The sequence below is a fragment of the Streptomyces sp. NPDC093260 genome, from assembly GCF_040683715.1.
Taxonomy (GTDB): domain Bacteria; phylum Actinomycetota; class Actinomycetes; order Streptomycetales; family Streptomycetaceae; genus Streptomyces; species Streptomyces sennicomposti.
Window position 1 is genome coordinate 1 of the sequence record NZ_JBFBEK010000006.1, and the last position, 230,686, is coordinate 230,686.

The following is a 230,686-nucleotide window of genomic DNA, read 5'->3' on the forward strand; positions in this document are numbered from 1 at the left end:
CGGCGAACCCGGGCGGGCGCCGGGGCGTCCCGGGGCCCGGGCCCCCCCCCCCCCCCCCCGCCGCACCTGAGGGCTCGGAGGGCGGGACAGACGCTGTCTGTCCCGCCCTCCGAGCCCTCAGGCCGTTCAGCCGTTGCCGGGGCCGCCGAGCTGGAGCCCGGCCATCCGGGACCACTCGTACGGACCGGTCTTCACCTTCGCCGCGAACTCGCCGTCGAAGGACTCGTGGACCGTGATCCCCGACTTCCGCACCGCCTGCTCGGCGACGGCGTAGGTGGGGGCCACGATGTCGCCCCAGGCGCCGTCCTCGCCGACCAGGACGATCCGCGCGCCGCGCTGTCCGATGTACGCGACCTGCCCCTCGGCGCCGCCATGGGCCTTGGAGAACGAGCCGATGCGCCGCGCCAGGCGGGCCGCCTCGCGCTCGGCCTTCGGGTCAGCCTTGGGGTCAACCTGCTGCGTGTCGTCTGCCATGGCTGGATGCTACCCAGCGGTAGATCCAACGGCGACGGGCGGGGTGCGTGGCCTTGGCCACGCACCCCGCCCGTCGGCAGGCGTGAAGGGGGCTAACGGAGGAAGGGATCCACCGCGACGGCCACGAAGAGGATCGACACATAGGTGATCGACCAGTGGAACAGCCGCATCTCCTTCAGCTTGGCGCCGGTCACCTCGGCCTTGGCCCGGTTCTGCAGCCCGTGCGCCTCCCACAGCCAGAAGCCGCCGGCCGCGAGCGCCACCACCGTGTAGAACCAGCCGGTGTAGCCGAGGGGGGTCAGCAGCAGCGAGACCACCACCATCACCCAGCTGTAGATCACGATCTGCCGGGCGACCACCTTGTTGGAGGCGATGACCGGCAGCATCGGCACGCCCACGCGCGCGTAGTCCTCCTTGACCTTCATGGACAGCGGCCAGTAGTGCGGCGGCGTCCAGAAGAACATGACGAGGAAGAGGATGACCGGCGCCCACGACATGGAGTTCGTGACGGCGGACCAGCCGATCAGCACGGGCAGACAGCCGGCGATACCGCCCCAGACGATGTTCTGCGACGTACGCCGTTTGAGGATCATCGTGTAGACGACGACGTAGAAGAGGAGCGCTCCGAGCGACAGCCAGGCGGACAGCCAGTTGACGGTGAACCCGAACAACAGCGTCGAGACGACCGCCAGCGTGATGCCGAAGGCGAGGCACTCGCGCGGGCTGACCATGCCGGTCACCAGCGGCCGCTGCGAGGTGCGGTCCATCAGCGCGTCGATGTCGCGGTCGATGTACATGTTCAGCGCGTTGGCGCCACCTGCGGAGAGGTAACCGCCGACGCAGGTCAGCAGCACCAGCTTCAGATCGGGCACGCCCTGCTGCGCCAGGAACATCACCGGAACGGTGGTGATCAGCAGCAGTTCGATGATCCGTGGCTTGGTCAGTGCCACGAACGCCTTGACACGGGCCCCGAACGGCCGGTGGCTCGGGTTCTGGCCTGCACCGAGTGCTCCCTCCCCCAGAACCTTGAGGGTCTGGGAGGGACCCCCAGGACGGGATTCGACGGCCGTCACGCACACCCCTGACAGAGACTCCCAGCGAGCCCCGCCGATGTGCACCGACGGTGAAGGCTCGCGCGTACCACGCCACTGTAGACGTTGCCCAGACCCGGACATTCGCGGGGGTCGGGTCGTGTTGACCGCACCGCCCGCACAGGGGCCGCCGGGCGGGTGCGCGAACCCGGTGGGACGGGTTCCCGAACAGCGTCGGAACAATGTTCCGACGGGCGCGGGACGGCTCGATTGAGCGATCGGATGAGCGGGTCCGTATTCAGTTGCCGAATAGCGCTTCAGGGCCGGTCGGCAGGCGGATTTCGACGAGTCCCGGCACTCTTGAATGACGCGAAAAAACGCACGTCTTTACGAGGGTAGGCTCAACAACGGCCGGCCGACGCCGAGAACGCCGGCAGCCGGTGCGCGGGCACGCGTACCGGCATCCGACAGTGGAGAGGAGCCCTGAGCCAGGGTGAGCACCAAGCCGACCACCACAGACCTCGAGTGGACCGAATTGGACCAGCGCGCGGTGGACACCGCGCGTGTCCTGGCCGCCGATGCCGTACAGAAGGTCGGAAACGGCCATCCGGGTACGGCCATGAGCCTCGCTCCCGCCGCCTACACCCTGTTCCAGAAGGTGATGCGGCACGACCCCGCGGACACGCAGTGGGTGGGGCGCGACCGTTTCGTACTGTCCGCGGGCCACTCCTCCCTGACCCTCTACACCCAGTTGTACCTGGGCGGCTTCGGCCTGGAGCTGGACGACCTGAAGGCGTTCCGCACCTGGGGCTCGAAGACCCCGGGCCACCCCGAGTACGGGCACACCAAGGGCGTGGAGACCACGACCGGTCCGCTCGGCCAGGGTGTCGCCAACGCGGTGGGCATGGCGATGGCCGCCCGCTACGAGCGCGGTCTGTTCGACCCGGAGGCCGCGCAGGGCGAGTCGCCCTTCGACCACTTCATCTACTGCATCGCCGGTGACGGCTGCCTCCAGGAGGGCATCTCGGCCGAGGCGTCGTCGATGGCCGGCCACCAGAAGCTGGGCAACCTGATCCTGCTGTGGGACGACAACCACATCTCGATCGAGGGCGACACCGAGACGGCCGTATCCGAGGACACCGCTCTGCGCTACGAGGCCTACGGCTGGCACGTGCAGCGCGTGGAGCCGAAGACGGACGGCGACCTGGACCCGGCGGCGATCTACGCGGCGATCCAGGAGGCCAAGGCCGTCACCGACCGGCCGTCCTTCATCGCGATGCGCTCGATCATCGCCTGGCCCGCCCCGAACGCGCAGAACACCGAGGCGGCGCACGGATCGGCCCTCGGCGACGAGGAGGTCGCGGCCACCAAGCGCGTCCTCGGCTTCGACCCGGAGAAGACCTTCGAGGTCGCCGACGAGGTCCTCACCCACACCCGCGGCGCCCTGGAGCGCGGCCGCGCGGCCCGCGACGAGTGGGAGAAGTCCTTCCAGGCCTGGCGCGAGGCCAACCCGGAGCGCGCCGCCGAGTACGACCGCATCGCCCGGGGCGAGCTGCCCGCCGGCTGGGACGAGAAGATCCCGGTGTTCGAGGCGGGCAAGTCGGTCGCCACGCGCGCCGCCTCCGGCAAGGTGCTCCAGGCGCTCGGCGAGGTCGTTCCCGAGCTGTGGGGCGGCTCCGCCGACCTGGCCGGATCGAACAACACGACGATCGACAAGACGTCGTCGTTCCTGCCCGCGGGCAACCCGCTGCCCGAGGCGAACCCGTACGGGCGCACCGTCCACTTCGGCATCCGCGAGCACTCGATGGGCGCCGAGCTGAACGGCATCACGCTGCACGGCAACACCCGCGCCTACGGCGGCACCTTCCTGGTCTTCTCCGACTACATGCGCAACGCCGTGCGCCTGTCCGCGCTGATGCACCTGCCGGTGACGTACGTGTGGACGCACGACTCCATCGGCCTCGGCGAGGACGGCCCGACCCACCAGCCGGTCGAGCACCTGGCCTCACTGCGCGCCATCCCCGGCCTGAACGTGGTCCGCCCGGCCGACGCCAACGAGACCGCCATCGCCTGGCGCGAGATCCACCGCCGCTGGACGAAGGAGTACGGCAAGGGCGCTCCGCACGCGCTGGCGCTGACCCGCCAGGGCGTGCCCACGTACGAGCCCGACGACGACGCGGCCCGGGGCGGCTACGTCCTGCTGGAGGCCGAGGGCGGCGAGCCGCAGGTCATCCTGATCGCCACCGGTTCCGAGGTGCACGTCGCCGTCGAGGCGCGCGAGCAGCTCCAGGCCGACGGCGTGCCGACCCGCGTGGTGTCGATGCCGTCCGTCGAGTGGTTCGAGGAGCAGGACCAGGGGTACCGGGACAGCGTGCTGCCGCCGGCCGTGCGGGCGCGTGTCGCGGTCGAGGCGGGCGTCGGGCTGACCTGGCACAAGTACGTCGGGGACGCCGGGCGCATTGTTTCGCTGGAGCACTTCGGCGCCTCCGCCGACGCCAAGGTGCTCTTCCGCGAATTCGGTTTCACCGCCGAGAACGTGGCCGCCAAGGCCCGGGAATCGCTCACCGCCGCCCAGCGCTGACGCTCATACACGACACGTAGGAGATGCAATTTCCATGACAGACGCACTGAAGCGCCTCTCCGATGAAGGCGTCGCGATCTGGCTGGACGACCTGTCGCGCAAGCGGATCACGTCCGGCAACCTCGCCGAGCTGATCGACCAGCAGCACGTCGTGGGCGTCACCACCAATCCGACGATCTTCCAGAAGGCGATCTCGCAGGGCGACGGCTACGACCAGCAGCTGTCGGACCTGGCCGCCCGGAAGGTCACCGTCGAGGAAGCCATCCGGATGATCACGACGGCGGACGTCCGCGACGCCGCCGACATCCTGCGCCCGGTCTTCGACGCCACCGACGGCCAGGACGGCCGGGTCTCCATCGAGGTGGACCCGCGCCTGGCCCACAACACCAAGGCGACCGTCGCCGAGGCCCGCCAGCTTGCCTGGCTGGTGGACCGCCCCAACACCCTGATCAAGATCCCGGCCACCGAGGCGGGTCTGCCGGCGATCGCCGAGACCATCGGCAACGGCATCAGCGTCAACGTCACGCTGATCTTCTCGCTGGAGCGCTACCGGAAGGTCATGGACGCCTTCCTGACCGGCCTGGAGAAGGCCAAGGAACGCGGCCTGGACCTCTCCAAGATCCACTCGGTGGCGTCGTTCTTCGTCTCCCGCGTGGACACCGAGATCGACCGGCGCATCGACGAGATGGGCACCGACGAGGCCAAGGCCCTGCGCGGCAAGGCGGGCGTGGCCAACGCGCGTCTGGCCTACCAGGCCTACGAGGAGGTCTTCTCCTCGGACCGCTGGGACGCTCTGGAGAACGCGGGAGCGAACGAGCAGCGTCCGCTGTGGGCCTCCACCGGTGTGAAGGACAAGGCGTACAAGGACACCATGTACGTCGAGGAGCTGGTCGCCCCGAACACGGTCAACACCATGCCCGAGGCCACGCTGGAGGCCACGGACGACCACGGCGAGATCCGCGGTGACACGATCAGGGGCACCTACGAGCAGGCCCGCGCCGACCTGGACGCCCTGGAGAAGATCGGCATCTCCTACGACGACGTCGTGCAGGTGCTGGAGGACGAGGGCGTCGACAAGTTCGAGGGCTCCTGGAACGACCTTCTGAAGTCGACCGAGGCGGAGCTCCAGCGCCTCGCCCCCGCGGAGGGCTGACGCCTTGTCACCCCTTTCCGGTACCGGGGCGAACCCGCTCCGTGACCCTGCGGACCGACGGCTCCCGCGTATCGCGGGGCCGTCGGGCCTGGTCATCTTCGGCGTCACGGGCGACCTGTCCCGCAAGAAGCTGATGCCGGCCGTCTACGACCTCGCGAACCGGGGTCTGCTGCCGCCGGGCTTCTCGCTGGTGGGCTTCGCCCGGCGCGACTGGGAGCACGAGGACTTCGCGCAGGTCGTGCACGACGCGGTCAAGGAGCACGCGCGCACGCCGTTCCGCGAGGAGGTCTGGCAGCAGCTCAGCCAGGGCATGCGCTTCGTGCAGGGCACCTTCGACGACGACGAGGCGTTCGAGCGGCTGCGCGGCACGATCGACGAGCTGGACAAGGCACAGGGCACGGGCGGCAACTTCGCCTTCTACCTGTCCGTGCCGCCGAAGTCGTTCCCGGTCGTCATCCAACAGCTGAAGAAGCACGGTCTGGCCGACCAGTCGGGTGGTTCCTGGCGGCGCGCGGTCATCGAGAAGCCGTTCGGCCACGACCTGAAGTCGGCCGAGGAGCTGAACGCGATCGTCCACGAGGTGTTCGCGCCGGACCAGGTGTTCCGGATCGACCACTACCTGGGCAAGGAGACCGTCCAGAACATCCTGGCGCTGCGCTTCGCCAACCAGATGTTCGAGCCCATATGGAACCGGTCCTTCGTGGACCACGTCCAGATCACGATGGCCGAGGACATCGGCATCGGCGGCCGGGCCGGCTACTACGACGGCATCGGCGCCGCCCGCGACGTGATCCAGAACCATCTGCTCCAGCTGATGGCGCTCACCGCGATGGAGGAGCCCTCCTCGTTCGACGCGGACGCGCTCGCGGCGGAGAAGGAGAAGGTGCTCGGCGCGGTCCGGCTGCCCGACGACCTGGGCGCCCACACGGTGCGCGGCCAGTACGCCGCCGGCTGGCAGGGCGGCGAGAAGGTCATCGGCTACCTCGAAGAGGACGGCATCGACAAGAAGTCGAAGACCGACACCTACGCGGCCGTGAAGCTGGGCATAGACAACCGCCGCTGGGCGGGCGTGCCCTTCTATCTGCGCACCGGCAAGCGGCTGGGCCGCCGGGTCACCGAGATCGCGGTGGTCTTCCAGCGCGCCCCGCACTCCCCCTTCGACACCACCGCCACCGAGGAACTCGGGCAGAACGCGGTCGTCATCCGCGTCCAGCCGGACGAGGGCGTGACCGTGCGCTTCGGCTCGAAGGTGCCCGGCACGTCGATGGAGATCCGGGACGTGTCGATGGACTTCGCCTACGGCGAGTCCTTCACCGAGTCCAGCCCCGAGGCCTACGAGCGCCTCATCCTCGATGTGCTGCTCGGCGACTCCAACCTCTTCCCGCGCACGGAGGAGGTCGAGCTGTCCTGGAAGATCCTCGACCCGATCGAGGAGTACTGGGACGCGCACGGCAGGCCCGCGCAGTACCAGTCGGGGACCTGGGGCCCGGCGGAGGCGGACGAGATGCTCGCACGAGACGGACGGAGCTGGCGCCGGCCATGAAGATCGATCTGACGGACACCACGGCCGGAAAGATCAACAAGGCGTTGGTCGAGGGGCGCCGGGCGATCGGCACCCCCGCCGTCGGCATGGTGCTCACCCTGGTCATCGTCACCGACGAGGAGAACGCCTACGACGCCCTGAAGGCGGCCGGCGACGCCTCGCGCGAGCACCCTTCGCGCACCCTGGTCGTCATCCGCCGTGTCTCGCGCACCCTGCGAGACCGCACCTCCTCACGACTGGACGCCGAGGTGCGGGTGGGCGCGGAGGCCGGCACCGGCGAGACGGTGGTGCTGCGGCTGTACGGCGAGGTCTCCGACCACGCCCAGTCGGTGGTGCTGCCGCTGCTGCTGCCGGACGCGCCGGTCGTGGTGTGGTGGCCGGTGGACGCCCCGCTCGACCCGGCCAGCGACCCGCTGGGGGCTCTGGCCCAGCGCCGGGTCACCGACACCTACGCCTGCGAGGACCCGGTACGGGCGCTGACGGCGCGGGCCACGGCGTACACCCCCGGCGACACCGATCTGTCGTGGACCCGGATCACGCCCTGGCGCTCCATGCTGGCCGCCGCTCTCGACCAGGTGCCCTGCGAGGTCGAGAGCGTCGAGGTGGAGGGCGAGGAGTCCAACCCGAGCTGTGAGCTGCTGGCGATGTGGCTCGCGGACCGGCTGGACGTGCCGGTGAAGCGGACGCTGTCCGCCGGGCCGGGTCTGACCGCGGTCCGCATGGACACGAGCTGCGGGTCGATCCGGCTCGACCGCGCCGACGGACGGCTGGCGACGCTGTCCATCGAGGGGCAGCCGGAGCGTGCGGTGGCGCTCAAGCGCCGTGACACGGCCGAGCTGATCGCCGAGGAGCTGCGACGGCTCGACCCGGACGACACGTACGCGTCGGCGCTGCGCTACGGCGTGGACCGGCTCGGCCAGGGCGACCGGGAAGCCGCCGGGCAGGGGCCGGTGGCGGTCGCCACGCCCGAGGAGGAGGCGGTGAAGGCGCCCGCGCGCCGGGCCGCCGCCAAGACGGCCCGAAAGGCCCCGACCCGGAAGGCGACGGCGAAGTGAGCACTCCGCAGCTGGTCGTCCACCGCGACAAGGACCTGATGGCGCAGGCCGCCGCGGCCCGGCTGATCACGAAGATCGTGGACGCCCAGGCGTCGACGGGTTCGGCGAACGTCGTCCTGACGGGGGGGCGCAACGGCAACGGCGTGCTGGCCGCGCTGGCCGCCGCGCCCGCCCGCGACGCGATCGACTGGGGCCGCCTGGACCTGTGGTGGGGCGACGAACGGTTCCTGCCCGAGGGCGACCCCGAACGCAACGTCACGCAGGCCCGCGAGGCGCTGCTGGACTCCGTGCCGCTGGACCCCAAGCGGGTGCACGTCATGCCCGCGTCGGACGGTCCGTACGGCGCGGACGTCGAGGCCGCGGCGGACGCCTACGCCGAAGAGCTGGCCCGTGCGGCCGGCCCCGAGAACCACGGCACGGTGCCCTCCTTCGACGTCCTGATGCTGGGGGTCGGGCCGGACGCCCACGTCGCCTCCCTGTTCCCGGAGCATCCCGGCGTACGGGAGACCGAGCGCACGGTGATCGGCGTCCACGGCTCCCCGAAGCCGCCGCCCACCCGGATCTCCCTCACCCTCCCCGCGATCCGCTCGGCCCGTGAGGTCTGGCTGCTCGCGGCGGGCGAGGACAAGGCGAACGCGGTCGCCATGGCCCTCTCGGGCGCGGGCGAGATCCAGGCCCCCGCGGCAGGCGCCCAGGGCCGCACCCGCACCCTCTGGCTCCTGGACACAGCAGCAGCCGCCCAACTCCCGAGAAGTCTGTACCCTCCGGCGTCGGCGTGACCTGACCGCTGCGCAGCCGGCACGGCCCCGAAGGAGCCGGGCCGGCTGCCCCAGCCCGCACGGCGTCCGAGGACGAGGCCGCCCAGGCCGACAGCGGGGGCGGGGCCGGCGATTTCCCGCCCCTCCATCCCGCCCCATCCAGTTCGTCCGGCGCTTGAGGACGAGGCCGCCCGGGCTGGTGCGGGGGGACTGGAGGCGGCCGCCCCAGGGATGAGGGGGGGTTGCCCTGTCCGAGCGACCGAGAGCCGGGGGTGGGCAGGGGCTGCGGGGTCGACGACCTCTCGCCGCCTCCCGGCTCACCGGCCCCGGCCGGACCTCAACGCCGCGACGGACAGCACAAAGAACCCGGCCGCGAGCAACGCGGGCGTGTTCAGCCCCCACGCCCCGGCGACGACACCCCCCAGCACCGCCCCCACCGGCGCCCCCGCCACAGCGAGCGTACGGAACGCCGCACTCACCCGCCCCAGCATCCCCTCAGGGCTCCGCTCCTGCATCAGCGTCGTGGTGTTCACGTTCCACACCATGCCCATCACCCCGAACAGCGCCATCGCTGTCACCAGCGCCCCCAGTTCCCGCACCGACCCCATCACCACCAGCGCCCCGACCTGCACCACCCCCGCCACCAGCACGGCCCGCACCCGCCCCAGTCGAGCCACCACCCACCCGTTGACCGCTCCCCCGGCCAGACTCCCCAGCGTGTACGCGGTCATCGCCGCCGCATACCCCCCGGGCCCGGCGCCCAGCCAGCCCGTCACGAGCACCACGAGAGCGGCGATGAGCGCGCCCATCCCGACGTTGCACAGAGCGGTCGCGGCGCACAGCGCCCGCAGCGCGCGGTCCCGCCCGAGCACCCGCAAACCCTCGGCCATCTCACCACGCAGCGTGCTCCCGGACGGCCGCGGCGCCCGCTCGGGCGCCGCCACCCGCAGCGAGGCCACCAGAGCCGCGGCCACCAGGAAGGTGACGGCGTCGGCGGCGAAGGGCGCGGCCACGCCGACGGCGAGCAGCAGGGGCACGGCCGGCCCGCCCAGCAGCCCGCCGGCGATGCGCTGACCGGTCATCAGCCGGGCGTTGGCGCTGCCGAGCGCGGCACGGTCCACCAGGGCGGGCAGCAGGGCCGTCGCCGCGTTGTCGAAGAGGGTCTGGAGCGTGGTGAGCGCCAAGGCCAGACAGATCAGCAGGACGATCGAGGCGTGGCCGAGGGCGACGGCGAGCGCGAAGCCGCCGACCAGCGCCGCCCGTAACGCGTCCACCGTCCACATGGCCCGCCGCTGGTCCACCCGGTCCGCGACGGCGCCGCCGAGCAGCCCGAACAGCAGCCAGGGCAGATAGCCGCACGCGGTGACCGAGGCGATGAGCAGCGGCTCGTCGGTCAGCGAGGTGGCGAGCAGCGGCAGCGCCGCCGTGCGCAGCGCGTCGCCGAAGCTGGACAGCACCGAGGCGCCCCACAGCCGTCCGAACGGCCCGCCCCACGCGGGCCGCGCCGCGCTCTCGGCTGCCTGAGCCGCATCGACCGTCACCACCGTCGCCCCCTCACGATTCACCGGCACGACTGACCGGATGCGAGAACCGTAGAGGGCACCACTGACAATCGGTCTGCGGCGAGTGGCCGCCGCGGGCGGCAAGGGGTCCGGCGGCCTGCCCGTGGGCGTCCGACCGGACGTCAACTCCCAGGGCCGGTCCGACCATTCGCGTCGTCGCCCGGAAGGCGGCCGCGCGGCGTCCGGTGCGTGCTCTGGGGTCCCCCCTGCTCGAAGAGCTTGGGGAAGTGCCGGCTCCTGACCCTCGTACGGGGCGTACCCGGGTCAGGGACCGGTGCGGTGAGTGGGGTCCCCCCGCTCGAAGAACTCGGGAGAGCGTGCATGGCGTCGCACGGCAGACGGGAACTGTCCGACAGGTCCTAGATCTCGCCGCGCAGTTTGGCGAGGGCCTCGGCGAGGATCGCCTCGCCGTCCGCGTCGCTGCGCCGCTCCCGTACGTACGCGAGGTGCGTCTTGTAGGGCTCGGTGCGCGGCGGGTCCGGCGGGTTGTCCTGGTCCTGACCGGCCGGGAATCCGCAGCGCGGGCAGTCCCAGGTGTCCGGGACCTGCGCGTCGCTGGCGAAGCTCGGCTGGGTCTCGTGCCCGTTGGAGCACCAGAAGGAGATGCGCAGGCGCGGCGCGGACTCGCCGCGCTCGGCCTCGCCCATCGGCCCCGCACCGACCCGGCTCCCCCGGATCGCGTTGCCACTTGCCACGGTGTAACTCCCTGCGTGATGGTGCCGCGAAGCGAGACGGCGTTTCTCTTCGCTGCGAGCGCCTCAGTCTACGTAAGGCCCAACGCGCGTCCAGTGATTGGAGTTACCGCCCCCCACGCACAGACGCAAGCCCCATGATAGGCCGCGCTTTCGAGCGCGTACCGACCATGGGGCCTTACGTACGGAATGAGCGGTGTCCGCCGCGCCGTGACGATCCGTTCGACGGCTGTTCGGCTGCGGCGGTCTGCGGTGCGTCAGCCGTTCGACTTCATGAGGATGCCGAGCACGATGATGCACGCGAGCCACAGCAGGCCGATCACCACGGTGATGCGGTCGAGGTTGCGCTCGGCGACCGAGGAGCCGCCGACGGAGGACTGCATACCGCCACCGAACATGTCGGAGAGGCCGCCGCCCTTCCCCTTGTGCATCAGCACCAGCAGCATCAGCAGCAGGCTGAAGACGATCAGGGCGATCGAGAACCCCAAAACCACGGCTGGACCAACTTCCTCGGATTCGGATGGACGACGGGGGCCCGGCAGGTGTCACGCGGACCAGCCGCATGCCGACACGCTTGCCGCGCCCCCGCAAGGGTACGACGGATCGCCGCTACCGCATACTCACAGCTCGGCCCGCCTTCCGGCGCACCGCCGCGCTCACTGGTCGCGGAACCGGACGATCTTGACGAACTCGTCGGCGTCCAGCGAGGCGCCGCCGACCAGGGCGCCGTCGATGTCGGCCTGCGCCATGATCTCGGCGACGTTGCCCGACTTCACAGAACCGCCGTACTGGATGCGGACCCGGTCGGCCACCTCCTGGGAGTACAGCTCGGCGATCTTGCCGCGGATGGCGGCGCAGACCTCCTGGGCGTCCTCGGCGCCGCAGACCTTGCCGGTGCCGATGGCCCACACGGGCTCGTAGGCGATGACGACGGTCTCGGCCTGCTCGGCCGGGACGTCCTTCAGACCGCCCTCGACCTGGGCGAGGGTGTGGGAGACGTGGTTGCCCGCCTCGCGGACGTCCAGCTCCTCGCCGACGCACAGGATCGGGGTCAGACCGTGCCTGAAGGCGGCCTTGGCCTTGGCGTTGACGATCTCGTCGGTCTCGGCGTGGTACTGGCGGCGCTCCGAGTGGCCGACGGCGACGTAGGCGCACTTGAGCTTGGCCAGCATCGAGCCGGAGATCTCACCGGTGTAGGCGCCGGAGTCGTGCTGCGAGACGTCCTGGGCGCCGTACTTGATCTTCAGCTTGTCGCCGTCGACCAGGGTCTGCACGGAGCGCAGGTCGGTGAAGGGCGGCAGGACGGCGACCTCGACGGCCTCGTAGTCCTTGTCGGCCAGGGCGAAGGCGAGCTTCTGGACGTGCGCGATGGCCTCGAGGTGGTTGAGGTTCATCTTCCAGTTGCCCGCCATCAGCGGCGTGCGGGTGGTCATTGAGGTTCAGTCCTCCAGTGCGGCGAGGCCGGGGAGCGTCTTGCCCTCGAGGTATTCGAGGGAGGCGCCGCCACCGGTCGAGATGTGGCCGAATGCGGTCTCGTCGAAGCCGAGGGTGCGCACGGCGGCGGCGGAGTCGCCGCCGCCGACGACCGAGAAGCCGTCCGCGTCGACGAGGGCCTGGGCGACCGCCTTGGTGCCCTCGGCGTAGTCGGGGTGCTCGAAGACGCCCATGGGACCGTTCCAGAACACGGTCGCGGCGTCGGCGAGCTTCGAGGCGTACAGCTCACGGGTCTTCGGGCCGATGTCCAGGCCCTCCTGGTCGGCGGGGATCTTGTCCGCGTCGACCACGGTGTGGTCGGTCGGCGCCTTGGCCTTCAGGTCCGGGAACTCACGGGAGACCACGACGTCGACGGGGAGCAGCAGCTCCACGCCCTGCTTCTCGGCGCGCTCCAGGTACTCCTTGACGGCCGGGACCTGGTCCTCCTGGAGGAGGGAGATGCCGACCTCGTAACCCTTGGCCTTGAGGAAGGTGTAGGCCATGCCGCCGCCGATGAGCAGCCGGTCGGCCTTGCCGAGCAGCTGGTCGATGACGGCGAGCTTGTCGGAGACCTTGGCGCCGCCGAGGGCGACGACGTAGGGGCGCTTGACGTCCTCGGTGAGCTTCTTCAGGACGCCGACCTCGGTGGCGATGAGGTAGCCGGCGTAGTGCGGCAGGCGGGCCGGCAGGTCGTAGACCGAGGCGTGCTTGCGGTGCACCGCGCCGAAGCCGTCGCCGACGTAGACGTCCGCGAGGGCGGCGAGGGCGTCGGCGAACTCGCCGCGCTCGGTGTCGTCCTTGGACGTCTCGCCGGGGTTGAAGCGCAGGTTCTCGATGACCGCGACCTGCCCGGGCTCCAGGCCGTCCACGGCGTCGTGGGCGGCGGGGCCGACGGTGTCCTGCGCGAACGCCACGGGAGCGCCGAGGAGTTCACCGAGGCGCTCGGCGGCGGGCAGCAGCGAGAAGGCGGGGTCCGGGGCGCCCTTGGGCCGGCCGAGGTGCGAGGCCACGACCACCTTGGCGCCCGCCTCGGCGAGGGCCTTGACGGTGGGCAGGACGGCGCGGATGCGGCCGTCGTCGGTGATGACACCGTCGGCCAGCGGGACGTTGAGGTCGGCGCGGACGAAGACCCGCTTGCCGTTCACGCCTTCGGAGAGAAGTTCGTCGATCGTCTTCATGGATGGGACTCCTGAGGAGGTGGCTCTTGATCGTACGAGGGCTGGTCGATCCGCACGCGCGCCGGGGTGGCGCACCGGGGGCTGCGAGGGCCTCCCGTCCGGTGGCGCATCGGCGTCGCGCGCCGGCGGCGGGCCGGGGTGTGGCCCGGCCCGCCGCACGCGCGTCAGGGCCCGGGCGGCGCTGGTGCGCGCGGCCCGAGCCCTGATCTCACATCGAGGTGCCTGCCCTGCCGGTCAGAGCTGGTTGCCGATGAAGACGGTGAGGTCGACGAGGCGGTTGGAGTAGCCCCACTCGTTGTCGTACCAGCCGATGACCTTCACGTTCTTGCCCTCCTGGACCATGGTCAGGGAGGAGTCGAAGGTGCAGGACGCCGGCGCGTTGACGATGTCGGAGGAGACGATCGGGTCCTCCGTGTACTCGAGGATGCCCTTGAGCTCGCCCTCGGCGGCCTTCTGGAAGGCGGCGTTGACCTCTTCCTTGGTGACCTCGCGGGACAGCTCGACGACCAGGTCGGTGACCGAGCCGGTGGGGACCGGGACGCGCATCGCGATGCCGTCCAGCTTGCCCTTGAGCTGCGGCAGCACCAGGGCGGTGGCCTTGGCGGCGCCGGTGGTGGTCGGGATGATGTTCTCGGCGGCGGCACGCGCGCGGCGCAGGTCCTTGTGCGGGAAGTCCAGGATGCGCTGGTCGTTCGTGTACGCGTGCACGGTGGTCATGAGACCCCGGACGATGCCGAAGTTCTCGTCGAGGACCTTCGCCATCGGCGCCACACAGTTGGTGGTGCAGGAGGCGTTGGAGATGACGTTGTCCTTGGCGGGGTCGTACTTGTCCTGGTTGACGCCCATCACGATGGTGACGTCCTCGCCCTTCGCCGGGGCGGAGATGATGACCTTCTTGGCGCCGCCGGCGATGTGCTTCTCGGCGTCTTCCTTCTTGGTGAAGATGCCGGTGGACTCGATGACGATGTCGACGCCCAGCTCGCCCCACGGGATGTCGGCGGGGTTGCGCTCGGAGAGGACCTTGATGGTCTTGCCGTCGACGGTGATGGTGTCCTCGGTGTGCGTGACCTCCTGCTTGAGGCGACCGAGGATGGTGTCGTACTTCAGCAGGTGAGCGGTTGTCGCGGTGTCACCCAGGTCGTTGACAGCCACGATCTCGATGTCTGCACCCTGCTCCAGCAGCGCGCGGAAGTAGTTACGACCGATGCGGCCAAAGCCGTTGATGCCTACGCGGATCGTCACGAACCGATCTCCTCGTTGGTACGCCGGCTGCGACACCGGCGAGCTGTATTGGGATGTCCCCGACCACCCCCGACCCTACCCCTCCGAGGCCCCCCGGGTGACATTCGGACGCCCCCGGAAAACCGGGGCGCTTCGTACCCGACAGTAGAGATGCGGGGCGCTCGCACGAGCATCCGATTCACTCCTTTTCGCTACGGATGTCGATGGCGGCTTGACCGCATTGGTCACTCTTTCGTGAGCGTGTCGGCTCACATGAGAAGCGGGGTCTCCGCGGCCGTCGTCGGGGCCGTCCGGCGGGCCGCCGACGGGGGTGCGCGGGCGGCCGGAACCGGGCGGTTCGGCGCGGTCCGTGACGGCCGTCCGGCCGCCTCCGACGGCGGCCCGCCGACCGTCCGGTCCGTGCCAGGGGGCGGGTGCCCCGAACAGCACCGACACACGCCTGACTGGTCGAGAAGGGCGGCCGAACGCCGGTGGACGGGGGCCGCACGAGCAGCGGGCGCAGGGCGTGTCGGCGGCGGGGTCGCGGCGTGGCGGATGGCGGGAAAGCGTCCGCGTCCGGCTGTGGGGGTGCCCCTGGCCGATTCCGGCCCGAAGCGGGCCGGGGGCCGTACCTCGGGGACGGGGAGGCACGGGGGGTCCGGGATCGCAGGACACCGGGGATCGACGGGCGCCCGCGGCGGCTGAGGGGCGGGTGGCTCCTGGGCGGGCCCCGTACACGCCGCACAGCGCGGCGAGGTCTCTCCGGCGGACCGGAGAGACCTCGTGGGGCGCCGTAGGACCGTGGGGCCACCCGCGTCGCCGTCGGCCGCGACCGGATCCGACGGGGCGGTGGGCGGCTGTGAGGGCGGGGCCGCCGCCGGTGCGCCGCCCCCGGCCGCAGCCCCACGCGTGGGCGCGGGCCCCGGTGATGCCCCCAGGGCCCGTCGGCCGCGCGGTCCAGGAGCGGACTCAGCCCGCCAGGTTGTCCGCCAGTTCCTCGGAGAGGTTCGCCTCGGTGCTCGGGATGCCGAGGTCGGCGGCGCGCTTGTCGGCCATGGCGAGGAGGCGGCGGATGCGGCCGGCGACGGCGTCCTTGGTCAGCGGCGGGTCGGCGAGCGCGCCCAGCTCCTCCAGGGAGGCCTGCTTGTGCTCCATGCGCAGCCGCCCGGCCGCCGCGAGGTGCTCGGGAACGTCGTCGCCGAGGATCTCCAGCGCCCGCTGGACCCGCGCACCGGCGGCGACCGCGGCGCGGGCCGAGCGGCGCAGGTTGGCGTCGTCGAAGTTGGCCAGCCGGTTCGCCGTGGCGCGCACCTCGCGGCGCATCCGCCGCTCCTCCCAGGCGAGCACCGACTCGTGCGCGCCCAGACGGGTCAACAGGGCGCCGATGGCGTCACCGTCACGGACGACGACCCGGTCCACGCCACGCACCTCGCGGGCCTTGGCCGCGATGGAGAGCCGACGGGCGGCGCCGACGAGGGCGAGCGCGGCCTCCGGGCCGGGGCAGGTCACCTCCAGCGACGACGAGCGGCCCGGCTCGGTGAGCGAACCGTGCGCCAGGAACGCGCCGCGCCACGCGGCCTCGGCATCGCAGGTGGCCCCCGAGACCACCTGCGGGGGCAGCCCCCGGATCGGGCGGCCGCGGCCGTCGACGAGCCCCGTCTGACGGGCCAGCTGGTCGCCGCCGGCGACGACGCGCACGACGTAGCGCGAGCCGCGGCGCAGTCCGCCCGGGGCCATCACGATCAGTTCCGAGCTGTGCCCGAAGATCTCCAGGATGTCCCGCTTGAGGCGTCGGGCCGCCATCGCGGTGTCCAGTTCCGCCTCGATCACGATGCGCCCGCTGACCAGGTGGAGGCCGCCGGCGAACCGCAGAACGGCGGAGACCTCCGCCTTCCTGCAGCAGGTCCGGGTGACGGGGAGCCGGGAGATCTCGTCCTTCACCGCTGCCGTCATCGCCATGGGCCGATCCTTCCATGCATCCGAAAAATACGGTCGTACGCGGCGGCCAGCAGCTCCGGGTCATGCCGCGGAGTTCCGTCCCTCCGGGCCACCGGCGCCAGCTCGACCGCGCCGCCGAACCGCTTGGCGGCCTCGGTGAGGACTTCGCGGTCGGGCACGGCGGCCTCGTCGGCCAGCACCACGTCCAGGGCGAGTTTAGGGGCGTGTCGTCCCAAAACCTCCAAATGACGCTGCGGGGAGAAGCCGTCGGTTTCTCCCGGCTGCGGCGCGAGGTTCAGCGAGAGTACCCGGCGCGCCTTGGTCTCGGTGAGCGCGTCCAGCAGCTCGGGGACCAGCAGGTGCGGGATGACGGAGGAGAACCAGGAGCCGGGGCCGAGCACCACCCAGTCCGCGTCGAGGACCGCCTCGACGGCCTCGGGCACGGCGGGCGGGTCGTTCGGCACGAGGTGCACGGACTGCACCTCCCCCGGGGTGAGCGCGACGGTCGCCTGGCCGCGGACGGTGTCGACGTCGTCGGGCCGCTCCGGGTCGTGGCCCTTGACCAGGGCCTGGAGTTCCAGCGGCACGGCGGACATGGGCAGCACCCGTCCGTGCGCGCCGAGCAGCTTGCCGACCAGGTCCAGCGCCTGGACGTGGTCGCCGAGCTGCTCCCACAGGGCGACGATCAGCAGGTTGCCGACGGCGTGGTCGTGGAGGTCGCCCTGGGAGGTGAAGCGGTGCTGGATGACCCGGGCCCAGGTCTGGCCCCAGTCGTCGTCGCCGCACAGCGCGGCCAGCGCCTTGCGCAGGTCGCCGGGTGGCAGCACACCCAGTTCGTCGCGCAGCCGCCCGCTGGAGCCGCCGTCGTCGGCCACCGTGACGACAGCGGTGAGGTCGCCGGTGATCCGGCGCAGTGCGGCCAGCGAGGCGGACAGGCCCATGCCGCCGCCGAGGGCGACCACCTTGGGCTGTGCGCCCCGGCGGCGCGGGCGGGCGCCCCGGGCCTCGGTGGGGCGGGCCGCGCGGGCCTCGGCCGACTGGCGGGCCGCGCGCGACTCGGGCACCACCCGGCGCAGCCGGCTCAGCCGCGGAGAACGTCCGGTCACTCGCGCCCCATGTCCCGGTGGACGACGACGGTCTCCACACCCTCGGCCGCGAGTCGTGCGGCGAGCTTCTCCGACATGGCGACCGAGCGGTGCTTGCCGCCCGTGCAGCCGATGGCGATGGTCACGTAGCGCTTGCCCTCACGGCGGTAACCGGCCGCGACGAGTCTCAGCAGTTCGGCGTAGCGGTCCAGGAACTCCTTGGCGCCGGGCTGGTTGAAGACGTAGGCGGCGACCTCCTCGTTGACGCCGGTGTAGGGGCGCAGCTCCGGGACCCAGTGCGGGTTGGGCAGGAACCGCATGTCCGCGACCAGGTCGGCGTCGACCGGGAGGCCGTACTTGAAGCCGAAGGACATCACCGTGGCCCGCAGTTCGGGCTCCTCCTCGCCGGCGAACTGGGCGTCCATCTTGGCGCGCAGCTCGTGGACGTTGAGGCTGGAGGTGTCGATCACGAGGTCGGCGTCGCCACGCAGTTCGCGCAGCAGTTCGCGTTCGGCGGCGATGCCGTCCACGATGCGGCCGTCGCCCTGGAGGGGGTGGGGCCGGCGCACCGACTCGAAGCGGCGCACGAGGGCGTCGTCGGAGGACTCCAGGAAGACGATCCGCCGGGTGACGTGCTTGGACTCCAGGTCCGCCAGGGACTCGCGCAGGTTGTCGAAGAAGCGCCGGCCGCGGACGTCGACCACGACCGCGATCCGCGCGACGTTGCCCTGCGAGCGGGCGCCGAGTTCCACCATGGTGGGGATCAGCGCGGGCGGCAGGTTGTCCACGACGAACCAGCCGAGGTCCTCCAGACACTTGGCCGCCGTGGACCGGCCGGCCCCCGACATGCCGGAGATGATCACCAGCTCGGGAATGGCCGTGTCGGGGAAGCCCGCCGTGTCGATGCCCTGACTCACCTGTGCTCCGTGTTCCTGGACCGCGGGCTGCCGCTGGTCCTCGCCTGTTCCGTCATGAGCCTGATCTCGCCCCGTCCCGGGCCGGCTCTCGTGCTCGGTCATGTCCTGCCCCCGTCATTCGTCCGGGGCGCCCGTGGCCACGGGCTCCCCCGCGGCGTCCGGGGTCTTCCCGTGCGCCGTGTCCTGCTCGTCTTCCATGATCTCTCCGGTCGCCGTGTTCACGGCGGGTGCGGCCGGGGCCGCCTGCGCGAGGGCGGCGGCGATCGTCTCGGCCGTCTTCAGGCCTATGCCAGGCACCTCACGGATCTGGTCGATGGTGGCGGACCGCAGTTTCTTCACCGAACCGAAGTGCTTGATCAGCGCGCGTTTGCGGGTCTCGCCCAGGCCGGGGACCTCGTCGAGGGGGCCGGCCCGGAACCGCTTGGCCCGCTTGGTGCGCTGGTAGGTGATGGCGAAGCGGTGGGCCTCGTCGCGGATGCGCTGGAGCAGGTACAGCCCCTCGCTGGTGCGGGGCAGGACCACCGGGTCGTCGTCGCCGGGCAGCCACACCTCCTCCAGGCGCTTGGCCAGGCCGCAGACGGCTATGTCGTCGATGCCGAGTTCGTCCAGCGCCCGCTGCGCGGCGGCGACCTGCGGCTGTCCGCCGTCGACCACGACGAGCTGGGGCGGGTAGGCGAACCGCTTGGGCCGTCCGTCGTCCTCGGTGAGGGCGCCGTCGCCGAGGCCCGGGCCGGCGGGCGGCGAGCCGTCCGGGGCCAGGATCTCGCCGCCGGCGTCCTGACCGTTCTCAACCCACTCGCCGGTCTCCTCCTTCTCGGCCAGGTAGCGCCGGAAGCGGCGGGTGATGACCTCGTGCATGGAGCGGACGTCGTCCTGGCCCTCGAAGCCCTTGATCTGGAAGCGGCGGTACTCGCTCTTGCGTTGCAGGCCGTCCTCGAAGACCACCATGGACGCCACCACGTCATCGCCCTGGAGGTGGGAGATGTCGTAGCACTCGATGCGCAGCGGGGCACTGTCGAGGTCGAGGGCCTCGGCGATCTCCTCCAGGGCGCGCGAGCGGGTGGTCAGGTCGGAGGCGCGCTTGGTCTTGTGCAGGGCGAGTGCCTGCTGCGCGTTGCGCTGCACCGTCTCCATCAGAGCTTTCTTGTCGCCGCGCTGCGGGATGCGCAGCGAGACGCCGGAGCCGCGGCGCTCGGTGAGCCACTGCTGGACGGGTTCGACCGGGTCGGGCAGGGCCGGGACCAGGACCTCCTTGGGGACGGCGTCCCCGCTCTCCTCGCCGTAGAGCTGCTGGAGGGCGTGTTCGACGAGGGCGCCGGTGGTGACCTCCTCGACCTTGTCGGTGACCCAACCGCGCTGGCCGCGCACGCGCCCGCCGCGCACGTGGAAGATCTGGACGGCGGCCTCCAGCTCGTCCTCGGCGACGGCCATGAGGTCGGCGTCGGTCGCGTCGGCGAGCACGACGGCGTTCTTCTCCATGGCCTTCTTCAGGGCGCCGATGTCGTCGCGCAGGCGGGCGGCCCGCTCGTACTCCATCTCCTCGGCCGCCTGCGTCATCCGCTGCTCCAGGCGGCGCAGGTAGGCGCCGGTGCGGCCGGCCATGAAGTCGCAGAACTCCTCGGCCAGATCCCGGTGGTCCTCGGCGGAGATCCGGCCCACGCAGGGGGCGGAGCACTTGCCGATGTAGCCGAGCAGGCAGGGGCGGCCGGTGCGGGCGGCGTTCTTGAAGACGCCGGCCGAGCAGGTGCGCACCGGGAAGACGCGCAGCAGCAGGTCGACGGTGTCACGGATGGCCCACGCGTGCCCGTACGGCCCGAAGTAGCGCACGCCCTTCTTCTTGTGGCCGCGCATGACCTGGACGCGGGGGAACTCCTCGTTCATCGTGACCGCGAGGTAGGGGTAGCTCTTGTCGTCGCGGTACTTGACGTTGAACCGGGGGTCGAACTCCTTGATCCAGGAGTACTCCAGCTGGAGAGCCTCGACCTCCGTGGACACCACGGTCCACTCCACCGACGCGGCGGTGGTGACCATGGTGCGGGTGCGCGGGTGCAGGCCGGCCAGGTCCTGGAAGTAGTTCGCCAGGCGCTGGCGCAGGCTCTTCGCCTTTCCGACGTAGATCACGCGGCGGTGTTCGTCACGGAACCTGTAGACCCCGGGCGAGTCCGGGATGTCTCCCGGCTTGGGGCGGTAGCTGGAGGGGTCGGCCATGTCTCACACCCTACTGGCGGGGACCGACAGCGCGGCGAGCCTGTGGACAACCCGGGTCACGGCGCCGCCGACGGCCGCACTGGCGTGCGACTACCTGCTGTGACCAGCCCTCCTCGCCGGGTGAACGAGCGCGACGGACGGCGGGCGGTGCGGTCGGCCACAGGGGTGCGGACTCGGCCAGGCGGGGGCCGTCGTCGGGTCGCAGGTGTTGTCGGGACTTGGTCAACACGCTTCAATGCGGGGGAAGTCGGGGCCGGGACGGCGCACGGACGTGACGAAGCCCTCCGCCCACGCCGCACGCCGGCCGGTGATCCCGGCGCCCCCGTGCGAACGGACCGGCCGCCCGCCCGCACCTTCACAGAGAGGCCCGTGCATGCCGTACGCCCCCCAGCAGGCGGACGTCGCCACCCCGGAACTGGACTCGGCCCTGCGCGGCGGTCCCTTCCATGTGGCGCTGCGTGCCGCGATCGCCGCCCGCGGGCTGCCGTTGCAGCGTGTGCAGCACCATCTGACGCGCTACGGGGTCAGGGTCGGGGTCACCAGCCTGAGCTACTGGCAGCAGGGCGCCCGCCGCCCGCAGCGCCCCGAGTCGCTGCGGGCCGTGCGCGCCCTGGAGGAGATCCTGCGGCTGCCGGACGAGTCACTGATCCGGCTGCTGGCCGAGACCGGGGAGCAGCCGGCCGGCCGGCGAGCCGCCGCCCGCTCCTACCGCTCCCTGGTCGAGGCGTCGGACGTGCTGCGGGAGCTGCTGGCCGGGCTGGACGCCTCGCCCGGCGACGAGCCGCAGACGCTCGGCCACTACGAGCGGGTGCGGGTGGGGGCGCGCCGAGAGCTGGCGGGGCGCGAGTCGGAGCACATCGTGCGCGCCCACCGGGACGGCGTGGACCGTTTCGTGGCGGTCCACCACGGCGATCCGGGGTGCGCGCCGGAGCGGATGGCCGTGCACGCGCTGGAGAACTGCCGTACCGGACGGGTGCGGTGGCATCACGAGACGGGCGTGCTCGTGGCCGAACTGCTCTTTGACACCCGGCTGCGGGCGGGGGACACCTTCCTGTTCCGCTACGCCGTCGAGGACGGCACCGCCGGGGTGGCACACGAGTACGTGCGGGGGTCCGGCTCGTCGGGCGGGCAGTACGCCCTCCAGGTGCGTTTCGCCGCCGACGCCCTGCCGGTGCGCTGCCACCGGTTCACACAGCAGTCGCCGGCGGCGCCGCGCGGTGGCCGCCAGGACCTGCCGGTGAGCGAGCGGCACCGCTCGGTGCATCTGGTCGAGCCGCGGGTGCGGCCGGGGATGGTGGGGATCGGCTGGGACTGGGAGTGAGCCGTCCGCAGCCGCGGCGAAGGCGGCGCGACGCCGCCCGGGGACGGGCGGTGGATCAGGCGTCCGGGCCCGCGACGACTCTGCCGCCCTCGGCGTGCACCGGCAGCTCCTCCAGCGGCTGGGTGGCCGGGGAGCGCACCACCTCGCCGGTGGTGGCGTCGAACTCACTGCCGTGACAGGGGCAGACCAGGGTGGTGTCCCGCAGCTTGTTGATGGCGCACCCCGCGTGCGTGCAGATCGAGCTGAACGCCTTCAGGGCGCCGTTCGCGTCCCTGCTGACGACCACGTTGCGGTCCCGGTACAGCTTGGCGCCGCCCTTGGGGATCTCACTCTCCGCGCCGAGGTCGACCGGGGCCGTCGGGGCCGAGGGGCCGGCACCGCCGCCCGGGCCGCAGGCGGCGAGTCCCAGCCCGGCGACGGGCGTCAGAGCCGCTCCTCGGATGATCGTACGGCGGCTCGCGGAGGGACGGCCGGTCATGTGGTGCTCCACTGGTCGGGCGGGGTTCGGGCACGCCGACGATACCCACCGCCCAGGGCGCGCACGGGGGCCGGGGGTCCGGGGAGCGCGGGGCCGAAGGTCCCTTCCGTTCTCCCCGGGGGCGACCCCCCTCGCCCCGCCGGGCCGGGCCGCCGTACGGTGCGAGTGCCCCCGCGCGGGCCCGCCGCTCAGTCCGGCGCGCGCCCCGCGGCACCCGCACAGCCCGAGGAAGGAAGTCCCACTCGTGATCGTCGTCGCCGGTGAGGCCCTGATCGACCTGGTTCCACAGGGCGCGGGCGCGCTCGCGGACCTCAAGCCGGCGCTCGGCGGCGGCCCCTACAACACGGCCGTCGCGCTCGGCCGGCTCGGCTCCCCCACGGCCTTCTGCTCCCGCGTCTCCGCGGACGCCTTCGGCGAGGCCCTGCTGGCCGGGCTGCGCCGCGCCGGAGTGGACGTGTCCGGGGTGCAGCGCGGCGCCGAGCCGACCACGCTGGCCGTCGCGACGGTCGGGACCGACGGCTCCGCCGCCTACTCGTTCTACGTCGAGGGCACCGCCGACCGGCTGTTCGAGGCGCCCGCCGGACTGCCTCCGGGCGCCCGCGCGGTGTCCTTCGGCACCTGTTCGCTGGTGCTGGAGCCGGGTGCGAGCGCGTACGAGGAGCTGCTGCGGACCGCCGCCGCCGAGGGCGTGTTCACCGCCCTGGACCCGAACATCCGGGCCGGACTGATCCCGGACGCGGACGCCTACCGCGCGCGCTTTCGCGGCTGGCTGCCCTCGGTGTCGCTGCTCAAGCTCTCCGCGGAGGACGCACGGTGGCTGGGCGGCACGCCACGCGAGTGGCTGGCGGCCGGGCCATCGGCCGTCGTGATCACGCACGGCGGTGACGGGCTGATCGCGTACACCGAGGACGGCGCGGAGTACTCCGTGCCGGGTGAGAAGACCGAGGTGGTGGACACGATCGGCGCTGGCGACACGGTGAACGCCGCGCTGCTGCACGGACTGGCCGCCCTCGGCGCGTTGGACGCGGCGGCCCTCGCGGGGCTGGGGACGGCGGGCTGGACCCGGCTGCTGCGGTTCGCGGCCCGCGCGGCGGCGGTCACCTGTGCGCGGGCGGGTGCGGAACCGCCGTACGCCTCGGAGGTGGGCGAGCTGTAGCCCGGCCCGGGGACGGGCGGGCCCGTGGCTTCAGCGGGCCCGGAGACGGGCCAGGCGTTGTCGCACGCGTCCCGTCGCGCGACGCGGCGCCCCGCGGGAGTCCCACGGGGCGCCGGTCACGCGTGGCGAGGTCGTACGCCTCGCGGGGGTCACGCCTTGCGTGCCCGCGTCGTCTTCTTCGCGGGCGCCTTCTTGGCCGCCGTGCCGTCGGCCGTGCGGGCCGTGGCGGTCCTGCGGGTGGTCGCTGCCGCCGCCACCGCCTTCTTCGCGGTGGCCTTGCGCGGGGCCTTCACCGTCCTCACCGGCTCGGCGTCGCTGATCCGGTCGCCGAGGATGTCCCGCAGGAACTTGCCGGTGTGGCTGGCCGGGACCGCGGCGACCTGCTCGGGCGTGCCCTCGGCGACGACCAGACCGCCGCCCGCGCCGCCCTCCGGGCCCATGTCGACGACCCAGTCAGCGGTCTTGATCACATCGAGGTTGTGCTCGATGACGATGACCGTGTTGCCCTTGTCGACCAGGCCGGACAGGACCTTCAGCAGCTTGCTGATGTCCTCGAAGTGCAGACCGGTGGTCGGCTCGTCCAGCACGTAGACCGTGCGCCCGGTGGAGCGGCGCTGCAGCTCGCTGGCGAGCTTCACGCGCTGCGCCTCACCGCCGGACAGGGTGGTCGCGGACTGGCCGAGGCGGACATAGCCCAGGCCGACGTCCTTGAGGGTCTTCAGGTGCCGGGCGATAGCCGGGACCGCCTCGAAGAAGTCGGTTGCCTCCTCGATGGGCATGTTCAGCACATCGGCGATGGACTTGCCCTTGTAGTGGACCTCCAGGGTCTCCCGGTTGTACCGGGCGCCGTGGCAGACCTCGCACGGGACGTAGACGTCCGGGAGGAAGTTCATCTCGATCTTGATGGTGCCGTCGCCCGCGCAGTTCTCGCAGCGGCCGCCCTTGACGTTGAAGGAGAAGCGGCCGGGCTGGTAGCCGCGGACCTTCGCCTCGGTGGTCTCGGCGAACAGCTTGCGGATGTGGTCGAAGACGCCGGTGTACGTCGCCGGGTTGGACCGCGGGGTGCGGCCGATGGGCGACTGGTCGACATGCACGACCTTGTCCACGAGGTCGTCGCCGTCCACGCGCGTGTGCCGCCCGGGCACGTTGCGCGCGCCGTTCAGCTCGCGGGCCAGGTGCGTGTACAGGATGTCGTTGACCAGGGTCGACTTCCCGGAGCCGGACACGCCGGTGACGGCCGTGAAGACGCCGAGCGGGAAGGAGACGTCGATGTCCTGGAGGTTGTTCTCCCGGGCGCCGCGCACCGTGAGCTGCCGGGACGGGTCGAGCGGGCGCCGCACGTCGGGCAGCGGGATCGACTTCTTGCCCGAGAGGTACTGCCCGGTCTGCGACTCGGCGTTGGCCAGCAGTTCCTTGAGGGAGCCGCTGTGCACGACCTTGCCGCCGTGCTCGCCGGCGCCGGGGCCGATGTCGACGACCCAGTCGGCGACCTTGATGGTGTCCTCGTCGTGCTCCACGACGATGAGCGTGTTGCCCATGTCGCGCAGCCGTACCAGGGTCTCGATCAGGCGGTGGTTGTCGCGCTGGTGCAGGCCGATGGACGGCTCGTCCAGCACGTACAGGACGCCGACCAGGCCGGAGCCGATCTGGGTGGCCAGGCGGATGCGCTGGGCCTCGCCGCCGGAGAGGGTGCCGGCCGCACGGTTCAGCGACAGGTAGTCGAGGCCGACGTCGACCAGGAAGCGCAGCCGCTCGTTGACCTCCTTGAGCACGCGCTCGGCGATCTTCTTGTCGCGGGCTGTCAGCTTCAGCTCGCCGAGGAAGTCGGCGCAGTCGCTGATCGACATGGCGGAGATCTCGGCGATGGACTTGCCCATCAGCGTGACCGCGAGGACCACGGGCTTGAGGCGGGTGCCCTGACAGGTGGGGCAGGGCACCTCGCGCATATAGCCCTCGAAGCGCTCGCGGCTGGCGTCGCTCTCGGCCTCGCTGTGCCGGCGCTTGACGAAGGGGACCGCGCCCTCGAACGGCGTGGTGTACACCCGCTCGCGCCCGTACCGGTTGCGGTAGCGGACCTCGATCTGCGTCTTGTGGCCGTACAGCAGGGCCTTCTTGGCGCGCTGGGGCAGGCCCGCGAAGGGGATGTCGGTGCGGAAGCCGAGCGCGTCGGCGAGGGCGCCGATCAGCCGGCCGAAGTAGTCCTTGGTGTGCCCGTGCGACCAGGGGTGGATGGCGCCCTCGTCGAGGGACTTGTCCTCGTCGGGGACGATCAGCTCCGGGTCGACCTCCATGCGCGTGCCGATTCCGGTGCACTCGGGGCAGGCGCCGAAGGGCGAGTTGAAGGAGAAGGAGCGGGGCTCCAGCTCCTCGAAGGACAGGTCGTCGTACGGGCAGTACAGGTGCTCGGAGAACATGCGCTCGCGCTCGGGGTCGTCCTCGGGGAGGTCGACGAAGTCGAGCACGACCATGCCGCCCGACAGGCCGAGGGCGGTCTCGACGGAGTCGGTGAGGCGGCGCTTGGCCGAGTCCTTGACGGTGAGGCGGTCCACGACCACCTCGATGGTGTGCTTCTCCTGCTTCTTCAGCGTGGGCGGGTTGGACAGCTGGACGGTCTCGCCGTCCACGCGCGCGCGGGAGTAGCCCTTGGTCTGGAGGTCGGCGAACAGGTCCACGAACTCGCCCTTGCGCTCGCGCACCAACGGCGAGAGCACCTGGAAGCGGCTGCCCTCGGGCAGCTCCAGGACCCGGTCGACGATGGCCTGCGGCGACTGGCGGGAGATCGGCCGGCCGCACTCGGGGCAGTGCGGCTTGCCGATGCGGGCGAACAGCAGCCGCAGGTAGTCGTAGACCTCGGTGATGGTGCCGACCGTCGAGCGCGGGTTGCGCGAGGTCGACTTCTGGTCGATGGAGACCGCCGGGGAGAGGCCCTCGATGAAGTCGACGTCCGGCTTGTCCATCTGGCCGAGGAACTGCCGGGCGTAGGACGAGAGCGACTCCACGTAGCGCCGCTGGCCCTCGGCGAAGATCGTGTCGAAGGCCAGGGAGGACTTGCCCGACCCGGACAGGCCCGTGAAGACGATGAGCGAGTCACGAGGCAGGTCGAGCGAGACGTTCTTCAGGTTGTGCTCGCGCGCGCCACGGACGATGAGACGGTCGGCCACGCCGGTCCGCACCTTTCTTGAGAGAAGTGACAGGGGCGGGGCCCCCGTGCTTCTTCAGACTAGGGGGAGCCACTGACAACGCCGGGTGGATTTCCCGGATGCGCCCGAGTACCCAACAATCCCCGGCTCTCCAGCATGCCCGACGCCGCACCCGACCATATAGCACGTGCATTCGATTTACGGCCGGGTGCAGCCTCCTTCACCCGAAGGAGTGGCGCGGCTAGGGTCGGCGCCATGATTGATCACGCGCGCGACCTGGAGTCTGTACAACTCGCCACCGAACGACTGCTGAGCGCAGTCGGCGAACTGGACAACGCGGCTGTGACCGACCAGTCACGTCTGCCCGGCTGGACCCGTGGCCATGTCCTCGCCCACCTCGCCCGCAACGCGGAGGCGCTCGTGAACGTCCTGGAGGGCCGCCCCATGTACGCCTCCGCCGGCGACCGGGACGCGGACATCGAGCGCGGAGCCCCGCGCCCCCTGGACGCACAGCTCGCCGACCTGCGGGCGAGCGCGGACCGGTTCCGGGCGGCGGGCGCCGCGCCGGCCGACTGGTCCCGCACCGTCGAGCTGCGCAACGGCGTCACCGACTCCGCGTCACGGGTGCCGTTCCGGCGCTGGGTGGAGGTGGAACTGCACCATGTGGACCTCGGGATCGGCTACGAGCTGGAGGACCTGCCGACGGAGTTCACGCAGCGGGAGATCGACTTCCTGGCCGAGCGGTTCGCCGGGCACGAGGACGTGCCGTCGACTGAGCTGCGGACCGAGAACGGCCGGATCCGGATCACCGGCGGCGGCGCCGAGGGCGGCCCGGTCGCGGTGGAGGGGACGGCCGCCGATCTGCTCGGCTGGCTCGCGGGCCGGCGTGACGGGTCCGGCCTCGTCGTGAAGGGGGGTCCGCTGCCGTCCCTGCCGCCGCTGTAGCCCGCGAACAGCACCTGGAGCGGCCTGCGGCGATAGGCTGACGGCCATGACGTACAGCGGAGAGGTGCGGGTCGGCGGCCCTGCGGACGTGCATGAGCTGAAGGACCTGATGATCACCAAGATCGCGGTCGGTCCGATGGACAACAACGCCTATCTGCTGCGCTGCCGGGCCACGGACGAGCAGCTGCTGATCGACGCGGCCGCCGAGGCGCACGCACTGCTCGGCACGATCGGCGACGACGGCATCGCCTCGGTCGTCACCACGCACCGGCACGGCGACCACTGGCGGGCGCTGGCCGAGGTGGTGGCGGCCACCGGGGCGCGCACCTACGCGGGCCGCGAGGACGCCGAGGGGATCCCGGTACCGACCGACGTCCTGGTGGACGACGGGGACACGATCCGGGTCGGACAGGTGGAACTCACCGCCCGCCATCTGGTCGGCCACACCCCCGGCTCGATCGCGCTCGTCTACGACGACCCGCACGGCCACCCGCACGTGTTCACGGGCGACTGCCTCTTCCCGGGGGGCGTCGGCAACACGCGCAGGGACCCGAAGGCGTTCGCGAGCCTGATCCGCGACGTCGAGACGAAGATCTTCGACGCCCTGCCGGACGAGACCTGGGTCTATCCCGGTCACGGCAACGACACCACACTGGGCGCGGAGCGCCCGCACCTGCCGGAGTGGCACGCGCGCGGGTGGTGAGCGCGCCCGGGCGGTGAGGCCCGTGCCCGGGGGCGTGCGGGGGCGCTCGACACGGGGGCGCCCGCACACCCCGTGTGAAGGTCCCGCACGCGCCGGTCGTACGCGCGCGCTCCCCGCTGCGCCGCCCGCGCGGTGAACTGGGGTCTGTCCGCGCAGGTCGACGGCCCTGCGCGGCGCGAGCCCCGGGCCGCCGCGGCCTCGTTCCCCGCCCTCGGTCGACGGCCCGGGCCCGCCTCGTCCCTACGCGTCCGCCTGTGCCGCTCCGGCCAGCGCCGCCACCCGCTCCACCGCGAACGCGTACCCCTGCACCCCGCAGCCCGCGATGACGCCGTCGGCGCGCAGCGAGACATAGGAGTGGTGGCGGAAGGTCTCGCGGCGGTGGACGTTGGAGATGTGGACCTCCACGACGGGCAGGCCGTCGCAGGCGTTGAGCGCGTCCAGGATCGCCACGGAGGTGTGCGAGTAGGCGGCCGGGTTGATCACGATGCCGCAGTGGTTCAGCCGCGCCTCGTGGATCCAGTCGATGAGTTCGCCCTCGTGGTTGGACTGCCGGAAGTCCACGGTACCGCCGTGCGCGGCCGCCGCCTCGGCGCAGAGGGCCTCGATGTCCGCGAGGGTGTCGGAACCGTAGATCTCCGGCTGCCGCTGGCCGAGCAGGTTCAGGTTGGGGCCGTTGAGAATCATGATCGGGGCGCTGGCCAGGGTGCGGGGCACGGTTCCTCCATGTCCGTTCGGGCGTACGGCGGCCGCCGGGACCGCTGCTCGCACCCGGTCTATCACGGTGCGCCGACCGCCCCGCGGGCGCGGGAACGCCTACGGGTTGACGGCCAGTTCCAGATAGGCCGCGAAGATCACCAGATGGACGCCGCCCTGGAGGGGGGTTGCGCGGCCCGGCACCACGGTCAGCGAGCCGACCACCACCGTGAGCAGGAGCAGCAGCATATGGGTGGAGCCGAGGCCGAGCACCAGCGGTCCGGGGAGCCATACCGAGGCCAGGGCGACGGCCGGGATGGTCAGGCCGATGCTGGCCATGGCGGAGCCCAGGGCGAGGTTGAGGCTGGTCTGCATCCGGTCGCGCCGGGCGGAGCGCAGCGCGGCGATGGTCTCGGGCAGCAGCACCAGCAGCGCGATGATGACACCGACCACGGCGTGGTGCAGTCCGGCCGCGGCCACTCCGGACTCGATGGTCGGCGAGACGCTCTTGGCGAGCCCGACGACGCCGACCAGGGCGAGGCCGAGCAGTCCCAGGCTGGTCCAGGCCGTGCGCGCCGAGGGGCTAGCCACGTGGTGGTCGGAGGTGATCACATCTCCCTGCCGGGTGATCGGCAGGAAGTAGTCGCGGTGCCGCACGGTCAGGGTGGCCACGAACAGGCCGTAGAGGATCAGTGAGGACAGGGCCGCGAAGGTGAGCTGGACGCCGGAGAACTCGGGGCCGGGCTTGCTGGTGGTGAACGTCGGCAGGACCAGGCTGAGGGTGGCCAGGGTCGCCACGGTGCCGAGTGCGGCGATGGTGCCCTCGGCGTTGAAGACCGCCGTGCCGTGCCGCATCGAGGCGACGAGGAGGCACAGTCCGATCACGCCGTTGCAGGTGATCATCACCGCCGCGAAGACCGTGTCCCTGGCCAGGGTGGCGCTCTTGTCGCCGCCGTCGACCATGAGGGTCACGATCAGGGCGACCTCGATGACGGTGACGGCGACGGCGAGGACCAGGGAGCCGAAGGGTTCGCCGACCCGGTGGGCGACCACTTCCGCGTGGTGCACGGCCGCCAGTACCGAGCCGGCCAGCACCGCGGTGACCAGGACGACGACGGCGACGGGCAGGCTGCGTCCCCAGGTGAGTGCCAGCAGGACGACCGCGAGCACCGGCACGGCGGTCGTCCACGCCCTCATGAGCGTCCTGAGCCGCGTGATCATGCTGCGATCGTCGCAGAGGGCCGGTGGGTTCGCATTCCGGCCGCCGCCCGGCGGCGGAGGCCCCGCGCCGTCGGGTCGCGGGGACCGGTGACCGCCGGCCGCGGAGCGGGGCGGCCCGTGGCCGATGCGCGACGAGGGCCCGTGGCCGGCGCGGGGCGGCAGCGAGAGTTTTTTCCGGTGGTCAGGTATGGGTGCTCTCCTTCGTGGCGCTGTCGCCCCGGCCGTCCGCCACCTCCTCCGTCGCGGACTGCTTCCTGGTGGCCAGCAGGCTGGTGACCGTGGTGACGGCCAGGACCGCGCAGATCACGCCGAGGGAGACGGCGGTGCTGATCTCCGGGACCTGCACACCGGACTCGTGCAGCGCGTGCAGCACCAGCTTGACGCCGATGAAGCCGAGGATCACCGACAGGCCGTACGACAGGTGGACCAGCTTCTTCAGCAGGCCGCCGATCAGGAAGTACAGCTGCCTGAGACCCATCAGGGCGAAGGCGTTGGCGGTGAAGACGATGTACGGGTCCTGGGTCAGGCCGAAGATGGCGGGGATGGAATCGAGGGCGAAGAGCACGTCGGTGGTGCCGATCGCGAGCATGACCACCAGCATCGGGGTCATCACGCGCTTGCCGTTCTCCCGGATCCACAGTTTGGTGCCGTGGTACCGGTCGGCCACGCCGAAGCGGCGCTCGGCGGCCTTGAGCAGCTTGTTCTCCTCGAACTCCTCGTCCTCCGGGTCCGAGCCGGTCCTGGCCTCCTGGATCAGCTTCCACGCGGTCCATATCAGGAAGGCGCCGAAGAGGTAGAACACCCACGAGAAGTTCGCGAGGACGGCGGCTCCGGCCGCGATGAACGCGGCCCGCAGGACCAGGGCTATGAGAACGCCGATCAGCAGCACGCGCTGCTGGTAGTGCGACGGCACCGCGAACTTCGCCATGATCAGGACGAAGACGAAGAGGTTGTCGACACTGAGCGACTTCTCGGTGATGAAGCCGGCGAAGAACTCGCCGGCCGGCCGGCCGCCCGCGAAGACGAGCAGACCGAGCCCGAAGAGGCCGGCCAGGGTGATCCAGACGACGGTCCAGATCCCGGCCTCCTTGAGGGACACGTCGTGGGGCTTGCGGCCGATGAAGAAGTCGACCGCGATCAGGGCGGCCAGGCCGACGATGGTCAGGACCCACAGGGTCTTCGAGACATCCATTGCGCCTCCGGCAGGTGCGTACGTCATGGCAGATGTGTCAGCGGCGTCGCTGCCGGAGGTCTCTTCCACCCGGAGTACGGGCCGGCGCCCCGGGATCCGGTGGGATCCGTATTGACGGGTGCGCCGCAGCAGATGGGAGTACTCCCCTCCGTACGGAAACAGTACCCCAATCACCAAGGATTGGTAAAGAAAAAGGCAAGGGAAAGGACAAGTGCGCAGCTCAGAGGCACTTTACTTACCCTTGGTGCACGACTGCCCGCGGTCAGCGACCCAGGTCACGGCGGGCGGCGGCGACCTGGGCGAGCACCTGCCGCAGCACCTGGCTGCCCTCTGGGACCCGGGGCGGCCGGTACGTCCACGCGTGCCCGACCCAGGGGTCGGCGAGGTGGTCGTCGGGGACCGGCGTCAGCCGCAGCAGCGAGCGCCACAGCGGATCCAGCAGCGGGCCGTAGCCGCTGGCGTCCTCCCGCGCGGCGACCATCATCAGATGGACGCCGACGGACGGGCCCTCGTCCGCCAGGTAGCGCAGCCGGGTCACCGCGCGGTCGTCGAAGCCGTGCGGGAAGTCGTTGACGATCAGCAGCTGCTCGGACGTGTCGTAGCCCGGCGGCAGCGCGTCGGACGCGCCGCCGCGCAGCGCCATCTGCACCAGGTCCACCCGCGAGGTCAGCCGGCTCAGGACGTCCTCGACGCCCGCCGCGCCGCGGGCGGGCGGTCCCGCGAGCACACCGGTGTCCACCAGCGGCACGAGCGCCCGCGCGGCGGAACCGGCCGGATCGATGACGTGCACGCCGAACTCGCCCGCCGGGTACACGGCGAGCAGCCGGGCGGCCAGCGACACGGCCGTCTCCATCGCCAGGTGACGCGGGTCGGCCCCGCCGGCGGAGGTGTCGTCGAAGCCTGCCAAGCCGCCGCTGTCGATCCACAGGCCGCGCTCCAGCGGCAGCCGCAGCAGCATCGGGATGCGCAGGTCGGGGGCCTCCGGCAGGTGGAGATCGCCGAGACGGGTGGCCATCGGGATCTCCATGGGCACCCGGTAGCCGTGCCAGACGGGGTTGTCCCAGCCGGCGTAGGCCGGCGGCAGGGCGGGCTCCACCACCCCCGACTCGGCGGCCAGCTGGGCCAGGTCGCGGTCTAGGACCTCCCTGGCCCTCTCGACCAGCTCCGAGTGGCGGGCGCGGGCCGCCTCCCGTGCGGCCTCGTTCTGTCCCCCGATCCGGCTGCGCGGGTCGGACAGGGCCTCGTCCAGCTCCTTCTCCCTGCGCGAGTCGGCGAAGTCGACGGCGCTGCGGTATGCGGCCACGGTCCGGGCCAGGTCCTCGAACATGCCCCAGACCTGGTTGTAGAGCCGTTCGTCCATGGACCAGCCCGCCGCGTCACCGGCGACCGGCTGCGCGGGCCTGCCGGGCGGGGCCTGCGGGGGCGGGGGCGGAGCGGTCGTCCGCCGCCGCGGGTGGTTGTAGTCGATCCCGCCCGTGGTGCCCGCCGAGCCACCGGCCGCCCCGCCCGTGTCCGGCGCGGCGGGGCCGCCCGGGACGGACGGCGGTGTGGTGCCGTCCGCCGGGCGGGAGGGATGCGGGGCGGCGCCGTCCGGGTGGATCGGCTGCTGCGGCGGTACCGAGTGGGCCGCGCCGTCGGCGCCCTGGCCGTCGTACGGCGACCCCGGCTGGGCCGGCACCGCCGGGCCCCCCAGTGGGGGTGCGGCGGCGGTCTGCGCCGGGGTGGTTCCGTCGGGCCGGGCCGGCTGCGGGGCCGTCGGCGCGGTGCGGGCCGGCTGCGGGGCCGCGGGGGCGGTCCGGTCGGAGGCGGCCGGCCGGGGCGGACGGCCGGGGTCCGCCGGCTGCGGCGGCGGGGCCGACACCGAGCGGGCCATGCCCTGGGCCACCGCCTCCTCGATGGTGCGCGCCAACAGGTGCGCCTCGGCCAGGCCCTGGTCGGTCAGGAGTTCGACGAGGCCGCCGGCGTAGCCCTGGCCGACCGCGCGGACCTTCCAGGCGCCTTGCCGGCGGTACAGCTCCAGGGCGATCACGGCCGACTCGGCGTCCAGGCCGGTGAGGGTGTAGTCGGCGAGCGCGGTGCCGGACAGGCCGGTGACCGCGACGAAGGGCGCGGCGACCGCGCCGAACCGGGCCGGGGCGCCCGGGCCGCCGGGCAGGGCGAGCAGCACGTCGACGCGGTGCACGGTCTCGGGCAGCGCGGCCAGGTCGACGGCGAGCCGGTGCTCGGCGGCGGCCTGACGGGGGACTTCGAGTCCGGGCAGGGCGGGGGCGCCGGGATGGGCGACCCGGTCGGCGCCGCTCACCCTGCCGTCCTCTCCGACGGCCGTCAGGGCGGCCACGACCGGTGTGCCGGCCGAGACCCGGACTTCGAGGCGGACCTCGGAGAGCGGGTGGTTCTGCCCCCGCACCAGCTCGGCCGTCATCGCCTTCTCCCCCTGTTGTGCTGTGCTGCTCGTGCTCTGATGCGCCGTGCCGCTCGCCGCGGCGTCCTGCGAAGGTGCGCGTCCTACAGGTGCGGCCAGATCGCCGGCATCAGGTCCTGGAAGGTGCGGCCGTTGGCCGGGACGCCGAGAGCCGTCATGGACCAGCCGGTCCCCGCGCGGTGCACCTTGGCCATCACCTGGGCGGTGTAGTCGCCGCCGCCGGCCAGGGTGTAGCGGGCCAGCTCCTGGCCGTTGGTCTCGTCCACCAGCCGGCAGAAGGCGTTCTGCACCTCCTGGAAGGTCTGCCCCGTGAAGGAGTTCACGGTGAAGACGATCTGGTCGATGTGCACCGGGACCCGCTGGAGGTCGACGAGGATGGCCTCGTCGTCGCCGCCCTGGCCGACACCGCCGACCAGGTTGTCGCCGGTGTGGCGCACGGAGCCGTCGTCGCTCACCAGGTGGCGGAAGAAGACCACGTCGACCGGCTCCTTGCCGGCGAAGAGCACGGCGGAGGCGTCGAGGTCGATCTCCCGCGTGCGCGAGCCGAACAGACCCCGGCGCGGGGCCGCCTGCCAGCCGAGACCCATACGGACCGCACTCAGGCTGCCCCCGTCGTTCTTCTGCAGACTGATGGCCTGACCCTTGGTCAAGTTGACGGTCACGGCTGTTTCCCCTCTCGGACTACTCCCCGGTTGCCGCGAAGTGCGCGGTTGACCAGCACCCTACGCAGAGGCCCGCACCGCGCCGGAGCCGGTCCGCACTTTGTGTCGGTCTTGCAACACAGCGCGTACCAGGGTGTGCCGGGCCGCCGGCTCAGGCCAGGCCGGCCTCCCGCATCTGGCGCAGTTCCTTCTTCATCTCCGAGACCTCGTCGCGCAGCCGGGCCGCGACCTCGAACTGCAGCTCGGCCGCGGCGGCACGCATCCGCTCGGTCATCTGCTCGATCTGCTCGGCGAGCTGGGCCGCGGGACGGTCGGTCGGCACGGTCTCCGCCGCCCTGCCCTTGGCGGCCTTCCCGGCCTTGGCGCCCTTGCCGCCCTTGACCGTCTGGTCGCCGAGGGCGGGCACAGGCGCCTTGGCGCCCTTGCCGTCCTTGGTCTTGCGGTAGCCGGTGCCGAGCAGCTGTTCGGTGTCGACCTCCTCGCGGGCGATCTGCGCGACGATGTCGTTGATCTTCTTGCGCAGCGGCTGCGGGTCGATGCCGTTCGCCTTGTTGTAGGCGATCTGCCTCTCCCGGCGGCGGTTGGTCTCGTCGATGGCCTTCTCCATCGCCGGGGTGATCTTGTCGGCGTACATGTGGACCTGGCCGGAGACGTTGCGCGCCGCGCGGCCGATGGTCTGGATGAGCGAGGTGCCGGAGCGCAGGAAGCCCTCCTTGTCGGCGTCGAGGATGGCCACCAGGGACACCTCGGGCAGGTCGAGGCCCTCGCGCAGCAGGTTGATGCCGACCAGGACGTCGTACTCGCCGGAGCGCAGTTCGCGCAGCAGCTCGATGCGACGCAGGGTGTCGACGTCGCTGTGCAGGTAGCGCACCTGGATGCCCAGTTCCAGGAAGTAGTCCGTGAGGTCCTCGGCCATCTTCTTGGTGAGCGTGGTGACCAGGACGCGCTCGTCCTTCTCGGTGCGCGCGCGGATCTCGTGCACCAGGTCGTCGATCTGGCCCTCGGTGGGCTTGACGACGACCTCGGGGTCGACCAGGCCGGTGGGGCGGATGATCTGCTCGACCTGGCCGTCGGAGCGGGACAGCTCGTACTGGCCGGGGGTGGCGGACAGGTACACCGTCTGGCCGATGCGCTCCTGGAACTCCTCCCACTTCAGCGGGCGGTTGTCCAGGGCGGAGGGCAGCCGGAAGCCGTGCTCGACCAGGGTGCGCTTGCGGGAGGCGTCGCCCTCGTACATCGCGCCGATCTGGGGGACGGTGACGTGCGACTCGTCGATGACGAGCAGGAAGTCGTCCGGGAAGTAGTCGAGCAGGGTGTTGGGCGGGGTGCCGGGGGCGCGGTCGTCGAAGTGCATCGAGTAGTTCTCCACGCCGGAGCAGGTGCCGATCTGGCGGAGCATCTCGATGTCGTAGGTGGTGCGCATGCGCAGCCGCTGCGCCTCAAGCAGCTTGCCCTGTCTCTCCAGCTCGGTCAGCCGCTCGCCCAGCTCCTTCTCGATGCCGTTGACCGCGCGCTCCATGCGCTCGGGGCCGGCGACGTAGTGGGAGGCGGGGAAGACGTACAGCTGCTGGTCGTCGCTGATGATCTCGCCGGTGAGCGGGTGCAGGGTGGACAGCGCCTCGATCTCGTCGCCGAACATCTCGATCCGGACGGCCAGCTCCTCGTAGACCGGGAAGATCTCGATCGTGTCGCCGCGGACCCGGAAGGTGCCCCGGCTGAAGGCGAGGTCGTTGCGCGTGTACTGGATGTCGACGAAGCGGCGCAGCAGCTCGTCGCGGTCGACCTCGTCGCCGACGCGGAGCGGGACCATGCGGTCGACGTACTCCTGCGGAGTACCCAGGCCGTAGATGCACGAGACGGAGGCGACCACGACGACGTCGCGGCGGGTGAGCAGCGAGTTGGTCGCGGAATGGCGCAGCCGCTCGACCTCCTCGTTGATCGAGGAGTCCTTCTCGATGTAGGTGTCCGACTGCGGGACGTAGGCCTCAGGCTGGTAGTAGTCGTAGTACGAGACGAAGTACTCGACGGCGTTGTTGGGCAGCAGCTCGCGGAACTCGTTCGCCAGCTGGGCGGCGAGCGTCTTGTTCGGCGCCATCACCAGGGTCGGGCGCTGGAGCTTCTCGATCATCCACGCGGTGGTGGCGGACTTGCCGGTGCCGGTGGCGCCGAGCAGGACGACGTCCTTCTCGCCTGCCTGGATCCGCCGGGCGAGTTCGGCGATGGCCTGCGGCTGGTCGCCGCTGGGCTGGTAGGGGCTGACGACCTCGAAGGGCGCCACCGTGCGTTCGATCTGGGAAACGGGCCGCATGCCATCAACCGTACGACCCGCCACTGACAACGCGGGCCGATCAGGGGTTTCGCGAGGTCCGCGCGGTACGCGGGCCACGCCGGGCCGGGGCGCGCGGGCCGGTGTCCGAGCGGCCCGCGGGACGCGTGGGAAGCGTGGCGGGCGCCTGATGCGTGAGGTGCGGGGACTGCACGGGCTGCGGGGGTTGCGCGGGCGGCGCGGGGCGGACGGCCTGGGTGGCGCGGGACAGGTGGGTGGCGTGGGTGACGGGTTCGCGCGCGGGTACGCCCGGCTTGTCCTCGGCGGGGGTCCAGTCGCCCTTGCCCATGACCGTCAGCGGGTCGAACAGCACGACTGCGCCGGCCAGGAGCAGGAAGGAGAGCGGGCCGATGAGCATGGGCGCGAGCAGGGCGGCCGGGGTCTCGCCGGCGACCGGGGCGCCGGCGGCGGAGTGCAGGTGGACGCTGAGGGCGGCCATGCCGGTGTAGTGCATGCCGCTGACGGCCAGGCCCATGACGCAGCTCGCGCCGACGCTCCACCAGAACCCTCTGACCTGGCCCGCCGCCCACAGGGCCGCGGTCGCGGCGACGACCGCTATGACGACGGAGGCGGAGACGGTCCAGACGTTGTACTCGAACGTGCCGTCGAACTGCATCCCGGCCATGCCCAGGTAGTGCATGGAGGCGACGCCCAGACCGGTGATCGTTCCTCCGGTGAACAGCGCCGACCCGCGCGCGCCCCGGTAGCCGACGATGAAGATCCCCACGCCGACCATGACGATGGCGACGACCAGGCTCGCGTACGTGGTCGGGCGGTCGTAGTGGATCGGCGCGCCGTGGACCGTGAAGCCTGTCATGGCCACGAAGTGCATGGTCCAGATGCCCGAGCCCATCGCCGCCGAGGCGAGGGCGAGCCAGCCCGGCCGCCAGGAGTGGGCGACGAGCAGGGCGCGGGTGGTGCAGCGCAGGCCGAGGGCCCCGCCGAGGCAGGCCATGAGGTAGGCCACCAGCGGGGTGACCAGCCCGTAGCTGAATCCGTCGACCGTGCCGTCGTGCATGCGCGGCTGCCCTTCCGCCCTGTCGGGTCCCGGAACGTCCGGTACCTGGTGAAGTCGTCCCCGTCCCCGACCGCCCCCGCGGTCAGGGCAACCCGGGACCGCGCCGCGGCCTGGGTTGACGCAGAGAGTATGACTGCCACCGGAATGGTCGAACGATATTCCGGCAAAGAATCACGACCCCGTCGCAGATGTGCGGCAGCGGTGAGCGGACGGGGCACCGACCCCCGTTCCGGTGGTTCCGTCCCGCCCGGCCCGCGTCCGTGACCGTGTGCTGCCACTCTGGTGCTGTCCGTGATCGCCGAGGCGAGGAGTACGTATGCACGCGCGCGCTGTTGCCGCCACGACGGCCGCTCTCCTGGGGGCGATGGCACCGTCGCCCGGCTCCGCTGCCCACGCGGCCGGGCCTGCGGTACGGCCCGTGGTCGTCGCCCACCGGGGCGCCTGCGCCTACGCCCCGGAGAACACGCTGCCGGCCATCGACAAGGCGGCGGCGCTGGGCTTCACCTGGATGGAGAACGACGTGCAGCGCACCAAGGACGGCCGGCTTGTCGTCCTGCACGACGACAGCCTGCGGCGCACCACGAACGTCGAGCAGGTGTTCCCGAACCGGTCACCGTGGAAGGTCAAGGACTTCACGGCCGCCGAGATCGCCCGACTGGACGCGGGCAGCTGGTTCTCCCCCGCCTACCGGAACACGCGCGTGCCGACGCTCGACCAGTACATGCGCCGGATCGAGCACAACCACGAGAAGCTGCTCCTGGAGATCAAGAACCCCGAGCTGTACCCGGGCATCGAGCAGCAGACCCTGGCGCTGCTGCGCAAGGACGGCTGGCTGGACCGGGGGCACCTGGCGGGCCGGCTGATCGTGCAGAGCTTCAGCGCGGACAGCGTGCGCACGGTGCACAAGCTGGCCCCCGCGGTCACGACGGCCTTCCTCGGCCGCCCGGCCGCGGCCGACCTGAGCCGGTACGCGGGCTTCACGGACATGATCAACCCGTCGTACGGCACGATCGGCGCCGACTACGTCTCCGCCGTGCACAAGGTCGCCGGGCCGCACGGCAGGCGGCTGCAGGTGTACGCGTGGACGGTGGACGACGCGGCCCGCGCCCGGACCGTCGCCGGGTACGGCGTGGACGGCGTGATCACCGACCGGCCGGATGTGGTGCGGGAGGCGCTGAAGACCGCCTGACCTCTCCCTGGTCCGGGCAGATCCGCAGGTCACGGCCCGTTGTCAGTGGCGGGCCGTACGGTGCTCGCATGGACAGCCACGAGTGGGACGAGCAGCCGGCCGGGGGCGGCGGGCGGCAGGTCGTGTGGGCCGTGACCGCAAGCCGGATCGGTCCCCTGCTGCTGGCGGCGACGGCCGACGGCCTGGTCAACGTCGTCTTCCACGCCACCGGCGGGACACGGGCGCGGGCGCTGGAGCGGCTGTCGTCCCGGCTGGGCGCCGTGCCGGTCGAGGCGCCCGGCTCCCCGGTCCTGGCGGAGGCGATACGCCAGCTCGAGGCGTACTTCGCGGGCGAGCGGCGGGACTTCGCGGTGCCCTTGGACTGGTCCCTGATATCGGGCTTCAACCGGCAGGTGCTGCGCGAGCTGGCGACGGGCGTGCCCTACGGCACGGTCGTGGGGTACGGCGATCTGGCCCGGCGGGCCGGCCGGCCCCAGGCGGCTCAGGCGGTGGGCGTGGCGATGGGCGCCAACCCGCTGCCGCTGGTGGTGCCGTGCCATCGGGTGGTCGAGAGCGACGGGGGCATCGGCGGGTTCGGCGGCGGGCTGGAGACCAAGCGCACGCTGCTGGCGCTGGAGGGGGTCCTGCCCGAGCCGCTGTTCTGAGCGGCCCGCGCCGCTTCGGCGGCGGTTCGTCGGGGGCGGGCGCCGGCCACGGGTACGGGCTGCCGCGCCCCGGCGGCGGCCGCTCGCGGCGCATCCGGTCGTCCGTAGGGCACCCGACCGGTCACGAGGGCTGCCCGGTCGTCGTGAGAGGGGCGCCTAGCCGTAGTGCCGGGCCTCGAACACGTTGCCGTCCGGGTCGCGGAAGTAGAAGCTGCGGCGGGCGTTGCCGCGGGCGCCCGAGGAGTCGTAGGAGAAGTCCGAGACGGCCACGTCGTGTTCCTGGAGGCGGGTGCGGAGCGCGGCGAAGGCCTCGGTGGGCAGGGACAGGCACACGTGGTTCACCGGGTGCCCGGCGCTGCCGGCCGCGCCGGGGAGCATGTCCATGCGCGGGGCCAGGTCGAGCGGGGCGAGGTCGAGGATCGTCTCCTCGTTGACGCGGACCGAGGGGAAGGAGACCTTGCCCGCGCCGAACTCCTCGACGCCGATCGGTTCCAGGCCGACCGCCCGCTCGTAGAAGCCGGCGGCGGCCACCGGGTCGCGCACCCACAGGACGACGTGGTCGAGACGCATGGCGTTGTCGTGCGTACGGCTTTCGGTCATGCGTCCAGGCTGGTGCCGGTCTCGCCGCGGCCGCAAGTGTTTGGCCGGGGGCGCGGCCCGCCAGAGATGAGGGAGAGCCGACTGAGGGGAGGCAGGCACGTGCTGGTGGTGTCCGAAGAGGTGCGCGAGGCGCTCGCCGCGCGCCGTCCGGTGGTGGCCCTGGAGTCCACGATCATCGCCCATGGGCTGCCGCGCCCGCGCAACCTCCAGGTGGCGCTGGAGCTGGAGGACGCGGTACGCGACGAGGGCGCCGTACCGGCGACGATCGCCGTGCTGGACGGGCGGCCGCAGGTGGGGCTGGACAAGCGGCAGCTGGAGCGGGTCGCGAACGAGGACGGGATCCGCAAACTGGGCCACCGCGATCTGCCGCTCGCCGTGGCCACGGGGGCCAGCGGGGCGACGACCGTGTCGGCGACGGCCCGGCTCGCCACGCTGGCGGGCGTCCGCGTCTTCGCGACGGGCGGGCTCGGCGGGGTGCACCGGCAGTGGACGGTGACGCAGGACGAGTCCGCCGACCTGGGGCTGCTGGCGCGCACCCGGATCACGGTGGTGTGCGCGGGGGTGAAGTCGATCCTGGACGTGCCGGCCACCCTTGAGCGGCTGGAGACGCTGGGGGTCGCGGTGGCCGGATACGGCACGGACCGCTTCCCGGGCTTCTACCTCAGCGACTCCGGTCACCCGGTGGACTGGACGCTGCGCACGCCCGAGGAGGTCGCCGAGGTCATGCGGGCGCAGAACGCGCTGCGTGGACCCGAGTCGGCGCTGATCGTCGCCAATCCGGTGCCGCGGGCGGAGCAGCTGGACCCGGAGCTGCACGCGCGCGTGCTCGCCGACGCGCTGCACGCGTGCGAGGAGGAGGGCGTCACCGGGCAGGCGGTCACCCCGTTCCTGCTCGACCACCTGGTGCGGCACACGGACGGCGCGTCCCTGCGCGCCAACCTGGCCGCCGTGCGCGGCAACGTACGTCTGGCGGCGCGTGTCGCGGCGGCCTGGGCGCGCATGTGACGCCGGGCGGGGCGTGGTCCGGCGGGAGTTCGCCGGACAGCACGGAGGCGGGCGCGGCGGGGGCCGGTCGGGTGCCGGAGACCGGGGCGCCCGACGCGGGGCTGCTGGTGGTGGGGGACGTGGTGACGGACGTGGTCGCCCGGCATCGGGGGGCGCTCGCGACCGGCACGGACACCGTCGCCGAGATCCGGCTGGTGCCGGGCGGCGCCGGGGCCAACGTGGCCTGCTGGGCGGCCCACCGGGGGTGCCGGGACGTGCGGCTGCTGGCGCGGGTGGGCGCGGAGACCGCCACCTGGCACGAACGGGAGCTGGTCGCCTCGGGGGTGCGGGCCCGGCTCGTGGTGGACGCCGAGGCGCCGACCGGGACCGTGGTGTGCCTGGTCGACGGGGCGGCCTCGGCGGAGCGCACGTTCCTCACGGACAGTGGGGCGTCGCTGCGGCTGGCGCCCGGGGACTGGTCGGACGCGCTGCTCGACGGGGTGGCTCGGCTGCATCTGTCGGGTTATCTGCTGTTCTCCGCGCCGGGCCGGGCTCTGGTGGCCGTGGCCGTCGCGTCGGCACGCGCGCGTGGAGTGCCGGTCAGCCTGGACCCCGCCTCGGCCGGGTTCCTGGCCGCGCTGGGGGCCGGGCGGTTCCTGGATCTCGTCGAGGGGGTGGACGTGCTGCTGCCGAGCCGTGACGAGGCGTGTCTGCTGGCCGGGGCGCCGGACCCGGAGGTCGCGGCCGCCGAGCTGAGCCGGCGCATACCGCTGGTGGTGGCCAAGCAGGGCGCGGACGGCGCGCTGGTGGCCCAAGGCGGGGCCGTGCGCGCCCGCGTGGCCGCCCTGGCCGTGGCACCCCGGGACACCACGGGCGCGGGAGACGCCTTCACGGGGGCGTTCCTCGCCGCGCTGCTAACGGGTGCGGGGCCCGAGGAGGCGGCGGCGGAGGGCTGCCGTACGGGTGCGCTCGCGGTGGGCCGGGTGGGCGGGCGGCCGCCGCGGGCCGTCTCCCAGGACGTGGCCAAGGAGGCCTCCGGGTGCTGAGGCGGTCAGGCGGCGCGCCAGGCCGGGTGGCGCGGGTCGTCGGCGCGGACCAGTACGTCCGCCGTGCCGGCCGGATCGGTCTCGGCCTCGTAGCGGGCGAAGGCGGGCAGCGTCCAGTGCTCCGCCTCGGGAGTGCGGCGGCGCAGTGCGCCCGGGGACAGCAGGAGGTGGACGCTCAGGTCGAAGGGGAACCAGTGCCGCAGCAGTAGCGGGCCGTGCAGCAACAGCACTCCGCCGGGCGGGAGGGGGACGTAGGCGCTGCGGGTCGCTCGGTCCGTGACCGGGTCCCGCAGATCGGGCAGGACCCGCCCGTCACCGCCGGGTTCGAGCGGCCCGAACACCTCGCGCCACAGGGCGCCGGTGTCGAGCCAGCCGTCGTAGTACGAGTCCACGTCCCGGCGCCCGTGTTCGAGCCGCAGGGACGCCGGGCGCAGGAAGCTCGCGGCGTCGACGACCAGCGACGGGCGGCCCAGCGGGCGCAGGGCCTCGGCGACGCGGCCGGCCAGGTCGCCCGGGCGGGCGGCGGGGGCGCCGTCGAAGGCGACGCGCGGCCACGGGCTGCCGTCGGCCGGCTCCAGGTCGAGCAGCCGCTCGGCCAGCAGGTCGCCGAGCCGTTCCCAGGTGATCGCTTCGAGTCGCACACGGCCATGATGCGCCCGGCCGGGAGGGAGGCGTGGACGGGGGTGGAGCGGGGGCCACGTCCCTCTGGGCGGCCGCGCCTGGGGGCACGCCTCTCCTGCGGCCGCGCGAGAAGCGGGCGCAGGAGAGGCGTGCTGGACGTGGGCGGAGGCGCGCGGGCGCGGCCGCGCGGGGCGCGCACCATGGGTGTCCTGGCATGGGCGTGGCCCCCTACGCCCCCGGCCGCACGGGTGCGCGGGTGCGGGCGCGCCCCGTGCGGAGGTACCGAGAAGCGGCGCCGGCCAGGGTGGGAGGCACCCGGCCGCCGGCGGCAGCCGGGTGGCACGCGCGCCGGCGCGCGCCGGCGTCCGCCCGGACAGTCACCGCCGGGGCAGTCGCCGGGGCGGGCGGTCACCGCGCGGGCGCACGCCTACGCGCCGAGGCGAGTGCGTGCGGCCGCACCCGCGTGCGTCGGACCGCGGCACGCGTGCGCGGGGCGGCGGTGAGGGGAATGAACCCGGCATGGGCCGCCTTCCGACTCCCCCGTCCCGTCTCGGGCTTGTCGTCGTGCAGCCGTTGCGGGGCAAGCGCTGCGCCCGCTGCCGCCGGGGCCCGCTGTCGCTGCTCGTCCTGGAGGACGGTGTGCCCCGCTGCCTGGTGTGCGCCGATCTCGGGCACCTGGTGTTCCTGCCGCGCGGCGACACGGCACTGACCCGCCGCTCGCGGGAGGAGAGCACGCTGTCGGCGGTCGTCGTGCGGTTCAACCGGCGCAAGAGCCGGTACGAGCGGCAGGGCCTGCTCGTGGAGGAGGCGGCCCTCGCCCGGGCCGAGGCGCGGTGCCTGGCGGACGCCGAGGCGCGACGCCGGCGCAGGGCCCGTGACGCGCGGCGGCGGGCGGCTCAGGACGTACGGTTCGCGCAGGCGTTCGCAGTGGAGATCCTGCGGCTGTTCCCCCGGTGCCCGCCGGACCGGGCGGCGGACATCGCCGCCCATGCCTCGCTGCGCGGCAGTGGGCGGGTCGGCCGCAGCGCGGCGGGCCGGGCGCTGTCCGAGAGCGCGGTCGCATGGGCGGTGCGGGCGTCCGTACGGCACCTGGACACGCCGTACGACCGGTTGCTGATGGACGGCGTGGTCCGGCCGGAGGCCCGACGGCACACGGCTGCGCAGGTCGAGTCCGTGCTCGCCTCGTGGCGCGAGCCGGGCCCGCCCGCCGACTGAGCCGTCCCGGACCGCCGGCCGACACCGGGCGGGCGGAGCGGGACCAGGCCCGCGGGCGGCAGGAGCACGGCAGCCGCGACACGGCGGCGGGAGCCACGGCCCCGCGCGGCGGGCGGCGGCGCACGACCGTACGATGCCCGCCGCGTCGCGCCCCCTGCGCTCGCGGCCCGGCGGACGTATCGTGACCGAAAGAGCGCCGCCCGAGGACGCGCAGACGCACGCGAGTACGAGTACGCAAGGGGGACGGCCGTGGCCGATCCCAAGGGCTTCCTGTCCACGCCCCGGCAGGAGTGGCCGCGCAGGCCGGTCGAGGAGCGGGTGCGGGACTGGGACGAGGTGTACGTCCCCGGTGCGCTGCTGCCGATCATCAGCAAGCAGGCCGACCGCTGTATGGACTGCGGCGTCCCGTTCTGCCACCAGGCCTGTCCGCTCGGCAACCTGATCCCGGAGTGGAACGACCTGGTCTCCCGGGAGGACTGGCGGGCGGCGAGCGACCGGCTGCACGCCACGAACAACTTCCCCGAGTTCACCGGCCGGTTGTGCCCGGCACCGTGCGAGGCGGGGTGCGTCCTCGCGATCAACCAGCCGGCCGTCACCATCAAGAACGTCGAGTGCGCCATCGCCGACCGGGCCTGGGAGGAGGGTTTCGCTCCGCCACGCCCGCCGGACCGGCTGTCGGGCCGCACCGTCGCGGTGATCGGCTCCGGGCCGACGGGTCTCGCCGCGGCCCAGCAGCTCACCCGCGCGGGACACACGGTCGCCGTGTACGAGAAGGACGACCGGCTCGGCGGGCTGATGCGCTACGGCATCCCCGAGTTCAAGATGGAGAAGCGGCACCTGGAACGGCGACTGGAGCAGATGCGGGCCGAGGGGACCAAGTTCCGCACCTCCATGGCGGTCGGGCGGGACATCGGGGCGGCCGAGCTGCGAGCCCGCCACGACGCCCTGGTCATCGCCACCGGGGCGACGGCCTGGCGTGAACTCGACGTTTCGGGGCGCGAGTTGGCGGGCGTCCACCAGGCGATGGAGTATCTGCCGCTGGCCAACCGGGTGTGCGAGGGGGACCTCGAGGTCTCACCTCTGTCCGCGGCCGGCCGGCACGTGGTCATCGTGGGCGGCGGCGACACCGGGGCCGACTGTCTCGGCACGGCGGTGCGCGAGGGCGCGGCATCGGTGACCCAGCTCGACATCTACGCGCAGCCCGGCGCGGAGCGCGACGAGGACGCGGAGCCATGGCCGACGTATCCGAAGGTCTACCGGCTCTCAGCAGCCCACCAGGAGGCCGGGGAACTGCGGACGGCGCCCGCGGCCGACGCCGACGCACGGCTGTTCGCGGCGTCGACGCTGCGCTTCACCGGGGACGAGGACGGGCACGTGCGTGAGCTGCACCTGGTGGAGGTGGACGCCGGACGGCGGCCGCTGCCGGGCACCGAGCGCACGCTGCCGGCCGATCTCGTGCTGCTCGCGCTCGGCTTCTCGGGGCCCGACCGGGGCGACGGCCTGATCGACCAGCTGGGGATCGGACTGGCGCCGCGCGGCACGATCGTCCGGGACTCGGACTTCGCGACGAACGTCCCCGGTGTGTTCGTCGCCGGGGACGCCGCGCGCGGGCAGTCGCTCATCGTGTGGGCGATCGCCGAGGGGCGGGCGGTGGCGGCGGCGGTCGACCGCCGTCTGACGGGCAGTTCACGCCTGCCGGCGCCCATCGGACCGTACGACCGGCCGATGACCGTCTGACCGGACCGGCCCGCCGCTCCCCCGTGGCGACGAAACCGCCTACCGCTTGACGGCCACCGCTCCGTAGCCCGCCATCACGCCGTCGTCCTGGCCCGGCACCGGCTCACCCAGTTCGGGGTGCCACCGGTGCAGCACCTCGACGCCGGGTTCGACGAGTTCCAGGCCGTCGAAGAAGCGGGCGAACTCGGCCCGTGAGCGCAGCACCAGGGTGACGCCGGCCGCCTTGAGCATCTCCGTGGCCTGCTCCGATTCCTCCTCGGGGGTGAAGTCGGCGGTGGCGTGGGTCATCACCAGATGGCTGCCGGCCGGGAGTTCGGACAGCAGTCGCCGCACCAGTTCGTGCGCCCCGTCCTCGTCGGGGACGAAATGGAGCAGCGCGATCAGGGACAGCGCCACGGGCCGGGTGAGGTCCAGCACCTCGCGCGCCCGCTCCAGGATGACGGCCGGATCGCGTACATCGGCCTGGAGGTACTCGGTGAGGCCCTCGGGCGTGCCGCGCAGCAGCGCCTCCGCGTGGGCCAGCACGATCGGGTCGTTGTCGCAGTAGACGACCCGGGCGTCGGGCGCGACCTCCTGCGCCACCTGGTGCAGGTTGGGCTCGGTCGGTATGCCCGTGCCGATGTCGAGGAACTGCCGGACGCCGTTCCCGGCGAGCCAGCGGGTGGCGCGGTGCATGAACGCGCGGTTCGCCCTGGCCACGATCGGCACGCGCGGGTTGATGGCCACCATCCGGCGGCCCATCTCCTCGTCGACCGGGTAGTTGTCCTTGCCTCCGAGGTACCAGTCGTACATGCGCGCGGGATGGGGCCTGGTGGTGTCGATCCGCAACGACTCCCGGCCGGAGTCGAGGTCGGCGTCCTGCCCGGTCATACGGCACTCCGTAAGCGTGTGGGGGCGGATGGGAAAGCAGAGGCGGTGGTGGTCGGAAGAGCAAGGTCGACGATCAAGTCAGTGCCAAGGTTAGGAAGTCGAGCCAAGAAAACCAGTCAGGCCGGGTCAGGAGAGGAGGAAATCAGCCTCCCCGGCTTTGGCGCCCTGGATGAAGGCGGTCATCTCGTCGCTGGTGTAGATGAGCGCGGGTCCGTCCGGGTCGGTGGACTGGCGCACCGCTATCCGGCCGTCGGCCAGCTTCATCGCCTCCAGGCAGTTGCCTCCGTTGCCGCCGCTCCACGGCTTGTGCCAGCCCTCGCTGCCCAGGTCCCGGGCGGGCATGCCGTTGTAGATCCGCTGACCGCGGACACGCGGCCCGGACGGGGACGTCGTGCGATCCATTCACAACTCCTTGCGGAGATCCCGGAGGATCTCCTTCGTGCGATGTGCCGTAGCGGCCTGTGCCGCCATGCGGTCCATGACCTCGAGATGGGTCGCCACCTCGCTGCGCGCGTCCAGGTAGACGGCGCCGGTCAGGTACTCGCTGTAGACCATGTCCGGGAGTTCCGGCATGGCGAATCGGAACAGCACGAAGGGCCCGTACGTGCCGGGGTGCGGTCCCGAGGAGAACGGGGCGACCTGCAACGTCACGTTGGGCAGCTTCGTGGCCTCCAGCAGTCTGTCGATCTGGGCGCGCATCACCTCCGGGCCGCCGACCGGGCGGCGCAGCGCGGTCTCGTCGAGCACGACCCAGAAGCGGGGCGCGTCGGGGCGGGTGAGCAGTTCCTGACGCCGCATCCGCAGCGCGACATGGCGTTCGATGTCCTCGGGGCTGGTCTGCCCGACCGCGCCGGATTCCAGCACCCCACGCGCGTAGTCCTCGGTCTGGAGCAGACCGGGCACGAAGTGCGGCTCGTAGGACCGGATGAGCGAGGCGGCGCCCTCCAGGCTGACGTACATCGAGAACCAGCCCGGGAGGATGTCGTGGAACCGCTGCCACCAGCCGGGGCGGTTGGCGTCCTCCGCCAGCTGCACGAAGGCCTCGGCCTCGTCGTCGGGGACGCCGTACGCCTTCAGCAGCAGTTGCAGGTACGGGATCTTGAGGGCGACCTCGGCCATCTCCATACGGCGGATGGTGGCGGGCGCGACCCTGAGGACGCGGGCGGCCTCCTCGCGCTTGAGTCCCGCGCGTTCGCGCAGGTCGAACAGGCGCCGGCCGAGCACGACCTGCCCGACGGTCGGCGCGGACCGCGGTTCGCTCACGCTCCACCTCCATCAAAGAGTCCCGACAGCCCTGCGGCGCCACTCGAAGATCTTTTCGAAGATCCGGGTGGATCCCCGCCGATCCGAACTGGCGCCGCGCGACGTGCTGTTGCGAGCAGTGTGCCACGGCGCCTCACCGCGTCACACAGCACTCTGCATTTTTCAGAGTGGCTCTTGCCAAGTGTTCGAGGCGGGGGCGATAGTGGCAAGCGTGATTCCGTCCCCGCCCTTAGGAACAGCCGCCGCCGCGGGCCTTCTCGACCTCGGCACCGGTACGGCGACGGGCCCCGACGGGGCCGCCGCCGAGCGCCGGTTCCGCTTCGAGCTGGCCGCGCATCCGGGTTCCCCGGCCCAGGCCAGACGCCTGACCAGGGCCCGGCTGACCGGCTGGTCGGTGGACGAGGACACCTGTGACACCGCGGCTCTGGTCGTCTCCGAGCTGGTCACCAACGCCATCGTGCACACGGCCAGCAGGCGGGTCGTCTGCGAGCTGTCCGACGGCGCGGGCCTGGTGCGCATCGCCGTGCGTGACGAGGGCTGCGCGCCGGGCGAGCCGCACCCCTCTCCGCAGCGCCCGGAGGAGGAGCACGGCCGGGGGCTGATGCTGGTGGAGGCCCTGTGCCACGCCTGGGGCACGCGCGAGCACGGCCCGGGACTCGTGGTGTGGGCGGAACTGACGCGTACGGCCGCGGAGGCGGGCCCCGCGGGGACGGCTCCTGTGGACAGGACGTCCGCGGGCACGGCTTCCGCCGAGGGCACGGAGCCGGGCGACGCCCGGCGGGCCGCGTCCGCCGACGGCCGCGAGCCGGGGAGCACCGGCGCCCACCGGGCCGTATCCGGCTCCGGCCGCGAGGCGGCCCCCGGCCGCGCCCGCGAAACCGAGCCGGGCGACGACCACGGAGGCGGACTGCGCCAGGGACGCGGGACCGGGACCGGGCTCGACCAGGACTCCGAGGCCGGCCCGGCGCGTGCGGCCGGGACCGCGCCCGGCGTCGGCCGTCAGGCCGGGTCCGGGGACGACCGTGCGGGCCGTGCCCGCCGTGAGGCCCGGGACGACCTCGGCTGGGGCGCCCCCCGCCCCGCTCCGGACCGCCACCCTCATCCGCACCCGCACCGGGACACCGAGGACTCCTCGCGGACCGGCCGTGCCGCACGGCACGGCGCACCGCACGCGACGACACACGGAACGGGGGCCGTATGGCTGTGAGCGGTGGTTCCGGCCCGGGACCGGTGCTGAGCCTGGACACGCTCGTACGCCTGGGGCGCGAGACGCACGCGCCCGGCGCGCCGGACGGCCGCCTGCGCCCCGGCGCCGCCGAGGCGGCCGAGGGCGTCGGCACGGGCGAGGGAGCCGGGCGCACCGGGTCGTCCGGCGGGCTGCGCAGACTGCCGCTGCCGGCCGGCATGACGCTCCCCCTGGGCTGCGACGCCGTCGCCGTGCCCGCCCACCTCGGTCCCCCGCTGATGCCGCGGCTGCCCCGCGTGGGCTGCGTCTACGCCGACGAGAAGCACTGGTGGTGGATCGTCCCGGCCGACTCCGACTACGCGCTGCGCTGGCCCGACGCCGCGCATTACGCCACCGGCGCGGTGCTCCCGGACGCCCCGCACACGGACCGGCTGCCCACCCTGATCCACCAGCCGTCCGGCACGGTGCCCTACACCCCGCCGATCCCCCTCTACCTGGCCCTGTGCCGGGTGACGGGCACGACGCCGGCCTGGTCCCGCCCGGTCAGCGCCTGAACGAAGGCCGGGCGGCGGCCGAGCGGGAGCGTGCCGCGCGGCACGCGAACGGCGCGGGCGCGACTGCCGCGCCCGCGCGCGACCCCTGCCGCACCCGAGCCGCACGGGCGCCGAACGGCGGTCGGTCGTACGCGCCCGCGCGCTCCGGCCGTCCGGCCGCGCGCCCTGCCGTGCACGGCCCCGCCCCGCGATAGTGGCCTCCATTCACGATCGGGGAGGCCATCGGTGGAGCTGAGGCGCGGGCGAGGCGACGGTACGAGCACACCCGGGACACCCGCACCCGAGGTCTCCGAGTCCGAGCAGCTGCTCTTCGGCGGCCCGCTGCGCTACGACACCGGCTGGAACCAGCACAACGACGCCTTCCTGGAGCTGAACTTCCGGGGCATGGTGCGGCGGCTGCCCGGACTGCTGGCCGCCAGTTTCCGGCTGGCCCGGCAGGCCGACCGGCGGGCCACGAACACGGTGCTGGCCGCCGAGGCGGTCCGGGGCGTCGCGCAGGCGGTCAGCCTGCTCGCGGTGAACAGCGTGCTCAGCCGGGTGTTCGGCGACGGCGCGCTGGAGGACCGGCTGCGCGGCGCCTTGCCCGCGCTGGTCGTCATGGCGGCGGTGACGCTGGCCGGCGCCCTGCTGCGGGCCGCGTCCACCTACGCCACCGGGCGGCTGGAACCGAAGGTCGAACGGGTGGCGACCGAGCTGTACCTGGAGCGGGCGGCGGGGGTGGAGCTGGCCGCGATCGAGGACCACGCCTTCCACAAACTGCTGGACACGGCGCAGTACGGGGCCGCCTCCGCCCGCCGGATGATCATGTACGGCACACGCGTGGTGAACGCCATGATCTCGCTGGTCGCGGCGGCGGGCGTGCTGACCGTACTGCACTGGGCGCTGCTGCCGCTGCTGGTGACCATGACCCTGCCGAGCGCGTGGAGCGCGCTGACCAACGCGCGGCGGCGCTACGAGTCCTTCCACATCTGGGTGCAGCACGCGCGCGCGGGGCACCTGCTCAGCGGTCTGCTCACCGAACCGGCGGCGGCCCCGGAGATCCGGGTGCACGGTGTGGGGCCGTTCCTGCTGCACCACTACCGGCAGATGTCGGAGACCGCCGAGGCGGAACAGGCCCGGCTGGCCCGGCTGGCGGCGCGCACGGGCCTGTTCGCGGCGGGCTGGACGGGGCTGGCGACGGTGGCGACGTACGCGACGCTGGGCGGGCTGCTGCTGGCCGGGGCGATGGCGCTGTCCGTGGCCGGTACGGCGGTCATCGCGATCCGCACCGGCTCGGCGAGCCTGGACACCCTCGTCCTGGAGGTCAACCAGCTGCACGAGGAGGCCCTGTTCGTCGGCGATCTGCAGCGCCTGTACACCGAGGCGGAGAAACGGGCCGTCCCGGCCGGCGGCAGGCCGCTGCCTGAAGACCCGCGCGTGATCCGCTTCGAGCACGTCACGTTCGGCTACCCGAGCGCGTCGGGGACGGACCGCCCGGCCCTGGATGACGTGTCCCTGACGATTCCGCTGGGCCGGATCGTGGCCCTGGTCGGCGAGAACGGCTCCGGCAAGACCACGCTGGTGAAACTGCTGGCCGGGCTCTACACCCCGGACCGGGGCCGCATCCTGTGGGACGACGTGGATGCGGCGGACGCGGACCGGCACGCGCTCGCGGAGCGGATCGCGATGGTGGCGCAGGACTTCAAGCGCTGGCCGTTCACCGCGCGGGTCAATGTGGCGGTGGGCCGGTCCTCGGCGCCGCTCACCGACCAGCGGGTGGCGGATGCGGTGGCCGACGCGGGCGCTCAGGAGGTGGTCGCGGACCTGCCGCGCGGCCTGGACACGCTGCTGGCGCGCAACTTCAGCGGCGGGCACGAGCTGTCCGGCGGCCAGTGGCAGCGGCTGGGCATCGCGCGGGCCGCCTACCGGCGAGGCCGCGTCCTGATCGTGGACGAGCCGACGGCGGCGCTCGACGCCCGGGCCGAGCTGGAGGTTTTCGAGCGGATCAGGAAGCTGGCGGACAGCGGGCAGACCGTGGTGCTGATCACGCACCGGCTGGCGTCCGTGCGCCAAGCCGATCTGGTGCACGTCCTCGACCAGGGCCGGCTGGTGGAGTCCGGCCCGCCGGAGCAGCTGCTGGCCGCCGGTGGTCTGTACGCGGAGCTGTACGCGCTTCAGGCGGAGCAGTTCGCGGCCAAGGTCCCGGCCGCCCCGAAGGCGGGCTGACGGCGGGCGCACCCGGAAGCGTCCCGGCGCCGGAACGCACCAAGAGAGTCGTGTTCACGTCATCCTCGAAGCCGGCACCGTCCGGCACCGCTCAGGCGCTCACGTCGCCGCCCTCGCCGCTGCGGACGACCACCAGGAAGGTGTCCGAAGCCAGGTCCATGACGACCTCGGCCGGCAGGCCTTCCAGACGCCGCGCATGCGCGAATTCCTCCGCCGGCCACGATCCGCGCGGACCACCGGCGGGAAAGCGCTCTAGCACCGTTCGCCCATTCACCCTGCACCTCCACGATGTCGTACTCGGAGATTTAAACGCCAAGCATGGGGGGAACGGCTCGCTCAGTAACGCTACTGAGACGTACTCGACACGAGTTCCATGCCAAAAGTGCGTCCGACCTCACACTTCTGGCGTAACCGATCACTTTCCGCGCCCTTTTGGAAACGGCGGGTGTTCACAGAAGGTCCGCCGTCCGGGCCGCCGCGCGCAGGACCTCGCGGAGCATCTCGGCGGTGAGCCGCCCGGTGAAGGTGTTGCGCTGGCTGACGTGGAAGCAGCCAAAGAGGTCGACGCCGCCGAGCGGGACGCGGGCGCCGTGGGCGAAGGCGGGGCGGGGACGGGGCACCGTCCATCCGGCCGCCGCGAACGCGGGCAGCGCGGCCTGCCAGCCGAAGGCACCGAGCACGACGACCGACCGGAGGGTGGGGCGCAGCAGGTGCAGTTCCCGGACCAGCCAGGGGCGGCAGGTGTCGCGTTCTGCGGGCGTCGGCTTGTTGGCGGGTGGGGCGCAGTGCACGGGCGAGGTGATCCGCACCCCGTGCAGTTCCAGTCCGTCGTCGGCGGACACGGCAGTGGGCTGCGAGGCGAGCCCCAGGTCGTACAGCGCCCGGTAGAGGACGTCGCCGGAGCGGTCACCGGTGAACATACGGCCGGTGCGGTTGGCGCCGTGCGCGGCCGGGGCCAGGCCCACGATCAGCAGCCGGGCGTCCGGCGGGCCGAACCCCGGCACCGGCCGGCCCCAGTACGTCCAGTCGGCGAACGCGGCCCGTTTGGTACGGGCCACCTCCTCCCGCCACTCCACCAGGCGCGGGCAGGCCCGGCACTCACTGATCCGCCCGTCGAGCGCGGCGAGACTGCCGCTGTCCGTGTCCATAGCCCTGCCCTTGCCCATGGCTCCACCGTAAATTCGTACGGCACGCGGGGCCCGGGCGGCTAAGGTCGGAGCCATGGCTTCGGAGGACGACATGGACCATGGGCAGGACGGGAGCGGGGAGGGTTCCGCCGGACCGTCCGCGACCGCCGTGGACCCCAAGGTCGCCGCAGCCGTCGCCGCCGCCGAGGCGGCCGGTCCGGCGAGCGGTGAGAGCGTGCGGATCGACAGCTGGATCTGGGCCGTCCGCCTGGTCAAGACACGCTCCGTCGGCGCCACCGCCTGCCGGGGCGGCCACGTCCGGGTGAACGGCGAGCGGGTCAAGCCCGCCCACTCCGTCCGCGTCGGCGACGAGGTGCGGCTGCGGGGAGCCGAGGGACGGGAGCGGATCGTCGTCGTCACCCGGCTGATCCGCAAGCGCGTCGGCGCTCCGGTGGCCGTGCAGTGTTACCTCGACAACTCCCCTCCGCCCCCGCCCCGCGAGGCCGTGGCGCCCGTCGCGGTCCGCGACCGGGGCACCGGCCGTCCCACCAAGCGGGACCGCCGGGAGCTGGAGCGTCTGCGCGACATGGGCGGCCTCGACGGCCCGAGCGGCCCGTCCGGCCGCCCACGGAACAGCCGCTGACACCTTCCCCGGCCTCCCCGGGACGGCCGTCCGACTCCCAGGACTTCCGCCGGGGTGGGGCCGTCTGCCTTCCCGGGCTCCCGCCGGGTGGGCCGTCCGCCCTCGCGGGCTTCGACCGGGCAGGCCGGCCGCTGGCCCCTTACGCCGGTGGGCCGTCCACGCCCTGGCGCGCGGTCGCGGCGAGATGGTCACGCGCGGCGCAGCAGCAGGCGCAGCAGTTCCTTGTTGTGTTCGCGGCGGGCCCAGGCGATGAGGGCGAGCGGAACGATCAGGACGAGCGGGGTCGCCGCGTTCTCTGCGTCGAAGACGGTGAGCTGGACGACGAACGCGCCGACCATCAGCGCGCCCAGCGCCAGCGCCGCCACCGACTGGAGCACCGGGATCAGCAGGGCCACGGCCCCGGCCAGCTCCAACGCGCCGATGGTGTACATGCCCGCGTCGCTCCAGCCCATCCGGTCGAAGGACTCCACCGCCGAGGGGTGCGCGATGAGCTTGGGCAGCGCGCTCGCCAGGCCGTAGAACAGGGCCAGCGCCACCTGGACGACGCGCAGGACGCGCAGTGCGGCGGAGGGGGCGGTAGTGGGAGCGGCGGTCTCGGACATGGGGTCCTCCGGGAAGCAGTGTGTCGTCGTGCTGTCGCAGAGGTAGACCGGCCCGCACCGCGAATCTCATCGCATGGGCACCGCACGCACCCACGTCCCGTCGTCGGTCAGGCATCTGTCGACCCGCAGTCCCGCCTCCGCCAGCGCCGCCTCGAACTGCCGCGGGGTCAGCGGCCGGGAGAGGAACGTATGCGTCCACACGGCGTCCGGGAACTCGTACTCCGCGCGGACCGAGTTCACCCCGTCGCCGACCGGCTCGGCCGACAGGATCCGTACGATGCCCCCCGCGGAGTCCAGCCGCTCGCGCGGCAGGTTCGTGTGGTAGTCCGCGCCCTCCCGCTGGATCAGCACGCAGCCGTCCTCGGCGACATGCCGCGCGCAGGCACGCAGCAGGCCGCGCCGCACCTCCGGGTCGCCCGCGTGCACCAGGAACGACGCGAGCATCACGACGTCGAAAGTCTCTCCCAGCTCCAGGTCCTCGATCGGCCCGCATATGGTCCGCGCGCCCCGCACCCGCTCCAGCATCTCCGGTGACTCGTCCACCGCCGTGACGGTGAAGCCGCGCTCCAGCAGCGGGTGGGTCACGCGGCCCACGCCGCAGCCGAGTTCCAGGATGTGCGCGCCCGCCGGCACGGCTGCGGCGATGATGTCCGGCTCGTCCCGCACGCTCATACGGCTGTACAACTCGACCGCGCAGCCGTCCGGTGTGATCGGCCCCGGTCCCGTGCCCTGATATCCCTGACGCCTCTTCAGTTTCATGTCCGGAGAACGGCTCGCGCCCGGACGCCCGTTCCCGTCTCGTACGTCTTCACCCGTACGAGTGAGCGAGGGCCGCCGGAGGAGTACCTTGCAGAGAGGAGTGGTGAGTAGCGATGCGTACCGGCAGTGAGCCGACGACCGCGCGCAGTGCTCTGCGGGCGCGGTTGTGGCTGAGTGTGTGGGGGCTGGTCTGGGCGATGTTCGGCACGGCCGCGTTCACACTGGTGGGGCGGCCCGGGTGGGCGGCGGCCTGCGGAGTGCTGTGGCTGGTGATCGCGGTCGACTTCACGCTGATCGTCCGGCATCTGCGGCAGGGCCCGCACTACCAGCCGGGCCGCGACGTCCCGCCGTACCAGCCGCCCGGTCGCAGACGCCCGTAGAGCCCGTGGCCGCGCCCGCGCGGACCGGCGCCGGTCAGGTGTCGAAGCGGGCGCGCTGCAGGTACTCCGGGTTCGGGTCCAGCGCCGCGGCCAGCCGGAAGTGCCGTTTGGCCTGGTCGGGGCGGCCCTGGCGCTCGTAGGTGCGGCCGAGCGCGAAGTGGGCGAACGCGTTGTCCGGCTCGCGCTCCAGGACGACGGTGAACTCCAGCTCGGCGGGTCGGAGCTGCGCCGCCGCGAAGAAGGCACGCGCGCGCAGCAACCGGGCCGCGGTGTTCTCCGGGTGCGCGGCGATGACCCGGTCGAGCAGCTTCACCGCGCCCCGCGGGTCCCGCGCGGCGAGCAGCTGCTCGGCGGCGCGGAAGTCGATGACATGCGTTTCCGGAGTACGTCCGGTCGAACCGCTGGTGTCGGGCACAGCAAAGTCCTTCCCTCGCTGCGAGGGTTCAACGCCCCGCCCCGCCGCCGCTATTCCGGGCGGCGCCGGTCAGGCGGAACGCGTCCGCCGCACCAGGTCGCCCCAGACCTGGTCCACCCGCTTGCGCAGCTCCTCCAGCGGTACGTCGTTGTCGATGACCACGTCGGCGATCTCCCGGCGCTTCTCACGCGTCACCTGCGCGGCCATCCGGGCGCGGGCGTCCTCCTCGGTCATGCCGCGCAGCCGTACGAGGCGGTCGAGCTGGGTCTCGGGGGCGGCGTCGACCACGATCACCAGGTCGTACAGCGGGGCGAGGCCGTTCTCGGCCAGGAGCGGGACGTCGTGGACGACGACGGCGTCCTCGGCGGCGGACTCCTCCAGCTCGCGCGAGCGGGCCCCGACCAGTGGGTGCACGATGGAGTTCAGCACGGCCAGCTTGTCCGGGTCGGCGAAGACGATCGAGCCCAGCTTGGGCCGGTCCAGGCCGCCGTCCCCGGCGAGCACGTCCGGTCCGAAGGCCTCGACGACCGCCGCCAGACCGGGCGTGCCCGGGGCGACCACCTCGCGTGCGATGCGGTCGGCGTCGATCAGCACGGCCCCGTGCTCCACGAGCAGCCGCGACACCTCGCTCTTACCGGCTCCGATGCCCCCGGTCAGGCCCACCTTCAGCATGAGCGGCAGCTTAGGCCCTGGCCGCGGTGGCGCGCCCGGCGGGACCGTGCCTTCCGGGCCGCCGACGGCATCCGCGGCCCCGCGTCGGCACGCGCACGCCGGCGCGCGCCGGTCGTGGCACGTCGGTCGTCGCGCCTCAGTTGTCACCCTCCCGCTCGGCGAGGAACTTCTCGAACTCGCGCCCGATCTCGTCCGCGGAGGGGATCTCGACAGGTTCGGCGAGCATGTTGCCCCGGGTCTCGGCGCCCGCCGCCGCGTCGTACTGGTGCTCGAGGCCCTGGACGAGGGCGGTGAGTTCCTCGTCGCCCTCCCGGATCTGCCGCTCGATCTCGGTCTGGGTGCGGTGGGCGTCGTTGCGCAGGGCGTGGGCGAGACTCGGCAGGACCAGGCCGGTGGCCGAGGTGATGGCCTCCAGGACGGTCAGCGCCGCGTCGGGGTAGGCGGAGCGGGCGATGTAGTGCGGCACATGCGCGGCGACGCCCAGGACGTCGTGGCCGGCCTCCATCAGCCGGTACTCCAGCAGCGCCTCGACACTGCCCGGCACCTGCGCCTCCTCGAAGGGGCTGCGGTGGCCGGGGACGAGTTCGCTGCGGTTGCCGTGCGGGGTCAGGCCCACCGGGCGGGTGTGGGGGACGCCCATGGGGATGCCGTGGAAGTTCACCGACAGACGTACGCCGAGCCGCTCAACGATCTGCCGCACGGCGGCCGTGAACCGCTCCCACTCCACGTCCGGCTCGGGGCCGGACAGCAGCAGGAAGGGCGCGCCGGTGGCGTCCTGGACGAGGCGCACCTCGATGGTGGGCTCCTCGTAGTCGGTCCAGCGGTCGCGCTTGAAGGTCAGCAACGGGCGGCGCGCCCGGTAGTCGACGAGCCGATCGTGGTCGAACCGCGCCACGACCTGGTGGGGCAGCGAGTCGAGCAGTCCGTCGACGATCTGGTCGCCGGTCTCGCCCGCGTCGATGTATCCGTCGAAGTGGTAGAGCATGACAAGGCCGGCCGACTCCTGGGCGAGCGCCATGTCGACGACTGCCAGGCCCTTCGGCTCCCATGCGTACAAACCCTGCGGATCAAGCACTGTGACCGCCCCTCCTCGTATTCGTAGGTTCACAACGAGGAACGAGACGCGGACATTCCCCTCCCTGGAGGGTTCACTCGGGGAAACGCCTCGGGCCGGGCGGGCTCCCCGCGGCGACCCATGTCGCACAACGGCCACGGCCCGCACCCCGGTGGGGTGCGGGCCGTGGTCATCGGCTGCTAGCGCCTAGCGGCGAGCGCTCAGCTCTGGCCGCCGGCCAGCTTCTCGCGCAGCGCGGCAAGCGCCTCGTCCGAAGCCAGCGCACCGGAGGTGTCGCCGCCCTCGGAGGAGTACGAACCGCCGCCGGACGCGGCCGGAGCGGCGGCCTCGCCGCCCTCGGCAGCGGCCTGGGCGTCCGCCTCGCGGGACTTGATGACCTGCGCCTGGTGCTGCTCGAAGCGAGTCTGCGCCTCGGCGTACTGGCGCTCCCACTCCTCGCGCTGCTTCTCGTAGCCCTCGAGCCAGTCATTGGTCTCGGGGTCGAAGCCCTCGGGGTAGATGTAGTTGCCCTGGTCGTCGTACGACGCGGCCATGCCGTACAGCGTCGGGTCGAACTCGACCGCCGTCGGGTCGGCGCCGAAGGACTCGTTGGCCTGCTTCAGCGAGAGGCTGATGCGACGGCGCTCGAGGTCGATGTCGATGACCTTGACGAAGATCTCGTCGTTGACCTGGACGACCTGCTCCGGGATCTCCACGTGGCGCTCGGCCAGCTCGGAGATGTGGACCAGACCCTCGATGCCCTCGTCCACGCGGACGAACGCACCGAACGGAACCAGCTTCGTGACCTTGCCGGGCACGACCTGGCCGATCTGGTGGGTGCGGGCGAACTGCTGCCAGGGGTCTTCCTGGGTCGCCTTCAGCGACAGGGAGACGCGCTCGCGGTCCATGTCGACGTCCAGGACCTCGACCGTGACCTCCTGGCCGACCTCGACGACCTCGGAGGGGTGGTCGATGTGCTTCCAGGACAGCTCGGAGACGTGGACCAGACCGTCGACGCCACCCAGGTCCACGAAGGCACCGAAGTTGACGATCGAGGAGACCACACCGGAGCGGACCTGACCCTTCTGGAGGGTCGTGAGGAACGTCTGGCGGACCTCGGACTGGGTCTGCTCCAGCCAGGCGCGGCGGGACAGGACCACGTTGTTGCGGTTCTTGTCCAGCTCGATGATCTTCGCCTCGAGCTCCTTGCCCACGTAGGGCTGGAGGTCGCGGACACGGCGCATCTCGACCAGGGAGGCCGGCAGGAAGCCGCGGAGGCCGATGTCGAGGATGAGACCACCCTTGACGACCTCGATGACGGTACCGGTGACGATGCCGTCTTCTTCCTTGATCTTCTCGATGGTGCCCCAGGCACGCTCGTACTGGGCGCGCTTCTTCGAGAGGATCAGGCGGCCTTCCTTGTCCTCCTTCTGGAGGACCAGGGCCTCGATCTCGTCGCCCACGGCGACGACCTCGTTGGGGTCGACGTCGTGCTTGATCGAGAGCTCGCGGCTCGGGATGACACCTTCGGTCTTGTAACCGATGTCGAGCAGGACCTCGTCCCGGTCGACCTTCACGATGACGCCGTCGACGATGTCGCCGTCGTTGAAGTACTTGATCGTCTCGTCGATCGCGGCGAGGAAGGCTTCCTCGTTACCGATGTCGTTGACCGCTACCTGCGGAGTGGTGGCGGTGGTCTCGGTGCTGCTCGTCATGTGGGAAAGGGCTCCGGTACGGACATTGAAGTCGTAGGTACTGCTTGCGCCAGGAGCCCGTTTCGCTCTGAAGAAGCCGGACAGCCAAAGAAGCACCACACAAAACCGCTGGTGGCGCCTCGAAAACCGAGGGGACATACAACAGACGCGAGCGCAGCCTGCTACGTCTGAGGAGCGCAGGCTCGCAGCGCAACTTGTAGCATACGGGGGCAGCCGGACAGGGTCAATGCGCGAAGCCGCACACGCGGGGCGGTTCGCCGCATATCCGGCGCAGAACCTTCCCTCCCGAGGCCATGCCGACGCCAGGACACCCCTTTCCGGCGGCGCGCCCCGGGGGCGGGTTGGACGGAAGAGTACGACGAGGGAGCCGATCATCCAAGAGCCAGAGCCGTTCGAAACCTCCGATCCGGAGGCCACCCGCCGCGCGGCCGGCGTCACGGAGAGCGTCCGGGCCAACCGGGGCTGGTGGGACCGGAACGCCGACGAGTACCAGGTCGAACACGGCACGTTCCTCGGCGACGACCGCTTCGTGTGGTGCCCCGAGGGGCTGGACGAGGTGGAGGCCGAGCTGCTGGGCCCGCCGGAGGAGCTGAAGGGCCGGGACGTCCTGGAGATCGGCGCCGGCGCTGCGCAGTGCTCGCGCTGGCTGGCCGCACAGGGCGCGCGCCCGGTGGCGCTGGACCTCTCCCACCGCCAGCTCCAGCACGCGCTGCGGATCGGCGGACCGTTCCCGCTGGTGTGCGCGGACGCGGCGGTGCTGCCGTTCGCGGACGGCTCCTTCGACCTGGCGTGCTCGGCCTACGGGGCGCTGCCCTTCGTCGCCGACCCGCGGCTGGTGCTGCGCGAGGTGCGCCGGGTGCTGCGGCCGGGCGGGCGGTTCGTCTTCTCGGTCACGCACCCCATCCGGTGGGCCTTCCCGGACGAGCCGGGCCCGGAGGGGCTGTCGGTGTCCTCCTCCTACTTCGACCGCACGCCGTACGTGGAGCAGGACGAGAAGGGCCTCGCCGTCTACGTCGAGCACCACCGCACGCTGGGCGACCGGATCCGCGACGTGGTGACCTCGGGCTTCCGGCTGGTGGACCTGGTCGAGCCGGAGTGGCCCGACTGGAACACGTCGGAGTGGGGCGGCTGGTCGCCACTGCGCGGGCATCTGATCCCGGGCACGGCGATCTTCGTGTGCGAGCGGGACTGAGGACTTCCGTGGACGAGCGGACTGAGAACTCATAGGTACTGAGAACTCATAGGACGGGTGACGTCCGCCGTCGTACGACACTGGGGACGTGATCCGTTACGACGCTCTGGAGACGCTGCCCGTACGCGGCGCCCTGCCCTCGCTGGACGCAGCGCTGGAGGGGCACGGCACCGCCGTGCTCGTCGCACCGCCCGGCACCGGCAAGACGACGCTGGTGCCGCTGGCCCTGGCCGGCCTGCTGGGCGAGGGACCGGCGCGGCGGGTCGTGGTGGCCGAGCCGCGGCGTATCGCGGCGCGGGCCGCCGCCCGGCGGATGGCGTGGCTGCTGGGCGAGAAACCCGGCGAGAGCGTCGGTCACACGGTGCGCGGGGAGCGGGTCGTCGGGCGGCACACGCGCGTGGAGGTCGTCACGACAGGTGTGCTGCTCCAGCGGCTCCAGCGCGACCAGGAGCTGTCCGGGGTGGACGCGGTGGTGCTGGACGAGTGCCACGAACGGCATCTGGACGCGGACACCGCGGCGGCGTTCCTGTGGGACGTGCGCGAGACGCTGCGGCCGGAACTGCGGCTGGTGGCCGCGTCGGCGACCACGGACGCGCAGGGCTGGGCGCGGCTGCTGGGCGGTGCGCCGGTGGTCGAGGCGGAGGGCGTGTCGCATCCGGTGGAGGTGGTGTGGGCGCCGCCCGCGCGCCCGGTGCGGCCGCCGCACGGGCTGCGGGTGGACCCCGCGCTGCTGGCGCATGTGGCGTCGGTGGTACGGCGGGCGCTGGCCGAGCGGACCGGGGACGTGCTGTGTTTCCTGCCGGGCGTCGGTGAGATCGCCCGGGTCGCCGGTCAGCTCGGCGGCCTCGGCGAGGTGGACGTGCTCCAGGTGCACGGGCGTGCGCCGGCGGAGGTGCAGGAGGCAGTCCTCACGCCGGGGCGGCGACGCCGGGTGGTGCTGGCCACCTCCGTGGCGGAGTCGTCGCTGACTGTCCCCGGGGTGCGGGTGGTGGTCGACTCCGGGCTGGCGCGGGAGCCGCGGGTGGACCACGCGCGCGGGCTGAGCGCGCTGGCGACCGTGCGGGCCTCGCAGGCGGCCGGGCGGCAGCGGGCGGGACGCGCGGGGCGTGAGGCGCCGGGGGCGGTGTACCGGTGCTGGGCGGAGGCTGAGGAGGGACGGCTGCCGCGTTTCCCCGCGCCGGAGATCAAGGTGGCCGATCTGACCGCGTTCGCCCTGCAGGCGGCCTGCTGGGGCGATCCGGACGCCTCCGGGCTGGCGCTGCTGGATCCGCCGCCGGGCGGGGCGATGGCGGCGGCGCGGGACGTGCTGACCGCCGTCGGCGCGGTGGACTCCGCCGGGCGCGCCACCGAGCGGGGGATGCGGCTGGCGCGGCTGGGCGTGCATCCGCGGCTGGGGCGTGCGCTGCTGGACGCCTCCGGCGCGGGGGGCGGGGAGCGGGTCGCGGAGGTCGTCGCGCTGCTGAGCGAGGAGGCGCCGCGGGAGTACGGCGACGATCTCGCCGGTGCGGTGCGGGCCGCTCGCCGCGGAGGTGACGCGTACGCCTCGCGGTGGCGGTCGGAGGTACGGCGGCTGCGGGGTGCCCTGCCGGCGCCGTCGGGACTCTCCCACCCACCCCGGGACTCCGGTGACGAGGTGCCCGCGGGAGCCGGAGTCACAGAGGCGGGAGGAGGCGTGGGCCCGGGTTGGCCGGCACCACGGCCCCTGGTCACCACCCGGCCCGGCACCGTACGGCCCGATTCCGCCGCCCTCCCGACGGCCACGGGCGCGGACTCCCCGCCTCTCGCCCCACACCGAGGCGGACGGGGTTCGGACGAATGGGTCGCCGGGGTCGTGGGGGCGCTGGCGTTTCCCGAGCGGGTGGCCCGGCTGGACGGGGGCTCCTATGTGATGGCCTCCGGGACGCGGGCCGAACCCGCCGAGGGATCGGCGCTGCGGGGCGTGCCCTGGATCGTGGTCGCCGTGGCCGATCGGCCGCTGGGCAGGGCGCACGCGCGGGTGCGGCTCGCCGCCGCGATCGACGAGGACATCGCCCGTTTCGCTGCCGGGGCGCTGCACGAGGAGCGGACGGAGGTCCACTGGTCCGGCGGGGACGTCATCGCGCGGCGGGTCGAGCGGCTCGGCGCGGTGGAACTGACGGCGCGCCCCCTCGCCGACCCTGACCCCGGTCTCGTCCGCGCGGCGCTCCTCGACGGGCTGCGGCAGGAGGGCCTCGGGCTGCTGCGCTGGTCGGCGGAGGCCGAGGTGCTCAGGCGGCGGCTGGCGTTCCTGCACCGGCGGCTCGGCGCGCCGTGGCCCGATGTCGGCGACGACGCGCTGCACGCGCGCGTGGCGGAGTGGCTGGAGCCGGAGCTGAGCCGGGCCCGGCGGCGGGCGGACCTGGCGCGCATCGACGCCGGGCAGGCGCTGGCCCGGTTGCTGCCCTGGGCCTCGGGTGAGGCGGCCCGGCTGGACGAACTCGCCCCCGAACGCATCACCGTCCCCAGCGGCTCCAGGGTCCGCGTCGACTACAGCGACCCCGAGCAGCCCGTGCTCGCGGTGAAACTCCAGGAGATGTTCGGGCTGGACCGGTCGCCGGTCCTCGCCGGGACGCCGGTGCTGGTGCACCTGCTCTCTCCCGCGGGCCGGCCCGCCGCCGTCACCGCCGACCTCGCCTCCTTCTGGCGGGACGGCTACAAGGGCGTACGGGCTGAGTTGCGCGGCCGGTATCCGAAGCATCCCTGGCCCGAGGACCCGGCCGCCGCGGAGCCGACCCGGCACACCAACGCGCGGCTCAGACGCTGAGGGCGTGCGGACGGCGAGGGGCGCCCTGCCGTCGTGGCGGAGGGCGCCCCTGTGTTCAGGTCCGTGCCGTGCGGATCACGAGGACGGCGAGGAACCCGTCGCCGACGGGCTCGGGGCGGTCGACGGGTCGGCGCCCGTGCCGGGGCTCTGGCTCTCGCCCTGGCTGGGGCTCGGCGAGGCGTCGGCGGGTGCGACCTTGAGTTCGACGGTCAGCGTGGCGCCGCCGGCGGTGGTGATGCGGAGCAGGAACGTGCCGGTGGTGTCGTCGGCGTACAGCTTGGGCAGCTTCAGCAGACCCTTGGCGTCCGTGTGCAGGCCCGTCAGGGTGCGGATCGGCTTGCCGTCGGCGTCCTTGAAGTAGGGGCCCTGGGTGCTCTCGGTGGCGTCGTCGGCGGCCTTGATCAAGGTGGCGGCGGCCGCGACCTTGTCGGCGACGGCTCCCTTGTAGGTGGCCTTCACCTCGACCTGGTCGGCGAACTCGCCGCCGGGGACGCAGGTGAGCGGGGTGTCGCCGGTGCGGGCGAGGGCGTCGGCGGCGCGCTCGGTGACGGTGGCCGTGTAGTCGAGGCCCGGCGTCGAGCGGCCGACGACCAGGGCGCGGACGGTGAAGGTGCCGGTCTTCTCGCCCGCCTGGAGCGCGGGCGCGACGGCGACGCCGGAGTCGTCGGTGACGACCGTGGTGACCTTCTCCCCGCCGGTGAAGGCGGCGTCGGTGTCACCGGTGATCACGAACCGGACCCTGACCTTGGCGACGGACTTGCCGGTCTTGGTCTCGGCGCGGGCACTGATCTTCTGGGTGAACGCGTCGCCCGCCATGGCAGTGAGCTTGGGGGTGCCCACGTCCTCGAGGTGGTCCACGATGTCGGTGCGGCTGGGCGGCGGGGTCGGCTTCGACGACGGGGGCGGGGTCGGGGACGGGCTCGTTCCGCCGCCGGGCTTGCCGGGGGTGCTCGGCTTGCCGCTCCCACCCGGAGTGCTCGGGGTACTCGGCCTGTTCTTGGTGGGGACCGACGGGGACGACGGCCCGGGGCTCGTACCGGACGTGCCGGGTGTGCCGCCGGCGCCGGGGCGCTCGGAGGGCACGGTGCCGGTGCCGTCGGGGATCGAGTGGGTGCCCCGGCGGTAGTACTCCATCCAGGACAGGACGGTGTTCAGGTAGTCCTGGGAGGCGTTGTAGCTGAGGATCGCGCTGCGCAGGTCGCGGGCGTCGGACAGGTCCCAGCCGAACCGGCACAGGTAGTGGCCGGTGGCGAGGGCCGCGTCGAAGACGTTGTTGGGGTCCTTCTTGCCGTCGCCGTTGCCGTCCCGGCCCGCCCACTTCCAGGTGGAGGGGATGAACTGCATGGGGCCGACCGCGCGGTCGTACGTGCTGTCGTTGTCGTAGGCGCCGTGGTCGGTGTCGCTGATGTGGGCGAAGCCGACGCCGTTGAGGGCCGGGCCGAGGATCGGGGTGATCGTCGTGCCGTCGGCGGTGACGCGGCCGCCGCCGGCGTGGCCGGACTCCACCTTGCCGATGGCGGCGAGCAGTTGCCAGGGCAGGTTGCAGCCCGGCTTGGCGGTGCGGAGTTCGGCCTCCGCCTTCTTGTAGGCGGCGAGCACGGTGGCGGGTATGCCGGCCTCGGAGGGCGTGTCGGTGACCGGGACGCCGACGGCCGTGCTGGGCGCGGGGCTGGGGCTTTTGAGCGGGGGAAGCGCCGTGTAGTAGTGCGAGTTGCCCGTCGCGGTGTCACCGGCCGGGGGCTGCTCATCGGGAGCGGGCGTCGCGCCGGCGGTGGTCGGTCTTCCCTGGTCCTCGACCGTCACGCCGGGGGCCTCGGAAGCGGAGAGCGCCGCTACGGCCACCGCGGCCACGGCCGTGGTGGCTGCCCCTTTGTAGAGCCTCCTGCCGAAATGCGCCGCCATGGAGTGAACCCCTCCCGTGGACGCCGAGCGTCCGTCCGTGCCTGCCTGTTCGCCCTGTTGTGACGGTTGACCCGCGGTACTGGTTGCCCTCGTGGAGCGTTTTGGGTGGACGACCCAGGTGACCCTACGACAACTTCCTTCCCGAGGGGACTGGTTGGTGCCCGGTTTTCACCGGTTGGCCACTTACTGTTGTGCGGGGCGCGGTGATCGCGGGGCACGCATACTGGGCGGCACCGATCGACGGGCCGCCGGGGCCGGTCATGTCGCCTGCCTGGAGGACGTGTTGCCGTTCACTTTGAGCCATGCGGCGGCCGTGCTGCCGGCGGTGCGCGGGAACGGCGCGGGGCGGTGCCGGCTGACGCCCGCGCTGCTCGTCGCGGGTTCCTTCGCGCCGGACATGACCTATTACGCGGCGAGTGTCCTGCCCGGTGCGATGGAGTTCGGCACGGTGACGCACTCCTTGGCCGGGGTGTTCACGGTGGACGTGCTGACCGCCTGGATGCTGGCGGCGGCGTGGCTACTGGCGCGCGAGCCGCTGGTGGCGCTGTTGCCGGCCGCCTGCCGGGGGCGCTGGGCGGCGCTGACCCGGTGCGGGGCGCCCCGCGCGCGCGTGCGGCCCGCCCCGGTGCTGTGGTGGTACGTCTCGGCGGCGCTGGGCGCGCTGACGCATGTGGTGTGGGACGCGTTCACGCACTTCGACCGGTGGGGGATGCGGGTGTTCCCGGTGCTGGGCCGGCCGCTGGCAGGCGCACCGCTGTACTGGTACCTCCAGTACGGCGGCTCGGCGGTCGCGGCGGTGGTGATCGTCGCGTTCGTGGTGCGCGTCCTGCGGCGGATGCCGGCGGGCGAACCGCGCGGGGTGCCCGTCCTGTCGTCGCGGGACCGGTGGTGGGCCGCGGCGGTGATCGGCGGCTGCGCGGGCGCGGGGGCGGTGCGGCGGGCGGCCCTGTGGTGGGGCGGGCGGTCGGCCGATGGGCGTGACCTGGTGCCGGTGCTGTGCTTCGGCGCGGGCTCCGGGCTGGTGGTGGGGCTGCTGGCCTACGCCGCCGGGGTCAGGATGTGGCGTCCGGCCGCCCGGGTCCGCGACGGGGGCGGTGCGGGTGCCGCGGGGGACGGTCCGGACGCGGCCGGCGTTGCGGCGGCCCGCTCGGCCGGTCCGCGGCCGGAGGCGCCGCGACGAAGACCGTGACGGTACGGACGGGGCCCGGTCTCGGCAGGCGGGCGAGGAACAGGGCGACGTAGCCGCGGGTCAGATCCGCCCACAGACGCCAGGGCAGCGGCTCGCGGGGCGCGAGGCGCTGGCGCAGCCCGGTCGCGGCGCGGCGCAGGGGGGCCGCGAGATCGGTGGGGACGCGGGCGGTGCTTGCACCGGCCGCGAGGGCCGGGACCGGCGGGAGCGGCGCGGCGGGTTCCGCGCCGACTGTTGTCTGGGATACCGCCGGCCGGTGGTTGAGCATGCGTATACCCATGCCCGCATCCTGTCGGTCCGCCCTGGGGCCTGCGTCTTCGCGGGGGCCACGTGAGTGACGGCCCGACCGCGCCGAGGCCCCCGGAAACGCCCCGCTGCCCTTGGGGGACGGGGGCCGCAGGGCATGGGGGCGGGGCTGTCGGGCCGGTGGGGCGGGAAGAGCGGGGGCGGGGTGGATGCCGGGCCGGGGGCGACCGGCCCGGCATCCACCCCACGCGGCGAACGTCGGCAGCCGGCGTGTGACGAGACCCGTCGCCGCCGTGGCGCTCTCCGCGGCGCGAGCCGCCCGCCCGACCGGTGTGCCGGTGCCCGTCGGGCCCGCGGCCCCGGGGCACGGGCCGGGGGGCACCCGCCGACAGGACGCCTGCCTGCCTCAGTCTCTGGGCCCGAGTCCCAGCGGCGACCGCACGCCCACCGGAGTGCCTGCGCCCACCAGCCCCCCGCCCCGGCAGTGGCCGTCCGCCGGGGCCGCCCGCCCGGGACGGGAGCGTCGGCACCGGTCCGCCGTACCCCGCCGCCGACCGAGACGGCCCGGCCCGGCCCGGCCGAGGTGACGGTGCCCACCGGCCCCAAAAGCGTCAGCGGGCCGCTGCTCGCCCGACAGGGGCTCCCCCGCCCATCGGAAGCGGGCCGCACGCCCACCGGGAGTTCCTCCGCCGACAGCCCCCGGCCCCCGGCCCGCAGCCCCCGCAGGAGGAAGCCGTCCGCGCGCAAGGCAGCGCGCCCGTACCGGTCCGCCCCGCCCCCGCCGGGAGCCCGCCCGGGCCGGCCTGGGCGTCGGTGCCCGCAGGCCCCCGGCCCGCGGCATCGGAGTGCCCAGGTCGTCGGCCGGCGGCCCGGGGCGTCCTCTTCGTCGTGGCTAGTGTGCTGCCGACTCCCAGTCCGGGCCCACTCCGACCGAGACGTCCAGCGGTGCGCGGAGCTGGACCGCGCCGGACATCTCGCGGCGGACGATCTCCTCCGTCGCCGCTCGCTCGCCCGGGGCGATCTCCAGGACGATTTCGTCGTGGACCTGGAGGAGCATGCGGGACTTGAGGTCGGCCTCGCGCAGCGCCCGGTCCACGTTCAGCATGGCGATCTTGACGATGTCCGCCGCCGTGCCCTGGATCGGCGCGTTCAGCGCCATCCGCTCGGCCGCCTCGCGGCGCTGGCGGTTGTCGCTGTTGAGGTCGGGCAGATAGCGGCGGCGGCCGAACAGCGTCGCCGTGTAGCCCGTGGCGCGCGCCTCGTCGACCGCGCGGCGCAGATAGTCCCGTACGCCGCCGAACCGCTCGAAGTAGGCGTCCATCAGCGCGCGGGCCTCGGCCGCCTCGATGTTCAGCTGCTGGGAGAGGCCGAAGGCCGACAGCCCGTACGCCAGGCCGTACGACATCGCCTTGATCTTGCGGCGCATCTCCGCGTCCACCGCGGACCGCTCGACGCCGAAGACCTGCGAGGCGGCCGTGGTGTGCAGGTCCTCGCCTGAGGTGAACGCCTCGATCAGGCCCGCGTCCTCGGACAGGTGGGCCATCACCCGCAGCTCGATCTGGCTGTAGTCGGCGGTCATCAGGGACTCGAAGCCCTCGCCCACCACGAAGCCGCGGCGGATGGCCCGGCCCTCGTCGGTGCGGACCGGGATGTTCTGGAGGTTCGGGTCGGTGGAGGACAGCCGGCCGGTCGCGGCGACGGTCTGGTTGAACGTGGTGTGGATCCGGCCGTCCGCCGCGATCGTCTTGATCAGGCCCTCGACGGTGACGCGGAGTTTGGCCTGCTCGCGGTGGCGGAGCATGATCACCGGCAGCTCGTTGTCCGTCTGGGCGGCGAGCCAGGCCAGGGCGTCGGCGTCGGTGGTGTACCCGGTCTTGGTCTTCTTGGTCTTCGGCAGGGCCAGCTCGCCGAAGAGGACCTCCTGGAGCTGCTTGGGCGAGCCGAGGTTGAACTCGTGCCCGGCCGCCGCGTGCGCCTCCTTCACGGCCTGTTGCACCGCGCCGGCGAACATCTGCTCCATGGCTTCGAGGTGCGCCCGGTCGGCGGCGATGCCGTGCCGCTCCATGCGGGCCAGCAGCGCGGAGGTGGGCAGCTCCATGTCGCGCAGCAGATCGGCCGCGCCGACCTCTTCGAGCCGGCCCTCGAAGGCCTCGCCGAGGTCGAGGATGGCGCGGGCCTGGATCATCAGCGTCTCCGCCTCGGCGGCCTCGTCCGCGCCGAAGGCGAGCTGGCCGTCGGCCGCGGCGGCGGGCGCCAGCTCGCGGTGCAGGTACTCCAGGGACAGCGCGTCCAGCGCGAAGGAGCGGCGGCCCGGCTTGACCAGGTAGGCGGCGAGCGCGGTGTCCATGCGGACGCCGTCCACGCTCCAGCCGTGCTCGGCCAGGACCCGCATCGCGCCCTTGGCGTCGTGGAACACCTTGGGGCGGTCGGCGTCGGCCAGCCACGCCGCGAACGCGGTCTCGTCCGCCTCGTCCAGCTGCGCGGGGTCGAACCAGGCCGCGCTGCCGTCGGCGGCTGCGAGCGCCACCTCGGCGACCGAGCCCGTGCCGAGCGCCCAGGCGTCGACGGTGGCCACGCCGAGCGTCCCGGTGCCGTGCCCGGCCAGCCAGGGGGCCAGCTCGCCGGTGCCGAGGACCGTGCCGTCCAGTTCCACGCCGGCCGCCGCGATCGGGGTGGTCTCGGCCTCCTCGGCGCCCGGGTCCACGGCGAAGAGCCGCTCGCGCAGCGAGGGGTTGCGGATCTCCAGGGAGTCCAGGACCGTGGCGACGGCCTTGCGGTCGTACGCCGTCCTGGCGAGGTCGGCGACCGTCTTGGGCAGGTCGACGTTGCGCTCCAGCTCGGTGAGGCGGCGGTTGAGCTTGACGGACTCCAGGTGGTCGCGGAGGTTCTGTCCGGCCTTGCCCTTGACCTCGTCGGCCCGCTCGACCAGCTCCGCGAAGGAGCCGAACTGGTTGATCCACTTCGCGGCGGTCTTCTCGCCGACGCCGGGGATGCCGGGCAGGTTGTCGGACGGGTCGCCGCGCAGCGCCGCGAAGTCCGGGTACTGCGCCGGCGTCAACCCGTACTTCTCCACGACCTTCTCCGGGGTGTACCGGGTCAGCTCGGAGACGCCCTTGGTGGGGTACAGCACCGTGGTGTGCTCGGAGACCAGCTGGAAGGAGTCGCGGTCGCCGGTGACGATCAGCACCTCGAAGCCCTCGGCCTCGGCCCGGGTGGCGAGGGTGGCGATGATGTCGTCGGCCTCGAAGCCCTCGACGGCGAAGCGCTCGGCGTGCATGGCGTCCAGCAGCTCGCCGATCAGCTGGACCTGGCCCTTGAACTCGTCGGGGGTCTTGGAGCGGTTCGCCTTGTACTCCGTGAACTCCTCCGAGCGCCAGGTCTTGCGGGACACGTCGAACGCGACCGCGAAGTGCGTGGGCGCCTCGTCACGCAGCGTGTTGGCCAGCATCGACGCGAAGCCGTAGATCGCGTTCGTCGGCTGGCCCGTCGCGGTGGTGAAGTTCTCCGCGGGCAGCGCGAAGAACGCGCGGTAGGCCAGCGAGTGCCCGTCCATGAGCATCAGCCGGGGACGGGTACCGCCGGAGGTCTTGTCGGTCTTCTTCGATGCTGTCTCTGCCACGTCCCCGATCCTGCCACGGACCACTGACAGCCGTGACGCACCCGCTCCCCGCCCCGCGCCGCATCCGGTCCCGCTCCCCGCCCGCGCCGCATCCGGTCCCGTTCCTCGGCCACGGAACGGTCCGCTCCCGTCTTCCCACCCGGCAGTTCCGTCCCGCTCCCCCGTCCGCCCGGCCGCGGCGTTGTCGGTGGTGCGTGGGAGGATCGGAGGACTCCTGGCGGGCGGGCCGCCGGAGGACACCACACGCGCAGCACGCACCGTGTGCGCCGTCGAAGGGGAGGGTGCGATGGCCACGAAACCGCCCAAGGGCGATCCGGTCCAGGACGCGCCGCAGGTCGCCGAGCCCAAGCACGCGGCGGCGGGGCTCCCGGCCATCGGGCACACCCTGCGCGTCGCCCAGCGGCAGATGGGCGTGCGCCGCACCGCGCTGACCCTGCTGCGGGTCAACCAGAAGGACGGCTTCGACTGCCCGGGCTGTGCCTGGCCCGAGCCGGAGCACCGGCACACGGCGGAGTTCTGCGAGAACGGCGCGAAGGCGGTCGCCGAGGAGGCCACCCTGCGCCGGGTCACCCCGGAGTTCTTCGCCGAGCACTCCGTGGCCGATCTGGCCGGCCGCAGCGGCTACTGGCTCGGCCAGCAGGGGCGGCTCACCCACCCCATGTACCTGCCCGAGGGCGCCGACCGCTACGAGCCGGTGACCTGGGAACGCGCCTTCGACATCGTCGCCGAGGAGCTCGCCGCCCTCGCCTCCCCCGACGAGGCCGTCTTCTACACCTCGGGCCGCACCAGCAACGAGGCCGCGTTCCTCTACCAGCTGTTCGCCCGCGAGCTGGGCACCAACAACCTGCCCGACTGCTCCAACATGTGCCACGAGTCCTCCGGCTCGGCGCTGTCGGAGACGATCGGCGTCGGCAAGGGCAGCGTCCTGCTGGACGACGTCCACCAGGCCGACCTGATCATCGTCGCCGGGCAGAACCCGGGCACCAACCACCCCCGGATGCTCTCCGCCCTGGAGAAGGCCAAGGCGAACGGCGCACGGATCATCAGCGTCAACCCGCTGCCCGAGGCGGGCCTGGAGCGCTTCAAGAACCCGCAGACCCCCAAGGGGCTGGCGGCCGGCGCCGCGCTCACGGACCTGTTCCTGCAGATCCGCATCGGCGGCGACCAGGCCCTCTTCCGCCTCCTCAACAAGCTGATCCTCGACACCGAGGGCGCCGTCGACGAGCTGTTCGTGCGCGAGCACACCCATGGCTTCGAGGAGTTCGCCGCGGCCGCCCGCGCCGCCGACTGGGACGAGACGCTGCGGGCGACCGGCCTCACCCGCGCGGAGATCGACCGCGCCTTCGAGATGGTCCTCGCCTCCCGGCGCACGATCGTGTGCTGGGCGATGGGCCTGACCCAGCACAAGCACTCCGTGCCCACCATCCGCGAGGTCGTCAACTTCCTGCTGCTGCGCGGCAACATCGGCCGCACGGGCGCGGGCGTGTGCCCGGTGCGCGGCCACTCCAACGTGCAGGGGGACCGCACGATGGGCATCTTCGAACGCCCCGCGCCGGCCTTCCTGGACGCGCTGGAGAAGGAGTTCGGCTTCGCGCCGCCGCGCGAGCACGGCTACGACGTGGTCCGGGCCATCCGTGCCCTGCGCGACGGCGAGGCCAAGGTGTTCTTCGCGATGGGCGGCAACTTCGTCTCCGCCTCCCCCGACACCGACGTCACCGAGGCCGCCATGCGCCGCGCCCGGCTGACCGTGCACGTGTCGACCAAGCTCAACCGCTCCCACGTCGTCACCGGAGCGCGCGCCCTGATCCTGCCCACCCTCGGCCGCACCGAGCGCGACGTGCGGGAGGGCGGCGAGCAGTTCGTCACCGTCGAGGACTCCATGGGCATGGTGCACGCCTCCCGCGGCCGTCTGGAGCCCGCGAGCCCTCACCTGCTGTCCGAGCCGGCCATCGTGGCCCGTCTGGCCCGCCGGGTGCTCGGCGCGGGCAGCGTGGTGCCGTGGGAGGAGTTCGAGCGCGACTACGCCGCGATCCGCGACCGGATCTCCCGGGTCGTGCCCGGCTTCGAGGACTTCAACGCGCGCGTGGCCCGCCCCGGCGGCTTCGCGCTGCCGCACGCCCCGCGCGACGAGCGCCGCTTCCCCACGGCCACCGGCAAGGCCAACTTCACCGCCGCACCCGTCGAGTACCCGGAGCTGCCCGAGGGCCGGCTGCTGCTCCAGACACTGCGCTCGCACGACCAGTACAACACCACGATCTACGGCCTCGACGACCGCTACCGCGGCATCCGGGGCGGCCGCCGGGTGGTCCTGGTCAACCCCGAGGACGCGCGTGCGCTCGGGCTGGCCGACGGGTCGTACGTCGATCTCGTCGGCGAGTGGAAGGACGGGCTGGAGCGGCGCGCCCCCGGCTTCCGGGTCGTGCACTACCCGACGGCCCGGGGCTGCGCGGCGTCGTACTACCCGGAGACGAACGTCCTGGTGCCGCTGGACGCCACCGCGGACACCAGCAACACCCCGGCCAGCAAGTCCGTCGTGGTGCGTCTGGAACAATCGGCCACTGACTGAGCGCTCGCTCAGTCGTGTAGTGGCCGATCGACGACGGACGGAGCCGGTTTCATGGGCGAGCAGCACGACGTGAAGTTCCCGCAGGAGGTCATCGACGAGTACGCCGCGCTCGGCGTCGATCTGCCCGCCCTGTTCTCCGCCGGGCACCTCGGTACGCGGATGGGCGTCCAGATCCTGGAGGCGTCCGCCGAGCGCGTCGTCGCCACGATGCCGGTGGAGGGCAACACCCAGCCCTACGGGCTGCTGCACGGCGGGGCCTCCGCCGTGCTGGCGGAGACGCTGGGCTCGGTCGGTGCGATGCTGCACGGCGGCAGTTCCAAGATCGCCGTGGGCGTCGATCTGAACTGCACCCACCACCGGGGGGTGCGCTCCGGTCTGGTGACGGGGGTGGCCACTCCGGTGCACCGGGGGCGCTCGACGGCGACCTACGAGATCGTGATCAGCGACGAGCAGGGCCGGCGGGTGTGCAGTGCGCGGCTGACGTGCCTGCTGCGGGACGTGAACCCGGGTGAGGCGCAGGCGCCTGCGGCGGGCTGAGCCCGGCCTCCCCGGGGGCGGAGTGCCGTGCGGCGGGCGCCCGGGCGGAGCGGGCGGCGCCGTGGCTGTTCGTTTCGTTGCCCGGGGGCGTTGTACGGCCTAGCTTCGTCGCATGGGGACGCGTGGAGGCCCGCGGTTCCGGGCCGCGGTGCTCGCAGGACGACTCGCGCCGGTGCTTCTGGCGGGCGTGCTGTCGGCCGGCTGCGCCGGCGGCACGCCCGCCACCGGACACGGCGGCGCCCCGCCCCCGACACCCAGTGCACCTCCGCACCCGGCCTCGGGCCGCCCCTCGGCCCCGCCCCCGGCGCCGTCCTCGCCGTCACCTCGGGTGACCTCCCCCGCGGAGCTGTGCACCGGAGTCGTCGCGTACTGGTCGCGGAAGGTGCTGGACGAGGACACCTACGGCGACTACCAGTCGATGGGGCTGTCCAACACCCAGTACGAGATCCTGCGCCGGGTCGTGGCCGCCGCCCGCCCCGTGCGGCTGCGCCAAGGGGTGGATGCGGCACAGCACCTGATAGATCGTCAGGCACGTACGGACTGTGCCGACCGGTACCGCGACGGCGCATCCGGCAAGGGGCCCTGGCAGTGAGCGGCATCGGCCCCGTCGAACCGGGCGAGGGCACCCGCGCACGGCGCACCGGGCCACCCGAAGCCCCCTACGCTCCCTGCGACTCGACGACTCCTGACGGCCCGTACACCCCGCAGGACCCGCACAACGCGCACAGCGCTCACAGGCCCCTCGCGCCCGCCCCGCCGTTCCAGCGCCGCTACCCCGCCGCAGGCCTGCGCGCACACCTGCGTGCGATCCTCCGCGCCCGCCCCGGCGACCACCCCCGCAGCGCCCTTCTCACCGCCGCCGCGCTCGCCGCCCTCCTGACCTGCGGCGGTCTCCTGTATGCCACCCGGGAGCAGCGACCGCCGCACCCCGCCCCGCCGTTGCCCGCACCGCCGTACCCCTCGCAGGTGGTCGACGTCTCCTATCTGGAACCGGCGGCCACACCGCCCGGCGCACCGCCTGGCAGCTTCAGTTTCGCGCTGCTGGTGAGTGTGGAATCCGGGCCTCCGGTCACCGTGACCGCACTGGACCAGCCCTACGCGGGTCTTTCGCTGACCTCCGCGCCCCGTCCGCCTTTCCGGACGGCGGCGGGTTCCGCACACAAGATCGTCATCACCATGCATGTCATGGAATGCGGGAAAGTTCCGGAGAATGCCGGACTCCCTTTCCTGGATGTAACACTGCGTAATATCCGCGCAATGGAGGTCCAGAGTTTCATCCTGGGGTCACGCTATGCGCACGCCCTCTCCGAGGCGCTACAGGTCGCCTGCGGCAACGTTTCCCGGTAATCACCAAAACACCTTACACACCTGAACACAGCCCGGCGCGTCCTGCGGGTTCTCAGAATGCGGACGGGGCGAATCGGCCTGAATTCCGCTGTTCCACCCACCGAGTACCGCTCTGCAATACGTCGTGTCATAACAAGAACGTCACAGCATTGGCCAGACCCTCCTCCCGGTTCCCCAGGCCCGCCTAGAGTCACCGCCAGTCACCGCACGGTCGGAAAATCTCTTCGGGCCGGCGCTCGACTCGGCCCCTTCCAGGGGGGAGGGCCGTGCAAGGGAAAGGACTGACCGTGCGTCAACGTTCGCTCATCGCCATCACCGCCGCGCTGGCTGCGGGAGCACTCACCCTCACCGCCTGTGGCTCCCGGGACGGGAACAAGGACTCCGGCTCCGGTGACGGCGGCGGCGGCGGAACCACCGTCACCATCGGCGTCGACGCCCCGCTGACCGGAGACCTGTCCGCCCTCGGCCTCGGCATCAAGAACTCCGCCGACCTCGCCGTCAAGACCGCCAACAAGAAGAACTACGTCAAGGGCGTCACCTTCAAACTCGAGGCCCGTGACGACCAGGCCCAGCCTTCTTCCGGTCAGCAGAACGCGACCACGTTCGTCGCCGACAAGAGCGTCCTCGGCGTCGTCGGCCCGCTGAACTCCTCCGTCGCCGAATCGATGCAGAAGGTCTTCGACGACGCGAAACTGGCCGAGGTCTCCCCGGCCAACACCGGCCCCTCCCTCACCCAGGGCCCCGACTGGCGCACCAAGAAGGTCCGCCAGCACCCGTCGTACTTCCGTACCGCGACCACGGACGCCATCCAGGGCCCGTTCGCCGCCCAGTACGTCTACAACGACGCCAAGAAGAAGAAGGTCTTCGTCATCGACGACAAGAAGACCTATGGCGCGGGCCTGGCCGGCACCTTCACCGACGAGTTCAAGAAGCTCGGCGGCCAGGTCGTCGGCACCGAGCACATCAATCCGGACACCAAGGACTTCTCCGCGGTCGCCACCAAGGTCAAGAACTCCGGCGCCGACGTCGTCTACTACGGCGGCGAGTACCCGCAGGCCGGCCCGCTCAGCAAGCAGATCAAGGCCGCCGGCGCCAAGATCCCGCTGGTCGGCGGCGACGGCATCAACGACGCCACCTACGCCAAGCTGGCCGGCCCGTCCGCCGCCGGCGACCTCGCCACCTCCGTCGGCGCCCCCGTCGAGAAGCTCGACTCCGCCAAGCAGTTCGTGTCCGACTACAAGGCAGCCGGCTACAAGGAGGAGTACGCGGCCTACGGCGGCTACTCCTACGACTCGGCCTGGGCCATCATCGAGGCCGTCAAGAAGGTCGTCGACGACAACGGCGGCAAGCTCCCCGACGACGCCCGCGCCAAGGTCACCGAGGCCATGGCCAAGGTCTCCTTCGACGGTGTGACCGGCAAGGTCTCCTTCGACGAGTTCGGTGACGCGACCAACAAGCAGCTCACCGTCTACAAGGTCGACAACGGCGCCTTCGTGCCCGTGAAGTCGGGCACCTTCACCGGCTGACCCACACCCACACCGCTCAACAGCCGCGCGGGGCGTCGTTCCACTGGCGCCCCGCGCGGACTCACATCACGGTCACATCCGTCGAACGTCCGAAAGTCTCGGAGGACATGCGGTGAACGAACTGCCGCAGCAGCTGGTCAACGGCCTGCTACTGGGATCCATGTACGGGCTGGTCGCCATTGGCTACACGATGGTCTACGGCATCGTCCAGCTCATCAACTTCGCCCACGGCGAGATATTCATGACCGGCGCCTTCGGCGCCCTCACGGTCTACGTCTACATCCTGCCCGACGGCACCTCCATGTGGCTCGCGCTGCCCTGCATGCTCATCGGCGCGATCATCGTCGCCGTCCTGGTCGCCATCGGGGCGGAACGGTTCGCCTACCGGCCCCTGCGCTCCGCCCCCCGCCTCGCCCCCCTCATCACCGCCATCGGCCTCTCCCTCGCCCTGCAACAGGCCGTATGGGCGTGGTACCCCGACGCAAAGTCCGCCCGGCCCTTCCCGCAGATCCCCGGCGGCCCCTTCCACATCGGCAACGTCACCATCCAGACCGGCGACGTCTTCCTGCTGCTCGCCGCCCCCATCAGCATGGCCGTCCTCGGCTACTTCGTCATGAAGACCCGCACCGGACGCGGCATGCAGGCCACCGCCCAGGACCCCGACACCGCCAAACTCATGGGCGTCAACACCGACCGCATCATCGTGGTCGCCTTCGCCCTCGGCGCCGCCTTCGCCGCCGTCGGCGGCCTCGCCGACGGCCTCAAGTACGGCCAGATCGACTTCAAGATGGGCTTCATCCTCGGCCTCAAAGCGTTCACCGCGGCAGTCCTCGGCGGCATCGGCAACATCTACGGCGCCATGATCGGCGGCCTCGTCCTCGGCGTCGCCGAGACCCTCGCCACCGCCTACATCGCCGACATCCCCGGCATGGACAAGTTCGGCAGCAACACCTGGGCCGACGTCTGGGCCTTCGTACTCCTCATTCTCGTGCTCCTCTTCAGGCCCCAGGGCCTGCTCGGCGAGCGCGTCGCGGACAGGGCGTGACACCGATGACCACACAGACCACCGCACCCGAGACCCCCAGCACCCCCACCACCGGCACACCCGCCACCGGCCTGATCGCCCTCCCCGAACACATCGGCCGCGCCCTCGCCACCGGCGGCGCCGTCCTCACCATCGTCGCCACCTTCCTCGCCTGGACCTGGACCACCGAATTCCCCGGCGACCTCACCGTCTACGGCTACCCGGGCGGCCTCCAGGTCCTCGTCCTCATCGGCGGCGCCCTCACCGCCCTCTTCGCCGTCGCCTCCTACGGCGTCAAGGGCCTGCGCTGGCTCACCCCCGGCAGCGCCGACGCCGCGATCAAGCTCGCCGCACTCGCCACCTTCGCCACCGCCTGGTACACCGTCATCGCCATCAGCACCGAACTCGGCGGCGTCGTCAACCTCGAACCCGGCGGCTACATCGTCGCCCTCACCACCCTCACCACCCTCACCGGCGCCCTCGCCCTGCCCTTCCACCGCCCCGAACCCGACCCCATCGACCCCGACAGCACCAGCTGGGAACACCTCCGGCACCACCTCGCCCACGCGTGGGACACCACCAAGGCCGTCTTCGCCGCCGACGCCCCACGCCCCGCACGCACCCTGCCGTCCTACGCCGAAATCCTCATCATCGTCGCCATGATGGCCCTCGGCCTGACCGTCTTCACCTACGGCATCGGCACCCCCTACGACGAACTCTTCGTCGGCTTCCTCATCATCGCCGGCTTCGGCTTCGCCGCCCTCAACAAAGCCGGCCTCATCGCCCACGCCTCCCAGATCGCCGCCCGCCACCAGAACATCTCCATCTGCGGCGCCTTCATCGCCGCCGCCCTCTTCCCCTTCACCCAGACCGACGACCAGTACGCCACCCTCGGCGTCTACATCCTCATCTTCGCCACCGTCGCCCTCGGCCTGAACATCGTCGTCGGCCTCGCCGGACTCCTCGACCTCGGCTACGTCGCCTTCCTCGGCGTCGGCGCCTACGCCGCAGCCCTCGTCTCCGGCTCCCCCAACTCCCCCTTCGACGTCCACTTCCCCTTCTGGGCGGCCGTCCTCGTCGGCGGCGCCGCCTCCCTCGTCTTCGGCGTCCTCATCGGCGCCCCCACCCTGCGCCTGCGCGGCGACTACCTCGCCATCGTCACCCTCGGCTTCGGAGAGATCTTCCGCATCACCGTCAACAACCTCGACGGCACCTCCGGACCCGACCTGACCAACGGCTCCAACGGCATCGCCTCCATCCCCAACCTCGACGTCCTCGGCTTCGACTTCGGCACCCAGCACGACATCGGCGGCTTCGCCATCGGCCGCTTCGCCAACTACTTCTTCCTGATGCTCATCATCACCGCCGTCGTCGTCCTCGTCTTCCGACGCAGCGGCAACTCCCGCATCGGCCGCGCCTGGGTCGCCATCCGCGAGGACGAGACCGCCGCCCTCGCCATGGGCATCAACGGTTTCCGCGTCAAACTCATCGCCTTCGCCGTCGGCGCCTCCCTCGCCGGCCTCGCCGGCACCGTCCAAGCCCACGTCACCTACACCGTCACCCCCGAGCAGTACCTCTTCGCCGGCGCCGTCCCGCCCAACTCCGCCTTCCTCCTCGCCGCCGTCGTCCTCGGCGGCATGGGCACCATCGCCGGCCCCCTCATCGGCGCCGCACTGCTGTTCCTCATCCCCAACAAACTCCAGTTCCTCGGCAACTACCAACTCTTCGCCTTCGGACTCGCACTCATCCTGCTCATGCGCTTCCGCCCCGAAGGCATCGTCCCCAACCGCCGCCGCCAACTGGAATTCCACGAAGAGGCCGACGCGCCCGCGGTCCTCGGCAAGACAGGGGCCTGACCACCATGACCACCGACACCACCACCAAGGACACCGCACCGGGCGCCACCGCCCCCGGCACCACCGTCCTCGACGCACGCGGCGTCACCATGCGCTTCGGCGGCCTCACCGCCGTACGCGGCGTCGACCTCACCGTGGGCGCCGGCGAGATCGTCGGACTCATCGGCCCCAACGGCGCCGGCAAGACCACCTTCTTCAACTGCCTCACCGGCCTCTACGTCCCCACCGAAGGCGAAGTCCGCTACAAAGGCAACATCCTGCCGCCCAAATCCTTCAAGGTCACCGCAGCCGGCATCGCCCGCACCTTCCAGAACATCCGCCTCTTCGCCAACATGACGGTCCTCGAGAACGTCCTCGTCGGCCGCCACACCCGCACCAAAGAAGGCTTCTGGTCCGCCGTCCTGCGCGGCCCCGGCTTCCACAAGGCCGAAGCAGCCTCCCGCAAACGTGCCATGGAACTCCTCGACTTCGTCGGCCTCGCCGACAAGGCCGACCACCTCGCCCGCAACCTCCCCTACGGCGAACAACGCAAACTCGAGATCGCCCGCGCCCTCGCCAGCGAACCCGGACTGCTGCTCCTGGACGAGCCCACCGCCGGCATGAACCCCCAGGAGACCCGCGCCACCGAAGAACTCGTCTTCGCCATCCGCGACATGGGCATCGCCATCCTCGTCATCGAGCACGACATGCGGTTCATCTTCAACCTCTGCGACCGCGTCGCCGTCCTCGTCCAGGGCGAGAAACTCATCGAGGGCGACAGCGCCACCGTCCAGGGTGACGAACGCGTCATCGCCGCCTACCTCGGCGAACCCTTCGAAGGAGACCCCGGCGCGGAAGAAGCCGCCGAGGTCGGACAAGCCGAGGCCCACGCGGCCGGAGCCCGCGCCGGAACCGCCACCACGGACGGCACCGGCACGGCCACCGACGCCGAACACGCCGGCGCCACCGACAACGCGACGGACACCGAACCCGCCGCGGCGGACAGCGACACCGCGACGGGCGCCGACTCCGCGACATCCGCCGACACCACCGCGGCGGACAGCACCACCACGGCGGACGCCGACAGCACCACCGACACCGCCGCGGACACCGGCGCCACCCGGGACGACACCACGCCCGGCAAGGAGAACGACCGATGACCACACTGCTCGAAGTCGAGGACCTGCGCGTCGCCTACGGCAAGATCGAGGCCGTCAAGGGCATCTCCTTCAAGGTCGAGGCCGGCCAGGTCGTCACCCTCATCGGCACCAACGGCGCCGGCAAGACCACCACCCTGCGCACCCTCTCCGGCCTCCTCAAGCCGGTCGGCGGACAGATCAAGTTCAACGGCAAGTCCCTCAAGAAGGTCCCCGCCCACCAGATCGTCTCCCTCGGCCTCGCCCACTCCCCCGAGGGGCGGCACATCTTCCCCCGCATGACGATCGAGGACAACCTCCGCCTCGGCGCCTTCCTCCGCAAGGACAGGAGCGCCATCGAGAAGGACATCCAGCGCGCCTACGACCTCTTCCCCATCCTCGGGGAACGCCGCAAGCAGGCCGCCGGCACCCTCTCCGGCGGCGAACAGCAGATGCTCGCCATGGGCCGCGCCCTCATGTCCCAGCCCAAACTGCTCATGCTCGACGAGCCCTCCATGGGCCTCTCCCCGATCATGATGCAGAAGATCATGGCGACCATCGCCGAACTCAAGTCCCAGGGCACCACCATCCTGCTCGTCGAGCAGAACGCCCAGGCCGCGCTCTCCCTGGCCGACCAAGGCCACGTCATGGAGGTCGGCAGCATCGTCCTGTCCGGCACCGGACGCGACCTCCTGCACGACGAGTCGGTCCGCAAGGCCTATCTGGGCGAGGACTGAGCACGCACCCGCCGGACCGCACACGACGAGGCCCACACCCCCGCTCAGGGGTGTGGGCCTCGTCGGCACACGTGTGAGACCGGGCCCACGGGACCAGGGACTGCTACTCGGACTTCTCCGACTTCGCGCCCTTGGCCGCCTTCTTCTCCTCGCTGTCCTGGATGACCGCCTCCGCCACCTGCTGCATCGACATACGGCGGTCCATCGACGTCTTCTGGATCCAGCGGAACGCCGCCGGCTCCGTCAGCCCGTACTCCGTCTGCAGCACCGACTTCGCCCGGTCCACCAGCTTGCGCGTCTCCAGCCGCTGGGTGAGGTCCGCGACCTCCTTCTCCAGCTCCTTCAGCTCCGTGAACCGCGAGACGGCCATCTCGATCGCCGGTACCACGTCGCTCTTGCTGAACGGCTTCACCAGATACGCCATCGCACCCGCGTCCCGCGCCCGCTCCACCAGGTCACGCTGCGAGAACGCGGTCAGCATCAGCACCGGCGCGATGCCCTCCTCGGCGATCCTCTCCGCCGCGGAGATGCCGTCGAGCTTCGGCATCTTCACATCGAGGATCACCAGATCCGGACGGTGCTCACGCGCCAGCTCCACCGCCCGCTCACCGTCCCCGGCCTCACCGACGACGGAGTACCCCTCCTCCTCCAGCATCTCTTTGAGATCCAGCCGGATCAGCGCCTCGTCCTCCGCGATGACGACACGGGTCGTCAACGGAGGCACATGCGACTTGTCGTCTTCGGACACGTCCAGGGGCTGGGGCGACTCGGCGGTCACGGGGGCGCTCCTTGTTCCGGGGCGGGGCAGGTACTGCTGCCTATGCAGCCTACCTAGAGGCGCGGACCCGAGCGCACCCGGTACACTCACCGCAGTGCCTCGCCGGGTTGGTGGAACGGTATACACGGAGGTCTCAAACACCTCTGCCCGAGAGGGCTTGCGGGTTCGAGTCCCGCACCCGGTACGCCATCAAGCGGAGGATCACGTTCGCGTGGTCCTCCGCTCTTTGCTGCGTGTCGTCACGCACCGTCACGCAGGCCGGCCACATGAACGATCACCGCACACACCTGCGACAGAAGGCACTGGTTCTCATGCGGGACGGCGTGAGGAACACCGAGGCGGCCCGTCGGCTCGGCGTGCCGCTCGGGACGGTCGGCCACCCCGGGCGAGCGCAAGCGCTACGAGTATCCGCGGTACGTCTTCACCATGTCTCCGACGACATCCGGCGGCTCTCCACCGACACCCTGGATCAGCTCGGCGTGGAGTGGACGCACTGCACCCGCGACGGCAACCCGTACGACATCCCCGTCGCCCGCAGGGCCTCCGTGGCCCTCATGGACGCGCACGTGGGCCCCGAGTACTGACGCTCACCCCTCCCGGGGGCTGTCGTCCTCGCCGATGTGGTGGACGCGGACCAGGTTCGTGGAGCCGGGGACTCCGGGTGGGGAGCCTGCCGTGATCACCACCGCGTCGCCCTTCTCGCAGCGGCCGTGGCGCAGCAGGAGTTCGTCGACCTGGTCGACCATCGCGTCCGTCGAGTCCACCTGGGGACCGAGGAACGTTTCGACGCCCCAGGTCATGCTCAGCTGGGAGCGGGTGGCCGGTTCGGGGGTGAAGGCCAGGAGCGGGATGGGTGAGCGGTAGCGGGAGAGGCGGCGGGCGGTGTCGCCGGACTGGGTGAAGGCGACGAGGTATTTCGCGCCGAGGAAGTCGCCGATCTCGGCGGCGGCGCGGGCGACTGCGCCGCCCTGGGTGCGGGGTTTGTCGTGTTCGGTGAGTGGGGGCAGGCCGGTGGCGAGAAGGGTTTCCTCGGCGGCGGTGATGATCTTCGCCATGGTCCGGACGGTTTGCACCGGGTGGTTGCCGATGCTGGTCTCGGCGGAGAGCATCACGGCGTCGGTGCCGTCGATGACCGCGTTGGCGACGTCGCTGGCTTCGGCGCGGGTGGGGCGGGCGTTGTCGATCATGGAGTCGAGCATCTGGGTGGCGACGATCACCGGTTTGGCGTTGCGCTTGGCGAGTTTGATGGCGCGTTTTTGGACGATGGGAACCTGTTCGAGGGGCATTTCGACGCCGAGGTCGCCGCGGGCGATCATGATGCCGTCGAAGGCGGCGACGATGTCGTCGACGGTTTCGACGGCCTGGGGTTTCTCGATCTTGGCGATGACGGGGAGGCGGCGGCCTTCGTCGTCCATGATGCGGTGGACGTCGAGGATGTCGCGTGCGCTGCGGACGAAGGACAGGGCGATGGCGTCGAAGCCGGTGTGCAGGGCCCAGCGGAGGTCGTCCTCGTCCTTTTTGGAGAGGGCGGGGAGGGAGACGGCGGCGGTGGGGAGGTTGAGGCCCTTGTGGTCGGAGACCATGCCGCCTTGTCTGACCCTGGTGTGGACGCGGGGGCCGTCGATGTGGGTGACTTCGAGGACGACTTTGCCGTCGTCGACGAGGATGCGGTCGCCGGGGGTGACGTCGTCGGCGAGGCCGGCGTAGGTGGTGCCGCAGATGTGGCGGTCGCCAAGGACGCCTTCTTCGACGGTGATGGTGAAGGTGTCGTCGCGTTCGAGGAGGACGGGGCCTTCGTGGAAGCGGTCGAGGCGGATCTTGGGGCCCTGGAGGTCGGCGAGGATGCCGACGCTGCGGCCGGTCTCGTCGGCGGCGCGGCGTACGTGCTGGTAGCGCTCTTCGTGCTCGGTGTGGGTGCCGTGGCTGAGGTTGAGGCGGGCGATGTCCATTCCGGCGTCGACGAGGGCTTTGATCCGGTCGTAGGTGTCGGTGGCGGGCCCCAGGGTGCAGACGATCTTTGCTCGGCGCATGGTGTGAGCCTAGGCCTTACCGGTGGGTAGCGATTTGGTGTGAGGTGACTGTTCAACGTCCTTTGGATGAAGGGGTGTTGACAATCGGCGGGGTGTGCGGGAGGGCACTCGTGCGGGTGTTGCGCGCCTCCTCGTGTGGTCGTCGGGTGGTGCTGACGTGATTACAGTTTGGGCGGTCTCATGGTGAATCGCGCGTTGAGTTGCGCGTACACGTGCTGCCGTTCGGGTTCGAGGTCGAGCGGGGGTGCCTCGTCGGGTGCGGCGGCGCCGTAGCCGGCCATGGAGCGCATGCGCATGCCGGGGGCGGCCGGGAGGGGCTGGGGCCCTTCGGCGCCGATGTCGGCGATCTCGACGAGGGCGTCGAGGGTGGTGCCGAGTGCTTCGGCGTATTCCCGGGCGCGCTGGACGGCTTCGCGTACGGCCTGTTGGCGGGCGTGGCGGCGGGTGGGTGAGTCGGGGCGCAGTTCCCACCAGGGGCCGTCCACTCGGGTGAGGTCGAGGTCGGCCAGTCGGGTGGTGAGTTCGCCGAGGGCGGTGAAGTCGGTGAGTTCGGCGGTGAGGCGGACGGCGCCGTGGTAGGTGCGGATGCGTTCGCCGCGGCCGTGGCGGGTGAGTTCGGGGGTGATGGACAGGGCACCGGTCTCGATGCGTTCGACGGCCTGGCCGTAGGACTTGACGAGGTCGAGGACGGTGTTGTTGCGGCGGGTGAGGTCGTCGAGGGCGGAGCGGCGGTCCTTGCCGCGGGCGGTGACGGTGATGCCGATGCGGGCGATCTCGGGATCGACTTCGAGGTGGGCTTCGCCGCGTACGGCGATGCGGGGGGCGTCGGGGGTGCCGTAGGGCAGGGCGGGGCCGGCGGGTTCGGTTCGCTCTTCCGGGTGAAGGGTCATACGTCCCACTGTGTCACCGGTGGCGGGTTTCCGGGGATGGCTGGTCATCAGATCGCAACCTGTGGGGGGTGTTGCGCTTCGGTATGGCCCGGTCAGAATCTACGCGCGTCCATCTACGCGCGTCGTTGATCTTTCCCGAGGAGAACCAGACATGGCGTTGAACCGCCGGAAGTTCCTGAAGAAGTCGGCCGTGACCGGGGCGGGTGTGGCGCTGACGGGTGCTGCGGCGGCTCCGGCGGCGCAGGCGGCCGAGTCGGTGAAGGGGGCGGCGCATGGCCCGGGCAAGCGTACGAAGCGGTACGCGCTGACGGTGCTGGGCACGACCGACCTGCACGGTCATGTCTTCAACTGGGACTATTTCAAGAACGCGGAGTACGCCGACGCGGCGGGCAACGCGCAGGGTCTGGCACGGATCTCGACGCTGGTGAACGAGATCCGCCGGGAGCGGGGCCGGCACAACACGCTGCTGCTGGACGCGGGCGACACGATCCAGGGCACTCCGCTGACGTACTACTACGCGAAGGTGGACCCGATCACCGCCAAGGGCGGTCCGGTGCATCCGATGGCGCAGGCGATGAACGCGATCGGGTACGACGCGGCGGCGCTGGGCAACCACGAGTTCAACTACGGCATCGAGACGCTGCGCACGTTCGAGCAGCAGTGCGACTTCCCGTTGCTGGGGGCGAACGCGCTGGACGCGAGGACGCTGCGGCCGGCGTTCGCGCCGTATTTCATCAAGGAGTTCCGGGTGCACGGGGGTCCGCCGGTGCGGGTGGCGGTGCTGGGGTTGACGAATCCGGGTATCGCGATCTGGGACAAGGCGTATGTGCAGGGGAAGTTGACGTTCCCGGGGCTGGAGGAGCAGGCGGCGAAGTGGGTGCCGAAGCTGCGTTCGATGGGTGCGGACGTGGTGATCGTGTCGGCGCACTCGGGTACGTCGGGCAACTCCTCCTACGGTGACCAGTTGCCGTACGTGGAGGACGCGGCGGCGAACGTGGCGCGGCGGGTGCCGGGGATCGACGCGATTCTGGTGGGTCACGCGCATCTGGAGATCCCGGAGCTGAAGGTCGTCAACGAGGAGTCGGGCAGGACGGTCGTGCTGTCGGAGCCGCTGTGTTTCGCGGAGCGGCTCTCGGTCTTCGACATCGACCTGGTGTTCGACAAGGGGCGCTGGCACGTGGAGTCGGTCGCGGCCTCGCTGCGCGACTCCCGTACGGTCGCGGACGACCCGCGGATCACCCGGCTGCTGAAGGACGAGCACGCGAAGGTCGTCGAGTACGTCAACCAGGTCGTCGGCCGGGCGACCGAGACGCTGACGACGGTGGACGCCCGCTACAAGGACGCGCCGATCATCGACCTGATCACGAAGGTGCAGGAGGACGTGGTGAAGGCCGCGCTGGCCGGCACGGAGTACGCCGCGCTGCCGGTGATCGCGCAGGCGTCGCCGTTCTCGCGGACCTCGCAGATCTCCGCCGGCGATGTGACGATCCGGGATCTGTCGAGCCTGTACGTGTACGACAACACGCTGGTCGCGAAGTTGATGACGGGTGCGCAGGTGCGGGCGTACCTGGAGTACTCGGCGGAGTACTTCGTGCAGACGGCGGTGGGTGCGGCCGTGGACGTGGACAAGCTGACGAACGCGAACAACCGCCCGGACTACAACTACGACTATGTGTCGGGGCTGACGTACGACATCGACATCGCGCAGCCGGCCGGTTCGCGGATCAGGAACCTGAGCTTCGACGGTGCGGCGCTGGACGACGCGCAGCAGTTCGTGCTGGCGGTGAACAACTACCGGGCCAACGGCGGCGGTGCGTTCCCGTTCGTGGCGTCGGCCAAGGAGCTGTGGTCGGAGTCGACGGAGATCCGGACGCGGATCGCGGAGTGGGTGACGGCCAAGGGTGTGCTGGACCCGGAGGAGTTCGCTTCGGTGGACTGGCGGCTGACGCGGGCCGGTACGCCGGTGTTCTAGTCGCGGTGCGGGGGTCCCGGCGGCGGCGCGGGTGGGTGTCGTGGCCGCGCCGGGTCCCGTGCGGCGGTTGTGGGGGTGGCCTCAGATTCCGTCCGCCAGCGGGGTGAGTGCCCTGTGCCGGCGGGTTCGCGGGGTCTGGGGCCGCTGCTGTTCGCGCAGTCCGAAGGTGGTGAAGGCGGTGCGGTCGGGCAGCGGGTAGGTGTCCTTGCCGGTGACGGTGTTGAGGATGGTGGCGCTGCGCCAGGCGGCGAGGCCGAGGTCGGGGGTGCCGACGCCGTGGGTGTGCAGTTCCACGTTCTGGACGTGGACGTGGCAGCCGGCGGCGGCGATGGCGGGGTCGAGGACGAGGCGGTAGCGCTCGTCGACGCGGGGGCGGCCGCGGCTGTCGTGGCGCAGGTGGGGGGCGAGGCCGTCCAGCAGGGGGGTGAGGGGACGGCGGCGGTGGCCGGTGGCGAGGACGACGGCGTCGGTGGTGAGGCGGGTGCGGATGCCCTGCTGGGTGTGTTCGAGGTGGAGTTCGATCGAGTGCGGGGGACGGCGGTCGGCGGCGTGGACGCGGACGCCGGGGGTGAGGACGGCGTCGGGCCAGCCGCCGTGCAGGGTGCGGCGGTACAGCTCGTCGTGGATGGCGGCGAGGGTGTCGGCGTCGATGGCCTTGTGGAGCTGCCATTGGGCGGGGACCAGGCGGTCGCGGACGGGTTCGGGCAGGGCGTGGAAGTAGCGGGTGTAGTCGGGGGTGAAGTGTTCCAGGCCGAGTTTGGAGTACTCCATGGGGGCGAAGGCCTCGGTGCGGCCGATCCAGGTGAGGCGTTCACGGCCGGCGGGGCGGTGGCGGAGCAGGTCGAGGAAGATCTCGGCGCCGGACTGTCCGGAGCCGACGACGGTGATGTGGCCGGCGGCGAAGAGGGTGTCGCGGTGGTCGAGGTAGTCGGCGGCGTGGACGACGGGGGCGCCGCCGGGTGTGCCGGGGGTGGTGAGGAGGGGGCGCAGGGGGGCGGGGACGTGGGGTTCGGTGCCGATGCCGAGGACGACGTGGCGGGTGTAGGTGCGGCCGAGGGCTTCGGCTTCGCCGTCGGCGTCGAGCTGGGTGAAGTCGACTTCGAAGAGACGGTGTTCGGGGTGCCAGCGGACGGCGTCGACCTGGTGGCCGAAGTGGAGGGCGGGGAGCTGGTCGCACACCCAGCGGCAGTAGGCGTCGTACTCGGCGCGCTGGAGGTGGAGGCGTTCGGCGAAGTAGAAGGGGTAGAGCCGGTCGTGGGTGCGGAGGTAGTTGAGGAAGGACCAGTTGCTGGTGGGGTCGGCGAGGCTGACGAGGTCGGCGAGGAAGGGGACTTGGACGCGGGCGCCGTCGATGAGCAGGCCGGGGTGCCAGTGGAAGCGGGGGCGTTGTTCGTAGAAGGCGGTGGACAGGCCGGTGAGGGGGTGGGCGAGGGCGGCCAGGGAGAGGTTGAAGGGGCCGATGCCGATGCCGACGAGGTCGCGGGGGGTGGTGGGGGTGCGGCGGGGCGGGTGGTCGGTGCGGGGGCGGTCCTCACGGGGGCGGTTCGGGCGGGGGCGCCCGACGTGACCGGGGGCGGAGTGGTCGGAGTGGCCGGGGTGACCGGAGTGGGGGCGGTCGGGGCGGCTCGGGTCGGGGTGGTTCATCCGTGGGTGGTTCCTTCCACCAGTTTCAGCAGGGCGGCCAGGTCGTCGGGCCGGGTGTCGGGGTTGAGGAGGGTGGCCTTGAGCCAGAGCCGGTCGTCCGGGCGGGCGCGACCGAGGACGGCGCGGCCGTCGGTGAGGAGCCTGCGGCGTACGGCGGCGACGGCGTCGTCGGTGGCGCCCTCGGGTCGGAACAGGACCGTGCTGATGACGGGCCGGTCGTACAGTTCGAAGCCGGGGTGCGCGTGGATCAGGTCGGCGAACTCGCGGGCGCGTGCGCAGACCTGGTCGACGAGGGCGCCGAGCCCGCGGCGGCCGAGGGTCTTGAGGGTGACGGCGATCTTGAGGATGTCGGGGCGGCGGGTGGTGCGCAGGGAGCGGCCGAGGAGGTCGGGGAGGCCGGCTTCGGTGTCGTCGTCGGCGTTGAGGTAGTCGGCGCGCTGGCCGAGGACGTCGAGGTCGCGGGGGCGGCGGACGGCGAGGAGGCCGGCGGCGACCGGCTGCCAGCCGAGTTTGTGCAGGTCGAGGGTGACGGTATGGGCCGCTTCGAGGCCGGTGAGCCGGTCGCGGTGGCGGTCGCTGAACAGGAGACCGCCGCCGTGGGCGGCGTCGATGTGCAGACGGGCGCCGTGGGCGGCGCACAGTCCGGCGATCTCGGGCAGGGGGTCGATGAGGCCGGCGTCGGTGGTGCCGGCGGTGGCGGCGACGAGGAGGGAGCCGCGGGGGCCGGCGGTGTCGGTGAGGGCGCGGTGCAGGGCGGCGAGGTCGATGGTGCCGGCGGGGGCGGGGACGACGACGGGTTCGGGCAGACCGAGCAGCCAGGCGGCGCGGGGCAGGGAGTGGTGGGCGTTGGCGCCGTGGACGAGGCGGACACCGCCGCCGTGGGACTCGCGGGCCAGCAGCAGGGCGAGGTGGTTGGACTCGGTGCCGCCGGTGGTGACGACGGCGTCGGCGAGGCCGGCGAGGTGGGCGAGTTCGCGGGTGACGAGGGCTTCGAGTTCGGAGGCGGCGGGGGCCTGGTCCCAGGAGTCGAGGGAGGGGTTGAGGACGGCGGCGGCGAGGTCGGCGGCGGCGGCCACGGCGAGCGGCGGGCAGTGCAGATGGGCGGCGCACAGCGGGTCGGCGGGGTCGGCGGCGCCTTCGGCGAGGGCGTGGACGAGGACGCGCAGGGCCTCGGGGTCGCCGTCTTCGGGCAGGACCTCGCCGAGGGCGTCGCGCAGCCGGGCGGCGACGGCTTCGGGGCCGCCCGCGGGCAGGGGTCCGCCGCGGGCGCGCCGGCCGGTGCCGAGGGCGCCGAGCACGGTGTCGAGCAACGGCCGCAGGGCGCCGGGGCCTTCGGGACCGGAGGCCAGGGCCCGCGGGTCGGGCGGGGGCGGAGTGCTCATGGGCTGTCCTCCGGGGCGCGGGGGCAGGGATCTCCAGCTTGGCGGCCCGCGGTCCGACGCGCCCGGGAAGCCCGGTGATCGCGACCCGAAAGTGGGTACTTCCTTGCGGGTGAGAGGTGTTGGGGCCGCGGAGCGGATGCGGCCGGTGCTGTGACCGGGAGGGTTCGCCGGGAAGCTCGCGGCGTCCGGTGACGGGGGCGCCTCCCGCGCCGTTCGGGCAGTGGGGGAGCCCCGCCGTGCCGGGTGTCGCGAGCCGGTGGGCCTTCCCGGTCACAGCGCTGACGTCGGGAGGATGGATGACGCTGTGCTGATCGATGTGCCCGGTGAGCGGGTGGTGGTGCGTGCGCCCGGTCCGCGGGACGAGGGGCCGTTGCTGACGCTGTTCGAGGAGTGCGAGGACTGGTTCGTGGCGGCGACGGGGCTGCCGTCGGGGCCGGGTGATGTGCAGAGCCTGTTCTACTCGCTGCCCGAGGGGGCGGATCCGGACGCCAAGTCGCTGTGGGTGGTGGAGCGGGACGGGGTGGTCACCGGCCTGGTGGACGCCGTACGCGACCATCCGGAGCCGGGTTCGGTGGCGGTGGGGCTGTTCCTGCTGGCGCCCTGGGCGCGGGGCCGGGGGCTGGGCCGGGCGGTGGCCGAGGCGCTGCTGGCGCGCGCGGAGGGGGTGACGCGGGTGACGGCGACCGTGCCGTCCGGCTGGCGGCCCGGGGAGCGGTTCGCCGAACGGCTCGGCTTCATGCTGGAGGAGGCCACGACGCCGGCCGCACAGGTGGGCAACCGGCGGGCGGGTCCGCGCGAACCGTCGCTGCGGAGGGCGGAGTTGCGGCTCGCTCCGCGCGGGTGAGTGGTGCGGATGGGGCGGCGTGGGTGTGCCCGGCCCCGGGCTCACCGGCCCGCCGCCGACCCGCCGGCCTGCGGCCGGACGGCCTGCGGCTGATGGGCCGGCCATCCGGTTCGCGGGCCCGGCTCACCGGCCGTCCGGCCGGCTCGTCGTTCGGGCGGTCGGCCGGACGGGGAGCCGCGGGTGGGGTCGGGGCCCTGGTCGGGGCGGGCTCAGGGCGCGGAGGAGGGCTGGAAGTCGGTTCGATGGTCCTCGGCCCAGTGGGTGAAGGTGCGGGCCGGGGTGCCGGTGATCTTCTCGACCGTGTCGTTGATCTCCGGGGTCGCCCCGACGGCGGCCCGGAAGGTCTTCAGCAGGCTCTCCAGCATGCCCGGCGGCACGTGCGGGAAGAGGTCGGGGCCGGCCTCCTCGGGCGGCACCTCCTCGAAGGTCAGCTCGCGGCCGAGGGCGCGGCCGATCGCGGCGACCTGTCCGGCGTTGGTGGTGGCCTGCGGTCCGGTGAGGCGGTGGACGGTCCCCGCGTGGCCGGGGTCGGTCAGGGCGCGTTCGGCCACGGCGGCCATGTCGTCCTCGTGGATGGGCGCGCTGCGGGCGCCGGCGAAGACGCCGCGCACGGTGTCCCCGGCGCGGATCTGCGGCGCCCACTGGAGGGCGTTGGTGGCGAAGCCGCCTGGCCGCAGGAAGGTCCACTCGAGGCCGCTGTCGCGGACGGCCCTCTCCACGGTGGCGTGCATGACGTGGATGGGGTGGGTCTCGTCGGCGCCCTCCGCGATGATCGCGGAGGAGAGCAGGACGACGTGCCGGACGCCGGCCTCGCGGGCCGCCCGCAGCAGTTCGCCGGGCCGCTCCCCGGCGGCCTGCGCGTACAGGAACAGCCGGGTGGCGCCCGTGAACAGGGCGGCGGGGTCGTCGTGCCGGAAGCGCACCACCTCGGCCTCGGCGGGCAGGGCGGCGCGGCGCGGGTCGCGGGTGAGGGCCCGCACGGGCCGGCCGGCAGCGACGAGCCGGTCGACGAGGGCACGGCCGACGTTGCCGGTGGCGCCGGTGACTACGATCACGGTTTCCTCCGTGGCTCGGGTGGTCGTCCTCGGGAGTGCCGGGCCTAGGGAGGCCGGGCGGGCCCGCGCGTCGTCGGCAGGTACCAGGCGTGTCGTACGCCCTCAGGCGTACGCCCCTCCCCCGTGCCCGTACGTCCTCGCCCCACGGGCTCCCCGCGGCCCCGCCGGCCGTACGCCGCCCCCGGCGCGGCGGTTACGCCTCCCGCACCCGCAGCGCCCGCGCCAGGTCGTCGAGTTGGTCGACCAGGGTGCGGCGCAGGGCCGGGACCGGGTCGCCGTCGCGCAGACAGTCCTCACCGAGGGCGAGGTGCGCGGCGTCGACGGCGTGGGCGGGGAAGGCGGAGCGTCCGGCGGCGCGGGCGATGGCGGGACCGCGGCGGGCGGCGACGGCGAGCACGTCCTCGTAGTAGCGCGGCACGTACTCCCTTACCAGTTCGTCCTGTTCGGGCTGCCAGAAGCCCTGCGCGGTGGCGGTGAACAGGTAGTTGGACAGGTCGTCGCCGGCGAACAGGGCCGTCCAGGCGGCGCGTTTGGCCTCCGGGTCGGGCAGGGCGGCGCGGCAGCGGGCGGCGCCCTCCTGGCCGCCGGCGGACGGGTCGCGTTCGAGTTCGGCGGCGATGGCGGCCTCGTCGGTGGCGCCGAGGACGGCGAGCCGGGCGAGGACGCGCCAGCGCAGTTCGGGGTCGAGTTCGGGCCCGCCGGGGACCATGCCGTCGGCGAGCCAGGCGGCGATGGTGTCGGGGTGGGCGGCGGCGTCCACGAACTGGCGTACGGCGATGAGCCGCAGTCCGGGGTTGTCGCCGTCCTCGGTGCGGCGCAGCAGGTCGCGGGCGAGGGTGGTGAGCGTGGTGAGGGCGGCGGGGCGGTCGTCGGGGTGCAGGTACCGGTCGGCGATCTGCGCGCCGGCGAAGGCGAGGACGCCTTCCACGAGGGCGAGGTCGGTCTCCTCGGGCAGGTGGGCGGCGGCGGTCGCCAGGTAGTCGGCGGGGGCGAGGTCGCCGTCGCGGACCATGTCGCGCAGGGTGTTCCAGACGACGGCGCGGGTGAGCGCGTCGGGGATGCCGGACAGTCCGCGCAGGGCGGTCTCCAGGGAGGACTCGTCCAGGCGGATCTTGGCGTAGGTGAGGTCGAGGTCGTTGGGCACGACCAGGGCGGGGCGGATGCCGGGGCGGGGGGCGGGGGCGCCGTCCCGGGGGACGTCGGTTTCGTAGCGCTCGCGCAGGGTGAGGGTGCGGCCGTCGGAGAGGTCGCGGTCGTAGACGCCGACGGTGACCCGGTGCGGGCGGGCGCCGGCGCGGTCGAGGGCGCAGCTCCACTGGCCGGGGCGGGCGTCGGTGGCGGCGGTGAGGGTGTCGACGCCGGTGGTGCGCAGCCAGGCCTCGGCCCAGGCGGGCACGTCGCGGTCGGTGGCGGAGGCGAGGGAGTCGATGAAGTCGGCGAGGGCGGCGTTGCCGAACCGGTAGCGCTCGAAGTGGGTGTTGATGCCGGCGAGGAAGTCCTTCTCGCCGAGCCAGGCGACGAGCTGGCGCAGGGCGGAGGCGCCCTTGGCGTAGGAGATGCCGTCGAAGTTGAGGAGGGCGGCGGCGGTGTCGTCGACGGCCTCGGGGGCGACGGGGTGGGTGGAGGGGCGCTGGTCGGCGTCGTAGCCCCAGGCCTTGCGGGAGACGCCGAACTCGGTCCAGGCGCCGGTGAAGCGGGTGGCCTCGGCGGTGATCTGGTAGCCCATGTACTCGGCGAAGGACTCGTTGAGCCAGATGTCGTCCCACCACTTGAGGGTGACGAGGTCGCCGAACCACATGTGGGCCATCTCGTGGGCGATGACGACGGCGCGGGTCTGGCGTTCGGTGTCGGTGACGGCGGAGCGGTAGACGAACTCGTCGCGGAAGGTGACCAGTCCGGGGTTCTCCATGGCGCCGGCGTTGAACTCGGGGACGAAGGCCTGGTCGTAGGAGTCGAAGGGGTAGGGCTCGGCGAACTTCTCGTGGTAGCGGTCGAAGCAGGCGCGGGTGAGGTCGAGGATCTCGTCGGCGTCGGCGTCGAGGTGGGGGGCGAGCGAGCGGCGGCAGTGGATGCCGAAGGGCAGGCCGCGGTGCTCGGTGCGCACGGAGTGCCAGGGGCCGGCGGCCACGGCGACGAGGTAGGTCGAGATGCGGGGGGTGATGGCGGCCGTCCAGACGCCGTCGCCGGTGTGCTCGGTGATGCCGTTGGCGAGGACGGTCCACTCCTCGGGGGCCTTGACGGTGAGGTCGAAGACGGCCTTGAGGTCGGGCTGGTCGAAGGCGGCGAAGACGCGCTGGACGTCGTCCAGGAAGAGCTGGGTGTAGACGTAGGTCTCGCCGTCGGCGGGGTCGGTGAAGCGGTGCATGCCCTCGCCGGTGCGGGAGTAGCGCATACGGGCGTCGACGCGCAGTTCGTGCTCGCCGGGGGCGAGGTGCGTCAGGGGCAGCCGGTTGTCGTCGAGGGCGGCGGGGTCGAGGGGCTGTCCGTCGAGGGTGGCGGAGCGCAGCTCGGCGGGCTTCAGCTCGACGAAGGTGTCCGTCGTGGCCCCCGTGCCCTGGCCCGTGCCGGTGCGTACGGTGAACCGGATGGCGGTACGGGAGTCGAAGGTGTCGTCCCCGACGGTCAGGTCGAGGTCGACGGTGTAGCGGTGGACGTCGAGGAGCTGGGCACGGGTCTGCGCTTCGTCGCGCGTCAGTACGGACATGCACGCCATGCTGCCTGATGCCCCCGGCGGGGCACGAGGGGGTTCCGGAGCCGGACCGGCCCTCCGGCGGCCGCCCCGCGCGCCGGAGGGCCCCGCCGCACTCCGCGATGAACCACCGGCCGCGCCGGCCGCGCCGCCGCGTGCGGCGCGGGAGCGGCGCGCGGACGCCGGGGCGGCGCCGGCAGGCGCGGTGCCTGGTGGACGCGGTGCGCCGGGCGTCCGGAGACCGGGCCGGGCCGCGGGGGCGGGGCCGGGCGCCTGGAGACGGTCCCGGCGCCGGGCCCCGGAGGACGCCCGCTCAGCCCGCCGCAGGTGTTCCCGCGGCGGCGGAGCCGTCCGCGATCCGCTCATGGTGCCTGATCACCTCGGCGATGATGAAGTTCAGGAACTTCTCCGCGAAGGCCGGGTCCAGCTTGGCGTCCTCCGCGAGGGCGCGCAGGCGGGCGATCTGGCGGGCCTCGCGGGCCGGGTCGGCGGGCGGCAGCTGGTGGGCGGCCTTGAGGTGCCCGACCTGCTGGGTGGCCTTGAAGCGTTCGGCGAGCATGTGGACGACGGCCGCGTCGATGTTGTCGATGCTGTCGCGCAGCCGGGACAGTTCCGCGCGGACGGCGGGGTCGACGTCACCGGTACCGGTGTTGCTGGTGGTCATGGTGGGCAACTCTACGGGGCTCCACGGGGCGGCAGGCGCGCGCGATCACGCCCGGCCTGCGCCTAAGGTGGAGGGGAGTTCAGGCCGTCCGAGGGGGTGTGGACGTGGCGGACGACGGGCCGGTCGAGCGCGGCTACCCGCATCTGGAGACGGTGCGCGCCGCGATCACGGCGCTCTACCGACGGCTGTCGTACGTCACCGTCCGGACGTTCGCGACCAGTGTGGCCCCGGTCGACGTGGCGTTCTGCGACACCGACGACCTGCACCTGGGCGCGCAGCAGGTGGCGCGGGAGCTGGTGCGGCACTACGGGCTGCCGGACGCCCGGCTGGTCGTCGGCTTCCGCGAGATGCGGCACGCGGCGAACGTGGAGCTGACGGCGGGCCCGGAGTACTTCGTGGAGCTGAACGACCGTTTCCGCACCCACCGCCGGGACATCGGCGCGGCCCTCGCGCACGAGGTGACCCACGTCTACCTGCACCGTCTGGACCTGTCCTTCCCCGGCACCCGGGACAACGAGATCCTCACCGACACGACGGCGGCGTACCTGGGGGCGGGCTGGCTGCTGCTGGACGCCTTCCGGCAGGACGGCGTCTCCTCGCAGAAGCTCGGCTACCTCACCCCGGAGGAGTTCGGGTACGTGGTGGCCAAGCGGGCGCTGGTCTTCGGCGAGGACCCCTCGACCTGGTTCACCAGCCCGCAGGGCTACGAGGCGTACGTCGAGGGGATGTCCCGGGCCCGCCGGGACGCGCGGCAGCCGCCGCTGACGGCGGCCGGCTGGTCGGGCCGCCGCCGTTACGCCCGCGACCGCCGCCACGCGCAGGACCACGGTCACGGTGCCGACCGGACCCCGGCGCCGACGGCCCCGTACTCGTTCACCTCCGGCGGCCCGGAGCCGCTGCGGGTGTCGTTCCCGTGCCCCATCTGCCACCAGCGGATCAGGGTACCGGTCCGGGGCCGGGTCCGGGCGCGGTGCGGGCTGTGCCGGACGGTGCTGGAGTGCGACACGTAGCGCACGGAAGGACACACGGGGACACGCGAGGACACGTGGCGGCACGGCGGGACGCATCGGTGCGGTGGGCGCGGCGGACCTGCTCGGCGGCGGTGTGCCGCGCCGCCGCTGACGGCGGCTCGTACCTGCGTGACGTCGGGGCAGGGCGCGCGATGGCCTCCGGTGCGCGCCGGGCACCGCTGACCGGGATGAGGGACACACCGGACCGGAAGCGCTCTCCCCCAACTCGCCGTCGCGCGAAGGGGACGGGGCTCACCGACGCCTCAGGGGTCCTGGACGGCGCCGCCCTCGTCTCCCCGACCGGGCCCCGGACATGCGTCGGCGCCTGCCCGGGGTCCGGTCGGGGACGGTGGGCAGGCGCCGGCGGCCCGTCTGGAGGGGGAAGCCCCTCGGCACGGCCCGCCCGTACGTCGTTGTACGGGACGTCTTGTGTCGCCGTCAGACCATCAGCGCGCGGTCCGTCGGGCGGATCGGGGCCGGCAGCTCGCTGGCGCCCGTGAGGTAGCGGTCGGCGCCGCGGGCGGCGGAGCGGCCCTCGGCGATCGCCCACACGATGAGCGACTGGCCGCGGCCGGCGTCGCCGGCGACGAACACGCCGGGCACGTTGGTCTGGAAGTCGGCGTCGCGGGCGATGTTACCGCGTTCGTCGAGTTCCAGGCCGAACTGCTCGACCATGCCGTTGGCGCGGTCGGTGCCGGTGAAGCCCATGGCGAGGGTGACGAGCTGGGCGGGGATCTTGCGCTCGGTGCCCGGCTTCGGGGTGAGCTTGCCGTCGACGAACTCGACCTCGGTCAGGTGCAGCCACTGGACGTTGCCGTCGGCGTCGCCCTCGAAGTGGGTGGTGGAGACGGAGTAGACCCGCTCGCCGCCCTCCTCGTGCGCGGAGGTGACCTTGTAGAGCATGGGGAAGGTCGGCCACGGCTGGGAGAGCGGGTTCCGCTCCTCGCCCGGTCGGGGCATGATCTCCAGCTGGGTCACCGAGGCCGCGCCCTGGCGGTGGGCGGTGCCCACGCAGTCGGCGCCGGTGTCGCCGCCGCCGATGACGACGACGTGCTTGCCCTCGGCGGAGATCGGCGGGCTGACGTAGTCGCCCTCCTGGACCTTGTTGGCCAGCGGCAGGTACTCCATGGCCTGGTACACGCCCTTGAGTTCACGGCCGGGCACCGGCAGGTCGCGGGCGGTGGTGGCGCCGGCGGCGATGACGACGGCGTCGTAGCGCTTCTTCAGGTCGGTGGCCAGGACGTCGCGGCCGACCTCGACGCCGGTGCGGAAGCGGGTGCCCTCCGCGCGCATCTGCTCGATGCGGCGGTTGATGTGCCGCTTCTCCATCTTGAACTCGGGGATGCCGTAGCGCAGCAGGCCGCCGATGCGGTCGGCGCGCTCGTAGACGGCGACGGTGTGGCCGGCCCGGGTGAGCTGCTGGGCGGCGGCCAGGCCCGCGGGGCCCGAGCCGATGACGGCGACGGTCTTGCCGGACAGCCGCTCGGGGATCTGCGGGGCGACGTCGCCGGTCTCCCACGCCTTGTCGATGATCGAGACCTCGACGTTCTTGATGGTGACCGGCTGCTGGTTGATGCCGAGCACGCACGCCGACTCGCACGGGGCGGGGCACAGCCGCCCGGTGAACTCGGGGAAGTTGTTGGTGGCGTGCAGGCGCTCCGAGGCGGCGGCCCAGTCCTCGCGGTAGGCGTAGTCGTTCCACTCGGGGATGAGGTTCCCGAGCGGACAGCCGTTGTGGCAGAACGGGATGCCGCAGTCCATGCACCGGCTGGCCTGCTTGCTGATGATCGGCAGCAGCGAGCCGGGGACGTAGACCTCGCTCCAGTCCTTGACGCGCTCGGTGACGGGGCGGGTCTTGGCGACCTCGCGGCCGTGGTTGAGGAAGCCCTTCGGGTCAGCCATTGATCGCCGCCTCCATCATCTTCTCGGTGATCTCGGTCTCGGAGAGACCGGCTCGCTCGGCGGCGTCCTTGGCGGCGAGCACTGCCTTGTACGTGCTGGGGATGATCTTGCTGAAGCGCTCGGCTGCGGCGTCCCAGTCGGCGAGCAGCTTCTGGGCGACGGTGGAGCCGGTCTCCTCCTGGTGGCGGCGCACCACCTCGTGCAGCCACTGCTTGTCCGTCTCGTCCAGCGCCTCGATCGCGTCGAGGTTGCCGGAGTTGACGTTGTCGCGGTCCAGGTCGACGACGTAGGCGATGCCGCCGGACATGCCGGCCGCGAAGTTGCGGCCGGTCTCACCGAGGACGACGGCGTGGCCGCCGGTCATGTACTCGCAGCCGTGGTCGCCCACGCCCTCGGAGACGACCGTGGCGCCGGAGTTGCGGACGCAGAACCGTTCGCCGGTGCGGCCGCGCAGGAACAGCTCGCCGCCGGTGGCGCCGTAGGCGATGGTGTTGCCGGCGATGGTGGAGTACTCGGCGAGGTGGTCGGCGCCGCGGTCCGGGCGGACGACGATCCGGCCGCCGGACAGGCCCTTGCCGACGTAGTCGTTGGCGTCGCCCTCCAGGCGCAGCGTGACGCCGCGCGGCAGGAACGCGCCGAAGGACTGGCCGGCCGAGCCGGTGAAGGTGATGTCGATGGTGTCGTCGGGCAGGCCCGCGCCGCCGAACTTCTTCGTCACCTCGTGGCCGAGCATGGTGCCGACCGTGCGGTTGATGTTGCGGATGGCGACCTGGGCGCGCACCGGCTGGGCGTCGGTGGCGGAGTCGGCGGACAGGGCGTCGGCGGCGAGCTTGATCAGCTCGTTGTCGAGTGCCTTCTCCAGGCCGTGGTCCTGGGCGACGATGCGGTGGCGCACCGCTCCCTCGGGCAGGCCGGGGACGTGGAACAGCGGTTCCAGGTCCAGGCCCTGCGCCTTCCAGTGGTCGACCGCGCGGGTCACGTCGAGGGCCTCGGCGTGGCCGACGGCCTCCTCGACGGAGCGGAAGCCGAGCTCGGCGAGGATCTCGCGGACCTCTTCGGCGATGAAGGTGAAGAAATTGACGACGTGCTCGGCCTTGCCGGCGTAGCGCTCGCGCAGCACCGGGTTCTGGGTGGCGATGCCGACCGGGCAGGTGTCCAGGTGGCACACGCGCATCATGACGCAGCCGGAGACGACGAGCGGGGCGGTGGCGAAGCCGAACTCCTCGGCGCCGAGCAGCGCGGCGATGACCACGTCGCGGCCGGTCTTCAGCTGGCCGTCGGTCTGCACGACGATGCGGTCGCGCAGGCCGTTGAGCAGCAGGGTCTGCTGGGTCTCGGCGAGGCCGAGCTCCCAGGGGCCGCCCGCGTGCTTGAGGGAGGTGAGCGGGGAGGCGCCGGTGCCGCCGTCGTGGCCGGAGATGAGCACGACGTCCGCGTGGGCCTTGGAGACGCCGGCCGCGACCGTGCCGACGCCGACCTCGGAGACCAGCTTCACGTGGATGCGGGCGGCCGGGTTGGCGTTCTTGAGGTCGTGGATCAGCTGGGCCAGGTCCTCGATGGAGTAGATGTCGTGGTGCGGCGGCGGGGAGATGAGCCCCACGCCCGGCGTGGAGTGCCGGGTCTTGGCCACCCACGGGTACACCTTGTGGCCGGGCAGCTGGCCGCCCTCGCCGGGCTTGGCGCCCTGGGCCATCTTGATCTGGATGTCGTCGGCGTTGACCAGGTACTCGCTGGTGACGCCGAAGCGGCCGGAGGCGACCTGCTTGATGGCGGAGCGTCGCGCCGGGTCGTACAGGCGGTCCGGGTCCTCGCCGCCCTCGCCGGTGTTCGACTTGCCGCCGAGCTGGTTCATGGCGATGGCGAGGGTCTCGTGCGCCTCCTTGGAGATGGAGCCGTACGACATGGCGCCGGTGGAGAAGCGCTTGACGATCTCGGAGACCGGCTCGACGTCGTCGACGGAGATCGGCGCGCGGTCGGACTTGAAGCCGAACAGGCCGCGCAGCGTCATCAGGCGCTCGGACTGCTCGTTCACCCGGGAGGTGTACTTCTTGAAGATGTCGTAGCGGCCGGAGCGCGTGGAGTGCTGGAGGCGGAAGACCGTCTCCGGGTCGAACAGGTGCGGTTCGCCCTCGCGGCGCCACTGGTACTCGCCGCCGATGTCCAGCGCGCGGTGCGCGGGGGCGATGCCGGAGGCGGGGTAGGCCTTGGCGTGGCGGGCGGCGACCTCCTTGGCGACGACGTCGATGCCGACGCCGCCGATCTTGGTGGCGGTGCCGTTGAAGTACTTCTCCACGAAGGACTCGTCCAGGCCGACGGCCTCGAAGACCTGGGCGCCGCGGTAGGAGGCGACGGTGGAGATGCCCATCTTGGACATGACCTTCAGGACGCCCTTGCCGAGGGCGTAGATCAGGTTGCGGATGGCCTGCTCGGTCTCGATGCCGGGCAGGAAGGTGCCGGCCCGGACCAGGTCCTCGACGGACTCCATCGCCAGGTACGGGTTGACGGCGGCGGCGCCGTAGCCGATGAGCAGGGCGACGTGGTGGACTTCGCGGACGTCGCCGGCCTCGACCAGCAGCCCGACGTGGGTGCGCTGCTTGGTGCGGATGAGGTGGTGGTGGACGGCCGCGGTGAGCAGCAGCGACGGGATCGGCGCGTGCTCGGCGTCGGAGTGCCGGTCGGACAGGACGATCAGGCGGGCCCCGTTGCCGATGGCGGCGTCGGCCTCGGCGCAGATCTCCTCGATGCGGGCGGCGAGGGCGTCGCCGCCGCCGGAGACCCGGTAGAGGCCCGACAGGGTGGCGGCCTTGAAGCCGGGCATGTCGCCGTCGGCGTTGATGTGGATGAGCTTGGCCAGCTCGTCGTTGTCGATCACCGGGAAGGGCAGGACGACGCTGCGGCAGGAGGCCGCGGTGGGCTCCAGCAGGTTGCCCTGCGGGCCGAGCGAGCTGCGCAGGGAGGTGACCAGTTCCTCGCGGATGGCGTCCAGCGGCGGGTTGGTGACCTGCGCGAAGAGCTGGGTGAAGTAGTCGAAGAGCAGCCGCGGGCGCTCGGAGAGGGCGGCGATGGGCGAGTCGGTGCCCATGGAGCCGATGGGCTCGGCGCCGGCCTTGGCCATCGGGGCGAGGATGACGCGCAGCTCTTCCTCGGTGTAGCCGAAGGTCTGCTGGCGGCGGGTGACCGAGGCGTGGGTGTGGACGATGTGCTCGCGCTCGGGCAGGTCGGACAGTTCGATCTCGCCGGCTTCCAGCCAGTCGGCGTAGGGCTGCTCGGCGGCGAGCTGCGCCTTGATCTCGTCGTCCTCGATGATGCGGTGCTCGGCCGTGTCCACGAGGAACATGCGGCCGGGCTGGAGGCGGCCCTTGCGGACGACCTTGGCGGGGTCGATGTCGAGGACGCCGACCTCGGAGCCGAGGACGACGAGGCCGTCGTCGGTGACCCAGTAGCGGCCCGGGCGCAGTCCGTTGCGGTCGAGGACGGCGCCGACCTGGGTGCCGTCGGTGAAGGTGACGCAGGCGGGGCCGTCCCAGGGCTCCATCATCGTGGAGTGGAACTGGTAGAAGGCGCGGCGGGCCGGGTCCATGGAGGCGTGGTTCTCCCAGGCCTCCGGGATCATCATCAGCACCGAGTGGGGCAGCGAGCGGCCGCCGAGGTGGAGCAGTTCCAGGACCTCGTCGAAGGAGGCGGAGTCGGAGGCGTCCGGGGTGCAGATCGGGAAGATCCGCTCCAGGTCGTCCTTGCCGCCGAACAGCTCGGAGGCGAGCTGCGACTCGCGGGCCACCATCCAGTTGCGGTTGCCCTTGACGGTGTTGATCTCGCCGTTGTGGGCGACGAACCGGTAGGGGTGGGCCAGCGGCCAGCTCGGGAAGGTGTTGGTGGAGAAGCGGGAGTGGACGAGCGCGATGGCCGAGGCGAAGCGGCGGTCGGACAGGTCCGGGAAGAACGGCTCCAGCTGCCCGGTGGTGAGCATGCCCTTGTAGACGAGGGTGCGGGCCGACAGCGAGGGGAAGTAGACGCCGGCCTCGCGCTCGGCGCGCTTGCGCAGCACGAACGCCCTGCGGTCCAGGGCGATGCCCTCGGTCGCGCCGTCGGTGACGAACAGCTGGCGGAAGACCGGCATGGTGGAGCGGGCGGTGGCGCCGAGCAGTTCGGGGGCGACCGGGACCTCGCGCCAGCCGAGGACGGTGAGGTCCTCCTCGGCGGCGATGGTCTCGATGCGCGAGACGGCGTCCTCGGTGCCCTCCCCGGGCAGGAAGGCGATGCCGACCGCGTAGCCGCCGGCGGCGGGCAGTTCGAATCCGGCCACCTCGCGCAGGAACGCGTCGGGCACCTGGGAGAGGATGCCCGCGCCGTCTCCGGAGTCGGGCTCGGAGCCGGTGGCGCCGCGGTGCTCGAGGTTGCGCAGCACGGTGAGCGCCTGCTCGACCAGCGCGTGGCTCGCCTCGCCGGTGAGGGTGGCCACGAAGCCGACGCCGCAGGCGTCGTGCTCGTTGCGGGGGTCGTACATACCCTGCGCAGCAGGGCGAGCATCCATGAACGACCAGTTCTGGCCGTTCTCGGAGTGCTGGGACGGCTGGCGCGGCGTACGCATCGGCTCTCCCGTCGTCGTCATCTGGCATGTGCTGGTGCCGAGGGACGACGTTGGCCCTCTGCGTAAGTGCGAAATTTCGTGCAGGTTACATGATGGAACGGTTCTCGGGAACCGGATACTCCGTTCCAACATGCGGACACCGAAGGGGGGTCGGCGGCGGGGGTTCCGCTTCCGGCGGCGCTGGTTTCAGGGGGCGGGCCGGCGACGACGAGATCGGTCGGATCGGGGTCCGTCGAGGCCCGGGGGGCGGGGCGGGCGGCATGGTCGCCCGCCTGCGCGAGGGTGCGCGGCAGGCGTCGTTGCCCGCAGCGCTTACGGCTCATGCCCGGTGGCACGTCACTCGAAACCAGCCGGTAACGGGTACTTATACGGTCCGACGCATAGGTACCAGTCGCCTCATCCTACGGCCGTTCCGAACAGGCTACCGAGGGCGTACGTCACACCGGCGGCGGCACCACCCAGGACAAGCTGGCGCAAACCGCTGTACCACCAGGTGCGCGCGGTCACCTTGGCCACCACCGCACCGCAGGCGAACAGCCCGATCAGGGCGAGCAGCACGGCCGGCCACAGCGCGGTGGCGCCGAGCAGACAGGGCAGCACCGGCAGCAGGGCGCCGAGCGCGAACGAGCCGAACGAGGAGACCGCGGCCACCAGCGGGGAGGGCAGGTCGCCCGGATCGACGCCCAGCTCCTCGCGGGCGTGTATCTCCAGGGCCTGCTCGGGGTCCTTGGACAGCTGGCGGGCGACCTCGCGGGCCAGCTCGGGCTCCACGCCCCGAGCCGCATACAGGGCGGCCAGCTCGTCCTCCTCGTCCTGCGGGTGCTTGCGCAGCTCGCGCCGCTCGACGGCCAGCTCGGCCTCGACCAGCTCGCGCTGGGAGGCGACGGAGGTGTACTCGCCGGCGGCCATGGAGAAGGCTCCGGCGGCCAGGCCCGCGAGTCCGGTCAGGACGATGGTGTGCTGACTGACGGCGCCTCCCGCGACGCCCGTCATCAGGGCGAGGTTGGAGACCAGACCGTCCATCGCACCGAAGACCGCCGGGCGCAGCCAACCGCCGTTCACATCGCGGTGCGTGTGGTTGTCGCGGTGCGCCTCGTGGAGCGGCGCTTCGGTGTCGAGGATGGCCACAGGTTCCCCCAGAGTGCTTAGGCAAGGCTTGCTTTTGGACTGGTTCTACTTTTCGACAACAATCAATCTACGCCCGCGATTCCGCGCCCGCCAGCAAGGAAAGGCTGGTCTAAGCTGTGCTTTCACCTCATGGCGCTCATCCGAGATGTGATGCGCACAGATGTCGTACGGGTGATGCTGGGGGCCGCGAGGCTGCGTCGGCCGCCGCACCGGGGACACCTTCCGGTAAGGGGTTCCGCCAAGGGTTCCGCGCCCGCCCGGCGCCCCGGAGAGGAGAGCCCGCGATGGCATCGAGCGCCGGCGTCCCCGCGGCCCGCCTCCGCGACCGGGCGCGCGGCGCGCTGCTCGGCCTCGCCGTCGGGGACGCCCTCGGGGCGCCCGCCGAGAACCTGAAGCCCTCCGAGATCCGCGCCCGCTGGGGCCGCATCACCGGCTACGTCACCGAGCGCCCGGCCGGCACCGACGACACCGAGTACGCCCTCTTCTCCGGCCTGCTGCTCGCCCGGCACGGCTCCGCCCTCACCCCCGCCCATGTCGAGGCCGCCTGGCACGAGCACATCGCCGACCGCGCCGAGGGCCCCTTCCGAGGCGCCGGCTTCAGCGAGCGCGGCACCCTGGAGAATCTCCGCCGGGGACTCGCCGCCCCCGTCTCCGCCCAGCACCGGCACGCCTGGAGCGACGGCCTGGCCATGCGGGCGGCGCCCTTCGGGGTGTTCGCCGCCGGGCGCCCCGCCGAGGCGGCCCGCCTGGTCGCGATCGACGGCTCGGTCAGCCACGAGGGCGAGGGCATCCACGGCGGGCGGGCGGTGGCCGCCGGGGTCGCGGCGGCCATGGCGGGCGCCGAGCCGGTCGCGGTCGTCGCGGCCGCGCTCGCCGTCGTGCCCGACGACTCCTGGACGGCCCGCACCCTGCGCCGGGCCACGGCCGCCGCCCACCGCGGCGAACGCGCGGTGCGCTCCGCGGTCGTCGTCGGCGGCTACCCCTGGACCGACCTCGCCCCGGAGGCGGTCGCCCTGGCCTTCGGCGCCTACGCCACCGCCGACGGCGACTTCCGCGCCGCCGTCCTCACCGCGGTCAACATGGGCCGCGACGCCGACACCACGGCCGCCGTCGCGGGCGCGCTGGCCGGCGCGACGCGGGGCGTGGCCGCCGTCCCCGAGGAATGGGCGGCCGCCATCGGCCCGGCCCGCGGCAGCTGCCTGCCCTCCATGGCCGGCCGGCACGTACTGGACGTGGCGGACCTGCTGGTGACCGCGGCGGAAACCGAACGGCGCGCGCCGAGGCAGCCCCGCGTGGCGGTCGTACGGCCCGTCACCGAGGCGCGCGCCGAAGCCGCGCCGCCCGCCTCCGGTGCCGTACGGCCCGACGCCCCCGGCGACTACGTCCTCACCGCCGACGCCGCCGACGACGGCGAGGCGGGCGGGTGAGCGGGCCACGGCGGATCGAGGGGCTGCTGCTCGGGCTCGCCGCCGGAGACGCCGCCGGCTGGCCCGCCGCCCGGCACCGGGCCGCGCGGATGCCCGAGTGGACCCGGCGCCTCACCCGCGAGCTGGACACCTTCGCCGAGCAGAACGCGACCACCACCCTGCCCGTCCCCATCGCCCTCAACCAGCCCCCCGGACCGCTGCGCCTCGGCCCCTCCGACGACGCCGAGTGGGCGGCGTTCGCGGCGGAGGCCGTCCTCAGGGCCGGCGACGACGACGCGCTCGGCGACCTCAGCCGGGACCGCCGGGTACGGGCCGCGATCGACCTCACCTGGAACACGGTGGCCGCCGAGGTCGCGGCGGCGGCCGACCGCGCGCCCGAGATCGAGTCCGCCGTGCTGCCGCTGCGCGCCCGCATCTCCGTACGGGCCGGCCTCGGCAACCTCGCCACCGGGCTGCGCCCGCCCGCCACCGGTCACGACAACCCCCACTACTTCGACGACGCGGCCTGCGTGCGGGCCTGCGCCCTGGCCGTCGCCCACCCGGGCGATCCGCGCCGCGCCGCCGAACTCGCCGAGTTCGACGCCCGCTACACCCAGGACGGCGACGGCGTGCACGGCGCCCGGGCGATGGCGGCGGCGCTCGCGCTGGCCCTCACCGGGGCCGAGGTCGAGCACTGCGTCACCGCCGCGCTGGCCGAACTGCCCGCGGAGACGGAGATCGGCCGCAACGCCCGGCACGCCCTCGGCCTCGTCCGCACCGGCGAGGGCGCGTTCGCGCTCGTCCCGCTGCTGGAGCACCAGATCGTCGACCACGTCTACAGCTACGGGGTCGCCGCCGCCGAGACCGTCCCGGTCGCCCTCGCCCTCGCGGTCGCCGCGGGCGGCCGGATCGCTCACGCGCTGCCCGCCGCGGCCTGCCTGTCCCGCCTCGCCGACTCCGCCCCGGCCCTGGCCGGCGCGCTGACCGGCGCCCTGGGCGGCGGCGAGGCGGTCCCGGCCTCCTGGCGGGAGGCCTGCCGCACCCTGTCCGGCTGCGTGCTCCCCCGGCTCACCGGCACCGACCTGGTGGAACTCGCCGGACTGCTGGAAGCCGCGCGACCCGCCCCCTCGGGAGGATGATTCGGGCATGACGACCGAAAAGGGAGAAGGACGCCGGGGAGAGGGCTGCGGTACGGATCCGTCCCGGGCCGCCCCGCACGGCGCCGAGCCGTCCGGGGCCGGTCAGCGCGGGGCCGGGGTGTGCGGGGAGCGGGTGGGTGGGTCCGGGCTGGACGAGCGGATCAGTGGGGCGCTCGTCGGCGCCGCCGTCGGGGACGCGCTCGGCGGGCCCGTCGAGGGCTACTCCCCCGACCAGATCCTCCAGCGCCACGGCGGCCGGGTGCACGGCGTCGTCGGCCCCTGGAACGGCGACGACTGGCGCACCGCCCGCCCGATCGCGCCGTACCACAAGGGCGACGGCCACGTCACCGACGACACCCTGATGACCCACGCGCTGGTGCGCGTCTACGCCCGGGTCCGCGACCACCTCGACGCCTACGCGATCGCCGACCACCTGGTCCCCGACCTGATGACCGAGCCGCGCTGGATCCCCGAGCTGGAGGCGGACGCGCTGCCCCTGCAACGGATCTTCCTGGCGGAGAAGTGGCTGGTGGCCCGGCTGCACTACGGCCATGTGGACCCGCGCGAGGCAGGCACCGGCAACATCGTCAACTGCGGCGGCGCGATGTACATGGCCCCCGTCGGCCTGGTCAACGCGGCCAATCCGGAGGCCGCGTACGCCGAGGCGCTGGACGTCGCGGGCGCCCACCAGTCGTCGTACGGGCGCGAGGCGGCGGGCGTGCTGGCGGCCGCCGTGGCCGCGGCCTGCACGCCGGGCGCCACCCCGGACTCGGTCGTGACGACCTGCCTGGCGCTGGCGAAGGACGGCACCCGCGCGGCCATCGAGGCGGTGTGCGACGTGGCCCGCGACCACACCCACTTCGAGTCGGCGCTCGGCCCGCTGCGGGCGGCCGTCGCCCCGTACGACACCGTCGGCCCCGACTACCGCGCCCCCTCACTGGGCGCCCGCCGCCCGTCCCGGCTGCACGCGATCGAGGAACTGCCCGTCGCGCTCGGCATGCTGACGGTCGCGCGCGGCGACTTCCGGCACGCCGTGCTCGGCGCGGTGAACTACGGCCGCGACTGCGACTCCATCGCGACCATGGCCGGCGCCCTGGCGGGCGCGCTCGGCTCGCCGGTCCCCGGGGCATGGGCGAAGACGGTGGCCGAGGCCAGCCGGCTGGACCTGTGGGAGCCGGCGCGCACCCTGGCCGGCGTGGCCCGGGAAGTCTTCGAGAAGGACGTACGACGCCGGCGCGCCCATGAGCGGGCGTTCGCCGGGATGGGAGGCCCGGAATGCTCCGACTGACCTGGGTCCAGCCGGAGGACCTGCTCGGCCACGAACTGCGCCAGGCGGCGCAGGACGGCCGCGAGCCGAAGGCGGTGGCCGCGCGATGGCGGGCGGCCGGCGGCCCCGAGGCCCCGGCCCGCGCGGGCGCCTCGCCGGAGCCGGCCTCCCGCTATCTGCGCCTGCTGGCCGAGGACCTCCTGGACGAACTCGCCGAACTGCCGAGCAGCCTGGCGGACGCGGAACCGACGGACCTGGCGGCGATCAAGGCACTGTGCCCCAACTGGCCCGCCCCCTACGGAGGTTCGGGGGCCGCGGCGCCCACCGCACCCGCCGTGTCCGGCACTTCGGACCCCACAGCGCTCACCGCGTCCGGCCCCCTCGCACCCTCCCGGTCCGGCACCACCACTCCCGGCGCCACGGCGTCCGCCGTTCCGCACGCCGCGGACCCGGACCGGCTGGAAGCCGCCTGGCTGGGGCGGGCCGTGGGGTGTCTGCTCGGCAAGCCGGTGGAGAAGCTCCCCCTCGACGCCATCCGCCAACTCGCCCGCGCCACCGGCAACTGGCCGCTGAGCACCTGGTTCACCGCCCGGGGCGTCCCCGACGACCTGGCCGCCAGATACCCCTGGAACCGCCGCTCCGCGGCCACCTCGCTCGCCGAGAACATCGACGGGATGCCCGAGGACGACGACCTGAACTACCCGCTGCTCAACCTGCTCCTGCTGCGACGCCGCGGCAAGGGCTTCACCACCGCCGACGTGGCCCGGCTGTGGCTGGACGAGCTGCCCGCCGGCCGCGCCTTCACCGCGGAGCGCGTCGCCTACCGCAACCTCCTCCTCGGCATCGAACCGCCCCGCACCGCCCGCCACCGCAATCCGTTCCGGGAGTGGATCGGCGCCCTGATCCGCGCCGACGTGCACGGCTGGACCAACCCGGGCGACCCGGCGGCCGCCGCCGAGCAGGCGCACCGGGACGCCACCCTCACCCACACGGCGAACGGCGTCCACGCGGCCATGTTCGCCGCCGCCGTCATCGCGGCCGCGACGAGCGGCGCCCACGACGTGCACGCCTGCCTGGCCGCCGGGCTGACCGTCGTGCCGCCCGGCTCCCGGCTCGCCCGCGCGGTCCGGCACGCCATCGAACTGGCCGCCGTCCACGAGGACTTCGACACCGTCGTCGACGAACTGCACACCGCCCACGCCGCCACCTACCACTGGGTGCACGCGGTACCCAACACCGCGCTGATCGCCGCCGCGCTCACCCATGCGAACGGCGACTTCACCGGCTCGGTCTGCCGGGCGGTGTCCGGCGGCTGGGACACCGACTCCAACGGCGCCACCGCCGGGTCGGTCGCCGCAGCGCTGGCCGGCTCCCCGGCCGCGCTGCCCGAGAACTGGACGGCTCCGCTGAAGAACCGGCTGGCCACGTCCATCGGCGACTTCGACGGCAGCGGCTTCGACGCCCTGGCCCGCCTCACCCATCGGGAGGCGTCCCGCCGATGACGCCGACGCCGCACCCGACCGGCACACCCGATCCGGACACCGACACCGGCCCGAACCCCGGCCCGAACACCGACACCGGTCCGAACCCCGGGCCCGAACCGGGCGTCGGCCCGGGCCCGGACCCCTCGTCCGGCGCCCGCACCGCCCCGCCCCTGGCCGGGCTGCGCGTCCTCGACCTCGCCACCCTGTTCGCCGGGCCGATCGCCGCCATGCTGCTCGGCGACTTCGGCGCCGAGGTCGTCAAGGTGGAGCATCCCGCCAAGCCCGACCCGGCCCGCGGCCACGGCCCGTCGAAGAACGGCGTCGGGCTGTGGTGGAAGCTGCTGGGCCGCAACAAGCGCGCCATCACCCTGGACCTGTCCAAGCCGGGCGGCCGCGCGACCCTGCTGCGGCTGGCCGCCGGCGCGGACGTGATCGTCGAGAACTTCCGCCCCGGGACCCTGGAGAGATGGGAACTGGGCTGGCCCGAGCTGTCGGCGGCCAACCCGCGTCTGGTCCTGGCCCGGGTCACCGGCTTCGGCCAGTTCGGCCCGTACGCCACCCGGCCCGGCTTCGGCACCCTGGCCGAGGCGATGAGCGGCTTCGCCGCGATCACCGGCGAACCGGACGCGCCGCCCGTGCTCCCGCCGTTCGGGCTCGCCGACTCCATCGCGGGCCTGGCGACGGCGTACGCGGTGCTGACCGCGCTCGCGGCCCGGGAGCGCACCGGCGAGGGCCAGATCGTGGACATGGCGATCATCGAGCCGATCCTGACCGTCCTCGGTCCGCAGCCCCTCTGGTACGACCAGCTCGGCTACGTCCAGCCGCGCACCGGCAACCGCACCCAGAACAACGCCCCGCGCAACACCTACCGCACCTCGGACGGCACCTGGGTCGCCGTCTCCACCTCGGCGCAGTCGGTGGCCGAACGCGTGATGCGCCTGGTGGGCCGCCCCGAGCTGATCGAGGAGCCGTGGTTCGCGACCGGCGCGGAGCGGGCCGCGCACGCGGACGTGCTGGACGAGGCGGTCGGCGGCTGGATCGCCCGGCACACCCGCACCGAGGTGATGGCCGCCTTCGAGAAGGCCGAGGCGGCGATCGCCCCGATCCAGGACGTCCGGGACGTGATGGCGGACCCGCAGTACCAGGCCCTCGGCACCCTGGCCACGCTGTACGACCCGGAACTGGGGCGGCTGCGGATGCAGAACGTCCTGTTCCGGCTGTCGGCGACCCCCGGTGCGATCCGCTGGGCGGGCCGGCCGCACGGCGCGGACACGGACACGGTGCTGACCGAGCTGGGACTCACCGCCGACGAACTGGCCGCGCTGCGGGCGGAGGGCGCCCTGTGACGCCCACCGCCGCGTTCCCGCTGACCTGGCTCTACGCACCCGGCGACCGCCCGCACGTGGTCGCCAAGGCGCTGGCCTCGGGCGCCGACGTGGTGGTCATCGACCTGGAGGACGCGGTCGCCCCGGACCGCAAGGAGTACGCCCGGGCCGCCACCGCCGAACTGCTCACCGAGCCGCCGCCCGTCCCGGTCCACGTCCGGGTCAACGCGCTCGACGGTCCGCTGGCCGCGGCGGACCTGGCGGCGGTGGCACCCCAGCCGGGCCTGGCCGGACTGCGGCTGCCGAAGGTGACGTCGGCGGAGCAGATCGTACGGGTCGCCCGCCGGACGGAGGCGGCGGGCCGCCCGCCCCACGCCTCCTCCCGCGCGGAGGCCCCGCCGGACGGCACCCACCGGGGCCGCGCCTGGGACACGCCGCAGGGTCACGATCCCGGTGCTTCCTTCCGGAGCCACGGCCCCGAGGCCCCGCAGGGCTACGACCCCGAAACGGCCCGGGGCCACGGCTCCGCACCGCCACGGGACCACTCCCCCGGGCCACCGCAGGACTACCGCCCCCGGACCGCACAGGGCTACGGTCACGAAGCTTCGCGAGGCCACCGCTGCGGGGCTTCGCCGAGTCACGGCCTCGGGGTTCCGCGCGGCCACGGCTCACCCGTGCCGCAGGACCACGGACTCCCGCGGGGCTGCGCCACCTGCCTCCCGCAGGACCACGGCCCCGTGACACCGCCGGGCGACGGCACACCGCCCTGGCTGGGCACGCCCCCGCCAAGCGGGGGCGCCGCCCTCCCCCCGGTCGACAGCGCGGTCTTGCCGCCCGGCGACGGCTCCGGCCTTCGGCCGGGCGGCGGTCCGGCGGCAGAACCGGCACCGGGAGGGGCGCCCGGGCCGGGGGCGGCTGCCGACGCCTCCGGTCCTCCGCTCTACGCCCTCCTGGAGAACGCCCTCGCCATCGAGCACGCCTACGCGATCGCCTCCGCGCACCCCGCGCTGCGGGGCGTCTCGATCGGCGAGGCGGATCTGCGGGCCGATCTCGGGGTGCGGCGGGACGCCGGGCTGGACTGGTGCCGGGCCCGGGTGGTCGTGGCCGCCCGCGCGGCCGGTCTCGCCCCGCCCGCCCAGTCCGTGCACCCGGACATCCGGGACCTGGAGGGTCTGGCGGCCTCCTGCGCCCGGGGCCGCGCCCTGGGGTTCCTCGGCCGGGCGGCCATCCACCCCCGCCAGCTGCCGATCATCGAACGCGCCTATCTGCCGACCGACCGCGAACTGGAGGAGGCCGAGACGATCATCAAGGCGGCCACCACCGACCGGGGCGCCCAGGCCCTCAGCGACGGCCGCTTCATCGACGCGGCGGTGGTCGCGGCGGCCCGGCGCACCCTGGCCCTGGCCCGCAGATACTGACCGCGGCGCACCGCGCGGCGGCCGCCGCCGCACACGCCGAGGGCGCCCCCCGGAATCCGGGGGGCGCCCTACGACTGCCTACGACCCTGCGAGACCGTCCGGTCAGCCCTGCTGGGCCGAGCCGGCGCCGTCCTTCACGCCGACGTCGTCCTTCAGATCGGCGCCGTCCTCGGGACCGGCGTCCTCCGGGGCGGCGCTCTCCGCCTCCGTGGCCGGCGTCCCGGCGTCCTCGCTCTTCGAGGCGCCGTCGCTCTTGCCACCCGACCCGGCGTCGCCCTCGGCGTCGGTGCCCGCCTCGGCACCGGCCGCCTCACCCGCGGCGTCCGCGGCAGCGCCCGGCTCGACCTCGGCTTCCCGGCCCGGCCGCTTCTTCGAGGTCACCCAGATGTAGACCACTGCCAGGAGGAAGACGATCAGCGCGGTCCAGTCGTTCAGCCGGAGGCCGAGGATGTGGTGGGCGTCGTCCACACGCATGTACTCGATCCAGCCGCGGCCCACGCAGTACGCGGCGACGTAGAGCGCGAAGGCCCGGCCGTGTCCGAGCTTGAAGCGGCGGTCGGCCCAGATGACCAGCAGGCCGACACCGACGCACCACAGCGACTCGTACAGGAACGTCGGGTGGTAGTACCCCGGGACCCGGCCGTCCGCCGAGGAGGTGATGTGCAGCGCCCACGGAACGTGCGTCTCCCGGCCGTACAGCTCCTGGTTGAACCAGTTGCCCCAGCGGCCGATGGCCTGCGCGAAGGCGATGCCCGGCGCGACGGCGTCGGCGTAGGCGGGCATCGGGACGCCCCGGCGCCGGGCGCCGATCCACGCGCCGAGCGCGCCGAGCGCGATCGCGCCCCAGATGCCGAGGCCGCCCTGCCACACCTTGAAGGCGTCCACCCAGTCACGGCCGTCGCTGAAGTACAGCTCGTAGTCCGTGACCACGTGGTAGAGCCGGCCGCCGACCAGGCCGAACGGCACGGCCCAGACGGCGATGTCGGCGACCGTGCCGGACCGCCCGCCCCGGGCGACCCAGCGCTTGTTGCCGAGCCAGACGGCGACGAAGACGCCGATGATGATGCAGAAAGCGTAGCCGCGCAGCGGAACGGGTCCGAGGTAGACCACTCCGTGCGACGGGCTGGGAATGTAGGCAAGTTCCATGGCAGGGTCGACGCTACCGCAGCCGGAGCCGGGCCACGGCGGGCAACCCGGCTACGGGTCCATAACAGGGGCCCGCCTCACCGGTCCGCCGCCCGCCGCCGGACGCGGTCCTCGCCGATTCCTTGCCCATCCTTTGCCCGCCGTCCGTCCCTGGCCGCCCCTCGCCCGTCCCGTGCGCACCGCTCATCCCTTGTTCGCCGCCTCCACCGTCTGCTTCAGCTTGGCCGGGGTCATCGAGCGGTCCTCGATGATGTTCTTGCCGTCCAGCAGGACGGTCGGGGTGCCGGAGTAGCCGCCGGCCTGGAACGCCTTGTTCGACTTGCCGACCCAGCTGTCGTGCACACCGTCCTTGACGCACTTCTGGAAGGCGGGCGTGTCCAGGCCGTTCACCTTGCCGGCCAGCTTGATCAGCTTGCCGTTGTCGGCGAAGGCGTCGTCGGTCTCCTCGGGCTGGCTGTCGTAGAGCACGTCGTGGTAGGCGGGGAACTTGCCGGCGTCCTGCGCGCAGGCGGCGGCGTTGGCGGCGCGCAGCGAGCCGGTACCGCCGAGGTTGCCGTCGATCAGCCGGACCAGGTGGTACTCGATCCGGAGCTTGCCCGCGCCGGTGAGCTCGTGCAGCGTGGGTCGGTAGGCCGCCTCGAAGGCCTTGCAGGCCGGGCAGCGGAAGTCCTCCCACACCGTGAGCGTCGACTTGGCGCCGTCCTGGCCGACCGGGATGGCGAGGCCGTCCTTGCCGAGCGCCCCGGAGGGCGCGGCGACCGGACCGGAGCCGGAGCCGCTCTTGCCGGCGTTCGCCGCGACCACGCCGATCACCGTGGCCAGGCCCAGCACACAGACCACGCTCGCGGCCACGATCAGCGTGCGCCGCCGGCGCTCCGAGGCCTTCTGCTTCTCCCGCTCGACCGCCAGCCGCTGCCGGGCGGTGCGCTTTGCGTCATGGTTCTTCTCGCTCACACCACCAGAACGAACCGGGGAGGCGCATTGCGCCTCCCCGGTCCCAGGTCCACCCCTTCGGGTGATGCGATCTTGTGCTACGCCTGTCCGCGCACCCCGCGCGCCAGCTCACCGGCGAGGGTGCGGACGGCCTCGACGCCGGCCGCCTCGTCGGGGGCGTCCAGCATCCGCTTGACGAACGCCGAGCCGACGATCACCCCGTCGGCGAAGCCGGCGACCTCCGCGGCCTGCGCCGGGTTGGAGACGCCGAGGCCGACGCAGACGGGCAGGCCGGTGCCGGTTGCCCGGGTGCGCCTCACCAGGTCCTGGGCCTGCTCGCCGACGGACTCGCGGGTGCCGGTGACGCCCATCAGGGAGGCGGCGTAGACGAAGCCGGAGCCGGCCGCGGTGATCTCGGCGAGCCGGGCGTCCCTGCTGCTGGGGGCGACGACGAAGACGGTGGCGAGGCCGTGCTTGTCGGCGTGCTCGCGCCACAGCGCGGACTCCTGCACCGGCAGGTCGGGCAGGATGCAGCCGGCGCCGCCCGCGTCGGCCAGCTCGGCGGTGAACCGCTCGACGCCGTAGCGGTCGATCGGGTTCCAGTAGGTCATGACGAGGACGGGCTTGCCGGTGGCGGCGTGGGCCTCGCGCACCGTCCGCATCACGTCCGCGATCCGGACGCCGCCGCGCAGGGCGATGTCGTCGGCGGTCTGGATGACGGGCCCGTCCAGGACCGGGTCGCTGTGCGGCAGGCCCACCTCGACGACGTCGGCGCCGCCGTCGAAGACGGCCTTGATCGCCTCGATGCCGCCGTCCACGGTCGGGAAGCCGGCCGGGAGGTAGGCGATGAGCGCGGAGCGGTCCTCGGCCCGGGCGGCGGCGAGGGTGTCGGTCAGCAGCTGGACGTTCCCGCTCACTTGGCGTCTCCCTCGATCTCGGCGGTGTCGGCCTGGTCGGCGGCGACCTCGGCGTCGGTGTCGTACAGCCCGAAGTAGCGGGCGGCGGTGTCCATGTCCTTGTCGCCGCGCCCCGAGAGGTTGACGACGATCAGTCCGTCCTTGCCCAGCTCCTTGCCGACCTCCAGGGCGCCGGCCAGGGCGTGGGCGCTCTCGATCGCCGGGATGATGCCCTCGGTGCGCGACAGCAGGCGCAGCGCCTGCATGGCCGCGTCGTCGGTGACCGCGCGGTACTCGCCGCGCCCGGAGTCCTTGAGGTAGGAGTGCTCGGGCCCGATGCCGGGGTAGTCCAGGCCGGCCGAGATGGAGTACGGCTCGGTGATCTGGCCCTCGTCGTCCTGGAGGACGTAGGAGCGGGAGCCGTGCAGGATGCCGGGCTCGCCGGCGGTCAGGGTGGCCGCGTGCTCGCCGGTCTCCACGCCGTGCCCGGCGGGTTCGCAGCCGATGAGGCGGACGTCCGCGTCGGGGATGAAGGCGTGGAAGAGGCCGATGGCGTTGGAGCCGCCGCCGACGCAGGCGACGGCGGCGTCGGGGAGGCGGCCGGCCTGCTCCAGGAGCTGGCGGCGGGCCTCGACGCCGATGACCCGGTGGAAGTCGCGGACCATGGCCGGGAAGGGGTGCGGCCCGGCGACGGTGCCGAAGAGGTAGTGGGTGCGGTCGACGTTGGCGACCCAGTCGCGGAACGCCTCGTTGATGGCGTCCTTCAGGGTGCGGCTGCCGGACTTCACGGCGACGACCTCGGCGCCGAGCATGCGCATCCGGGCGACGTTCAGGGCCTGCCGCTTCGTGTCGATCTCGCCCATGTAGATCGTGCAGTCCAGGCCGAACAGCGCGCAGGCGGTGGCGGTGGCGACGCCGTGCTGGCCGGCGCCGGTCTCCGCGATCACCCGCGTCTTGCCCATGCGCTTGGTGAGCAGCGCCTGGCCGAGCACGTTGTTGATCTTGTGCGAGCCGGTGTGGTTGAGGTCCTCGCGCTTGAGGAACACCCGGGCGCCGCCGGCGTGCTCGGCGAAGCGGGGCACCTCGGTCAGGGCGCTGGGGCGGCCGGTGTAGTGGACGAGCAGCTCGTCCAGCTCGCGGGCGAACTCGGGGTCGGCCTTGGCCTTGTCGTACTCGACGGCGACCTCGTCCACGGCGGCGACGAGCGCCTCCGGGATGAACTTGCCGCCGTAGGCGCCGAAGTAGCCCTCGGCGCTGGGGACCTGCCCCTCAGGGTCGGGGAAGAAGTAGTTGCTGGGCATGCCAGTACCTCACGGTGAGTGCGTGGGAGAAGACACTGTTCGCCGTGGGGGCGGGGTTTCGTCCATCGGCCGCGCGCCGTCAGTGGCCGGTCGCGCTCCTGCGGCAAAGCCGCGTGTTCGGGCACAGCCCCGCGCCCCTCAGGGGGCGCGGTGCCATCGGCGGCCGTTCACCTGCCCTGGCTCGTCGCCGATGACGTACCTCACCCGGCGGCCGTGGACCCGGCGGGCCGGGGCGCGGCAGCCGCGGGGCCGGCAGCCGCGCGCGAGGCGGGCGTACCGGTCCACGGGGGTCATGGTGAGCGTCATCGGGGACAGCCTACCGGGAGGTCAGCCGCGGCCGTGCCGCAGTGCGGGGTGGGTGCCGGCCGCCACCAGGTCGGCGACCGCGGTCCTGGGGTCGCGGCCCGTGACCAGGGACTCGCCGACCAGAACGGCGTCGGCGCCGGCGTTGGCGTACGCGATCAGGTCGTGCGGGCCGCGCACGCCGGACTCGGCGATCTTGACGATGTGGTCGGGGATCTCCGGCGCGACGCGCTCGAAGGTGTCGCGGTCGACCTCGAGGGTCTTGAGGTTGCGGGCGTTGATGCCGATGACCTTGGCCCCGGCGTCCACCGCGCGCTCCACCTCGTCCTCGTCGTGGACCTCCACGAGCGGGGTGAGCCCGATGGACGCCGCGCGTTCGATCAGCGACTCCAGGGCCGGCTGGTCGAGGGCGGCGACGATCAGCAGGGCGAGGTCGGCGCCGTAGGCGCGGGCCTCCCAGAGCTGGTACGACGTGACGATGAAGTCCTTGCGCAGGACCGGGATGTCCACTCGGGCGCGGACCGCCTCCAGGTCGGCGAGCGAGCCGCCGAAGCGGCGCTGCTCGGTCAGGACCGAGATGACGGAGGCGCCTCCCGCCTCGTAGTCCGCGGCGAGTCCGGCCGGGTCGGCGATCGCGGCCAGCGCGCCCTTGGACGGGCTGGAGCGCTTGACCTCGCAGATCACCTTGACGCCGTCGCCGCGCAGCGCGGCCACACCGTCCTTGGCGGCCGGAGCCTTCGCCGCGCGCTCCTTGAGCTCTTCGAGGCTGACGCGCGCCTGCCGCTCCGAAAGGTCGGCACGGACTCCGTCGATGATCTCGTCGAGCACACTCACGCGAGCGGCCCCCTTCCAGACGGTGGGATGTTCCAGCGGGTCGGATCGGCCCCCGGCGTCCGCTTGGCGGTGAAACGGGCGGAACCGGCGGTCACTGCGATGGTATCCGCAGGAGGGCGTCGGCCTCGCATCCGGTGGAGCACGGTCCCACGACCTGGACAGCGGCCGGACCGGGTCGCGGGACGGCGGCTCCCCGGTCAGGGGTGGAGCGCGGCGCCGACGGGGAGGTTGCGCAGCACGGTGAAGACGGCGAGCAGGGTGAGCGCGCTCCACAGGTGGACCGGGCGCGGGTCCAGGCGCAGCCGCCGGCCGCGCGCGGCCTGGACCGCCCACGCGGTCCACACCACGGCGCAGACCAGGTAGCCCGCGACGGCCGGGGCGTTGTCGTGGAGGGCGGCGGCGAGGTCGCCGTGGACGACGGCGTGCGCGCTGCGCAGTCCGCCGCAGCCTGGGCAGTAGAGGCCGGCGTAGCGCAGCAGGGGACAGGCGGGGTAGTGGCCGGGCTGGTTGGGGTCGACCGCGCCGACGTAGGCGAAGGCGGCGGCGACGGCGGCCAGCACCGCGGCGGGGACGGCGAGCCGTCCGAGGAGGGACTGCTGTCCCGGCGGCAGCGCTCGGCTCTCGGCGTTCACGCCTGGCATTCTGCCCGGCGCGCCGGGCGGCCGCGCGCCCGCGGGTCCGTACGCGCGAGGGGCGGCTGCGGGCCGCCCCTCCTGCTCGTCCCGTGCGGCTGCACCGTACAGGTGTCAGCTCTTGGCGCCGGCCGGCTCGCCCTTGCCCGCGATCTGGTGGACGGGGTGCTCGTTCTTCTGGCCGAGGCCCATCATGCGCATGATGGCGCCGACGACACCGCCGAGCAGCACGACGCCCATGCTCGCCCAGAAACCGACCGGCTGGGCGGCCACCATGAAGGCGCCCGCGGCGCAGAAACCGATGAAGGCGATGATGACACCGGTCCAGGCGGCCGGGGTGTGACCGTGGCTGCTGCCCGCCATGACTTGCTCCTCGTTGCTTGTACGTGTCTGAGCCGGACGCTCGGGTCCATTGTCCCGTACCCGCGCACGGGAGGTGATCGGGGGTGGCTCCTTGCGCACGCGTTTCGCCGCGGCCCGCGGGCGGGCCGCGGCGCCCTGGTCAGGCGGGTCCGGTGCCGGTGGGGTCCTCGCCGCGGTCGAGGGCCTTCCACAGGTCCTCGGGACGGTCGGGGTCGACCGGGCGCGCCGCTCGGGGCCGGGGCGCGCCGGAGCGCTCGTAGCGGCCGGACATGGCGGGCCACAACCGGCCGAAGCGCAGGGCGAGCAGACCCGCGAGCAGGAGCAGCGCGCCGCCGGCCGCGGCGGCGTAGGGCCAGCCGGTGTGGCCGATCGAGGCGGCGGTGGCGGCGGCGTCGCCGGAGACCTGCGCGGCCTTGCCGTCCAGGGAGCCGTTGTCGGAGGCGCCGGAGACGGCCGCGGCGATGGTGCCGACGCCGGAGAGCGCGAGCAGCGCGGAGACCAGGAGGCGGCCCGAGCGGCGGACGGCGAAGACGGCGACGAGTGCGGCCAGGCCAACTATGGCGAGCGCCGCGGGCACGCCCGTGACCTCGCTGCCCTTGACGGTCAGGGGAAAGGCGCCGCCGGCCACCGTCGCGGTGCCCTCGGCCCAGCGCTGCCGGGACGCCAGCAGCGCCACGGCGGCGCCGAGCGCACCGCACAGCAGGGCGACGGCGAGGCTGCGGCGGCCGGACCGGGCGGGGGCGGCGGCTTCGGTACGGGGGTGAGGTACGGCAGTCACGTACTCCACTATCGCGTGAACCCGGGGCGAACCGTCACCCGGGGCTCTTTACGGGCACGTGAGATATGCCCCACCCCTCCTACCTGGCCAGCCGGTTGGCGGTGTGCACCGCCCGGAGGACGGCCGCGGCCTTGTTGCGGCATTCGGTGTCCTCGGCCTCCGGGTCGGAGTCGGCGACGATGCCGGCGCCCGCCTGGACGTGGGCGGTGCCGTCACGCAGCACGGCGGTGCGGATGGCGATGGCGGTGTCGGAGTCCCCGGCGAAGTCGAGGTAGCCGACGCAGCCGCCGTACAGGCCGCGCCGGGAGGGTTCGAGTTCGTCGATGATCTGGAGGGCGCGGGGCTTGGGGGCGCCGGACAGGGTGCCGGCCGGGAAGCAGGCGGTGAGCACGTCGAAGGCGGTGCGGCCCGGCGCGACGCGTCCGGTCACGGTCGAGACGATGTGCATGACGTGGGAGTAGCGCTCGACGGACATGAAGTCCACGACCTCGACGGAGCCCGGTTCGCAGACCCGGCCCAGGTCGTTGCGGCCGAGGTCGACCAGCATGAGGTGCTCGGCGCGCTCCTTGGGGTCGGCGAGCAGTTCCTCGGCGAGGGCCTGGTCCCGCTGCGGGGTGGCGCCGCGCGGCCGGGTGCCGGCGATGGGGTGGACCATGGCCCGCCCGTCCTCCACCTTGACCAGGGCCTCGGGCGAGGAGCCGACGACGTCGAAGCCGTCGAAGCGCAGCAGGTACATGTACGGCGAGGGGTTGGTGGCCCGCAGCACCCGGTAGACGTCCAGGGCGCCGGCGGTGCACGGCGTCTCGAAGCGCTGGGAGGGGACGACCTGGAAGGCCTCGCCGGCGCGGATGCGCTCCTTGATGTCCTCGACGGCGGCCTTGAAGTCCGCGCCGCCCCACCGGGCGGTGTACTCGGGCAGTTCGGACGGCGGGAGTGCGGCGGGCGGCTGGGGCACCGCCCTGGACAGGTCGGCCTCCATCGCGTCGAGGCGGGCGACGGCGTCGGCGTAGGCCTCGTCGACGCCGGTCTCGAGGTCGTTGTGGTTGATCGCGTTGGCGATCAGCAGCACGGTGCCGTCCCAGTGGTCGAGGACGGCGAGGTCGGAGGTGAGCAGCATGGTCAGCTCGGGGAGCTTCAGGTCGTCCCGGTCGCCGGGGCCGATCTTCTCCAGGCGGCGCACGATGTCGTAGCCGAGGTAGCCGACCATGCCGCCGGTGAAGGGCGGCAGACCGAGGTCGTGGGCGAGGTCGCGGGGGGTGTGCAGGGTCTCGACGGTGGCCCGCAGGGCGGCCAGCGGGTCGCCCTCGACGGGGACGCCGACCGGCGGGGCGCCCTGCCAGTGGGCGCGGCCGTCCTTCTCGGTGAGGGTGGCGGAGCTGCGGACGCCGACGAAGGAGTAGCGGGACCAGGTGCGGCCGTTCTCCGCGGACTCCAGCAGGAAGGTGCCGGGGCGCTCGGCGGCGAGCTTGCGGTAGAGGGCTACGGGGGTGTCCCCGTCGGCGAGGAGCTTGCGGGTGACCGGGATGACGCGCCGGTCGGTGGCCAGCTTGCGGAACGTGTCGAGGTCCATGGCGGCCGACCCTACTGATCCGCGGCGGTCGCGGCGGAACCGGCGCCCTGGTGTGCGCCGGGCGCGGCGTCCTCGTCCCTGCGGGGCGCGGCGCCGTCGTCCTCGAGGAGCACGTCGGCGTCGAAGCAGGTGCGGTCGCCGGTGTGGCAGGCGGCGCCGACCTGGTCGACCTTGACCAGCAGGGTGTCCGCGTCGCAGTCCAGCGCGACGGAGCGGACGTGCTGGACGTGGCCGGAGGTGTCGCCCTTGACCCAGTACTCGCCGCGACTGCGCGACCAGTAGGTGCAGCGGCCGGTGGTGAGCGTGCGGTGCAGCGCCTCGTCGTCCATCCAGCCGAGCATCAGCACCTCTCCGGTGTCGAACTGCTGGGCGATCGCGGGCAGGAGTCCGTCGGCGCTGCGCTTGAGCCGCGCGGCGATCTCGGGGTCGAGGCTGCTGGGCCGTGGGGTCCCGGGCGTGCTGGTCATGGGTGCCATTGTGCCGCGCGGGACGGGGGCCGGGGGACGCCGTCCACTCAGTGGGCACGCCGGTGGACGGGGGCGAAGACGCCGGTGGAAGGGGGCGGCGGCGCCGGGTGCGAGGGCGCGGGGGACGGGTGGGCGGACCCGGTGGGTGGTCGTAGGCTGACCCCATGTCGACCTTTGCCAAGCGTGAACGGCTTCTGCTCGCCGACCTCTTGGAGACCGCCGGTCCGGAGGCGCCGACCCTGTGCGAGGGGTGGCGCACCCGTGATCTGGCCGCGCACGTGGTGGTGCGCGAACGGCGTCCCGACGCGGCCGGGGGCATGTTCATCAAGCCGCTGGCGGCCCGTCTGGACAAGGTGCAGGAGGAGTACGCGGCCAAGCCCTACGAGGAGCTGATCCAGCTGATCCGGACCGGCCCGCCGCGGTTCTCGCCCTTCCAGCTCAAGCAGGTCGACGAGGCGGCCAACACCGTCGAGTTCTACGTCCACGCCGAGGACGTGCGGCGGGCGCAGCCGGACTGGGCGCCGCGGGAGCTGGACCCGGTCTTCCAGGAGACCCTGTGGTCGCGGCTGGAGCGCACCGCCCGGATGCTCGGACGGGGCATCCCGACCGGCCTGGTGCTGCGCCGCCCCAACGGCCAGACGGCGGTCGCGCACCGGGGCACCCCGGTGGTGACGGCGACCGGCGAGCCGGCGGAACTGCTGCTGTTCGCCTTCGGCCGGCAGAGCGCGGCCAAGGTGGAACTGGAGGGCGAGCAGACGGCCATCGCCCAGGTCTCGGAAACGAACCGCCTCGGCTTCTGAGCGACCGCCTGCCCGGCCGGACCCGACGCGCGCCCACCACTGCGGCCCGGGCAACACCCACGGACGTCGGCCGCTGCGGCCCGGGCGGCGCCCACGGGGCGGCCTGCCTGCCTCGGCCCCGGACGGCGGCGACGGGCGCGGACCCGGAAGCCGTCCGCCCGCACACGGCCGCAGCGGCGCGAGCGGGGCCGCCTCGGCCCGGCAGTCGCTGCGGGCCCGGCCCGCACACCGTCCCCGCCGAGGTCGCGCGGGCTCGCCCGGGCGCTCGCCTCCGGGTGACGGTCCGTCGCGCGTAAGGGCGGGCCCGCGCTCAGCCCGGGAGTTCCGCGCGGCGCAGGGCCGGGGCGGCGAGGGCGATGACGCCGCCGAGGGCGCAGACCGCCGCGCTCACGACGAACACCGGGCCGGTGCCGAAGACGCCGATCGCCACGGCGGACAGCGGCATGCCGAGCGGCGCGAGTCCCAGGCTGACCAGGCCGGAGACGGCGGTGACCCGGCCGAGGTAGGCCGGGTCGGTCTGGGTCTGGAGCAGCGCGCCGCACAGGGCGCCGCTGAGTCCGGCGAGGAGGCCGACCAGCAGGGCCACACCGACGGCGGCGGCGACGCCCGGGGCGTAGGCGAGGGCGCCGATGGCCACGGAACCCGCGAAGATCGTGTACGCGGTCAGCCGGCCGGCGTGCGGGAGCCGCCCGCGCACGGCCAGCAGCAAGGAGGCGGCGCCGGCCCCGGTGCCGAAGCCGGCCAGCACCCAGCCCATGCCGGCCGCGCCCCAGCCGCGTTCGTCGGCGAGCAGGGTGAGGCCGACGTTGAGCGGGCCGACGAAGCCGAGGTCGCCGAGGACGATGGCGAGCATGAGCGGGGCCAGCACCCGGTGCCGGCGGAGGTAGCGCAGGCCGGCGGCGAGGTCCTGCCAGGCGGTGGCGCGGCCGGCACGCGCGGCGTCGTCCGGCGGCAGTTCCCTCACCCGTACGGACGTGAGCAGCGGCACGGAGACGGCGATCAGCAGCCCGGCGATCCCGAAGGCGGCCGCGGCGCCCCCGGCCGCGATGGCGAGGCCGCCGAGCGGGGCGCCGACGACGCTCGCGAGCCGGACCGCCACGCCCCGCATGCCCTGCACCCGTGCGAGCTGTTCGCGGCTCGTCACCCGGGACGGCAGCGCGCCCACGGCGGGCGTGAACACGGCGTCCACAATGCCGAAGAGGAGGGCGAGCACGGTCAGCGGCCACAGTCCCGGGCCCGTGTGCCACAGCAGAGCGGCCACCGCGAGGGCGGCCGCGCAGCGCACGGCGTCGCTGCCGATGACGACCCGGCGCGGCCCGAACCGGTCGGCGACCACTCCCCCGCCGAGCATCAGCAGGGCCCGGGGCAGCGCGCTCACCGCGGTGACGACGCCGGCCTGCGCGGGCGATCCGGTGCGCACGGCCGCCCAGGACAGGGCGAGGTAGTAGACGTTGTCGCCGATCATCGAGGCGGTGTAGGCGGTCAGCCAGCGCAGGACGTTGCCGTCGCGGTGGGCGGGGACCTCGGTGCGGGGCACGGTCAGGACGGTCACGGCGCTGGCCTCTCTCAGACGCGGAACGGGAATCCGTACACGTGCAGCGCGACGTTCTCGCGCCCTTCGGTGTCGCCGGCCGCCTCCCGGGCGCGGCCCTCGGCGTCGTACTTCTTCACCAGGTCGAGCAGGTCCTTGTGGAGGCCGGCCAGTTCGGCGGCGGTCAGCCGCAGGAGCGACTCGCTGTCGTGGGCGGCCTCGTTCCACTCGGGCCCCCAGTGGGCGCGCCCGTCGAGGTAGGCGCGGTACAGCTCGGCGCGCTGCTCCACGAAGAGCCGGGAGGCGGCCAGGTGCGCCGCCGCCTTCTCCGGCGCGTCGCGGAAGTCCTCGTCGCGGATGGAGACGCCGTCGGAGGCGGGCCGCCACCAGCGTTCCCGGGCGTCCCCGCTGCGCGGCCCGGCCTCCTCGATCAGGCCGTGCGCGGCGAGCCTGCGCAGGTGATAGCTGACCAGCGACACGGCCTCGTCCACCTGCCCGGCCAGCTGGGAGGCGGTGGCCGTGCCGGCCACGAACAGCAGTCGGTACAGCTTCATCCGCAGCGGGTGGGCGAGCGCCTTGAGCGTGCCGAGATCGGTGATCTCGCGGCTCTTCTCGTGTGACATGGCCTGAACAGTAGAAAGGAAGGAAAAAATGCGCAACAGAATTTGCGCAACTTTCCTTTCGTATCACCGCCGAGAAGGCCCCGGCCGCCCGGAGGGGCGACCGGGGCCGAACCGCTCGGTCCGTCCGGGCTCAGCGCACCGGGTGGCCCGCCGCGCGCAGGGTCTCCTTGACCTGTCCGATACGCAGGTCGCCGAAGTGGAACACCGAGGCGGCGAGCACCGCGTCCGCACCCGCGCCGACGGCCGGCGGGAAGTGGTCGAGCCGGCCGGCGCCGCCGGAGGCGATGACCGGCACCGTGACGTGCTTGCGGACGGCGGCGATCATCTCCAGGTCGTAGCCGTCCTTGGTGCCGTCCGCGTCCATGGAGTTCAGCAGGATCTCCCCCGCACCGAGTTCGGCGGCCCGGTGCGCCCACTCCACCGCGTCGATCCCGGTGCCCTTGCGGCCGCCGTGCGTGGTCACCTCGAAGGAGCCGGACTCGGTACGGCGCGCGTCGACGGACAGCACCAGCACCTGGCGGCCGAAGCGCTCGGCGATCTCCCGGATCAGGTCCGGGCGGGCGATCGCGGCGGTGTTGACGCCGACCTTGTCGGCACCCGCCCGCAGCAGCTTGTCCACGTCCTCGGCGGTGCGCACGCCGCCGCCGACGGTGAGCGGGATGAACACCTGCTCGGCGGTGCGGCGCACCACGTCGTACGTCGTCTCGCGGTTGCCGGAGGAGGCGGTGATGTCCAGGAACGTCAGCTCGTCGGCGCCCTCGGCGTCGTACACCTTGGCCATCTCGACGGGGTCGCCCGCGTCGCGCAGGTTCTGGAAGTTGACGCCCTTGACGACCCGGCCGCCGTCCACGTCCAGGCAGGGGATGACTCGGACCGCCAGGGTCATGTGCTCTCGGCTCCTCTGAATGCCTCTAGTTCCACTTCGACCAGGATGCGCGGATCGACGAAGCCCTCCACGACCAGCAGGGTCGCCACCGGGCGCACGGAGCCGAACAGCTCCTGGTGGGCGCGGCCCACCTCGTCGACGTCCCGGGAATGGGACAGGTACATCCTGGTCCGCACCACCGACTCGGGACCGAGCCCGAACTCGGCGATCGCCTCGAGCGCGCCGGTGAACGCCACCTTCGCCTGCTCGTAGGGGTCGCCCTCACCGTAGAGGACGCTGCCCTTGAAGGACGTCGTGCCGCCGACCAGCACGCGGTCGCCCGCCGCGACGGCACGCGCGAATCCGAAACTCTCTTCCCAGGGGCTTCCGCTCTGCACGCGCCGTACGGCTTCGGACGTCATGACACCGTGTCCCTTTTCAAGACGTGGCCGCCAGGGCCTCTTCGAGGGTGAACGCCTTCGCGTACAGGGCCTTCCCGACGATGGCGCCCTCGACACCGAGCGGCACGAGATCGGCGATGGCCCGCAGGTCGGCGAGCGAGGAGACGCCGCCGGAGGCCACCACCGGGCGGTCGGTGGCCGCGCAGACGTTCTTCAGCAGCTCCAGGTTGGGGCCCTGGAGGGTGCCGTCCTTGGCGATGTCGGTGACGACGTAGCGGGCGCAGCCCTCCTTGTCCAGCCGCTCCAGCGTCTCGTAGAGGTCGCCGCCGTCGCGGGTCCAGCCGCGGCCGCGCAGCGTGGTGCCGCGCACGTCCAGGCCGACCGCGATCTTGTCGCCGTGCTCGGCGATGACCTTGGCGACCCACTCGGGGGTCTCCAGGGCGGCGGTGCCGAGGTTGACGCGGGTGCAGCCGGTGGCCAGGGCGGCGGCGAGGGTGTCGTCGTCGCGGATGCCGCCGGACAGCTCGACCTTGATGTCCATGGCCTTCGCGACCTCGGCGATCAGGGCGCGGTTGTCGCCGGTGCCGAACGCGGCGTCCAGGTCGACCAGGTGCAGCCACTCGGCGCCGGAGCGCTGCCAGGCGAGGGCCGCCTCCAGCGGGGAACCGTAGGAGGTCTCGGTCCCGGACTCGCCGTGCACGAGGCGGACGGCCTGGCCGTCGCGGACGTCGACGGCGGGGAGGAGTTCGAGCTTCGAAGCCATCACAGGGTTCCGATCCAGTTGGTCAGCAGCTGCGCTCCGGCGTCGCCGGACTTCTCGGGGTGGAACTGGGTGGCCCACAGGGCGCCGTTCTCCACGGCGGCCACGAAGGGCTTGCCGTGGGTGGCCCAGGTGACCTTGGGGGCGAGGATCGCCGGGTTGTGCGTCTCCAGCTGCCAGTCGTGGACGGCGTAGGAGTGCACGAAGTAGAAGCGGGCGTCGGCGTCGAGGCCGGCGAACAGTTCCGAGCCGGCGGGCGCCTCGACGGTGTTCCAGCCCATGTGGGGCACCACGTCCGCCTCAAGCGGCGCGACCGTGCCGGGCCACTCGTCCAGGCCCTCGGCCTCCACACCGTGCTCGATGCCGCGGGCGAAGAGGATCTGCATGCCGACGCAGATGCCCATGACCGGGCGGCCGCCGGAGAGCCGGCGGTCCACGATCCAGTCGCCGCGGGCCTCCTTGAGGCCGCGCATGCAGGCGGCGAACGCGCCGACGCCGGGCACGAGCAGCCCGTCGGCGTTCATCGCCGTGTCGAAGTCACGGGTGATCTCCACGGCGGCGCCGGCCCGGGCCAGCGCGCGCTCGGCGGAGCGGACGTTGCCGAAGCCGTAGTCGAAGACGACCACCTTCTTGGGCGTCGTGCTCAATTCCACACCTCCAGCCGCATCACACCCGCCACGAGGCACATCCCCGCGGCGATGGACAGCAGCACGATCAGGCTGCGCGGCATCTGCTGTTTGACGAAGGAGATGATGCCGCCGACCAGGAACAGGCCGACGACGATGAGGATGGTCGACAGGCCGGTCACAGGGCGCCCTTCGTGGAGGGGAGGATGCCGGCCGCGCGCGGGTCGCGCTCGCTGGCGTAGCGCAGCGCGCGGGCGAGCGCCTTGAACTGGCACTCCACGATGTGGTGCGCGTTGCGCCCGTAGGGCACGTGGACGTGCAGGGCGACCTGGGCCTGGGCGACGAAGGACTCCAGGATGTGCCGGGTCATCGTGGTGTCGTACTCGCCGATCATCGGCGCCATGTTCTCGGGCTCGGTGTGCACGAGATAAGGGCGGCCGGAGAGGTCGACGGTGACCTGGGCGAGGGACTCGTCCAGCGGGACCGTGCAGTTGCCGAAGCGGTAGATGCCCACCTTGTCGCCGAGCGCCTGCCTGAAGGCGGCGCCGAGCGCGAGGGCGGTGTCCTCGATGGTGTGGTGGGAGTCGATGTGCAGGTCGCCGTCGGTCTTGACGGTGAGGTCGAACAGCCCGTGCCGGCCGAGCTGGTCGAGCATGTGGTCGTAGAAGCCGACGCCGGTGGCGATGTCGGTCTTCCCGGTGCCGTCGAGGTCGATCTCGACCAGGACCGAGGTCTCCTTGGTGGTGCGCTCCACGCGCCCGACGCGGCTCATGCCTGGGACTCCTTCTTGATGTGACGGACCGCGTCCAGGAACGCGTCGTTCTCCTCGGGGGTGCCCGCGGACACCCGCAGCCAGCCCGGTACGCCGTTGTCCCGGACCAGGACGCCCCGGTCGAGGATCTGCTGCCAGGCCTGGTGGGCGTCGGCGAACCGGCCGAACTGGACGAAGTTCGCGTCGGACTCGACCACGTCGTAGCCGGCGGCGCGCAGTTCGGCGACCAGGCGGTCGCGTTCGGCCTTCAGCTGCTCGACGTACTTCAGCAGCGTGTCGGTGTGCTCGAGGGCGGCCAGGGCGGTGGCCTGGGTGATCGCCGAGAGGTGGTACGGCAGCCGGACCAGCTGGACGGCGTCCACGACCGCGGGGTGCGCGGCGAGGTAGCCGAGGCGCAGCCCGGCCGCGCCGAACGCCTTCGACATCGTGCGGGAGATCACCAGGTGGGGGCGGCCCGCCAGCAGCGGCAGCAGCGAGTCGCCGTGGCTGAACTCGATGTAGGCCTCGTCCACGACCACGATGGACGGCTTGGCCGCCTGCGCGGCGTCGTACAGCGCGAGGACCGTCTCGGGCGGGACGGCGCTGCCGGTGGGGTTGTTGGGAGTGGTGACGAAGACGACGTCGGGCCGGTGCTCGGCGATGGCGCGCTCGGCGGCGGGCAGGTCGATGGCGAAGTCCTCGCCGCGCGGACCGGAGATCCAGCCGGTGCCGGTGCCGCGGGCGATGAGCGCGTGCATCGAGTACGAGGGTTCGAAGCCGATCGCGGTGCGGCCGGGGCCGCCGAAGGTCTGGAGCAGTTGCTGGATGACCTCGTTGGAGCCGTTGGCGGCCCAGACGTTCTCGATGCCGAGCCGGTGGTGGCCGGTCTTCGTCAGGTACGCGGCCAGGGCGGTGCGCAGTTCGACCGCGTCCCGGTCGGGGTAGCGATTGAGGTCGCGGGCGACCTCGCGGACCCGCTCCGCGATCCGCTCCACGAGCGGTTCGGGCAGCGGGTAGGGGTTCTCGTTGGTGTTCAGCCGTACGGGGACGTCCAACTGGGGCGCGCCGTAAGGGGACTTGCCGCGCAGCTCGTCCCGTACGGGGAGATCGTCGATGCCGGGGTTCACTTGCTCGCCGGTACCTTCCACCCGAACCGTGCCTTGATCGCCGCGCCGTGCGCGGGCAGGTCCTCCGCCTCGGCCAGCGTCACCACGTGGTGGGCGACCTCGGCGAGGGCGTCGCGCGTGTAGTCCACGATGTGGATGCCGCGCAGGAAGGACTGCACGGACAGTCCCGAGGAGTGGCAGGCGCAGCCGCCGGTCGGCAGGACGTGGTTGGAGCCCGCGGCGTAGTCGCCGAGCGAGACCGGCGCCCAGGGGCCGATGAAGATCGCTCCGGCGTTGCGCACCCGGTCGGCGACCGCGGCGGCGTCGACGGTCTGGATCTCCAGGTGCTCGGCGCCGTAGGCGTCGACCACGCGCAGGCCCTCCTCCAGGCCGTCCACGAGGACGATCGCGGACTGCTTGCCCGCGAGCGCGGGGCGGATCCGGTCCTCGATGTGCTTGGTGGCCGCGACCTGCGGCTCCAGTTCCCGCTCCACCGCGTCCGCCAGCTCGGCGGAGTCGGTGACGAGGACGGCGGCGGCCAGCGGGTCGTGCTCGGCCTGGCTGATCAGGTCGGAGGCGATGTGCACCGGGTCGGCGGTGGCGTCGGCGAGGACGGCGATCTCGGTCGGGCCGGCCTCGGCGTCGATGCCGATCCTGCCGGTGAAGTAGCGCTTGGCGGCGGCGACCCAGATGTTGCCGGGCCCGGTGACCATGTTCGCGGGCGGGCAGGACTCGGTGCCGTGGGCGAACATCGCGACGGCGGTGGCGCCGCCGGCGGCGTACACCTCGTCCACGCCGAGCAGGGCGCAGGCGGCCAGGATCGTCGGGTGCGGCAGGCCGCCGAACTCTGCCTGGGCCGGGGAGGCGAGCGCGATGGACTCGACGCCGGCCTCCTGGGCGGGCACGACGTTCATCACCACGGAGGACGGGTAGACCGAGCGGCCGCCCGGCGCGTACAGCCCGACGCGCTCGACGGGGACCCACTTCTCGGTGACCGAGCCGCCGGGGACGACCTGGGTGGTGTGCGTGCTGCGGCGCTGTTCGCGGTGGACCAGGCGGGCCCGGCGGATGGACTCCTCCAGGGCGGCGCGCACGGCGGGCTCCAGCCGCTCCAGGGCCTCCTTGATCGCCCGCTCGGGGACCCGCACCGATTCCAGCCGTACGCCGTCGAACTTCTCGGCGAAGTCGATCAGTGCCGCGTCGCCGCGATGATGCACGGCCTCGCAGATCGGACGCACCTTCTCCAGGGCGGCCTGAACGTCGAAGTCGGCTCGGGGCAGCAGGTCACGCAGGGCGGGGCCCTCGGGGAGGGCGTCGCCGCGCAGATCGATTCGGGAGATCACGGTTCCAATTCTCTCAGACCGCGCGCGCGAGCCGTTCGCCCGTATCAATGGCTGATACAGAACGTCCGTCACCCGGGTGTCCCGTGTGACGGCGTCCCGGGCCCGGTTCCGGCTCTGGGCGTCCCGGCACTTTCGGGTGATCGTCGGAAGATCCCCTTCACTCTTCGCGTTCGAATCGTCACACAACGGGCATGACCGGTTGTACGAACCCACAGAACCCACGAGTAGCCGGGGAAGAAGGGGTGACCGTGACCGAGGGCACCGGCCGCCGGGCCGGAGACCTGCCGGACGACCTGACCGACGTCGAGGCCGGGATGTGGCAGGCCTTCCGCAACGGAAGCGTGTACGACCTGCGGGCCGGGGACGCGGCGGTGGACGATCCGCACGGCGACCGCCCCTGGGGACCGGAGCGGTCGGTGCGGGCGCGGGTGGTGTGCTGGCTGCTGCTGGACGGGCCGCCCGCGCTCGCCGGGCGGGTCTCCTCGCTGAAGCTGACCGGACTGCGGATCACCGGCCCGCTCGACCTGGCCGGGGGCACGGTGGTGCCGTTCGTGGAGATGACGGGGTGCCGGTTCGAGGAGGAGGTGCTGCTGCCGGAGGCCCGCTTCACGACGCTGCGGCTGGTGGACTGCGCGGTGCCGCGGCTGGAGGCGGCCCGGGTGCAGACCGAGGGCGATCTCCACCTGCCGCGGTGCCGGTTCCGCCGCGGGATGCGGCTGACCGACGCGCAGATAGGCACGGACCTGCTGCTCAACCAGGCGGTGGTGCACCGGGACCGGGCCGGGCGGTCGCTGGCCGCCGACGGGCTGACGGTGGGCCAGGACCTCCAGGCGGAGCTGCTGCGGGCGTACGGCGAGGTGAGCCTGCGCAGCGCGAAGATCGGCGTGTCGCTGAGCCTGCGCGGCGCGCGGCTCACCAGTGCGCACACGCGCTACGCGCTCAACGCGCCGCAGCTGACCGTCGAGCGCACCCTGTACCTGACCCCGGCGGGGCTCGGCAACGCGATGACGAGCGGGCTGACGCCCGCGCGCGGGACGCGCATCCAGCACGTCGAGTGCGAGGGCGGGGTGCGGCTGGACGACGGGCGGTTCGGCGACGCGGTCGATCTGGAGGGGGCGCGGTTCGTCCTCGGCGACGAGCAGGAGCTGTCGCTGCGCCGGGTGCAGGCGCCCGAGCTGCGCTTCCTCGGGGAGCGGCCGGGGCGCGGCAAGGTGGTGCTGTCCGGCGCGAAGACCGAGACGCTGGTCGACCGCGCGGACAGCTGGCCCGGCCCCGGTCAGCTGCACATGAGCGGCTTCACCTACGAGAACCTGGTGCCGCAGGGGCCGTTCCCGCTCGCCGAGCGGCTCCAGTGGGTGGCGGCGGCGACCGCCGAGTTCAATCCGGAGCCGTACGAGCGGCTGGCGGCGGTGCTGAAGGTGTCCGGCGAGGACGAGGACGCGCGCGAGGTGCTCCTCGCCAAGCACCGCCGCCGCCGCGAGACGCTGCCGCTGGCGTCGAAGCTGTGGGGCTACCTCCAGGACGTCACGGTGGCCTACGGCTACCGGCCAGGCCGGGCGGCTGTGTGGATGGCGGTGCTGTGGGCGGCCGGCTCGCTGGCCTTCGCGCACGCCGGGCGTCCGTCGGCCGCCTCGGGCGAGCAGCACCCGCACTGGAACCCGGCCCTGTACGCCCTCGATCTGCTGCTGCCGGTGGTGGACTTCGGCCAGGCCAGCCAGTGGCAGCTGAGCGGCGGCTGGCAGTGGCTCGCGGCGGCGCTGGTCCTGCTCGGCTGGACCCTGGCCACGACGGTGGCGGCGGGCGCGACCCGGCTGCTGCGCCGGAACTAGGGTTCGATCCCGTTCGAGAGACGTTCCGGACCCGTTCGGATCCGAGGGGGCGCGCACACCGTCCGACGGCGCGAGAACATAGTTGAACACTCACCTTTTTACTGGACCTTGACCGGTCGGCGTACAACTTTCACCGGCTTGCCCCCATCCTCTGGCGCGGCCGCCACCTGCGCACTTTCAATGGTCGACACCATGGCTCTGCTGCCCCCCTTCATCCGCCCCACCCGGATGACACGAAGCGCCCGGCGCCCCGTCGCCGTCCTCGCCGCCGACGGACTGCCCGCCGACGACGAGGTGCTCCTCGACGTCCCCGACGACCGCCTGGGACCGGCGCTGGTCGCCGCGGCGGCGGGCGCCTACGCGCCCGCCGCCGCCCTCCTCGCCGAGACCCGCGAGCGGGGCGAGTGGGACGACCGCGACCGGTACACACTGAGGCTGGCCGGCTTCGCCCGCTCCCGGCCCGACTGGCTGCGGGACTGGCGCGCCGCCGCCCCGCACGACCCGGACGCGCTGCTGGTCGCCGCCCAGCTCGCCGTGGACCGCGCCTGGCCCTCGCCGGGCCGGGCCGAGCTGCTGCGCGAGGTCAGCCCGCTGATCACCGCCGCCGCCCGCGCCGACGACCGGGACCCGGTGCCGTGGCGGGTCGCGCTGGACCACGCGCGCGGCAGCCGCGCCGGGCACACCTACTTCGGCGAGCTGTGGGAGGCCGCGGTGCGCCGCGCCCCGCACCACTGGGGCTGCCATGTCGCCGCCCTGCGCTACCTGGCCTCCTCCTGGCACGGCTCGCACCGCGAGTGCTTCGACTTCGCCGACCTGGCAGCGCAGGACGCCCCGGCCGGTTCGCCGGTGCGGGCTTTGCCGGCCCGCGCCGCCTTCAGCTACCTCACCGACCGCGGCGCGACCGGGGTGGAGCGGGCCCGGCTGGACGCGGCGGCGGACCGGGCCATCGCGCTGTCCGCCCTGCTCCCGGCGGACCGGCCCTGGCCGGCGGCGGAGATCCGCAACCTGCTGGCGTACGTGCTGATCCGGCTCGGCCGCCGGCAGGAGGCGCTCGGGCAGTTCGGCCTCATCGGCCCGTACGCCACCTCCTTCCCCTGGGACCGGCTGTCCGACGACGGGCTCGGTCTGTTCCTCGAACTGCGCGCCGAGGTGCGTACGGCGTGCGGCACGAAGCCGGACGACGGCCCGGAAATCGGGCGCGGCCGACGTGCCCGCGCCCGCGGCCATTAGGCTTCTGCGGCGTGACCACCGTCCGGCTTCCCCTGTTCCCGCTGAACTCCGTGCTGTTCCCGGGACTGGTGCTCCCGTTGAACGTCTTCGAGGAGCGCTACCGCGCCATGATGCGCGCCCTGCTGAAGAGCCCGGAGGACGAACCGCGCCGGTTCGCCGTCGTGGCGATCCGCGACGGCCACGAGGTCGCCCCGAGCGCCCCGGGCCTGCCCGACCCGACCGCCGTGCCCGACAGCGGGCCCGCCGCCGGGTTCGGCCCCGACCCGGCCCGGGCCTTCCACGGCGTGGGCTGCGTCGCGGACGCGGCGACGATACGGGAGCGGGCCGACGGCAGCTTCGAGGTCCTGGCGACCGGCACCACCCGGGTGCGGCTGGTGTCGGTGGACGCCTCGGGGCCGTTCCTGACGGCGGAGCTGGAGGAACTGCCCGACGAGAGCGGCGACGAGGCGGGCGCGCTGGCCGAGGGGGTGCTGCGGTCCTTCCGGCAGTACCAGAAGCGGCTGGCGGGCGCGCGGGAGCGGTCGCTGACCACCGGCGCGGAACTGCCGGACGAGCCGAACGTGGTCTCGTACCTGGTGGCGGCGGCGATGGTGCTGGACACGCCGACCAAGCAGCGGCTGCTCCAGGCGCCGGACACCGCCTCGCGGCTGCGCGACGAGCTGCGGCTGCTGCGCGCGGAGACGGCGATCATCCGCAGCCTGCCGTCGCTGCCGTCGCCCGATCTGACGCGCGCCCCCACCAGCCTGAACTGACATACGAACACAGAGGGAACCCCGGCCGCACATGGCGAAGAAGGCGAAGAAGCAGCAGCAGTCCGCGGGGACGCCGGCGACGGTGGCCCTGACCGCGGCGGGCGTGGACTTCACCGTCCACGCCTACGACCACGACCCGTCCCACCCCTCCTACGGCGAGGAGGCCGCCGAGGCGATGGGCGTCTCCCCGGACCGGGTGTTCAAGACCCTGGTCGCGGACGTGGACGGAAACCTGACGGTGGCCGTGGTCCCGGTGGCGGGCTCGCTGGACCTGAAGGCCCTGGCCTCGGCGGTCGGCGGCAAGCGGGCCGCGATGGCGGACCCGGCGCTCGCGGAGCGCACCACGGGCTATGTCCGCGGCGGCATCTCCCCGCTCGGCCAGCGCAAGAAGCTGCCCACGGTCCTGGACGCCTCGGCGACGGCCCACGCCACGATCTGCGTCTCGGCCGGCCGCCGCGGCCTGGAGGTCGAACTCGCCCCCCAGGACCTGGCGGCCCTGACGGACGCGACCATGGCGCCCGTCGGCCGGACCTGACCCGGACGCCCGGGCAAGAGGCCGGACGCCGGGGCCGGGGGCGGCCGGGGGCTACTTCGGCGGCAGGCGGTCGTAGCCGTACGGGTCCGGGTCGCGGGGGCCGAACATCGCCGTGAGGGCGAGGTGGACCACCAGGGCCGCCAGCGGCCACGCCAGCAGCGCGCCCTTGGCGCCCAGCTTCATCGGGGCGGAGAACGTCACGCCCTTGCCGACGGCCTTGGCGTGCGCGATCACGTCGTGCTCGGGGCCGAGCCACAGCCCGAGCCGCCAGGCCAGCACCGACCCGAGCAGCCCGCCCACGCACAGCCCCACCACCAGCGGCACTCCCCCGCGCTTGCGCAGCAGGAAGACGACGACCGCGCTGAGCGCGCCGAGGGCCAGGGCGAGCAGGGTGAACGTTCCGTCCACGCCGACCGCCTGCTCCCCCTCGGAGTCCTTGAGGTAGACCACCCAGCTGTTGTCCGTCAGCTCGCCGACCAGCGGCACCCGGGGCGCCAGCCACAGCCACAGCAGCCCCAGCAGCACCCCGCCGAGCGCCACGGCCACCGTGACGACGGCGGCCTCCCGGAGTTCGGTCTTCATGCCGGGGCCGTCCTGGCCGTACAGGGAACGCGTCGCCCCGCCCGCCGGCGCCTGCCACACCGGCGTCTGGGCGTCCTGTGCGGCCTGGGGGTCCTGCGCGCCGTGCGCCTCGTGGGTCTCGTGCGCCTGGTCCGCGGGCTCCGGCCGGTCGGACTGCGAGGGCTGCGCCGACTCGCCGGGCGGGGGCGTGTGGGACGGCCGCCCGTGCGGCGGCGGAGGTGGAGTCAACGGAGAGGTCACCCAGCCATCGTGCCAGTTGGGTCCGAAGGCCGCGTCACCGGACGGCCGCCCGGCGGTAGGCCCAGGTGGCGACGGCCAGCGAGACCACGCCGACCCCGGCGCACACGGCCATGTCGACGGCGACGTACGTCCAGTCGGGCCGCTCCGCGAAGGTGCGCGCGTACGCCTCCACGCCGTACGTCGAAGGCAGCAGGTCCCGGGCGAGCCGTACGATCCCGGGCATCCGGTCGGGCGGCAGCACCCCGAGCAGCAGCGCCGCCGACATCCCCAACTGACCCAGCAGCGTCGCCAGTTCCGGACGCGGCGCGAGCAGTCCGCAGGCGGCGCCGAGCCCGGCGAGCGCGGCGCCCGCGAGTGGGATCACCGCGACCAGCACCCACAGGTTGGCCAGCGGCAGCCCGAACAGCACACAGCCGAAGACGGCGGTCACCAGCGTGCCCGGCACGGTGAAGGAGGCGTAGGCCGCCGCCGCGCCGAGCACCACGGCGGCCGGCGGCACGGGCAGCGTCGCGTAGTGGTCGAGGCCGCCGCTGAAGCGCAGCTGGCCGAAGTACTGCGAGAGCAGGTTCAGCGCGACGTAGGCGACGACGACGATCGAGGCGCCGGCCACCACGAAGTGGGCCTCGCCGCCGCCGCTGACCACGCCCCGCATCATGATCATGATGCCGACGGACTGGAAGGTCGCCACGAACAGCAGCGGGATCCGCGCCACCCGCGCCCGGGACAGCTGCGCCCGGTACACGGCCGCCAGCGACGGCCACAGCCGCGCCCGCGGACACAGCTCGGCGGCCGCCGTCCGCCCGGCGCCGCCGCGCGACCCGGCCGCCGGGGGGGCCGGCGCCTCGGCGGCCGGCAGGTCGGCGGGTACGACACTCACGTCGGGCTGCTCCTCTTCCCCGCGTCCGATGCGACGCGGTCCGGCACCGATCACGCTCACGCCTTCACCAGCCCCTGCCGGGCGGCGCCGCCCAGCGCCAGGTAGACGTCCTCCAGGCTCGGCGTGGCGAGGGTGAAGTCGTCCAGGGCGGTGAAGGCGGCTCCGCCGGTCACCGTCGCCACGGCGGCGCGGGCCTCCTCGGGGGCCAGGCGCAGCGTCCAGCGGCGCCCGGACTCCACCGCCCGCTCGCGCAGCGCGGCGACCTCCGGCACCTCCAGCGGCGCCCGCTCCCGCCACACCAGCTCGACCCGCACCTCGCCGGAGACCCGCTCCTTGAGGCCGGCCGGGGTGTCGCAGGCGATGACCCGGCCGCCGTCGAGGACGGCGACCCGGTCGAGGACCGTCTCGGCCTCGATGACGTTGTGGGTGACCAGCAGGACGGTCGTGCCGCGTTCGGCGCGCCGCCGGTCGACGGCGGACCACACCGCCCGCCGGGCAACCGGGTCCATGCCGGTGGTGGGTTCGTCCAGCACCAGCAGCGGCCGCTCGCCGACCAGCGCGGCGGCGAAGCAGGCGAGCCGCCGCTGGCCGCCGGACAGCTTCTTCAGGGCCCGCCCGGCGATCGCGGTGAGCCCCAGCTCCTCCAGCACGGCGTCCCGCTCGGCCCGGGCCCGCGCGACGTCCAGGCCGCGCAGCCGCCCGGTGGTCTCGGCGGCCAGCGAGACGGTCAGCTCGTCCAGGGCGCCTGCCTCCTGGCCGAGGTAGGCCAGCAGGCGGGCGGCGCGCTCGGGGTGGGCCACGATGTCGTGGCCGAGGATCTCCACGGTGCCGCGGTCGGGGCGCATCAGGCCGGTGAGCTGGCGGACGAGGGTGGACTTGCCGGCGCCGTTCGGGCCGAGCAGGCCGAAGATCTCGCCGCGCCGGACGTCGAGGGCGACGTCGTCGGTGGCGCGCACCTCGGGTGTGCCGGGCGCACCGCGCCGGCCGCGGGCCGCGGGATAGGTCTTGGTCAGTCCGCGCACCGCGCACACGACGTCGTCCCCGGGCCGAAGTGCCTGTGCCACGCGCGTACTCACAAGGGACGAGGGTACGGGGTCGGTGCGCTTTACTCGTCCTTGGGGCGTCCCCTCCCGGTTCTTCCCCGGCCGCCCGGCCCGACCGGGCGGCGGCTCACCCGGCGTGCTCGGTTCGGATCGGGCCCCTCAGTCGCCCGCCGGGGCGTGTTCGACGCCGGTGCGCACGTCGATCTCGCGCCAGAAGCCGGCCCGGATGGCGTAACGGTCGTGCTCGTCGATCTGGTCGTCCTTGTGGGCGAGGAGGCCGAACCGGGCGGCGTAGCGCAGCAGCTCGCCGTCGATGCGGTGCGGGATGCGCGGGTACATCGAGGACAGCTTCTCCAGGTGGCCGTGGTCGCCGAGCCGTTCCACCCACCGTCGGGCGAACACCTGTCCGACCTCGTACGGGTCGCCGCCGACGGTCGTGATGTCCTCCTCCCGGTCGGCCCACCGCTGTTCTGCCGAGGTCAGCTGGGCGAGGGTGGGCATGGCGGCGGCCTCGGCGGGTTCGGCGGCCGTGCCGGGCCGCTCCACCCAGCCGCGGTCGGAGGACCAGCGCAGGGTGGCCGTCGGCGGGTGCGCGGGGGCGGCCTGGGCGGCGCCGGAGGCGCGCAGGGCGGCGAGGTCCTTCGGGGTCGGCACGCCCTTGGCGGCCGGCAACCGCTCCACGGCGCCGTCGCGCGCCCCCGCGCCGTCGGCCGGGTGCGGGCGTTCGCCGGCCGGGCGCTCGCCGGTCTGGGACAGCGCGGACTCGGGCAGCGGCGCGGAGAGGATGGCCGCGATCTCGGGGCGGGGCACGGGGGGCGGCGCGCAGATCCCGCCGTACTCCTTGGCGCGTACGGCCTTGGTGATCCAGGTGCGGTCCAGGACGCGGCGTTCGTCGGCCTCGGCGACCAGGTCCTCGGACTGGTTGTAGTCGCCGTCGGCGGCCTGCACGGCCCACAGGTGGACGGCGACGCCGTGCTCCTTGGCGGCCATCATGCCGGGCAGCAGGTCGCCGTCGCCGGTGACGAGGACGACGTCGGAGCAGGCGCGGTTGCGGGCCAGTTCGGTCAGTTCCGCGTGCATGGCCGCGTCGACGCCCTTCTGCGCCCACCGTCCGTCGCTGCGGGTCAGGGCGCCGAGCCGGACGGTCACGCGGGGCATCACGCGCAACCTGCGGTGCTCGGGCTGCGGCACGCGGTCGGGGGCGCCGTCGAACCAGTAGATGCGCAGCAGCGGCCGCTCGGTGTCGGACTCGGCCTGTTCGCGCAGTTGCTGGACGAGCGCGGAATGATCGACGGTGATCCGGGAACGCGAAGGCTCCCCGGCGAGGAGGCTGGCGGCGGCCCCCAGCAGGTACCCGGCGTCCACCAGGACGATGCAGCGGTCCACGCGATCCACCCTCTTTCCGGGAGGTTGTTTCGGGTTTTGTTGCTTCGGGTTTCGCTTCGGAGCTTGTTTCGAGTCTGCCCGACCACGCCGGGGTTAACGGCCCGAACTCGATCTTCGGCGTGGCGTTTCCGGGCTCCGCGGCCCGACGACCCTTGTCACATACGGTAATTATCCGACATGCGTTCATTGTCGGCGTGTGTGAATCTGGTCGCGGCCCTGGCCCCTAGATCCCCCACAGGAGGCTGATCACCATGGCCAAGAACCGCAAGCAGGACCGCAGCCGGCAGAAGACGTCCGTGGCCGCCAACGGCCCTCGGGAGACGGAGCACTCCGTGACGGAGCCGCAGCCCGAGCACCACTCGCCGCAGCTGAGTCCCACCGAGGTGGCCCGCAAGGGACGCCAGAAGCGCTTCGGCCACAACTGATTTCGGCCCGAGGCCCGTTGAGCGGACTCTGAGCCCGGTACCGAGAGGGGGCGTACCCGATGCGCACGGGTACGCCCCCTTCTTCACGGCTCGTTCGCCGCCGGATGCCGAAGCCGGGTGCGGTCAGCCCGCCAGGCAGGACGGGCCGAGGAGGACCTTGAGGTCGCCGAAGAGTGCCGGGTCCGGCTTCACCCGGTGCCGGTCCAGGCGCAGCACCGTCGTCTTCGTCGGGCCCTGGAGCTTGATCCGCACCTCGCTCTCGCCCCGGTGGTGGGTGAGGATCTCGCCGAGGCGGCTGACCATCGGCGGGGTGACCCGGGTGGCCGGGATGGTGAGGACCACGGGGGCGTTCGCACCGGCGTTGGACAGGTCGGGGACCTGGAGTTCCATGGCGACCAGGCGCGGCACGTCCTCCCGCTTGTCGAGCCGGCCCTTGACGAACACCACGGCGTCCTCGACGAGTTGGGTGGACACCAGCTGGTAGGTCGCCGGGAAGAACATGCACTCGATGGAGCCGGCCAGGTCCTCCACGGTGGCGATCGCCCACGCGTTGCCCTGCTTGGTCATCTTGCGCTGCAGGCCCGAGATGATGCCGCCGATGGTGACGACCGCGCCGTCGGCGTGCTCGCCGCCGGTGAGCTGGGAGATACCGGCGTCGGCCTTGTCGGCGAGCACGTTCTCCAGGCCGAACAGGGGGTGGTCGGAGACGTAGAGACCGAGCATCTCCCGCTCCTGGGCGAGCAGATAGGTCTTGTCCCACTCGTCCGGGGAGAACTCCACGTCGAGTCCGAAGCCGGGCTCGCTGCTGGTCTCCTCCCCCATGCCGCCGAAGAGGTCGAACTGGCCCTCGGCCTCCTTGCGCTTGACCGCGACCACGTTGTCGATCATCGGCTCGTACTGCGCGGTGAGGCCCTTGCGGGTGTGGCCCATGGTGTCGAAGGCGCCGGCCTTGATCAGGGACTCGGTGGTGCGCTTGTTGCAGACCACGGCCTCGACCTTGTCGAGGTAGTCGGGGAAGGAGGAGTACTTCCCCTTGGCCTTGCGGGTCCTGATGATCGACTCGACGACGTTGGTGCCGACGTTGCGGACGGCGGAGAGGCCGAAGAGGATCACGTCGTCGCCCTGGGCGGCGAAGTTCGACTCGGACTCGTTGACGTTGGGCGGGAGCACCTTGATGCCCATGCGCCGGCACTCGTTGAGGTAGACCGCCGACTTGTCCTTGTCGTCCTTGACGGAGGTCAGCAGCGCCGCCATGTACTCGGCGGGGTGGTTCGCCTTGAGGTAGGCGGTCCAGTACGACACCAGGCCGTAGGCGGCGGAGTGCGCCTTGTTGAAGGCGTAGCCGGCGAACGGGACCAGCACGTCCCACAGCGCCTGGATGGCCTCGTCGCTGTAGCCGTTCTTCTTGGCGCCGGCCTGGAAGATGGTGAAGTTCTTGGCCAGCTCGTCGGGCTTCTTCTTGCCCATCACACGGCGCAGGATGTCGGCCTCGCCGAGCGAGTAACCGGCGATGATCTGGGCGGCCTTCTGCACCTGCTCCTGGTAGACGATCAGGCCGTAGGTGACGTCCAGGACCTCCTTGAGGGGCGCCTCCAGCTCGGGGTGGATCGGCGTGATCTCCTGGAGGCCGTTCTTGCGCAGCGCGTAGTTGGTGTGCGAGTCCATGCCCATGGGACCCGGCCGGTACAGCGCGGACACGGCGGAGATGTCCTCGAAGTTGTCCGGCTTCATCAGGCGCAGCAGGGAGCGCATGGGGCCGCCGTCGAACTGGAAGACGCCGAGGGTGTCGCCGCGCTGGAGCAGTTCGAAGGTCGTCGGGTCGTCCAGCGGCAGGGCGAGGAGATCGATGTCGATCCCCTTGTTGGACTTCACCATCTTGACGGCGTCGTCCATGATCGTCAGGTTGCGCAGGCCGAGGAAGTCCATCTTCAGCAGGCCGAGCGACTCACAGCTCGGGTAGTCCCACTGGGTGATGGTCACGCCGTCGGTGTGCCTGACCCAGACCGGGACGTGCTCGGTGATGGTCTCGCTGGACATGATCACGCCGGCGGCGTGGACGCCCATCTGCCGCACCAGGCCCTCGACGCCCTTGGCGGTGTCGATGACCTTCTTGACGTCCGGCTCGTTCTCGTACATCGCGCGGACCTCGCCGGCCTCGCTGTAGCGCGGGTGCGAGGGGTTGGTGATGCCGTCCAGGTCGATGCCCTTGCCGAGGACGTCGGCGGGCATGGCCTTGGTGATGCGGTCGCCCATCGCGTACGGGTAGCCCAGCACGCGCGCGGAGTCCTTGATGGCGTTCTTGGCCTTGATCTTGCCGTAGGTGCCGATCATGGCGACCTTGTCGGCGCCGTACTTCTCCGTGACGTACCTGATCACCTCGACGCGCCTGCGCTCGTCGAAGTCGATGTCGACGTCGGGCATGGAGACGCGCTCGGGGTTGAGGAACCGCTCGAAGATCAGTCCGTGCGGGATGGGGTCGAGGTCGGTGATGCCCAGGGCGTACGCGACGATCGAGCCGGCCGCGGAGCCACGGCCGGGGCCCACCGCGATGCCGTTGTTCTTGGCCCACATGATGAAGTCGGCGACGACGAGGAAGTAGCCGGGGAACCCCATCTGGATGATGACGTCCATCTCGTACTCGACCTGCTTCTGGCGGTCCTCGGGGACGCCGCCGGGGAAGCGGCGCTCCATGCCGCGGCGCACTTCCTCCTTGAACCAGGTGACCTCGGTGTAGCCCTCGGGGATGTCGAACTTGGGCATCAGGTCGCGCTTGACGAACATGCCCGTGGTGTCGACCATCTCGGCCACCAGGAGCGTGTTGGCGCAGCCCTCCTGCCAGGCGTCCGAGGAGTCGATGGCGTACATCTCGTCGGTGGACTTCAGGTAGTAGCCGGTGCCGTCGAACTTGAAGCGGTCGGGGTCGGAGAGGTTCTTGCCGGTCTGGATGCACAGCAGGGCGTCGTGGGCGGTCGCCTCGTGCGCGTAGGTGTAGTGCGAGTCGTTGGTGACCAGCGGCGGGATGCCGAGCTTCCGGCCGATCTCCAGGAGGCCGTCGCGGACCCGGTGCTCGATGTCGATGCCGTGGTCCATCAGCTCCAGGAAGTAGCGGTCCTTGCCGAAGATGTCCTGGTAGTCGGCGGCGGACTTCAGGGCCTCGTCGAACTGGCCGAGCCGCAGCCGGGTCTGCACCTCGCCGGAGGGGCAGCCGGTGGAGGCGACGATGCCCTCCGACCACTGCGCGATGGTCTCCTTGTCCATGCGCGGCCACTTCTGGAGCCAGCCCTCGGCATAGGCGTCGGAGGAGAGGCGGAAGAGGTTGTGCAGGCCCGTGCTGTCGACCGCCCACATCGTCTTGTGGGTGTAGCCGCCGGAGCCGGAGACGTCGTCGCGCTTCTGGTGCGGCTGGCCCCACTGGATCTTGCGCTTGTTGCGCCGGGACTCGGGGGCGACGTACGCCTCGATGCCGATGATCGGGGTGATCCCGGCCTTCTGCGCGGTGTGGAAGAAGTCGTACGCCCCGTGGAGGTTGCCGTGGTCGGACATGGCGATGTGCGTCATGCCCATCTCGTTGCACGCGTCGAACATGTCCTTCAGCCGCGCGGCACCGTCCAGCAGCGAGTACTGGGTGTGGACGTGCAGGTGCGTGAACGGCGGTTTCGACACGGTTCGGCCTCCTGGGGGAATGCGGTGGCGGCGGGCTTCGGACAAGTCTGGGGGTCAGCGTCGAAGTCTATGCCCCGCCACTGACACCCGGGCCGCCCCGCCGCGTACCTTCATGCGAAGGAGAGACGGGCACTCCCGGGCGGCGCCGGACGTTGGCCCCGGAGGAAGACCCGTCCCAAACGTCACGTACCACCTGTACCAGGAGGCATCCCGCGATGTCGGTCCCCCAGCTCAGCGACGAGCAGCGCGGCGAGGAGATCCTCGCCGTCTTCGACACCGCCTTCGGCGAGCTCCTGGCCGCCGACCCGGCCGCGTTCCGCGTGAAGTTCCGGAAGATGGCGGCCTCGGCCTTCGCGTTCTACCGGGGCACGGCCTGCCTCTTCTACCACGACCTCGCGGCCGGCAGCGGCGGCTCGATAGCCGGCGGACCCTACCTGGACGAGCGCACCTCGCGCGTGTGGATCCACGGAGACCTGCACGCGGAGAACTTCGGCACCTACATGGATTCGAACGGGCGTCTGGTCTTCAACGTCAACGACTTCGACGAGGCCTACGTCGGCCCGTTCACCTGGGACGTGCAGCGCTTCGCCGCCTCCGTCGCCCTGATCGGGTACGCCAAGGCGCTCAGCGACGACCAGATCACCGAGCTGGTGCGGGTCTACGCCGCCGCCTACCGTGAGCGGATCCACGCCCTGGCGACCGGCGCCAAGGACGACGAGGTGCCGCCCTTCACCCTGGACACCGCCGAGGGCCCGCTGCTGGACGCGCTGCGCGACGCCCGGTCGCTGACCCGGTTCGGGCTGCTGGAGTCGATGACGGAGATCCGCGACTTCGAGCGCCGCTTCGCGCCCGGCGGCGGCTCCATCGAGCTGGACGCCGCCACCCGTTACAAGGTGCTCGCCGCCTTCGACGGCTATCTGGAGACGCTGCCCGAGTCCTCGCTGGCCCGGCCGGACTCCTACCGCGTCAAGGACGTCGTCGGCCGCCGCGGCATCGGCATCGGCTCGGCCGGGCTGCCGTCGTACAACATCCTGCTGGAGGGCAACAGCGACGCCCTGGAGAACGACGTGGTGATCTACGTCAAGCAGGCGCAGACCCCGGCCGTCTCCCGGCACATCGCCGACCGGGCGATCCGCGACTACTTCCGGCACGAGGGCCACCGCACGGTGATCTCCCAGCGCGCCCTCCAGGCGCACGCCGACCCGTGGCTGGGCTGGACCGAGCTGGACGGCGCGGGCCAGCTGGTCGCCGAGGTCTCGCCGTACGCCGTGGACCTGGAGTGGGGCGACATCGACGACCCGGAGGAGATCGCGCAGGTCGTCGCCGACCTCGGCCGGGCCACGGCCACCATGCACGCGGCGGCCGACGACCAGTCCGGGGAGTCGCTCGTGCCGTTCTCCACCGAGCGGGCCATCGACGCGGCCATCGCCGCCGACGAGGAGGGCTTCGCCCCGCTCCTGGTGGACTTCGCCCATGCCTACGGCGCCCGCGCGCGCGGCGACCACCAGATCTTCGTGGACCTGTTCCGCAACGGACGCATTCCGGGTCTGTGACGGAAGGGCCGCTCACAGGGATCCTTTAGAGACCCCTTACCGGCCCGCATGACACACTCTCCTCTCGCTATGGACATATCCGGGATCCCGCTCAGAGCCGTACGCGCGGCGCTGTTCACGGCCGTGGTCGTGACGCTCAGCACCGCGTCGCACGTGCTGCTGTCGCAGGTCCCGCTGCCGCTGAACACGGTGGCCGCCGTCGCGGCCGCCGTGTTCACGCTGGCCTACGCCCTGGCCGGCCGCGAGCGCGGCTTCGGGCGGATCGCCGCCCTGCTGATCCCGCTGGAGCTGGCCGCCGACACGGTCTTCACCACCGGCCAGCACCTGTGCTACGGCCCCGCGGGCGGCCCGGTCGCCGGGCCCCTGCGCTCGGTCGGCTGGGACGTGCTGTGCGGCAACCGCCACGACGTGGCCACGCCGCTGGCCCGGATGACCGGGACGGACACCGACCGGCTCGCGCCGCTGCTCGCGCACGCCGACCCGGCGACCGCCTGGCTGCTGCTGGCCGCGCACGTCGGCGTCGGCCTCCTCGCGGCGGCCTGGCTGCGCCGGGGTGAACGCGCCCTGAGCCGGCTGCTGCGCTCGGCGGCGGCGCTCACCTTCCGGCCGCTGCTGCTGGCGGTGGCCGCCGTCGCGGTCCACCGCGAGCGCGCCGCGGCCCGGCCGGTGCGGCCCGCGCCGCCCCGCGGCAGGCCGCGCGCCCTGCTCCTCGCCCACTCCCTGGGACGGCGCGGCCCGCCGCGCCCGGCCGCCCTCGTCTGACATCCCGGAGCCGGCTTCCCGAGGCGGAGCCCTCGAAGCCCGCGTACCTGAAGCCCGCGTACTCGAAGACGGAGTCCGCGAAGGCCGAGTCCGCGAAGCCCGGCTCCCGGAGCGACGACGGCGCCCCGAGCACGACAGGTACCGACCGAATCCCGCGCGGCCCGGCCGCGCGTCCCCCAGGAGAACACCACCATGAGCAAGCGGAACAGCCAGACCGCCAAGACGGCGGCCCGGGAGCGGCTGCGCGCCGAGCGCGAGCGCCAGGCCAAGCGCGACAAGGCGAAGCGGCAGGTCATCGTCGCCTGCTCGGTCGTCGCCGTGCTGGCGGCGGCCGGCGGCATCGGCTACGCCGTCGTCCAGGCCAACAAGCCGGGCTACTGGGAGGCCGTGAAGGACGACAAGGTCGTCGCGCCGGCCAACACCACCGGTGAGAACGGCTCGACGGTCATCATCGGCAAGAGCACCGCCAAGAAGACCCTCAAGGTCTACGAGGACCCGCGCTGCCCCGTGTGCGCGCAGTTCGAGCAGACCGTCGGCCCGACCCTGAAGAAGGACCTGGACGACGGCAAGTTCAAGATGCAGTTCATCGGCGGCACGTTCATCGACGGCGACGCGCTCGGCAAGGGCACGATCGGTTCGCGCGGCGAGGGCTCCAAGAACGCGATGAGCGCCCTGGGCGCCGCCCTCAACGTGAGCCCCGAGGCGTTCCTCGAGTTCAAGAGCGCGCTCTACTCCGCCAAGTGGCACCCGGAGGAGACGACCGACAAGCTCAAGGACGACTCCTACCTCATCAAGATCGCCGACACCGTTCCCGCGCTGAAGAACAACGCCAAGTTCCAGAACGCGGTGAAGAACGGCACCTACGACGCCTGGGCGCTGGCGATGTCGAAGAGCTGGGACACCAACAAGGACGGCGTGACGGGCACTCCGAGCCTCGTCATGAACGGCAAGATCCTCACGCCTCCGGGTTCGCAGAACGCGCCGATGACCGTGGACGAGTTCAACTCGGTGGTGGGCGCGGCCCTCAAGGGCTGACCCCGTCCCGGCGCGAGGCCGTGGCCACCTCCTGCGTCGGGTGGCCACGGCCTCGTTGGCGTCCCCGTGCCGGTGGCCGCGGCTTTCGCCGTCCGCCCTCTCCCGCCGTGCCTGTGCGTCCCCCTCCGCCCGGGTCAGGTATGCGTTCCCTTCACATGATCTCGCGGTGACCACGCGATCCTGTCGACCGGCGAGGGCGTCGAGGTGACCGTCCGGGGCTGCGTCCGCGACGGCGTCGGCGGCGCCCCGGAGTACCGCGCCACCACGTACGGCAAGGCGTGGTCCTACGCTCCGCCGTGCCCCGGACGCCGGGCGCGGGCGAGGCGCTCCCCGGAGGCGGGGACGCCCGGGCTGATCACCGGTGAAGAGCGGGCGAACTTTCGCCGTTCGCCCGCTCCCGTGCGTACTGATCAGTAATCTGATCGCCCGTGACCAGTCGATACAGATCAATAAAGGACGACGGCTCGCGCCCCGAGACCGTCAACCCGCTGTCCCCGAGCCGCCGTACGGTCGTCAAGGCCGCGGCGGCGGGCGCCGTGCTGGCGGCGCCCCTCGCCGCCGCGCCGCCCGCGCGGGCGGCCACCGCGACGGCCGCCTTCCTGCACGGCGTCGCCTCCGGAGACCCGTTGCCCGACGGCGTCCTGCTGTGGACCCGGGTGACCCCCGCCGAGGAGGCCGTACCGGGCTCCGGGCTCGGCCCGGACACCGAGGTGAGCTGGGTGGTGGCCCGCGACAAGGCGCTCACGGACGTCGTCGCCCGGGGCTCCACCACCGCCACCGCCGCCTCCGACCACACCGTCAAGGCCGACATACGCGGCCTGGAACCGGCCACCGACTACTGGTTCCGCTTCTCCGCCGGCGGCGCGGACTCCCCCGTCGCCCGCACCCGCACCGCCCCCGCGCACGACGCCGCCGTCACCGGGCTGCGTTTCGGCGTCGTCTCCTGCGCCAACTGGGAGGCCGGCTACTTCTCGCCGTACCGGCACCTCGCGGCCCGGGGCGACCTGGACGCCTGGCTGCACCTCGGCGACTACATCTACGAGTACAAGTCGGGCGAGTACGCGGCGCGCGGCAAGGTGGTACGCCCGCACGCCCCGGCCAACGAGATCCTCACGCTCGCCGACTACCGGACCCGGCACGCCGCGTACAAGACCGACCCCGACCTCCAGGCGCTGCACCACCGGGCGCCGGTCATCGCGATCTGGGACGACCACGAGTTCGCCGACAACGCCTGGTCGGGCGGCGCGGTCAACCACACCGAGGGCGCCGAGGGCGCCTGGAGCGACCGCAAGGCCGCCGCCAAGCAGGCCTACTTCGAGTGGATGCCGGTCCGCCCGGCGATCGCCGGCACCACCTACCGCCGGCTGCGCTTCGGCAAGCTCGCCGATCTGTCCCTGCTCGACCTGCGTTCGTTCCGCTCCCAGCAGGCCTCCACCGGCAGCGGCTCGGTCGACGACCCGGACCGCACCATCACCGGCCGCGCCCAGCTCGACTGGCTCAAGGCCGGGCTCGCGTCGTCCGACACCACCTGGCGGCTGGTCGGCAACTCGGTGATGATCTCGCCGTTCGTCGTCGGCTCGCTCTCCGCGGACCTGCTCAAGCCGCTGGCGAAGCTGCTCGGGCTGCCGCAGGAGGGCCTGGCGATCAACAGCGACCAGTGGGACGGCTACACCGACGACCGCCGCGAACTGCTGGCCCATCTGCGGACCAACGCCATCCGCAACACCGTCTTCCTGACCGGCGACATCCACATGGCGTGGGCCAACGACGTGCCGGTGGACGCCGGCACCTACCCGCTGTCGGCGTCGGCCGCCACGGAGTTCGTGGTCACCTCGCTGACCTCGGACAACCTCGACGACATCGTCAAGGTGCCCGAGGGCGCGGTCTCGGCGGTGGCGGCGCCGGTCATCCAGGCCGCCAACCGGCACGTCCACTGGGTCGACACCGACCGCCACGGCTACGGCGTCCTGGACGTCACCGCCGAGCGCGCGCAGATGGACTACTACGTCGTCTCCGACCGCACGGACCCGAACGCGACCTCGTCCTGGACGCGTTCGTACCGCACCCGCAGCGGCACGCAGAAGGTCGAGAGGACCTACGACCCGGTGTAGCCGGGCCGGCCCCGCGAGCCGCCCTCTTGCGGGCCGCCCGAGGACCGGGCGCCGTCTACAGGCTGTCGAGGAAGCCGAGGGCCACCCGCCAGGTGGCCTCGGCCGCCTCCTCGTCGTAGTCCGGCATGCCGGGGTCGGTGTAGAGGTGGCCGGCCCCCGGGTAGCGGTAGATCTCCACGTCGGCGCCGGTCCGGCCCATCTGGAGGTACCAGGCGCTCAGCCAGTCGTCCGTCTCGAACGGGTCGGGCTCGGCCACGTGCAGCTGGACCGGCAGCTCGTCCACGGCCGCGTTCGGCGCGATGTCCGAGGTACCGTGCAGGAGCAGCAGACCGCGCGCCTTCTCGTCGCCGAGGGCGAGGGTCTGCGCGATCGAGGCGCCGAGCGAGAACCCGGCGTACACCAGACCCCGTTCCGAGTAGGGCGCCGCCGCCAGCACGGCCCGTCTGAGCAGCTCGTCCTTGCCGACGCCGTCCTTGAAGGCCATGCCCTCCTCGACCGAGTCGAACGTACGCCCCTCGAAGAGGTCCGGGGTCCACACCTCGTGCCCGGCGGCGCGCAGCCGGTCCGCGGCCTCGCGCACGGCGGGCCTGAGGCCCTGGGTCGAGTGGAAGAGCACGATGTTCATGAGGCCATGGTGCCAGCCGGGCACGACCACGCCCGGCACGGCCGGCCACCGCCGTGCGCGGGCACGGGCGGGCGTAAGCCTCGCCACACCGCACCGGCGCTACCCGCGAACGCGGCGAAGACACATGTTCATGCCCGGCCGGCTCCGGTTAGGAGCGCAGGCATGGAGAACGTACTCCGCCCGCTTGCCGTGATCGGCGGCTCGGTGCTGGTCACGCTGCTCGTCGGCTGGGCCACCGACCTGCTGCTGCGCAAGGCCGACGAACGGCACCACGAGACACCCTTGTGGGGCCTGTTGCGCCGTGCCCGCGTGCCCTATCAACTCGTCCTGTGCGCCGCCCTGCTCAGAGGCTCCTACGACCAGGCAAAGCTGCTCCTGGAACACCGGGCCGGGATCGGCCGGACGCTGACGCTGGTGCTGATCGGATCGGCCGCCTGGCTGGCGATCCGGATCGCCGGGGCCATAGTCGAGACCTCGTACTCGCGCTACGCCAGCGCCCGCGCGCACCGCGACCCGGCCCGGGTGCGCCGGGTGCGCACCCAGGTCGAGCTGATCATGCGCGTGGTCTCGGCGGTCGTCATCGTCGTGGCCGCCGCGTCGATGCTGCTGACCTTCCCCGCGATGCGCGCGGCCGGGGCCTCGCTGCTGGCCTCGGCCGGCATCCTCGGCATCGTCGCGGGCGTCGCCGCGCAGTCCACGCTGAGCAACATGTTCGCCGGGTTGCAGATCGCCTTCGGCGACATGGTGCGCATCGGCGACACCGTGGTCGTCGACGGCGAGTGGGGCACGGTGGACGAGATCACGCTGACCTATCTGACGGTGCGCACCTGGGACGAGCGCCGGATCACCATGCCGGTGTCGTACTTCACGGCCAACCCGTTCGAGAACTGGTCGCGCGGCACCCCGCAGATGACCGGCACCGTCTTCTGGCACCTGGACCACTCCGCGCCGCTGGAGGCGATGCGCACGAAGCTGCGCGACATCGTGCGCGAGTGCCCGGCCTGGGACGGCCGCGCCTACAACCTGTACGTCACGGACACCACCCCGAACACCATCGAGGTGCGGGCGCTGGTGACGGCGAAGGACGCCGACGACATCTTCACCGTGCGGGTCGCGGTGCGTGAGGAGATGATCCGCTGGCTGTGCGCGGAGCACCCCTACGCGCTGCCCCGCGTCAACACGGCGCACGCGGTGCCGCCGCAGGGCCGTGCCAAGGACGACGCGCCCGCCGGCGACGGCGTGGAGCGGCCCCGGCCCGTGCTGGACAAGGACGACGGCCGGACCCGTGACGGGGTCCGCGCCGAGTCCGTCGGCAGGCCGGGGCCGGGGCGCCGGTGAGGCGCCGTCGGCTCAGTGGCCGCGTTCCGCGCCGCCGTTGACCTGGATGATCTGCGAGGTGACGTGGCCGGCCGCCGGGGAGGCCAGCCAGTGCAGGGTGGCGGCCACGTCGCCCGGGGTCCCGGCCCGGCCGTCGGAGGTCTCGGCGATCAGCCGCTCGCGGCGGGCCTCGTCCATCGCGTCGCCGAAGAACTCGGTGTCCTCGATGTAGCCGGGCGCCACCACGTTCACCATGATCCCGCGCGGGCCCAACTGGCGCGCCAGATCGTGGGCGTAGGGGTGCAGGGCCGCCTTGGACGCGGCGTAGGCGCCGGTGCCCGAGCCCCGGTAGGCGGCGATGGAGCTGAGGAACAGCACCCGTCCGCCGGGCTCGGCGAGCCGGTCCTTCAGGGCCTCGGTGAGGAGCACCGCGGTCAGCGTGTTGAGACGGAAGTTGACGTTCCAGTTGTCGGCGACGAGGGCGAGCGGATCGTCCCGCTCCACCCGGGGCTCCAGCTGACCGGTCCCCCCGGCGCCGTGGACCAGCACGTCCACCGCGCCGAGCTCGTCGGCCACGAACCGGGCCACCCGGCGCGCCCCGGCCACATCACCGACGTCGGCCGCGAAGGTGAGCGCCCCGGGCACGTCCGCCTTCCGCAGCACCTCCTCCCGTCGGCCGAGCAGCAGGACCCGGTCTCCGTCGGCCGCGAACGTCTGCGCCGCGGCCAGCCCGATCCCCGTACCGCCACCACTGATCACCACGTTGCGAGTCATGCTCCCGAGCCTAGGGTCTCTCGTCCGGATCAGGCCGGATGAAGGAGCCGTGCCGCGCAAGGCGGAGGAGGGCGTCATGGCGGAGCCACGGCAACCGACGCCAACGCGGCGAGGCACGGTGCCGGGGCCCGCGAACCCGGGATGATCCACACGAAAGACCCGGGGGCCGCCCCTGCCCACGACAAGGGAATCACGGGACCGTCACGACGGCGGACGCACGACCGGCTCGGACCGCACGACCAGACCGGCTGCCGACGGTCCCCTCGAGGCGCCCGGCGGACGTCAGCGCAGGCTGCGCACGTCCAGGTGGCGCAGCACCCGGTCCACGATCTCCGGGTCGGCGCCGGGCTCGCTGCGGGCGGCCAGCACCTCGTGCCGCGCCGCGCTCAGCATCTCGTTCTGGATCCGCCGCACCCGCCTGATCCGCCGTACCCGGTTCTCCTGCGCCTCCCGGCGCTCCTCGTCCCCGATCTGCGGGTTGATGCGCAGCCCGATCTCGAAGGCGCGGCGCAGCATCTGCTCGGACAGCTCCTCGGGCAGGTCCTCGACCGACTCGATCTCGCGCAGCCGCCGCTTGGCCGCCTTGGCCGCCCGTACCGCGAGCTGCTTCTCGAACTCCTTCTCGCGCTCGGTGTCGGCCCGCACCCCCAGCTTCCTGACCAGCCAGGGCAGGGTGAGGCCCTGGACGACGAGGGTCGCCATGATGACCCCGAAGGCGATGAAGATGATCTCGTCGCGGTCGGGGAAGGGGGCGCCGGTCTCCGTCTTCAGCGGGATGGCGAGCGCCAGCGCCACCGAGGCCACGCCGCGCATCCCGGACCACCACATGACGACGGTCTCCCGCCAGCTGGTCGGGATGTCCTCGTCGGTGTCGCGCAGCGCGTGCAGGCGTTTGGTGAGCCAGGTCGCCGGCAGCAGCCACAGCAGCCGTACGAGCACCACCACGGCGACGACGAGTCCCGCCCAGCCGAGCAGTTCGTGCCAGCGGCCGGAGGCGGTCCTGATGGCGTTGTGCAGCTCCAGGCCGATCAGTCCGAAGGCGACGCCGGTGACGAGGGTGTCGACGACGTCCCAGACGGTGTGCCCGGCCAGCCGGGACAGCACGTCGTCGGCGTCGGCGGCGTACTCGGCGAGGAACATCGCGGTGGTCAGCACGGCGAGGACGCCGGAGCCGTGCAGTTCCTCCGCCAGGACGTAGGACGCGTACGGCACCAGCAGGGTCAGGCCGATCTGGAGGGTGGGGTCGCCGAGCCGGTCCAGCATCTTGTTGGCGCCCCAGCCGAGCGCCACACCGATGATCAGCGCGACCACGGCGGACAGCACCAGGTCGAGCCCGGCCCGCCAGACCGAGAACTCGCCGCTGACCGCGGCGGCGATCGCCACGTGGTAGAGCACGATGGCGGTGACGTCGTTGAACAGGCCCTCGCCCTCCAGGATCGACACCAGGCGGCGGGGCAGCCCGAGCTGTCCGGCGACGGCGGTGGCGGCGACCGGGTCGGGCGGGGCGACCAGCGCGCCGAGCGCCACCGCGGCGGCCACCGGCAGTCCCGGCACGATGGTGTGGGCGACGGCGGCGACACAGATCGTGGTGACGAACACCAACGCGACGGCCAGCAGGAAGATCGGCCGTTTGTTCGCCGCGAACTGCCGCCAGGAGGTGCGCCGCACGGCGGCGTAGAGCAGCGGCGGCAGCAGCGCGGGCAGGATCAGCTCGGGCGGGATGTCGACGTTCGGCACGAACTTCAGGAGCGCCAGCACGATCCCGAGGAGGGTCATCAGCACCGGCGCGGGCAGCCCGAGCCGGTCGCCGACCGGGACACTGATCACGGCCCCGAGCAGCACGATGAACAGCAGGGCCAACTGATCCACGGTCAGCGCTCCGGGAGGTCGGACGATCACACGGCAGACCTCAAGCCTGCCATGCCACCCAGCTCACCGGCCTCTTCGGGGGCCACGGGCCGTTCCCCCGCGCGGCGGCCGGACCGCCGCGCCCGCCTCCGCGGCGGCCCTAGAGGGCGCGCCGCATCGCGCGGTGCGGAATGCCGGCGTCCGGGAACTGCGGTCCGTACGCGGTGTAGCCGAGCCGCTCGTAGAAGCCGAGGGCGTGCGTCTGCGCGTGCAGATCGACGGCCGTGAGGCCGCGCGCGCGTGCCGCCTCCTCGACGGCGCGCACCAGGGCGACGCCGACGCCCAGTCCGCGGGCCTCCCTGACGACGGCGAGCCGCCCGAGGGAGCCGACGCCCGCCTCGCCACCGGTCTTCGCCGCGGCCGCCTCGCCGTGCAGCAGCCGGCCGGTGCCCAGCGGCACGCCGTCCGCGCGGACGGCGAGGACGTGCACGGCGACGGCGTCGTACGCGTCGTACTCGATCTCCTCGTCGACGCCCTGCTCGGCGACGAAGACCTCCTTGCGGACCGCGAAGCAGGCCTCGCGGTCGGCGGGACTCCCGGCGGGGCGCACCTCGTACGCCTCGGTGGAGGGGCTCATGCGTAGGTCTCCTCGCGGACCTGGTCCAGGGCCTGCTGGAGGTCTGCGGGGTAGTCGCTGGCGAACTCCACCCACTGGCCGTCGCCGGGGTGCTCGAAGCCGAGCCGCACCGCGTGCAGCCACTGCCGGGTCAGCTTCAGCCGCTTGGCGAGCGTGGGGTCGGCGCCGTAGGTCAGGTCGCCGACGCAGGGGTGGCGGTGGGCCGCCATGTGGACGCGGATCTGGTGGGTGCGGCCGGTCTCCAGCTTCACGTCGAGCAGGGAGGCGGCGCGGAACGCCTCGATCAGGTCGTAGTGCGTCACGGACGGCTTGCCGTCGGCGGTGACCGCCCACTTGTAGTCGTGGTTCGGGTGCCGGCCGATGGGCGCGTCGATGGTGCCGCTGGTCGGGTCGGGGTGGCCCTGGACCAGGGTGTGGTAGCGCTTGTCGACCGTGCGCTCCTTGAACTGGCGCTTGAGCGACGTGTACGCGTACTCGGACTTGGCGACCACCATCAGACCGGAGGTGCCCACGTCGAGGCGGTGCACGATGCCCTGGCGCTCGGCGGCGCCGGAGGTGGAGATCCGGTACCCGGCGGCGGCCAGCCCGCCGATGACGGTGGGGCCGCTCCAGCCGGGGCTGGGGTGGGCGGCGACGCCGACCGGCTTGACGATCACCACGACGTCGTCGTCGTCGTGCACGATCTCCATGCCCTCGACCGGCTCGGCGACGACCTGCACGGGCGCGGGCGCCTGCGGCATCTCGACCTCCAGCCAGGCGCCGCCGCGCACCCGCTCGGACTTGCCGACCGCCGTGCCGTCGACCAGCACCTTGCCCGCCGCGGCCAGCTCGGCCGCCTTCGTACGGGAGAAGCCGAACATGCGGGAGATGGCGGCGTCGACGCGCTCGCCCTCCAGGCCGTCGGGCACGGGCAGGGTACGGATCTCGGGAAGCGTGCTCACCCGTCGAGTATGCCGGACGGCCGTGGTGCTCCCGAACGGCAGCCTGTCCGGCTCAGTCCTTGTGGACGGTCCCGTCCGGGTCCAGGCCGCGGAAGGAGAGCAGCACGATCAGGATGCCGCCGCACACGATCGCCGAGTCGGCGAGGTTGAAGACGGCGAAGTGCTTGGGCGAGATGAAGTCGACGACCGCGCCCTTGAACACGCCCGGCGAGCGGAAGATCCGGTCGGTGAGGTTGCCGAGCGCGCCGCCGAGCAGCAGGCCGAGGGCGATCGCCCAGGGCAGGCTGTACAGCTTGCGGGCCAGCCGGACGATCACCACGATCACGGCGGCGGCGATCACCGTGAAGATCACGGTGTAGGCCTCGCCGAAGCTGAAGGCGGCCCCCGAGTTGCGGATCGCCTCCAGCTGGAGCCAGTCCCCGACGACCCGCACGGGCGCGTGGTGCTCCAGCTTGGCGACCACCAGCAGCTTGCTGACCAGGTCGAGGGCGTACGCGAACGCCGCGACCGTGAACAGCACGGCGATCCGGCGCCCGCGGCGGGGACGCTCGGGCCCGGCCGCGTCCGGCGCCGGCTGTGCGCCCGCGCGGGGCGACGCCTCGGCGGCCGAGGACGCGGCGGAGGCCGGGGCCGTGCCGTCCGTGCCGGCTGTCGTGCCGTCGGGGCCGGACGGCTCGCCCGGCCCCGACCGTGCGCCCGGCCGCTGCCCGGGCCGCTCCGCCTCCGGGGTGTCGTCCGGCGTACCGATGATGCGCTCCGCCTCTGCCACGTGAGTCCCTCGACCTAGGTACCTGACTGAGGACGAGGGTACGGCACGCCCCGGACCCGGTTCAGTACCGGCGTTCCTGCTTCTGCTTGCACTCCACGCACAGGGTGGCGCGCGGGAAGGCCTGCATGCGGGCCTTGCCGATGGGGTCGCCGCAGTTCTCGCACAGGCCGTAGGTGCCGGCGTCCAGCCGGTCCAGGGCGCGCTCGGTCTGGACGAGCATCTCGCGGGCGTTGGCGGCGAGGGCCATCTCGTGCTCGCGCGTGATGTTCTTGGTGCCGGTGTCGGCGTCGTCGTCGCCCGCGCCGTCGCCGGAGTCCCGCATCAGGCCCGCCAGGGACTCCTCGGACGAGGTGATCTCGGTGCGCAGCCGTTCCGTCTCGGACTGCAGTTCCGCGCGGGCCTCGTCGACCTCCTCCGCGGTCCACGGGTCCTCGCCCGGCCGTACCGCGAGGTCGCCGGGCTCGGCCGCGGCGGCGAGGCGCGCCTTGGGGACGGCGGAGGTGTCCGCCGTGGCCGCCGTACCAGGGGTCTTCTTCGCAACCACCGTCGTGACTCCCGTCTGCTCCGCGGTCCGAGCCGCGCCCGCCTTCTTGCCCGTGCTCTTCCTGCCCACACCGGCGCCTTCCGCACCCTTGCGGCGGGCTCCGTTCCGCCGGTGGGTTCCGTCCGCACCCGCCGTCCGCCTCCCGGGCGGTGTCCCGGCGGCCGCGGGGCCGGTCTGGTCGCGGCCGGTCTGGTCGCGGCCGGCGGACGAGGGCGCGTCGGCGGCCGCGGGGGCGCCGGCGTCCTCGCGCGCGCGTGCGGTGCGTTTCGTGGGGGCCGCCGGCTTCCCGGCCGCGGTTCCCGCGCTCGTCCTGACGGACGCCGACTGCTCGGCGGTCTTCCTCACCACCATGGCCGCGGCCCCTTCACATATTGTGATCGTCCCAGAAGAATCGTGCTGGGACGATAAATCGACACGGGTCGCGCGGCAACGGGGCACGCCGCCCGATGCGCCCGCCTCACGGGTACCGCTCGGCAGGCATGCATGCGTTGTGCCCCGCTCCCCGCCGGGTAATCCGGCCGGCCGCGCCCGCCACGATCCGGACACCGTCCCGCGCGCCGTTCGGGTCACCGCGCGCGCCCGCCGGTCCCCGCGCCGCACGGCCCCGCGCCGTCCCGGACCGCGGGACCGGACGGCCCCGTGCGGAAATCCGGTCGGCCGCTGTCCGCGGCGCGCCGTACACTGGGGCGCAGCGAGAAGCGTGGATGGGGACGAGTAGCGGCGTACGCAGCCCAGAGCGACCCGGGGACGGTGGGAGCCCGGGGGCGAGCGCGACGTGAAGATCACCCCGGAGCCGCCGGAAGAACGCCCCGCGAGGCCGCGGGGCCGGTAGAACCGGCATCGCGACCCCAATGAGGGGGCTCGTCGGCGCGTACGGCGCACCGGGGGGCCAAGGAGGGTGGTACCGCGGGAGCGCGCCGCACACGGCGTAGGAAGCACGAAGGCTCTCGTCCCTCCGACGGAAGGCAGCACGTCCGCCGGAGGAAGCTCGTTGAACACGCAGCCGCAGTACCGCCAGGTGCCCGCCCAGGTCGACCTGCCCGCGCTCGAACACGCGGTGCTCGACTTCTGGCGCGAGCAGAAGATCTTCGCCAAGAGCCTTCAGCAGTCCGAGGGCCGCCCCGAGTGGGTTTTCTACGAGGGCCCGCCCACCGCCAACGGCATGCCGGGCGCCCACCACATCGAGGCGCGCGTCTTCAAGGACGTCTTCCCCCGCTTCCGCACCATGCGCGGCTACCACGTGGCACGCAAGGCCGGCTGGGACTGCCACGGCCTGCCGGTGGAGCTGGCGGTCGAGAAGGAGCTGGGGTTCAGCGGCAAGCAGGACATCGAGGCGTACGGCATCGCCGAGTTCAACGCCAAGTGCCGTGAGTCGGTGACCCGACACACCGACGCGTTCGCCGAGCTGACGACCCGCATGGGCTACTGGGTCGACCTGGACGACGCCTACCGCACCATGGACCCCGAGTACGTGGAGTCGGTGTGGTGGTCGCTGAAGGAGATCTTCGGCAAGGGCCTGCTGGTCCAGGACCACCGCGTGGCCCCCTGGTGCCCGCGCTGCGGCACCGGCCTGTCCGACCACGAGCTGGCGCAGGGCTACGAGACGGTCGTGGACCCCTCGGTCTACGTCCGCTTCCCGCTGACCTCCGGCCCGCTGGCCGGCGAGGCCGCGCTGCTGGTGTGGACGACGACCCCGTGGACCCTGGTGTCCAACACGGCGGTCGCCGCCCACCCCGAGGTGACCTACGTCGTCGCGACGAACGGCGAGGAGAAGCTGGTCGTCGCCGAGCCGCTGGTCGCCAAGGCGCTCGGCGAGGGCTGGGAGACCACCGGGCAGTCCTTCACGGGCGCGGAGATGGAGCGCTGGACGTACCAGCGGCCGTTCGAGCTGATCGAGTTCCCGGGCGCCGGCGACGGGACCGACGGGCACGGACCGGCTCCGGCGCACTTCGTGGTGAACGCCGAGTACGTGACGACCGAGGACGGTACGGGTCTGGTCCACCAGTCCCCCGCCTTCGGTGAGGACGACCTCAAGGTCTGCCGCGCCTACGGCCTGCCGGTCGTCAACCCGGTGCGCCCCGACGGCACCTTCGAGGAGGAGGTCCCGCTGGTGGGCGGCGTCTTCTTCAAGAAGGCCGACGAGAAGCTCACCGCGGACCTCGCCGAGCGCGGTCTGCTCTTCAAGCACCTGCCCTACGAGCACAGCTACCCGCACTGCTGGCGCTGCCACACCGCGCTGCTGTACTACGCACAGCCGTCCTGGTACATCCGCACCACGGCGGTCAAGGACCGGCTGCTGGAGGAGAACGAGAAGACCAACTGGTTCCCGGAGACGGTCAAGCACGGCCGCTTCGGCGACTGGCTGACCAACAACATCGACTGGGCGCTGTCCCGCAACCGCTACTGGGGCACCCCGCTGCCCATCTGGCGCTGCGAGGAGGGCCACCTCACCTGCGTCGGCTCCCGCGCGGAACTGACCGGGCTGACCGGCGCCGACCAGTCGGGCCTGGACCCGCACCGCCCGTTCATCGACGAGGTCACCTTCGCCTGCCCGCAGGACGGCTGCGGGGCGACGGCCACGCGCGTGCCGGAGGTCATCGACGCCTGGTACGACTCGGGCTCGATGCCGTTCGCGCAGTGGGGATACCCGTACAAGAACAAGGAGCTGTTCGAGAGCCGCTACCCGGCGCAGTTCATCTCCGAGGCGATCGACCAGACCCGCGGCTGGTTCTACACGCTGATGGCCGTCGGCACCCTGGTCTTCGACCGGTCGTCGTACGAGAACGTCGTGTGCCTGGGCCACATCCTGGCCGAGGACGGCCGCAAGATGTCCAAGCACCTGGGCAACATCCTCCAGCCGATCCCGCTGATGGACCAGCACGGCGCGGACGCGGTGCGCTGGTTCATGGCAGCCGGCGGCTCCCCGTGGGCGGCCCGCCGGGTCGGTCACGGCACCATCCAGGAGGTCGTCCGCAAGACGCTGCTGACCTACTGGAACACGGTCGCCTTCCAGGCCCTGTACGCCCGCACGTCGAACTGGGCGCCGAGCGGGGCGGACCCGGCCCCGGCCGACCGGCCGCTGCTGGACCGCTGGCTGCTCAGCGAGCTGCACGCGCTGACCGACCAGGTCACCCAGGCCCTGGAGGCCTACGACACGCAGCGGGCCGGCAAGCTGCTGTCCGCGTTCGTCGACGACCTGTCCAACTGGTACGTCCGCCGGTCGCGCCGCCGCTTCTGGCAGGGCGACAAGGCCGCGCTGCGCACACTGCACGAGGTCGTCGAGACGGTGACCAAGCTGATGGCGCCGCTGACCCCGTTCATCACCGAGCGGGTCTGGCAGGACCTGGTCGTGCCGGTGACGCCGGGCGCCCCGGAGTCGGTGCACCTCGCCTCCTGGCCCGAGGCCGACCTGTCGGCGATCGACCCGGAGCTGTCGCAGCAGATGGTGCTGGTCCGGCGGCTGGTGGAACTGGGGCGGGCCACGCGCGCGGAGTCGGGCGTCAAGACGCGTCAGCCGCTGTCGCGGGCGCTGGTCGCGGTGGCGGGCTTCGAGTCCCTGCACCCCGAGCTGCACGCGCAGATCACCGAGGAGCTGAACGTCTCCTCGCTGGCGTCGCTGTCCGAGGTCGGCGGGTCACTGGTGGACACCACCGCGAAGGCCAACTTCCGGGCGCTCGGCAAGCGGTTCGGCAAGCGGGTGCAGGACGTGGCGAAGGCGATCGCCGCGGCCGACGCCGCCGCGCTGTCGCTGTCGCTGCGCGAGGGAACGGCGTCGGTGGAGGTCGGCGGGGAGACCGTCGATCTCGCTCCGGACGAGGTGATCATCACGGAGACCCCGCGTGAGGGGTGGTCGGTCGCGTCCGAGTCGGGTGCGACGGTGGCGCTGGACCTGGAGATCACGGAGGAGCTGCGGCAGGCCGGGCTCGCGCGGGACGCGATCCGGCTCATCCAGGAGGCGCGCAAGAACAGCGGTCTGGACGTCGCCGACCGGATCGCTCTGCGGTGGACGTCGACGGACCCCGCGGTCATCGCTGCGCTGTCGGAGCACGCCGGACTGATCGCGGACGAGGTCCTCGCCACGGACTTCGCCCAGGGCGAGGCGGACGAGACGTACGGCGAGGCCTTCACCGACGAGGGCCTGTCCCTGACCTTCCGGCTCCGCAAGGCGTGACCGCCCTGGGGGCTGCGCCCTCAGCCCCCCGTTTCGCGCAGTTCCCCGCCCCCGGGAAAAGGGGCGCGGGGAACCGCGCGTTCTGAGGGGCGCGGGGAACCGCGCGACAGCCCCCACCCACCCGCACCGAACGACGCGCCCCCGCCCCCGTGCCCCGCCGCGGTCGAAGGGGCGCAGCCCCCGGAGGGGACGGCAAGGGCAGGGGCGGCGGGGATCAGACACTCCCCGCCGAGGACACGGCACCCCCCGGCACACGAGAACGGCCCCGGAGGAGAACCTCCGGGGCCGTTCTGCAGGCTGCCGACGCCTAGGTGGGGCCCTTCAGGGCCGCCGCCTCAGTTGTCGTCCTCGTCGATGAGGAAGCCCCGCATCGGCGACGGCGCCTGTCCCATCGGAGACGGCCCCTGCGGCCGTACGGGCGCCATCGGCTGGGTCATCGCCGGGGACATCTGCTGCTGACCGCCGTAGGACGGCCCGGACGGGCTCGGCGCACCGCCCATGCCCTGGTTCCCGCCGTACGACGGGGCGCTCGCACCGGCCGGAGCCATCGACGGCGCCGGGGACGGCGGCAGCGAGGCGGTGGCCGGAGTGCGCGGCGGCGCCAGCGAGTCGTCGGCCTGGGTCTCCAGCTGACGCAGCTGCGACTCCAGGTACGACTTCAGACGCGTACGGTACTCGCGCTCGAAGCCGCGCAGGTCCTCGACCTTGCGCTCCAGCGTGGCGCGGGCGGACTCCAGGGAGCCCATCGCGACGCGGTGCTTCTCCTGCGCGTCCCGCTCCAGCGCGTCCGCCTTGGCGCGGGCGTCCCGCTCCAGGCCCTCGGCCCGGGAACGCGCCTCGCCGACGATCTTGTTGGCCTCGGAACGGGCCTCCGCGATCGCCTGGTCGGCGGTCTGCTGGGCCAGCGACAGAACGCGTGCGGCGCTGTCGCCACCAGGACCCTGACCCATCGGGCCGGGGCCGCCCATGGGACCGGGGCCACCCATCGGGCCCGGACCCATCTGGCCCTGCATCGGACCCTGGCCCATCGGACCGGGTCCCTGGCCCATCGGACCAGGACCCTGACCCATGGGGCCGGGGCCCTGCGGGCCCTGTCCGCCGGGGCCGGCGGGCAGCTGCGGGGCACCGCTCGGCAGCTGGGGCGGGCCACCCATGGGGCCGCCCATCTGCTGCTGCGGCGGGCCCGATATCCCGGCGGGCACCGGAGCCCCGGGACCTCGCATGCCCTGCTGCGGCATACCGCCCTGCTGGGGCATACCGCCCTGCTGCGGCATCCCGCCCTGCTGCTGCGGGTGCTGCTGGTCCTGCTGCTCCGGGGGCTTGCGCATGTTCTGCTGGTTCTGGGCGGCCGCGCGCGTGGCGGCGGCCAGCTTGGCGCGCAGGTCCTCGTTCTCGCGGAGCAGACGGGTCAGCTCGGCTTCGACCTCGTCGAGGAAGGCATCGACCTCGTCCTCGTCATAGCCTTCTCGGAGGCGGACGGTCGTGAACTGCTTGTTCCGCACGTCCTCGGGGGTCAACGGCATCTCTTCACCTCAACGTAGTCATCGGCAGTCGGCAAGACCGTATCGTCCACAGTCACGTCGCGAGGTTCCCCACGATGTAGATCAGGATGTAGACGATGATCATCAGAACGAAGAAGGACAGGTCGAGCGCCACGCCCCCGAGACGCAACGGCGGGATGAACCGCCGCAGAAGCTTCAACGGTGGATCGGTGACAGTGTAGGTGGCCTCGAGAACGACCACCATCGCCTTGCCGGGTTGCCACGAGCGGGCGAACTGGAACACGTAGTCCATGACCAATCGGAAGATCAGCACGATGAGGAACACCATCAGCGCGATGTAGAGAACCTCCATGGCCACGCCCATGATCGGTGCTTCCCTCTCCCCTGCTCCGTGCCTGTCTTCCAGCGGTGTGTCTCAGCTCTGGTTGAAGAACCCGCCCTCTGCGATGCGGGCCTTGTCCTCCGCCGTGACATCGACGTTAGCAGGCGACAACAGGAACACCTTCTGTGTCACCCGCTCGATGCTGCCGTGAAGACCAAACACCAAACCGGCCGCGAAGTCGACAAGTCGCTTCGCGTCTGTGTCGTCCATCTCAGTCAGATTCATGATCACCGGGGTGCCCTCACGGAAGTGTTCCCCGATGGTACGGGCCTCGTTGTAGGTCCGGGGGTGAAGTGTGGTGATCCGGTACGGCTCACGTTCGGACACGACCTTGGGCATGATCACCGGTGCGTTCTTCTCCAGGCTCGCGCGTTCTTGTGTGATGGATGCCACGGGCGCGATGCGCGCCGGACGCCCGGATTCCGCCGGAAGCGAAGCGGAATGCGACACGGGTTCGCGGGGTGCCGGAGGCTGCACCACGCGTACCGGTTCGTCCCTTTGCGGCTGATGTGCCCCGTGCGGCTGGTGCGCCGGCTCGTGCCGTCGGCGGTCCCGCTCGGGCTCCGGGTCGAGTTCGGGTTCGAAGTCGTCATCGGGGTCGAAACCCCGGCCGTCGTACCCATCGTCCTCCACGAGGCCGAGGTAGACCGCCATCTTGCGCATCGCGCCGGCCATGCTCTGAGTCCTCCGCTCTGTGGTGGATCCGCTGACGACCGCGAAGTCCCCGCGATCCACTAGGTCGTTGCGCCTTCTTCGGCGGTATTGACCATATTTTCTGCTGTGGTCCGACTTCCTGGCGACGTTACCCGAGCCCGGGGCGGACTCCGAGTACCGAGGTGCCGACGCGCACATGTGTCGCTCCGGCCGCCACGGCCTGTTCGAGGTCCCCGCTCATCCCTGCCGAGACCATGGTGGCAGCCGGATGGTTCACGCGCAGGCGGGTCGACAAATCCATGAGCCGTTCGAACGCCGCCCGTTGACGGCCCGCGTACTCCCCGGTCAGCGGCGCGACGGTCATCAGTCCGCCGAGCCGCAGCCCCTCGGCCGAGGCGATCGCGTCGGCCAACTCCCCGATCCCGCCGGGCGCCACGCCCCCGCGCTCGCCGCGGGCGCTCTCGCCCGCGTCCAGCGCGACCTGGATCAGACAGCCCACCTCGCGCCCGGCGCGCACCGCCTCCTTCGACAGCGCCGTGACCAGCCGCAGCCGGTCGACGGACTGCACGAAGTCCGCGTATCCCACGACCGAGCGGACCTTGTTGGTCTGGAGTTGACCGACGAAGTGCCAACTGAGCGGCAGGTCGGCGCACTCGGCGGACTTCGGCCCCGCCTCCTGGTCGCGGTTCTCGGCGACCTGGCGCACCCCGAGGTCCGCCAGGAGCCGCACGTCGGAGGCCGGGTAGGTCTTGGTGACCACGATGAGGGTCACCTCCTCGCGCTCACGGCCGGCGGCGGCGCACGCGGTCGCGATGCGCTCCTCCACCCGCGCCAGATTCCCGGCGAGTTCGTCCTTACGTTCCGTCATGCCCCATCAGTCCAGCCAGACGTAGCCCGCGAGCCGACCGGTGGTGCGGTCGCGGCGGTACGAGAAGTGATCGGCCGACTCCCGTGTGCACACCGGCGAGCGCTCCCGGTCGTGCACCCCGAGCCGTTCGAGCTGCGCGTGCACCCCGGCGCCCACGTCGAGCGCCGGCGTGCCCCAGCTCGTCTCGGCGTGCGCCGCCGGCTCGACGGCGGCCACCTCGGCGCGCATCGCCTCCGGCACCTCGTAGCACCGGCCGCAGACGGCCGGCCCGGTGCGGGCGACGATCCGGGCCGGTTCGGCGCCGAGCGACCGCATCGCCTCGACGGCGGCGGGGACGACCCCCTTGACCATGCCGGGCCTTCCCGCGTGCGCCGCGGCGACCACCCCGGCGACCGGATCGGCCAGCAGCACCGGCACGCAGTCGGCGGTCAGCACGGCGAGCGCCAGACCGCGAACGGCGGTGACCAGGCCGTCGACCGGCGGGGTGGGGTCGGTGGTCCACGGTCCGTCCACCACGGCGATGTCGTCGCCGTGGACCTGGTTCATCCAGACCACCCGGGCCGGGTCGAGTCCCAGGGACCTCGCGGCCAGTTCCCGGTTGGCGCGGACGGCCGCGGGGTCGTCGCCGACCGCGCCGCCGAGGTTCAGCTCCTCGTACGGAACGGCGCTCACCCCGCCCCACCGGTCGGTGAAGGCGAAGTGCGCGCCGCTCACGGTGTCGTGCCGCCCTATCACTTCAGGAAGTCCGGTACGTCCAGTTCCTCTGCGGCGCTGTCCGTGTAGGTCCGCGGCGCCGGCGGGACGGCCGGGGTGGCCGGGACGTCGTGCACCGGCTCGGGGGCCGGGGGCTCCGGCTCCTCCTTCGGCGTCACGCTGCCGAGCGAGCCGAAGCTCGGGCGGCTCTCGGGCTGGCGCACCGGCGCGGGTTCCTCGCGGCGGGGGGCCGAGGAGGCCGAGCCGAGGACGTTGTCCCGGCGCGCCGGCGGCTGGCCGCCGTCGAAGCCGGCCGCGATCACGGTGACCCGGACCTCGTCGCCGAGGGCGTCGTCGATGACCGCGCCGAAGATGATGTTGGCCTCGGGGTGGGCGGCCTCGCTGACCAGCTGGGCCGCTTCGTTGATCTCGAACAGGCCGAGGTCGGAGCCGCCGGAGATGGAGAGCAGGACGCCGCGGGCGCCGTCGATGGAGGCCTCCAGCAGCGGCGAGGAGATCGCCATCTCGGCGGCGGCCACCGCGCGGTCGTCGCCGCGGGCCGAGCCGATGCCCATGAGGGCCGAACCGGCCTCGGACATGACCGACTTGACGTCGGCGAAGTCGAGGTTGATCAGGCCGGGGGTGGTGATGAGGTCGGTGATGCCCTGGACGCCGGAGAGCAGCACCTGGTCGGCGGACTTGAACGCGTCGAGCACGCTGACCTGGCGGTCCGAGATGGACAGCAGCCGGTCGTTGGGGATCACGATGAGGGTGTCGACCTCTTCGCGCAGTTCGGCGATGCCGTCCTCGGCCTGGTTGGCCCGGCGCCGTCCCTCGAAGGTGAACGGTCGGGTGACCACACCGATGGTGAGGGCGCCAAGGGAGCGTGCGATGTTGGCCACGACGGGCGCGCCGCCGGTGCCGGTGCCGCCGCCTTCACCGGCCGTCACGAAGACCATGTCGGCCCCCTTGAGGACCTCCTCGATCTCCTCGCGGTGGTCCTCGGCGGCCTTGCGGCCGACGGCCGGATTGGCTCCGGCGCCGAGTCCGCGGGTGAGTTCGCGGCCCACGTCGAGCTTGACGTCGGCGTCGCTCATCAACAGCGCCTGTGCGTCGGTGTTGATCGCGATGAACTCGACGCCCTTGAGACCGACCTCGATCATCCGGTTGATGGCATTGACACCACCGCCGCCGACACCGATGACCTTGATGACTGCGAGGTAGTTCTGCGGTGCTGCCACGTCGAAGGCCTCTCGCCTCGAATTACGTTGCCGTCGCCGCGCGGTCGCCCGCGTCGCGGCGGCTGATGCCGAATGGGACGGTCCGTAACGCCGACCCGAACCCTAACCCTGAAGTTTAGGGTTACCAGTGTGCCTGTTCCCTGAAGTCTTCTGAACAGGACACTAAGTCGACAAGCGGCGCCCGTTCAACGAACACGCCGAACCTCCCGTTTTTCTTTTCACCCTATGTGATCAGCCATAGCGCTGCCCAACCAGGGTGCTGGCCTGCGCTGATGTGCGTCAACTCCCCGCTGACGCGGGGGCGCTGGGGACGCTGACGTCGAAGTACCGCGCGTCCGGGGCCGCTTTCATCAGCGCGGTCAGCGCGCGCGCCTTCTCCCGGCTGCGGTCGCCGCTGCCCCAGGCGACGGTGCGGCCGTCGGTCAATTCCAGCGAGATGTCGTCGTAGGTACGGACCTTGACGACGCGGGTGCGGTGGGCGACCTGGGCGGGGAGGTGGCCGGAGACCGTCACCGCCGCGCGCACCAGCCGGTCCTCGCCGAAGCGGCGCAGGCTCGCGGCCGAGGCGGCGGAGCGGGAAAGGGACAATTCCAGGAGCGGGACGCCTTTGGGCGGCTGGGCGACCGTGGCGAAGCGGACTCCGGCGGCGTCCACTTCGGCGAACTTTCCGCCCTTTTCCTCCACCATGACCGCGGTGCGCTCGACCACTTCCAGGTCGATTCCGTGCGGCCAGGAGCGTTCCACCCGGACGGAGTCGATGCGGGGCAGCTGCCGGCGCAGCCGAGCGGCGATCTGGCCGGTGTCCACGGAGACCAGCGGGTCCCCGACCGGCACGTCGGCGGCCCGGCGGACCTCCTCGGGCGTCAACACCCGTGTGCCGGAGACGGATACGCGCTCCACCCGGGTCCACGGGGAGCCGTAGAGCACCCAGAGGACGGCGGCGCCGAGAAGCACGACGGCCAGCGCCAGGATGACGGTCGTACGAAGACGCAGTCGCCGCAGCCGTCGCAGCCCGCGGACGAGAGGCGGGCCGGACGACTCCTGCTGGCGTTCACCGCGCTCGGCGGTGCTCGGTCCGGCCACGCTCTCAAGTCCTTTCGGTCATACAGTCCTAACGGTGCGAGGCGATCGCCTTGTACACCATGCCGACGAGCAGGTCGTCGGCGTCCCGGCGGCCGAACTCGCTGGCGGCGCGGGACATCTGGTACAGCCGGTGCGGATCGCCGAGCACGGGCAGGACGTGGGCTTGGACCCACTCGGGGGTCAGGTCCGCGTCGTCGACCAGCAGTCCGCCGCCGGCCTTCACCACCGGCTGGGCGTTCAGCCGCTGTTCGCCGTTGCCGATGGGCAGCGGGACGTAGGCGGCCGGGAGTCCGACGGCGGAGAGTTCGGCGACGGTCATCGCGCCGGCGCGGCAGAGCATCATGTCGGCCGCGGCGTACGCGAGGTCCATCCGGTCCAGGTAACTTACCGGGATGTACGGGGGCATCCCCGGCATCTGCTGCACACGCGGCAGTTCGTTCTTCGGGCCGACCGCGTGCAGGATCTGGATGCCCGCCTGCTGCAGCCACGGGGCGACCTGCTGGACCACCTCGTTGAGGCGGCGGGCGCCCTGGGAGCCGCCGGAGACCAGCAGCGTGGGCAGGTTGGGGTCGAGCCCGAACAGCGCGCGCGCCTCCGGGCGCACCGCGGCCCGGTCCAGGGTGGCGATGGCGCGGCGCAGCGGGATGCCGATGTACTGCGCGCCCCGCAGCTTGCTGTCCGGGGTGGAGACGGCGACCTGCGCGGCGTAGCGGGAGCCGATCTTGTTGGCCAGGCCGGGGCGGGCGTTGGCCTCGTGGACCACGATGGGCACGCCGAGCCGCTTGGCGGCGAGGTAGCCGGGCAGGGCGACGTAGCCGCCGAAGCCGACCACGGCGTCGGCCTTGGTGCGCTCCAGGATCTGCTCGGCCGCCTTGATGGTGCCGCGCAGCCGGCCCGGGACGGTGATCAGTTCAGGGGTGGGCTTGCGCGGCAGCGGCACCGCCGGGATCAGCCCGAGTTCGTAGCCCCGCTCGGGGACGAGCCGGGTCTCCAGGCCGCGCTCCGTGCCCAGGGCCGTGATCCCCACGGTCGGGTCCTGCCTGCGCAGGGCGTCCGCGAGGGCGAGCGCGGGCTCGATGTGGCCCGCGGTACCTCCGCCGGCGAGTACGACATGCACCGAAATTCACCGCTCTCCGGACGGACGCGCCGCCGAGGCGCGCCGTCGCATCGTGTTCCATCTCCGAGGCCCCTGACCGGACCCCTGACCCGAGCCCTGCCCGGATCCCCGGTCCGACGCCCGGCCGGCCGCCTCGCCGGTCTCCCGGCCTGGCTTGCGGCCGGGAGTCCGCGCGGGCTTCCGCTCGGGCCTTCGGCCGGTCTTGCGGCCGGCCGCGGAACCTGTCGCCCGCTTTCTACCAAAGCGGGGTTGCCGCATGGCAAGCGCCGCCCGCGCAGCGGGCTCGTCCCGCGCGAACGCGATCATCAGCCCGACGGCGAACATGGTCGGCAGCAGGGCGGACCCGCCGTAGGAGAACAGCGGGAGCGGGACGCCGGCGATCGGCAGCAGGCCGAGCACCGCACCGATGTTGATCACCGCCTGTGCGACGATCCAGGTGGTCACGCCTCCCGCGGCGTACCTGACGAAGGGGTCCTCCGTGCGTCCGGCCACGCGGATGCCCGCATAGCCTAGAGCCGCGAACAGGGCGAGCACCGACAGAGTCCCCGCCAGGCCCAGTTCCTCACCGGTGACGGCGAAGATGAAGTCGGTGTGGGCTTCGGGAAGTTGGCCCCATTTTTCCACACTCGCGCCGAGCCCGGAACCGAAGAATCCACCGGAGGCGAGGGCGTAGATGCCGTGCACGGCCTGCCAGCACCTGGAGACGTCGGTGGAGCCGACGCAGGCGAACCGGTCCAGGCGGTTGGGGCTGGTCTTGATCAGGACCAGGCCGATGAGGGCGGCGACCGAGAGCACGCCGACGAAGAGCCGGGTGGGGGCGCCCGCGAGCCACAGCAGGCCGAACAGGATGGCGGTGAGGATGATCGCGGTGCCCATGTCGCCGCCGAGCATGATCAGGCCGAGCAGCATGAACGCGACCGGGACCAGCGGCACCAGCATGTGCTTCCACTGGGTCAGCAGCCGCTTCTCCTGCTTGCGGGCGATCAGGTCGGCGCCCCACAGCACCAGGGCCAGCTTGCCGATCTCGCTGGGCTGGATCTGGAAGGAGCCGCCGAGCGAGATCCAGTTCTGGTTGCCGTTGACCGACATCCCTATCCCCGGCACCTGCACGAGGGCCATCAGGAACACCGCGCCCGCCAGGATCGGGTAGGCCAGGGCCCGGTGCAGCTTGACCGGCATCCGGGAGGCGGCCAGCAGCAGCCCGGCGCCGATCACGGCGGCCAGCAGCTGCTTGCGGAAGAAGTAGGAGCCGGGCAGCGACATCTGGAGCGCGGTGACCTGGGAGGCCGAGTAGACCATCACCAGGCCGAGCACCGTGATCAGCGAGCTGCCGCCGAGGATCAGGTAGTAGGCGGTCAGCGGCCGGTCCCAGGCCTTGCGGGCCCGGGTGACCAGGGTGCGCACCGGGTTGTCGCGCACGGGCCGCACGGCGGCGGGCCGGGGGACGGCACGCTGCACGGGTGGCCGGCGGGTGCCGCCGCCGCGGCCTTTGGACTCAGCGGGCATCTGCGCCTCCGCCGTACGCCGGCCGCGTCCGTCCGGCTCGCATCGCGGGTCCCACGCGTCCCTCCCAAGGTCGCCCGGCGACAGGGCGGCCGGGTTCAGCGGGCGCCGAGTTCGCGAACGGCCTCCGCGAACGCGTCACCACGCTGGTTGTAGTTGGCGAACATGTCCATCGAGGCGCAGGCCGGGGCCAGCAGCACCGTGTCGCCGGACCGGGCGAGCCGCCGTGCCTCCTGGACGGCCTGGAGCATCGCCCCAGTGTCGGTCCGGTCGAGGTCGACCACGGGGACCTCGGGCGCGTGTCGCGCGAGGGCGTCGCGGATGAGCGCGCGGTCGGCGCCGATGAGCACCGCGCCGCGCAGCCGTTTCGCCGCCCCCGCGACGAGTTCGTCGAAGGTCGCGCCCTTCGCCAGTCCGCCCGCAATCCATACGATCGACTCATATGACGCCAACGACGCCTCGGTGGCGTGGGTGTTGGTGGCCTTGGAGTCGTCGACGTAGGCGACGCCGTCCACGTCGGCCACGTGCGCGATGCGGTGGGCGTCCGGGGTGAACGACCTCAGGCCGTCGCGGACCGCCGCGGCCGGCACGCCGAAGGCGCGCGCGAGGGCCGCCGCGGCAAGGGCGTTGGCGATGTTGTGCGGGGCGGGCGGGTTCACGTCGGAGACCTCGGCCAGCTCCTGCGCGTTCTTCTGCCGGTCCGCCACGAAGGCCCGGTCGACCAGGATGCCTTCCACGACGCCGAGTTGGGAGGGGCCGGGGGTGCCGAGGGTGAACCCGACGGCACGGCAGCCCTCCTCCACGTCCGCCGCACGCACCAGGTCCTCGGTGGCCTTGTCGGCGGCGTTGTAGACGCAGGCGACGCGATTGCCCTCGTAGATACGGCCCTTGTCGGCGGCGTACGCCGCCATGGAGCCGTGCCAGTCGAGGTGGTCGGGGGCGAGGTTGAGGACCGCGGCCGAGTGCGCCCTCAGGGAGGGCGCCCAGTGCAGCTGGTAGCTGGAGAGCTCGACGGCGAGCACGTCGTACTTCTCCTCGCCGAGGACGGCGTCCAGCAGGGAGACGCCGATGTTGCCGACCGCGGCGGTGCGCAGGCCCGCCGCCTTCAGGATGGCGGCGAGCATCTGCACGGTGGTGGTCTTGCCGTTGGTGCCCGTGACGGCCAGCCAGGGGGCGGCGTCGGGGCCGCGCAGCCGCCAGGCGAGCTCCACGTCGCCCCAGACGGGGACGCCGGCCCGCTCGGCGGCCAGGAACAGCGGCTTGTCCGGCTTCCAGCCGGGCGCGGTGACGACCAGTTCGGCGCCCTCGGGCAGGGTGTCCCCGTCGCCGAGGCGCACGGTGACGCCCAGGGCCTGGAGTTCGGCCGCCTGCGCCCGGGCGCGCTCGTCATCGCCGTCGTTGACGACGGTGACGCGGGCGCCGAGCCCGGCCAGGACCTTGGCCGCCGGGACCCCGGAGACGCCGAGTCCGGCGACGGTGACGTTCTTCCCCTGCCAGTCGGTCACTTGTCCGCTGCCCATCCCGCGTAGAAGAGGCCGAGTCCGACGATCACGCAGATGCCCTGGATGATCCAGAAGCGGACCACCACGAGGACCTCGGACCAGCCCTTGAGTTCGAAGTGGTGCTGGAGCGGCGCCATCCGGAAGACGCGCCGGCCGGTGAGCCGGAACGAGCCGACCTGGATGACCACCGACATGGTGATGAGCACGAACAGGCCGCCCAGCAGCGCGAGCAGCAGCTCGGTGCGCGAGCAGATCGCGAGACCGGCGAGGACGCCGCCGAGCGCCAGCGAGCCGGTGTCGCCCATGAAGATCTTGGCCGGCGAGGTGTTCCACCACAGGAAGCCGAGGCAGGCGCCCATGAGTGCGGAGGCGACCACCGCGAGGTCGAGCGGATCGCGCACCTCGTAACAGGCGTTGGGGTTGGTCAGCGTCATCGCGTTGGCGCAGGACTCCTGGAACTGCCACACGCCGATGAAGGTGTACGCGCCGAAGACCAGTACGGAGGCGCCGGTGGCCAGACCGTCCAGACCGTCGGTGAGGTTCACGCCGTTCGACATCGCGAGGATCATGAACAGCGCCCAGATCACGAACAGCACCGGACCGATGGTCCAGCCGAAGTCGGTGATGAAGGACAGCTTGGTGGAGGCCGGGGTGTTGCCGCGGTTGTCGGAGAACTGCAGCGCGAGCACCGCGAAGCCGATGCCGACGATCAGCTGGCCGGCCATCTTCGCCTTGGCCCGCAGACCGAGCGAGCGCCGCTTGACGATCTTGATGTAGTCGTCGAGGAAGCCGACCAGGCCCATGCCGACCATCAGGCCCAGCACCAGCAGCCCCGAGTAGGTCGGGGCGTAGCCGGTGATGACCTTGGACAGGAAGTACGCGGCGACGGTGGCCAGGATGAAGGCGATGCCGCCCATCGTCGGCGTACCGCGCTTGCTGGCGTGCTCGCGCGGGCCGTCGTCGCGGATGTACTGCCCGTAGCCCTTGCGGGCGAGGAGCTTGATCAGCAGCGGAGTGCCGACCAGCGTCAGGAACAGGCCGATGACTCCCGCGAACAGGATCTGCTTCATCATCGGCCGGCGACCTCGCCTTCGGCAGCGGTCTCGAGCAGCGCCGCGGCGACGCCCTCCAGACCGACCGAACGGGACGCCTTCACGAGGACCACGTCCCCCGGGCGCAACTCGCTGCGCAACAGGTCGATCGCCGCCTGTGCGTCGGACACGTGCACCGACTCCTCACCCCACGAACCCTCGTTATATGCGCCCAGTTGCAGCCAGGACGCTTCCCTGCCCCCGACCGCGACGAGCTTGCTGACGTTGAGCCGGACGGCGAGCCGTCCGACCGCGTCGTGCTCGGCGAGCGCCTCGTCCCCGAGCTCGGCCATCTTGCCGAGCACCGCCCAGGTCCGCCGCCCCTTGCCCATGGCCACGAGCGCGCGCAGGGCGGCCCGCATGGACTCCGGGTTGGCGTTGTAGGCGTCGTTGACGACGGTCACGCCGTCCGGGCGCTCGGTGACCTCCATCCGCCAGCGGGAGAGGGAGCCCGCCTCGGAGAGCGCGGTGGCGATCTCGGTTGCGGACATGCCCAGCTCATGGGCGACGGCGGCCGCGGCGAGCGCGTTCGACACGTGGTGCTCACCGTACAGGCGCATGGTCACATCGGATGCACCGGAGGGTGTGTGAAGCCTGAAGGAAGGCTGTCCGCTGTCCGTGAGTCTCACGTTCTCGGCACGTACGTCCGCTTCGTCGGACTCACCGAAAAGGATCACCTTCGCCTTCGTACGGGAGGCCATGGCCCGTACCAGGGGGTCGTCGGCGTTGAGGATCGCCGCGCCGCCGTCCTCTGCCGCGGGCAGGCTCTCCACGAGTTCGCCCTTGGCCTGGGCGATCTGCTCGCGGCCGCCGAACTCGCCGATGTGGGCGGAGCCGACGTTGAGCACCAGGCCCACCTTCGGCGGGGTCAGCTCGGTGAGGTAGCGGATGTGGCCGATACCGCGGGCGCCCATCTCCAGCACGAGGAACCGGGTGTCCTCGGTGGCGCTGAGGGCGGTCAGCGGCAGCCCGATCTCGTTGTTGAGCGAGCCCGGCGTGAACACCGTCGGCGCCTTGGTCTGCAGGACCTGGGCGATCAGGTCCTTGGTGCTGGTCTTGCCGGCCGAGCCGGTCAGCGCGACCAGGGTCGCGCCGAGCCGGTTCACGACGTGGCGGGCGAGGGCGCCGAGGGCGGCCTGGACGTCCTCGACCACGATCGCGGGCACGCCGACGGGGCGGGACGCCAGCACGGCGACCGCGCCCGCCTCCACGACGGCGGCGGCGAAGTCGTGGCCGTCCACGCGCTCGCCGACGAAGGCGACGAAGAGGCTGCCGGGCACCGCCTCGCGGGAGTCCCGGACGACGGGTCCGGTGACCTGGACGGACGGATCCGGTATGTCGTGCGTCTGCCCGCCGACGACTGCTGCGATCTCGGCGAGGGAGAGGGCGATCACAAGTTCATCCCCTGGGTCTTCTGGATTTTCATCCCTGGGTGTTCTGGATAGCTTCGCGGAGCACCTGGCGGTCGTCGAACGGACGGACCACGCCGGCGATGTCCTGGCCCTGCTCGTGGCCCTTGCCCGCGACCAGCACGGTGTCCCCGGGCCGGGCCCGGGCGACGGCGGCGGCGATGGCGGCGGCCCGCTCCTCGAAGAGCAGCACCTCGCCGCGCTCGTGCGCGGGCACCGAGGCCGCGCCCTGGAGCATGGCCGCCAGGATCGCGAGCGGGTCCTCGGAGCGGGGGTTGTCGGAGGTCAGCACGGCGGTGTCGGCCAGCCGCGCCACGGCGGCGCCCATCGGCTCGCGCTTGGTGCGGTCGCGGTCGCCGCCGCAGCCGAGCACGACGTGCACCCGGCCCTTGGTGACCTTGCGCAGGGCGCGCAGCACCGACTCGACGGCGTCGGTCTTGTGCGCGTAGTCGACCACCGCGAGGTAGGGCTGGCCCGCGTCCACCCGCTCCAGCCGGCCCGGCACGCCCGGTACGGCGGCGATGCCGTCGGCGGCGGTCTGCGCGTCGAGGCCGGCGGCGGCCAGGGCGACGATCGCGGCGAGGGTGTTGGCCACGTTGAACGGGCCGGGCAGCGGCGAGCGGGCGCTGATCCGCAGACCCTCGGGGCCGGTCACGGTGAAGACGGAGTCCATCGGCCCGATCTGGACGTCCTCGGCGCGCCAGTCGGCGTCGGGGTGGCCCTCGGCCGAATAGGTGACGACCGGGACGCTGGCCTCCTTGGCGAGCCGCCGGCCGTACTCGTCGTCGACGTTGACGATCCCGAGCCGGCTGCGGGCCGGGGTGAACAGCTGCGCCTTGGCCTGGAAGTAGTCCTCCATGCCGGAGTGGAACTCCATGTGCTCCGGGCTGAGGTTGGTGAAGACGGCGACGTCGAAGACGCAGCCGTCGACCCGCCCCAGCACCAGGGCGTGGCTGGAGACCTCCATGGCGACCGCCTCGACGCCGCGCTCGCGCATGACCGCGAACAGGGCCTGGAGGTCGGTGGCTTCCGGGGTGGTGCGCTCGGACTTGATGCGCTCCTCGCCGATCCGCGTCTCCACCGTGCCGATCAGGCCGGTGGCCTTCGCGGTCTTCAGGCCGCCCTCGACGAGGTAGGCGGTGGTGGTCTTGCCGGAGGTGCCGGTGATGCCGATCTGGAGCAGGTCGCGGCCGGGCCGGCCGTAGATCGTGGCGGCCAGTTCGCCCATCCGCGCGCGCGGGTCCTCGACGGTCAGGACCGGCAGTCCGGTGGCGGCGGCGCGTTCGGCGCCGGCCGGGTCGGTGAGCACGGCGACCGCGCCGAGGCTCGCGGCCTGGGTGACGAAGTCGGCGCCGTGCGCGCGGGCCCCGGGCAGGGCCGCGTACAGGTCGCCGGGGCGCACGGCGCGCGAGTCGTGGGTGATGCCCGTGACGTCGGCGGTGCGGTCCGGCTGCGCGGCACCCAGTTGTTCGGCCAGCTCCGCGAGGGGTGCGGCGGAGACCTGAACCGGTCGCGGCGGCCCCGGATATGTCACGGACGCGCCTTTCTGGGTGGTGGGGGACTGATCAGCGTGTGGCACGGCGGTGAGCGTACCGGGCGTACCCGCCTGGGAGCGAAGTGAGGGCTGGGGACGGGGACGGTTCCCGGGATCGGGGGTGATCGTTGTCACGGGCTGGTTCCTGGTGGTTCCGTGCGGGTGGTACGGGTCGTGCGGGTCCCGGCGGCGGGGCGGTCCGCGCCGCGGTGAGCGGCGGCGGCGCGGGACCGTCCCGGCCGGGGGCGGCGCGGGTCAGGGCTTGAACTCCACGGGCAGGCTCGCGGCCTTCGCCCCGGTGGGCGGCACCTGGAGGGTCTTCAGCGCGAACTCCATGACCTGCTTGTAGATGGGTCCGCAGATCTGGCCGCCGTAGTAGTTGCCCTTGGTGGCGTTCTGGATCGCGCAGTAGACGGTGACGCGGGGATTGTCGGCGGGCGCGAAGCCGGCGAAGGACGAGGTGTAGCCGCGGTACCGGCCGGTGGCCGGATCCACTCGGTTGGCGGTGCCCGTCTTGCCCGCGACCCGGTACCCGGGGATGCGTGCCTTCATGCCGGTGCCCTGCTCGTCGTCCACGACGGACTCCAGCATCTGGGCGAGTTCCTTGGCCGTCTTGGCGCTCACCACGCGGGTGGTGGCGGGTTTCTCGGCCGGGGTGAAGCGGCCGTCGGCTCCCTTGGTGCCGCGCACCAGCGTCGGCTGGATCCGGACCCCGCCGTTGGCGATCGTGGAGTACACGGAGGCGGCCTGGACGGCGTTGACGGAGACGCCCTGGCCGAACGGGATCGTGTACTGCTGCGAAGTGGACCACTTCTCGGGCGGGGCGAGGATGCCCTTGGTCTCGCCGGGGAGGTGCAGGCCGGTGTAGCCGCCGATGCCGAACTTGCGCAGATAGGAGTAGAGGACCTTGTTGGCCTCGGCCTGGGTCTTGCCGAGCTGCCCGGTGGCCTCGATGGTGCCGATGTTGCTGGACTTGGCGAGCACGCCGTTGAGCGTGAGGTACCAGGTCTTGTGGTCGACGTCGTCGTGGAAGAGCCGGTCGCCGCGGTGCAGCCGGTTGGGCACGACGACATGGGTGAGCGGGGTGGCGGCGTTCTCCTGGAGCACGGCGGCCATCGACATGAGCTTGGCGGTGGAGCCGGGCTCGAAGGCGTCCTGGACGGCGGCGTTGCCGAGCGCGGCCGGGTCGGCGTGGGCGAGGTCGCCGGGGTCGAAGCCCGGGGAGTTCGCCATGGCGAGGATCTCGCCGGTCCGGGTGTCCTGGACGATCACGTAGCCGCGGTCCGCCTCGGACTTGCGCACCTGCTCGGTGATGGCGTTCTGGGCGGCCCACTGGATGTCGCGGTCGATGGTCAGTTCCACGTCGGAGCCGGGCACCGCGGGCGTCTGGGTGGAGCCGACCGTGGGCACCTCGCGGCCGCCGGACTGGGCGTAGCGGATTTTGCCGGGCTTGCCGGACAGCTCCTTGTCGAGCTGCTGTTCGACGCCGCCGCCGCCCTTGCCCTCGGCGTTGACCCAGCCGAGCAGGGCCGCGGCGAGGTCGCCGTTGGGGTAGACCCGCTTGCTGCTGGGGTCGGAGAAGACGCCGGCGAGGACGTTGACCGTGGTCCTGTCGGTCTGCGCCTTCTTGGTGAGGGCGGCCTTGAGGTCCTTGATCTGCTTCCAGACCTGCGGGGTCTGCCGGCGGGCCAGCAGCACGTACCGCGTGTTCTGCGTCTTCAGCTTCCTGACCAGGCCCGCCTGGTCCTGGCCGAGGATCGGGGCGAGCAGGGCCGCGGCCTGTTCGGGGCCGTCGCCGACCTTCAGCGTCTCGCGGGTGAACATGGTGGGGTCGGCGGTGATGTCGTCGGCGTCCACGCTGGCCGCGAGGGCGACGCCGTTGCGGTCGGTGATGCCGCCCCGCTCGGCGGCGATGGTGTGGACGACGTAGCGGTTCTCGTCGGCCTTGGCGGCGTAGGCGGCGGCGTCCACGGCCTGCACCTGGAGCAGTCGGACCATGAAGACCAGCAGCACCAGGGTCAGCGCCACGGCGATCAGGCGCAGCCGCGGGCGGGGGCTGCCGAGCTTGAGGACCCGCACGGGCGGCGGCCGCCAGGTCGAGTTGGGGCGGCGGACCGGACGGGCGCCGGAGCCGGGACGCGGCCGGCTGCTGCCGGGGCGGGCGGGCCTTGCGGGTCCGGGCACGCGGCGGCGCGGCGGTTCCCTGTCGGACACTTCCGTCACCTGCCGGGGGTCGTGGTCGTGGCGGGCTGGGTGGCCGCCGGTGCGACGGGCGCGGCGGCCTCGGGGAGGGCGGGCTGCGGCGCGTTCGGAGCGGGGCCGTTCAGGGGGGTGGCCTCCGTCGGGACGGGAGTCGCGGGCAGCGGGGTCACGGGGACGCCGTCCGCGGGCGGGCCGGCCGTCGGGACGGCGCCGGGCAGGCCCGCGGCGCCCGTGAGGGACTCGGGCGGGCGTACGGAGACCGGCAGCTCCAGGTAGGCGGACTGGTCGGCGAGGGACTGCTCGGGGGCGGCCGAGGGGACGCCCTTGACGGTGCCGTCCGGGTTCAGGAAGGCCGGGTCGCCGCCGGGCACCATGCCGAGCCGGCGGGCGCGGCGCTCCAGGGCGTCGGGGGCGGAGTAGGCGTCGATGTCCCGCTGGAGGGCCTGTTCCTCGTCGGTGAGGTTCTTGGTGTCCTTCTGGAGGTCGTCCTGCTGGAACGCGCCCTCGCTGAGCGCGGAGTTCAGCACCAGCAGCCCGATCAGGCCGCCGCCGAGGAGCAGCACGACCAGGAGGACGAAGGGCGTGCGGGCGGCCTGTCGCCGGTTCGCCGGGAAGAGCCGCGCCAGCCGGGCGGCGCGGCCCCTCAGTTCCGGTTTCCCTCTCACTGGTCCCCCTTGCCTCACTCGACGTCCGCCCTGACGCGCTCGACCCCGCGCAGCCGGGCCGGCGCCGCCCGCCGGTTCTCGGCGATCTCCTCCTCGGTGGGAAGTTCGGCACCGCGCGTCAGCAGCTTGAGCCGGGGCTGGTAGCGCTCGGGGACGACCGGGAGTCCGGGGGGCGCGGTGGAGGCGGCGCCTGCCGCGAACACCTGCTTGACCAGCCGGTCTTCGAGGGATTGGTACGACAGTACGGCGATCCGACCGCCGACGTCGAGGGCCTTCACGGCGGCCGGGATCGCCCGCTCCAGGACGGCGAGTTCGCCGTTGACCTCGATGCGCAGCGCCTGGAAGGTGCGCTTGGCCGGGTTGCCGCCGGTGCGCTTGGCGGCCTGCGGCAGCGCGTCGCGGATCAGCTCCACCAGGCGGGCGCTGCTGGTGAACGGCTCCTTCTCGCGCGCGCGGACGATCGCGGCCACGATCCGCTTGGCCTGCTTCTCCTCGCCGTACGCGCGCAGGATGCGGACGAGTTCGCCGGGCGGGTAGGTGTTGAGGACCTCGGCGGCGCTGATGCCGGTCGTCTGGTCCATGCGCATGTCCAGGGGGGCGTCCTGGGCGTAGGCGAAGCCGCGGTCGGCCTCGTCCAGCTGCATGGAGGAGACGCCGAGGTCGAACAGGACGCCCTGCACGCGCGCGATGCCGAGCCGGTCGAGCACGTCGGGCAGCTCGTCGTAGACGGCGTGCACCAGGGTGGCCCGGTCGCCGAAGGGGGCCAGGCGCTCGCCCGACAGGCGCAGCGCCTCCTTGTCGCGGTCGAGGCCGACGAGACGGGCCTCGGGGAAGCGGGTGAGCAGCGCCTCGCTGTGTCCGCCGAGGCCGAGGGTGCAGTCGACGACCACCGCCCCCGGCCGCTCCAGGGCGGGCGCCAGGAGATCCAGGCACCGCTGGAGCATCACGGGGACGTGTCGGCTGTCGCTCAAGGGGGCCTCTCAGGTCCGGCGCGTCCCGCACGCACCGCCGGGTCCCCGACCGCTCACGGACGGTAGGCCCGACCGGCGCCGGAAGCGTCAGCCGACCGGGAGCGGGAGGAGGCCGAGCCGTACGTACGCGCCGCGCACGTGGGGAGACCGCTCGGGCGGTTGCCGGGGCCTCCGGGGAATGCATGTCCAGCAGGGAGAGCGGCGCCTCCCGCTTCGCGTCACTTTAGTCCACCGTGTCGCCCGGTCAATCAACCGGCCTGCGCGTCGCCCGACGGAGTGCCGCCGACACGGCGATCCGGTGAGTTTCACCCGGAAGGCGGAGGGTAGCGGCCTGTGTGGAGTCGCTCACAACAAGCGACTGTGGTGCTTTTTGTCCTCTCTCATAAGAGGAACGCGAGAGGCATGACCAGTAACGTCATGAGTATGACGACTTCTGCATCAGTTCCCGCGGGATCCGAGAACGCCATAACGGACACCGACGTCATCGACAGCCTCGTCGCGGCGAACGCGGCCTACGCCGACGCGTTCACCGACCCGGGGATGGACGCCCGCCCGGTCCGCAAGGTCACGGTCGTCTCCTGCATGGACGCCCGTATCGACCTGCACGCCGCGCTCGGCCTGCGGCTCGGCGACTGTCACACCGTCCGCAACGCCGGCGGCGTGGTCACCGACGACGTCATCCGCTCCCTGGCCATCAGCCAGCGGGCGCTCGGCACCCGCAGCGTGGTGCTGATCCACCACACCAACTGCGGCATGGAGTCCATCACCGAGGAGTTCCGGCACGAGCTGGAGATGGAGGTCGGCCAGCGGCCGTCCTGGGCGGTGGAGGCGTTCAAGGACGTCGACCAGGACGTGCGGCAGTCGATGCGGCGCGTGCGGACCTCGCCGTTCCTGCTGCACACCGACGACGTGCGCGGCTTCGTCTTCGACGTCCGCACGGGCCGGCTGCGCGAGATCGACCCGGCGGCCTGACCGCGCCCGGGGGCGCGCCCCCGCACGCCACGGCGCGGCCGCGCCCCCCACGAGCCCCGGCGACCGGGCCCCCGCGGACCTCTAGGGCCGTGCCGCGAGGACGCGGAACCGCCCCGGCCGCATACACGGAATCGCTGGTCGGCGTGGACGGAACCGCGAGTTGTCACCTGGTAAAGGTCATAAGACCTGACATATCGCGGCCAGTTGTCCACAGGCGGATGACACGAATCGGTAACGGCGGCAAGAATGCGGGTGTGACACCACGCGGAACTACGCAGCGTGGTGTCCGTGTTCGGGGTGGGCCGGTCCGCGCTGCGGGGCGTCGGCCTGGAAAGCTGGGGAATCCCCCGCTCGTCGAAGAGCGCGGGGAAAGGCCGAGGAGGGCCGGGTGACGACCTATGACGATCGAGCGAGCCTCACAGATCTGACCGCCACTGTGGAGCGGGTCCGCGGTTCGGTGGAGGGAGTGATCGAGGGCAAGCCCGAGGTCGTACGGCTCGCACTGACCGTCCTGCTCGCCGAGGGGCACCTGCTGATCGAGGACGTCCCCGGCGTCGGCAAGACGATGCTGGCCAAGGCGCTGGCACGGACCATCGACTGCTCGGTGCGGCGCATCCAGTTCACGCCCGACCTGCTGCCGTCGGACATCACCGGCGTGTCCATCTGGGACCAGCAGCGCCGGGACTTCGAGTTCAAGCCGGGCGCCATCTTCGCGCAGATCGTGATCGGCGACGAGATCAACCGCGCCTCCCCCAAGACCCAGTCGGCGCTGCTGGAGTCCATGGAGGAGCGGCAGGTCACCATCGACGGGCAGAGCTACGAACTGCCCAGTCCCTTCATGGTGGTGGCGACGCAGAACCCGGTCGAGATGGAGGGCACCTATCCGCTGCCCGAGGCCCAGCGCGACCGGTTCATGGCCCGCGTCTCCATCGGCTATCCCAGCCCGGAGGCCGAGTTGCAGATGCTGGACGTGCACGGCGCGGTGAGCCCGCTGGACGACCTCCAGCCGGTGGCGCACGCGCACGACGTCGTCAAGCTGATCGACGCCGTGCGCGGGGTGCACGTCGCCGCGGCCGTCCGGCGGTACGCGGTCGACCTGGTGGCCGCCACCCGGACGCACCCCGACCTCAGACTCGGCGCCTCACCGCGCGCGACGCTGCACCTCCTGCGCGCGGCGAAGGCCTCCGCTGCCCTGAGCGGACGGGAGTACGCCCTGCCGGACGACGTGCAGGCGCTCGCGGTGGCGGTCCTCGCCCACCGGCTGCTGCCCACCGCCCAGGCCCAGCTCAACCGCCGCACCGCGGAACAGGTCGTCCAGGAGATCGTGCAGCACACCCCGGTGCCCGCGGCGGCCCAGGCCGGCGGCCTCGGCCCCGGCCACACCACGCCGGAGTTCGGCCGGCACCAGCCGCGGAGGCTGTGATGACCGACGCGGGCGCCCCGCGCCCGGAGGACGACCAGGACGACAGGGGCGGTCTGCGCACCGCGCTGGCCGGTCTGACCACCCGCGGGCGCTCGTTCCTGGCCGCCGGGATCGCGGCGGCCGTCTGCGCCTACGTCCTCGGCCAGCCCGGCCTGCTGCGGGTCGGCCTGCTGCTGGCCGTGCTGCCGCTGGTCTGCGCGGCCGTGCTGTACCGCACCCGCTACCGGGTGGCCGGCAACCGCCGGCTCTCCCCCGCGCGCGTGCCCGCCGGCAGCGAGGCCCGCGTGCACCTGCGGATGGACAACGTCTCCCGGCTGCCCACGGGCCTGCTGATGCTCCAGGACCGGGTGCCCTACGTGCTCGGGCCGCGGCCCCGCTTCGTCCTGGACCGGGTGGAGCCCGGCGGCCGCCGCGAGGTGTCCTACCGGGTCCGCTCCGATCTGCGCGGGCGGTATCCGCTGGGGCCGCTGCAACTGCGCCTGTCGGACCCGTTCGGCATGTGCGAACTGACCCGCTCCTTCTCGTCGTTCGACACCCTGACCGTCGTCCCCCGGGTGACGCCGCTGCCGCCGGTGCGGCTGACCGGCGCCGCCAGGGGATACGGCGAGGGACGGCAGCGCGCGCTGGCGCTGGCCGGCGAGGACGACGTCATCCCGCGCGGGTACCGCTACGGCGACGACCTGCGCCGCGTGCACTGGCGCTCCACCGCGCGCTACGGCGAGCTGATGGTGCGCCGCGAGGAGCAGCCGCAGCGCGCCCGCTGCACGGTGCTGCTGGACACCCGGGGCGTCGCCTTCCGCGGCGCGGGGCCCGAGTCGGCCTTCGAGTGGGCGGTGTCGGCCGCCGCCTCCGCGCTGGTGCACATGCTGGAGCGCGGCTTCACGGTGCGGCTGCTGACCGACACGGGCGCCTCGGTGCCCGGCGACAGCGCCGACGGGTACGCCGGGGCCGGGCCGGACTCGGCGGACGCGGCCGGGCTGATGATGGACACCCTCGCCGTGATCGACCACTCGGACGGTGCGGGCCTGTCGCGCGCGTACGACGCGCTGCGCGGCGGCGACGAGGGGCTGCTGGTCGCCTTCTTCGGCGACCTCGACGAGACGCAGGCCGCGGTGGCGGCCAGGATGCGGCAGCGCAGCGGGGGCGCGGTCGCGTTCCTGCTGGACGACGCGGCGTGGACGCGGGAGCCGTCCGGCGCGGCCGGCTCAGCGGACCCCGCCGGGCAGGGTGTGCTGCGGCTGCTGCGCGACGCGGGCTGGACGGCCGTGGGCGTGCCGCGCGGGGCCTCGCTGGAGGACCTCTGGCGCCGGGCGGACCACGAGCGCACCGCCGCCGGCGGCGGCCTGGGCTCGCATGCCGCGGGTGCCGGGTTCGGCGCGGTGACCGGTTCCGGGTTCGGGGGTGCCGGGTTCGGTGGATCCGGGCTCCCCGGTTCAGGGTCCGGGGGACATGGCTTCGGGGAGGGGCGGGGATGAGCGGGCGGGCGCGGCTGGAGTGGAGCGCCGCGGTGGCGACGCTCATGGCGGCGTGCGCGCTGCTGCCGCTGGTCGGCTCCTCCCGGTGGATCTGGCAGGCGGCGCTGCTGCTGGCGGTGCAGTCGGGCGTGGGCGCGGCGATGCGGCGGGCGCCGGTGCCACGACCGCTGACCGTGCTGGTGCAGGCCCTGGTGACGCTGGTGCTGCTGGTCCTGGTCTTCGCCCGGGGGCAGGCCCTCGGCGGGCTGCTGCCGGGTCCCGACGCCTTCCGGCACCTGATCGACCTGTTGCAGCAGGGCGGCGACGACGTCAGCCGGTACGCCACCCCGGCGCCGCTGACCGACGGCATCCGGCTGATGCTGGTCGGCGGTGTCCTGGTGATCGGGCTGTTGGTGGACGCCCTCGCGGCGACCTTCCGCAGCGCCGCCCCCGCCGGGCTGCCGCTGCTCGCCCTGTACTCCGTGGCCGCCGGTCTGGCCACCGGTGGCTGGGACTGGCTGTGGTTCCTGGTCGCGGCGGCGGGCTATCTGATGCTGCTGCTGGCCGAGGGCCGGGACCGGCTCGCACAGTGGGGCCGGGTGTTCAGCGGCGCGTCGCCCGCGCCGGGCCGGGAGGCCGCCGGCGCGCCGGCGCCGGTGCGCACCGGCCGCCGGATCGGCGCGCTCGCGCTGGGCGTCGCCCTGGTGGTGCCGCTGGCGCTGCCGGCGATGGACGGCGGCTTGCTGGGGCCCGCCGGGCCGGGCGCCGGCTCCCGCGTCGGGGGCGGTGGCACGATCTCCGCGGTGAACCCGCTGGTCTCGCTGCGCGACAGCCTCAACGTCGACCAGGACCGCACGGTCCTGAACCTGCGCACGAACAGCGCGGACGCCTCCGACCTGTATCTGCGGATCGTGTCCCTGGACGACTTCGACGGCACCACCTGGAAGCCGTCGCAGCGGCACATCGTCGGCGTGCCCGACCCGCTGCCCACACCGGCCGGCCTCAGCGGCGACGTCCGGCGCGCGGAGATCACGACGACGATCTCCACGGCCAACTGGTACGCGCAGGACTGGCTGCCGATGCCGTACCCGCCGAGCGGCGTGCGCATCGAGGGCAACTGGCGCTACGAGCCCGTGGGCATGACCCTGGTCGGCGACCACGGGCAGAACACACGCGGGCTGACGTACCAGGTCAGGAGTCTGGACCTGCGGCCGACGGCGGAGCAACTGGCCGGCGCGCCCAACCCGCCCAGGGCGCTGAAGCGCGAGTACACCGAGGTGCCCAAGTCGCTGCCGGAGATCGTCGGGATCACCGCACGCGCGGTCACCGACGGGGCGGCGAACCCCTACGAGCAGGCGGTCAAGCTCCAGGACTGGTTCGCGCTGGACGGCGGCTTCCGGTACGACACCCAGGTCGAGGTGGGCACCGGCTCGCAGGCGATCGCGAAGTTCCTGGCGGACAAACGGGGCTTCTGCGTGCACTTCTCCTTCGCGATGGCCGCGATGGCCCGGACGCTGGGCATCCCCGCCCGGGTGGCGGTCGGCTTCGCGCCCGGCGCGCCGCAGGGCGACGGCACGGTCTCGGTGGGGCTGAAGGACGCGCACGCCTGGCCCGAGCTGTATTTCGAGGGCGTGGGGTGGACCCGTTTCGAGCCGACGCCGACGCGGGGCACGCTGCCCGAGTACACCCGCTCGGACACGCCGAGCACGAGCCTGCCGAACCCGGCGCTGCCGTCCACGTCGGCGAGCGCGGCTCCGTCCGCCTCGGCACCGGCGAGCACGGACTGCCCGGTGGCGCAGCGGCGGCTCCAGGAGTGCCCGAGCGCGTCCGCGCAGGCGGCGCTGCCCGCCGGCGGGGGCGGCCCGCGGTGGTGGGCCGTCGCGGCGTGGGCGCTGGGCGGGGCGGTGGTCGTGGTGCTGCCGCTGCTGCCGTTGCTGTGGCGCAGACGGGTGCGGTCGGTGCGGCTGGGCGCGCACGGGCGGGGTGCGGCGGACGCCGCACCGCACGCGCTGGCCGTCTGGCGGGAACTGACGGACACGGCGTGGGACTTCGGGATCCCGCCGGACGACTCGCTGACGCCGCGCAGGGCGGCCGAGCGGATCGTCCGGCTCGGGCGGCTCGATCCGGTGGCCGCGGAGTCGGTGCACCGGCTGGCCGGCGCGGTGGAACAGGTCCTGTACGCGCCGCGGCCGCGTCCGGCGGCCGGGCTGGCCGAGGACGCCCGGCGGGCCGCCGCGGGCCTGCGCGCCACGGCCTCCCGCGGCACCCGCCTGCGCGCGGTCCTCGCCCCCCGCTCCGTGGCGAGCGTCGCTTGGGCCCTCTCGGTCCGCTGGTCAGCCCTGAAGTCGCGGGCGGCGGCTCGCCGCCCGGACCTGCGCCGCCCTTCGCGTCAGGAGGGCTGAGCCGCGCGTTGCGCGTCCCACGGGGGGCTTCGTCCTCGGGCGGGCACGAGGCGCGCGGGCGGGATGCTGCTGCGGGAGGCGGCCGAAATCCACCTCCCACGGGAGCAGAAGCCCAGCTCAGCTCCCTGCATTCCCGCATCTGCGGGGGTTGGTCCCGTACCTGCGGTGTCACAGGTCGGTTTCGGCACGTGGTCCGCGCATGCGGGGTTGGTCCCCAGTTCCCCGCCGACGCGCGGTACGCCGCGGCCTGATCCCCGCGCGTGCGGGGCGCGCGCCGGCCTGGACGCGTTGCTGCGGGAGGGCCGGCCGGCCGCTTCCGGACAGCCGTGAGGGGCCGGCTACTTCCGTGGCCGGCCCCTCACCGTGTCCTGGGTCGGGCCCTAGTGGCCCTGTTCGTCGCGGCGGCGCTGCCAGCGCTCCTCGATACGGTCCATCATGGAGCGCTTCGCCCGTACCGGACGGCGGCCGGGCGGGCCGCCGACGGGCTGCTCGCCCGGCTTGGGGGCCTTGCGCCAGCCGGTCACGGCCAGTACGGCACATCCCAGCATGACCAGGAAGCCCACGACGCTCACCCATGTCTGCTGGGTGACCACACCCGCCATGAGGAGCGCGATACCTACGAGGAAGCCCGCGACCGCCTGGTAGACCCGCCGCCGGGTGTACGTACGCAGCCCGCTTCCCTCGAGCGCCGACGCGAACTTGGGATCTTCGGCGTACAGCGCTCGCTCCATCTGCTCGAGCATGCGCTGCTCGTGCTCCGAGAGCGGCACGGAGTCCTCCTCATCGTGCAGTCGCCGGGGGCGACCCGGGGGGTCCCTTCAGGATAGGCAGGGAATCGCCCCCGTGAAACCCGCCCCTCTGCGCCAACTGGCCGACCTGGTCCGCCACGGCGGGCCCGGCTCGCTGAGGCTTCCATTCCCCGGCGGCCGGCCCGTCATGCCGGACGGTCTCCCTCGATCATACGGCGCGGGGTGCCCGAGCGGGGGGCCTGTGGCGCACTCCATGCCCGGCCGGACGGCCGATCGACGGCCCGCCACGGGAACAGCCCCGGGTCCCGGGAACAGCCACGGGCCTCCGGGAACGGCCACGGGCCCCGCGGCCGCCTCACACCTCCGCGGCGGCCGGGGTCTCGCCGAGTACGTGGAGCTGGGTCGCCACGGAGTGGAAGGCCGGCAGCTCGGCGGCGGCCACCTCCAGCTCCAGCAGCGCGTCCAGCGTCCCGGGCTCGGTGTCCACCAGCACCCCGGGCACCAGGTCGGCGAAGACGCGTACGCCGTGCACCGCGCCGACCGTCAGGCCCGCACCCTCGACGAGCGCGGTGAGCTGCTCGGCGGTGAAACGGCGCGGCATCGGGTCGCCCTCGCCCCAGCGCCCGTCGGGGTCGCCGAGGGCCTGCCGGGCCTCCTTGAAGTGGCCGGCCAGGGCTCTGGCGAGCACCGCGCCGCCGAGACCGGCGGCGAGCAGGCTGAGGACGCCCTCGGCGCGCAGCGCGGCGACCGCGTTGCGCAGGCCCTCGGCAGGGTCGTCCACGTACTCCAGGACGCCGTGGCACAGGACCGCGTCGTAGCCGCCGCGCTCGACCACGTCGAACAGGCCGTGCGCGTCGCCCTGCACACCGCGCACCCGGTCGGCGACACCGGCCTCCGCGGCGCGGCGCTCCAGGGCGAACAGCGCGTTGGGGCTGGGGTCCACGACGGTGACCCGGTGGCCGAGGGCGGCCAGGGGCACGGCGAAGTTGCCGCTGCCGCCGCCCGTGTCCAGGACGTCCAGCGACTCCCGGCCGGTGGCCTTGACCCGCCGGTCCAGGGCGTCCCGCAGCACCTCCCAGACCACGGCCGTACGCAGCGAGGCGCGGGGCCGGGCGGAGCCGGGGCGCAGCGGCGTCGTCCGGTGCTGGTGAGGGGAGACGGGCGGGCGCATCGGGTCCGACACGGCAGTTGACTCCTCGCGGCGGCACCGCCTCTTGCGCGGCGGGGCGATCGGGCTGCCTTGCCCGGCCCGGAAAACGGGAGGCGGGAAGGCTTCAGGCACTCTCCACCCTATTGCCTCCGCCGCCTGGTCCGCCCGTCGCCTCGGCGCCGCCGCCCTCCCCCGCCCCGGCACGGGGCTGGGGCAGCACCGGCTGGAGGACCAGCATCCGTTCGACGATGCGGAGGAACATCGCCACGTCCCGTATCAGGTCGTCGGCGTCGCGGCGGCCGGCCGCACCCTGGACGCCGGCCTCGGCGAGCGCGCGGCGGCGGGCGCCGGAGGCGAACAGCGCGCTCCACTCGGTGAGTTCGGGCGCTATCTCCGGCAGGACCTCCCAGGCGCTGCGGATCCGGGCCCGGCGGCGGGGGTTGGTCTCGGGGCGGCCGCGCGCGGCGAGCACCGCGGCGGCGGTGCGCAGGGCGGCCAGATGGGCCGTGGCGTAGCGCTCGTTGGGCTGTTCCAGGACGGCGGCCTCGTCGAGTCCGGCGCGGGCCTGGGCGAGCAGGTCGAGGGCGGCGGGCGGGGCCGTGGCCCGGCGGAGCACGGGGTGCACGTCGCTCGCCGGGCCGGTCAGTGAGGGGGCAGGGCCAAAAGCGCGGCGCCGGCTGGCGGCTGCGGACGAGTGGGCCATGACGAACCTCCTGTCGTCTGGGGCACGGCACAGGTGCCGTATGTGCCCATCGTGAGGTATGCCACTGACAATCCGTTCTGACCTGGACCTTTGCTTGGATCGCGAAATCGGGGGTAGCTTTTGCACTGACCAGTCAGTTCAAAAATCCAGGGGGAGGGGAAGACCCGTGGACCAGAGCCCGCGCGAGACCGCGCACGGCACCCCGCGCGGTCTCGCCGTCACGGCCCGCGGCTTCGGGCTGCGCGGGCCGCGCGGCTGGGCGTTCCGCGACGTGGACGTCGACGCGGCGCCCGGTTCGCTGATCGCCGTCGAGGGACCGTCCGGCTCCGGCCGCACCTGTCTGCTGCTGGCCCTCACCGGGCGGATGAAGCCCACCGAAGGGGTGGCCGAGGTGGGCGGTCTCAAACCGCCCCGGCACATGTCCGCGCTGCGCCGGGTCAGCGCGCTCGCCAACGTCCCCGGCGTCACCGACCTCGAACCGGCCCTGACCGTCGGCGAGCACCTGCGGGAACGGGCGCTGCTCCAGCGCCGGTTCGGCGACGCGCCGCGCGCCCTGCTGCGCTCGCGCGCCCGGCGGCGGGCCCAGGCGCGGGAGGCGGCGGAGGCGGCGTTGACCGCCGCCGGGCTCGACGTCGCCGCGCTGCCCAAGGGGGCCCGGACCGCCGTGCGCGACCTGGAGCGCCTGGAGGAACTGCGCCTGTCGATCGCCCTCGCCCTGATGTCCGGGCCGCGGCTGCTCGCCGTGGACGACGCCGACCACAAGCTCTCCGGCGCCGAACGGGCCGAGGTGTGGGACCTGTTGGGCTCCCTGGCCGCGTCCGGCACGACCGTGCTGGCGGTGTGCTCCGAGGCGCCCGGGGGCGCGGTGGTCGTCTCCACCGCCGGCCCCGCGGAGCCGGGGACGGCGGACGGCGACGGCACCGCCGACGGCGGCACCGGCCAGGAGGGCGGGACGGCCGGAGACGGCACCGCCAGGGGCGGCGGGACGGCCGAGGACGACGAGGTCGCCGCACCCGGCGGAACCGCCGAGCAGGGCACGCCCGCCGACGACCGCACGACCACCCGGGACGACACACCCGTCACCGAGGACGAGGAAGGGGCGGCCGATGCGCTCGCCGAAACTGGCCGCTCTTGAGCTGAGGCGCTTCGGCCGCGGGAGGCTGCCGCGCGCCGCCCTGGTCGCGCTGCTCGTGCTGCCGCTGCTGTACGGCGCGCTGTACCTGTGGTCGTTCTGGGACCCGTACGGCCGGCTGGACCGGGTGCCGGTGGCGCTGGTGAACGAGGACCAGGGCGCCACGGCGGCCGGCCGCGAGGTCACCGCCGGCGACGACCTCACCAGGGAACTGCTCAAGAGCGAGGTGTTCGACTGGCACCGGGTGAGCGCCGCCGAGGCCCGCCGGGGCGTCGAGGACGGCACGTACTACCTCTCGCTCACCATGCCCGCCGACTTCAGCGAGCGGATCGCCTCCAGCGCGGGCGGCTCCCCCGGGACCAGCGCGCTCCAGGTGCGGACGAACGACGCCAACAACTACATCGTCGGGCAGATCTCGCGGACGGTGTTCAACGAGGTCCGCAGCGCCGCCTCCACCAAGGCGTCGCGGTCCTTCCTGGACCGGATCTTCATCTCGTTCTCCGACATCCACGGGCAGACCGTCAAGGCCGCCCAGGGCGCCGACCAGCTGAACGGCGGCATCGGCAAGGCGAAGAAGGGTTCCCAGGACCTCGCCGACGGGCTGACGGAGGCCCGGAAGGGCAGCGGCAAGCTGGCCAAGGGCCTGCGCAAGCTCGACACCGGCGCGGGCGACCTGGAGTCCGGCTCCCGGCAGGTCGCCGACGGCACCCAGACCCTGGCCGACGAGGTCAACGGCGTGGACGCGAAGGCCGGGCCGTACCTCAGGGGCAACGAGAAGAAGATCGGCGACTCCGCCCGGCTGGTCGCCGACTCGGCCAAGGCGATCCGCCGCAACCTCGACACGCTGGTCGACAAGGCCCCGGGCGCCGCGAAACTCGCCCACGCCTCCGTCGCCGTCCTGGACGACATCTACGCCCGGCGGTGCGCCGAGCCCGGGACCGCCCCGCCCGACCCCGCCTGCCCCGATCTGAAGAAGGCCAAGGAGTCCGCAGCGGACGTGGCGACCGTCGCCGACGACGTCAACACGCTGGTCAAGGACGACGACGGCGACCTGAAGAAGCTCGACACCGACCTCGCGGCCCTGCAGAAGCAGTCCCAGGCGCTCGCCGACCGCGCGCCCCACCTGTCCGAGGACCTGGACGACGCCGTCAAGAAGATCAACAAGCTCAACCAGGGCGCCGCCCGGGTCGCCGCGGGCGCGAAGAAGCTGCACACCGGGATCGGCACGGCCAGGGCCGGCGCCACCGACCTGGACACCGGCGTGGGCAAGCTGAAGACGGGCGCCGTGGAGCTGAACGGCGGCATGTACAAGCTGGCCGACGGCTCCGGCAAGCTGGCCGGCGGTCTGCACTCGGGCGCGAAGCAGATCCCGGACTACGACAAGAAGGACCGCGACCGGCGCACCGGCGTGATGGCCGACCCGGTCCAACTGGCCTCCCGGGACCTGCACCACGCGCCCAACTACGGCACCGGTTTCGCCCCTTACTTCATCCCGCTGTCGCTGTGGGTGGGCGCCATGGTGGCGTACATGCTCATCCCGCCGATGAACCGGCGGGCGCTGGCCGCGGGCGCCTCCTCGTGGCGGATCGCGCTGGCCGGCTGGCTGCCGGTGGCGGCGGTCGGGGTGCTCCAGACGGCGGCCCTGATGGCGGTGCTGCACTGGGGGGTGGGGCTGGAGATGACCCGCGCGGCAGGCACGGTCGCCTTCCTGTTCCTGGTGGCGGCGTGCTTCGCGGCGATCGTGCAGTGGCTGAACGCGCGCTTCGGACCGGCCGGCCGCATCCTCGTGCTGGCGCTGCTGATGCTCCAGCTGACCTCCGCCGGCGGCACCTACCCGGTGCAGACCAGTCCGGGCTTCTTCAACGCGCTGCACCCCTTCCTGCCGATGAGCTACGTCGTGGACGCCCTCAGGAGGCTGATCACCGGCGGCGGGCTCGGCCCGGTGTGGACGGCGTGCGCGGTGCTCGCGGGCTTCACCGCGGCGGCGCTGGCGCTGACCGCGCTGGCGGCCCGGCGGCGACAGGTGTGGACGCTGGACCGGCTGCACCCGGAGCTGAGCCTGTGAACCGCCCCTCCGCCTCCCCTTCCGCCCCCGTCGAGCCCTCCGGACGGCCCGCACCTGTGAGAATCAAGGCCATGGAACGCAGCAGCACCACGCCGGCCGGCAGCACCCGCCGGGAGGCCACCCGGCAGAAGCTCTACGAGGCGGCCGTCACGCTCATCGCCGAGCAGGGTTTCTCCGCGACCACGGTGGACGAGATCGCCGAGCGCGCCGGCGTGGCCAAGGGCACGGTCTACTACAACTTCGCGAGCAAGTCGGTCCTCTTCGAGGAGCTGCTGCGGCACGGCGTGGGCCTGCTCACCGCCTCCCTCCGGGAGGCGGCCGAGGGGACCGAGCGGGCGGGCGGCAGCCGGGTCGACGCCCTGGACGCGATGGTCCGGGCCGGTCTCGTCTTCATCGACCGCTACCCGGCCTTCACCCAGCTGTACGTGGCCGAGCTGTGGCGCACCAACCGGGCCTGGCAGTCCACGCTCATGGTGGTGCGGCAGGAGGCGGTCGCGGTCGTGGAGGGGGTGCTGCGCGAGGGTGTGGCGCAGGGCGAGTTCAGCGACGAGATCGACGTCCCGCTGACCGCCGCCGCGCTGGTGGGCATGGTGCTGGTGGCCGCCCTGGACTGGAAGTCCTTCCAGCCCGAACGCTCGCTGGACGACGTCCACGCGGCGCTCTCGCGGCTGCTCCAGGGCCGCGTGAGCGGCGCCCGCTGACGACTCGCCGGCGCGCTGAATGGGGGCGTACGGCACAGATGGAGGGCGTACAGCCGTGCTGACGGCGTACGGCAGCGCACGAGAGCGCCGGTGCGCCGTGGCCGACGTTCCCCCGCGGCCACCGCGCGCCGGCGCTCCTGTCCCGCCCCCGTTCCCCCGTCGGGCCCCCGTCGGTCACCCGGGTCCCCCGTGCCTCGCTTCCGCCGACGCCGGCCGGCGGAAGGAGCGGTCCAGGGCGGCGCCGTTCCGCCGCCCCGTGTCGGCGGTACCGGCGCCGTGCCCCTTCCCGTGGCCTCCACTCTTCCGGCCCGGCGGCCCCGCCCCCATCCGCGCGCGTACTCATCTGTGCGGCTAGGTACGGGTACTCAGCACCGCGCACCCGGCCCCGGCCGGCGGGCCGTCCAGAGACGAAGACGCTGGTCACGGCCCCGCGGCGGGGACGGTCGGTGGTGGTCGGTAAAGTCCCCGGCATGGCACGGATTGCGGTGATCGGCGCCGGGACGGGCGCGATGGCTGCCGCCGCCCGGCTGGCCGTCGCGGGCCACCGGGTGACGGTGTACGAGCGTACGGAGACGTACGGCGGCGGGGTGCGCCGCTTCGAGCGGGACGGTTTCGCCTTCGACACCGGCCCCGCGCTGCTCCCGCTGCCCGCGGTCTACCGCGACCTGTTCGTCAAGACCGGCAGGGAGCCGCTGGAGGACCGCGTCGAGCTGGTCCAGGTCGACCCCTCGGCCCGGCACGTCTTCGCGGACGGCACCGCCGTGTCCCTGCCGAACGCGTCCCGCGCGGGCGTGGTCACGGCCCTGGACGAGGCGCTGGGGTCGGGGGCCGGGCAGCGCTGGGGCGACTTCCTGGTGCGGGCGCGCGAGGCCTGGGACCGCACCCGCAGACCGCTCCTGGAGGAGCCGCTGTGGCCCGACTGGCCGGTGCTGGCCGAGCGCGAGCCCTATCCGGCGGTGCCGCACAAGCGTCTGCTGCGCACCCGCCGGGCGGGCACGCTCGCCGAGGTCGGCGCCTGGGAGCTGCGCGACGCCCGCCTCGCCGCGCTCCTGGAGAGCCACGCGCTCGCGTACGGCCTCGATCCGCGGACGGCCCCGGCGAGCGCGGCCGTGCTGCCGTACATGGAGCACGCCTTCGGCACCTGGTATGTCCGGGGCGGGCTGCGCGAGCTGGCCCGCGCGGTGTACGAGCGGTGCGTGGCCCGCAGGGTGGAGTTCGTCTTCGGCGCCGAGGCCGTGCGGATCGCCGAGCGGGACGGCCGGGCGGCGGGCGTGGAGTTCGCCGACGGGACCGTGGCCGAGGCGGAGTTCGTGGTCGCCGGCGTCCCGCCCGAGACGCTGGACCGCCTCGCCGGGCGGACGGCGGTCCGGGAGCCGGGCGCGGTGCCGGCCCGGCGCGGGCTGCCGAGCCGGCTGACGGTGCTGCTGGCGTTGCGCGGCGGCCGCCCAGAGGGCACGGCCCACCGGACCGTGGTGCACACCCCGGACCGCGCGGCCGAGCTGGACGCGCTGTTCGGCACGGTCCCCGTGCCGCCCGCACTGCCGACGGTCGCCGTGACGCGGCCGGGCGACCCGGCGCTGGTCCCGGATCCGGAGCACGAGGCCGTCACACTCACGGCCACGGTCCCGGCGTGCGGTGCGGAACCGGCGGGGCGCGAGCCGCTGGAGGCCCAGGCCGAGCGCATGATCGCGGCGGCCGAGCGGGCGGTGCCCGGGCTGCGGGAGCGCGTCCTGTGGCACGAGGTGCGCGGCCCGGCCGACATCGAGCGGGAGACCGGCGCGCCGGGCGGCGCGGTGCCCGCCCCGGCGCTCGCCGCAGCCGGGGGCCGGCTGCTGCACCCGGCCAACTCCACGGCGCTGCCCGGTCTGTTCACCGTGGGCGGCTGGTCGCACCCCGGCGGCGGACTGCCGCACGCCGGGATGTCGGGCGCGCTGGTGGCCGGACTGATCGTGGAGGGACCGGAGTTCCGCGGCTCCCAGTGAGCAGGCGCGGCGAGCGGGACCCGCCGGTGCGCCCGCCGGGTCCACCGGCTCAGAAGCGGTACTGCTCGTCGAAGCCCGGGGCGTGCGGGGCGGGGTTCTGGTTCTGGCCGTCACCCTGGTACGGAAAGGGCTGCTGCTCGGGCGGCAGCGCGCCGCCGTGCGGGTCGTCGGCGCGCTGCTGCGGGACCCACACCCCGGCGGCCGGGGTCTCGCCGCCGTAGCCGCCGGTCGTGTACGGCGCCTGGGCGCCGCCCTGGCCGTAGGACGGGTCGTACGAGGCGCCGCCGTAGCCGGACTGGTCGCCGAGGTACGGGTCGGTGTAGCCGGTGTAGCCCTGGCCGGCGCCGTCGTAGCCGTAGGTCTGCTGGCCGTAGCCGGAGTAGTCGTAGCCCTGGTCGGCGCCCTGTGCGGCGGTGGCGTACTGGTCCTGGGCGGGCCGGGGGTCGTAGACGCCGTAGGAGCCGGTGTCGTCGGGCAGGGGCTGCGGTGCGTACACGGCGGTGGCGTCGTCGCCCGCGTTCTGGAGGGGGCGGGCGGGGGCGAAGACGTCGTCGCGGTCGTAGTCGTCGTCGTGCGCGTACGCCGGGACGTCGTGGCCGGGCAGGCCGTCCGCACCGGTCACCGGGTCCGTGCCGTCCGCGAGGTGCGCGCCGTCGGCGTCGCCGGTGTCGGGGCCGGCGGCGGTGTCGAGGCCGGCGGTCTGCGGGGCCTCGCCCTTCTTCCGCTCGGCGCGGCCCCGGCGGCGCTTGGCACCGCTCTCCGCGCCCGGACCCGGCCGGCTGACCGCCCAGCCGGCCGCGAAGCCGCGGCGGAAGGACAGCGTCACGAACGTCTGCCCCACCGCGAAGGCCGCGGTACCCAGTGCGATGACCAGGACGGACGGCATCAGCACACCGACCACCACGCACAGGAAGCCGGCGAAGGCGAGCAGCCGCCAGCGCAGCCGCGCCTTGTACTGCAACAGCACCTCGCCGAGCAGCCACAGCGCGACGACGCCGAACGCGATGTAGAGGACCGTCCAGCCCATGTACGCCCCTCTCCCAGTGGCCGCTCCGCAGTGTGTCGTACGCGGGTGCGGCCGGTCTAGGCCCGCGGGGGGTGGTGCAGGCCCAGGTTCTCGTAGATTTCCAAGGTCGCCGTGGAGTTGTTGAGCGTGATGAAGTGCAGTCCGGGCACTCCCTCGGCCAGCAGCCGCGCGCAGAACTCGGTGGCGAACTCGATTCCCATGGAGCGTACCGCCGCCGGATCGTCCTTCGCCGCGAGGATCCGCTCTTTCAGGGCGTCGGGGATGACGGCGTTACTGAGCTGTGGCAGTCGTTCCAGCATCTTGACACTGGTGACCGGCATGACCTCGGGGATCACCGGGGTCTCGCAGCCGGCGGCGGCGACGCGGTCGCGCAGCCGGAGGTAGGACTCCGGCTGGAAGAACATCTGGGTGATGGCGTAGTCGGCGCCCGCGCGGCACTTGTCGACGAAGCGGGCGACGTCGGTGTCCCAGTCGGCCGAGCGGGGATGCATCTCCGGGAAGGCCGCCACGCCGACGCAGAAGTCGCCCGACTCCTTGATGAGGCGGACGAGTTCGGCGGCGTAGGTCAGTCCGCGCGGGTGCGGGACCCACTCGCCCATCGGGTCGCCGGGCGGGTCGCCGCGCACGGCGAGCATGTTGCGGATGCCTGCGTCGGCGTACTGGCCGATGATGTTGCGCAGCTCGGCGATCGAGTGGTTCACCGCGGTCAGGTGGGCGACCGGGGTGAGGGTGGAGTCGGCGGCGATCTGCTGGGTGGCCCGGACCGTGCCCGCGCGGGTGGAACCGCCGGCGCCGTACGTCACCGAGACGAAGTCGGGGGCGACCGCCTCGACCCTGCGCAGCGCGTTCCACAGGTTGCGCTCGCCCTTCTCCGTCTTCGGCGCCCAGAACTCGAACGAGAACGTGCTCTTGCCGGTGGCGAGCATGTCGCGCACGGTGCGTGCGCGGTCAGTCCTGGTGGATGCGGTTCCGAGGGCCATACCCGCAGGTTATCCACGGGGCGGCGGGGCCCCAACCGAGTGCCGGAAATTTGACCGAATTGCCCCTTTGTTGTCCACCCTTCGGACACTTCCGTCCGGAAGCGGGTGTCCTACGGGCGCGAAGCGGCCGCCTCACAGCCGCCGGCGTCCGAGGGGCGGGACGCGGGCGGCCGGGAACGGGCGGGACCGGCGGTCCAGGGCGTGTTCCGCAGATCCCGTCCGCCCCGCCCTCCGGACGGACGACGCTACGTCCGGGGCACGCCCTGGCGCGGTTCGCGCAGGCGCTTGGCGAACTCCGCCGCCGCCGCGCCGGGGTCGTCGGCCTCGGTGATCGCCCGGACGACCACGACGCGGCGGGCGCCGGCCGCCAGGACGTCGTCCAGATTGCCGAGGTCGATGCCGCCGATGGCGAACCACGGGCGGTCGACGCCGAGGGCGGCGGTGTGGCGGACGAGGCCGAGACCGGGCGCGTGGCGGCCGGGCTTGGTGGGAGTGGGCCAGCAGGGGCCGGTGCAGAAGTAGTCCACGCCGTCCTGGACCGCCGCGGCGTCGGCCTCCTGCTCGGCGTGCGTGGAGCGGCCGATCAGCACGTCGTCGCCGAGGATCGCGCGGGCCGCGGGGACCGGCAGGTCGCCCTGGCCGAGGTGGAGCACGTCGGCGCGGGCGGCGTGGGCGACGTCCGCGCGGTCGTTGACCGCGAGGAGCTTGCCGTGGCGGGCGCAGGCGTCGGCGAACACCTCCAGGTGCGCCAGCTCCTCTCCCGCCTCCATGCCCTTGTCCCGCAACTGCACGATGTCGACGCCGCCGGCCAGCACCGCGTCGAGGAACTCGGCGAGGTCGCCGCGGTCCCTGCGGGCGTCCGTGCACAGGTACAGCCGGGCGTCGGCGAGCCGTTCCCGGGCGTCGGCGATCGCGGCGTCGGACATACGGGGTCCCCCTCGTTCGTCGGTGGCGCTGTCGCACCGCGGCGGTCGCGGGCGCGCGCCCTACAGGTCGCCTGCGCGGACGCGGCGACACGCCGCTGCGGATGCGTGCGCGAGAGCGCTTCTGTCAGTGCGGTGACGCCCCGCCGTGGACGCGGTGCGTGCGGGCGCCGCCGTGGGGCGCGGTGCGCGGACGCGCCACCGCGAGTGCGGTGCGTACGGCCCCACAGCCTACGCGGGGCCACCGGCGCCGCCCTCGCGGGAGCGGCGCCGGTGGCCCCGCGGTCGGCCGGTGCGGGACCGCAGGCCGTGCCCTTCGGAGCCAAGGCACCGACGGGGCCGGCCCGCGGGGGCCGGAGGTGGAGCCGGGGGCCGGCCCGAAGCCGTGCCCCCGGTCAGGGCGGCGTGGCTTCAGACGGCCAGGGCCTGGGCGCGGCGCTTCACCTCCGTGCCGCGGTTCTCGCTGAGGGCCTGCGCGGGCGTGCCGGGCAGGGTCGGGTCGGGGGTGAAGAGCCACTCGATCATCTCTTCGACCGTGAAGCCGTCGTCCCGCAGCAGGGTCAGGGTCCCGGACAGGCCCTTGACGACCTTGTCGCCGTCGATGAAGGCGGCAGGCACGTGCAGGGCCCGGTTCTCACCGCGGCGTACGGCGATGAGCTGGCCCTCCTTGACCAGCTGCCGCACCCGTGTCACCTCGACGTCGAGCATTTCGGCGATGTCGGGCAGGGTGAGCCAGGCGGGGACGAGAGCATCAATCTTGGCGTCAATCTCGGTCACGGAACCAAGCGTGCCATCTGCCACCGACAGCCGGAAGTCAGCCCCACCCACCTGGGCGGACGGCGGACGGCCGGCACGGGCCCCGGTGGCCTACGCGGTGGCTTCCTTCAGCGGTCTGGCCGGGTCCGCGAGCAGCTCCGCGTCCATCGGCGTGCCGGCCTCGATCAGCCGCCGGCCCTGCGCGAGATCGCGCGGTCGGCCGACCGCCAGCAGAGCGACCAGCCGGTCGCCGCGCAGCCAGCACACGCTCCACGCCGGCCCGGCGGCGTCGCCGCGCCACAGCAGCGTGTCGCCGGCCGTGTGGTGCCCGGCGTACTGCACGAAGCGGCCGAACTGCTCGGACCAGAAGTACGGCACCGGGTCGTAGGGCGCCGGGGCCGGGCCGACGACGTTCGCGGCGACCGTGCGCGGGCCCTGGAGGGCGTTGTCCCAGTGGTGGATCAGCAGCCGCTCGCCGTAGCGGCCCGAGGGGAAGGAGGCGCAGTCGCCGACCGCGTACACATCGGGCAGGGAGGTGCGCAGGTGGTCGTCGGCGACGATCTCGCCCCGCTCGCCGAGTGCGATGCCGGAGCCGGCCAGCCAGCCGGTCGCCGGACGCGCCCCGATGCCGACGACGACGGCGCCCGCGGGCAGCCGCGAACCGTCGTCGAGCACCACCGCGCCGGGCTCGACGCGTGCCACGCGCGCGCGGGTGCGCAGTTCGGCGCCGCTGTCGGCGTACCAGGCGGTCATGGGGGCGGCGACCTCGTCCGGCACGACGCCCGCCAGCGGCCGGTCGGCGGCCTCCACCACGGTCACCGCGCAACCGGCCTCGCGCGCCGCGGTGGCGAACTCCGCGCCGATCCAGCCGGCGCCGACGACCACCACGTCGTGCTGCGCGGCGAGGACGGGCCGCAGGCGTTCCGCGTCGTCCAGGGTGCGCAGCAGATGGACGCCGGGGACGCCCTCGGAGCCCGGGAGACGAACCGGTTCGGCACCGGTGGCGAGCACGAGGACGTCGTAGGGCACCGGCCCGGCGGAGGTGTCGAGGACATGCTCCTCGGGGCGGACGGCCAGCGCCTCGCAGCCGAGCCGCAGTTCGAGGCCGAGCGCCTCGAAGTCGACGTCGAAGGCGGAGTCCTCGGCCTTGCCGAGCAGTACGGCCTTGGACAACGGCGGCCGGTCGTAGGGCTGGTGGGGTTCGGCGCCGATCAGCACGACCGAGCCGGTGAAGCCCTGCTCGCGCAGGGCGACCGCGGTCTGCACGCCGGCCATGCCCGCGCCCACGACGACCACGCGCCGCGGCTGCGCCGCGCCCTGTTCCTGCGTCTGCTCGTTCACCTGATCACCATAGACAACTGACTGGTGGTCAGACAGGGGGCGTGCGCGCAGACCCGCGCACGACCGCTACGGCCGGATCTCTTCCACCACGCTCGTCCCACTGCCGGCCTGCGACTCCCACTCCCAGGTCTCCGTCAACCGCAGCCGTCCGTCGGGCAGTTCGCCGACCGTGGACACGCAGTGCCCGCTGGAGGTGGTGCCGTCGTGCTTGAGCTGGACGTACCGGAAGTCGAGCCGGTCGCCGTCGCGGGTGCCCACCAGATGGCCGCGTACGACGTCGCCGCCGGCGTACTCGGCCCAGATCCGGCCGTCGTCCTCGTGGTACGTGAAGCGGGTGCGGGTGCCGACCTGGCCCGGGGCCTGGTCGGCGACGGGGGCGAGGACCAGACCGTCCAGTGAGCGCGGCATGCGAAAAACTCCCTCTCAAGTGGCGCTGCTAGGCTACAAGCACTCGCGGGAGCCCGGACGCACCGGGCTGAGAGGGAGGCTGGCGGCCTCCGACCGTACGAACCTGATCCGGGTCATGCCGGCGAAGGGAGGGGCTGGAAGCCCATGTCGTTGCCATCGTCACGCACCTCGGACGTCCTCGTCCTCGGGGGCGGGATCATCGGCCTCGTGACGGCCTGGCGCGCGGCGCAGCGCGGGCTGGCCACGGCCGTGGTGGACCCCGAGCCGGGCGGCGGGGCCGCGCAGGTGGCGGCCGGGATGCTGGCCGCGGTCACCGAACTGCACTACGGCGAGCAGACGTTGCTCGGCCTCAATCTGGCCTCCGCGCGCCGCTATCCGGACTTCGCCGCCGAGCTGACCGAGGCGACCGGAGCCGATCTCGGCTACCGCCGGTGCGGCACGCTGGCGGTCGCGCTGGACGCCGACGACCGCGCACACCTGCGCGACCTGCACGCGCTGCAACGGCAGTCGGGGCTGGAGTCGGAGTGGCTGTCGGGGCGGGAGTGCCGGCGCCTGGAGCCGATGCTCGCGCCGGGGGTGCGCGGCGGGCTGCGGGTGGACGGCGATCACCAGATCGACCCGCGGCGGCTGGCCGCGGCGCTGGTCACCGCCTGCGAGCGGGCGGGCGTGGTCTTCCACCGCGCGTGGGCCGAGCGGCTCACCGTCGAACGGGACCGGGCCACCGGCTGCGCCCTTCGCGACGGCACGGCGCTCGGCGCGCGGCAGGTGGTGCTGGCCGCCGGCAGCCTCAGCGGGCGGCTGGCCGGGGTGCCGGACGAGGTGCTGCCGCCGGTGCGCCCGGTCAAGGGGCAGGTGCTGCGGCTGACGGTGCCCCGGCGGTACGCGCCGTTCCTGAGCCGCACGGTGCGGGCCGTCGTGCGTGGCAGCCAGCTGTACCTGGTGCCGCGCCTGAACGGCGAGCTGGTCGTCGGGGCCACCAGCGAGGAGCTGGGCTGGGACACCACGGTGACGGCGGGCGGCGTGTACGAGCTGCTGCGCGACGCGCACGAGCTGGTGCCCGGCATCACCGAACTGCCGCTGACCGAGACCCGGGCCGGGCTGCGCCCCGGCTCCCCGGACAACGCCCCGCTGCTCGGCCCGACCGTGCTGCCCGGGCTGCTGCTGGCCACCGGCCACTACCGCAACGGCGTGCTGCTCACGCCGGTCACCGGCGACGTCATGGCGCACGTCCTGGCCACCGGCGAGCTGCCCGACGAGGCGCGCCCCTTCACCCCGCGGCGTTTTCGCGCCGCCGTCCGCACGGAGCTGCCGGTATGAACATCTCCGTCAACGGCGTCCCCCGCAGCGTCGCGCCCGGTACGGCGCTCGACGCCGTCGTGCGGGCGCTGACCGCGGCGCCCTCCGGGGTGGCCGCCGCCCTCAACGAGACCGTCGTCCCGCGCGCGCAGTGGCCGGCCACGGTGCTGGCCGAGGGCGACCGCGTCGAAGTCCTGACCGCCGTCCAGGGAGGCTGAGCCATGGCCGACGATCCTCTCGTCCTCGGCGGCATGTCCCTCACGTCCCGCCTGATCATGGGCACCGGCGGCGCGCCGAGCCTCGATGTGCTGCGACGGGCCCTGGTGGCCTCGGGCACGGAGCTGACCACGGTGGCGATGCGCCGGGTCGATCCGTCCGTGCACGGCTCGGTGCTGTCGGTGCTGCGCGAGCTGGGCGTCGCCGTGCTGCCGAACACGGCGGGCTGCTTCACCGCGGGCGAGGCGGTGCTCACGGCGCGGCTGGCGCGCGAGGCGCTGGGCACCGGTCTGGTGAAGCTGGAGGTCATCGCCGACGAGCGGACGCTGCTGCCGGACCCGATCGAGCTGCTGGAGGCGGCCGAGACGCTGGTGGACGACGGCTTCACGGTGCTGCCTTACACCAACGACGATCCGGTGCTCGCCCGCAGGCTGGAGGACGCGGGCTGTGCGGCGGTCATGCCGCTGGGCTCGCCCATCGGGTCCGGGCTCGGCATCCGCAACCCGCACAACTTCCAGCTGATCGTGGAGCACGCGCGCGTGCCGGTGATCCTGGACGCGGGCGCGGGCACCGCCTCGGACGTGGCGCTGGCGATGGAGCTGGGCTGCGCGGGTGTGATGCTCGCCTCGGCGGTGACCCGGGCGCAGGAGCCGGTGCTGATGGCCGAGGCGATGCGGCAGGCGGTGACGGCGGGCCGCCTGGCCCGGCTGGCCGGGCGCATCCCCAGGCGCCACTTCGCCGAGGCGTCCTCCCCCGCGGAGGGCCTGGCCGCCCTGGACCCGGAGCGCCCGGCCTTCTAGGGCGCCCGGCCGCGGCACCCGCCTCGCACCGGAGGACACCCGGCCGCGGCACCGGCCTCGCGCGGCGGCGCTCGGTGGCGCGAGCGAGCGCGCGAGGGGGCGTGGGAAGCGTCACAGGACGGCTGCAGTCCCGTCCCGGACCTCGTCCGGGAGACGTGGGTGTCCGTCCCGGCTCGTAGACTCGCTGCGTGGATACGACCCTTCAGGACCCTCTCGTCGGGCAGGTGCTCGACGGCCGCTATCGCGTCGACGCGCGGATCGCCGCCGGCGGGATGGCCACGGTCTACCGGGCCCTGGACACCCGCCTCGACCGCGTCCTCGCCCTCAAGGTGATGCATCCCGCGCTCGCCACGGACGCCTCGTTCGTGGAGCGGTTCATCCGCGAGGCCAAGTCGGTCGCCCGCCTCGACCACCCGAACGTCGTACAGGTGTTCGACCAAGGCGCCGACGGGTCGTACGTCTACCTCGCCATGGAGTACGTCGCCGGCTGCACCCTGCGGGACGTGCTGCGCGAGCGCGGGGCGCTCCAGCCGCGGGCCGCGCTGGACATCCTGGAGCCGGTGCTCGCCGCGCTCGGCGCCGCCCACCGCGCGGGCTTCGTGCACCGCGACATGAAGCCGGAGAACGTCCTGATAGGGGACGACGGCCGGGTCAAGGTCGCCGACTTCGGGCTGGTGCGGTCCGTGGACACGGTGACCAGCACCACCGGCGCCGTCCTCGGCACCGTCTCCTACCTCGCCCCCGAGCAGATCGAGAACGGCACGGCCGAACCGCGGGTCGACGTGTACGCGTGCGGCGTCGTCCTCTACGAGATGCTGACCGGCGGCAAGCCGCACCAGGGCGAGACCCCCGCACAGGTGCTCTACCGGCATCTGCACGAGGACGTGCCGCCCCCCTCGGCCGCCGTGCCGGGCCTGCCCTCCGGGCTGGACGCGCTGGTCGCCGCGGCCACCGCCCGCGACGTGCAGGCGCGCCCGCACGACGCGGTGGCCCTGCTGGCGCTCGCACGCGACACCCGCGCCGCGCTGAGCGTCGCCCAGCTCGACGCCCTGCCCCCGCAGGCGCACACCGCGGAGCACGACAACGCCGAGGACCGTACGAGCGTGATCCCGCGCGCGCTGACGGTGCCCCGTCCACTGGCCGTCTCCGGCGACCCGGCGGACGAGGCGGCCCTGCACCGCACCAGCCGACTGGAGACGCCCCCGCCCCCGCCGGGCCCCGGCCCGCGGCGGACGGGGTCCCGGCGGCCCGGGCGCGGAGTGCTCACGCTCGTCGCCGCCGTCCTCCTGGTCCTCGGCGTCGGCGGCGGCGTCTGGTACATCAACTCCGGCCAGTTCACCAAGGTGCCGCCGGTCCTCGGCAAGACCGAGGCGCAGGCCAGGGACCGGCTCGGCAAGGCCGGCCTGAGGGTCGGGAGCGTCGAGCACGCCTACAGCGACACGGTCCAGCGCGGCACGGTCATCAGCACCGACCCCGGGGCCGGCGCCCGCATCCGCGGCCACGGCTCCGTCGCGCTCACCCTCTCCGACGGTCCGGAGACCGTGCGGGTGCCCGACCTCAAGGGCATGGCCCTGGACAAGGCGCGCGCCCGGCTGCGGAAGGAGGGGCTGGAGCCGGGCATGGTGAGCCGGGCTTTCAGCGAGGACGTCGACAAGGGCGCCGTGATCAGCACCGACCCCGGCGCGGGCATCGACCGCCGGGCCGGATCGGCGATCGCGCTCGTCGTCAGCCAGGGCCGCCCGGTGGACGTGCCCGACGTCACCGGCGAGGACCTGGACCAGGCGAAGTCCGACCTGGCGGACGCGGGCCTGAAGGTGAGGGTCGCCGCCGAGCGGGTCAACTCCGACGACGACCCGGGCCAGGTCGCCCGGCAGTCCCCGGACGCCGGCGGCCGGGCCGCCGAGGGCGACACGGTCACGCTGACCCTGTCCAAGGGCCCGGAGATGGTCGAGGTGCCGGACGTGACGGGCGACAGCGTGGACGACGCCAAGAAGACGCTGGAGGCGGCCGGTTTCGAGGTCGACGAGGACCGCGGGCTGCTCGGGCTGTTCGGCGACACCGTCAAGAAGCAGTCGGTGGACGGCGGCGACCGCGCGCCGAAGGGCTCCACGATCACCATCACGATCAGGTGAGGCGCCCGGTCCACGCCGGGCGGCCCGCCCGACGAGACCGGGATCACGGCGGCCCGGCGGTCCGGCACACGCCGGGACCGTGACACCCTGAACGGGTGAGCAGTCAGCAGTCCCCCGCCCTCCCCCTGTCGCCCGGCCGCACCCGCAACCCGGTGGGCGGCCACGTCCCCGTCGCGGGCGGGCTGAACTCCGTGGGCCTCGCCTACGCCCGCGATCTGGGGGCCGAGACCGTCCAGGTCTTCGTCGCCAACCCGCGCGGCTGGGCGACGCCCACCGGCGACCCGCGCCAGGACGAGGCGTTCCGCGCGGCCTGCGCCGAGGAGTCGATCCCGGCGTACGTGCACGCCCCGTATCTGATCAACTTCGGTTCGCACACCGAGGCGACCGTGGAGCGGTCCGTGGAGTCGCTGCGCCACTCGCTGCGGCGCGGCCGGGAGATCGGCGCGCTCGGCGTGGTCGTGCACACCGGAAGCGCGACCGGCGGCCGGGACCGCGCGGTGGCGCTCGCGCAGGTACGGCGGCACCTGTTGCCGCTGCTGGACGAGCTGACCCACGACGACGACCCGTTCCTGCTGCTGGAGTCGACGGCCGGGCAGGGCGCCTCCCTGTGTTCGCGCACCTGGGACTTCGGGCCGTACTTCGAGGCGCTGGACGCCCATCCGAAGCTCGGCGTGTGCCTGGACACCTGCCATGTGTTCGCCGCCGGGCACGACCTGACCGGCCCGCACGGCATGCACCAGACCCTCGACCTGCTCGTGGAGACCGTGGGCCCGGGCCGGCTGAAGCTGATCCACGCCAACGACTCCAAGGACGTCTCCGGCGCGCACAAGGACCAGCACGAGAACATCGGCGCCGGCCACATCGGCGAGGACCCGTTCCGCGCCCTGATGACGCACCCGGCCACCGCGGGCGTCCCGCTGGTCATCGAGACCCCGGGCGGCAAGGAGGGGCACGCGGCGGACGTGGAACGCCTGAAGAAGCTCAGGGACGGCCAGCCGTAAACGGAACTCACAGCTCCGGCCCGTCCCCCGGTTCCTCCTGGTAGGAGTAGCGCTGCTCCTTCCAGGGGTCGCCGATGTTGTGGTAGCCGCGCTCCTCCCAGAAGCCGCGCCGGTCGGCGGTCATGTACTCCACGCCGCGTACCCACTTGGGGCCCTTCCAGGCGTACAGGTGCGGGACGACCAGGCGGAGCGGGAACCCGTGCTCGGCGGTGAGCAGCTCGCCGTCCTTGTGGGTGGCGAAGAGGGTGCCCTCGGCGGTGAAGTCGGACAGCCGCAGGTTGGAGCTGAAGCCGTACTCCGCCCAGACCATCACATGGGTGACGTCCGGCGCGGGCGGGGCGATGTCCAGGATCGTCCGGGCCGGGATGCCGCCCCACTCGGCGCCGAGCATGCTGTACTTCGTGACGCAGTGCAGGTCGGAGACGACGGTGGTGTACGGCAGGGCCGTGAACTCCTCGTGGGTCCAGCAGTGCTTGACGCTGTCGGCGGTGGCCCCGAAGACCCGGAACTCCCAGCGCTCGGGCCGGAACTTGGGCACCGGACCGTAGTGGGTGACCGGCCAGCCGCGCTGCAGTCGCTGGCCCGGCGGAAGCTCCGGCTGCGCCGCTCCCGACGGCGTCCCCTCCGCCCCTGCTCCCGACGCGTTCCCGGACGCGCGTTCCACCGGCTGACCCATGACTCCATCCTGACAGACCGGACGGGGTGCACATGACCAGCCCAGGGACGATTCGGTCATCTATTACTAAGTGTGAACTTACTGGACGAGTATGTGCACCGGTGCAATCATGCGGCGCTATCGGACCGGATCCGCACAGAAGGAGCCCAGCAGGATGCAAGGCGACCCCGAGGTCATCGAACTCCTCAACGAGCAGCTGACCGCCGAGCTGACCGCGATCAACCAGTACTTCCTGCACTCGAAGCTGCAGGACCACAAGGGATGGACGAAACTCGCCAAGTACACCCGCGACGAGTCCTTCGACGAGATGCGGCACGCCGAGCTCCTGACCGACCGCATCCTGCTCCTGGACGGCCTGCCGAACTACCAGCGGCTCTTCCACGTGCAGGTCGGGCAGACCGTCACGGAGATGTTCCGGGCCGACCGGCAGATCGAGGTGGAGGCCATCGACCGGCTGCGCCGGGGCGTGGACGTGATGCGCGACAAGGGCGACATCACCTCGGCGAACATCTTCGAGGCGATCCTCGCGGACGAGGAGCACCACATCGACTACCTGGACACCCAGCTGGAGCTGGTGGACAAGCTGGGCGAGGCGCTCTACCTCTCGACGGTCGTCGAGCAGAGCCAGCCGGACCCCACGGGCCCCGGCACGCACGGTTTCTCCACGCCGTGACGGCTGTCCGGCTCCGGTCCGCTCCTCGGTCCGGGTCCCCACCCGGGCCCGGGCTGCGTCGCGGTCGGCGCTAGGCGGCGTCGCGGTCGGCGCCGGGCGGCGTCGCGACGGCGGTGCGCGGCAGTTGCGGGAAGGCGGGGGCGCCGCGGTCGATCAGCTCGCGGCGGGGGCAGGCGCCCCGGCCGAGCAGGGCCTGGATGCGCCGGACGCAGCCGCCGCAGTCGGTGCCGGCCTTGCAGGCGGAGGCGATCTGGCGGGGCGTGCAGGCGCCGTTGTCCGCGTGCTGCTTGACCTGCTGCTCGGTGATCCCGAAGCAACTGCAGACGTACACGCCGCTCACCTCCCGCCGGTCGGATCAGTGGTGCCGTCCCGACTTCTCGGTGAGGCAAACCTAACCTTACCCGTCACGCAAGGACCGCGACAGCGGCTGGGGCGCGGACCGTGTGTGATCCGCGCCCCAGATCATTCCCGCAGGCGGGAGACCCCGTCACTGGTCGCGGTACATCTCCGCGACGAGGAAGGCGAGGTCGAGGGACTGGCTGCGGTTGAGGCGGGGGTCGCAGGCCGTCTCGTAGCGCTGGTGGAGGTCGTCCACGAAGATCTCGTCGCCGCCGCCCACGCACTCGGTGACGTCGTCGCCGGTCAGCTCGACGTGGATGCCGCCCGGGTGGGTGCCGAGCGCCTTGTGGACCTCGAAGAAGCCCTTGACCTCGTCGAGCACGTCGTCGAAACGGCGGGTCTTGTGCCCGGAGGCCGCCTCGAAGGTGTTGCCGTGCATCGGGTCGGTCACCCAGGCCACCGTCGCACCCGAGGCGGTGACCTTCTCGACCAGCTCGGGCAGCTTGTCACGGACCTTGTCGGCGCCCATCCGGACGATGAACGTCAGCCGGCCCGGCTCGCGGTCGGGGTCCAGACGCTCGATGTACTGGAGCGCCTCCTCGGCCGTGGTGGTCGGGCCGAGCTTGATGCCGATCGGGTTGCGGATCTTCGAGGCGAACTCGATGTGCGCGTGGTCCAGCTGCCGGGTCCGCTCGCCGATCCACACCATGTGCGCGGAGACGTCGTACAGCTGCCCGGTGCGCGAGTCGGTGCGGGTCAGCGCCGACTCGTAGTCGAGCAGCAGGGCCTCGTGCGAGGAGAAGAATTCGACGGTCTTGAACTCCTCCGGGTCGGTGCCGCAGGCCCGCATGAAGTTCAGCGCGCTGTCGATCTCGCGGGCGAGCTGCTCGTAGCGCTGGCCGGAGGGCGAGGACTTCACGAAGTCCTGGTTCCAGGCGTGCACCTGGCGCAGGTCGGCGTAACCGCCGGTGGTGAAGGCGCGCACCAGGTTCAGCGTGGAGGCGGAGGCGTGGTACATCCGCTTCAGGCGCTCGGGGTCCGGAATGCGGGCCTGCTCGGTGAACTCGAAGCCGTTGACGGAGTCGCCGCGGTAGGTCGGCAGCGTCACCCCGTCGCGGGTCTCGGTCGGCTTGGAGCGCGGCTTGGAGTACTGCCCGGCGATCCGGCCGACCTTCACCACCGGCACCGAGGCGGCATAGGTGAGCACGGCGCCCATCTGGAGCAGCGTCTTGAGCTTGGCCCGGATGTCGTCGGCGGACACCGCGTCGAACGCCTCGGCGCAGTCGCCGCCCTGGAGGAGGAACGCCTCTCCCCGGGCCACGGCCGCCATCCGGGCGCGCAGGTTGTCGCACTCGCCCGCGAAGACGAGCGGCGGGAAGCTCTCCAGTTCGGCGATCACCTCACGGAGAGCGCCCTGGTCCGGATACTCCGGCTGCTGGGCCGCAGGGAGGTCTCGCCAGGTGTTCATGTCGACGGTGGAGGCGTTTGCGTTCACGCACCCAGCCTACGGGCTGCGTGTGGCGTCCCGGCCCCGTGCCCAAACTCTGGGACACCGGATTCCGGGCCCCGTCGCCCGGTCGTGCGCGGCTGCGGGAAGCGCACCGCGCCCCCCGCGCGCCCCTCGGCCCCTCGTCCTCACGTCCCTCAAGCCCTCGTCCTCCGGCCCCTCAGGCCCCCGTGCCCACGTCCAGCAGATTGCGGTCGATGCTGATCCGGACGCCGCCGTACGTCTCGGTGCGGTCGCCCGCGTACTGGTGGACGCGCTGGTGGTCGGCCCACAGGGCGGCCGGGAGGACGGGGTCGGTGAGGGTGGCCTCGTCGTTCCAGTGCGCGAAGTGGATCACGTCCGGCAGGGTCGTCCCGGCGGCGTGCTCGACCAGGTCGGCGACCAGGGAGGAGACGCTGCCGTACGCGCCGGAGCGGTAGCCGAGTTCGTGCAGACGCGTGGTCCAGGCCTCCAGGTAGCCGAGGACCCGCGCGGTCAGGGCGGTGCTCGGCGTGTACTGCTCCAGGTCGTTGTAGAGCACCGAGCCCTTGCCGAGGCCGAGCGCCCCGGCCTGGGCGACGGCGTCCTCGGCGGCGGCCCTGCCCTGTGGCGCCGGATCGGTGACGGCCGCGCAGTCGTCCGCGCAGCTGCCGGCGCTGGCGACGGGCTGCGGGCCGACGTAGAGCGGCAGGAAACGCCAGCCGGCCGTGTACTGGGTGCGCACCCACTCCGCGGTCAGGTTCGGCTGGGCGCAGCCCCGGTTGACGCCGCCGATGTAGACGCCGACCGCGCTGTAGGGCGAGGCGGCCTTCCAGGCGTCCATGGCGCTCCGGCCGGGCGCGGCGCAGGTGTCGAAACCCCTGCCCTGGTGGGCGGTGGCGTCGGCGGGCAGGGCCGGGGCGGCGGGGGTGGCGGCCGGCGGTCCGGTGCGGGCGGTGGCGACCGGCAGTCCGGCGCTGCGCAGCACCCGCTGGGCGGTGGCGCGGTCGGCGCCGTAGGGGGCGGTGACGGCGATGCCGTCGGCGGGCGCGGTGGCCCGGAACTCGCGGGCGGTGGGGTTCTCGGTGACGGCGGCCTTGGTGGCGGTGGCCGGGCGCAGCCACAGTGCCTCGGTGCGGCCGACGACACGGGCGGGGCAGTCCTGTTGCTCGCCGGGGTCGCCGAGGTAGACGGCGTGACGGTCGAAGCGGACGCATGCGGTGGGGTGCTCGGTGAGGTCGACGACCGGCCAGTCGGCGGGGACGGTGAAGGTGTGGCCGCGGTAGGAGACGGTCTTGTCGGCGGCGGCCACGAGGCGGGCGGGGGATGCGGCGGGCGGCGCGGTGCGGGGAGCGGGCCCGGCGGAGAGCGGCCCGGCGCCGGCCGGTGGCGCGGTGCCGGCGGCCGCCGGTGCGCCCGCGCCGAAGGCGGCGCACAGGGCCGCCGCGGTGAGGGCGCGCGGGGCGCGCCGTCCGGCCGGGCGGCGCGGCGGTCGTCGTACGGGCATGGCGGACTCCTCGGTCGGGGCGGGCGCCGTCCGGGGCGGACCGCGCACGGGACGGACGCCGTCCTTCCACACGCCGGGGCCGCCGGAAACCGGCCTGTGGTGCGTCCGGGCGACGCGGGACGCGGTCCGGACGGGGCGGGGTGCGGCGCGGATGGGGTAGGGTGCCGGGCATGTTCGCGCATTCGACCCTGAACCAGAACTGGTGGTGGACCGCTTCTCCGGCGGCCCGCTGACTGCGCGTATCCCAGACTTCGCGAAGGCCGCCCGAGGGGCGGCCTTCGGCGTTCTCGCGTCCGGACCGTTCCTCACCGGCAGTCGGCACACATCGACGACACCGACGGAAGAGGAACCATGGACCTGGCACAGCTGCTGCACGACGACCGTCCCTTCGCCCTGCTGCGCCGCCGCACCCCGGGCCACGACCACGAGCTGGTCGAGGTGCTGGTCGGCCGGGTGTCCGTGCGCGACCGGCTCGCCGAGCTGCCCGACGAGGGGCTGGCGCTGGTCCCGTTCCGGCAGATCCGCGAGCGCGGCTTCGACGTCCGCGACGACGGCACCCCGCTGACCGTGCTCACGCCCGAGGAGACGTACACCGTCCCGCTCGCCGAGGCGCTGGCGCAGCTGCCCGCGCACGAGGTGCGGGTCGAGGGCGGCGGCTTCGACGTGGGCGACGAGGAGTACGCGCGGATCGTCCGGCGGGTCCTCGACGAGGAGATCGGGGCGGGGGAGGGCGCGAACTTCGTGATCCGGCGGACCTACGAGGGCGGGATCCCGGGCTTCTCGCGGGCGGACGCGCTGGCGCTGTTCCGGCGGCTGCTGGCGGGCGAGCGCGGCGCGTACTGGACGTTCGTGGTGCACACCGGGGACCGCACGCTGGTCGGGGCGAGCCCGGAGGCGCATGTGCGGATGTCGGGCGGCACCGTCGTGATGAACCCGATCAGCGGGACGTACCGCTATCCGGCCGAGGGCCCGACGCCCGAGCACCTGCTGGACTTCCTCGCCGACGGCAAGGAGATCGAGGAGCTGTCGATGGTCGTCGACGAGGAGCTGAAGATGATGTGCACGGTCGGCGACAGGGGCGGGGTCGTGGTGGGGCCGCGGCTGAAGGAGATGGCCCACCTGGCGCACACCGAGTACGAACTGCGCGGCCGGTCCTCGCTGGACGTACGCGATGTGCTGCGGGAGACCATGTTCGCCGCGACCGTCACCGGCTCGCCCGTGCAGAACGCCTGCCGGGTCATCGAGCGGCACGAGGCGGGCGGCCGCGGCTACTACGCCGGTGCGCTGGCCCTGCTCGGCCGGGACGCGGGCGGCGCGCAGACGCTGGACTCCCCCATCCTGATCCGCACCGCCGACATCGACGCGGCCGGGCGGCTGCGGGTACCGGTCGGGGCGACCCTGGTGCGCGGTTCGGACCCGGCGAGCGAGGTCCAGGAGACGCACGCCAAGGCGGCGGGCGTGCTGACCGCCCTGGGCGTACGGCCGGGCCGGCCGCGGGCGGAGCGGACGCTGCCCCGGCTCGCCGACGACCCGCGGGTGCGGGCGGCGCTGGACGGGCGGCGGCTGTCGCTGGCACCGTTCTGGCTGCGGATGCAGGAGCGGTCGGACGCCGTGTCGGGGCACGCGCTGGTCGTGGACGGCGAGGACACCTTCACGGCGATGCTGGCGCACGTGCTGCGCTCGGCGGGGCTGGAGGTGACCGTCCGCCGCTACGACGAGGCCGATCTGCGCGAGGCGGCGCTCGCGCACGAGGGACCCGTCGTCCTCGGGCCGGGCCCCGGCGACCCCCGGGACCTCTCCGATCCGAAGATGCGGCTGCTGCGCGCCCTGACCGCCGAGCTGATCGCCGGTCACCGCCACGGGGTGCTGGGCGTGTGCCTCGGCCACGAGCTGATCGCGGCGGAACTCGGCCTGGAGATCGTCCGCAAGGAAGTGCCGTACCAGGGGGCGCAGACCGCGATCGACCTGTTCGGGCGGCCGGAGACCGTCGGCTTCTACAACAGCTTCGTGGCCCGCTGCGACGACGAGGCCCGCGCCGAGCTGGCCGCGCACGGCGTCGAGGTGAGCCGCAGCACGTCGGGCGAGGTGCACGCGCTGCGCGGGCCGGGCGGTGACGGCGGGGGCGCGTTCGCGTCGGTGCAGTTCCACCCGGAGTCGGTGCTGACGCTGAACGGCGCGGCGATCGTGACCGGCCTGATGGGTCAGCTGTGCGGCACGAGCACGTTCTCCGAGCGGCGGCCGGCCTTGTAGTCGAGGACGTTGCGGACGGTGGTCTCCACGATCTGCTGCACGGCGTCCTCGGTGTAGTACGCCTGGTGGGAGGTGACCAGGACGTTGGGGAAGGTGAGCAGGCGGGCCAGTACGTCGTCCTCGATGGCCTCCAGGGACTTGTCGAGGAAGAACAGGCCCGCCTCGGACTCGTAGACGTCCAGGCCGACGCCGGTGAAGCGGCCCTCGCGCAGTTCGGCGACGAGGGCCGCGGTGTCGATGAGGCCGCCGCGGCTGGAGTTCACCAGGATCGCGTCGTCCTTCATCGCCTTGAGCGCGGTGGCGTCGATGAGGTGCTGGGTCTGCGGCATCAGCGGGACGTGCAGGGAGACGAGGTCGGACTCGGCGAGCAGTCGGTCCTTGTGGACGTACCGCATGCCCAGTTCCATGCAGGCGGGGTTCTCGGCGACGTCCCAGCCGAGCAGCCGCATGCCGAATCCGTGGGCGATCCGCGCGAACGCCTCCCCGATCTTGCCGGTGCCGAGCACGCCGGCGGTACGGCCGTGCAGGTCACGGCCCATCAGGCCGTCGAGCCGGAAGTCGAAGTCGCGGGTGCGGGTGGAGGCGCGCACGATGCGCCGGTTGACGGCGAGGGCGAGTGTCCAGGCGAACTCGGCGACGGCGTAGGGCGAGTAGTACGAGACGCGGGCGACCGTCATGCCGAGCTGTTCGGCGGTGTGCAGGTCGATGTTGTTGAAGCCGGTGGAACGCTGGGCGATCATCCGGGTGCCGCCCGCCGCGAGGATCTCCAGGACCGGTGCGCCGAGTTCGGCGTTGACGCTGGAGGAGACGATCTCGTAGCCGACGGCGATGGGCGCGGTGTCCTCGTTGAGGAAGACGTCCAGACAGCGGACCTCGTGGTGGTCCTGGAAGGCGTGTTCGATCAGCAGCTTCTCGTCGGCCTGCACTCCGAAGGCCAGGATCTCCACCGCGCGCTCCCGTTCTGTGGGGTACGGGCCGAGGATACGGCCCGTACCCCACGGACGGCGTCAGCCGAAGAAGACGCCGACCTCGTCGTACAGCTTCGGGTCGACCGTCTTCAGCTTCGCGGTGGCCTCGGCGATCGGGACGCGCACCACGTCGGTGCCGCGCAGGGCGACCATCTTGCCGAAGTCGCCGTCGCGGACGCAGTCGACGGCGTGCAGTCCGAAGCGGGTGGCGAGCCAGCGGTCGAAGGCGCTGGGGGTGCCGCCGCGCTGGATGTGCCCGAGGACGGTGGTGCGCGCCTCCTTGCCGGTGCGCCTCTCGATCTCCTTGGCCAGCCACTCGCCGACGCCGGACAGCCGCACGTGCCCGAAGGAGTCGCGGGACTCGTCCTTGAGGACCATCTGCCCGTCCTTGGGCATGGCGCCCTCGGCGACGACGACGATCGGGGCGTAGGAGGCGCGGAAGCGGGAGGTGATCCAGGCGCACACCTGGTCGAGGTCGAAGCGCTGCTCGGGGATGAGGATGACGTTCGCGCCGCCGGCGAGTCCGGAGTGCAGGGCGATCCAGCCGGCGTGCCGGCCCATCACCTCGCAGACCAGGACGCGCATGTGGGACTCGGCGGTGGTGTGCAGGCGGTCGATGGCCTCGGTGGCGATGGAGACCGCGGTGTCGAAGCCGAAGGTGTAGTCGGTGGCGGACAGGTCGTTGTCGATGGTCTTGGGGACGCCGACGCAGGGCACTCCGTACTCGTCGCTGAGCCGCGCGGCCACGCCGAGGGTGTCCTCGCCGCCGATCGCGACGAGCGCGTCGATCTCGTTCTTGGCGAGGTTGTCCTTGATCCGCCGGATGCCGTCCTCCTGCTTGAGCGGATTGGTGCGCGAGGAGCCGAGGATGGTGCCGCCGCGGGGCAGGATGCCGCGCACCGCGGGGATGTCGAGCCGGACGGTGTCGTTCTCCAGGGGGCCTCGCCAGCCGTCCCGGAAGCCGACGAAGTCGTAGCCGTACTCCTGCACGCCCTTGCGGACGACGCCCCGGATGACGGCGTTGAGCCCGGGGCAGTCGCCGCCTCCGGTCAGTACTCCGACGCGCATGGAAATGTCCCTTCGCCGCGGTTGCCTGGTGAGGCTCACGCTAAGGGTGACGCAGGTCACTCCGGGACAGGTGCGACGGTCAATTCCGGTGAAATGTCCGGTAGTTGATCACGGCAATTACACTCGGAAGAGTGACTTGACCGCTTTACTCCGGTTTACCCGCGACTCGGGTCATGTGTTCCTCTCGCCCTCTTCGCCGTCGAGTCCGCGTTCGATGGCGTAGCGGACCAGCTCGACACGGTTGTGCAGCTGGAGCTTGCCGAGGGTGTTCTGCACATGGTTCTGCACCGTGCGGTGGGAGATGACCAGGCGCTCGGCGATCTGCTTGTAGCTCAGGCCCTTGGCGACCAGGCGCAGCACCTCGGTCTCGCGCTCGGTGAGCCGGGGCGCCCCCGGCTCCCGGCCGTCCGCCCCGGCGCCGGCGGCGGGCGCGGGTTCGGCGGCCAGCCGCCGGTACTCGCCGAGGACCAGCCCGGCCAGCCCCGGCGTGAACACCGGGTCGCCCGCGGCGGTCCGGCGCACCGCGTCCAACAGCTCCTGCGTGGACGCCGACTTGAGGAGGTAGCCGGTGGCGCCCGACTTCACGGCCTCCAGGACATCGGCGTGCTCGCCGCTCGCGGAGAGCACCAGCACCCGCAACGCCGGGTTGCGGGCGACGAGTTCCTTGCAGACCCGGACGCCGGGCTTGACCGGCAGATTGAGGTCGAGGACGAGGACGTCCGGCGCGGCGGCCAGGGCGCGGCGCACCGCCTGCTCGCCGTCGCCCGCCGTGGCGACCACCTCGAAGCCGGACTCGGCCAGATCGCGGGCGACGGCGTCCCGCCACATCGGGTGGTCGTCCACCACCATGACCCGCACCGGCGCGTCCTCCTCGCCCTGCCCGGTTCCGCTCGTCGCCGTCATCGGTCTCCCGCCTTCCCCCGCACCCACGCCGCGGCGCCGCCGCCGCGGGCCTCGCGCGGATGCCTGTCGTGCTTCTCGTCCGTCGCGTGCTTCGGGTGCGACGCGTTCTTGGGTACGTTCAGTTCGACCTCCGTGCCCTGGCCGGGCACCGAGATCAGTTCGGCGGTGCCGCCGATGTCGCGCAGCCGGCCCCGGATCGACTGGGCCACCCCGAGCCGGCCCTCGCCCTCGGCCTGGGTCAGCCGCCCCTCCGGGATGCCCGGCCCCTCGTCGCGCACTGTCACCAGCACCGACTCCGGCTCGTCCTCGACCAGGATCCAGGCCCGCGCGTCCTCGCCCACGTGCCGCCGGACGTTGTCCAGCGCGGCGCCGACGGCCGCGGCCACCTCCCGGGCGACGGCGGCCGGCAGCGGCACCGGGGCGCCCGGCTCGGCCAGGGCCACCCGGGAACCGGCGTACGGGGCGAGCAGCGCGCGCAGATCGACGCGGCCGCCACCCTCGCCGGCCGGCTCGCCGCGCCCGCCGGGTCCGCGGGGCTCGTCCCGGTCGCCGTGCTCCTCCCGCTCGTCCACGAGCTGGACGAGGGCGCCGTCGGCCGCGTCGGTGGAGACCCGGGAGACGGGGACCATGCCGCCGGAGACCAGGGTGCGCAGCGCCACCTCCTGCTCGCCCGCCAGCCGCCCCAGCTCGGCCGCCTCGCCGCCGATCACCGCGCCGCGCCGCTGCACCATGGCCAGCACCTGGAGCACGCTGTCGTGGATGTCCCGGGCCAGCCGCTCCCGCTCCCTGGTCGCGGCCTCGATCTCCAGGGCCCTGGCGAGGGTGCGCTCGGAGGCGCGGGCGACCTCCACGACATAGCCGATGGCGATGGAGGCGACCCAGACCAGGACCACGTTGTGCACGGTGTCGCGGGCCGGGACGCCGCGCTCCACGAGGTTGGCGACGGCGATCGCGGTGGAGGCGACGGCCGCCCACCGCCAGCCGCCCTTGACCGCGAAGGCCAGGACCGAGCCGGCGGTCCATATCGACGGCAGGGTCGGTCCGCCCGCCACGATCCGGGCGTGCGCGTCGGCCACCGGGGTGAGGAGGATGCCGCAGACCGCGAGGGAGAGGTCGACGGCGAGGAAGGGCCGGGTGCAGCTCGCGGCGTTGGCGACCCGGGGCAGGGTGGCCAGGGTCCACACGAAGATCACGCAGTAGTACGCGACGGCGACCCACGGGCGCGGGAAGCGGTCGTAGGCGGTGGCGAACAGGCCGACCGCGTAGAACATCGTCAGCACCCGGTAGCCGGCCAGCGCACGCCACATGGGCTGCTCGACCGACATCCTCATGACGCGCTCGCGCCTGGGCATGCGCCCCTCCCCCGTTGTCCGCGGTCGCCTACTCCGCGGTTCTCTCCTCTTCGGCCCGCCCGTCGTGCCCACGGGTCCGGCCGTCCTCGTCCTGCTCGTCGTCGCGGGACGGGCCGGCCTGCGGCCGCTTCTCGTCGCCGGAGTGCCCGGCCGCCGTCCGCGCCTCTTCCTCGGCCTGGATCTCCCTGCGGGTCTCCTCGGCCGCCTCCCGCTCGGCCCGCTCCTTCTGGGCCTGCGCCTTCTCGGCCTTCTCCAGGGCGGCCGCGGCGGCCCTCTCCGCCTTCTCGGCCTCCTTCTCCGCCCTGGCCGCCTCCGTGAGCTGCCGCTTGGCCGCGGTCGCGTACATGTCGACGTACTCCTGGCCGGAGAGCTTCATGATCTCGTACATGACCTCGTCGGTCACCGCGCGCAGGACGAAGCGGTCGTGCTCCATCCCCTGGTAGCGGCTGAAGTCGAGGGGCCTGCCGATGCGGATGCCGGGGCGCATCAGCTTGGGGACGACCTTGCCGGGCGGCTGGATCTTCTCCGTGTCGATCATGGCGACCGGGATGACCGGCGCGCCGGTGGCCAGCGCCACCCGGGCCAGACCGCCCGGCTTGCCCCGGTAGAGGCGGCCGTCGGGCGAACGGGTGCCCTCCGGATAGATGCCGAACAGCTCGCCGCGCTCCAGCACCTCTATCCCGCTCTTCACCGCGGCCTCGCCCGCGCCGCGCGCACCGGAGCGGTCCACCGGCAGCTGGCCGACGCCCTTGAAGAACGCGGCGGTCAGCCGGCCCTTCACGCCGGGCGTGGTGAAGTACTCGGCCTTCGCGATGAAGGTGACCTTCCGGTCGAGCACCGCGGGCAGGAAGAACGAGTCCGAGAACGAGAGGTGGTTGCTCGCCAGAATGGCGGGGCCCTCGGCCGGAATGTTCTCCAGGCCCTCCACCCAGGGCCTGAAGGCGAGCTTCAGCGGCCCCCCGATGGCGACCTTCATCGTGCCGTAGAACAACCGAGTTCCTCCCGTGTGTGTCGATCAGACCATAACCCGCTGCACCGCCGATGGACCCGACGGCCCTGGTCGGTGTCAGTGCCGTCGCGTACGGTGAAGTACCCGCCGTCGACGGCCGTGCGCCGCTGCGGCGGGCCATCCTGCCTCGACGTGCCTGTCATCGACGTGCCGAGTCCACTCACGAACAGGAGACCGACGTGCCGGTCCTCCCCGGAGCAGAGCCGTACCGCCACGAGGGCGGGGAGGTCGGCGTCCTCCTCTGCCACGGCTTCACGGGTTCCCCCCAGTCGCTGCGCCCCTGGGCCGAGTATCTCGCCGATCGCGGTCTGACGGTGTCCCTGCCGCTGCTGCCCGGGCACGGCACGCGCTGGCAGGACATGCAGCTCACCGGCTGGCAGGACTGGTACGCCGAGGTGGACCGGGAGCTGCGCTCCCTGCGCGAGCGGTGCGCGCGCGTGTTCGTGGCGGGTCTGTCGATGGGCGGCGCGCTGGCGCTGCGGCTGGCGGCCAAGCACGGGGACGCGGTGGACGGCGTGGTGGTCGTCAACCCCGCCAACAAGGTGCACGGCCTGTCCGCGTACGCCCTGCCCGTGGTCCGGCATCTGGTGCCCTCGACGAAGGGGATCGCCAGCGACATCGCCAAGGAGGGCGCCGCCGAGCTGGGCTACGACCGGGTGCCGCTGCACGCCGCGCACTCGCTACGGGTCTTCCTGCGCATGCTGGACGGTGAGCTGCCGCAGGTCACCCAGCCGCTGCTGGTGCTGCGCAGCCCTGCCGACCATGTGGTGCCGCCGGCCGACCCGGCGCGGATCCTCAGCCGGGTCTCCTCCCTGGACGTGACGGAGGTGCTGCTGGAACACAGCTACCACGTCGCGACGTTGGACCATGACGCGGACCGGATCTTCGAGGAGAGCTACGCCTTCGTCGGACGGCTCGCACCCAGCGTCGGCAAGGAAGGGACGGCCCAAGGTGGCTGAGCACGACTCCGACCGCGAGGGCCGGGAGAACGTCGAGCCGGGGGAAGCGGGCCGGCCCGACGGGGCGGTACGGCCCGGGGAGGCGGTACGGCCCGACGGGACCTCCGGGTCGGCGGAGGCGGGTGGCTCGGTGGAGGCGGGTGGCTCGGCGGAGCCTGCCGAGGCCGCCGATCCGCTCCGGCCGGGCGGCGCTGTCCGGCCGGCCGAGGCGGGCGGAACGGGCGAGACGGTGCAGGCCGCCGACGCGGTCGAGCAGACCGGCGCCGGGCCGGCCGGCGCGGTGAGGGCGGCCCAGCCGGTCGACCCGGTCGATCCCGCCGGGCCGGGCGACGTGCTCGGGGCGGCCGACGGGCTGAAGGCGGGTGATCCGGTCTCAGCGGTCGATCCGATCAAGGCGGCCGATCCCGTGAAGGCGTCTGACGCCGTCAAGGCGGCCGACGCCGTCAGGCCGGTCGACGCCGGGGACGCGCGGGAAGCCGGGGAGTCGCGGGTTGCCGGCAAGGCGGCGGAGGCGGGCGGCCCGGTGGAGCGCCGGGCGGCGGGCACGCCGCTGGACGAGGACGCCGCCTGGGCCGCGATCGTCGCCGGGTACGGCGAGGAGCCGCCGGACCCGCCGGGCGCACGGCCGTTCCGGCCGATCCGGGACCTGCCGTTGCCGGAACCGCCGGACGCGGACGACGAGCGGCCCGGCACCGGTGACCGCGCGAAGGCGCGACGGCCTGAGGACGGCGGTCCGGGGACCGGACGCGCCACGGGCGACGGACGGGCCACGGGCGACGGCCCGAAGGACGGGCGGGCCGCGGACGCGGGGCCGGGCGCGGCCAGGCCGCTGGGCGGCTCGGTCTCCTTCGCGCCCGGCGTCGGCGCACCCGCCGGCCCGCGCGACTTCACGGTGCGCGAGCCCTCCGACGACGACTTCGACGAGGACGACGAGGGCCACTTCGTGCCCCCGGAGCCGCCCCCGCTGCCGGACGCGGACGCCACGGCGAAGTTCGCCTGGCTGGGCGTGATCGGCGGTCCCGTCCTGCTCCTGCTGGCGGTGCTGCTCGGCTGGGACATGACGTGGTGGCTGACCACGCTCTGCATCGGCGGCTTCCTCGGCGGCATCGCGACGCTGGTGGCCCGGATGAACCCGGGCGACGACGAGGACGACGACCCGGGGCGAGGCGCGGTCGTGTGACGAGGACAAGAGCGGTCGTCGGTACGACGACGGGGGCCGTACACCGGTACGGCCCCCGTCGTCGTACGCCCGAACGGCGGCGCTACGGCGGCTCCGCCCCGCCCGCGGTCACGCCGTCGCAGGGATCTTCAGGGCCGCGAGCACCGGACGGTGGTCGGTGGCCGCCCTCAGGTCCGCCTCGGTGACTCCGGGCTGGTCCAGCGGGACGCCGCAGCCGAGCACCTCGATGCCGGAGGTGGCGAAGATCGCGTCGATGCGGCGGTGCGGCTCGGTGGCCGACCAGGTGTGCTCCCCGCCCCAGGGGGCGGTGGCATAGCCGTCCTGGAGGGCGTCGGCCAGTCGCCGGAAGGCCGCGCCCTCGGGACCCTCGTTGATGTCGCCGCCCGCGATCGCGTGCTCCACGCCCATCCCGGCGAGCCGGTCCAGGAGCATCCCGCTCTGGTCGTGGCGCTCGGCGGCCACGAGGGAGAGGTGGCAGGCGAGCACACCGAGGCGGGCGCCGCCGAACCGGACGACTCCGGTGGCGAGGCCGCGCCGGTGCTGCCCGGGGGTGAGCGGCAGCAGGACGTCCTCGGTGCGCTCGACGGTGGCCCGCAGCGAGCAGAGCACGGCGGGTCCTGCGGCGGTCGCGCCGCCGGTGAGGACCACCAGGTCGGTGGCGGCCGCGAGCCGGGCCAGCTTCTTGCGCCAGCGGAAGAAGCGGGGCGCCTCCTGGAGCAGGACGAGGTCGGGCGCGCAGGCCCTGATCACGCGGGCGAGGGCCTCGAAGTCGTCCTGGAGCGAGCGGATGTTGTAGCTGAGGACACGGACGACGGCGGAACCGTCGGGTTCCGTGCGGGAGTTGGGCAGCAGCATGACGATCAACATACGCCGCGCCCGCCCCGCGACCGGCACGGCGGCCCGTTCCGCCCACGAGGCGGACCCCGCCAGCCGCCCTCCCGGCGGCCCGGCGGTGCGGCGCCCCGCTCCGGGTCGTGCGGACGCGCGAACGCCCCGCTCCCCGGGCCGCGCCCGCGCACGGGCCATGCCGCGGCCCCGGCCGCCCCGGCAGACGCACCGCCCGCCCCCCTGCGCCGACAGCGCGTCCCCGCTCCGCCCGCCCGCCCTGACCTTCCCTACGGACACGCCTGCGCCCACCGGCCCGGGCGGAGGGGCGGTGGGCGCGCGGTCGTCCGGCGGACGGGGCCCCTGGGGCCGGGTCGGTCGCCGGGACCGGTGGGCGCGGCCGGTCAGGGGCCGGTGTCGTTCACATGACCGGGTCGGGCTCCCGGGCCAGGTCCGCCGCGCCGACCAGGCCGGCCTTGTTGCCGAGCTGCGCGGCGATCACGTCGGCGACCGGGCGCCAGTTGCCGCCGACCAGCCAGCGCTTGTACGACTTGCGGATCGGGTCCAGGACCAGTTCGCCCTCGTCGGACAGGCCGCCGCCGACGATGAAGGCGGACGGGTCGAACAGGGAGGCCAGGTCGGCCAGGCCCGCGCCGACCCAGCGGGCCAGCTCGCGGTAGGAGTCGACGGCGACCGGACAGCCCTGGCGGGCGGCCATGGAGATGTGCTTGCCCTCGATGCCGTCGGGGGTGCCGTCGCCGAGGGCGAGCAGCACCTCGGCGCGCTCCGGGGTCGCGTTGGCGCGCTGCTTGGCGTAGCGGACGAGGGCGCGCCCGGAGGCGTACTGCTCCCAGCAGCCCTGCGAGCCGCAGCCGCACAGCAGGCCGTCCGGGACCATCCGGATGTGGCCGAACTCGGCGGCCACGCCGAAGTGGCCGCGGCGCAGCTTGTTGCCGATGATGATGCCGCCGCCGAGGCCGGTGCCGAGCGTGATGCAGATGACGTTGCGGTGGCCCTTGCCGGCGCCGAACCTGTACTCGCCCCAGGCCGCGGCGTTGGCGTCGTTCTCCACGACGACGGGGAGGCCGACGCGCTCCTCGACCTTCGCCTTGAGCGGCTCCTGGCGCCAGTCGATGTTGGGCGCGAAGTAGACGGTGGAGCGCTGCCGGTTGACGTATCCGGCGGCGCCGATGCCCACACCGACGATGTCGTGCCCCGCGCGCGCGCCCTCCACCGCCGAGGCGATGGCGTCCACGATGGCCTCGGGTGTGGTGGGGGTCGGCACCTTGAAGGTCGAGAGGATGTTGCCTTCCTCGTCGACCACGCCGGCCGCGATCTTCGTGCCGCCGATGTCGACGCCGATGGTGAGTCCCATGAATCCCTCAGTTCCGGTCGAGCCCCGCTACGGCCAACCGTACCCGAGGCGCCACCGTCCGATTCCCGGCGTCCACCCCGCGAGCAGGCGCGCATCGGCCCCGGTGCCGGCCGCGCCGCCGGGCGGGCGTTCGTGCTCCGGCAGGGCCAGGACGTGTGTCGAAGGTCCCGTCCGGCCTTCGGGCGGACGGCGCCACTTCCGAGGACGCCCTAGTCCAGGTCGATGCGCTGGCCGCCGCCCGCACCCTCGCCGCCGTCGCGGCGGTGCGGGCCCTCCCCGCGGTCGTCCAGGTTCTTCAGGTCGCCGTCGAGGTCGTCGGCGCGGCCGGTGCGGGACGTCCAGCGGTGTTCCTGGGCCTGGACGGCCGAGCGGTAGGCGGCGAGGAGTTCGCCGCCGGCCGCGGCGAGGTGGTCGAAGACGTCCGGGTTGCGTTCGATGACCGGTTCGACGGTCGCCTTGGCCTGCTGCACGACCTGCCGCACCACCTGCTGGGCGGCGGGTCCGGCCAGCGCGCCGAGCAGCGGCGACTGGAGCGAGGACAGCTTGCCGGCGACGGCGTCGACGAACTTGCGCAGTTCCTCGGCGGCCGAGCCGGGGGGCGGGCCGTACTCGGCGCGGCGCCGGGCCTGCTCCGCCGCCAGGTCCTCGGCGCACGCCGTCGACCAGGCGTCGTCGTCGGTCGCGCGCGGCGGGGCGGCGGCGGTCTCCTCCTGAGCGGCGTCGTCCCGAGCGGCGTCGGTGGGTGGGCGCTCTTCGCTCATGGCGGGCTCCTGACTACGGTTCGTCCCTCGACGTTACCCGAACCGGGTGCGGCGGTTCACCTCTCGCGCGGCCACAGCGCGGGGTCCGGCCCGAACCGGATCCGCAGCTCGCCCTCGCGCAGGGCGGCGCCCTCGACGGTGCACCGGCGCAGGGCGGAGGGCAGCGGGACGACGCGGCGGAACGGTCCCGCGGTGAGAACGAGTTCGTCGCCGCGCCGGACGAGGTCCAGCTCCTCGCGCAGGGCGCCGGGCAACGGGATGTGCCACACGAGCACCCCGTCCCCGGCGATCTCGTCGGTGACCGGCCAGGCGACGGGCGCGGGCGCCGGGGCGGCGGCGGGCAGGGCGAGGGCGGTCAGGTCGTCGGCGCCGCGCGGGTCCCGGCCGAGGTGGACGGCCGGGTGGACGGCGTAGGTCTCCCGCCACTCGTCCAGGGCCTTCTGCTGCTGGGCGGCGAGGGACGCCTGCCAGGAGTCGGCGGGGGCCTCGGGCAGGACGCGGGTGGCGACCAGCGACTCCACGGGCAGGGCGCGCACGGCGAGGCCGAGGGCGGCGGCGCGGACCGCGTCGGCGCCGGCCGGGCCGGGCTCGGCGACCAGGCGGACGGCGGTGCCGGGGTCGGCGACGACCGCCTCGACGGCGGCCAGCTCCACGTCCCAGCGGGCGGCGGTCTCGTAGAGCCACTCGGCGGGCATGGGGACGCCGGCGAGGCGGCCGAGGACCGGGCGCAGGGCGCGGGCGGCCTGCCGCTCGGGCGGCAGCAGCCGGCGCAGATAGCGGCGCAGTTCGGCGGGGAGGGCGAGCAGGGCGAGGGCCTGCGGGGCGGGCGGCAGATCGACGACGAGGAGGTCGAAGCGCTCGGAGAGGGCGGCGTCGCGCAGGGCGCGCAGCAGGGCGAGTTCCTCGGCGCCGGGCAGCGGGGTCAGTTCCTCGGCGTCCAGGCGGGCGGCGCCGAGCAGGTCGAGGACGTGGGCGGCGCGGTCCTGGAAGGCGGCGAGGTCGGCGCGGAAGCCGGCGGCGGCGTCGGGGCGCCAGGCGGTGAGGTCGGGCGTCACGGCGACGGGCTCGGCGCCGGTCGCCGCCCCGAGGGCGGCGCCGAGGGTGTCGGTGCGGTCGGCGCTGAGCACCAGGGTGCGGACGCCGTCACGGGCGGCGGCGAGTGCGGTGGCGGCGGCCGCGGTCGTACGGCCACTGCCCCCGGGTCCCGTGATCAGGAGGGTACGCATGCCCCGAACGCTACATCCGCCCACCGCGCGCGAACGCCGGGCCGGCGGCCCCCGACGGCCCGGGAGGGCGATCGGATCCGACCGGACCTCGGACGGCTGGAAACCGGCTTCGGGCGCATCCGACAGCTCCCGTGCCGAACCGACCGCGGCTCCCGTGCCGGCCCGGCCGCCGACGGGCCACCCCGGCGGGACCAGGATCGGAAGGCCGCCCCCGGCCGGAGGGCCTACCGCTCCTGCGACTCCACCCGCTTCTTCAGTCCCGCGAGCGCCCGGTCGATGATGACCTTCTCCGCCTTGCGCTTGATCATGCCAAGCATGGGGATCTTGACGTCCACCGTGAGGCGGTAGGTGACCTCGGTGGTGGCCGGGCCTGACCGGCGCAGGAGGTAGGAGCCGTCCAGGGAGCGCAGCATCTGGGACTTGACCAGGGTCCAGGAGACCTCGTTGTCGCCGGTCCAGGTGTAGGCGAGGGTCTGGTCGTCCTTGATGGCGCCCGCGTCCATGACCAGGCGCACCTGCTCGGCGCGGCCCCGCTCGTCCGCCTTGAGGACCTCGGCCTCCTTCACCTCGCCGGTCCAGTCGGGGTAGCGGGCGAAGTCGGCGATCACCCCCATGACGTCGGCGGGGGCCGCCTCGATCGTGATGCTCGAGCTGGTGTGTTCCGCCATCGCCGTGGCTCCTCCAGGTGCGGACCGGAAGTCGGGTCGTCGTGCGCACGTGTGTGCAGCGGAAGGCTACCGCGCAGGCGCACGGCGGACTGAACCCCCACCGACGGCCACGGCGGACGCGCGCGCCCGCCACTCCTCACGCCACCCCCGCCGACTCCTCACGGCACGCCGCTCCTCACGCCCCCGCCGCCCACCGCACCCGCCCCGCCTCACCACTCCAGCACCCACGGCCGTCCCGTCCGCGCGAAGTGACCGACGTTCACGCACTCGGTCGCGCCGATCCGCATCCGCCGGACCAGCGGCTGGTGGACGTGGCCGAACAGCGCGTACCGGGGGCGGGTGCGGCGGATGGCGTCCAGCAGCGCGCGGCTGCCGCGCTCGAAGCGGCGGGCGACGGTGTCGTAGACGAGTTCGGGCACGTCCGGCGGGATGTGGGTGCACAGCACGTCGACCTCGCCGACCGCCTCGATCTTCGCCGCGTACTCCTCGTCGCCGATCTCGTACGGGGTGCGCATGGGGGTGCGCAGGCCGCCGCCGACGAAGCCGAAGACGCGGCCGCCGATCTCCACCCGCTGCCCGTCGAGCACGGTGGTGCCCTCACGGGCGAACTCGGGCCACAGCGGCGGCATGTCGACATTGCCGTAGGTGGCGTACGTCGGCGTGGGGAAGGCGGCGAAGAGTTCGGCGTACTGCGCGCGCACCGCGCCTTCGATGACGGCGGCCCGGTCGCCCTCGACGCCGGCCCACAGCCGGGCGCCGAGTTCGCGCGCCTCCGCGAATCTGCGGGCGGTGCGCAGCTCGACGAGGCGGTGGGCGTTCTCGACGCCGAACAGGTCGGGGAGGATGCCGCGCGAGTGGTCGGCGTAGTCGAGGAAGAGGATGAGGTCGCCGAGGCAGACCAGGGCGTCGGCGCCGTCGCCCGCCCTGGCCAGATCGCGTGCGTTGCCGTGCACGTCGCTGACGACGTGGATGCGCGTCCTGCCGTCCCGGCCGGGTGGGGGTGCCATGGCGATCAAGCGTAGGCGGAGCGCCGCAATCGTGAACAGGCCTCGCCGGAGGCCGGTTACTGGCCAGTTGTTCAGCGGGTCGACTACTGTGCGCGAGGAAACACCCCACGTGTGACGCAGCGAACATCTCGCCGGGCCCCCTGTCGAAGAAGCCATACCGGCGGGTAACCTCCGGGCAGTCCAGTCGTGCTCTGGATTTCAACCATCGGGGCCGAAAAGGCTCCTGGTGAAGCCCTGGGCACCGACCGAGCCTTGGACCGCACCGTCGCATCACACAACGTCGTGGCGCCGGCGCCCTATGAGGAGCAGCAGTCTTGCGCGAGTTCAGCCTTCCGGCTTTGTACGAGGTCCCCGCGGACGGAAATCTGACCGACATCGTCCGCAGAAACGCCGCGCAGCATCCGGACGTCGCCGTCATCGCCCGCAAGGTCGGCGGCCGCTGGCAGGACGTCACCGCCCGCGACTTCCTCGCCGAGGTGCACACCGCCGCCAAGGGCCTGATCGCCTCCGGCATCCAGCCCGGCGACCGGGTCGGCCTGATGTCCCGCACCCGCTACGAGTGGACACTGCTCGACTTCGCCATCTGGAGCGCGGGCGCGATCACCGTGCCGGTGTACGAGACCAGTTCGCCCGAGCAGGTGCGCTGGATCCTCAGCGACTCGGGCGCCACCGCCTGCGTCGTGGAGCAGGACGCCCACGCCGCCGCCGTGGAGTCGGTGCGCGAGAGCCTGCCCGCCCTCAAGAGCGTCTGGCAGATCGAGGCCGGCGGCGTGGAGGAGCTGGCCCGCGTCGGCCGGGACGTCTCCGACGCCACCGTCGAGGAGCGCGGCTCGCTGGCCAAGGCCGACGACCCGGCGACCATCGTGTACACGAGCGGCACCACCGGCCGCCCCAAGGGCTGTGTGCTCACCCACCGCAGCTTCTTCGCCGAGTGCGGCAACGTCGTGGAGCGGCTGCGGCCCCTGTTCCGCACCGGCGAGTGCTCCGTGCTGCTCTTCCTGCCGCTGGCGCACGTCTTCGGCCGGCTGGTCCAGGTCGCCCCGATGATGGCCCCGATCAAGCTCGGCTGCGTCCCCGACATCAAGAACCTCACCGACGAACTGGCCGCGTTCCGCCCGACGCTGATACTGGGTGTGCCGCGGGTGTTCGAGAAGGTCTACAACTCGGCGCGCGCCAAGGCGCAGGCCGACGGCAAGGGAAGGATCTTCGACAAGGCCGCGGACACCGCGATCGCCTACAGCAAGGCCCTGGACGCCCCCTCCGGCCCGTCGCTCGGCCTGAGGATCAGGCACAGGGTCTTCGACCGGCTGGTCTACAGCAAGCTGCGCGCGGTGCTCGGCGGGCGCGGCGAGTACGCCATCTCCGGCGGCGCCCCGCTCGGCGAGCGCCTCGGCCACTTCTTCCGCGGCATCGGCTTCACGGTGCTGGAGGGCTACGGCCTGACCGAGTCGTGCGCGGCGACCGCGTTCAACCCCTGGGACCGGCAGAAGATCGGCACCGTCGGACAGCCGCTGCCCGGCTCGGTGGTCCGCATCGCCGACGACGGCGAGGTGCTGCTGCACGGCGAGCACCTGTTCAAGGAGTACTGGAACAACCCGGACGCCACCCGGGAGGCGCTGGCCGACGGCTGGTTCCACACCGGCGACATCGGCACCCTGGACGAGGACGGGTATCTGCGGATCACCGGCCGCAAGAAGGAGATCATCGTCACCGCGGGCGGCAAGAACGTCGCCCCGGCCGTGATCGAGGACCGCATCCGGGCGCACGCGCTGGTCGCCGAGTGCATGGTGGTCGGCGACGGGCGGCCGTTCGTGGGCGCGCTCGTCACCATCGACGAGGAGTTCCTGGGCCGCTGGTGCGCCGAGCACGGCAAGCCGGCCGGCTGCACGGTCGCCTCGCTGCGCGACGACCCGGACCTGAACGCCGCGATCCAGTCGGCCGTGGACGACGGCAACGCCGCGGTGTCGAAGGCGGAGTCGGTCCGCAAGTTCCGCATCCTGTCGACGCAGTTCACCGAAGAGTCCGGCCATCTGACGCCGTCGCTGAAGCTGAAGCGGAACGTGGTCGCGAAGGACTACGCCGACGAGATCGAGGCGCTCTACGCCAAGTAGCCCGCCCGCACCTCACGCCTGCGGCGCGGCGCCTCCCTCGGGGGCGCCGCGCCGTCGTGTGCGGCGCGGGTCGTGCGGGTCGGACGTGCGTCCCGGCGTCGCCGTCTCACCGGACGGCGCCCCCGACTCCCTCACGCCAGAAGCTCCTTGAGGCGTTCCGCGAGCAGGTCCCAGCGCCACTTCTCCAGGACCCACTCCCGGCCCCGCTCCCCCATGCGCCGGCGCAGTTCCGCGTCGCCGAGGAGGGTGGCGACGCGGTCGGCGGCCTCCTCGGGACTGGTGCCACGCACCACCCAGCCGGTCTCGCCGTCGAGCACCGCGTCAGGCGCGCCGCCGGAGTCCCCGGCGACGACCGGCAGTCCGGTCGCCGACGCCTCGAGGTAGACGATGCCGAGCCCCTCCACGTCCAGGCCGCCGCGCCGGGTGCGGCAGGGCATGGCGAAGACGTCGCCGGCGCCGTAGTGCGCGGGCAGTTCGGCCCAGGGCACCGCCCCGGTGAAGCGCACGGACGCGGCCACCCCGGTCTCGGCGGCCAGCCGGCGCAGGTCCTTCTCGTACGGCCCGCCGCCGACGATCAGCAGCACCGTGTCCGGCTCGGCGGCCAGGATGCGCGGCAGGGCCCGGATCAGGGTGTCCTGCCCCTTGCGCCGCACCAGCCGGGACACGCACACGACCACCGGCCGGTCGCTGAGCCCGAGCCGGGCCCGCACCTCGGCACCGCCCGAACCCGGGTGGAAGGTCTTCTCGTCCACGCCGGGCGGCAGTTGGGCCATCCGCGCGGCGGCAGCGGGCGCCAGCGCGCGGGCGATCCGGGACCGGGTGTACTCGCCGAGGTAGGTGAGGGTGTCCGTGGTCTCCCCGATGCGGTGCAGCAGTCGCCGCGCGCCGGGCAGCTGCGCCCAGCCGGCCTCGTGGCCGTGGGTGGTGGCCACCAGCCGCTCGGCGCCCGCGCGTCTGAGGGCGGGGGCCATCAGTCCGAGCGGGGCGGCCGCGCCGAACCAGACGGCCGTGCAGCCGTGCTCGCGCAGCAGTCCGGTGGCGCGCCGGGTGGCGTCCGGGGTGGGCAGCAGCATCGTCGTACGGTCGCGTACGACGGTGAAGGGCTGCTCGGCGTCGAAGGCGGCCGTGGCCCGGCGGCCCTCCGCGCTGCGGTTCCAGGTGGAGGCGTAGACGACGAGCCGGTCCGGGTCCAGGCGCAGCGCCATGTTGTGCAGAAATGCCTGGATGCCGCCCGGGCGGGGTGGGAAGTCGTTGGTCACGACGAGGGTCTTGCGCATCGCCGCAGACCCTAGCCGATCCGGCCGCGTCCGCATCGGGCGGTCAAGTCTCCCCGGGCGGGCGTACTCCCGTGGCCCGCGCACGGGGAGCCGGGGGACCATGGGCCGGGAGACCATGGGAGCGCTCGGGACGCAGCAGGCGCCGGGCGGGTAGGGAACGAGGCCGCGCGGACGGCGGGATCGGGGTGGCGGGTGGACGAGGCGGGCACGGGGCGGCGCCTGGCCGCGCTGCTGGCGGTCTGGGGCGCGAGCCGCGCACTGCTGCTGCTGTGCGTCCTGCGGGTGCTCGCCTTCCCGGGCCCGGACGTCACCAGTGATGTGTCGGTGATCTACCGGGGCTGGTACGAGGTGCTGCGCCAGGGCTCGTTCCCGGTGGCGGACGTGGCCTGGCAGTATCCGCCGGGCGCGGCGCTGGCGGTCGTCTCCCCCGCCGCGCTGCCCTTCCTCGGCTACGCGACCGCGTTCTACGTCCTGGCCGTGGTGGCCGATCTGACCGTGCTGGCCCTGCTGCTGTACGGCGGGCGGGCTCCGGGCCGGCCGCTGCGCGGGGCGTGGGCGTGGACGGCGGGCGCGGCCGTGCTCGGTCCGACGCTGTACGCCCGCTACGACGTGATGGTGACCGCGGTGGCGGTGGCCGCGCTGCTCGCCGGGGCCCGGCGGCCACGGGTGCTGGGGGCACTGGCGGGCGCGGGGGCGCTGCTGAAGGTGTGGCCGGCGCTGCTGCTGGTGGGGGTGCGGGGCGCGGCCGGGCGCCGGGCGTGGACCTCGGCGGCGGTGGCGTCGGTGGGGCCGGCGGCGCTGCTCGCGCTCGCCCTGCCCGGTGCGCTGTCCTTCCTGACCGCCCAGCGCGACCGGGGCACGGAGGTGGAGTCGCTCGGCGCGCTCGTCTTCCATGTGGCCCGGCACTTCGGCTGGTCGGGCCAGGTGCTGCTGAACTACGGCTCGATGGAGTTCCTCGGCCCGTACGTCGGCGCGGTGAGCACCGCCGCGCTGGTCCTGACCGCGGCGGCCTTCGGCTGGCTGCTGCTGTGGTGGCTGCGGGCGCGCAGGGCAGCGCCGCACACTCCGGCGGACGCCGCGTTCACGGCGGTGCTGCTGTTCACGGCCACCAGCCGGGTGATCAGCCCGCAGTACCTGGTGTGGCTGGTGGGTCTCGCGGCGGTCTGCCTGTGCTTCCGGGACAGCCCGATGCGGTGGCCGGCCGCGCTGGTGCTGGCCGCGTCGGCGGTGACGGTGCTGGAGTTCCCGGTGTACTTCGCGGACGTGGTGGCGAGCGACCGGCTCGGCGTCGCCCTGCTGTTCCTGCGCAACGGCCTGCTGGTGGCGGCGTGCGTGTCCGCGGGCCGGGCGCTGTGGCGCTCCACCGTGCCAGGACCGGTGCGCGTGTCGCTGCCGGGCCAGGCCGGGGTGCTCGGCCGGCCGGCGACGGCGCCCCGGGAATGACAGCCGCCGTCAGCCGAGTTGGGCCCGCAGGTACGCGCGCCAGCGGGCGGTGAACTCCCCCGGGGTGGTGTCCAGCACGGTCCGCAGCGCGTCCTCGACCGCGCCGGTGCGGTGCTGGTGGCTGCCGACGGCCCGGTAGAAGGCGTCGAGCCGGTCCTCGCCCCAGTGGGCGGCGATCATCCGGCAGGCCAGCCAGCCGCCCTCGTAGGCCTGGGCGAGGCGGGTCGCGTCCCCGGCGAAGCCGAAGTCCGCGTCGGCGGGCAGGGCGGCGGGCTCCTCGCCGTCGGCGACGGCGCGCTGGAGTTCGGGGGCGACCTCGTCGGGGGTGCGTCCGGCGCCGCGGTAGCCGACCCAGTCGGCGTAGCCCTCGGACAGCCACAGCGGGGTGGCGGCGCCGGTGTGGGCGCGGGTGGCGACGTGGGTGGTCTCGTGGGTGAGCACCACCTGCTTGCCGACGGGGCCGAGGACGCCGTACGCGTCCGGGTTGACGATGACGCGGTCGGCGGGCGTCCGGCCGCCGCCCGTCTCGCCGGTGGTGACGGCGGCGATCCCTCGGTACCCGGCGGCGGTCGAGCCGAGCAGCGCGGCCATCCGGTCCAGCGAGCCGGGCACCAGCACCACGACCCGGCGGCTCCAGTCGTCGCCCCACGCCCGCGACACGGCGGGCACCGCGCGGTCGGCGAGACCCGCGTAGGCGCGGAGCGTGCCGTCGCTCTGCCCGACGCCGAGGACGATGCTGCGCGCGCCCCGGACCACCGTCACGCGGCCCTGGTCCCACAGCTGCTGGGCACTCCTCGGCGCGGGCCGCTCGGAGTCGACGTACCAGGTGCCGTCGGCGGCGGTGGACAGGGTCAGGGTGCGGGCGACGGTGACGGGCGCGGTGTCGTAACCGGTGAGCCGGTAGCTCAGTTCGGCGTCCGCGGTGGCCGTGCCGCCGCCGCGGCGCAGCGCGGTGACCCGGTAGGACCAGGCGGACAGCGGCACGGCGCTCAGGTCGGTGTACGGGGCGCGGGCTCCGGTGCCGGCGAAGGCGGCCGGGTCGTGGTGCAGGACGGCGGCGGCCCGCCGGTCCAGCAGGAGCTGCACCTGGTGGCGGGCGGTGTCCGCCGGGGAAGGCCCGCCGCACGCCGTCAGCGAGGCGAGCAGCAGGCACACCGCCGTCATCGAGGAACCCGACATCCGCCTTCGGCCAGCCATTTCCCGATCGTACGGCGGCCCGGGGGCGGCCGTCAGACCCTGGTGACGGAGGCCACCGGCATCATGTTCACCGGGTCGTAGCGCACGGGCGCGCCCGGGTAGGGGGCGTGGATCACCTTGCCGTGCCCCACGTACATCCCCACGTGCCCGGCGTCGGAGCGGTAGACGACGAGGTCGCCGGGGCGGGCCTGGGAGAGCGGGACGCGCCGGCCGGCGAAGCGCTGCTCCTGCGAGGTGCGCGGCAGATGCACCCCGGCCTGGGCGTACGACCACTGCATCAGGCCAGAGCAGTCGAAGCCGGAGGGGCCGTTGGCGCCCCAGACGTAGGGGCGGCCGAGTGCGGAGCGGGCGGCGGCCACGGCGGCTGCGGCGCGGGCCGAGGCGGCCGGGCCGTCGTCGAGGCCGGCCGGGAGGTCGGCGCGGCCGAAGCGGGAGGCCCGGTCGTAGGCGGCCCGCTCGGCCGGCGAGAGGGAGTCCAGCAGCCGCCGGGCGCGGGCGAGTTTCTGCTCCACGGTCCGCTTGTGGGAGGCGACCGCCGTGCGGCTGCGGGCCAGTTCGGCCAGGGCTCGGGTGGCCTCGGTGCGTTCCTGGTCGAGTTCGCGCAGGGCCTGGCGCAGGTCCCGCAGCTGTTCCGCCTGGTGGGCGCCGATCCGGTCGAGGACGGCCGCCCTGTCGAGGTAGTCGGCCGGGTCGTCGGTCAGCAGCAGGGCGACGGCCGGGTCGAGGCCGCCGGAGCGGTACTGGGCGCCGGCCACAGCGCCGAGCGCGTCCCGCAGGTCGTTGACGCGCAGCTGCCGGCGGGCGATGCGGTCCTGCCGGTCGTGCACCTCACGGCGCAGGGCGTCGGCGCGTTCGTCGG

The 230,686-nt window shown here is 73.0% G+C and carries 193 protein-coding genes, 1 tRNA gene, 5 pseudogenes and 1 riboswitch (1 of these 200 cut by a window edge); of the genes and pseudogenes, 76 read left to right on the forward strand and 123 right to left on the reverse strand.

Annotation, left to right across the window (positions count from 1 at the left end; genetic code table 11):
- Positions 1-126: 126 nt before the first annotated feature.
- Positions 127-474 carry a hypothetical protein gene (locus AB0N63_RS09550; protein ID WP_365526463.1) on the reverse strand — a complete coding sequence of 116 codons (348 nt, stop codon included), beginning with the start codon at positions 472-474 and terminating at the stop codon, positions 127-129.
- A 92-nt stretch (positions 475-566) separates the two neighbouring features.
- Entirely contained in the window at positions 567-1,496 is a 930-nt protein-coding gene (locus AB0N63_RS09555) for a heme o synthase (RefSeq protein WP_365527034.1), read from the reverse strand.
- Positions 1,497-1,998: 502 nt separating this feature from the next.
- Here AB0N63_RS09555 and tkt point away from each other — a divergent pair.
- The 5 genes from tkt to pgl are packed head-to-tail and all read left to right on the forward strand — an operon-like array spanning position 1,999 to position 8,616.
- Entirely contained in the window at positions 1,999-4,086 is a 2,088-nt protein-coding gene (tkt, locus tag AB0N63_RS09560) for a transketolase (protein WP_365526466.1), read from the forward strand.
- A gap of 34 nt (positions 4,087-4,120) precedes the next feature.
- Complete coding sequence (tal, locus tag AB0N63_RS09565) at positions 4,121-5,239, forward strand: transaldolase (RefSeq protein ID WP_365526469.1); 1,119 nt, start codon at positions 4,121-4,123, stop codon at positions 5,237-5,239.
- 4 nt (positions 5,240-5,243) lie between these two features.
- The gene (zwf, locus tag AB0N63_RS09570; protein WP_365526472.1) at positions 5,244-6,782 is read left to right on the forward strand and encodes a glucose-6-phosphate dehydrogenase; all 1,539 of its coding nucleotides are present in this window, start codon (positions 5,244-5,246) and stop codon (positions 6,780-6,782) included.
- On the forward strand, positions 6,779-7,837 hold the full coding sequence (opcA, locus tag AB0N63_RS09575; RefSeq protein WP_365526474.1) for a glucose-6-phosphate dehydrogenase assembly protein OpcA: 1,059 nt from the start codon (positions 6,779-6,781) through the stop codon (positions 7,835-7,837). Before zwf ends, opcA begins: the two co-directional genes overlap by 4 nt.
- On the forward strand, positions 7,834-8,616 hold the full coding sequence (gene pgl / locus AB0N63_RS09580) for a 6-phosphogluconolactonase (RefSeq protein ID WP_365526477.1): 783 nt from the start codon (positions 7,834-7,836) through the stop codon (positions 8,614-8,616). The genes opcA and pgl overlap by 4 nt, the downstream gene beginning before the upstream one ends.
- A 296-nt stretch (positions 8,617-8,912) precedes the next feature.
- Here the strand turns inward: pgl and AB0N63_RS09585 are convergent, their stop codons facing one another.
- From AB0N63_RS09585 to uvrC, 10 genes are all read right to left on the reverse strand, one after another.
- Entirely contained in the window at positions 8,913-10,139 is a 1,227-nt protein-coding gene (locus AB0N63_RS09585; RefSeq protein WP_365526480.1) for an MFS transporter, read from the reverse strand.
- A gap of 377 nt (positions 10,140-10,516) precedes the next feature.
- A complete protein-coding gene (locus tag AB0N63_RS09590; protein ID WP_019984039.1) occupies positions 10,517-10,804 on the reverse strand; it encodes an RNA polymerase-binding protein RbpA in 288 nt (95 codons plus the stop codon).
- 302 nt (positions 10,805-11,106) lie between these two features.
- A complete protein-coding gene (gene secG, locus AB0N63_RS09595) occupies positions 11,107-11,337 on the reverse strand; it encodes a preprotein translocase subunit SecG (protein WP_019984040.1) in 231 nt (76 codons plus the stop codon).
- Between the two features lie 168 nt (positions 11,338-11,505).
- On the reverse strand, positions 11,506-12,282 hold the full coding sequence (gene tpiA / locus AB0N63_RS09600; protein ID WP_365526483.1) for a triose-phosphate isomerase: 777 nt from the start codon (positions 12,280-12,282) through the stop codon (positions 11,506-11,508).
- Between the two features lie 6 nt (positions 12,283-12,288).
- Positions 12,289-13,500, reverse strand: a complete 1,212-nt coding sequence (locus AB0N63_RS09605; protein ID WP_365526485.1) for a phosphoglycerate kinase — start codon at positions 13,498-13,500, stop codon at positions 12,289-12,291.
- A 234-nt stretch (positions 13,501-13,734) separates the two neighbouring features.
- Positions 13,735-14,742, reverse strand: coding sequence for a type I glyceraldehyde-3-phosphate dehydrogenase (gene gap, locus AB0N63_RS09610; protein WP_009187991.1), 1,008 nt, complete (start codon positions 14,740-14,742; stop codon positions 13,735-13,737).
- A 948-nt stretch (positions 14,743-15,690) separates the two neighbouring features.
- Entirely contained in the window at positions 15,691-16,680 is a 990-nt protein-coding gene (whiA, locus tag AB0N63_RS09615) for a DNA-binding protein WhiA (protein WP_365526489.1), read from the reverse strand.
- The gene (gene yvcK, locus AB0N63_RS09620; protein WP_365526491.1) at positions 16,671-17,765 is read right to left on the reverse strand and encodes a uridine diphosphate-N-acetylglucosamine-binding protein YvcK; all 1,095 of its coding nucleotides are present in this window, start codon (positions 17,763-17,765) and stop codon (positions 16,671-16,673) included. The genes whiA and yvcK overlap by 10 nt, the downstream gene beginning before the upstream one ends.
- A complete protein-coding gene (gene rapZ / locus AB0N63_RS09625; protein ID WP_365526493.1) occupies positions 17,762-18,763 on the reverse strand; it encodes an RNase adapter RapZ in 1,002 nt (333 codons plus the stop codon). Before rapZ ends, yvcK begins: the two co-directional genes overlap by 4 nt.
- A gap of 12 nt (positions 18,764-18,775) precedes the next feature.
- Positions 18,776-20,869 (reverse strand): excinuclease ABC subunit UvrC, encoded by a 2,094-nt coding sequence (gene uvrC / locus AB0N63_RS09630; protein WP_365526495.1) that lies wholly within the window; start codon positions 20,867-20,869, stop codon positions 18,776-18,778.
- Between the two features lie 373 nt (positions 20,870-21,242).
- Here uvrC and AB0N63_RS09635 point away from each other — a divergent pair, with 373 nt between their 5' ends.
- Positions 21,243-22,190, forward strand: a complete 948-nt coding sequence (locus AB0N63_RS09635; protein WP_365526498.1) for a hypothetical protein — start codon at positions 21,243-21,245, stop codon at positions 22,188-22,190.
- A gap of 55 nt (positions 22,191-22,245) precedes the next feature.
- Here the strand turns inward: AB0N63_RS09635 and AB0N63_RS09640 are convergent, their stop codons facing one another.
- Positions 22,246-22,668, reverse strand: coding sequence for a Rieske (2Fe-2S) protein (locus tag AB0N63_RS09640; RefSeq protein WP_365526501.1), 423 nt, complete (start codon positions 22,666-22,668; stop codon positions 22,246-22,248).
- A gap of 244 nt (positions 22,669-22,912) precedes the next feature.
- Between AB0N63_RS09640 and AB0N63_RS09645 the strand changes: the two genes are divergently transcribed.
- A complete protein-coding gene (locus AB0N63_RS09645) occupies positions 22,913-23,824 on the forward strand; it encodes a carbohydrate kinase (RefSeq protein ID WP_365526504.1) in 912 nt (303 codons plus the stop codon).
- A gap of 149 nt (positions 23,825-23,973) precedes the next feature.
- Here AB0N63_RS09645 and uvrA read toward each other — a convergent pair whose 3' ends face one another.
- Positions 23,974-26,985: an excinuclease ABC subunit UvrA gene (uvrA, locus tag AB0N63_RS09650; protein WP_365526507.1), complete on the reverse strand. Its 3,012-nt coding sequence runs from the start codon at positions 26,983-26,985 to the stop codon at positions 23,974-23,976.
- 234 nt (positions 26,986-27,219) lie between these two features.
- On the opposite strand from uvrA, the gene AB0N63_RS09655 reads away from it, so the two are divergent.
- Both AB0N63_RS09655 and AB0N63_RS09660 read left to right on the forward strand, forming a co-directional pair.
- Entirely contained in the window at positions 27,220-27,909 is a 690-nt protein-coding gene (locus AB0N63_RS09655) for a maleylpyruvate isomerase family mycothiol-dependent enzyme (RefSeq protein ID WP_365526510.1), read from the forward strand.
- Between the two features lie 46 nt (positions 27,910-27,955).
- A complete protein-coding gene (locus AB0N63_RS09660; RefSeq protein WP_365526513.1) occupies positions 27,956-28,612 on the forward strand; it encodes an MBL fold metallo-hydrolase in 657 nt (218 codons plus the stop codon).
- Between the two features lie 240 nt (positions 28,613-28,852).
- Here AB0N63_RS09660 and aroQ read toward each other — a convergent pair whose 3' ends face one another.
- The 7 genes from aroQ to AB0N63_RS09695 all read right to left on the reverse strand — a co-directional run bounded on the left by aroQ (position 28,853) and on the right by AB0N63_RS09695 (position 38,146).
- Positions 28,853-29,326, reverse strand: a complete 474-nt coding sequence (gene aroQ / locus AB0N63_RS09665; RefSeq protein WP_365526515.1) for a type II 3-dehydroquinate dehydratase — start codon at positions 29,324-29,326, stop codon at positions 28,853-28,855.
- Positions 29,327-29,425: 99 nt separating this feature from the next.
- Positions 29,426-30,526 (reverse strand): ionic transporter y4hA, encoded by a 1,101-nt coding sequence (locus tag AB0N63_RS09670; RefSeq protein ID WP_365526518.1) that lies wholly within the window; start codon positions 30,524-30,526, stop codon positions 29,426-29,428.
- 181 nt (positions 30,527-30,707) lie between these two features.
- Positions 30,708-31,718: a TerC family protein gene (locus AB0N63_RS09675; protein ID WP_365526520.1), complete on the reverse strand. Its 1,011-nt coding sequence runs from the start codon at positions 31,716-31,718 to the stop codon at positions 30,708-30,710.
- A gap of 262 nt (positions 31,719-31,980) precedes the next feature.
- Positions 31,981-34,140, reverse strand: coding sequence for a TerD family protein (locus AB0N63_RS09680; RefSeq protein WP_365526522.1), 2,160 nt, complete (start codon positions 34,138-34,140; stop codon positions 31,981-31,983).
- Positions 34,141-34,223: 83 nt separating this feature from the next.
- Positions 34,224-34,802, reverse strand: coding sequence for a TerD family protein (locus AB0N63_RS09685; RefSeq protein WP_365526525.1), 579 nt, complete (start codon positions 34,800-34,802; stop codon positions 34,224-34,226).
- 151 nt (positions 34,803-34,953) lie between these two features.
- A complete protein-coding gene (gene uvrB, locus AB0N63_RS09690) occupies positions 34,954-37,110 on the reverse strand; it encodes an excinuclease ABC subunit UvrB (RefSeq protein WP_365526527.1) in 2,157 nt (718 codons plus the stop codon).
- Positions 37,111-37,150: 40 nt separating this feature from the next.
- Entirely contained in the window at positions 37,151-38,146 is a 996-nt protein-coding gene (locus AB0N63_RS09695) for an MHYT domain-containing protein (protein WP_365526530.1), read from the reverse strand.
- Between the two features lie 316 nt (positions 38,147-38,462).
- Between AB0N63_RS09695 and AB0N63_RS09700 the strand changes: the two genes are divergently transcribed.
- Positions 38,463-39,335 carry a glycerophosphodiester phosphodiesterase family protein gene (locus AB0N63_RS09700; RefSeq protein ID WP_365526533.1) on the forward strand — a complete coding sequence of 291 codons (873 nt, stop codon included), beginning with the start codon at positions 38,463-38,465 and terminating at the stop codon, positions 39,333-39,335.
- Positions 39,336-39,403: 68 nt separating this feature from the next.
- Positions 39,404-39,979: a methylated-DNA--[protein]-cysteine S-methyltransferase gene (locus AB0N63_RS09705; RefSeq protein ID WP_365526536.1), complete on the forward strand. Its 576-nt coding sequence runs from the start codon at positions 39,404-39,406 to the stop codon at positions 39,977-39,979.
- A 156-nt stretch (positions 39,980-40,135) separates the two neighbouring features.
- Here AB0N63_RS09705 and AB0N63_RS09710 read toward each other — a convergent pair whose 3' ends face one another.
- Positions 40,136-40,579 (reverse strand): VOC family protein, encoded by a 444-nt coding sequence (locus AB0N63_RS09710; protein WP_365526539.1) that lies wholly within the window; start codon positions 40,577-40,579, stop codon positions 40,136-40,138.
- Between the two features lie 99 nt (positions 40,580-40,678).
- Between AB0N63_RS09710 and AB0N63_RS09715 the strand changes: the two genes are divergently transcribed.
- Positions 40,679-41,584 (forward strand): pseudouridine-5'-phosphate glycosidase, encoded by a 906-nt coding sequence (locus AB0N63_RS09715; protein ID WP_365526542.1) that lies wholly within the window; start codon positions 40,679-40,681, stop codon positions 41,582-41,584.
- A 71-nt stretch (positions 41,585-41,655) separates the two neighbouring features.
- Positions 41,656-42,609, forward strand: coding sequence for a PfkB family carbohydrate kinase (locus AB0N63_RS09720; protein WP_365526545.1), 954 nt, complete (start codon positions 41,656-41,658; stop codon positions 42,607-42,609).
- Between the two features lie 5 nt (positions 42,610-42,614).
- On the opposite strand, the gene AB0N63_RS09725 is transcribed toward AB0N63_RS09720, so the two are convergent.
- Positions 42,615-43,250: a uridine kinase gene (locus AB0N63_RS09725; RefSeq protein ID WP_365526547.1), complete on the reverse strand. Its 636-nt coding sequence runs from the start codon at positions 43,248-43,250 to the stop codon at positions 42,615-42,617.
- A gap of 499 nt (positions 43,251-43,749) precedes the next feature.
- On the opposite strand from AB0N63_RS09725, the gene AB0N63_RS09730 reads away from it, so the two are divergent.
- Both AB0N63_RS09730 and AB0N63_RS09735 read left to right on the forward strand, forming a co-directional pair.
- The gene (locus AB0N63_RS09730) at positions 43,750-44,445 is read left to right on the forward strand and encodes a DUF2293 domain-containing protein (RefSeq protein WP_365526550.1); all 696 of its coding nucleotides are present in this window, start codon (positions 43,750-43,752) and stop codon (positions 44,443-44,445) included.
- A 249-nt stretch (positions 44,446-44,694) separates the two neighbouring features.
- On the forward strand, positions 44,695-46,182 hold the full coding sequence (locus AB0N63_RS09735) for a glutamate synthase subunit beta (RefSeq protein WP_365526553.1): 1,488 nt from the start codon (positions 44,695-44,697) through the stop codon (positions 46,180-46,182).
- Between the two features lie 39 nt (positions 46,183-46,221).
- Here the strand turns inward: AB0N63_RS09735 and AB0N63_RS09740 are convergent, their stop codons facing one another.
- The 3 genes from AB0N63_RS09740 to AB0N63_RS09750 form a co-directional block, all read right to left on the reverse strand.
- Positions 46,222-47,052: an SAM-dependent methyltransferase gene (locus AB0N63_RS09740; protein WP_365526555.1), complete on the reverse strand. Its 831-nt coding sequence runs from the start codon at positions 47,050-47,052 to the stop codon at positions 46,222-46,224.
- A 126-nt stretch (positions 47,053-47,178) separates the two neighbouring features.
- A complete protein-coding gene (locus AB0N63_RS09745) occupies positions 47,179-47,454 on the reverse strand; it encodes a DUF397 domain-containing protein (protein ID WP_009188017.1) in 276 nt (91 codons plus the stop codon).
- Positions 47,455-48,315 (reverse strand): helix-turn-helix transcriptional regulator, encoded by an 861-nt coding sequence (locus AB0N63_RS09750; protein ID WP_365526559.1) that lies wholly within the window; start codon positions 48,313-48,315, stop codon positions 47,455-47,457. It lies immediately after the preceding gene.
- Positions 48,316-48,517: 202 nt separating this feature from the next.
- On the opposite strand from AB0N63_RS09750, the pseudogene AB0N63_RS09755 reads away from it, so the two are divergent.
- From AB0N63_RS09755 to AB0N63_RS09765, 3 genes and pseudogenes are all read left to right on the forward strand, one after another.
- Positions 48,518-48,997 (forward strand): annotated as a pseudogene (locus AB0N63_RS09755) (ATP-binding protein); the annotation flags it as partial.
- A 515-nt stretch (positions 48,998-49,512) separates the two neighbouring features.
- Complete coding sequence (locus AB0N63_RS09760; RefSeq protein WP_365526562.1) at positions 49,513-50,055, forward strand: hypothetical protein; 543 nt, start codon at positions 49,513-49,515, stop codon at positions 50,053-50,055.
- A 225-nt stretch (positions 50,056-50,280) separates the two neighbouring features.
- Complete coding sequence (locus AB0N63_RS09765) at positions 50,281-52,260, forward strand: ABC transporter ATP-binding protein (RefSeq protein WP_365526565.1); 1,980 nt, start codon at positions 50,281-50,283, stop codon at positions 52,258-52,260.
- 91 nt (positions 52,261-52,351) lie between these two features.
- Here the strand turns inward: AB0N63_RS09765 and AB0N63_RS09770 are convergent, their stop codons facing one another.
- Both AB0N63_RS09770 and AB0N63_RS09775 read right to left on the reverse strand, forming a co-directional pair.
- Complete coding sequence (locus AB0N63_RS09770; protein ID WP_365526567.1) at positions 52,352-52,534, reverse strand: hypothetical protein; 183 nt, start codon at positions 52,532-52,534, stop codon at positions 52,352-52,354.
- A gap of 175 nt (positions 52,535-52,709) precedes the next feature.
- On the reverse strand, positions 52,710-53,408 hold the full coding sequence (locus AB0N63_RS09775) for a uracil-DNA glycosylase (RefSeq protein ID WP_365527036.1): 699 nt from the start codon (positions 53,406-53,408) through the stop codon (positions 52,710-52,712).
- Between the two features lie 73 nt (positions 53,409-53,481).
- On the opposite strand from AB0N63_RS09775, the gene AB0N63_RS09780 reads away from it, so the two are divergent.
- Entirely contained in the window at positions 53,482-54,030 is a 549-nt protein-coding gene (locus tag AB0N63_RS09780; protein WP_365526569.1) for an RNA-binding S4 domain-containing protein, read from the forward strand.
- Between the two features lie 188 nt (positions 54,031-54,218).
- On the opposite strand, the gene AB0N63_RS09785 is transcribed toward AB0N63_RS09780, so the two are convergent.
- Together AB0N63_RS09785 and AB0N63_RS09790 are read right to left on the reverse strand one after the other, a co-directional pair.
- Complete coding sequence (locus AB0N63_RS09785; protein ID WP_365526571.1) at positions 54,219-54,632, reverse strand: DoxX family protein; 414 nt, start codon at positions 54,630-54,632, stop codon at positions 54,219-54,221.
- A gap of 66 nt (positions 54,633-54,698) precedes the next feature.
- Positions 54,699-55,391 carry a methyltransferase domain-containing protein gene (locus tag AB0N63_RS09790; protein ID WP_365526573.1) on the reverse strand — a complete coding sequence of 231 codons (693 nt, stop codon included), beginning with the start codon at positions 55,389-55,391 and terminating at the stop codon, positions 54,699-54,701.
- Between the two features lie 113 nt (positions 55,392-55,504).
- On the opposite strand from AB0N63_RS09790, the gene AB0N63_RS09795 reads away from it, so the two are divergent.
- A complete protein-coding gene (locus tag AB0N63_RS09795) occupies positions 55,505-55,771 on the forward strand; it encodes a DUF6343 family protein (protein ID WP_365526575.1) in 267 nt (88 codons plus the stop codon).
- A gap of 34 nt (positions 55,772-55,805) precedes the next feature.
- Here AB0N63_RS09795 and AB0N63_RS09800 read toward each other — a convergent pair whose 3' ends face one another.
- The 4 genes from AB0N63_RS09800 to rpsA all read right to left on the reverse strand — a co-directional run bounded on the left by AB0N63_RS09800 (position 55,806) and on the right by rpsA (position 59,627).
- The gene (locus AB0N63_RS09800; protein WP_365526577.1) at positions 55,806-56,186 is read right to left on the reverse strand and encodes a tetratricopeptide repeat protein; all 381 of its coding nucleotides are present in this window, start codon (positions 56,184-56,186) and stop codon (positions 55,806-55,808) included.
- Positions 56,187-56,255: 69 nt separating this feature from the next.
- Positions 56,256-56,858: a dephospho-CoA kinase gene (coaE, locus tag AB0N63_RS09805; protein ID WP_365526580.1), complete on the reverse strand. Its 603-nt coding sequence runs from the start codon at positions 56,856-56,858 to the stop codon at positions 56,256-56,258.
- A gap of 136 nt (positions 56,859-56,994) precedes the next feature.
- Positions 56,995-57,933, reverse strand: a complete 939-nt coding sequence (locus tag AB0N63_RS09810) for a PAC2 family protein (protein ID WP_009188030.1) — start codon at positions 57,931-57,933, stop codon at positions 56,995-56,997.
- A 200-nt stretch (positions 57,934-58,133) separates the two neighbouring features.
- On the reverse strand, positions 58,134-59,627 hold the full coding sequence (rpsA, locus tag AB0N63_RS09815; protein ID WP_365526582.1) for a 30S ribosomal protein S1: 1,494 nt from the start codon (positions 59,625-59,627) through the stop codon (positions 58,134-58,136).
- Between the two features lie 226 nt (positions 59,628-59,853).
- On the opposite strand from rpsA, the gene AB0N63_RS09820 reads away from it, so the two are divergent.
- Both AB0N63_RS09820 and AB0N63_RS09825 read left to right on the forward strand, forming a co-directional pair.
- The gene (locus AB0N63_RS09820) at positions 59,854-60,819 is read left to right on the forward strand and encodes a class I SAM-dependent methyltransferase (RefSeq protein ID WP_365526584.1); all 966 of its coding nucleotides are present in this window, start codon (positions 59,854-59,856) and stop codon (positions 60,817-60,819) included.
- A gap of 88 nt (positions 60,820-60,907) precedes the next feature.
- Entirely contained in the window at positions 60,908-63,601 is a 2,694-nt protein-coding gene (locus AB0N63_RS09825; RefSeq protein WP_365526586.1) for an ATP-dependent helicase C-terminal domain-containing protein, read from the forward strand.
- A gap of 75 nt (positions 63,602-63,676) precedes the next feature.
- Here the strand turns inward: AB0N63_RS09825 and AB0N63_RS09830 are convergent, their stop codons facing one another.
- Positions 63,677-65,503, reverse strand: a complete 1,827-nt coding sequence (locus tag AB0N63_RS09830; protein WP_365526589.1) for a lytic transglycosylase domain-containing protein — start codon at positions 65,501-65,503, stop codon at positions 63,677-63,679.
- Between the two features lie 283 nt (positions 65,504-65,786).
- Here AB0N63_RS09830 and AB0N63_RS09835 point away from each other — a divergent pair, with 283 nt between their 5' ends.
- Complete coding sequence (locus tag AB0N63_RS09835; RefSeq protein WP_365526592.1) at positions 65,787-66,692, forward strand: DUF4184 family protein; 906 nt, start codon at positions 65,787-65,789, stop codon at positions 66,690-66,692.
- Between the two features lie 1,138 nt (positions 66,693-67,830).
- On the opposite strand, the gene polA is transcribed toward AB0N63_RS09835, so the two are convergent.
- Positions 67,831-70,557, reverse strand: coding sequence for a DNA polymerase I (gene polA, locus AB0N63_RS09840; protein WP_365526594.1), 2,727 nt, complete (start codon positions 70,555-70,557; stop codon positions 67,831-67,833).
- A gap of 286 nt (positions 70,558-70,843) precedes the next feature.
- Between polA and AB0N63_RS09845 the strand changes: the two genes are divergently transcribed.
- The 9 genes from AB0N63_RS09845 (at position 70,844) to AB0N63_RS09885 (ending at position 81,265) form a co-directional block, all read left to right on the forward strand.
- Complete coding sequence (locus AB0N63_RS09845) at positions 70,844-73,123, forward strand: FdhF/YdeP family oxidoreductase (RefSeq protein WP_365526597.1); 2,280 nt, start codon at positions 70,844-70,846, stop codon at positions 73,121-73,123.
- Positions 73,124-73,174: 51 nt separating this feature from the next.
- A complete protein-coding gene (locus AB0N63_RS09850; RefSeq protein ID WP_365526599.1) occupies positions 73,175-73,660 on the forward strand; it encodes a hotdog fold thioesterase in 486 nt (161 codons plus the stop codon).
- 328 nt (positions 73,661-73,988) lie between these two features.
- Complete coding sequence (locus AB0N63_RS09855) at positions 73,989-74,252, forward strand: hypothetical protein (protein ID WP_365526600.1); 264 nt, start codon at positions 73,989-73,991, stop codon at positions 74,250-74,252.
- Positions 74,249-75,007 (forward strand): hypothetical protein, encoded by a 759-nt coding sequence (locus AB0N63_RS09860; protein ID WP_365526602.1) that lies wholly within the window; start codon positions 74,249-74,251, stop codon positions 75,005-75,007. Before AB0N63_RS09855 ends, AB0N63_RS09860 begins: the two co-directional genes overlap by 4 nt.
- A 287-nt stretch (positions 75,008-75,294) precedes the next feature.
- Complete coding sequence (locus AB0N63_RS09865) at positions 75,295-76,533, forward strand: branched-chain amino acid ABC transporter substrate-binding protein (RefSeq protein WP_365526605.1); 1,239 nt, start codon at positions 75,295-75,297, stop codon at positions 76,531-76,533.
- 112 nt (positions 76,534-76,645) lie between these two features.
- Positions 76,646-77,578: a branched-chain amino acid ABC transporter permease gene (locus AB0N63_RS09870; RefSeq protein WP_019984091.1), complete on the forward strand. Its 933-nt coding sequence runs from the start codon at positions 76,646-76,648 to the stop codon at positions 77,576-77,578.
- A 5-nt stretch (positions 77,579-77,583) separates the two neighbouring features.
- Positions 77,584-79,413, forward strand: coding sequence for a branched-chain amino acid ABC transporter permease (locus AB0N63_RS09875; protein WP_365526609.1), 1,830 nt, complete (start codon positions 77,584-77,586; stop codon positions 79,411-79,413).
- Between the two features lie 5 nt (positions 79,414-79,418).
- Positions 79,419-80,552 carry an ABC transporter ATP-binding protein gene (locus tag AB0N63_RS09880; protein ID WP_365526611.1) on the forward strand — a complete coding sequence of 378 codons (1,134 nt, stop codon included), beginning with the start codon at positions 79,419-79,421 and terminating at the stop codon, positions 80,550-80,552.
- Positions 80,549-81,265, forward strand: a complete 717-nt coding sequence (locus AB0N63_RS09885; RefSeq protein ID WP_019984094.1) for an ABC transporter ATP-binding protein — start codon at positions 80,549-80,551, stop codon at positions 81,263-81,265. The genes AB0N63_RS09880 and AB0N63_RS09885 overlap by 4 nt, the downstream gene beginning before the upstream one ends.
- 103 nt (positions 81,266-81,368) lie before the next feature.
- On the opposite strand, the gene AB0N63_RS09890 is transcribed toward AB0N63_RS09885, so the two are convergent.
- Positions 81,369-82,043: a response regulator gene (locus AB0N63_RS09890; RefSeq protein WP_365526614.1), complete on the reverse strand. Its 675-nt coding sequence runs from the start codon at positions 82,041-82,043 to the stop codon at positions 81,369-81,371.
- 101 nt (positions 82,044-82,144) lie between these two features.
- On the opposite strand from AB0N63_RS09890, the gene AB0N63_RS09895 reads away from it, so the two are divergent.
- Positions 82,145-82,227 (forward strand) — tRNA-Leu (locus AB0N63_RS09895).
- 200 nt (positions 82,228-82,427) lie between these two features.
- Positions 82,428-82,627, forward strand: a pseudogene (locus AB0N63_RS09900) (helix-turn-helix domain-containing protein); the annotation flags it as partial.
- 3 nt (positions 82,628-82,630) lie between these two features.
- Here AB0N63_RS09900 and pyk read toward each other — a convergent pair.
- Together pyk and AB0N63_RS09910 are read right to left on the reverse strand one after the other, a co-directional pair.
- Positions 82,631-84,073 carry a pyruvate kinase gene (gene pyk / locus AB0N63_RS09905; protein ID WP_365526616.1) on the reverse strand — a complete coding sequence of 481 codons (1,443 nt, stop codon included), beginning with the start codon at positions 84,071-84,073 and terminating at the stop codon, positions 82,631-82,633.
- Between the two features lie 161 nt (positions 84,074-84,234).
- Positions 84,235-84,963, reverse strand: coding sequence for an SIMPL domain-containing protein (locus tag AB0N63_RS09910; protein ID WP_365526619.1), 729 nt, complete (start codon positions 84,961-84,963; stop codon positions 84,235-84,237).
- Between the two features lie 151 nt (positions 84,964-85,114).
- On the opposite strand from AB0N63_RS09910, the gene AB0N63_RS09915 reads away from it, so the two are divergent.
- The gene (locus tag AB0N63_RS09915) at positions 85,115-86,935 is read left to right on the forward strand and encodes a 5'-nucleotidase C-terminal domain-containing protein (RefSeq protein WP_365526621.1); all 1,821 of its coding nucleotides are present in this window, start codon (positions 85,115-85,117) and stop codon (positions 86,933-86,935) included.
- Positions 86,936-87,016: 81 nt separating this feature from the next.
- On the opposite strand, the gene AB0N63_RS09920 is transcribed toward AB0N63_RS09915, so the two are convergent.
- Together AB0N63_RS09920 and AB0N63_RS09925 are read right to left on the reverse strand one after the other, a co-directional pair.
- A complete protein-coding gene (locus AB0N63_RS09920) occupies positions 87,017-88,579 on the reverse strand; it encodes a SidA/IucD/PvdA family monooxygenase (RefSeq protein WP_365526624.1) in 1,563 nt (520 codons plus the stop codon).
- Positions 88,576-89,961, reverse strand: a complete 1,386-nt coding sequence (locus AB0N63_RS09925; RefSeq protein WP_365526626.1) for an aminotransferase class V-fold PLP-dependent enzyme — start codon at positions 89,959-89,961, stop codon at positions 88,576-88,578. The genes AB0N63_RS09920 and AB0N63_RS09925 overlap by 4 nt, the downstream gene beginning before the upstream one ends.
- Positions 89,962-90,253: 292 nt before the next feature.
- Here AB0N63_RS09925 and AB0N63_RS09930 point away from each other — a divergent pair, with 292 nt between their 5' ends.
- Positions 90,254-90,805 (forward strand): GNAT family N-acetyltransferase, encoded by a 552-nt coding sequence (locus AB0N63_RS09930; protein ID WP_365526628.1) that lies wholly within the window; start codon positions 90,254-90,256, stop codon positions 90,803-90,805.
- 209 nt (positions 90,806-91,014) lie between these two features.
- Here the strand turns inward: AB0N63_RS09930 and AB0N63_RS09935 are convergent, their stop codons facing one another.
- The 3 genes from AB0N63_RS09935 to AB0N63_RS09945 all read right to left on the reverse strand — a co-directional run bounded on the left by AB0N63_RS09935 (position 91,015) and on the right by AB0N63_RS09945 (position 95,213).
- Positions 91,015-91,860, reverse strand: a complete 846-nt coding sequence (locus AB0N63_RS09935) for an NAD(P)H-binding protein (RefSeq protein ID WP_365526631.1) — start codon at positions 91,858-91,860, stop codon at positions 91,015-91,017.
- A 193-nt stretch (positions 91,861-92,053) separates the two neighbouring features.
- Positions 92,054-94,573, reverse strand: a complete 2,520-nt coding sequence (pepN, locus tag AB0N63_RS09940; RefSeq protein WP_365526634.1) for an aminopeptidase N — start codon at positions 94,571-94,573, stop codon at positions 92,054-92,056.
- 289 nt (positions 94,574-94,862) lie between these two features.
- Positions 94,863-95,213 carry a chorismate mutase gene (locus AB0N63_RS09945; RefSeq protein WP_365526637.1) on the reverse strand — a complete coding sequence of 117 codons (351 nt, stop codon included), beginning with the start codon at positions 95,211-95,213 and terminating at the stop codon, positions 94,863-94,865.
- Positions 95,214-95,317: 104 nt separating this feature from the next.
- On the opposite strand from AB0N63_RS09945, the gene AB0N63_RS09950 reads away from it, so the two are divergent.
- Positions 95,318-96,223: a hypothetical protein gene (locus AB0N63_RS09950; RefSeq protein WP_365526640.1), complete on the forward strand. Its 906-nt coding sequence runs from the start codon at positions 95,318-95,320 to the stop codon at positions 96,221-96,223.
- Between the two features lie 438 nt (positions 96,224-96,661).
- Here the strand turns inward: AB0N63_RS09950 and AB0N63_RS09955 are convergent, their stop codons facing one another.
- From AB0N63_RS09955 to AB0N63_RS09965, 3 genes are all read right to left on the reverse strand, one after another.
- A complete protein-coding gene (locus AB0N63_RS09955) occupies positions 96,662-98,125 on the reverse strand; it encodes a glutamate synthase subunit beta (protein ID WP_365526643.1) in 1,464 nt (487 codons plus the stop codon).
- On the reverse strand, positions 98,118-102,629 hold the full coding sequence (gltB, locus tag AB0N63_RS09960; RefSeq protein ID WP_365527039.1) for a glutamate synthase large subunit: 4,512 nt from the start codon (positions 102,627-102,629) through the stop codon (positions 98,118-98,120). Before gltB ends, AB0N63_RS09955 begins: the two co-directional genes overlap by 8 nt.
- 480 nt (positions 102,630-103,109) lie before the next feature.
- Positions 103,110-103,841, reverse strand: coding sequence for a VIT1/CCC1 transporter family protein (locus AB0N63_RS09965; RefSeq protein ID WP_365526646.1), 732 nt, complete (start codon positions 103,839-103,841; stop codon positions 103,110-103,112).
- Between the two features lie 284 nt (positions 103,842-104,125).
- Here AB0N63_RS09965 and AB0N63_RS09970 point away from each other — a divergent pair, with 284 nt between their 5' ends.
- The 7 genes and pseudogenes from AB0N63_RS09970 to AB0N63_RS10000 form a co-directional block, all read left to right on the forward strand.
- On the forward strand, positions 104,126-105,268 hold the full coding sequence (locus tag AB0N63_RS09970) for an ADP-ribosylglycohydrolase family protein (protein ID WP_365526649.1): 1,143 nt from the start codon (positions 104,126-104,128) through the stop codon (positions 105,266-105,268).
- On the forward strand, positions 105,265-106,386 hold the full coding sequence (locus tag AB0N63_RS09975) for an ADP-ribosylglycohydrolase family protein (protein WP_365526651.1): 1,122 nt from the start codon (positions 105,265-105,267) through the stop codon (positions 106,384-106,386). Before AB0N63_RS09970 ends, AB0N63_RS09975 begins: the two co-directional genes overlap by 4 nt.
- Before the next feature lie 7 nt (positions 106,387-106,393).
- Positions 106,394-107,674 (forward strand): ADP-ribosylglycohydrolase family protein, encoded by a 1,281-nt coding sequence (locus tag AB0N63_RS09980; RefSeq protein WP_365526654.1) that lies wholly within the window; start codon positions 106,394-106,396, stop codon positions 107,672-107,674.
- Positions 107,662-109,155, forward strand: a complete 1,494-nt coding sequence (locus AB0N63_RS09985) for an ADP-ribosylglycohydrolase family protein (protein WP_365526656.1) — start codon at positions 107,662-107,664, stop codon at positions 109,153-109,155. Before AB0N63_RS09980 ends, AB0N63_RS09985 begins: the two co-directional genes overlap by 13 nt.
- On the forward strand, positions 109,152-110,483 hold the full coding sequence (locus AB0N63_RS09990) for a CoA transferase (RefSeq protein WP_365526659.1): 1,332 nt from the start codon (positions 109,152-109,154) through the stop codon (positions 110,481-110,483). Before AB0N63_RS09985 ends, AB0N63_RS09990 begins: the two co-directional genes overlap by 4 nt.
- Positions 110,480-110,803, forward strand: a pseudogene (locus AB0N63_RS09995) (aldolase/citrate lyase family protein); the annotation flags it as partial. The gene AB0N63_RS09990 and the pseudogene AB0N63_RS09995, both read left to right, overlap by 4 nt.
- 591 nt (positions 110,804-111,394) lie before the next feature.
- Positions 111,395-111,880 (forward strand): annotated as a pseudogene (locus AB0N63_RS10000) (aldolase/citrate lyase family protein); the annotation flags it as partial.
- Positions 111,881-111,982: 102 nt separating this feature from the next.
- Here the strand turns inward: AB0N63_RS10000 and lgt are convergent.
- The 11 genes from lgt to hisI form a co-directional block, all read right to left on the reverse strand.
- Positions 111,983-113,026 (reverse strand): prolipoprotein diacylglyceryl transferase, encoded by a 1,044-nt coding sequence (lgt, locus tag AB0N63_RS10005; protein ID WP_365526661.1) that lies wholly within the window; start codon positions 113,024-113,026, stop codon positions 111,983-111,985.
- A gap of 183 nt (positions 113,027-113,209) precedes the next feature.
- Positions 113,210-113,980, reverse strand: coding sequence for a thioredoxin domain-containing protein (locus tag AB0N63_RS10010; protein WP_365526663.1), 771 nt, complete (start codon positions 113,978-113,980; stop codon positions 113,210-113,212).
- Positions 113,981-114,057: 77 nt separating this feature from the next.
- Positions 114,058-114,876 carry a tryptophan synthase subunit alpha gene (trpA, locus tag AB0N63_RS10015; protein ID WP_365526665.1) on the reverse strand — a complete coding sequence of 273 codons (819 nt, stop codon included), beginning with the start codon at positions 114,874-114,876 and terminating at the stop codon, positions 114,058-114,060.
- Positions 114,873-116,156 carry a tryptophan synthase subunit beta gene (trpB, locus tag AB0N63_RS10020; protein ID WP_365526667.1) on the reverse strand — a complete coding sequence of 428 codons (1,284 nt, stop codon included), beginning with the start codon at positions 116,154-116,156 and terminating at the stop codon, positions 114,873-114,875. The genes trpA and trpB overlap by 4 nt, the downstream gene beginning before the upstream one ends.
- Before the next feature lie 138 nt (positions 116,157-116,294).
- Positions 116,295-116,462, reverse strand: coding sequence for a hypothetical protein (locus AB0N63_RS10025; RefSeq protein ID WP_365526670.1), 168 nt, complete (start codon positions 116,460-116,462; stop codon positions 116,295-116,297).
- 21 nt (positions 116,463-116,483) lie between these two features.
- Complete coding sequence (gene trpC, locus AB0N63_RS10030) at positions 116,484-117,293, reverse strand: indole-3-glycerol phosphate synthase TrpC (protein WP_365526672.1); 810 nt, start codon at positions 117,291-117,293, stop codon at positions 116,484-116,486.
- 197 nt (positions 117,294-117,490) lie between these two features.
- Positions 117,491-117,934: a DUF2752 domain-containing protein gene (locus AB0N63_RS10035; protein ID WP_365526675.1), complete on the reverse strand. Its 444-nt coding sequence runs from the start codon at positions 117,932-117,934 to the stop codon at positions 117,491-117,493.
- Positions 117,935-118,039: 105 nt separating this feature from the next.
- Complete coding sequence (locus tag AB0N63_RS10040; protein ID WP_019984366.1) at positions 118,040-118,288, reverse strand: HGxxPAAW family protein; 249 nt, start codon at positions 118,286-118,288, stop codon at positions 118,040-118,042.
- Positions 118,289-118,427: 139 nt separating this feature from the next.
- On the reverse strand, positions 118,428-119,075 hold the full coding sequence (locus tag AB0N63_RS10045) for a TIGR02234 family membrane protein (protein ID WP_365526677.1): 648 nt from the start codon (positions 119,073-119,075) through the stop codon (positions 118,428-118,430).
- 70 nt (positions 119,076-119,145) lie between these two features.
- Complete coding sequence (locus AB0N63_RS10050) at positions 119,146-120,636, reverse strand: anthranilate synthase component I (RefSeq protein ID WP_365526679.1); 1,491 nt, start codon at positions 120,634-120,636, stop codon at positions 119,146-119,148.
- A gap of 11 nt (positions 120,637-120,647) precedes the next feature.
- Positions 120,648-121,103, reverse strand: coding sequence for a phosphoribosyl-AMP cyclohydrolase (gene hisI / locus AB0N63_RS10055; RefSeq protein ID WP_365526682.1), 456 nt, complete (start codon positions 121,101-121,103; stop codon positions 120,648-120,650).
- A gap of 164 nt (positions 121,104-121,267) precedes the next feature.
- On the opposite strand from hisI, the gene AB0N63_RS10060 reads away from it, so the two are divergent.
- Positions 121,268-121,903 (forward strand): TIGR03085 family metal-binding protein, encoded by a 636-nt coding sequence (locus AB0N63_RS10060; RefSeq protein WP_365526685.1) that lies wholly within the window; start codon positions 121,268-121,270, stop codon positions 121,901-121,903.
- 310 nt (positions 121,904-122,213) lie between these two features.
- Here the strand turns inward: AB0N63_RS10060 and AB0N63_RS10065 are convergent, their stop codons facing one another.
- The 10 genes from AB0N63_RS10065 to hisD form a co-directional block, all read right to left on the reverse strand.
- Positions 122,214-123,455 carry an MFS transporter gene (locus tag AB0N63_RS10065; protein WP_365526687.1) on the reverse strand — a complete coding sequence of 414 codons (1,242 nt, stop codon included), beginning with the start codon at positions 123,453-123,455 and terminating at the stop codon, positions 122,214-122,216.
- 14 nt (positions 123,456-123,469) lie between these two features.
- A complete protein-coding gene (locus tag AB0N63_RS10070; RefSeq protein WP_365526690.1) occupies positions 123,470-124,057 on the reverse strand; it encodes a helix-turn-helix domain-containing protein in 588 nt (195 codons plus the stop codon).
- Positions 124,058-124,187: 130 nt separating this feature from the next.
- Positions 124,188-124,943, reverse strand: a complete 756-nt coding sequence (gene hisF, locus AB0N63_RS10075; RefSeq protein WP_009188072.1) for an imidazole glycerol phosphate synthase subunit HisF — start codon at positions 124,941-124,943, stop codon at positions 124,188-124,190.
- On the reverse strand, positions 124,940-125,344 hold the full coding sequence (locus AB0N63_RS10080; protein ID WP_365526693.1) for a RidA family protein: 405 nt from the start codon (positions 125,342-125,344) through the stop codon (positions 124,940-124,942). Before AB0N63_RS10080 ends, hisF begins: the two co-directional genes overlap by 4 nt.
- Before the next feature lie 16 nt (positions 125,345-125,360).
- Positions 125,361-126,086 carry a bifunctional 1-(5-phosphoribosyl)-5-((5-phosphoribosylamino)methylideneamino)imidazole-4-carboxamide isomerase/phosphoribosylanthranilate isomerase PriA gene (gene priA / locus AB0N63_RS10085; protein WP_365526696.1) on the reverse strand — a complete coding sequence of 242 codons (726 nt, stop codon included), beginning with the start codon at positions 126,084-126,086 and terminating at the stop codon, positions 125,361-125,363.
- Positions 126,086-126,736 (reverse strand): imidazole glycerol phosphate synthase subunit HisH, encoded by a 651-nt coding sequence (hisH, locus tag AB0N63_RS10090; protein ID WP_365526699.1) that lies wholly within the window; start codon positions 126,734-126,736, stop codon positions 126,086-126,088. The genes priA and hisH overlap by 1 nt, the downstream gene beginning before the upstream one ends.
- Entirely contained in the window at positions 126,727-126,891 is a 165-nt protein-coding gene (locus tag AB0N63_RS10095; protein WP_019984376.1) for a hypothetical protein, read from the reverse strand. Before AB0N63_RS10095 ends, hisH begins: the two co-directional genes overlap by 10 nt.
- Positions 126,888-127,481: an imidazoleglycerol-phosphate dehydratase HisB gene (hisB, locus tag AB0N63_RS10100; RefSeq protein WP_365526702.1), complete on the reverse strand. Its 594-nt coding sequence runs from the start codon at positions 127,479-127,481 to the stop codon at positions 126,888-126,890. Before hisB ends, AB0N63_RS10095 begins: the two co-directional genes overlap by 4 nt.
- On the reverse strand, positions 127,478-128,587 hold the full coding sequence (locus tag AB0N63_RS10105) for a histidinol-phosphate transaminase (RefSeq protein WP_365526705.1): 1,110 nt from the start codon (positions 128,585-128,587) through the stop codon (positions 127,478-127,480). Before AB0N63_RS10105 ends, hisB begins: the two co-directional genes overlap by 4 nt.
- On the reverse strand, positions 128,584-129,909 hold the full coding sequence (gene hisD / locus AB0N63_RS10110; RefSeq protein WP_365526707.1) for a histidinol dehydrogenase: 1,326 nt from the start codon (positions 129,907-129,909) through the stop codon (positions 128,584-128,586). Before hisD ends, AB0N63_RS10105 begins: the two co-directional genes overlap by 4 nt.
- A gap of 248 nt (positions 129,910-130,157) precedes the next feature.
- Here hisD and AB0N63_RS10115 point away from each other — a divergent pair, with 248 nt between their 5' ends.
- The 4 genes from AB0N63_RS10115 (at position 130,158) to ybaK (ending at position 134,255) form a co-directional block, all read left to right on the forward strand.
- A complete protein-coding gene (locus AB0N63_RS10115) occupies positions 130,158-131,738 on the forward strand; it encodes an oxidoreductase (protein WP_365526710.1) in 1,581 nt (526 codons plus the stop codon).
- Between the two features lie 180 nt (positions 131,739-131,918).
- Positions 131,919-132,968 (forward strand): hypothetical protein, encoded by a 1,050-nt coding sequence (locus AB0N63_RS10120; RefSeq protein WP_365526712.1) that lies wholly within the window; start codon positions 131,919-131,921, stop codon positions 132,966-132,968.
- An 11-nt stretch (positions 132,969-132,979) separates the two neighbouring features.
- Positions 132,980-133,720 carry an LON peptidase substrate-binding domain-containing protein gene (locus AB0N63_RS10125; RefSeq protein WP_365526714.1) on the forward strand — a complete coding sequence of 247 codons (741 nt, stop codon included), beginning with the start codon at positions 132,980-132,982 and terminating at the stop codon, positions 133,718-133,720.
- Between the two features lie 31 nt (positions 133,721-133,751).
- Positions 133,752-134,255: a Cys-tRNA(Pro) deacylase gene (gene ybaK, locus AB0N63_RS10130; RefSeq protein WP_365526716.1), complete on the forward strand. Its 504-nt coding sequence runs from the start codon at positions 133,752-133,754 to the stop codon at positions 134,253-134,255.
- A gap of 51 nt (positions 134,256-134,306) precedes the next feature.
- On the opposite strand, the gene AB0N63_RS10135 is transcribed toward ybaK, so the two are convergent.
- The 4 genes from AB0N63_RS10135 to AB0N63_RS10150 form a co-directional block, all read right to left on the reverse strand.
- A complete protein-coding gene (locus AB0N63_RS10135) occupies positions 134,307-135,077 on the reverse strand; it encodes a hypothetical protein (protein WP_365526719.1) in 771 nt (256 codons plus the stop codon).
- Positions 135,078-135,111: 34 nt separating this feature from the next.
- Positions 135,112-135,954 carry an ABC transporter permease gene (locus AB0N63_RS10140; RefSeq protein WP_365526721.1) on the reverse strand — a complete coding sequence of 281 codons (843 nt, stop codon included), beginning with the start codon at positions 135,952-135,954 and terminating at the stop codon, positions 135,112-135,114.
- Positions 135,955-136,010: 56 nt separating this feature from the next.
- A complete protein-coding gene (locus tag AB0N63_RS10145) occupies positions 136,011-136,985 on the reverse strand; it encodes an ABC transporter ATP-binding protein (RefSeq protein ID WP_365527041.1) in 975 nt (324 codons plus the stop codon).
- Positions 136,986-137,156: 171 nt separating this feature from the next.
- Complete coding sequence (locus AB0N63_RS10150) at positions 137,157-138,383, reverse strand: NYN domain-containing protein (protein ID WP_365526724.1); 1,227 nt, start codon at positions 138,381-138,383, stop codon at positions 137,157-137,159.
- 251 nt (positions 138,384-138,634) lie between these two features.
- Between AB0N63_RS10150 and AB0N63_RS10155 the strand changes: the two genes are divergently transcribed.
- Positions 138,635-138,808 carry a hypothetical protein gene (locus tag AB0N63_RS10155; RefSeq protein WP_365526726.1) on the forward strand — a complete coding sequence of 58 codons (174 nt, stop codon included), beginning with the start codon at positions 138,635-138,637 and terminating at the stop codon, positions 138,806-138,808.
- Positions 138,809-138,931: 123 nt separating this feature from the next.
- Here the strand turns inward: AB0N63_RS10155 and dnaE are convergent, their stop codons facing one another.
- The gene (dnaE, locus tag AB0N63_RS10160) at positions 138,932-142,471 is read right to left on the reverse strand and encodes a DNA polymerase III subunit alpha (protein ID WP_365526728.1); all 3,540 of its coding nucleotides are present in this window, start codon (positions 142,469-142,471) and stop codon (positions 138,932-138,934) included.
- Positions 142,472-142,686: 215 nt separating this feature from the next.
- Between dnaE and AB0N63_RS10165 the strand changes: the two genes are divergently transcribed.
- From AB0N63_RS10165 to AB0N63_RS10180, 4 genes are all read left to right on the forward strand, one after another.
- Entirely contained in the window at positions 142,687-144,024 is a 1,338-nt protein-coding gene (locus tag AB0N63_RS10165) for a DUF2252 domain-containing protein (protein ID WP_365526730.1), read from the forward strand.
- A 69-nt stretch (positions 144,025-144,093) separates the two neighbouring features.
- Entirely contained in the window at positions 144,094-144,786 is a 693-nt protein-coding gene (locus tag AB0N63_RS10170; RefSeq protein ID WP_365526732.1) for a hypothetical protein, read from the forward strand.
- A gap of 192 nt (positions 144,787-144,978) precedes the next feature.
- Positions 144,979-145,821: a thioredoxin domain-containing protein gene (locus AB0N63_RS10175; RefSeq protein ID WP_365526735.1), complete on the forward strand. Its 843-nt coding sequence runs from the start codon at positions 144,979-144,981 to the stop codon at positions 145,819-145,821.
- 428 nt (positions 145,822-146,249) lie between these two features.
- Positions 146,250-147,932, forward strand: coding sequence for an alkaline phosphatase D family protein (locus AB0N63_RS10180; RefSeq protein ID WP_365526738.1), 1,683 nt, complete (start codon positions 146,250-146,252; stop codon positions 147,930-147,932).
- A gap of 55 nt (positions 147,933-147,987) precedes the next feature.
- On the opposite strand, the gene AB0N63_RS10185 is transcribed toward AB0N63_RS10180, so the two are convergent.
- Complete coding sequence (locus AB0N63_RS10185) at positions 147,988-148,557, reverse strand: dienelactone hydrolase family protein (RefSeq protein WP_365526741.1); 570 nt, start codon at positions 148,555-148,557, stop codon at positions 147,988-147,990.
- A 162-nt stretch (positions 148,558-148,719) separates the two neighbouring features.
- Between AB0N63_RS10185 and AB0N63_RS10190 the strand changes: the two genes are divergently transcribed.
- Positions 148,720-149,895, forward strand: coding sequence for a mechanosensitive ion channel domain-containing protein (locus AB0N63_RS10190; protein WP_365526744.1), 1,176 nt, complete (start codon positions 148,720-148,722; stop codon positions 149,893-149,895).
- A gap of 12 nt (positions 149,896-149,907) precedes the next feature.
- Here AB0N63_RS10190 and AB0N63_RS10195 read toward each other — a convergent pair whose 3' ends face one another.
- The 6 genes from AB0N63_RS10195 to AB0N63_RS10220 form a co-directional block, all read right to left on the reverse strand.
- Positions 149,908-150,648, reverse strand: coding sequence for an SDR family oxidoreductase (locus AB0N63_RS10195; RefSeq protein ID WP_365526747.1), 741 nt, complete (start codon positions 150,646-150,648; stop codon positions 149,908-149,910).
- Positions 150,649-150,930: 282 nt separating this feature from the next.
- The gene (locus AB0N63_RS10200; RefSeq protein ID WP_365526750.1) at positions 150,931-152,517 is read right to left on the reverse strand and encodes a Na+/H+ antiporter; all 1,587 of its coding nucleotides are present in this window, start codon (positions 152,515-152,517) and stop codon (positions 150,931-150,933) included.
- Between the two features lie 139 nt (positions 152,518-152,656).
- Positions 152,657-153,133, reverse strand: a complete 477-nt coding sequence (locus AB0N63_RS10205; protein ID WP_365526752.1) for a GNAT family N-acetyltransferase — start codon at positions 153,131-153,133, stop codon at positions 152,657-152,659.
- Positions 153,130-154,074 (reverse strand): RluA family pseudouridine synthase, encoded by a 945-nt coding sequence (locus AB0N63_RS10210; RefSeq protein WP_365526755.1) that lies wholly within the window; start codon positions 154,072-154,074, stop codon positions 153,130-153,132. Before AB0N63_RS10210 ends, AB0N63_RS10205 begins: the two co-directional genes overlap by 4 nt.
- Before the next feature lie 52 nt (positions 154,075-154,126).
- A complete protein-coding gene (gene lspA / locus AB0N63_RS10215; protein WP_365526758.1) occupies positions 154,127-154,843 on the reverse strand; it encodes a signal peptidase II in 717 nt (238 codons plus the stop codon).
- A gap of 61 nt (positions 154,844-154,904) precedes the next feature.
- Complete coding sequence (locus tag AB0N63_RS10220) at positions 154,905-155,738, reverse strand: TraR/DksA C4-type zinc finger protein (protein ID WP_365526761.1); 834 nt, start codon at positions 155,736-155,738, stop codon at positions 154,905-154,907.
- Positions 155,739-156,378: 640 nt separating this feature from the next.
- On the opposite strand from AB0N63_RS10220, the gene ileS reads away from it, so the two are divergent.
- On the forward strand, positions 156,379-159,558 hold the full coding sequence (ileS, locus tag AB0N63_RS10225; protein ID WP_365526764.1) for an isoleucine--tRNA ligase: 3,180 nt from the start codon (positions 156,379-156,381) through the stop codon (positions 159,556-159,558).
- Positions 159,559-159,893: 335 nt separating this feature from the next.
- Here the strand turns inward: ileS and AB0N63_RS10230 are convergent, their stop codons facing one another.
- The 16 genes from AB0N63_RS10230 to rsmH form a co-directional block, all read right to left on the reverse strand.
- Positions 159,894-161,081 (reverse strand): DivIVA domain-containing protein, encoded by a 1,188-nt coding sequence (locus AB0N63_RS10230; RefSeq protein ID WP_365526767.1) that lies wholly within the window; start codon positions 161,079-161,081, stop codon positions 159,894-159,896.
- A 52-nt stretch (positions 161,082-161,133) separates the two neighbouring features.
- A complete protein-coding gene (locus AB0N63_RS10235) occupies positions 161,134-161,424 on the reverse strand; it encodes a YggT family protein (protein WP_009188102.1) in 291 nt (96 codons plus the stop codon).
- A gap of 51 nt (positions 161,425-161,475) precedes the next feature.
- Complete coding sequence (gene sepF, locus AB0N63_RS10240) at positions 161,476-162,117, reverse strand: cell division protein SepF (protein WP_365526772.1); 642 nt, start codon at positions 162,115-162,117, stop codon at positions 161,476-161,478.
- A 127-nt stretch (positions 162,118-162,244) separates the two neighbouring features.
- On the reverse strand, positions 162,245-162,964 hold the full coding sequence (locus tag AB0N63_RS10245; protein WP_365526775.1) for a YggS family pyridoxal phosphate-dependent enzyme: 720 nt from the start codon (positions 162,962-162,964) through the stop codon (positions 162,245-162,247).
- 6 nt (positions 162,965-162,970) lie between these two features.
- The gene (gene pgeF / locus AB0N63_RS10250) at positions 162,971-163,699 is read right to left on the reverse strand and encodes a peptidoglycan editing factor PgeF (RefSeq protein WP_365526778.1); all 729 of its coding nucleotides are present in this window, start codon (positions 163,697-163,699) and stop codon (positions 162,971-162,973) included.
- Positions 163,696-164,898, reverse strand: a complete 1,203-nt coding sequence (gene ftsZ, locus AB0N63_RS10255) for a cell division protein FtsZ (RefSeq protein ID WP_365526780.1) — start codon at positions 164,896-164,898, stop codon at positions 163,696-163,698. Before ftsZ ends, pgeF begins: the two co-directional genes overlap by 4 nt.
- Before the next feature lie 279 nt (positions 164,899-165,177).
- The gene (locus tag AB0N63_RS10260; RefSeq protein WP_365526783.1) at positions 165,178-165,981 is read right to left on the reverse strand and encodes an FtsQ-type POTRA domain-containing protein; all 804 of its coding nucleotides are present in this window, start codon (positions 165,979-165,981) and stop codon (positions 165,178-165,180) included.
- Positions 165,982-166,009: 28 nt separating this feature from the next.
- Positions 166,010-167,098 (reverse strand): undecaprenyldiphospho-muramoylpentapeptide beta-N-acetylglucosaminyltransferase, encoded by a 1,089-nt coding sequence (murG, locus tag AB0N63_RS10265; RefSeq protein WP_365526786.1) that lies wholly within the window; start codon positions 167,096-167,098, stop codon positions 166,010-166,012.
- Between the two features lie 6 nt (positions 167,099-167,104).
- Positions 167,105-168,604 (reverse strand): putative lipid II flippase FtsW, encoded by a 1,500-nt coding sequence (ftsW, locus tag AB0N63_RS10270; RefSeq protein WP_365526788.1) that lies wholly within the window; start codon positions 168,602-168,604, stop codon positions 167,105-167,107.
- A 95-nt stretch (positions 168,605-168,699) separates the two neighbouring features.
- Positions 168,700-170,121, reverse strand: a complete 1,422-nt coding sequence (gene murD / locus AB0N63_RS10275; protein WP_365526791.1) for a UDP-N-acetylmuramoyl-L-alanine--D-glutamate ligase — start codon at positions 170,119-170,121, stop codon at positions 168,700-168,702.
- Positions 170,103-171,173 (reverse strand): phospho-N-acetylmuramoyl-pentapeptide-transferase, encoded by a 1,071-nt coding sequence (gene mraY / locus AB0N63_RS10280; RefSeq protein WP_019984409.1) that lies wholly within the window; start codon positions 171,171-171,173, stop codon positions 170,103-170,105. The genes murD and mraY overlap by 19 nt, the downstream gene beginning before the upstream one ends.
- Positions 171,173-172,588: a UDP-N-acetylmuramoyl-tripeptide--D-alanyl-D-alanine ligase gene (gene murF / locus AB0N63_RS10285; protein WP_360721302.1), complete on the reverse strand. Its 1,416-nt coding sequence runs from the start codon at positions 172,586-172,588 to the stop codon at positions 171,173-171,175. The genes mraY and murF overlap by 1 nt, the downstream gene beginning before the upstream one ends.
- Positions 172,589-172,616: 28 nt before the next feature.
- The gene (locus AB0N63_RS10290) at positions 172,617-174,137 is read right to left on the reverse strand and encodes a UDP-N-acetylmuramoyl-L-alanyl-D-glutamate--2,6-diaminopimelate ligase (protein WP_365527044.1); all 1,521 of its coding nucleotides are present in this window, start codon (positions 174,135-174,137) and stop codon (positions 172,617-172,619) included.
- 255 nt (positions 174,138-174,392) lie between these two features.
- Positions 174,393-176,351, reverse strand: a complete 1,959-nt coding sequence (locus AB0N63_RS10295) for a penicillin-binding protein 2 (RefSeq protein WP_365526794.1) — start codon at positions 176,349-176,351, stop codon at positions 174,393-174,395.
- 5 nt (positions 176,352-176,356) lie between these two features.
- Complete coding sequence (locus AB0N63_RS10300; RefSeq protein WP_365526796.1) at positions 176,357-177,004, reverse strand: septum formation initiator family protein; 648 nt, start codon at positions 177,002-177,004, stop codon at positions 176,357-176,359.
- A 14-nt stretch (positions 177,005-177,018) separates the two neighbouring features.
- Positions 177,019-177,975 (reverse strand): 16S rRNA (cytosine(1402)-N(4))-methyltransferase RsmH, encoded by a 957-nt coding sequence (rsmH, locus tag AB0N63_RS10305; RefSeq protein WP_365526799.1) that lies wholly within the window; start codon positions 177,973-177,975, stop codon positions 177,019-177,021.
- Between the two features lie 402 nt (positions 177,976-178,377).
- Between rsmH and AB0N63_RS10310 the strand changes: the two genes are divergently transcribed.
- The 4 genes from AB0N63_RS10310 to AB0N63_RS10325 all read left to right on the forward strand — a co-directional run bounded on the left by AB0N63_RS10310 (position 178,378) and on the right by AB0N63_RS10325 (position 184,226).
- Entirely contained in the window at positions 178,378-178,947 is a 570-nt protein-coding gene (locus tag AB0N63_RS10310) for a carbonic anhydrase (protein ID WP_365526802.1), read from the forward strand.
- Between the two features lie 388 nt (positions 178,948-179,335).
- The gene (locus tag AB0N63_RS10315) at positions 179,336-180,370 is read left to right on the forward strand and encodes a MoxR family ATPase (RefSeq protein ID WP_365526805.1); all 1,035 of its coding nucleotides are present in this window, start codon (positions 179,336-179,338) and stop codon (positions 180,368-180,370) included.
- A complete protein-coding gene (locus tag AB0N63_RS10320; RefSeq protein ID WP_365526807.1) occupies positions 180,370-181,845 on the forward strand; it encodes a DUF58 domain-containing protein in 1,476 nt (491 codons plus the stop codon). Before AB0N63_RS10315 ends, AB0N63_RS10320 begins: the two co-directional genes overlap by 1 nt.
- Complete coding sequence (locus tag AB0N63_RS10325; RefSeq protein ID WP_365526810.1) at positions 181,842-184,226, forward strand: DUF3488 and transglutaminase-like domain-containing protein; 2,385 nt, start codon at positions 181,842-181,844, stop codon at positions 184,224-184,226. Before AB0N63_RS10320 ends, AB0N63_RS10325 begins: the two co-directional genes overlap by 4 nt.
- Before the next feature lie 380 nt (positions 184,227-184,606).
- Here the strand turns inward: AB0N63_RS10325 and AB0N63_RS10330 are convergent, their stop codons facing one another.
- The 3 genes from AB0N63_RS10330 to AB0N63_RS10340 all read right to left on the reverse strand — a co-directional run bounded on the left by AB0N63_RS10330 (position 184,607) and on the right by AB0N63_RS10340 (position 186,828).
- Positions 184,607-184,996, reverse strand: coding sequence for a DUF3040 domain-containing protein (locus tag AB0N63_RS10330; protein WP_365526812.1), 390 nt, complete (start codon positions 184,994-184,996; stop codon positions 184,607-184,609).
- Positions 184,997-185,330: 334 nt separating this feature from the next.
- Positions 185,331-186,158: a methyltransferase gene (locus AB0N63_RS10335; RefSeq protein WP_365526814.1), complete on the reverse strand. Its 828-nt coding sequence runs from the start codon at positions 186,156-186,158 to the stop codon at positions 185,331-185,333.
- A gap of 91 nt (positions 186,159-186,249) precedes the next feature.
- Positions 186,250-186,828, reverse strand: a complete 579-nt coding sequence (locus AB0N63_RS10340) for an SAV_6107 family HEPN domain-containing protein (protein WP_365526816.1) — start codon at positions 186,826-186,828, stop codon at positions 186,250-186,252.
- A gap of 166 nt (positions 186,829-186,994) precedes the next feature.
- Between AB0N63_RS10340 and AB0N63_RS10345 the strand changes: the two genes are divergently transcribed.
- The 4 genes from AB0N63_RS10345 to AB0N63_RS10360 all read left to right on the forward strand — a co-directional run bounded on the left by AB0N63_RS10345 (position 186,995) and on the right by AB0N63_RS10360 (position 192,708).
- The gene (locus tag AB0N63_RS10345) at positions 186,995-187,963 is read left to right on the forward strand and encodes an ATP-binding cassette domain-containing protein (RefSeq protein WP_365526819.1); all 969 of its coding nucleotides are present in this window, start codon (positions 186,995-186,997) and stop codon (positions 187,961-187,963) included.
- On the forward strand, positions 187,935-190,025 hold the full coding sequence (locus AB0N63_RS10350; RefSeq protein ID WP_365526821.1) for a YhgE/Pip domain-containing protein: 2,091 nt from the start codon (positions 187,935-187,937) through the stop codon (positions 190,023-190,025). Before AB0N63_RS10345 ends, AB0N63_RS10350 begins: the two co-directional genes overlap by 29 nt.
- 71 nt (positions 190,026-190,096) lie before the next feature.
- Positions 190,097-190,726 (forward strand): TetR/AcrR family transcriptional regulator, encoded by a 630-nt coding sequence (locus tag AB0N63_RS10355; protein ID WP_019984423.1) that lies wholly within the window; start codon positions 190,097-190,099, stop codon positions 190,724-190,726.
- A 470-nt stretch (positions 190,727-191,196) separates the two neighbouring features.
- Positions 191,197-192,708, forward strand: coding sequence for an NAD(P)/FAD-dependent oxidoreductase (locus AB0N63_RS10360; RefSeq protein WP_365526823.1), 1,512 nt, complete (start codon positions 191,197-191,199; stop codon positions 192,706-192,708).
- Between the two features lie 49 nt (positions 192,709-192,757).
- On the opposite strand, the gene AB0N63_RS10365 is transcribed toward AB0N63_RS10360, so the two are convergent.
- The 6 genes from AB0N63_RS10365 to AB0N63_RS10390 all read right to left on the reverse strand — a co-directional run bounded on the left by AB0N63_RS10365 (position 192,758) and on the right by AB0N63_RS10390 (position 198,143).
- Positions 192,758-193,735 (reverse strand): hypothetical protein, encoded by a 978-nt coding sequence (locus tag AB0N63_RS10365; protein WP_365526826.1) that lies wholly within the window; start codon positions 193,733-193,735, stop codon positions 192,758-192,760.
- A gap of 56 nt (positions 193,736-193,791) precedes the next feature.
- Entirely contained in the window at positions 193,792-194,715 is a 924-nt protein-coding gene (gene metF, locus AB0N63_RS10370) for a methylenetetrahydrofolate reductase [NAD(P)H] (protein WP_365526829.1), read from the reverse strand.
- Between the two features lie 245 nt (positions 194,716-194,960).
- Positions 194,961-195,641, reverse strand: a complete 681-nt coding sequence (gene thiE / locus AB0N63_RS10375) for a thiamine phosphate synthase (protein WP_365526831.1) — start codon at positions 195,639-195,641, stop codon at positions 194,961-194,963.
- Between the two features lie 408 nt (positions 195,642-196,049).
- A complete protein-coding gene (locus AB0N63_RS10380; protein WP_027758504.1) occupies positions 196,050-196,415 on the reverse strand; it encodes an Rv2175c family DNA-binding protein in 366 nt (121 codons plus the stop codon).
- Between the two features lie 90 nt (positions 196,416-196,505).
- On the reverse strand, positions 196,506-197,735 hold the full coding sequence (locus tag AB0N63_RS10385) for an FAD-dependent oxidoreductase (protein WP_365526833.1): 1,230 nt from the start codon (positions 197,733-197,735) through the stop codon (positions 196,506-196,508).
- 66 nt (positions 197,736-197,801) lie between these two features.
- Positions 197,802-198,143, reverse strand: coding sequence for a hypothetical protein (locus AB0N63_RS10390; RefSeq protein ID WP_365526836.1), 342 nt, complete (start codon positions 198,141-198,143; stop codon positions 197,802-197,804).
- A 35-nt stretch (positions 198,144-198,178) separates the two neighbouring features.
- A riboswitch (TPP riboswitch) is annotated at positions 198,179-198,290 on the forward strand.
- 3 nt (positions 198,291-198,293) lie between these two features.
- Between AB0N63_RS10390 and thiO the strand changes: the two genes are divergently transcribed.
- The 5 genes from thiO (at position 198,294) to AB0N63_RS10415 (ending at position 203,588) form a co-directional block, all read left to right on the forward strand.
- On the forward strand, positions 198,294-199,460 hold the full coding sequence (thiO, locus tag AB0N63_RS10395) for a glycine oxidase ThiO (protein ID WP_365527047.1): 1,167 nt from the start codon (positions 198,294-198,296) through the stop codon (positions 199,458-199,460).
- Positions 199,457-199,657 carry a sulfur carrier protein ThiS gene (gene thiS / locus AB0N63_RS10400; RefSeq protein ID WP_365526839.1) on the forward strand — a complete coding sequence of 67 codons (201 nt, stop codon included), beginning with the start codon at positions 199,457-199,459 and terminating at the stop codon, positions 199,655-199,657. The genes thiO and thiS overlap by 4 nt, the downstream gene beginning before the upstream one ends.
- Before the next feature lie 3 nt (positions 199,658-199,660).
- Complete coding sequence (locus AB0N63_RS10405) at positions 199,661-200,455, forward strand: thiazole synthase (protein ID WP_365526842.1); 795 nt, start codon at positions 199,661-199,663, stop codon at positions 200,453-200,455.
- 188 nt (positions 200,456-200,643) lie between these two features.
- On the forward strand, positions 200,644-202,587 hold the full coding sequence (gene pknB, locus AB0N63_RS10410; RefSeq protein ID WP_365526844.1) for a Stk1 family PASTA domain-containing Ser/Thr kinase: 1,944 nt from the start codon (positions 200,644-200,646) through the stop codon (positions 202,585-202,587).
- A 95-nt stretch (positions 202,588-202,682) separates the two neighbouring features.
- Complete coding sequence (locus tag AB0N63_RS10415) at positions 202,683-203,588, forward strand: deoxyribonuclease IV (RefSeq protein WP_365526847.1); 906 nt, start codon at positions 202,683-202,685, stop codon at positions 203,586-203,588.
- A 7-nt stretch (positions 203,589-203,595) separates the two neighbouring features.
- On the opposite strand, the gene AB0N63_RS10420 is transcribed toward AB0N63_RS10415, so the two are convergent.
- Complete coding sequence (locus AB0N63_RS10420) at positions 203,596-204,264, reverse strand: sulfite oxidase-like oxidoreductase (protein WP_365526849.1); 669 nt, start codon at positions 204,262-204,264, stop codon at positions 203,596-203,598.
- A 154-nt stretch (positions 204,265-204,418) separates the two neighbouring features.
- Here AB0N63_RS10420 and bfr point away from each other — a divergent pair, with 154 nt between their 5' ends.
- Entirely contained in the window at positions 204,419-204,937 is a 519-nt protein-coding gene (bfr, locus tag AB0N63_RS10425; protein WP_365526852.1) for a bacterioferritin, read from the forward strand.
- Between the two features lie 70 nt (positions 204,938-205,007).
- Here bfr and AB0N63_RS10430 read toward each other — a convergent pair whose 3' ends face one another.
- The 3 genes from AB0N63_RS10430 to AB0N63_RS10440 all read right to left on the reverse strand — a co-directional run bounded on the left by AB0N63_RS10430 (position 205,008) and on the right by AB0N63_RS10440 (position 208,248).
- Positions 205,008-205,268: a (2Fe-2S)-binding protein gene (locus AB0N63_RS10430; protein WP_365526854.1), complete on the reverse strand. Its 261-nt coding sequence runs from the start codon at positions 205,266-205,268 to the stop codon at positions 205,008-205,010.
- A 156-nt stretch (positions 205,269-205,424) separates the two neighbouring features.
- Entirely contained in the window at positions 205,425-206,744 is a 1,320-nt protein-coding gene (locus AB0N63_RS10435; RefSeq protein WP_365527049.1) for a class II 3-deoxy-7-phosphoheptulonate synthase, read from the reverse strand.
- A 199-nt stretch (positions 206,745-206,943) separates the two neighbouring features.
- Positions 206,944-208,248, reverse strand: coding sequence for a glycoside hydrolase domain-containing protein (locus AB0N63_RS10440; RefSeq protein ID WP_365526857.1), 1,305 nt, complete (start codon positions 208,246-208,248; stop codon positions 206,944-206,946).
- Positions 208,249-208,418: 170 nt separating this feature from the next.
- On the opposite strand from AB0N63_RS10440, the gene AB0N63_RS10445 reads away from it, so the two are divergent.
- Both AB0N63_RS10445 and AB0N63_RS10450 read left to right on the forward strand, forming a co-directional pair.
- Positions 208,419-208,481, forward strand: a complete 63-nt coding sequence (locus AB0N63_RS10445; protein ID WP_169435375.1) for a trp operon leader peptide — start codon at positions 208,419-208,421, stop codon at positions 208,479-208,481.
- Between the two features lie 118 nt (positions 208,482-208,599).
- Entirely contained in the window at positions 208,600-210,498 is a 1,899-nt protein-coding gene (locus AB0N63_RS10450) for an anthranilate synthase family protein (protein WP_365526859.1), read from the forward strand.
- On the opposite strand, the gene AB0N63_RS10455 is transcribed toward AB0N63_RS10450, so the two are convergent.
- The 5 genes and pseudogenes from AB0N63_RS10455 to AB0N63_RS10475 form a co-directional block, all read right to left on the reverse strand.
- A complete protein-coding gene (locus AB0N63_RS10455; RefSeq protein ID WP_365526862.1) occupies positions 210,450-211,445 on the reverse strand; it encodes a 2-hydroxyacid dehydrogenase in 996 nt (331 codons plus the stop codon). The two genes, AB0N63_RS10450 and AB0N63_RS10455, sit on opposite strands and share 49 nt — an antisense overlap.
- A gap of 60 nt (positions 211,446-211,505) precedes the next feature.
- Positions 211,506-212,534: a 6-phosphofructokinase gene (locus AB0N63_RS10460; protein ID WP_365526864.1), complete on the reverse strand. Its 1,029-nt coding sequence runs from the start codon at positions 212,532-212,534 to the stop codon at positions 211,506-211,508.
- 171 nt (positions 212,535-212,705) lie between these two features.
- Positions 212,706-213,437: a response regulator transcription factor gene (locus AB0N63_RS10465; protein ID WP_365526866.1), complete on the reverse strand. Its 732-nt coding sequence runs from the start codon at positions 213,435-213,437 to the stop codon at positions 212,706-212,708.
- Positions 213,434-214,789 (reverse strand): DUF5931 domain-containing protein, encoded by a 1,356-nt coding sequence (locus AB0N63_RS10470; RefSeq protein WP_365526869.1) that lies wholly within the window; start codon positions 214,787-214,789, stop codon positions 213,434-213,436. The genes AB0N63_RS10465 and AB0N63_RS10470 overlap by 4 nt, the downstream gene beginning before the upstream one ends.
- A 184-nt stretch (positions 214,790-214,973) precedes the next feature.
- Positions 214,974-215,765 (reverse strand): annotated as a pseudogene (locus AB0N63_RS10475) (lysophospholipid acyltransferase family protein); the annotation flags it as partial.
- Positions 215,766-215,977: 212 nt separating this feature from the next.
- Between AB0N63_RS10475 and AB0N63_RS10480 the strand changes: the two are divergent.
- Both AB0N63_RS10480 and AB0N63_RS10485 read left to right on the forward strand, forming a co-directional pair.
- Positions 215,978-216,757 (forward strand): alpha/beta fold hydrolase, encoded by a 780-nt coding sequence (locus tag AB0N63_RS10480; RefSeq protein WP_365526872.1) that lies wholly within the window; start codon positions 215,978-215,980, stop codon positions 216,755-216,757.
- 523 nt (positions 216,758-217,280) lie between these two features.
- Positions 217,281-217,937 carry a hypothetical protein gene (locus tag AB0N63_RS10485; RefSeq protein WP_365527052.1) on the forward strand — a complete coding sequence of 219 codons (657 nt, stop codon included), beginning with the start codon at positions 217,281-217,283 and terminating at the stop codon, positions 217,935-217,937.
- A 108-nt stretch (positions 217,938-218,045) separates the two neighbouring features.
- On the opposite strand, the gene AB0N63_RS10490 is transcribed toward AB0N63_RS10485, so the two are convergent.
- From AB0N63_RS10490 to AB0N63_RS10515, 6 genes are all read right to left on the reverse strand, one after another.
- Positions 218,046-218,792, reverse strand: coding sequence for an endonuclease/exonuclease/phosphatase family protein (locus AB0N63_RS10490; RefSeq protein ID WP_365526874.1), 747 nt, complete (start codon positions 218,790-218,792; stop codon positions 218,046-218,048).
- 391 nt (positions 218,793-219,183) lie between these two features.
- A complete protein-coding gene (locus AB0N63_RS10495; protein ID WP_365526876.1) occupies positions 219,184-220,137 on the reverse strand; it encodes an ROK family glucokinase in 954 nt (317 codons plus the stop codon).
- A gap of 209 nt (positions 220,138-220,346) precedes the next feature.
- Positions 220,347-220,898: a DUF5304 domain-containing protein gene (locus tag AB0N63_RS10500; RefSeq protein WP_365526879.1), complete on the reverse strand. Its 552-nt coding sequence runs from the start codon at positions 220,896-220,898 to the stop codon at positions 220,347-220,349.
- Between the two features lie 56 nt (positions 220,899-220,954).
- Complete coding sequence (locus AB0N63_RS10505) at positions 220,955-222,124, reverse strand: ArsA-related P-loop ATPase (RefSeq protein WP_365526881.1); 1,170 nt, start codon at positions 222,122-222,124, stop codon at positions 220,955-220,957.
- Between the two features lie 224 nt (positions 222,125-222,348).
- Complete coding sequence (locus tag AB0N63_RS10510) at positions 222,349-222,792, reverse strand: SRPBCC family protein (RefSeq protein ID WP_365526883.1); 444 nt, start codon at positions 222,790-222,792, stop codon at positions 222,349-222,351.
- A 209-nt stretch (positions 222,793-223,001) separates the two neighbouring features.
- On the reverse strand, positions 223,002-223,799 hold the full coding sequence (locus AB0N63_RS10515; RefSeq protein WP_365526885.1) for a metallophosphoesterase: 798 nt from the start codon (positions 223,797-223,799) through the stop codon (positions 223,002-223,004).
- Positions 223,800-224,113: 314 nt separating this feature from the next.
- Between AB0N63_RS10515 and AB0N63_RS10520 the strand changes: the two genes are divergently transcribed.
- The gene (locus AB0N63_RS10520; RefSeq protein WP_365526888.1) at positions 224,114-225,910 is read left to right on the forward strand and encodes an AMP-binding protein; all 1,797 of its coding nucleotides are present in this window, start codon (positions 224,114-224,116) and stop codon (positions 225,908-225,910) included.
- A 131-nt stretch (positions 225,911-226,041) separates the two neighbouring features.
- Here AB0N63_RS10520 and AB0N63_RS10525 read toward each other — a convergent pair whose 3' ends face one another.
- Positions 226,042-227,187 carry a glycosyltransferase family 4 protein gene (locus tag AB0N63_RS10525; RefSeq protein WP_365526890.1) on the reverse strand — a complete coding sequence of 382 codons (1,146 nt, stop codon included), beginning with the start codon at positions 227,185-227,187 and terminating at the stop codon, positions 226,042-226,044.
- Between the two features lie 192 nt (positions 227,188-227,379).
- Here AB0N63_RS10525 and AB0N63_RS10530 point away from each other — a divergent pair, with 192 nt between their 5' ends.
- Positions 227,380-228,630 (forward strand): glycosyltransferase 87 family protein, encoded by a 1,251-nt coding sequence (locus tag AB0N63_RS10530; RefSeq protein WP_365526892.1) that lies wholly within the window; start codon positions 227,380-227,382, stop codon positions 228,628-228,630.
- Between the two features lie 9 nt (positions 228,631-228,639).
- Here AB0N63_RS10530 and AB0N63_RS10535 read toward each other — a convergent pair whose 3' ends face one another.
- Both AB0N63_RS10535 and AB0N63_RS10540 read right to left on the reverse strand, forming a co-directional pair.
- Positions 228,640-229,827 carry a hypothetical protein gene (locus AB0N63_RS10535; RefSeq protein WP_365526895.1) on the reverse strand — a complete coding sequence of 396 codons (1,188 nt, stop codon included), beginning with the start codon at positions 229,825-229,827 and terminating at the stop codon, positions 228,640-228,642.
- A gap of 32 nt (positions 229,828-229,859) precedes the next feature.
- Positions 229,860-230,686, reverse strand: partial view of an NlpC/P60 family protein gene (locus AB0N63_RS10540; RefSeq protein ID WP_365526898.1) — the 3' portion only. 208 nt of this gene lie beyond the right edge of the window; the window shows 827 of its 1,035 coding nt (coding positions 209-1,035); its start codon lies off the right edge, out of view; its stop codon occupies positions 229,860-229,862.

Bases quoted from the DNA above. Each gene is read 5' to 3' on its own strand.
- hisI (WP_365526682.1), bottom strand. From the start codon at position 121,103: ATGACCAGCACGCCCGGGACCCCACGGCCCAGCAGCCTCGACCCCGAG.
- AB0N63_RS10390 (WP_365526836.1), bottom strand. From the start codon at position 198,143: ATGCCGCGCTCACTGGACGGTCTGGTCCTCGCCCCCGTCGCCGACCAG.
- AB0N63_RS09845 (WP_365526597.1), top strand. From the start codon at position 70,844: ATGGCCACGAAACCGCCCAAGGGCGATCCGGTCCAGGACGCGCCGCAG.
- AB0N63_RS10500 (WP_365526879.1), bottom strand. From the start codon at position 220,898: ATGAGCGAAGAGCGCCCACCCACCGACGCCGCTCGGGACGACGCCGCT.
- AB0N63_RS09945 (WP_365526637.1), bottom strand. From the start codon at position 95,213: ATGACCACCAGCAACACCGGTACCGGTGACGTCGACCCCGCCGTCCGC.
- AB0N63_RS09780 (WP_365526569.1), top strand. From the start codon at position 53,482: ATGGCTTCGGAGGACGACATGGACCATGGGCAGGACGGGAGCGGGGAG.
- AB0N63_RS10060 (WP_365526685.1), top strand. From the start codon at position 121,268: ATGTCGACCTTTGCCAAGCGTGAACGGCTTCTGCTCGCCGACCTCTTG.
- pyk (WP_365526616.1), bottom strand. From the start codon at position 84,073: ATGCGCCGAGCAAAGATCGTCTGCACCCTGGGGCCCGCCACCGACACC.
- AB0N63_RS10440 (WP_365526857.1), bottom strand. From the start codon at position 208,248: ATGCCCGTACGACGACCGCCGCGCCGCCCGGCCGGACGGCGCGCCCCG.
- AB0N63_RS10170 (WP_365526732.1), top strand. From the start codon at position 144,094: ATGGACATATCCGGGATCCCGCTCAGAGCCGTACGCGCGGCGCTGTTC.
- AB0N63_RS09910 (WP_365526619.1), bottom strand. From the start codon at position 84,963: ATGACCCTTCACCCGGAAGAGCGAACCGAACCCGCCGGCCCCGCCCTG.
- AB0N63_RS09710 (WP_365526539.1), bottom strand. From the start codon at position 40,579: ATGACCGAAAGCCGTACGCACGACAACGCCATGCGTCTCGACCACGTC.
- thiS (WP_365526839.1), top strand. From the start codon at position 199,457: ATGAACATCTCCGTCAACGGCGTCCCCCGCAGCGTCGCGCCCGGTACG.
- AB0N63_RS09760 (WP_365526562.1), top strand. From the start codon at position 49,513: ATGGCTGTGAGCGGTGGTTCCGGCCCGGGACCGGTGCTGAGCCTGGAC.
- mraY (WP_019984409.1), bottom strand. From the start codon at position 171,173: ATGAAGCAGATCCTGTTCGCGGGAGTCATCGGCCTGTTCCTGACGCTG.
- AB0N63_RS10080 (WP_365526693.1), bottom strand. From the start codon at position 125,344: ATGACGTCCGAAGCCGTACGGCGCGTGCAGAGCGGAAGCCCCTGGGAA.
- AB0N63_RS09990 (WP_365526659.1), top strand. From the start codon at position 109,152: ATGACGCCGACGCCGCACCCGACCGGCACACCCGATCCGGACACCGAC.
- AB0N63_RS10460 (WP_365526864.1), bottom strand. From the start codon at position 212,534: ATGCGCGTCGGAGTACTGACCGGAGGCGGCGACTGCCCCGGGCTCAAC.
- AB0N63_RS09775 (WP_365527036.1), bottom strand. From the start codon at position 53,408: ATGGACACGGACAGCGGCAGTCTCGCCGCGCTCGACGGGCGGATCAGT.
- AB0N63_RS10035 (WP_365526675.1), bottom strand. From the start codon at position 117,934: ATGCCAGGCGTGAACGCCGAGAGCCGAGCGCTGCCGCCGGGACAGCAG.
- AB0N63_RS09820 (WP_365526584.1), top strand. From the start codon at position 59,854: ATGCGCGAAGCCGCACACGCGGGGCGGTTCGCCGCATATCCGGCGCAG.
- AB0N63_RS09915 (WP_365526621.1), top strand. From the start codon at position 85,115: ATGGCGTTGAACCGCCGGAAGTTCCTGAAGAAGTCGGCCGTGACCGGG.
- gltB (WP_365527039.1), bottom strand. From the start codon at position 102,629: ATGTACGACCCCCGCAACGAGCACGACGCCTGCGGCGTCGGCTTCGTG.
- AB0N63_RS09970 (WP_365526649.1), top strand. From the start codon at position 104,126: ATGGCATCGAGCGCCGGCGTCCCCGCGGCCCGCCTCCGCGACCGGGCG.
- AB0N63_RS09655 (WP_365526510.1), top strand. From the start codon at position 27,220: ATGATTGATCACGCGCGCGACCTGGAGTCTGTACAACTCGCCACCGAA.
- AB0N63_RS10205 (WP_365526752.1), bottom strand. From the start codon at position 153,133: ATGAGCCCCTCCACCGAGGCGTACGAGGTGCGCCCCGCCGGGAGTCCC.
- uvrC (WP_365526495.1), bottom strand. From the start codon at position 20,869: ATGGCCGACCCCTCCAGCTACCGCCCCAAGCCGGGAGACATCCCGGAC.
- AB0N63_RS09675 (WP_365526520.1), bottom strand. From the start codon at position 31,718: ATGGATGTCTCGAAGACCCTGTGGGTCCTGACCATCGTCGGCCTGGCC.
- AB0N63_RS10435 (WP_365527049.1), bottom strand. From the start codon at position 206,744: ATGAACACCTGGCGAGACCTCCCTGCGGCCCAGCAGCCGGAGTATCCG.
- AB0N63_RS10245 (WP_365526775.1), bottom strand. From the start codon at position 162,964: ATGACGGAACGTAAGGACGAACTCGCCGGGAATCTGGCGCGGGTGGAG.
- AB0N63_RS10120 (WP_365526712.1), top strand. From the start codon at position 131,919: ATGGTCGACACCATGGCTCTGCTGCCCCCCTTCATCCGCCCCACCCGG.
- AB0N63_RS09605 (WP_365526485.1), bottom strand. From the start codon at position 13,500: ATGAAGACGATCGACGAACTTCTCTCCGAAGGCGTGAACGGCAAGCGG.
- thiE (WP_365526831.1), bottom strand. From the start codon at position 195,641: ATGTCCGACGCCGCGATCGCCGACGCCCGGGAACGGCTCGCCGACGCC.
- hisF (WP_009188072.1), bottom strand. From the start codon at position 124,943: ATGACCCTGGCGGTCCGAGTCATCCCCTGCCTGGACGTGGACGGCGGC.
- AB0N63_RS09920 (WP_365526624.1), bottom strand. From the start codon at position 88,579: ATGAACCACCCCGACCCGAGCCGCCCCGACCGCCCCCACTCCGGTCAC.
- AB0N63_RS10190 (WP_365526744.1), top strand. From the start codon at position 148,720: ATGGAGAACGTACTCCGCCCGCTTGCCGTGATCGGCGGCTCGGTGCTG.
- priA (WP_365526696.1), bottom strand. From the start codon at position 126,086: ATGGCTTCGAAGCTCGAACTCCTCCCCGCCGTCGACGTCCGCGACGGC.
- AB0N63_RS09980 (WP_365526654.1), top strand. From the start codon at position 106,394: ATGACGACCGAAAAGGGAGAAGGACGCCGGGGAGAGGGCTGCGGTACG.
- AB0N63_RS09705 (WP_365526536.1), top strand. From the start codon at position 39,404: ATGGACAGCCACGAGTGGGACGAGCAGCCGGCCGGGGGCGGCGGGCGG.
- AB0N63_RS09955 (WP_365526643.1), bottom strand. From the start codon at position 98,125: ATGGCTGACCCGAAGGGCTTCCTCAACCACGGCCGCGAGGTCGCCAAG.
- hisB (WP_365526702.1), bottom strand. From the start codon at position 127,481: ATGAGCCGCGTCGGGCGCGTGGAGCGCACCACCAAGGAGACCTCGGTC.
- AB0N63_RS10420 (WP_365526849.1), bottom strand. From the start codon at position 204,264: ATGGGTCAGCCGGTGGAACGCGCGTCCGGGAACGCGTCGGGAGCAGGG.
- coaE (WP_365526580.1), bottom strand. From the start codon at position 56,858: ATGCTGAAGGTGGGCCTGACCGGGGGCATCGGAGCCGGTAAGAGCGAG.
- AB0N63_RS09875 (WP_365526609.1), top strand. From the start codon at position 77,584: ATGACCACACAGACCACCGCACCCGAGACCCCCAGCACCCCCACCACC.
- AB0N63_RS09790 (WP_365526573.1), bottom strand. From the start codon at position 55,391: ATGAAACTGAAGAGGCGTCAGGGATATCAGGGCACGGGACCGGGGCCG.
- AB0N63_RS10185 (WP_365526741.1), bottom strand. From the start codon at position 148,557: ATGAACATCGTGCTCTTCCACTCGACCCAGGGCCTCAGGCCCGCCGTG.
- AB0N63_RS10025 (WP_365526670.1), bottom strand. From the start codon at position 116,462: ATGACGCTCACCATGACCCCCGTGGACCGGTACGCCCGCCTCGCGCGC.
- AB0N63_RS09640 (WP_365526501.1), bottom strand. From the start codon at position 22,668: ATGACCGGCCGTCCCTCCGCGAGCCGCCGTACGATCATCCGAGGAGCG.
- AB0N63_RS10350 (WP_365526821.1), top strand. From the start codon at position 187,935: ATGCGCTCGCCGAAACTGGCCGCTCTTGAGCTGAGGCGCTTCGGCCGC.
- AB0N63_RS10310 (WP_365526802.1), top strand. From the start codon at position 178,378: ATGACCAGTAACGTCATGAGTATGACGACTTCTGCATCAGTTCCCGCG.
- AB0N63_RS10195 (WP_365526747.1), bottom strand. From the start codon at position 150,648: ATGACTCGCAACGTGGTGATCAGTGGTGGCGGTACGGGGATCGGGCTG.
- AB0N63_RS10490 (WP_365526874.1), bottom strand. From the start codon at position 218,792: ATGCTGCTGCCCAACTCCCGCACGGAACCCGACGGTTCCGCCGTCGTC.
- AB0N63_RS10450 (WP_365526859.1), top strand. From the start codon at position 208,600: ATGGACCTGGCACAGCTGCTGCACGACGACCGTCCCTTCGCCCTGCTG.
- AB0N63_RS09740 (WP_365526555.1), bottom strand. From the start codon at position 47,052: ATGACCGGGCAGGACGCCGACCTCGACTCCGGCCGGGAGTCGTTGCGG.
- AB0N63_RS10360 (WP_365526823.1), top strand. From the start codon at position 191,197: ATGGCACGGATTGCGGTGATCGGCGCCGGGACGGGCGCGATGGCTGCC.
- sepF (WP_365526772.1), bottom strand. From the start codon at position 162,117: ATGGCCGGCGCGATGCGCAAGATGGCGGTCTACCTCGGCCTCGTGGAG.
- AB0N63_RS10235 (WP_009188102.1), bottom strand. From the start codon at position 161,424: ATGGGCGTGGCCATGGAGGTTCTCTACATCGCGCTGATGGTGTTCCTC.
- AB0N63_RS10220 (WP_365526761.1), bottom strand. From the start codon at position 155,738: ATGGTGGTGAGGAAGACCGCCGAGCAGTCGGCGTCCGTCAGGACGAGC.
- AB0N63_RS10365 (WP_365526826.1), bottom strand. From the start codon at position 193,735: ATGGGCTGGACGGTCCTCTACATCGCGTTCGGCGTCGTCGCGCTGTGG.
- AB0N63_RS09680 (WP_365526522.1), bottom strand. From the start codon at position 34,140: ATGACGGCCGAGCTGGTGCGGGGGCAGAACCACCCGCTCTCCGAGGTC.
- AB0N63_RS09730 (WP_365526550.1), top strand. From the start codon at position 43,750: ATGGGCCGCCTTCCGACTCCCCCGTCCCGTCTCGGGCTTGTCGTCGTG.
- lgt (WP_365526661.1), bottom strand. From the start codon at position 113,026: ATGGAACTTGCCTACATTCCCAGCCCGTCGCACGGAGTGGTCTACCTC.
- pepN (WP_365526634.1), bottom strand. From the start codon at position 94,573: ATGGCGTGCATGTCCGTACTGACGCGCGACGAAGCGCAGACCCGTGCC.
- AB0N63_RS10355 (WP_019984423.1), top strand. From the start codon at position 190,097: ATGGAACGCAGCAGCACCACGCCGGCCGGCAGCACCCGCCGGGAGGCC.
- AB0N63_RS10505 (WP_365526881.1), bottom strand. From the start codon at position 222,124: ATGCGTACCCTCCTGATCACGGGACCCGGGGGCAGTGGCCGTACGACC.
- AB0N63_RS10510 (WP_365526883.1), bottom strand. From the start codon at position 222,792: ATGGCGGAACACACCAGCTCGAGCATCACGATCGAGGCGGCCCCCGCC.
- uvrB (WP_365526527.1), bottom strand. From the start codon at position 37,110: ATGCGGCCCGTTTCCCAGATCGAACGCACGGTGGCGCCCTTCGAGGTC.
- opcA (WP_365526474.1), top strand. From the start codon at position 6,779: ATGAAGATCGATCTGACGGACACCACGGCCGGAAAGATCAACAAGGCG.
- AB0N63_RS10040 (WP_019984366.1), bottom strand. From the start codon at position 118,288: ATGGCGGGCAGCAGCCACGGTCACACCCCGGCCGCCTGGACCGGTGTC.
- ybaK (WP_365526716.1), top strand. From the start codon at position 133,752: ATGGCGAAGAAGGCGAAGAAGCAGCAGCAGTCCGCGGGGACGCCGGCG.
- metF (WP_365526829.1), bottom strand. From the start codon at position 194,715: ATGGCCCTCGGAACCGCATCCACCAGGACTGACCGCGCACGCACCGTG.
- AB0N63_RS09880 (WP_365526611.1), top strand. From the start codon at position 79,419: ATGACCACCGACACCACCACCAAGGACACCGCACCGGGCGCCACCGCC.
- AB0N63_RS10070 (WP_365526690.1), bottom strand. From the start codon at position 124,057: ATGTCACACGAGAAGAGCCGCGAGATCACCGATCTCGGCACGCTCAAG.
- whiA (WP_365526489.1), bottom strand. From the start codon at position 16,680: ATGGCGATGACGGCAGCGGTGAAGGACGAGATCTCCCGGCTCCCCGTC.
- AB0N63_RS09930 (WP_365526628.1), top strand. From the start codon at position 90,254: ATGGATGACGCTGTGCTGATCGATGTGCCCGGTGAGCGGGTGGTGGTG.
- AB0N63_RS09850 (WP_365526599.1), top strand. From the start codon at position 73,175: ATGGGCGAGCAGCACGACGTGAAGTTCCCGCAGGAGGTCATCGACGAG.
- trpB (WP_365526667.1), bottom strand. From the start codon at position 116,156: ATGCCCAGCAACTACTTCTTCCCCGACCCTGAGGGGCAGGTCCCCAGC.
- AB0N63_RS09660 (WP_365526513.1), top strand. From the start codon at position 27,956: ATGACGTACAGCGGAGAGGTGCGGGTCGGCGGCCCTGCGGACGTGCAT.
- tal (WP_365526469.1), top strand. From the start codon at position 4,121: ATGACAGACGCACTGAAGCGCCTCTCCGATGAAGGCGTCGCGATCTGG.
- AB0N63_RS10515 (WP_365526885.1), bottom strand. From the start codon at position 223,799: ATGGCACCCCCACCCGGCCGGGACGGCAGGACGCGCATCCACGTCGTC.
- AB0N63_RS10495 (WP_365526876.1), bottom strand. From the start codon at position 220,137: ATGGGACTCACCATCGGCGTCGACATCGGCGGCACGAAGATCGCGGCC.
- AB0N63_RS10050 (WP_365526679.1), bottom strand. From the start codon at position 120,636: ATGGACCTCGACACGTTCCGCAAGCTGGCCACCGACCGGCGCGTCATC.
- AB0N63_RS10165 (WP_365526730.1), top strand. From the start codon at position 142,687: ATGTCGGTCCCCCAGCTCAGCGACGAGCAGCGCGGCGAGGAGATCCTC.
- bfr (WP_365526852.1), top strand. From the start codon at position 204,419: ATGCAAGGCGACCCCGAGGTCATCGAACTCCTCAACGAGCAGCTGACC.
- AB0N63_RS09550 (WP_365526463.1), bottom strand. From the start codon at position 474: ATGGCAGACGACACGCAGCAGGTTGACCCCAAGGCTGACCCGAAGGCC.
- murD (WP_365526791.1), bottom strand. From the start codon at position 170,121: ATGGGCAGCGGACAAGTGACCGACTGGCAGGGGAAGAACGTCACCGTC.
- AB0N63_RS10320 (WP_365526807.1), top strand. From the start codon at position 180,370: ATGACCGACGCGGGCGCCCCGCGCCCGGAGGACGACCAGGACGACAGG.
- AB0N63_RS09885 (WP_019984094.1), top strand. From the start codon at position 80,549: ATGACCACACTGCTCGAAGTCGAGGACCTGCGCGTCGCCTACGGCAAG.
- AB0N63_RS09700 (WP_365526533.1), top strand. From the start codon at position 38,463: ATGCACGCGCGCGCTGTTGCCGCCACGACGGCCGCTCTCCTGGGGGCG.
- AB0N63_RS10175 (WP_365526735.1), top strand. From the start codon at position 144,979: ATGAGCAAGCGGAACAGCCAGACCGCCAAGACGGCGGCCCGGGAGCGG.
- AB0N63_RS10405 (WP_365526842.1), top strand. From the start codon at position 199,661: ATGGCCGACGATCCTCTCGTCCTCGGCGGCATGTCCCTCACGTCCCGC.
- AB0N63_RS09985 (WP_365526656.1), top strand. From the start codon at position 107,662: ATGCTCCGACTGACCTGGGTCCAGCCGGAGGACCTGCTCGGCCACGAA.
- AB0N63_RS10230 (WP_365526767.1), bottom strand. From the start codon at position 161,081: ATGCCGTTGACCCCCGAGGACGTGCGGAACAAGCAGTTCACGACCGTC.
- AB0N63_RS10470 (WP_365526869.1), bottom strand. From the start codon at position 214,789: ATGCCCAGGCGCGAGCGCGTCATGAGGATGTCGGTCGAGCAGCCCATG.
- AB0N63_RS09745 (WP_009188017.1), bottom strand. From the start codon at position 47,454: ATGGATCGCACGACGTCCCCGTCCGGGCCGCGTGTCCGCGGTCAGCGG.
- rapZ (WP_365526493.1), bottom strand. From the start codon at position 18,763: ATGACCGAGCACGAGAGCCGGCCCGGGACGGGGCGAGATCAGGCTCAT.
- AB0N63_RS10340 (WP_365526816.1), bottom strand. From the start codon at position 186,828: ATGGCCCACTCGTCCGCAGCCGCCAGCCGGCGCCGCGCTTTTGGCCCT.
- AB0N63_RS09635 (WP_365526498.1), top strand. From the start codon at position 21,243: ATGCCGTACGCCCCCCAGCAGGCGGACGTCGCCACCCCGGAACTGGAC.
- AB0N63_RS09925 (WP_365526626.1), bottom strand. From the start codon at position 89,961: ATGAGCACTCCGCCCCCGCCCGACCCGCGGGCCCTGGCCTCCGGTCCC.
- tpiA (WP_365526483.1), bottom strand. From the start codon at position 12,282: ATGACCACCCGCACGCCGCTGATGGCGGGCAACTGGAAGATGAACCTC.
- AB0N63_RS10525 (WP_365526890.1), bottom strand. From the start codon at position 227,187: ATGCGCAAGACCCTCGTCGTGACCAACGACTTCCCACCCCGCCCGGGC.
- AB0N63_RS10465 (WP_365526866.1), bottom strand. From the start codon at position 213,437: ATGACGGCGACGAGCGGAACCGGGCAGGGCGAGGAGGACGCGCCGGTG.
- AB0N63_RS10535 (WP_365526895.1), bottom strand. From the start codon at position 229,827: ATGGCTGGCCGAAGGCGGATGTCGGGTTCCTCGATGACGGCGGTGTGC.
- AB0N63_RS09695 (WP_365526530.1), bottom strand. From the start codon at position 38,146: ATGCACGACGGCACGGTCGACGGATTCAGCTACGGGCTGGTCACCCCG.
- AB0N63_RS10325 (WP_365526810.1), top strand. From the start codon at position 181,842: ATGAGCGGGCGGGCGCGGCTGGAGTGGAGCGCCGCGGTGGCGACGCTC.
- AB0N63_RS09785 (WP_365526571.1), bottom strand. From the start codon at position 54,632: ATGTCCGAGACCGCCGCTCCCACTACCGCCCCCTCCGCCGCACTGCGC.
- AB0N63_RS09830 (WP_365526589.1), bottom strand. From the start codon at position 65,503: ATGGCGGCGCATTTCGGCAGGAGGCTCTACAAAGGGGCAGCCACCACG.
- AB0N63_RS09795 (WP_365526575.1), top strand. From the start codon at position 55,505: ATGCGTACCGGCAGTGAGCCGACGACCGCGCGCAGTGCTCTGCGGGCG.
- AB0N63_RS10155 (WP_365526726.1), top strand. From the start codon at position 138,635: ATGGCCAAGAACCGCAAGCAGGACCGCAGCCGGCAGAAGACGTCCGTG.
- AB0N63_RS09590 (WP_019984039.1), bottom strand. From the start codon at position 10,804: ATGGGCGAGGCCGAGCGCGGCGAGTCCGCGCCGCGCCTGCGCATCTCC.
- ftsW (WP_365526788.1), bottom strand. From the start codon at position 168,604: ATGCCCGCTGAGTCCAAAGGCCGCGGCGGCGGCACCCGCCGGCCACCC.
- rpsA (WP_365526582.1), bottom strand. From the start codon at position 59,627: ATGACGAGCAGCACCGAGACCACCGCCACCACTCCGCAGGTAGCGGTC.
- AB0N63_RS09670 (WP_365526518.1), bottom strand. From the start codon at position 30,526: ATGATCACGCGGCTCAGGACGCTCATGAGGGCGTGGACGACCGCCGTG.